Source organism: Sorangium sp. So ce117 (assembly GCF_051524395.1).
Classification (GTDB): domain Bacteria; phylum Myxococcota_A; class Polyangia; order Polyangiales; family Polyangiaceae; genus Sorangium; species Sorangium cellulosum_B.
In genome coordinates, this window is the sequence record NZ_CP150309.1 from 2305760 (window position 1) to 2536445 (window position 230686).

The 230686-nt window shown below is 71.8% G+C and carries 176 protein-coding genes and 1 pseudogene (2 of these 177 cut by a window edge); 108 read left to right on the forward strand and 69 right to left on the reverse strand.

Going from position 1 to position 230686, the window contains the following annotated elements:
• From WMF46_RS08660 to WMF46_RS08690, 7 genes are all read right to left on the reverse strand, one after another.
• Window positions 1-65 carry the beginning of an alpha-ketoacid dehydrogenase subunit beta gene (locus WMF46_RS08660; RefSeq protein WP_012234205.1) on the reverse strand. Its footprint begins 910 nt before the window's first position, so 65 of the gene's 975 nt are visible here — the first part of the coding sequence; its start codon is at window positions 63-65; its stop codon lies off the left edge, out of view.
• A 153-nt stretch (window positions 66-218) separates the two neighbouring features.
• Window positions 219-1409, reverse strand: coding sequence for a thiamine pyrophosphate-dependent dehydrogenase E1 component subunit alpha (locus WMF46_RS08665; protein ID WP_437985189.1), 1191 nt, complete (start codon window positions 1407-1409; stop codon window positions 219-221).
• A 201-nt stretch (window positions 1410-1610) separates the two neighbouring features.
• A complete protein-coding gene (locus WMF46_RS08670; protein WP_437985190.1) occupies window positions 1611-2180 on the reverse strand; it encodes a tellurite resistance TerB family protein in 570 nt (189 codons plus the stop codon).
• Window positions 2181-2439: 259 nt separating this feature from the next.
• Window positions 2440-3567 carry a lipoyl synthase gene (gene lipA, locus WMF46_RS08675; RefSeq protein WP_437985191.1) on the reverse strand — a complete coding sequence of 376 codons (1128 nt, stop codon included), beginning with the start codon at window positions 3565-3567 and terminating at the stop codon, window positions 2440-2442.
• Window positions 3568-3616: 49 nt separating this feature from the next.
• Window positions 3617-4762, reverse strand: a complete 1146-nt coding sequence (gene mtnA, locus WMF46_RS08680; RefSeq protein ID WP_437985192.1) for an S-methyl-5-thioribose-1-phosphate isomerase — start codon at window positions 4760-4762, stop codon at window positions 3617-3619.
• A complete protein-coding gene (locus WMF46_RS08685) occupies window positions 4763-5095 on the reverse strand; it encodes a hypothetical protein (protein ID WP_437985193.1) in 333 nt (110 codons plus the stop codon). It abuts the gene before it with no gap.
• 10 nt (window positions 5096-5105) lie between these two features.
• Window positions 5106-5945 (reverse strand): SDR family oxidoreductase, encoded by an 840-nt coding sequence (locus WMF46_RS08690; protein ID WP_437985194.1) that lies wholly within the window; start codon window positions 5943-5945, stop codon window positions 5106-5108.
• Window positions 5946-6791: 846 nt separating this feature from the next.
• On the opposite strand from WMF46_RS08690, the gene WMF46_RS08695 reads away from it, so the two are divergent.
• Both WMF46_RS08695 and WMF46_RS08700 read left to right on the forward strand, forming a co-directional pair.
• On the forward strand, window positions 6792-7880 hold the full coding sequence (locus WMF46_RS08695) for a CAP domain-containing protein (RefSeq protein ID WP_437985195.1): 1089 nt from the start codon (window positions 6792-6794) through the stop codon (window positions 7878-7880).
• A gap of 172 nt (window positions 7881-8052) precedes the next feature.
• On the forward strand, window positions 8053-8883 hold the full coding sequence (locus tag WMF46_RS08700) for an alpha/beta hydrolase (protein WP_437985196.1): 831 nt from the start codon (window positions 8053-8055) through the stop codon (window positions 8881-8883).
• Window positions 8884-8934: 51 nt separating this feature from the next.
• Here WMF46_RS08700 and WMF46_RS08705 read toward each other — a convergent pair whose 3' ends face one another.
• The gene (locus WMF46_RS08705) at window positions 8935-9921 is read right to left on the reverse strand and encodes a hypothetical protein (RefSeq protein WP_437985197.1); all 987 of its coding nucleotides are present in this window, start codon (window positions 9919-9921) and stop codon (window positions 8935-8937) included.
• A 1074-nt stretch (window positions 9922-10995) separates the two neighbouring features.
• Here WMF46_RS08705 and rlmN point away from each other — a divergent pair.
• Window positions 10996-12198 (forward strand): 23S rRNA (adenine(2503)-C(2))-methyltransferase RlmN, encoded by a 1203-nt coding sequence (rlmN, locus tag WMF46_RS08710; RefSeq protein WP_437985198.1) that lies wholly within the window; start codon window positions 10996-10998, stop codon window positions 12196-12198.
• Here the strand turns inward: rlmN and WMF46_RS08715 are convergent.
• Window positions 12176-12961 carry a DUF5995 family protein gene (locus WMF46_RS08715; protein WP_437985199.1) on the reverse strand — a complete coding sequence of 262 codons (786 nt, stop codon included), beginning with the start codon at window positions 12959-12961 and terminating at the stop codon, window positions 12176-12178. The genes rlmN and WMF46_RS08715 overlap by 23 nt on opposite strands.
• 690 nt (window positions 12962-13651) lie before the next feature.
• Here WMF46_RS08715 and WMF46_RS08720 point away from each other — a divergent pair.
• Window positions 13652-17116 carry a nitric oxide synthase oxygenase gene (locus WMF46_RS08720; protein WP_437985200.1) on the forward strand — a complete coding sequence of 1155 codons (3465 nt, stop codon included), beginning with the start codon at window positions 13652-13654 and terminating at the stop codon, window positions 17114-17116.
• Window positions 17117-17280: 164 nt separating this feature from the next.
• Here the strand turns inward: WMF46_RS08720 and WMF46_RS08725 are convergent, their stop codons facing one another.
• Window positions 17281-17556 (reverse strand): hypothetical protein, encoded by a 276-nt coding sequence (locus tag WMF46_RS08725; RefSeq protein WP_437550980.1) that lies wholly within the window; start codon window positions 17554-17556, stop codon window positions 17281-17283.
• 332 nt (window positions 17557-17888) lie between these two features.
• Here WMF46_RS08725 and WMF46_RS08730 point away from each other — a divergent pair, with 332 nt between their 5' ends.
• On the forward strand, window positions 17889-18776 hold the full coding sequence (locus tag WMF46_RS08730; RefSeq protein WP_437985201.1) for a GNAT family N-acetyltransferase: 888 nt from the start codon (window positions 17889-17891) through the stop codon (window positions 18774-18776).
• 19 nt (window positions 18777-18795) lie between these two features.
• Here the strand turns inward: WMF46_RS08730 and WMF46_RS08735 are convergent, their stop codons facing one another.
• A complete protein-coding gene (locus WMF46_RS08735) occupies window positions 18796-19122 on the reverse strand; it encodes a hypothetical protein (protein WP_437987872.1) in 327 nt (108 codons plus the stop codon).
• Between the two features lie 324 nt (window positions 19123-19446).
• Between WMF46_RS08735 and WMF46_RS08740 the strand changes: the two genes are divergently transcribed.
• From WMF46_RS08740 to WMF46_RS08750, 3 genes are all read left to right on the forward strand, one after another.
• On the forward strand, window positions 19447-20382 hold the full coding sequence (locus tag WMF46_RS08740; protein WP_437985202.1) for a hypothetical protein: 936 nt from the start codon (window positions 19447-19449) through the stop codon (window positions 20380-20382).
• 95 nt (window positions 20383-20477) lie between these two features.
• Window positions 20478-24134 (forward strand): serine/threonine-protein kinase, encoded by a 3657-nt coding sequence (locus tag WMF46_RS08745; RefSeq protein WP_437985203.1) that lies wholly within the window; start codon window positions 20478-20480, stop codon window positions 24132-24134.
• Between the two features lie 240 nt (window positions 24135-24374).
• Window positions 24375-24965, forward strand: a complete 591-nt coding sequence (locus WMF46_RS08750; RefSeq protein WP_437985204.1) for a Uma2 family endonuclease — start codon at window positions 24375-24377, stop codon at window positions 24963-24965.
• Between the two features lie 28 nt (window positions 24966-24993).
• Here WMF46_RS08750 and WMF46_RS08755 read toward each other — a convergent pair whose 3' ends face one another.
• Window positions 24994-25932, reverse strand: coding sequence for a hypothetical protein (locus tag WMF46_RS08755; RefSeq protein ID WP_437985205.1), 939 nt, complete (start codon window positions 25930-25932; stop codon window positions 24994-24996).
• Window positions 25933-26373: 441 nt separating this feature from the next.
• Here WMF46_RS08755 and WMF46_RS08760 point away from each other — a divergent pair, with 441 nt between their 5' ends.
• The gene (locus WMF46_RS08760) at window positions 26374-26739 is read left to right on the forward strand and encodes a hypothetical protein (protein WP_437985206.1); all 366 of its coding nucleotides are present in this window, start codon (window positions 26374-26376) and stop codon (window positions 26737-26739) included.
• A gap of 75 nt (window positions 26740-26814) precedes the next feature.
• Window positions 26815-27966, forward strand: coding sequence for a hypothetical protein (locus tag WMF46_RS08765; RefSeq protein WP_437985207.1), 1152 nt, complete (start codon window positions 26815-26817; stop codon window positions 27964-27966).
• 106 nt (window positions 27967-28072) lie between these two features.
• On the opposite strand, the pseudogene WMF46_RS08770 reads toward WMF46_RS08765, so the two are convergent.
• The 6 genes and pseudogenes from WMF46_RS08770 to WMF46_RS08795 form a co-directional block, all read right to left on the reverse strand.
• Window positions 28073-28204 (reverse strand): annotated as a pseudogene (locus tag WMF46_RS08770) (IS110 family transposase); the annotation flags it as partial.
• A gap of 171 nt (window positions 28205-28375) precedes the next feature.
• A complete protein-coding gene (locus WMF46_RS08775; RefSeq protein WP_437985208.1) occupies window positions 28376-28816 on the reverse strand; it encodes a hypothetical protein in 441 nt (146 codons plus the stop codon).
• 505 nt (window positions 28817-29321) lie between these two features.
• The gene (locus WMF46_RS08780) at window positions 29322-32030 is read right to left on the reverse strand and encodes an FG-GAP repeat domain-containing protein (RefSeq protein WP_437985209.1); all 2709 of its coding nucleotides are present in this window, start codon (window positions 32028-32030) and stop codon (window positions 29322-29324) included.
• A 320-nt stretch (window positions 32031-32350) separates the two neighbouring features.
• Window positions 32351-32596 (reverse strand): hypothetical protein, encoded by a 246-nt coding sequence (locus WMF46_RS08785; RefSeq protein WP_437985210.1) that lies wholly within the window; start codon window positions 32594-32596, stop codon window positions 32351-32353.
• Window positions 32597-32641: 45 nt separating this feature from the next.
• Window positions 32642-35428, reverse strand: coding sequence for a CHAT domain-containing protein (locus WMF46_RS08790; protein WP_437985211.1), 2787 nt, complete (start codon window positions 35426-35428; stop codon window positions 32642-32644).
• Between the two features lie 82 nt (window positions 35429-35510).
• Window positions 35511-36620 (reverse strand): VWA domain-containing protein, encoded by a 1110-nt coding sequence (locus tag WMF46_RS08795; protein ID WP_437985212.1) that lies wholly within the window; start codon window positions 36618-36620, stop codon window positions 35511-35513.
• A 348-nt stretch (window positions 36621-36968) separates the two neighbouring features.
• Here WMF46_RS08795 and WMF46_RS08800 point away from each other — a divergent pair, with 348 nt between their 5' ends.
• From WMF46_RS08800 to WMF46_RS08835, 8 genes are all read left to right on the forward strand, one after another.
• Complete coding sequence (locus tag WMF46_RS08800) at window positions 36969-37475, forward strand: response regulator (RefSeq protein ID WP_437985213.1); 507 nt, start codon at window positions 36969-36971, stop codon at window positions 37473-37475.
• Window positions 37475-39739, forward strand: coding sequence for a chemotaxis protein CheA (locus WMF46_RS08805; protein ID WP_437985214.1), 2265 nt, complete (start codon window positions 37475-37477; stop codon window positions 39737-39739). Before WMF46_RS08800 ends, WMF46_RS08805 begins: the two co-directional genes overlap by 1 nt.
• Window positions 39732-40268 carry a chemotaxis protein CheW gene (locus WMF46_RS08810; protein ID WP_437985215.1) on the forward strand — a complete coding sequence of 179 codons (537 nt, stop codon included), beginning with the start codon at window positions 39732-39734 and terminating at the stop codon, window positions 40266-40268. Before WMF46_RS08805 ends, WMF46_RS08810 begins: the two co-directional genes overlap by 8 nt.
• Before the next feature lie 56 nt (window positions 40269-40324).
• On the forward strand, window positions 40325-40816 hold the full coding sequence (locus WMF46_RS08815) for a chemotaxis protein CheW (protein ID WP_437985216.1): 492 nt from the start codon (window positions 40325-40327) through the stop codon (window positions 40814-40816).
• Window positions 40813-42930, forward strand: coding sequence for a HEAT repeat domain-containing protein (locus WMF46_RS08820; RefSeq protein WP_437985217.1), 2118 nt, complete (start codon window positions 40813-40815; stop codon window positions 42928-42930). Before WMF46_RS08815 ends, WMF46_RS08820 begins: the two co-directional genes overlap by 4 nt.
• Entirely contained in the window at window positions 42927-43853 is a 927-nt protein-coding gene (locus WMF46_RS08825; RefSeq protein ID WP_437716523.1) for a CheR family methyltransferase, read from the forward strand. The genes WMF46_RS08820 and WMF46_RS08825 overlap by 4 nt, the downstream gene beginning before the upstream one ends.
• A 93-nt stretch (window positions 43854-43946) precedes the next feature.
• On the forward strand, window positions 43947-45029 hold the full coding sequence (gene cheB / locus WMF46_RS08830) for a chemotaxis-specific protein-glutamate methyltransferase CheB (protein WP_437985218.1): 1083 nt from the start codon (window positions 43947-43949) through the stop codon (window positions 45027-45029).
• Between the two features lie 116 nt (window positions 45030-45145).
• Complete coding sequence (locus WMF46_RS08835) at window positions 45146-47758, forward strand: transglycosylase SLT domain-containing protein (RefSeq protein WP_437985219.1); 2613 nt, start codon at window positions 45146-45148, stop codon at window positions 47756-47758.
• 51 nt (window positions 47759-47809) lie between these two features.
• Here the strand turns inward: WMF46_RS08835 and WMF46_RS08840 are convergent, their stop codons facing one another.
• Window positions 47810-48175, reverse strand: coding sequence for a cupin domain-containing protein (locus WMF46_RS08840; RefSeq protein WP_012234236.1), 366 nt, complete (start codon window positions 48173-48175; stop codon window positions 47810-47812).
• Window positions 48176-48535: 360 nt separating this feature from the next.
• Here WMF46_RS08840 and WMF46_RS08845 point away from each other — a divergent pair, with 360 nt between their 5' ends.
• The 3 genes from WMF46_RS08845 (at window position 48536) to WMF46_RS08855 (ending at window position 54980) form a co-directional block, all read left to right on the forward strand.
• Window positions 48536-51067 carry a protein kinase domain-containing protein gene (locus WMF46_RS08845; protein ID WP_437985220.1) on the forward strand — a complete coding sequence of 844 codons (2532 nt, stop codon included), beginning with the start codon at window positions 48536-48538 and terminating at the stop codon, window positions 51065-51067.
• Window positions 51068-51318: 251 nt separating this feature from the next.
• Window positions 51319-53004, forward strand: a complete 1686-nt coding sequence (locus WMF46_RS08850; protein ID WP_437985221.1) for a protein kinase domain-containing protein — start codon at window positions 51319-51321, stop codon at window positions 53002-53004.
• 5 nt (window positions 53005-53009) lie between these two features.
• Window positions 53010-54980 carry a protein kinase domain-containing protein gene (locus WMF46_RS08855; protein WP_437985222.1) on the forward strand — a complete coding sequence of 657 codons (1971 nt, stop codon included), beginning with the start codon at window positions 53010-53012 and terminating at the stop codon, window positions 54978-54980.
• A 166-nt stretch (window positions 54981-55146) separates the two neighbouring features.
• On the opposite strand, the gene WMF46_RS08860 is transcribed toward WMF46_RS08855, so the two are convergent.
• The 19 genes from WMF46_RS08860 to WMF46_RS08950 all read right to left on the reverse strand — a co-directional run bounded on the left by WMF46_RS08860 (window position 55147) and on the right by WMF46_RS08950 (window position 89164).
• The gene (locus WMF46_RS08860; protein ID WP_437985223.1) at window positions 55147-56475 is read right to left on the reverse strand and encodes a hypothetical protein; all 1329 of its coding nucleotides are present in this window, start codon (window positions 56473-56475) and stop codon (window positions 55147-55149) included.
• 8 nt (window positions 56476-56483) lie between these two features.
• A complete protein-coding gene (locus WMF46_RS08865) occupies window positions 56484-58895 on the reverse strand; it encodes a type VI secretion system Vgr family protein (RefSeq protein ID WP_437985224.1) in 2412 nt (803 codons plus the stop codon).
• A gap of 18 nt (window positions 58896-58913) precedes the next feature.
• Window positions 58914-60107, reverse strand: coding sequence for a hypothetical protein (locus WMF46_RS08870; RefSeq protein WP_437985225.1), 1194 nt, complete (start codon window positions 60105-60107; stop codon window positions 58914-58916).
• Between the two features lie 15 nt (window positions 60108-60122).
• Window positions 60123-64082 carry a DUF6531 domain-containing protein gene (locus tag WMF46_RS08875; RefSeq protein ID WP_437985226.1) on the reverse strand — a complete coding sequence of 1320 codons (3960 nt, stop codon included), beginning with the start codon at window positions 64080-64082 and terminating at the stop codon, window positions 60123-60125.
• A gap of 18 nt (window positions 64083-64100) precedes the next feature.
• Window positions 64101-66068, reverse strand: coding sequence for a DUF2169 family type VI secretion system accessory protein (locus tag WMF46_RS08880; protein ID WP_437985227.1), 1968 nt, complete (start codon window positions 66066-66068; stop codon window positions 64101-64103).
• 798 nt (window positions 66069-66866) lie between these two features.
• Complete coding sequence (locus WMF46_RS08885; RefSeq protein WP_437985228.1) at window positions 66867-68576, reverse strand: hypothetical protein; 1710 nt, start codon at window positions 68574-68576, stop codon at window positions 66867-66869.
• A 12-nt stretch (window positions 68577-68588) separates the two neighbouring features.
• Window positions 68589-69641 carry a tetratricopeptide repeat protein gene (locus WMF46_RS08890; protein ID WP_437985229.1) on the reverse strand — a complete coding sequence of 351 codons (1053 nt, stop codon included), beginning with the start codon at window positions 69639-69641 and terminating at the stop codon, window positions 68589-68591.
• A 115-nt stretch (window positions 69642-69756) separates the two neighbouring features.
• Entirely contained in the window at window positions 69757-71436 is a 1680-nt protein-coding gene (locus tag WMF46_RS08895; RefSeq protein WP_437985230.1) for a hypothetical protein, read from the reverse strand.
• Between the two features lie 38 nt (window positions 71437-71474).
• Window positions 71475-72506, reverse strand: a complete 1032-nt coding sequence (locus WMF46_RS08900; RefSeq protein ID WP_437985231.1) for a PEGA domain-containing protein — start codon at window positions 72504-72506, stop codon at window positions 71475-71477.
• 270 nt (window positions 72507-72776) lie between these two features.
• The gene (locus WMF46_RS08905) at window positions 72777-74372 is read right to left on the reverse strand and encodes a protein kinase domain-containing protein (RefSeq protein ID WP_437985232.1); all 1596 of its coding nucleotides are present in this window, start codon (window positions 74370-74372) and stop codon (window positions 72777-72779) included.
• Window positions 74373-74717: 345 nt separating this feature from the next.
• Window positions 74718-75596, reverse strand: coding sequence for a hypothetical protein (locus WMF46_RS08910; protein WP_437985233.1), 879 nt, complete (start codon window positions 75594-75596; stop codon window positions 74718-74720).
• Window positions 75597-76329: 733 nt separating this feature from the next.
• Window positions 76330-77451 carry a hypothetical protein gene (locus WMF46_RS08915; RefSeq protein WP_437985234.1) on the reverse strand — a complete coding sequence of 374 codons (1122 nt, stop codon included), beginning with the start codon at window positions 77449-77451 and terminating at the stop codon, window positions 76330-76332.
• Between the two features lie 70 nt (window positions 77452-77521).
• The gene (locus tag WMF46_RS08920; protein WP_437985235.1) at window positions 77522-78883 is read right to left on the reverse strand and encodes a PGRS family protein; all 1362 of its coding nucleotides are present in this window, start codon (window positions 78881-78883) and stop codon (window positions 77522-77524) included.
• Between the two features lie 257 nt (window positions 78884-79140).
• Window positions 79141-80187: a PEGA domain-containing protein gene (locus tag WMF46_RS08925; protein WP_437985236.1), complete on the reverse strand. Its 1047-nt coding sequence runs from the start codon at window positions 80185-80187 to the stop codon at window positions 79141-79143.
• An 11-nt stretch (window positions 80188-80198) separates the two neighbouring features.
• The gene (locus tag WMF46_RS08930; RefSeq protein ID WP_437985237.1) at window positions 80199-81968 is read right to left on the reverse strand and encodes a hypothetical protein; all 1770 of its coding nucleotides are present in this window, start codon (window positions 81966-81968) and stop codon (window positions 80199-80201) included.
• Complete coding sequence (locus WMF46_RS08935; RefSeq protein WP_437985238.1) at window positions 81958-82977, reverse strand: hypothetical protein; 1020 nt, start codon at window positions 82975-82977, stop codon at window positions 81958-81960. Before WMF46_RS08935 ends, WMF46_RS08930 begins: the two co-directional genes overlap by 11 nt.
• A gap of 276 nt (window positions 82978-83253) precedes the next feature.
• Window positions 83254-84324, reverse strand: a complete 1071-nt coding sequence (gene tsaD, locus WMF46_RS08940) for a tRNA (adenosine(37)-N6)-threonylcarbamoyltransferase complex transferase subunit TsaD (protein ID WP_437908052.1) — start codon at window positions 84322-84324, stop codon at window positions 83254-83256.
• Entirely contained in the window at window positions 84312-84902 is a 591-nt protein-coding gene (locus WMF46_RS08945; protein WP_437985239.1) for a hypothetical protein, read from the reverse strand. Before WMF46_RS08945 ends, tsaD begins: the two co-directional genes overlap by 13 nt.
• The gene (locus WMF46_RS08950) at window positions 84899-89164 is read right to left on the reverse strand and encodes a HEAT repeat domain-containing protein (protein ID WP_437985240.1); all 4266 of its coding nucleotides are present in this window, start codon (window positions 89162-89164) and stop codon (window positions 84899-84901) included. Before WMF46_RS08950 ends, WMF46_RS08945 begins: the two co-directional genes overlap by 4 nt.
• A gap of 796 nt (window positions 89165-89960) precedes the next feature.
• Here WMF46_RS08950 and WMF46_RS08955 point away from each other — a divergent pair.
• From WMF46_RS08955 to WMF46_RS09010, 12 genes are all read left to right on the forward strand, one after another.
• The gene (locus WMF46_RS08955) at window positions 89961-93977 is read left to right on the forward strand and encodes a protein kinase domain-containing protein (RefSeq protein ID WP_437985241.1); all 4017 of its coding nucleotides are present in this window, start codon (window positions 89961-89963) and stop codon (window positions 93975-93977) included.
• A 306-nt stretch (window positions 93978-94283) separates the two neighbouring features.
• Window positions 94284-94961, forward strand: coding sequence for a hypothetical protein (locus tag WMF46_RS08960; RefSeq protein ID WP_437985242.1), 678 nt, complete (start codon window positions 94284-94286; stop codon window positions 94959-94961).
• 221 nt (window positions 94962-95182) lie between these two features.
• The gene (locus tag WMF46_RS08965; RefSeq protein ID WP_437985243.1) at window positions 95183-96355 is read left to right on the forward strand and encodes a TolB family protein; all 1173 of its coding nucleotides are present in this window, start codon (window positions 95183-95185) and stop codon (window positions 96353-96355) included.
• On the forward strand, window positions 96352-99885 hold the full coding sequence (locus tag WMF46_RS08970; RefSeq protein WP_437985244.1) for a hypothetical protein: 3534 nt from the start codon (window positions 96352-96354) through the stop codon (window positions 99883-99885). Before WMF46_RS08965 ends, WMF46_RS08970 begins: the two co-directional genes overlap by 4 nt.
• Before the next feature lie 166 nt (window positions 99886-100051).
• Window positions 100052-100870, forward strand: coding sequence for a CDP-diacylglycerol--serine O-phosphatidyltransferase (pssA, locus tag WMF46_RS08975; RefSeq protein ID WP_437551069.1), 819 nt, complete (start codon window positions 100052-100054; stop codon window positions 100868-100870).
• Between the two features lie 145 nt (window positions 100871-101015).
• Window positions 101016-101417, forward strand: a complete 402-nt coding sequence (locus WMF46_RS08980) for a hypothetical protein (RefSeq protein WP_012234257.1) — start codon at window positions 101016-101018, stop codon at window positions 101415-101417.
• 178 nt (window positions 101418-101595) lie between these two features.
• Entirely contained in the window at window positions 101596-102507 is a 912-nt protein-coding gene (locus WMF46_RS08985) for a cytochrome C assembly family protein (protein WP_437985245.1), read from the forward strand.
• Between the two features lie 5 nt (window positions 102508-102512).
• Window positions 102513-104102, forward strand: coding sequence for a glutamyl-tRNA reductase (hemA, locus tag WMF46_RS08990; RefSeq protein WP_437985246.1), 1590 nt, complete (start codon window positions 102513-102515; stop codon window positions 104100-104102).
• Window positions 104099-105004 (forward strand): hydroxymethylbilane synthase, encoded by a 906-nt coding sequence (hemC, locus tag WMF46_RS08995; protein WP_437985247.1) that lies wholly within the window; start codon window positions 104099-104101, stop codon window positions 105002-105004. Before hemA ends, hemC begins: the two co-directional genes overlap by 4 nt.
• 248 nt (window positions 105005-105252) lie before the next feature.
• Window positions 105253-106851 (forward strand): glycoside hydrolase family 57 protein, encoded by a 1599-nt coding sequence (locus WMF46_RS09000; RefSeq protein ID WP_437985248.1) that lies wholly within the window; start codon window positions 105253-105255, stop codon window positions 106849-106851.
• 552 nt (window positions 106852-107403) lie between these two features.
• Entirely contained in the window at window positions 107404-108585 is a 1182-nt protein-coding gene (locus WMF46_RS09005; protein WP_437985249.1) for an efflux RND transporter periplasmic adaptor subunit, read from the forward strand.
• 44 nt (window positions 108586-108629) lie between these two features.
• Entirely contained in the window at window positions 108630-111857 is a 3228-nt protein-coding gene (locus WMF46_RS09010) for an efflux RND transporter permease subunit (protein ID WP_437985250.1), read from the forward strand.
• A 70-nt stretch (window positions 111858-111927) separates the two neighbouring features.
• On the opposite strand, the gene WMF46_RS09015 is transcribed toward WMF46_RS09010, so the two are convergent.
• Window positions 111928-113082, reverse strand: coding sequence for a S1C family serine protease (locus WMF46_RS09015; protein WP_437985251.1), 1155 nt, complete (start codon window positions 113080-113082; stop codon window positions 111928-111930).
• Between the two features lie 115 nt (window positions 113083-113197).
• On the opposite strand from WMF46_RS09015, the gene WMF46_RS09020 reads away from it, so the two are divergent.
• The 7 genes from WMF46_RS09020 (at window position 113198) to WMF46_RS09050 (ending at window position 122329) form a co-directional block, all read left to right on the forward strand.
• Window positions 113198-114910 (forward strand): DUF885 domain-containing protein, encoded by a 1713-nt coding sequence (locus tag WMF46_RS09020; protein WP_437985252.1) that lies wholly within the window; start codon window positions 113198-113200, stop codon window positions 114908-114910.
• A gap of 126 nt (window positions 114911-115036) precedes the next feature.
• The gene (locus WMF46_RS09025; RefSeq protein WP_437985253.1) at window positions 115037-115564 is read left to right on the forward strand and encodes a hypothetical protein; all 528 of its coding nucleotides are present in this window, start codon (window positions 115037-115039) and stop codon (window positions 115562-115564) included.
• A gap of 275 nt (window positions 115565-115839) precedes the next feature.
• Window positions 115840-116292, forward strand: coding sequence for a hypothetical protein (locus WMF46_RS09030; RefSeq protein WP_437985254.1), 453 nt, complete (start codon window positions 115840-115842; stop codon window positions 116290-116292).
• Between the two features lie 274 nt (window positions 116293-116566).
• Window positions 116567-117710, forward strand: a protein-coding gene (gene prfB / locus WMF46_RS09035; protein WP_437985255.1) for a peptide chain release factor 2 whose coding sequence is annotated in 2 segments (ribosomal slippage) — window positions 116567-116635 and window positions 116637-117710 — 1143 coding nt in all. Because the reading frame shifts where the segments join, the coding sequence is not laid out codon by codon here.
• Window positions 117707-119428, forward strand: a complete 1722-nt coding sequence (lysS, locus tag WMF46_RS09040) for a lysine--tRNA ligase (RefSeq protein WP_437985256.1) — start codon at window positions 117707-117709, stop codon at window positions 119426-119428. The genes prfB and lysS overlap by 4 nt, the downstream gene beginning before the upstream one ends.
• Complete coding sequence (locus WMF46_RS09045) at window positions 119425-121587, forward strand: FtsX-like permease family protein (protein WP_437985257.1); 2163 nt, start codon at window positions 119425-119427, stop codon at window positions 121585-121587. The genes lysS and WMF46_RS09045 overlap by 4 nt, the downstream gene beginning before the upstream one ends.
• Before the next feature lie 7 nt (window positions 121588-121594).
• Window positions 121595-122329 (forward strand): ABC transporter ATP-binding protein, encoded by a 735-nt coding sequence (locus tag WMF46_RS09050; RefSeq protein WP_272101325.1) that lies wholly within the window; start codon window positions 121595-121597, stop codon window positions 122327-122329.
• Here WMF46_RS09050 and WMF46_RS09055 read toward each other — a convergent pair.
• From WMF46_RS09055 to WMF46_RS09065, 3 genes are all read right to left on the reverse strand, one after another.
• On the reverse strand, window positions 122318-124399 hold the full coding sequence (locus tag WMF46_RS09055) for an FAD-dependent oxidoreductase (protein WP_437985258.1): 2082 nt from the start codon (window positions 124397-124399) through the stop codon (window positions 122318-122320). The genes WMF46_RS09050 and WMF46_RS09055 overlap by 12 nt on opposite strands.
• Window positions 124400-124595: 196 nt before the next feature.
• A complete protein-coding gene (locus WMF46_RS09060) occupies window positions 124596-125639 on the reverse strand; it encodes an arginine N-succinyltransferase (RefSeq protein WP_437551099.1) in 1044 nt (347 codons plus the stop codon).
• Window positions 125640-125826: 187 nt separating this feature from the next.
• A complete protein-coding gene (locus WMF46_RS09065; protein ID WP_437985259.1) occupies window positions 125827-126570 on the reverse strand; it encodes a shikimate dehydrogenase in 744 nt (247 codons plus the stop codon).
• 149 nt (window positions 126571-126719) lie between these two features.
• On the opposite strand from WMF46_RS09065, the gene lepB reads away from it, so the two are divergent.
• Complete coding sequence (gene lepB / locus WMF46_RS09070) at window positions 126720-127454, forward strand: signal peptidase I (RefSeq protein WP_437985260.1); 735 nt, start codon at window positions 126720-126722, stop codon at window positions 127452-127454.
• 9 nt (window positions 127455-127463) lie between these two features.
• Here lepB and ftsH read toward each other — a convergent pair whose 3' ends face one another.
• The gene (ftsH, locus tag WMF46_RS09075) at window positions 127464-129287 is read right to left on the reverse strand and encodes an ATP-dependent zinc metalloprotease FtsH (protein WP_437985261.1); all 1824 of its coding nucleotides are present in this window, start codon (window positions 129285-129287) and stop codon (window positions 127464-127466) included.
• A 202-nt stretch (window positions 129288-129489) separates the two neighbouring features.
• On the opposite strand from ftsH, the gene WMF46_RS09080 reads away from it, so the two are divergent.
• From WMF46_RS09080 to WMF46_RS09090, 3 genes are all read left to right on the forward strand, one after another.
• Window positions 129490-130011 (forward strand): hypothetical protein, encoded by a 522-nt coding sequence (locus tag WMF46_RS09080; RefSeq protein WP_437985262.1) that lies wholly within the window; start codon window positions 129490-129492, stop codon window positions 130009-130011.
• A gap of 65 nt (window positions 130012-130076) precedes the next feature.
• The gene (locus WMF46_RS09085) at window positions 130077-130319 is read left to right on the forward strand and encodes a hypothetical protein (RefSeq protein WP_272101334.1); all 243 of its coding nucleotides are present in this window, start codon (window positions 130077-130079) and stop codon (window positions 130317-130319) included.
• Window positions 130320-130321: 2 nt separating this feature from the next.
• Window positions 130322-130990, forward strand: a complete 669-nt coding sequence (locus tag WMF46_RS09090) for a sigma-70 family RNA polymerase sigma factor (RefSeq protein WP_437985263.1) — start codon at window positions 130322-130324, stop codon at window positions 130988-130990.
• Window positions 130991-131026: 36 nt separating this feature from the next.
• On the opposite strand, the gene WMF46_RS09095 is transcribed toward WMF46_RS09090, so the two are convergent.
• The gene (locus WMF46_RS09095; protein WP_437985264.1) at window positions 131027-131446 is read right to left on the reverse strand and encodes a hypothetical protein; all 420 of its coding nucleotides are present in this window, start codon (window positions 131444-131446) and stop codon (window positions 131027-131029) included.
• Between the two features lie 233 nt (window positions 131447-131679).
• On the opposite strand from WMF46_RS09095, the gene WMF46_RS09100 reads away from it, so the two are divergent.
• The 24 genes from WMF46_RS09100 to dnaJ all read left to right on the forward strand — a co-directional run bounded on the left by WMF46_RS09100 (window position 131680) and on the right by dnaJ (window position 160646).
• A complete protein-coding gene (locus WMF46_RS09100) occupies window positions 131680-132444 on the forward strand; it encodes an SDR family oxidoreductase (protein ID WP_012234280.1) in 765 nt (254 codons plus the stop codon).
• Between the two features lie 323 nt (window positions 132445-132767).
• Entirely contained in the window at window positions 132768-132980 is a 213-nt protein-coding gene (locus WMF46_RS09105) for a (2Fe-2S)-binding protein (RefSeq protein WP_437328430.1), read from the forward strand.
• A gap of 198 nt (window positions 132981-133178) precedes the next feature.
• Entirely contained in the window at window positions 133179-133649 is a 471-nt protein-coding gene (bfr, locus tag WMF46_RS09110; protein ID WP_437908078.1) for a bacterioferritin, read from the forward strand.
• A 209-nt stretch (window positions 133650-133858) separates the two neighbouring features.
• A complete protein-coding gene (locus WMF46_RS09115; RefSeq protein ID WP_437985265.1) occupies window positions 133859-135214 on the forward strand; it encodes a sigma-54-dependent transcriptional regulator in 1356 nt (451 codons plus the stop codon).
• A gap of 395 nt (window positions 135215-135609) precedes the next feature.
• Complete coding sequence (locus WMF46_RS09120) at window positions 135610-136017, forward strand: response regulator (protein ID WP_437298706.1); 408 nt, start codon at window positions 135610-135612, stop codon at window positions 136015-136017.
• Between the two features lie 9 nt (window positions 136018-136026).
• Entirely contained in the window at window positions 136027-137151 is a 1125-nt protein-coding gene (gene queA / locus WMF46_RS09125) for a tRNA preQ1(34) S-adenosylmethionine ribosyltransferase-isomerase QueA (protein WP_437985266.1), read from the forward strand.
• On the forward strand, window positions 137148-138305 hold the full coding sequence (gene tgt / locus WMF46_RS09130; protein WP_437985267.1) for a tRNA guanosine(34) transglycosylase Tgt: 1158 nt from the start codon (window positions 137148-137150) through the stop codon (window positions 138303-138305). Before queA ends, tgt begins: the two co-directional genes overlap by 4 nt.
• Before the next feature lie 335 nt (window positions 138306-138640).
• Window positions 138641-140323 carry a response regulator gene (locus WMF46_RS09135; RefSeq protein WP_437985268.1) on the forward strand — a complete coding sequence of 561 codons (1683 nt, stop codon included), beginning with the start codon at window positions 138641-138643 and terminating at the stop codon, window positions 140321-140323.
• 71 nt (window positions 140324-140394) lie between these two features.
• Window positions 140395-142533 (forward strand): GYF domain-containing protein, encoded by a 2139-nt coding sequence (locus WMF46_RS09140; RefSeq protein ID WP_437985269.1) that lies wholly within the window; start codon window positions 140395-140397, stop codon window positions 142531-142533.
• Between the two features lie 98 nt (window positions 142534-142631).
• On the forward strand, window positions 142632-143036 hold the full coding sequence (locus WMF46_RS09145) for a cobalamin B12-binding domain-containing protein (RefSeq protein WP_012234290.1): 405 nt from the start codon (window positions 142632-142634) through the stop codon (window positions 143034-143036).
• A gap of 509 nt (window positions 143037-143545) precedes the next feature.
• Window positions 143546-144004, forward strand: coding sequence for a division/cell wall cluster transcriptional repressor MraZ (gene mraZ / locus WMF46_RS09150; protein ID WP_012234291.1), 459 nt, complete (start codon window positions 143546-143548; stop codon window positions 144002-144004).
• A gap of 20 nt (window positions 144005-144024) precedes the next feature.
• Window positions 144025-144948, forward strand: coding sequence for a 16S rRNA (cytosine(1402)-N(4))-methyltransferase RsmH (gene rsmH / locus WMF46_RS09155; protein WP_437987873.1), 924 nt, complete (start codon window positions 144025-144027; stop codon window positions 144946-144948).
• Window positions 144945-145298, forward strand: a complete 354-nt coding sequence (locus WMF46_RS09160; RefSeq protein ID WP_437985270.1) for a hypothetical protein — start codon at window positions 144945-144947, stop codon at window positions 145296-145298. Before rsmH ends, WMF46_RS09160 begins: the two co-directional genes overlap by 4 nt.
• Window positions 145295-147382, forward strand: a complete 2088-nt coding sequence (locus WMF46_RS09165; protein WP_437908085.1) for a penicillin-binding protein — start codon at window positions 145295-145297, stop codon at window positions 147380-147382. Before WMF46_RS09160 ends, WMF46_RS09165 begins: the two co-directional genes overlap by 4 nt.
• A complete protein-coding gene (locus WMF46_RS09170; protein WP_437985271.1) occupies window positions 147379-148983 on the forward strand; it encodes a UDP-N-acetylmuramoyl-L-alanyl-D-glutamate--2,6-diaminopimelate ligase in 1605 nt (534 codons plus the stop codon). The genes WMF46_RS09165 and WMF46_RS09170 overlap by 4 nt, the downstream gene beginning before the upstream one ends.
• A complete protein-coding gene (mraY, locus tag WMF46_RS09175) occupies window positions 148980-150110 on the forward strand; it encodes a phospho-N-acetylmuramoyl-pentapeptide-transferase (protein ID WP_437551129.1) in 1131 nt (376 codons plus the stop codon). Before WMF46_RS09170 ends, mraY begins: the two co-directional genes overlap by 4 nt.
• Window positions 150111-150114: 4 nt before the next feature.
• Entirely contained in the window at window positions 150115-151485 is a 1371-nt protein-coding gene (gene murD, locus WMF46_RS09180) for a UDP-N-acetylmuramoyl-L-alanine--D-glutamate ligase (RefSeq protein WP_437985272.1), read from the forward strand.
• Window positions 151482-152807, forward strand: a complete 1326-nt coding sequence (ftsW, locus tag WMF46_RS09185) for a putative lipid II flippase FtsW (RefSeq protein WP_437985273.1) — start codon at window positions 151482-151484, stop codon at window positions 152805-152807. The genes murD and ftsW overlap by 4 nt, the downstream gene beginning before the upstream one ends.
• Entirely contained in the window at window positions 152801-154012 is a 1212-nt protein-coding gene (murG, locus tag WMF46_RS09190) for an undecaprenyldiphospho-muramoylpentapeptide beta-N-acetylglucosaminyltransferase (RefSeq protein ID WP_437985274.1), read from the forward strand. Before ftsW ends, murG begins: the two co-directional genes overlap by 7 nt.
• Window positions 154012-155421, forward strand: coding sequence for a UDP-N-acetylmuramate--L-alanine ligase (gene murC, locus WMF46_RS09195; protein WP_437985275.1), 1410 nt, complete (start codon window positions 154012-154014; stop codon window positions 155419-155421). The genes murG and murC overlap by 1 nt, the downstream gene beginning before the upstream one ends.
• Entirely contained in the window at window positions 155418-156434 is a 1017-nt protein-coding gene (locus tag WMF46_RS09200) for an FtsQ-type POTRA domain-containing protein (RefSeq protein WP_437985276.1), read from the forward strand. Before murC ends, WMF46_RS09200 begins: the two co-directional genes overlap by 4 nt.
• A gap of 141 nt (window positions 156435-156575) precedes the next feature.
• Window positions 156576-157895: a cell division protein FtsA gene (gene ftsA, locus WMF46_RS09205; protein WP_437985277.1), complete on the forward strand. Its 1320-nt coding sequence runs from the start codon at window positions 156576-156578 to the stop codon at window positions 157893-157895.
• Between the two features lie 245 nt (window positions 157896-158140).
• Complete coding sequence (ftsZ, locus tag WMF46_RS09210) at window positions 158141-159409, forward strand: cell division protein FtsZ (protein ID WP_437534263.1); 1269 nt, start codon at window positions 158141-158143, stop codon at window positions 159407-159409.
• Between the two features lie 151 nt (window positions 159410-159560).
• A complete protein-coding gene (gene dnaJ / locus WMF46_RS09215; RefSeq protein ID WP_437551142.1) occupies window positions 159561-160646 on the forward strand; it encodes a molecular chaperone DnaJ in 1086 nt (361 codons plus the stop codon).
• Window positions 160647-160794: 148 nt separating this feature from the next.
• On the opposite strand, the gene WMF46_RS09220 is transcribed toward dnaJ, so the two are convergent.
• The 5 genes from WMF46_RS09220 to WMF46_RS09240 form a co-directional block, all read right to left on the reverse strand.
• Window positions 160795-161961, reverse strand: coding sequence for a PrsW family intramembrane metalloprotease (locus tag WMF46_RS09220; RefSeq protein ID WP_437985278.1), 1167 nt, complete (start codon window positions 161959-161961; stop codon window positions 160795-160797).
• Between the two features lie 40 nt (window positions 161962-162001).
• Window positions 162002-162880, reverse strand: coding sequence for a hypothetical protein (locus tag WMF46_RS09225; protein ID WP_012234306.1), 879 nt, complete (start codon window positions 162878-162880; stop codon window positions 162002-162004).
• Window positions 162877-163116: a DNA gyrase inhibitor YacG gene (locus tag WMF46_RS09230; protein WP_437551148.1), complete on the reverse strand. Its 240-nt coding sequence runs from the start codon at window positions 163114-163116 to the stop codon at window positions 162877-162879. The genes WMF46_RS09225 and WMF46_RS09230 overlap by 4 nt, the downstream gene beginning before the upstream one ends.
• Window positions 163117-163285: 169 nt before the next feature.
• Window positions 163286-164710, reverse strand: coding sequence for a trypsin-like peptidase domain-containing protein (locus WMF46_RS09235; protein WP_437985279.1), 1425 nt, complete (start codon window positions 164708-164710; stop codon window positions 163286-163288).
• Between the two features lie 127 nt (window positions 164711-164837).
• Window positions 164838-165845: a hypothetical protein gene (locus tag WMF46_RS09240; RefSeq protein ID WP_437985280.1), complete on the reverse strand. Its 1008-nt coding sequence runs from the start codon at window positions 165843-165845 to the stop codon at window positions 164838-164840.
• Window positions 165846-165970: 125 nt separating this feature from the next.
• On the opposite strand from WMF46_RS09240, the gene tsaB reads away from it, so the two are divergent.
• The 5 genes from tsaB (at window position 165971) to recO (ending at window position 170054) form a co-directional block, all read left to right on the forward strand.
• Window positions 165971-166792 carry a tRNA (adenosine(37)-N6)-threonylcarbamoyltransferase complex dimerization subunit type 1 TsaB gene (gene tsaB, locus WMF46_RS09245; RefSeq protein WP_437985281.1) on the forward strand — a complete coding sequence of 274 codons (822 nt, stop codon included), beginning with the start codon at window positions 165971-165973 and terminating at the stop codon, window positions 166790-166792.
• A complete protein-coding gene (locus WMF46_RS09250; RefSeq protein ID WP_437985282.1) occupies window positions 166789-167637 on the forward strand; it encodes a cyclic nucleotide-binding domain-containing protein in 849 nt (282 codons plus the stop codon). Before tsaB ends, WMF46_RS09250 begins: the two co-directional genes overlap by 4 nt.
• A 216-nt stretch (window positions 167638-167853) precedes the next feature.
• Window positions 167854-168732, forward strand: a complete 879-nt coding sequence (locus tag WMF46_RS09255; protein ID WP_437985283.1) for a tetratricopeptide repeat protein — start codon at window positions 167854-167856, stop codon at window positions 168730-168732.
• Window positions 168733-168840: 108 nt separating this feature from the next.
• Window positions 168841-169275: a helix-turn-helix domain-containing protein gene (locus WMF46_RS09260; protein ID WP_437985284.1), complete on the forward strand. Its 435-nt coding sequence runs from the start codon at window positions 168841-168843 to the stop codon at window positions 169273-169275.
• Between the two features lie 59 nt (window positions 169276-169334).
• Window positions 169335-170054, forward strand: a complete 720-nt coding sequence (recO, locus tag WMF46_RS09265; protein ID WP_437908101.1) for a DNA repair protein RecO — start codon at window positions 169335-169337, stop codon at window positions 170052-170054.
• A 29-nt stretch (window positions 170055-170083) separates the two neighbouring features.
• On the opposite strand, the gene WMF46_RS09270 is transcribed toward recO, so the two are convergent.
• Window positions 170084-171256 (reverse strand): UDP-2,3-diacylglucosamine diphosphatase, encoded by a 1173-nt coding sequence (locus tag WMF46_RS09270; protein WP_437985285.1) that lies wholly within the window; start codon window positions 171254-171256, stop codon window positions 170084-170086.
• A 257-nt stretch (window positions 171257-171513) separates the two neighbouring features.
• On the opposite strand from WMF46_RS09270, the gene WMF46_RS09275 reads away from it, so the two are divergent.
• Both WMF46_RS09275 and hemH read left to right on the forward strand, forming a co-directional pair.
• Window positions 171514-171933 carry a hypothetical protein gene (locus WMF46_RS09275; RefSeq protein WP_437985286.1) on the forward strand — a complete coding sequence of 140 codons (420 nt, stop codon included), beginning with the start codon at window positions 171514-171516 and terminating at the stop codon, window positions 171931-171933.
• 94 nt (window positions 171934-172027) lie between these two features.
• Window positions 172028-172930, forward strand: a complete 903-nt coding sequence (gene hemH, locus WMF46_RS09280) for a ferrochelatase (RefSeq protein WP_437985287.1) — start codon at window positions 172028-172030, stop codon at window positions 172928-172930.
• A gap of 16 nt (window positions 172931-172946) precedes the next feature.
• On the opposite strand, the gene WMF46_RS09285 is transcribed toward hemH, so the two are convergent.
• The gene (locus tag WMF46_RS09285) at window positions 172947-173762 is read right to left on the reverse strand and encodes an SDR family oxidoreductase (RefSeq protein WP_437985288.1); all 816 of its coding nucleotides are present in this window, start codon (window positions 173760-173762) and stop codon (window positions 172947-172949) included.
• A gap of 249 nt (window positions 173763-174011) precedes the next feature.
• Here WMF46_RS09285 and WMF46_RS09290 point away from each other — a divergent pair, with 249 nt between their 5' ends.
• Window positions 174012-176825 carry a tetratricopeptide repeat protein gene (locus WMF46_RS09290; RefSeq protein WP_437985289.1) on the forward strand — a complete coding sequence of 938 codons (2814 nt, stop codon included), beginning with the start codon at window positions 174012-174014 and terminating at the stop codon, window positions 176823-176825.
• 99 nt (window positions 176826-176924) lie between these two features.
• Here the strand turns inward: WMF46_RS09290 and WMF46_RS09295 are convergent, their stop codons facing one another.
• On the reverse strand, window positions 176925-178307 hold the full coding sequence (locus tag WMF46_RS09295; protein ID WP_437985290.1) for a sigma-54-dependent transcriptional regulator: 1383 nt from the start codon (window positions 178305-178307) through the stop codon (window positions 176925-176927).
• 151 nt (window positions 178308-178458) lie between these two features.
• Here WMF46_RS09295 and WMF46_RS09300 point away from each other — a divergent pair, with 151 nt between their 5' ends.
• The 4 genes from WMF46_RS09300 (at window position 178459) to WMF46_RS09315 (ending at window position 182768) form a co-directional block, all read left to right on the forward strand.
• Window positions 178459-179589, forward strand: a complete 1131-nt coding sequence (locus WMF46_RS09300) for a hypothetical protein (protein ID WP_437985291.1) — start codon at window positions 178459-178461, stop codon at window positions 179587-179589.
• A gap of 30 nt (window positions 179590-179619) precedes the next feature.
• Window positions 179620-181014, forward strand: coding sequence for a metallopeptidase family protein (locus WMF46_RS09305; protein WP_437985292.1), 1395 nt, complete (start codon window positions 179620-179622; stop codon window positions 181012-181014).
• 146 nt (window positions 181015-181160) lie between these two features.
• Complete coding sequence (locus WMF46_RS09310; protein WP_437985293.1) at window positions 181161-181706, forward strand: hypothetical protein; 546 nt, start codon at window positions 181161-181163, stop codon at window positions 181704-181706.
• Between the two features lie 33 nt (window positions 181707-181739).
• Window positions 181740-182768 carry a peptidyl-prolyl cis-trans isomerase gene (locus WMF46_RS09315; RefSeq protein ID WP_437985294.1) on the forward strand — a complete coding sequence of 343 codons (1029 nt, stop codon included), beginning with the start codon at window positions 181740-181742 and terminating at the stop codon, window positions 182766-182768.
• Window positions 182769-182854: 86 nt separating this feature from the next.
• On the opposite strand, the gene WMF46_RS09320 is transcribed toward WMF46_RS09315, so the two are convergent.
• Window positions 182855-183661, reverse strand: coding sequence for a hypothetical protein (locus WMF46_RS09320; protein WP_437716605.1), 807 nt, complete (start codon window positions 183659-183661; stop codon window positions 182855-182857).
• 103 nt (window positions 183662-183764) lie between these two features.
• On the reverse strand, window positions 183765-184394 hold the full coding sequence (locus tag WMF46_RS09325) for a hypothetical protein (protein ID WP_437745159.1): 630 nt from the start codon (window positions 184392-184394) through the stop codon (window positions 183765-183767).
• 111 nt (window positions 184395-184505) lie between these two features.
• Between WMF46_RS09325 and WMF46_RS09330 the strand changes: the two genes are divergently transcribed.
• The 3 genes from WMF46_RS09330 to WMF46_RS09340 are packed head-to-tail and all read left to right on the forward strand — an operon-like array spanning window position 184506 to window position 186069.
• Window positions 184506-184799 carry a 4a-hydroxytetrahydrobiopterin dehydratase gene (locus WMF46_RS09330; RefSeq protein ID WP_437298751.1) on the forward strand — a complete coding sequence of 98 codons (294 nt, stop codon included), beginning with the start codon at window positions 184506-184508 and terminating at the stop codon, window positions 184797-184799.
• 8 nt (window positions 184800-184807) lie between these two features.
• The gene (gene rnc, locus WMF46_RS09335) at window positions 184808-185653 is read left to right on the forward strand and encodes a ribonuclease III (RefSeq protein ID WP_437985295.1); all 846 of its coding nucleotides are present in this window, start codon (window positions 184808-184810) and stop codon (window positions 185651-185653) included.
• Window positions 185650-186069, forward strand: coding sequence for a hypothetical protein (locus WMF46_RS09340; RefSeq protein ID WP_437985296.1), 420 nt, complete (start codon window positions 185650-185652; stop codon window positions 186067-186069). Before rnc ends, WMF46_RS09340 begins: the two co-directional genes overlap by 4 nt.
• Window positions 186070-186145: 76 nt before the next feature.
• Here WMF46_RS09340 and WMF46_RS09345 read toward each other — a convergent pair whose 3' ends face one another.
• Entirely contained in the window at window positions 186146-187243 is a 1098-nt protein-coding gene (locus WMF46_RS09345; RefSeq protein ID WP_437985297.1) for a hypothetical protein, read from the reverse strand.
• Between the two features lie 246 nt (window positions 187244-187489).
• Between WMF46_RS09345 and WMF46_RS09350 the strand changes: the two genes are divergently transcribed.
• Window positions 187490-188008 carry a tRNA (cytidine(34)-2'-O)-methyltransferase gene (locus WMF46_RS09350; protein WP_044968101.1) on the forward strand — a complete coding sequence of 173 codons (519 nt, stop codon included), beginning with the start codon at window positions 187490-187492 and terminating at the stop codon, window positions 188006-188008.
• A gap of 122 nt (window positions 188009-188130) precedes the next feature.
• The gene (locus WMF46_RS09355) at window positions 188131-188646 is read left to right on the forward strand and encodes a hypothetical protein (protein ID WP_437985298.1); all 516 of its coding nucleotides are present in this window, start codon (window positions 188131-188133) and stop codon (window positions 188644-188646) included.
• A 111-nt stretch (window positions 188647-188757) separates the two neighbouring features.
• Here WMF46_RS09355 and WMF46_RS09360 read toward each other — a convergent pair whose 3' ends face one another.
• The 3 genes from WMF46_RS09360 to WMF46_RS09370 all read right to left on the reverse strand — a co-directional run bounded on the left by WMF46_RS09360 (window position 188758) and on the right by WMF46_RS09370 (window position 191666).
• A complete protein-coding gene (locus WMF46_RS09360) occupies window positions 188758-189264 on the reverse strand; it encodes a CarD family transcriptional regulator (protein ID WP_012234339.1) in 507 nt (168 codons plus the stop codon).
• A 631-nt stretch (window positions 189265-189895) separates the two neighbouring features.
• On the reverse strand, window positions 189896-190831 hold the full coding sequence (locus WMF46_RS09365; RefSeq protein WP_437985299.1) for a Ppx/GppA phosphatase family protein: 936 nt from the start codon (window positions 190829-190831) through the stop codon (window positions 189896-189898).
• A gap of 10 nt (window positions 190832-190841) precedes the next feature.
• A complete protein-coding gene (locus WMF46_RS09370) occupies window positions 190842-191666 on the reverse strand; it encodes an OmpA family protein (RefSeq protein WP_437985300.1) in 825 nt (274 codons plus the stop codon).
• A 481-nt stretch (window positions 191667-192147) separates the two neighbouring features.
• On the opposite strand from WMF46_RS09370, the gene WMF46_RS09375 reads away from it, so the two are divergent.
• Window positions 192148-192525: a hypothetical protein gene (locus WMF46_RS09375; RefSeq protein ID WP_012234342.1), complete on the forward strand. Its 378-nt coding sequence runs from the start codon at window positions 192148-192150 to the stop codon at window positions 192523-192525.
• A 370-nt stretch (window positions 192526-192895) separates the two neighbouring features.
• Here the strand turns inward: WMF46_RS09375 and WMF46_RS09380 are convergent, their stop codons facing one another.
• Both WMF46_RS09380 and WMF46_RS09385 read right to left on the reverse strand, forming a co-directional pair.
• Entirely contained in the window at window positions 192896-194506 is a 1611-nt protein-coding gene (locus tag WMF46_RS09380) for a hypothetical protein (protein ID WP_437551195.1), read from the reverse strand.
• A 28-nt stretch (window positions 194507-194534) separates the two neighbouring features.
• On the reverse strand, window positions 194535-195200 hold the full coding sequence (locus WMF46_RS09385) for an AgmX/PglI C-terminal domain-containing protein (protein ID WP_437985301.1): 666 nt from the start codon (window positions 195198-195200) through the stop codon (window positions 194535-194537).
• Window positions 195201-195295: 95 nt separating this feature from the next.
• Here WMF46_RS09385 and WMF46_RS09390 point away from each other — a divergent pair, with 95 nt between their 5' ends.
• On the forward strand, window positions 195296-195760 hold the full coding sequence (locus tag WMF46_RS09390) for a hypothetical protein (RefSeq protein ID WP_437985302.1): 465 nt from the start codon (window positions 195296-195298) through the stop codon (window positions 195758-195760).
• Between the two features lie 58 nt (window positions 195761-195818).
• Here the strand turns inward: WMF46_RS09390 and WMF46_RS09395 are convergent, their stop codons facing one another.
• On the reverse strand, window positions 195819-196520 hold the full coding sequence (locus WMF46_RS09395) for an HNH endonuclease (RefSeq protein WP_437977250.1): 702 nt from the start codon (window positions 196518-196520) through the stop codon (window positions 195819-195821).
• A 284-nt stretch (window positions 196521-196804) separates the two neighbouring features.
• Here WMF46_RS09395 and WMF46_RS09400 point away from each other — a divergent pair, with 284 nt between their 5' ends.
• The 3 genes from WMF46_RS09400 to coaD are packed head-to-tail and all read left to right on the forward strand — an operon-like array spanning window position 196805 to window position 199702.
• Window positions 196805-197701, forward strand: a complete 897-nt coding sequence (locus WMF46_RS09400) for a 3'-5' exonuclease (RefSeq protein WP_437985303.1) — start codon at window positions 196805-196807, stop codon at window positions 197699-197701.
• A 7-nt stretch (window positions 197702-197708) separates the two neighbouring features.
• Complete coding sequence (locus WMF46_RS09405) at window positions 197709-199199, forward strand: tetratricopeptide repeat protein (RefSeq protein ID WP_437985304.1); 1491 nt, start codon at window positions 197709-197711, stop codon at window positions 199197-199199.
• 5 nt (window positions 199200-199204) lie between these two features.
• Window positions 199205-199702: a pantetheine-phosphate adenylyltransferase gene (coaD, locus tag WMF46_RS09410; protein ID WP_437985305.1), complete on the forward strand. Its 498-nt coding sequence runs from the start codon at window positions 199205-199207 to the stop codon at window positions 199700-199702.
• A gap of 12 nt (window positions 199703-199714) precedes the next feature.
• On the opposite strand, the gene WMF46_RS09415 is transcribed toward coaD, so the two are convergent.
• The gene (locus WMF46_RS09415) at window positions 199715-200749 is read right to left on the reverse strand and encodes a site-2 protease family protein (protein ID WP_437985306.1); all 1035 of its coding nucleotides are present in this window, start codon (window positions 200747-200749) and stop codon (window positions 199715-199717) included.
• A gap of 442 nt (window positions 200750-201191) precedes the next feature.
• Between WMF46_RS09415 and WMF46_RS09420 the strand changes: the two genes are divergently transcribed.
• The 6 genes from WMF46_RS09420 (at window position 201192) to WMF46_RS09445 (ending at window position 207474) form a co-directional block, all read left to right on the forward strand.
• Window positions 201192-202154: a serine/threonine-protein kinase gene (locus tag WMF46_RS09420; RefSeq protein WP_437985307.1), complete on the forward strand. Its 963-nt coding sequence runs from the start codon at window positions 201192-201194 to the stop codon at window positions 202152-202154.
• 405 nt (window positions 202155-202559) lie between these two features.
• Window positions 202560-203810 (forward strand): polynucleotide adenylyltransferase PcnB, encoded by a 1251-nt coding sequence (gene pcnB / locus WMF46_RS09425; RefSeq protein WP_437985308.1) that lies wholly within the window; start codon window positions 202560-202562, stop codon window positions 203808-203810.
• Window positions 203811-203940: 130 nt separating this feature from the next.
• Window positions 203941-205587 carry a transglutaminase-like domain-containing protein gene (locus WMF46_RS09430; protein WP_437985309.1) on the forward strand — a complete coding sequence of 549 codons (1647 nt, stop codon included), beginning with the start codon at window positions 203941-203943 and terminating at the stop codon, window positions 205585-205587.
• On the forward strand, window positions 205584-206030 hold the full coding sequence (locus WMF46_RS09435; protein WP_437985310.1) for an NUDIX hydrolase: 447 nt from the start codon (window positions 205584-205586) through the stop codon (window positions 206028-206030). The genes WMF46_RS09430 and WMF46_RS09435 overlap by 4 nt, the downstream gene beginning before the upstream one ends.
• A 197-nt stretch (window positions 206031-206227) precedes the next feature.
• Window positions 206228-206521, forward strand: coding sequence for a hypothetical protein (locus WMF46_RS09440; protein WP_437985311.1), 294 nt, complete (start codon window positions 206228-206230; stop codon window positions 206519-206521).
• A gap of 155 nt (window positions 206522-206676) precedes the next feature.
• A complete protein-coding gene (locus WMF46_RS09445) occupies window positions 206677-207474 on the forward strand; it encodes a TetR/AcrR family transcriptional regulator (RefSeq protein ID WP_437985312.1) in 798 nt (265 codons plus the stop codon).
• Between the two features lie 11 nt (window positions 207475-207485).
• Here the strand turns inward: WMF46_RS09445 and WMF46_RS09450 are convergent, their stop codons facing one another.
• Window positions 207486-209489 (reverse strand): C1 family peptidase, encoded by a 2004-nt coding sequence (locus tag WMF46_RS09450; RefSeq protein ID WP_437985313.1) that lies wholly within the window; start codon window positions 209487-209489, stop codon window positions 207486-207488.
• 137 nt (window positions 209490-209626) lie between these two features.
• On the opposite strand from WMF46_RS09450, the gene WMF46_RS09455 reads away from it, so the two are divergent.
• The 4 genes from WMF46_RS09455 to WMF46_RS09470 all read left to right on the forward strand — a co-directional run bounded on the left by WMF46_RS09455 (window position 209627) and on the right by WMF46_RS09470 (window position 214459).
• Window positions 209627-210706: a geranylgeranyl pyrophosphate synthase gene (locus WMF46_RS09455; RefSeq protein WP_437985314.1), complete on the forward strand. Its 1080-nt coding sequence runs from the start codon at window positions 209627-209629 to the stop codon at window positions 210704-210706.
• A gap of 119 nt (window positions 210707-210825) precedes the next feature.
• The gene (locus WMF46_RS09460) at window positions 210826-211047 is read left to right on the forward strand and encodes a Franean1_4349 family RiPP (RefSeq protein ID WP_437534351.1); all 222 of its coding nucleotides are present in this window, start codon (window positions 210826-210828) and stop codon (window positions 211045-211047) included.
• Window positions 211044-213053 (forward strand): hypothetical protein, encoded by a 2010-nt coding sequence (locus tag WMF46_RS09465; protein ID WP_437985315.1) that lies wholly within the window; start codon window positions 211044-211046, stop codon window positions 213051-213053. Before WMF46_RS09460 ends, WMF46_RS09465 begins: the two co-directional genes overlap by 4 nt.
• Complete coding sequence (locus WMF46_RS09470; protein WP_437985316.1) at window positions 213050-214459, forward strand: adenylate/guanylate cyclase domain-containing protein; 1410 nt, start codon at window positions 213050-213052, stop codon at window positions 214457-214459. Before WMF46_RS09465 ends, WMF46_RS09470 begins: the two co-directional genes overlap by 4 nt.
• 40 nt (window positions 214460-214499) lie before the next feature.
• On the opposite strand, the gene WMF46_RS09475 is transcribed toward WMF46_RS09470, so the two are convergent.
• The gene (locus WMF46_RS09475; RefSeq protein ID WP_437985317.1) at window positions 214500-216251 is read right to left on the reverse strand and encodes an oxidoreductase; all 1752 of its coding nucleotides are present in this window, start codon (window positions 216249-216251) and stop codon (window positions 214500-214502) included.
• A gap of 446 nt (window positions 216252-216697) precedes the next feature.
• Here WMF46_RS09475 and WMF46_RS09480 point away from each other — a divergent pair, with 446 nt between their 5' ends.
• The 3 genes from WMF46_RS09480 (at window position 216698) to WMF46_RS09490 (ending at window position 218314) form a co-directional block, all read left to right on the forward strand.
• Window positions 216698-217084 carry a response regulator gene (locus tag WMF46_RS09480; RefSeq protein ID WP_437985318.1) on the forward strand — a complete coding sequence of 129 codons (387 nt, stop codon included), beginning with the start codon at window positions 216698-216700 and terminating at the stop codon, window positions 217082-217084.
• Between the two features lie 502 nt (window positions 217085-217586).
• Window positions 217587-217958, forward strand: a complete 372-nt coding sequence (locus WMF46_RS09485; RefSeq protein WP_012234363.1) for a response regulator — start codon at window positions 217587-217589, stop codon at window positions 217956-217958.
• On the forward strand, window positions 217955-218314 hold the full coding sequence (locus WMF46_RS09490; protein WP_437985319.1) for a gamma-glutamylcyclotransferase family protein: 360 nt from the start codon (window positions 217955-217957) through the stop codon (window positions 218312-218314). The genes WMF46_RS09485 and WMF46_RS09490 overlap by 4 nt, the downstream gene beginning before the upstream one ends.
• A gap of 5 nt (window positions 218315-218319) precedes the next feature.
• Here the strand turns inward: WMF46_RS09490 and WMF46_RS09495 are convergent, their stop codons facing one another.
• The 4 genes from WMF46_RS09495 to WMF46_RS09510 all read right to left on the reverse strand — a co-directional run bounded on the left by WMF46_RS09495 (window position 218320) and on the right by WMF46_RS09510 (window position 223881).
• Window positions 218320-221415 carry a CheR family methyltransferase gene (locus WMF46_RS09495; protein WP_437985320.1) on the reverse strand — a complete coding sequence of 1032 codons (3096 nt, stop codon included), beginning with the start codon at window positions 221413-221415 and terminating at the stop codon, window positions 218320-218322.
• Window positions 221416-221570: 155 nt separating this feature from the next.
• On the reverse strand, window positions 221571-222239 hold the full coding sequence (locus WMF46_RS09500; protein ID WP_437985321.1) for a hypothetical protein: 669 nt from the start codon (window positions 222237-222239) through the stop codon (window positions 221571-221573).
• 184 nt (window positions 222240-222423) lie between these two features.
• Window positions 222424-222807 carry a hypothetical protein gene (locus tag WMF46_RS09505; protein ID WP_437985322.1) on the reverse strand — a complete coding sequence of 128 codons (384 nt, stop codon included), beginning with the start codon at window positions 222805-222807 and terminating at the stop codon, window positions 222424-222426.
• A gap of 342 nt (window positions 222808-223149) precedes the next feature.
• Complete coding sequence (locus tag WMF46_RS09510) at window positions 223150-223881, reverse strand: TetR/AcrR family transcriptional regulator (protein ID WP_437985323.1); 732 nt, start codon at window positions 223879-223881, stop codon at window positions 223150-223152.
• Between the two features lie 149 nt (window positions 223882-224030).
• On the opposite strand from WMF46_RS09510, the gene WMF46_RS09515 reads away from it, so the two are divergent.
• Both WMF46_RS09515 and WMF46_RS09520 read left to right on the forward strand, forming a co-directional pair.
• Complete coding sequence (locus WMF46_RS09515; RefSeq protein WP_437985324.1) at window positions 224031-224693, forward strand: UdgX family uracil-DNA binding protein; 663 nt, start codon at window positions 224031-224033, stop codon at window positions 224691-224693.
• A gap of 58 nt (window positions 224694-224751) precedes the next feature.
• Window positions 224752-226698: a potassium transporter Kup gene (locus WMF46_RS09520; RefSeq protein WP_437985325.1), complete on the forward strand. Its 1947-nt coding sequence runs from the start codon at window positions 224752-224754 to the stop codon at window positions 226696-226698.
• 15 nt (window positions 226699-226713) lie between these two features.
• Here WMF46_RS09520 and WMF46_RS09525 read toward each other — a convergent pair whose 3' ends face one another.
• Entirely contained in the window at window positions 226714-228003 is a 1290-nt protein-coding gene (locus WMF46_RS09525; RefSeq protein WP_437551244.1) for a citrate synthase family protein, read from the reverse strand.
• Window positions 228004-228217: 214 nt separating this feature from the next.
• On the opposite strand from WMF46_RS09525, the gene WMF46_RS09530 reads away from it, so the two are divergent.
• The 3 genes from WMF46_RS09530 to WMF46_RS09540 form a co-directional block, all read left to right on the forward strand.
• Window positions 228218-229366 (forward strand): citrate synthase, encoded by a 1149-nt coding sequence (locus WMF46_RS09530; RefSeq protein WP_437985326.1) that lies wholly within the window; start codon window positions 228218-228220, stop codon window positions 229364-229366.
• A gap of 271 nt (window positions 229367-229637) precedes the next feature.
• Entirely contained in the window at window positions 229638-230438 is an 801-nt protein-coding gene (locus WMF46_RS09535; protein WP_231864756.1) for a recombinase A, read from the forward strand.
• 13 nt (window positions 230439-230451) lie between these two features.
• Window positions 230452-230686 carry the beginning of a DinB/UmuC family translesion DNA polymerase gene (locus WMF46_RS09540; RefSeq protein WP_437985327.1) on the forward strand. 1631 nt of this gene lie beyond the right edge of the window, so the window shows 235 of its 1866 coding nt (coding positions 1-235); its start codon is at window positions 230452-230454; the stop codon falls past the right edge of the window.

Here is a 230686-nt window from a genome sequence, read left to right on the forward strand (position 1 = left end):
GCGTCCCGCCGCATCTCGTGGCGTAGCGCGTCGTTGATCGCCTGGACCATGTTCATCTGAGGCATGCTCTTCGTCTCCGTCTCTCGGCCAACAGGTGGGGGTACAACCTCACCGGCGCCCCGGCCCCCCGAGGCTCCCCGCCGATCGCGGGCAGCGGCGCCACCCCCGCCGCGCCGCCGTCCGGCGAGCCGCCACGCCGACGCCGCCGTCCGCGCAGCCTAGTGGCCGCCGTGGCCCTTGGGCCTCGAGCCCGCCTTGAGCTGCTCCCGCTGCTCCACGAGGTGCCAGGGCGGCTCCGCATAGACGTCCTCGAACATCGAGTCGAGCGGCGGCGGCGGGACCTTCTCCGAGGCCGCGATGCACGCCTTGACCTCCGCGTCGACCGCCGCCTCGATCTCGCGATCCTGCGCCTCCGTCCAGCCCTGGGTGCGCTCGATGTGCCGCCGGAGCCGCGCGATCGGGTCGAGCCGCCGCCACGGGTCGAGCCATGCGTCGGGGCGGTACGCCTTCGGGTCGTCGCTCGTCGAGTGGCCCGACAGGCGGTACGTCATCGCCTCGATGAGCGTCGCGCCCTCGCCGCGCGAGGCGCGCGCGATCGCGTCGCGCATCACCTTCACGACGGCGAACACGTCGTTGCCGTCGACCCGCACCCCGGGGACGCCGTAGGCGACGCCCTTGCTCGCGAACGTGTTGCTCGACGTCTGGCGCTCGGTCGGCACGCTGATCGCCCAGCCGTTGTTCCGGCAGAGGAAGATGACCGGCACCTTGAACACGCCAGCGAAGTTCAGGCCGCTGTGGAAATCCGACGAGCTCGTCGCGCCGTCGCCGAAGTAGGCCAGCGTGACGAGCTCGTCGCGCTTCAGCTTGGCGGCCCACGCGAAGCCGACAGCCTGGGTGATCTGCGTGCCGATGGGCGAGCTCACCGAGCCGAAGTGGCCCTCGCGGTAGGTGTAGTGGTCCGGCATCTGCCGCCCCTTCACCGTGTCGTTCGCGTTGCCGAACATGTTGTCGATGTACCGCTGGAGCGGCAGCCCTCGCCAGAGCGCCGCGCCGAACTCGCGGTAGCACGGGAACACCCAGTCCTGGGGCCGCGTCGCGGACACGCTGCCGAGGACCGTCGCCTCCTCACCCAGCGAGCCGATGTGGAACCCGATGCGCCCCTGGCGCTGCAGCGCCACGAGCCGCTCGTCGAGCAGGCGCGTGCGCATCATGGCCTTGTAGAGGGCGATCACCTCCGATGGCTCGAGCTTCGGATCGTGCGCGGGGTCGAGCGAGCCGTCGTCGCGCAGGACCTTGATCACGTCGTCGGCACACGTATCGAGCGGGTGCCGCGCGACGGCAGCCTGCGGCTCGAGGCTTGCCCCGGAGACGTTCGGCGGGCGGTCGGTGGAGTACGTCGCGGTGCTCATCGGTTCGCGGGACACTAACCAAAGGCGCTGCCCGAGACCAGTGCCCAGACGCGGCGTACGCTCATTCGCTTTACGCGTGACGTTGGGGTGACGTTGACTCGTCGCAGCGATCGCGCGGGGTTTGACTCGCCGCGGCGAGCTCGAACCCGCGCGCGCCCTCATGCGCGTCTCCCGCCGTACGCGGCGGCGCTGATGTCCACGCTAGACGTTCACGTGCTCGGCTGCCTGCGCGAGGGCCTCGTCGACGGCGGCCACGTCGAGCTTGAAGCCGCGCGCGAGCTGCTCGAGCACGCCGTGCTCCTGCGCGCTCACGCCGCCGGAGGCGTGCGCCATGGAGGCCGCCACGCGGAGCACCTCGCGCTGATGCTCTGTCCGCGCGATCGTGCGGGCGACCATGCTGATGCGCTTCTCCAGCCCGTCCTCGGCCAGCATCTCGCCGAGATCGGCGACGAGCGCCTCGATCTGCTTCTCGTGGACGAGGTTCTGGCAGGCGCCGGCGACGATCGCCTGGAAGCGCCCGCGCTCCTCGTCGTCGAAGTGGCCGTCGGCGTTCGCGACGAGGAACGCGGCCTCGATGATCGTCTCGAAGAGCGCCACCGCGGCGGGATCGAAGCCGGTGGGCATCGTGATGTCTTCGATGGGAGGGCGCGCGCTGTAGGCCCTCGCGGCCTGGGCCAGGATCGACGCCACGCGCACGCGGGGCGCCTCCGAGCCGAGGCGCGAGGCGCCTTGCGCGATGCCGCCGGGGCGCCTGTTGATGGGAGCGGACATCGTGGTGTTGGACCCTCCTGCCGTCCAACACGCTCGGCCAAACGCCCGGAAGCGTCAAGGCGCTTGCGCCTGCCAGCCCGCGCTCCCCGTGGCGAATGCGTTCAGTCTGCCATCCAATCTGCCGAGCCCATCCCAGAGCGGTGCTCACCCGCACAGGAGACGGGCCCAGATCGGCGTTTTCGGCGCGCAAGCGCACTCCAGTGCGCTGAGCACCGAAAACGTCGAGATGGGCCCGTATCCGAAGCGGGTGAGCGCCGCTCTAGCGGCGGACGAGGGAGGCGGCCGGGACGAGCTGCGCGGGGCTCGACGACGACGTCGCCGGGGCGACGGGCGGGCGGGGCTCGTCCGGGTCGAGCTCTGCGGTGAGGCGGGCGGCCTCGCGGCGCGCCACGGCGAGGCGCTCCTCGAGGAGCGCCTCGACGGCCGGGGCGCCGCCCGGGGAGGCGCCGGCGGGCAGCGCCGCGCCGCCTCGGTCCATCAGGCTGCGGACGAAGACCTCGGCCGCCTTGTAGCTCGACCGAACGAGCGGCGCGCTGGCGGCGTAAAGGAAGCCCATCTCGAGCGCCGCGCGCTCGAACGCGGCGAAGGTCTCGGGCTCGACGAAGCGCTGCACGGGCGCGTGCTTCGAGGAGGGGCGGAGGTACTGGCCGATCGTCACGATGTCGACCCCGGCCTCGCGCAGGTCGCGGAGCGCCTCCAGGACCTCGTCGTCGGTCTCGCCGATGCCGACCATGATCGAGCTCTTGGTGAGCCGCCGCGGCGCGGGCGCGCCGGCCTCCGCGGCGTCGGCGGCGAGGCGCCGCTGGCGCTCCTTCGCGCGCCGGAGCACGGCGAGCGACTGGTCGTAGCTCGACCGGACGTCGCGGATGACGCGCGTGATGCGGCGGACGACCTCGACGTTGTGGGCGAAGACGTCGGGCCCGGCGTCGACCACCATGTCGACGGCGCTCATGTGGCCCTGGAAGTCGCCGACCAGCGTCTCGATGAGCAGGTCGGGGCGGAGCGCGTGCAGGCGGCTCACCGTGCGGGCGACGTGCTCGGCGCCGCCGTCGAGCAGGTCGTCGCGGTTGACCATCGTCATCACGACGTACTGGAGCGAGAGCCGGGCGATGGCGCGGGCCACGTGCTCCGGCTCGCGCACGTCGACAGCGCCGCGCGGATCGCCCGTCGTGACCGCGCAGAAGCGGCAGCCGCGCGTGCACACGTCGCCGAGGAGCATCACCGTCGCGGTCCCCTCGCGCCAGCACTCGCCGACGTTCGGGCAGCGCGCCTCCTCGCAGACCGTGTGGAGATCGAGCTTGCGGAACGTCTCCTTGAGGTGGTGGTACGTGTCACCCCCGGGAGCGCGGACCTTGAGCCATTCAGGCTTGGGCGAGAACTGCGCCATCAGGGGTGTCCTTAGCCCATGCGGCGGGGGAGCGCGAGGGGGAGGTGCGCTAGCCGGACGGCGGCGCGGGCGGCACGGAGCGGCTGATCTCGCGCGTCGTCAGCTTGCCGCGCTCGGTGAAGACGGCCGTGACGAGCTCCGCGGGGGTGACGTCGAAGGCCGGGTGCCGGACGGGCACGCCGGGCGGGACGACGCGGCGGCCGCCGACGACGGCGAGCTCGTCGCGGCTCCGCTCCTCGATCGGGATCGACGCGCCGCTGTCGGTGGCGAGGTCGATCGTGCTCCACGGGGCGGCCACGTAGAACGGGATGCCGTGGTGGCGCGCGAGGCAGGCGAGGCCGTAGGTGCCGATCTTGTTCGCGACGTCGCCGTTCCGCGCGATGCGGTCGGCCCCGACGACGACGGCGCCGATCTCGCCCTTCTGCATGAACCACGCGGCCATCGAGTCGGAGATCACCTCGACGGGGATGCCGTCCCGCTGGAGCTCCCAGGCGGTGAGGCGGGCGCCCTGGAGGTACGGGCGGGTCTCGCACGCGAGCACGCGGAGCGCCTTGCCCTCCTCGATGGCGGCGCGGATCACGCCGAGCGCCGTGCCGTAGCCGCCGGTCGCGAGCGCGCCCGCGTTGCAGTGGGTGAGGACCGTGCCCGACTCCGGCAGGCGCGCGGCGCCCGCGCGGCCCATCTGGTGGCAGGCGGCGACGTCTTCCCGGTGGATCTCGCGGGCGAGCTCGGCGAGCTCCCGCGCGCGCTCCTCGCCGCGGCGCCCGGCGTTCTGCAGGGCCGCGGCGATCGCGCGCCGCACCGCCCACCCGAGGTTCACGGCGGTGGGCCGGGCCGAGGCGAGGTGCTCCCCCGCCGCCCGCATGGCGGCGACGTAGCTGGAGGCGCCCTCGTCGCGGGCGGCGCGCGCGGCGAGCGCCATCCCGTACGCGGCGGCGATGCCGATGGCCGGGGCGCCGCGGACCACCATGGTCCGGATGGCCTCGGCGACGCCGGCGGAGTCGGTCACGGTGAGGTAGCGCTCGCGCTCGGGCAGCTCGCGCTGCTCGAGGAGGAACACGCGGTCGTCGCCCTGCGCCAGCTCGACGGCCGAGTAGTCGGCGCCGGAGAGGGCCGCGGCCGGCTCCCAGGGCGGCGCCGGCCGCGCGCCCTCGCCTGGCCTCGGTGTCTGCTCTGCTTCGAAGCTCGTGCCCATTCAGCCCCTCCCGTTCGAGCGTGACGGCTCCCCTGGCGATCCGTCGTCCGGCCCCTGCGCCTCGGCGCTCGCGGCGAGCCGGCCGCGGATCTCCTCCGCGACGGTCGCGAAGTCCTCCGCCGCGTCGGCCTTGCGGCCCGCAAGGTAGGCGCGGAGCGCGTCGGCGGCGAGCAGCGCGAGGCTCGCGTTGATGCCGTGCGCGGTGAGCGCCTCGATCACGTCGCCGTTCTTGAGCAGCGTCTCCAGGTCGTCGAAGACCGCGGCGAGCTCTGGCCCGGGATCGATGCCGCCGCCGGCGGCGGGGCGCGTCTTCTTGTCGTCCTCGCGGGTCACGGGTCGCGCCTCATGATTTCGTGCTGGTCGCCTTGGGGATCGCGGTGAAGGGGAAGTGCGGCGGCTCCACCCCGGGCACGCACTGGTACTTCGAGAAGTCGGTGACGCCCTCCTCGCGGAGCAGGGCCTCGTCGATCCACGCTTTGCCGCGCCGTGCCGACGGCTCGCGCGAGAGCAGCGCGAGCGTCGCGTCGGCGAGGATATCCGCCTTGCGCCAGAGCTCCGGGCCGCCCAGGCCGAAGTTGATCGTGGCAAAGCTCTCGATCGCGGTCGCGGGCCAGAGGGCGTGGGCCGTGACGTTGTGCTCCGCGTACTCGCCGGCGATGGCGTCGGCGATCATCGTCATGCCGAATTTGGAGACCGCATAAGCCCCGTGGTGGGCGCAGGCCTCGGCGTCGACGGGGGGCGACATCATGATGATGTGGCCGTATTTTTGCGCGATCATCTTGGGGAGGACGGCCTGCGAGAGGGCGAACGACGCGCGCACGTTGATGCCCATGATGAGGTCGAACTTCTTCATGGGTGTGTCCACGACGTCGGCCCACCAGAGCGCGCCCGCGTTGTTGATGAGCGCGTCGATGCGCCCGAGGCGCTCGACGGCCGTGGCGACGGCGCCCCTGCAGGCCTCGTCGTCGCGGACATCGAGCTTGATGGGCAGCGCGCGGCGGCCGAGCTGCTCGATCTCGCGGGCGACGTCGTGGATCGTGCCCGGGAGGCGCGGGTTCTCGGCGACCTCCGTCTTCGCGGCGACGACGATATCCGCGCCTTCTCGCGCGCAGGCGAGGGCGACGGCCCGTCCGATCCCGCGGGAAGCTCCTGTGATGAAGACAACGCGGTCCTTGAGGCGCATGGTCGGCGGTCATAGCACAGGAGCCGCCGCGGGTGCGGACTCGCGGTTCGCAGTCGAGCGGCCGTGCTGCGGGGTCGCCGCGCGGTCATCGCAGCGTCAGGCCGTCAGGGCGCCTTCCCACCTTTTCCACGAGCGCGGCAGCCGGCATGCCGCGCGGATGAGATGGCGCGCGCGTGCGGCAAGAGGCCACATCCACCGCCACCCCGCGCGTGACGCAGGGACGAGCTCTGCCGCGGACGTGAGCGGGCGAGGGCCCTCAGGCGAGCGGCGTGGCGGTGTGGCGAGGAGCGGGGGAGTCGCGCGGAATTTCATGCGCGTTCGATTGACACGCTGCTGACATGCGGCCCGTGGCTCCCCGCGGCGCGCGTCGACGCGCGATCCACGGCGGGCGGAGGCGGAGGCTCGCAGGGTGTCGTCGCCCCCACGGGCTTCTGATCGCGGTCTGTTGCCGGACACGGACACCCACCCTTCGGACCAGGGGAGATATTGTGTCCTGATGGCTCCATGTCTCACACCGTCTTTGCGTGAAGAAATCCTGTGTCGTCGAGCTCCGGGGAGCTCGGTTTCATGGGTCTTGAAAAGATCCAGTGATCCGGCGGCAAATCATGCCTGCCAGAGTGTTTCGTATCTGGACATGCCAGCGGTCAGGTGACACCGTGTCGTGAGCGAATCGAAGGGAGGCGCTGCGCTGCGTGGGATCGCGCTGTGCGCTACTCCGCCCCCTGAACAACGCTGTACTGGGGTGGCCCGTCGAGGTGTCGTGTGCCCCGGCGTACGTGCTGGCGCGAGCCGCGACGCAGGGGCGGGCCGAGCTCGGACGGGCCCAGAGAACCAAGGAGCATGCATATGAGCGCTTTGCACAGGACGCTTGTCCTCGCCTTCATCGCTGGCTGTTCTGCAGTCGGCTGCCTCGCCTCGACCGAGGTCGACGAGGAGCCGTCGGCGGAGCTGTCGGAGGACCAGTCCTCGCCGCTCGCGGGGGCGGTCTGCGATACCGCGTCGGAGGGCTCGGATGTGGAGCTCTCCTGTCCTGCCGGCGAGGTCATCACGGCTATTCAGTTCGCGAGTTATGGCAGGCCGCGCGGCGTCTGCGGCGGCTACGCGGCCACCTCGTGCAACGCGCCGACGTCGAAGGCCGTCGTGGAGCGCGCGTGCGTCGGAAAGGCGAGCTGCACCGTGCGGGCGAGCAACGCGACCTTCTCCGGTGATCCGTGCAGGAGGACCGCGAAGCGGCTCTACGTGCAGGCGGCGTGCGGCCTCGCGACGCCTGGCAGCGGCGCGAGCGGCTCGACGAGCGGCACGGGCGGCGCGGGCGGCGAGGGAGGCGCGGGCGGCTCGACGAGCAGCACCGGAGGCGCGGGCGGCTCGACGAGCAGCACCGGAGGCGCGGGCGGCTCGACGGGCGGTGAGGTCTGCGGCAATGGGGTTTGCGGCGCGGGCGAGGACTGCTCGAGCTGCTCGAGCGACTGCGGCGCATGCCAGATGTGCAGCGGCGCCGGGCCCAGCACGACTCCGCTCGACACCGAGGAGCAGGCGTTCCTCACCCTCATCAACCAGTATCGCGCGCAGAACGGCCTCGGGGCGCTCTCGGCCTGCACCTCGATGAACCGCGCTGCTCAGGGGCACAGCGAGGACATGCGCGATCAGAACTATTTCTCGCACACGAGCCTCGACGGCCGGACGCCCTGGACCCGCATGTGCAACGCCTGCTACGAGCTCGGCTGCGGGGGCACCGCCATGGCCGAGAACATCGCCGCTGGCAACTCGGCAGCGCAGGCGACGTTCACGCAGTGGAAGAACTCGGACGGCCACAACAAGAACATGCTCGGCTCCGCCTACAAGGTCATCGGCATCGGGCGGGCGACCGGAGGCGGGACGTACGGGTCCTACTGGACAACCGTGTTCGGCGGCAGCTCCGAGGCGAGCTGCAATTAGGCCAGGCACCCGCGGCGGCGGCCGCCTGCTCGCAGCAGCGTGTCGCGCGTGAGGCGTTCTGCCATGGCAGAGCGGCGCGACCCGGGAGCCGAGATGGCCCGGGCCGCGCCGCGCTCCGCAGCCGGAGAGCAGCGGCCGAGTGGCGGCCTGGTGATTGCTTCACACCGGGACGGTGGAACAGCAGACCTCCGCAAAAACACATGTCATCTATCTTCTCGGTCCGTACCGAATTCCCGGCTTCCACGGGGAGCGCAACGTGCGTGTCTACCTGCCCGACGAGGGGGCGCGTGACGGGCGGCCATCGCCTGTGCTCTTCCTGTTCGATGGGCAGAACGTCTTTCACGACGACCCCTCCTACAGCGGAGGGTGGCACCTTCACGAGGCCGTCCATGATCTCGCAAATCGAGGTCTCGAAGCGCCGGTCCTGGTGGGGCTCGATCACGGCGGGCCCGAGCGGTTGACGGAGCTGTCGCCGTTCCCGGGCGACGGAAGCGAAGGGAAGCTCGACGAGTATCTGGGCTGGCTCACCTCCGAGATCGTGCCGGCCGTACAGGAGCGCTTTGCGGTGAGGCGCGACCCGGCCAGCACGGCGATCGGCGGCTCATCCATGGGGGGCCTCGCGGCGCTCTATGCTCATCGGCGTTGCCCCGACGTGTTCGGGGCCGCGCTCTGCATGTCGCCATCGCTCTGGTTCGCCGAGCGCAAGATCTTCGACGTCCTCGCGTCTCTGGCCGTCCCCGCGAGCTCTAGGCTGTACGTCGATGCCGGCGCTCAGGAGGACGGGGGCTCGGTGCTGCGCGACGCCGCGCGGCTGGTCGAGCAACTTCGCCAGCAGGGCTACAGGGAGGACAACCTGCTGTTCTGCCTGGACGAGGACGGGACCCACTCCGAGGACGCGTGGCGCCGGCGCGCGCCGGGGGCGCTGCAGTTCCTGTTCACCGGGGCCGCCAGGGAGCCGCAGGGCGGCGCCGGAGCGCCGGAGGGGTCGCAGCAGGCTGCCTGATCTCCTGCGTTTCGGCGCTCGTCGCGCCGGCGGCCCAGGCCCGACCGTCCCCTACCGCCGCCCCTTGCTCCGCTTGCGCGTCCCCTGGACGATGCGCGCCGCGTAGCGCGGTATCGGGGCGGTCGCGCCGAGCGCCGCGGACAGGCGGTCGACCTCCGCATCCGAGAACGACGTCTTCCGGAGCGCGGCGATCGCGTCCGCCACGACGTCGCGCGACTCGGGGCGCTCCGCCCGGGTCTTCTCCTCGAGCCAGCGCACCACCTCGGGGAAGCGGCCGGCGAGGGCCGCGATCTGCGCGGGCATCCCCTGCCGGAGGAGGCGCAGGCCCTGCAGCCGCTCGTCCGCGCGCGGGGAGCGATCCGACAGCACGAACGCCTCCTCGAGGCGCTCGACCACCTCCGCGCCCGCCGAGAGCCTGGCGAGCAGCGTGCGCTCGGCGAGCGCCTCGAGCGCGACGTACGCCTGCAGGTAGCCGTCGGTCCAGGACGAGAGCTCGCCGACCACCGCGTCGCCGCGCGCCGCGATGACGGCGCGGAGCGCCGCCACCACCCCGTCGCGCACGACGCGCCGCGGATCCTCGGCCAGCTCCTCGAGCGCCTCGAGCGGCTCGAGCCCGCCCTTCCCGCGGCGCGCGCCGCCCGCGCGCGGCGCCTGCCCCGCTCCGCCCGCCGGCGTGGCGCCCTGCACCGCGAGCGACGCGAGCGCCTGCGCCGCCACGATGAGCGCGTACTCCTCGGTGGTCGCGCAGAGCGCCCGCACGAGCCGCTCGGCCGGCGCGCCGCGGTCCGCGATCGCCGCGCCGACCGCCCGCGCGAGATCCAGGTTCACGCGCGGCAAGGGGGCGTTCGGTCCGAGGTCGGGGCCGGGGGCGCGCACCCCGCCGCGCCGGGCGGGCAGCCCGGAGCTCCGATCGAGCAGCGCGAGCAGCTCGGCCGGATCGCCGCTCTGCACGGCGCGCTCGATCGCCGCGTCGATCTTCGGGTTGCGCAAAGCGCCCGGGGGAGTCGCCCCGCGGCGCATATCCGAGGTGTCAGCCATTCAGAACCCCAGGGAAAGACCGACCTCCGGGGAGAGGACGGTGGTCACGGCAGGAAAGGTGAGGCTCGCGCGGAGCGCGAGGTTCAGCGAGAGGGCCTCGATCGGCGCATAGGCAACGCCCGCGCCGACCGGCTTGCCGGGTCGCGGTGAGCGTCTGTCGCCGAGCCTCGACTCTCCCGCTCGCTCCCGGCCTCGTGCAGGGGCTCGTCATGTCAGGCTCGGCGGAGCGGTACTCGCGCTCCCCGGGCGCCAGGTACCAGACGGTCACCTGCTTCACGCTGGGCAGCAGCTCGGCGGGGACCTCGCCATGCAGCGGGACGGGCGTACGGACGCGCTGCTCGGACATCGGCGCGCAACGTAGCCCACCGGTGTGTCCGCGAGCGCCAGAAAAGCTTGGGAACGGGAACCCCGCTCCCCCGATCCTGGAACACGCCACGCGCAGGAGGGACAAATAATCCACAGGTTGTTCCCAGGTTGTGGAAACCCCGTGGGACCCTGGCAACTCCGCGGAGCTGCCCGTCCTGCGCCGATCGCGGGGCGGCAGCCCCTCCAAGCCCCGGCGCCAGCCGAAGCCAGCCCGGGCATGGACGCGCCGCCCACACCGATGCAACTGATTTTTCTGCGATTTCTGGCGCTCCGTGACCCGGCGCGCCTCCCAACTTCCGGGCGCTAAACTCCCTCCTTCGGAACCAATCTGCAACCCAAAAATCACGTTCCCGAGCCCGGTTTGACAGTCCACATGCTTGTCCACAGATTGGCCACCTGATGGCCCCAGACGGCGCGCAGGTTTCGTGTCGGATGCCGGGCGCCGGGCGAGTTCTCGCTTGTCTTTCGGGTGGCGATCGACATGCGATTGACAAGCTCGAGATGACCTGGGTGGGGGAAACAGCGGGCGCCGGGGCTCGGCCGGAGCGCCCGGCGAGCGTCCATCCGGCGGACGCGCGGGCGCCGGGGCTCGGCCGGCCGGAGCGCCCGGCGAGCGCTCCATCCGGCGGCCGTCCGGGCGAGGCGGCCGCGCCGGGCGCGGCGTCGCTGGGCCGCGCGGCGCCGCGCCCGGCGTGCTAGCGGGTGCGCATGCGCGTTCCGGAGATCCCCGAAGAGATGGCGTCGCCCCTGCGCGCCGGCGACCCGCCGGCGCAGGTCGCAGGGCGCCCGCTGATCCGGAAGAGCGCGCGTGTCCCACGCTTGCGCGCGCGGCTCGCCGACCACGACGCGGCCTCGCTCGCGGAGCTGCTCCGCCGGGCCGGCGGCACGGCGTCGGCGGCGCGCTCGGTCGCCGGCAAGGTGGTGCGCCACGCCTTCGGCGCCGAGCCGGGCGCGCCGGCGCCTGCGCTGGCCTGGGACGCGCGCGCGCTCGCCGCCCTGGGCGTGGGGGCCTGGGCGCACGAGGCGCTGCTCGCGCTCGATCCGGCGCCGTCTCTCGAGATCGCCGAGCGGGCGCCGGCGCAGGACGACACGCTCCGGCTCGTCCTGCGCGCGCACGACGGCGCGCTCATCGAGTCGGTGCTCATCCCCGGGCCCGCCCGCACCACGCTCTGCGTCTCGAGCCAGGTCGGCTGCGCCCGGGCCTGCTCGTTCTGCGAGACGGGGCGCCTCGGGCTCGAGCGCCAGCTCGCCTCCAGCGAGATCGTCGATCAGGTCCGGATCGCCCGGGCGCTCGCGGCCGAGCGCGGCGGCGCGCCCCTCAGGAACCTCGTCTTCATGGGGATGGGGGAGCCGTTCGATAACCTCGGCGAGGTGCTGAAGGCCATCCGGCTGCTCACCGATCCGCGGGCCTTCCGGTTCGCGCCGTCGCACGTCACCGTGAGCACCGTCGGGGTGGCGGACAAGATCGAGCCGTTCTTCCGCGAGGCGCGGGCGGAGCTCGCCGTCAGCCTCAACGCCCCGGACGACGCCCGCAGGCAGGCGATCATGCCCGTGAACGCGCGCTTCTCGATGGCGGCGCTGAAGGAGGCGATCGCGCTGGCGTTGCCGCAGGGGCGGCGCGTGCTCTTCGAGTACGTGCTCTTCGATCAGGTCAACGACGCCCCGGAGGACGCGGATCTGCTCGCGGCCTACGTCGCCGGGCTCCGGTGCAGGGTGAACGTCATCCCCTGCAACCCTGGCCCGGATCCGGCGCTGCGCCCGCCGTCCGCCGCGCGGCTCGACGCCTTCGTGGCGCGGCTGTCCGGCCATGGCGTGACGACGCTTGTGCGACGGCCGCGGGGGCGCGACGTGGGCGGCGCCTGCGGTCAGCTCGCGGGGATGGCCCGCGTCAGGCAGTCAGAGCCAGCGTGAGGGCGGCGCCGCGGGCGAGCGGGGCCCCGACGCGGAGCGCCCCGTGGCCCGCGGCGAACGTGCGGGCGATCTTCCCCGAACGCTGGTTCATCCCGGCGAGCACCGCGCGCTTGCCCGTCTCGCCGGTGTGCCCGAGCGTCGCGAGCAGGGAGAGCAGGTCGCTCCAGACCCGGTCGCGCCAGCGCCTCAGCAGGGACATCACGACGCTCGAGACGGCGCGCTCGACGTCCCGGCTGAAGGTCGCGATACGGGCGAGCGGGCAGCCATAACGAACGCGCAGGATCGCGAAGATCTCCGGCATCGCCGCCGCGAGAATTTCATTCACAAGGTCGTGGTCGTGACGGTAGCGGTCGAGAAGCCGGGCGTCCTGCGCCGCGCCGTGCTGGACGATGTTCCGGTAGAGCCCGAGGGCCAGGTCGTAGTTGATGTGCGCGTTGATGCCGAGCAGCCCGTGCACCGCCGCCGCCGCCCCGCCCGCGCCGGCGCACTGGAACGCGACGTCCCACGCCTCGACGCCCGTCGACCGCCCGTCGAGCGACGCCGCGAGGGCCGTCAGGTAGTACTCGCAGAAGATCCCCGCCAGGCGCGAGATCCACGCCGGCTCGAGGAACCGGCCATCCGAGCCATCGATCGCCTCTTTCACGCGGCGCGTGATCACGGCGTAAACGTCGGGGAACACCGCCCTCGGGTCGTTCCTCTTGCGCAGCCGCGCGGCGACCGTCTCCAGCGCGATCAGCGCCTCGGAGACGTTCGCAGGCGTCATCGTCACGCCCTGAAGGACGGGATGGCGCGCGGTGGACGCCGCGGGACGGGACGCAGCCAATGACCGCGTCTGCTTGCTCCTCATCGCCAGGGGTTGATCCGAAGTAAGGGTCTTCATGGCTGCGCTGAGCGGGCGAATTCAAGGATCGTGCCCGTATGTCCGGTCCGCAGTCGTACACAGCCACAGCATGTACGAGCGCACGCAGCGCGGAGCTCGAGCGCGCGATCGGCGCCTGCATGCCCGTTCGCCTGCTCTCCCTTCACGTCGGATTTCCCGTGAATACAGCGGAGGGCGCTCGCCCGCCGGTCCGGGGCGAGCGGGCGAGGTCTCGGTGGCGCCACGCGGCTACCAGCGGCGGGAACGTCGAGCGGCGGACCCGTCAGCATCGTGTCCGAACGCGGTGACAGCGCAGGCCGGCGCACCAAAGTGCCCCATGAGGCAGATTGTTACGCGCAGACGGATCTCCTCCAGGCAAAACAAGGGATCCCCTGACGCCGCACACACCTTGGTGACCTCGGTGCGGTGGTGTGTGCTGGAGCGCGCGGGCGTTTTCGGGTTTCGGCCGGCCGGGTGATGCGCCGTATCCTGGCGCGGAGCGCTCCGCGCCTGCGCGCAGCCATCAGCCATCGACGCCCGCCTGGCGGCCGCGAGGGCGGTTGCGCTCCTCCGCGGCTGCCCTTGCCGAGCACCATGAGCTTCCTCAAGATCGTCTGTTCCGAGCCCAGAAACGACCTCGCCTCCTTCCTCCAGTCGCTGCCGATCGAGCCCGCAAAGCCGGCCATCGCGCTCGTGATGGGCACCGCGGATCTCGCCTATCCGCTCGTGGCCGCGCGGACCTTCCTCGCGTCGGCGAGGGAGGTGGGCGCGTCGCACCTCCTCTGGGTGGCGCCGTACTTCCCTCCCTCGAGCCGGGTGGGGCAGCAGATCCGCGACGCTGAGGCGTCCGTGCGCGCCTCCGGCCAGGCGGTGACCACGGTCTGGCACGGACCTCTGCTGAGCGCGCTCAACCTGTGGCGCGAGGCCATCCGGCTCCGTCGCACGCTGCCGCTGCCGCTGGGCGGTGGCGTGTTGCCCTGGGTGGCGCCCGCGGACGTGGCCCGCAGGGCGATCCGCGCGCTCGAGCAGCCCGGCGCGCCGGCGCCCGTCGTCTGCGGCCCCGCCGCGTGCTCCGGCGCCGAGGTGGCGGCCGCGCTCTCCCGCGGCCTCCGCGCCGGCCTGACGAGCGAGCGCTTCGCCTGGCGCCGGTTCGAGGAGATCGACCGCGACCACAACCGCAAGCTCAGCGAGGATGAGCTCCTGCCGTACCTCACCGGCCTCGGGATGCGGGCCGACGAGGCGAAGGCGCTGCTCCTGGCCGCGGACACGACAGGGGACGGGACCGTCGACTTCGAGGAGTTCACCGCCGGGCTGCGGGGGCGGCTCGACAACCTGGTCCAGCAGCTGCTGCGCGAGGACTCGTTCGAGCTCCGGTACGTGGACACGCCGGCCGATCAGGCCGCGGCGACGCTCGTCCAGGCGGGCCTTCGGAAGGCGGCGGCCGAGGCGCTGATCGAGGGCTGGGCGAGCCTGGCCAGGGAGGGGATCCCCGCGGATGTCCGCGGGTCCGACGAGGCCTGGCTCGAGCTGCCGCCCGCGACCGTCGACGCCTGGGCCGAGCGGCACGCGCTCGATTTCGTCAACGTCCATCTGCTGCCCGGCCAGGGGCTGCTCTCCCGGCGCGAGGGGGTCGTCGAGAGCGGCGCCGCGATGGGCGCGCTGGCCGGCAAGGAGGCCGCGATCTCGAAGATCGTGGACGGCGCCGGCCGCATCCTGTCGCTCTCGCGCGCGCTCGACGGGAGCGGCGTCTCGGCGCGGTGGCTCGACGCGCCCACGGAGAGCCTCCGGTGGGTGCCGTGCGGGGATCGCGACAAGCGCCGCGCGCTGCTCCTGTCGAGCGGGCAGCTCACGGGGCTGCACGTCGAGGGGGAATGGAACGACCTCCCCTCGGCGATGCGGCTGCTCATGGCGCGCGGCCCGCTGCCCGGCTGGCAGCTCACGACGTTCCGGGAGCTCGGCGAGCTGAAGATCGACCAACCCGCGGCGCTGTTCGAGCCGAACGAGATCGTGTGCAACTGCGCCGGGGTCAAGCGCGGGCAGATCACGAGCCTCATCGAGGCCGGGTGCGCGACGCCCGCCGAGCTGTCGGAGCGGACGCGGGCGGGCCAGATCTGCGGCGGCTGCGCCCCGGCGGTCGCCGAGATGTTCGGCGGATCGAGCCTCCAGCAGGCCGAGGTGAAGGCCGCGCGGGAGCTCTCCCCCGGGATCTTCCAGATCACGCTCTCGCCGGTCGGCGGCGCGCCGGCGGCGTCGGTGCCCGGGCAGCACGTGCTCGTGCAGGGCTACCTCGATCGGCGCTGGGTGGCGCGCGCGTACACGCTCTCGGCGCCGGCGCGCGCCGGCGGCGACTACGAGATCACGGTGAAGCGCGAGGAGCTCGGGGTGTTCTCGCGGTGGCTGTGCGAGCGCGCCGCGGCCTCGCTGCTGCGCGCGTCGGCGCCGAAGGGCAGCTTCGTCCTCCCGGCGCCGCCCGTGGAGCGGGTGGTGTTCCTCGCGGGCGGCATCGGCGTCACGCCGGCCATGGCGATGCTGCGGGCGCTCGACGGCAGGGCCGGCGGCCCCGACGCGCGGGCCTTCCTCCTCGACTGGTCGGCGTCGCGCGCCGCAGATTTCGCCTATTTCGAGGAGGATCTGCGGGCGATCGCCGGCCGCACGCCCGGCGTCGCGTTCCGCTTGCGCGCGACGAAGGCGGAGGGGCGGCTGTCCAGGGAGCAGGTGGCCGAGCTGTATCCTTACCGGCCGGGATCGCAGGCGCTCGTGTGCGGTCCCGATGCCTTCATGCGCGACGCGCAGGAGCACCTGCGCGCGGTGGGCTGGCCTCCGGACGCCATCCAGCGGGAGCTGTTCAGCTCGAATGTCGACACCGCCGGCGAGGTCCGCCCGACGCCGCTCCGGCGCGCCGGCGCGGCGCGGGCGGCTGGCGGCGTGTGTCCGGTCGAGCACGGGTCGTTTCACGTGACCCCCACCGCGCCCGAGGCGGTGCCGACCGAGGCCGAGGCGTTCCTGCGCCAGTGCTACGCGGAGCTCGGGGTGCCCTCGGCGGTGGAGGAGCGCTGGCAGGAGGTGCGGGCGAGCCTGGAGAAGCACGGGACGTACACGCACCTGCCCGACGAGCTCGCCTATGGCGCTCGGCTCGCGTGGCGCAACAGCTCGCGCTGCATCGGGCGCTTCTTCTGGTCGACGCTCCACGTGCGCGATCTGCGCCACCTGAAGACGGAGGAGGAGATCTTCCAGGCGCTTGTCGAGCACCTCGATCTGGCGACCAACGGGGGCGACGTCCGGGCGACCATGACGGTGTTCAGGCCGGGTGAGCCGCGGATCCGCATCTGGAACGGCCAGCTGGTCCGCTATGCGGGCTACCGGCTCCCGGAGGGCGGCGTCCTCGGCGATCCGGGGAACGTGGAGCTGACGGACCAGGCGCTCGCGCTGGGCTGGCCGGGCGGGGAGCGGACGCGCTTCGATCTGCTGCCGCTGATCATCCAGATCGGCGACGGCCGGCCGAAGTGGTTCGAGATGCCGCGGGAGAAGGTGCTCGAGGTGCCGATCGAGCACCCGCGGTATGCGTGGTTCGCCGAGCTCGGGCTGAAGTGGCACGCGCTGCCGGCGGTCTCCAACCTGGCCCTCGATCTCGGCGGGATCCAGTACACGGCGGCGCCGTTCAACGGCTTTTACATGGGCACCGAGATCGGCGCGCGCAACCTGAGCGACGTGACGCGGTACGACCAGCTGCCGCTCATCGCGGATCGCCTCGGGCTGGACCGGACGCGCAGCGACACGCTGTGGCAGGACGCCGCGCTGGTCGAGCTGAACGTCGCGGTGCTGCACTCGTTCCGGCAGGCCAAGGTGCGGATGATGGACCACCACACGCTCTCGGAGTACTTCAAGAAGTTCGAGCAGCAGGAGCGGCAGTGCGAGCGCCCGGTGTATGCGGACTGGACGTGGATCGTCCCGCCGATGTCGGCGTCGACCATGGCGGTGTTCCACACCAACATGGAGAACAAGATCCTGAAGCCGAACTACCTGTATCAGGATGATCCGTGGAAGGAGCGGAAGGGGTAGCGGCGAAGGCGCATCCACGAGCGGACGCCGGGAGCTTGTCTGGTACCCGCCGTACGTCGTGGCCGTCGAGGAAGGGCGGAGCCCGGCGGGGGCCCCGCTTCCTCGTCGCTGAGGGAGCCCACCTCGCGGAGGGCGCCCTGCGCGGCGCGCGGCAAGGGCGCGCGTCAGCGGCCGCGGGAGCAGCGGAGCCGGCCGTTGTCGTTCTCGATGTCTCCTCTGCACCTCCTCCAGTCCACCATCCGTGTATTGTGGAAGTTGCCCCTCCGATCCTCGCAGCGGGCGAACAGCGTGCCTCGCTCCGTCCGGACGTTCCTGCACGTCTGGAGATAGGAGCCGCGTGGCGGACGACCCCTGTCCTGGGCTTGCGCCACATCGCTGCTGGACAACACGGCGGACAGCGAGAGCGCGCCGAGGATCAGCGCGCCGAGCGTATTCTTCATGGTTCCCCCCTTGGCACACCGCCCCGCAGAGCGATGCAGTTGAGGATTTTTTAGGGCGCGCGCCCCGGAGGCGCAATCCTGCTGGAACTGGGGACTTGAGCCAGAGCGTTCGAGCCGCAGAGACACCGCGGTTGCATAGGGGAGCGGAGAGCCGGAGCGCTGGTCTTTCTGTTCTCTCGAAGCGCTGATTCTCTGTGTCGCCATGGATCGAGCGCTCTGCGTCTTTCAGCGAATGTCGGCCTACTCCTGCTCTGGCTCGCGGGCGGCGCGCGCAGATGGCGCGTCTACCGCGCTGGCATGTGATATGGGGAGGTGGCCAGAAGGGGCACGGAATGACGACATCGCGCAGATCCTGGTCGGAGCCTGGCCTCCGCGCGCAGCTCATGGCGCTCATGGACACGGTGTTCCCCGGTCTGGCGCAGGTCATCGAGCGGGCGCGCGCGCTCGGCGCCCCCTGGGAGGACGTGACCACGCCGTTCGTCGCCTCGGTGGAGGGCGCGCCGGTGAGCCAGGTCAGCGTGCTGTGCCTCGCCATGGTGCTGGACGGGCGACCGACGGACGTGGGCTGCATCCACGCGGTCTGCACGCATCCGGCGCACCGCCGGCGGGGGCATTACGCGTCTGCCATGCGGGCGGCGCTCGCGTTCTGCGACGAGCGGTATCCGGCGGCGCTGCTCTGCACGGCGCAGCCGGAGCTCTACGAGCCGTTCGGCTTCCGGGTCGTCGACGAGCACAAGGTGGTCGCCGGGGCCGGGCCGCGGCTCGACCGGCGGCCGATGCGGCCTTTCCGGCTCGCTGATGAGGAGGATCGCGCGATCTTCCAGCGGCTCGCGTCGCGCCGCGCGCCTGCCTCGACGAAGCTGGGGGTCACCGGTCCGGCCGCGGTGTTCGTGGTCAACGAGCTGGATCGGCCGCTGTTCTACGCCGAGGATCTCGACGCCATCGTCTCCCTGGAGATCGCCGGCGACGTCCTGTGCCTTTACGATGTCGTGGCCCAGGAGCTGCCGCCGCTCGACGAGATCCTCCGCCGGCTGCCGGCGCCGGTGCGGCGCGTGGAGCTCTTCGCGTGCCCGGATGCGTTCGGCATGGCGGGGACGGCGGAGCCGCACGTCTCTGTGGACGGCGACGATGCCATCGGCGGCGCGGGCGCGTCGCGGCTCATGGTGCGAGGGGCCTTTCCGGAAGGGCCGCTGATGCTACCGCGGCCGTTCCGGTGCTGAGGTGCGCCGGCGGCGGCGCTCAGCGCAGGGCCTGCTCTGCGCTGGCCGCCGCGAGCGCCTGACCGAGCCACCGCTCCAGGGTCGCGAGATCGGCGCACGCTTCGATGCGCGCCGCATCCTCCGGGGAGAGCGCGAACTGCCGGTGCGCGAGCACGCGGCGTAGGGCCGCGCGCGCCTCGTCGAGGCGACCTTCGTCGACCAGACGCTGCTTCATCTTGGGATTGGCCGTGAGCAGGACTTCCAGGATGCGGTCCTGGCGCGCGTCGATCTCGGGATCGCCGGTCCTGGCGAACCGCCACAGGAGCTCCTCACGGGCCGTCGTCGACATGGGCAGGTACTTTAGCATGGACAGCACCCATTCAAGCGGACGGCGCGGCGCTACCCAGCGGGCGAACTCGTCGAGCGTTTGCCCGCTCGAAGTACGATGAAAGGTTCAATTGTCGAACTGAAACTGAGCTGTTTCCGTAATGCGCCTGGTAGGTGCGTCGCTGCCAGCATCTCGCCTTCAAGGGCCTCGCAGAACTGTTGAGATCATGTTATGAAGATGGGCGTGCGAGTCTTCTTCACGATCGCGATGTCCACTACGTCGGCTGCCGTTGGCCTTAGCAGCGCCGGTTGCGCGGACGAACACGTCCCTGCGTCAGGAAGCCAATCCGGCGGCGGCGGTGGGGTGGGTGGCAACGGTCTCGGTGGCAACGGCCCCGGTGGCAGCGGCCTCGGCGGCGGCGCGGAGGCGTCGTCCGCATCGAGCAGCGCAGAGGCGTCCAGCTCGGCCGGCGCCGGGGGAGGGGAGGAGGGACGGCTCGACAGGTTCGGGATAGCGATGCTGCGGCCCACGCTGCCTTCGGGCAAAGCGTGGTTCTCGACCTGGGACAACGGCGTCGCGCGCGCCTTTTCGGGGATCGACCCGGCCGATGCCTGGTTCGACGCCGACCACGGCGATGCGTCCTATGACACCGACGGCCAGGGCATTCTCAAGATCAGCGGCCGCGTCCCACGGATGTACGTGCACGACCCCGCGCTCGCCGACCCGTGGCGCGACGTCGAGGTCACGATGTATTTCCTGCGGGCCGCCGACGACGGGACGCCTTACGGCGGCCTCGTCGCCATGACGCGCACCAACCACGGCACGATCGGCGACGAGGACGTCAACAAATGCGACACGCGCGGGATCGCCGCCCGCATGCGCTACGACGGCAAGATCGATTTCGAGAAGGAGACGAATCACCCCGCCTCCTCGGCCATCCTCGGCAAGACGTACTGGGAAGGCGGCATGCCGGAGCAGGTATGGATCGGGTACAAGCAGCTCGTCTACGACCTGCCGAACGGCGATGTGAAGCAGGAGCTCTGGATCGACGAGACCGACGGCGCGAGCGGAGGCACCTGGGTGAAGATCCACGAGCACGTCGACAAGGGGACCGACTTCGGCGTGGGAGGCGAGCCCTGTCGGCCGGGCATCGATCCCGCAATGAAGCTCACGCGGGAGCCGACCCGGGAGGGCTCGGAGACCGGCAAGCCCAACATCAGCGTCTATTTCCGGAGCGACGGGGTGGGCTCCGACGGGCTCCTGTACAAGAAGGGCAGCGTCCGCGAGATCGTGCCCTGACGGCGCCCGCGCACGAACGCACGAGCGACGAGGGAGAGCGTGAGCGACCGGTTCCTGCGGGAGCGCCGGGGTGGCTAGGATATGCTCGGTGGCGGATGCCCAGCTCGTCGCCGAATCCCACCGGAACCCCGCTCGGGCAGGGCGCCCGCCTCGGTCCCTTCCGGCTCGTCCGGCAGCTCGGCAGCGGCGGGTTCGCGCCGGTCTGGCTCGCCGAGGAGATCTACGAAGGCAGGAAGCTCCGCGACGTCGCCATCAAGCTCTTCTTCGTACCCGAGCAGCTCGCGGGCTCCCCCGACGCGACGGCCGCGTGGCGAGACACGATTCTCGACGAGGCGCAGGCGCTCTGCCGGGTCGAGCACCCGAACGTCGTGCGGTTCTATTCGTTCCAGCGCGACGACGCCCTCGGCGTTGTCGGCCTGGTGATGGAGTATGTGGCCGGCACGAGCCTCGATGAGCTCTCTCGCGAGGCAGGCCGCCTCCCCGAGCGCGTCGTCCTCGAAGCGGCGTCCGCCGTCGCCTGGGCGCTCTCCGCGGTGCACACCGCCGGGCTCGTCCACCGGGACGTCAAGCCCGCCAACGTCGTCCGCGGGTCGGGCGTCTACAAGCTGATCGATTTCGGGATCTCCGGGGGAAACGCGCGGAGCTGGGTCGAGCGGGGGCTCGCCGCCCCCACCGGGCCGCCGCCCACCGTGGCGGTCGACGGATACTCCGGCACGGTGCTGGCCGAGGAGCCGGCGGGCGCGACCATGACCTTGAGCGTGCCCGCGGTCGCCGGCGGCGTCCGGGAGCTGGGCTCCGTGCTCGCGGGCACACCCGGCTACATCGCTCCGGAGTGTGCCGTCGGCCAGTCCGCCACGCCCGCCAGCGATCTCTACGCGCTCGGCGTCCTGATCTTCCGCCTGAGGACCGGCAGCCTCCCCGCCGAGCTCGAGCAGCGCAGCGGGGAGCCCGCGCACTGGCTCCTCGTGCCGCGGCGACCGGCTCCCCCGCTCGAGGCGCTCGTGCCCGATCCGACGACGGCGACCGGCCTCCTCTCTCGCCTCACGGCGACGCTGGTCGCCCTGGATCCTCAGAGCCGCCCGCGGCACGCCGATCAGGTCGCGCGCGAGCTCGATCGCATCCTCGCCGCGCTCGATCCCGAGCATGCCCCGCCAGGGAGCAAGGAAGGGTCGCAGCCGCCGCTTCGCGGGTCCGACCGGTCCGCGCGGCCGCCGCCCGAGGACCGCCCCGCGCGGCCCTCGCCGGAGGACCGCCCCGCGCGGCCGCCTCCTGACGGCCGGCCGCCGCTCCTCGGGCGGCGAGCCGAGCTCGACGCGATCGCGCGCGCTGCGCAGGCCGCGCAGGAGGGCCGCGTGCGCGGGATCGTGGTGGGCGGCCACCAGGGGATCGGTCGCAGCCGGCTGCTCGATGCGGCGGTCGAGCGCACCGGATGGGACCTGCGCCACGTCGTCCGGCTCCGGTGCCTGCCCGAGCGGCGGAGCCCGTTCTATCCGCTGCGCCGCGCCGCCGAGGAGCTCGGCGAGAGCGATCTCCCCGAGCTCCGCGCGCTCCCCGCGGCGCTGGAGCGGGCGCTGTCGCCGGCGCTGCTCCCCTCCGCGGACGAGGTAGCGCACACGGTCGAGTCCATCGAGGACGCGCTGCTGCGCGCGAGCGCCCGCGAGCCGCTGCTGCTCCTCGTCGACGATCTGCAGTGGGCCGACGCGGCGACGCTGGAGCTGATCAAGCTGCTCCTGCGGCGCGCCGCCGCGGAGGCGCAGGGCCGGCTGCTCGTGATGGCGGCCGCGCGCAGCGAGCCGAGCCGGCCGGCGCCCCTGCGCGCCCTGCTGGGCGAGGTGCGGGCGCGGGTGTGTCCCGGGGTGACCTACCTCGGCCTCGCGCCGCTCGACCCCGAGGCCGCCGCCGAGCTCGCGCAGGCGGTGGGCCGCGGCCTGCATCCAGAGGCCACGCAGGGCGGGGCCGCGGCGCTCGTTGCCCCGCTTGCCCCGCTCGCGCCCGCGCTGGAGCGGGCCGTGGTCGCGACGTCCGGAGGCGTGCCCTTCTACATCGTGCACGCGCTCATGGCGTGGCACGAGGGCGGCGCCCTGGCGCTTCGCGACGGGAGCCTCTGCGCCGCGGACGACCGGGCCCTGCGGGGGGAGGTCCCCGGCGTGGCCGATCTGCTCGAGGCGCGGGTGGCCTCGTTCGCCGCCGACAGCGCCGCCGAGCGCAGCGCCCTGCGGACCCTCGCCGCGGTGGCGCTCTGCGGCGGCGGGCTCGGCGTCGACGTGCTCCTGCGCGTCGTGGGGGACGACGAGCGCGCCGAGGCGGCGATCGAGGCGCTCGGCGGGGCGGGCGTGCTGACGGCCTCCGGCGACGCGCAGGAGTACAGCTTCCCGCAGGAGATGCTGCGGCAGGCGGCGCTCCGCCTGACGCAGCGGCGGCCATGGTTCCAGCGGCTGCACCGGGCGCTGCTCGACGCGCTCGCGGAGGGCGCGCAGGGGCGCGTGGACGCGGGGCTCCTCGGCGCGGGCTACGAGCGGCTCGGCGCCGTGGCCGAGGCGCGCCGCTGGCTCGGCCGCGCGATGGCCGAGGCGGCCGCCGCGGGGCTCTTCGAGGAGGCGGCGGCGTTCGCGGATCGGCTGGCCGCGCTCGCGGCGGATCCCGAGGCGCGCGCCGGCCTCGAGATCGACGCGGTCCGGGCGCTCATCCAGGGGCGGAAGCTCGAGGAGGCGAGCCGGCGGCTCGCGCGCCTCTCGGAGCACGCCGTCGTGGCGCGCGGCGGGCCGCTCGACGTGCGCCGGCGCATCCACCGCCTCGATGTGGCGCGCGGGCTCAGCGAGGCGGGGGCCGACGATCCGGGGCTGCTCGCCGACGCGGATGCGCTCGGCGAGGCCGCGCTCCGCTGCGAGGCGCGGATGGCGCTCGCGGGGGTCGCCGCCGGAGATCGCGCGATGGAGCTCGCGGGCGAGGCGGTGGAGCTCGCGGCGGGCGCGGGACCCGCGGCCGAGCTCGCGGCCCGCGTGCTCCGGTGCGAGCTGAACTACGCGCAGAACCGCCGCGATCACGAGCTGCTGGAGCGCGATCTCCAGCGCGCGCTCGCGATCGCGGCGCCGCTGGCCTCGGCGTGGCACAGGGTCCACATCGGGGGCGATCTCGCGGTGCTCGAGGCCGAGCTCGGGCGGACCGGCGTGGCGATCGACCGGCTGCGCAGGCTCGTCGCCGAGGCCGAGCAGCAGGGGATGCGGGGCCAGCTCCGGCTGCTCCTGCAGAACCTCTCCGCCTTCCTGATGCGCGAGGGGCGCGCCGCCGAGGCGGCGGAGGTCGCGCGGCGGACCGCGGAGCTCGCGGCGCAGGACGGCGACCCCGCGCTCCGCGCGGCGGCGCTCTCGCTCCTGGCGGCGGCGCTCGCGCGGGCGGGCCGCCCCGCCGCCGCGCTGGAGAGCGCGGATCAGGCCGAGCAGCTCCAGCGGGCGCGGGGGGACCGATACCACGCGCTGACGCTGCTCCGGCGCGCCGAGATTCACTGGGAGCTGGAGCGGGTGGGGGACGCCCTCGAGGACGCGGTGGAGGCCCGGCGCGTGGCCGAGGAGCACGGCGACGACAGCATCGCCGCAGGCGCGCGCCTCTGGGCGGCGCTGCGCCGCGCGCAGCTCGGCAAGCTCGAGGCGGAGCGCCGGCGGCTCGTCGGGGAGGTGCGCGCGTCGAGCCCGCGCGTCATCGGCCTATTGCGGGGCCTCCTGCCGGAGATGGCGGCGTGGCTCGACGAGGGGTGATCGCATAGCCGGCTTGGGCGTCATGGCCGGCTTGAGAAGGCATGTGATCGCGCACGCGCGTTCCTCGAGATGTCGATTGAGGACGTGGCCGAGCAGCAAGACGCGCCGGTCAGCACGGCTTACAGATGGCGTTCCCGAGGCATCGCGGCGCTGACGCGGGCGCTCCGACCGCGGCGAGGGTGAGCGGCGGGCGGCTCTGAACGCCTTGCCCCGCCGCCCGCCCACGGGCAGGCTTCCGTCATGGGTCAGCCCGCCGAGAAGCAGCGCCGCGCGACGTACGCCGACCTCGAGGCCGTCCCGCCGAACAAGGTGGCGGAGCTCGTTCGCGGCACACTGCACGTGTTCCCCCGGCCGGCGCCGCGGCATGCACAGGCAGAGACAGAGCTGGCTACCGAGCTCGTTGGGGCGTTCGGGCGCGGGCGCGGGGGCCCTGGCGGCTGGCGCATCCTGGTAGAGCCCGAGCTGCACTTCCCCGACCCGCACGCGCCTGGTGAGATCGACGCGCTCGTGCCGGACATCGCCGGCTGGCGCCGTGAGCGCATGCCCGAGCTGCCCGAGACGGCGTACTTCGCGCTCGCCCCGGACTGGATCTGCGAGGTCCTGAGCGCCTCCACCGAGGACGTCGACCGCGACGAGAAGATGCCGATCTACGCGCGCGAGGGCGTGCGGCACGCGTGGCTGGTCGACCCCATCGAGCGGACGCTGGAGGTGTACGTGCTCGGCGCGGATCGCCGCTGGGGGCCGGCAGTCGTCCACCGCGACGCCGCCCGCGTCCGCGTCGAGCCATTCGACGCCGTCGAGCTCGATCTCTCGGTGCTCTGGGCGAGCTGACCGCGGAAGGCGTAGGGGCGGGCGCGCGTCAGCCGCCCGACTCGATCCAGCAGCCGTTCGCCTGCCCTCCCCACGCGCCGGAGAGGTGGAACTTGTCCGGCGGGTAGATGCCACCCGGGGGGCGCCCCGCGACGGTGATGCGGCGTTCGTGGTCATAACAATACGAGCCGCTCAGGTAAAGATAGCGATCCTTGCCGCCGTTGATCGTCGTATTGAGCGTGACCTGCGTTCCACTCACGGTCTGCCAGCTTCCGTCGACGCGCCTTTCCATCTTCACCGTCAGGTCGTCGTTGCCGTCGCCCTGGCTGACGAAGCACGCCCCCGCGACGATGCGCGAGTATTTGCCCAGGTAGCCGCTCGCCGTCCAGCTCGGCAACGACGTGGTCATGCTCGCGAGGTGCTCGGAATCGTCCACGCCGCCGAACGAGAGCGCCTTATTGTCGAAGTAGCTTTGCCACGACGCCGCCGCGCAGTTCCCGGCGGTCGCCTCCGGCCCCGCGTCGTAGACCACGGAGAGCATCCGTGTCCCGCCGGTGATCGAGACGTGCTGTTCGAAGAGCCGCGGCGCGACGTCGGCCGAGGCGTCGGCGCTCAGCAGAACCTCGAGCGGCGTGATCTCGGTCCCGTCTTCGTGGACGAGCGGCATGAGCTTGTCGTCCTCGGGCGAAGAGACGACGAGGACGCCGATCTGGGGCGCCGCACTGCTCGGATCCTCGTCGATCAGCGATACCGTCCCGACACGCGGCACCACGAATCGATTCAGCACCTTGCTCTCGATCCTCTCGATGGCCCGAGCAGGCTGGTCGCCGGCGCTCTCCTCGAGCGTCTCCCGCCCGAAACCGCGCGAGGCGTGGCTCGCGGACGCCTCCTCCGAGACCTGCCCCGCATCGCCCGCCTCGACCGCGCAGCCTGCCGCGAGCAGCGTGGCTGCAGCGAAAACACCCAGAACGCGCCTATCGTTCAACATACTCGCCTCCATTTCCTGTGAGGTACCCTGCGCATTCCGAGCAGTGCATTGGCCGTACCCGTGCGCGCACGGCGCGGATCGCCCGGATTTCAGCCGATCAGGAGCGAGCAACGTGGAACGGCGTCGTGACGCTGTCACGCAGGTGCGACGCCGGGTGTCATGCCCGTGCGACAGGGGCCCGCCTGCGGCGCTCGCCGCCGTCGCGGTCTACGCGGACGGCGCGGACCTCCGACTCGACGTCGTGATGTTGCCCTTCGTGTCCGGCGCCGATCCGGCCGCCCTGAAGGAACTCGGCGCGAGCTCCGCGACGCTCCCAGCACCCCCGCGGGCGACGAGGCGGCCGGCGAGAGGGGTCCGCGTGGCCACCGTCGGCCTTGGGAGCGCAAGCACTGTGGCGATTTCGAGCGTCGTCGTCCGGTGTGGAGCCCGCACGATCACGGGTTGCCAGACGCCACGGCCCGGACGCTCCTCAACCGCAACGTGCGAGGCTTCCTCAATCGCTTCTCCCGCGCCGGCGCGCCCGCCCACTACTTCGGGCGCGAGTGGATCTCGCTGCAGCACCGCCCCGCCGCGCTGCGCGGCCTCGACGCCGCGCCGGACGGCGCGGTCCTCGTCGAGGTCTTCGCGGGCCTCGACGCGGCGCTCGCGATCCCTCCGGAGCTCGCCGCGCCCGACGAGCGCGTCATCGACCGCTGGCTGGGCAAGGTCCCGGCGGCGCTCTCCGACGTCCTGCCGGCGCGCCTCTCGCTCGACGCGCTCGCCCCGGCGCCCCGTCGGCGCGCGGACGACGACCCCGTACGCGTTTGACGCGACGCCCCGGCGGTGGTCCGATGCCCAATCGGGCACGTAGACGGGCACGTGGAGTAGAACGGGGAGGTCCGCTTGCGAATCGCGGTCATTGGAGACTCGATCCTGTGGGGGCAGGGGCTTCGCCCCGATGAGAAGATCGCCGCGCGGGTGGCGGCGGTGCTGAGCGATCGGCCGGGGACTCCCTCCGTGGAGGTGCGAAGCTTCGCGCATAGCGGCGCGGACATTTGGCACGACGGGGAGGGCGACATCGACATCATCCTCCCGATCCCGAGGCGCCTCGGCCAAATGGACGGCGTTCCCTCGGCCGACCTCCGGGACGCGCAGGTGCCCTGCCCGGGGCCGGCGGAGCGCGAGGAGGTCGGCGAGATACCGCGCGAGGTTCCCTACACGCTCAATCAGGTCGACCGCGCTGCGCTGGAGCTCGCGGAGACCCCGCCGGACGTGGTGCTCCTCGACGCGGGCATCAACGACGTGAACGTGACCAACATCGTGCTGCCCTTCAAGTCGCGCCGCGCTCTCCACGAACGCACCCGGTCCATGGGCGACCGCGTCCGGTGCCTCCTTGAGCACGTACACGCAGCCTTCCCTGCGAGCCGGATCGTGCTCACGGGCTATTACCAGATCGTCACCGAGCACAGCGACGTGGCGGCCCTGATACGCTACGCCGCGGGGCTGCTCACGCATTTCGAGGAGTGGTGGCGTCCGGAATACAACGTCTCCGCGTCCGCGACGGCCGTCTTCGCGGCGGCGACGCTGCTCGAGAACAAGCGCGAGCTGCTCGCGGCCGAGGTCGGTCCGGCAGCCATCCTCTCCAGCGGGGTGGAGCGCGTCAGGGCGATCGGGCCGCAGGTGAGCCTCGGCGATCTGCTGATCGAGCCGCTGCGCGCGAAGCTCGTGGGGCTGTCCCGGGTGTTCGCGGAGACCGCGGAGCACGTCCTGCGCGAGCAGGTCGAGGCGTTCAACGCACTGCCCGGCAGGCGCGCGTCGCTCGCGCTGCCCTCCATTCCGCCGCAGCACGCCATCCAGACAGCCGACCCCTGGTTGTTCGGCCTCGACGATCGGCTCGCGCCCCAGGACCCACTCGTCGCCGTCCGGCGCGGCCTCTGCGACCGATTCAGTGTGCCCCTCCATACTCGCTTCTTGTGGGAGCGCGCTTCGGTGGGGCACCCGAACGCCCGCGGCGCCCGCGCCTATGCGGACGCCATCCTCGCTCAGCTCGTCTGAGCCGTCACACCGTCAGGAGCCACCGGGCCGCGACGCATGGAGAGCCGGACCTAAGGTATCCCCTTGAATTCTTCGGAAAATTCACAGTGAGTAGCCGTGTTCCTCGTCAAGAGGTAGCTGCGGAGAAAGACCAGGGTCGGCCCGCCTTCACCATCGCGTTGAGGATGGCGAGGAGCTTGCGCATGCAGGCGGTCAAGGCGAGCTTGGCGGGCTTCCCAGCCGCGATCAGTCGCTCGTAGAGCGACTGCAGGACCGGGGTGCAGCGCAGGCCCGAGACGGCGGGTGACGCGTGAGAGCGTCCCGTGGGTCGACCAGCTGAGCGTCGACCTGGCATCCCCTATGTCTCAGGGAGGTTGCCGCCTCCTCAGCCTGGCAGTCACCGCTCGCGCACACCGGCGCGTCGGCGCGCTCACCACGAGAAGCGCAACGTGACCTCATCCGCGTCTGGCTGGTCGAACGACCAGCCCGTCTGGGTCGCGTCGACCTGCTTGCCGGTCACCTGCTCCAGCGCGCGGCCGGCGAAACCGGCGCACAGCGGTCCGAGGTGCTCGAACCCTGCGACCTCGGTCACGAGCAGCGTCGCCTCGTTCCGCTCGATCTGCGAGCAATCCACCCGCAGCGTCCCGCCGACCATATCCTGCGCCCAGAAGTCGGGGAACTTGCGGAGGAAGAGCCGAACGTTCATCACCCTGAGAAGCAGCTTCATCAAGGTGTTCGCTTCCTTCTCGAAGACCGTCCGGCCGCACCTCACGACGTCCAGGTAGCTCTGCGATGGCTCGTTGTGGACCTGGACGATGCCGCGCAGCACCTCGACGTAGTAGGCGCGAGGGTACCATGCCGTGCTGGACATGGTGGCCAGCGCCCTCCTGAGCTCCTGAGAGAGCCCGTGACGAACCCGGCGGACCCCAGCCTCGTCACACAGCACGTCCGAGTACGCTGCTGCATTGAGAATCAGAGAGCCCCGGGTCATCGGCTCTTGCATACAAGCACTTTTGCGGAAGATCTCGCTGACACAGCAGAAGAAGAGATCAAAGGGTCGCCTCCGTCAAGGCGGCTTGAGCGCGTGGGTAAAGGGAGCCGGATCGCATCGCGCGGAAGTGTGGCGCGGCACACCGAAGTGGCGGGCCCGCGAGCGTCGTGACACCTCGTTCATGGGTCGAAGGAGCGGGCCCCGGGCGGCGCAGGGTGAGACGAGGGGCGCATCGGTGAGCCGCGGGCACACGTCGCCCTCCGGGCGCTGGTCTGGCCCGGGATGTTGTTGCGGCCCGATCGGCTTGCGCCACAGGCTTGCCGATGCGAGCACCCCCGCGTACTTGACGGTGTAAGAGCGCGGGGGCGGGACGCTGGTCGCGAGTTCAGGGGCTCGCCTCGGTCTTTTCGAGCTTGTTGATGACACCTCCCCTGTCGAGCTTGTAGCGAATCTCGAGGTCGAACATGGCCCGCTCCTTCGAAATCGCGGCAACCTCGCCCGAGTAGTCTATCCCGTCGTCGTCGGTGAGCTCGAACATCCAGTGGCGCGCCGTGCAAAGGTCGGGGATGTACGGGTCGACCTTCGTGAACACGAAGTCTCCGGGGTTCACGTAGGTGTTCTTCAGCTTCTGCAGGGCGCCCCAGTTTGCGGGGTCCGCGACGTCGTTGTCGTACGTCTCCGCCTTCACCTCGTAGATCTTGCAAGGGGTCGCCTCGGTGATGTTCTCGACCCCGATGTAGAACTTCGTGCTCTTGTCGTCGGGCGGCTTGGGCGGCTCGACCTTGGCCGCGGTCTGGATCGGCCCGGAGAGGTCCGAGCGCAGGCCCAGCGTCGTGACGAGGCGCACCTCAAAGGTGCCTGTCGGGAGATCGGGCAACATCTGGACCATGAACGTGCCCTTGAGGTTGTCATTGGCGATGGGCTGGTCAATGGTCCTCCCCGTGCCGGACTTCACCACGGTTCCGGCCGAGTCGAGCAGCTCCCATCGCGTGGTGTCCGGCGCGTAGAGATGGGAGGCCAGGATCTCCAGGTAAGCGCACGGTCGCATCGTGGCGCCGGTCTGGGGCTTCCCGGGTTCCTTCCTTCCCCCGGCGCTCCCGCCGTCCTGGTTCACCCACGAGACCCGCTGGAGGATGGGCGAGTACTGCGGCAGGTCGAGAAACGTCGTAGCCTTTCCGCGGGCCCCGTTGGTCGCGATCAGATCGTAGGGCCCGGGCGGCAGGTTCAATGGCAGGCGCAGCTCGGCGGTGCCGGCGTCGATGAAGCGCAGCACTTCCAGGGAAGTCTCGGGCCCGGGCCTCCCCTGGGGAGCGCAGGAGAACTGGCACTTTCGGACGTCGCCTGGCGAGCCGAAGAAGCCCTTGGCCCGCACGACCGCGTGGGACGCCTTCTTCTCGACCGGGCGCCGGGCGACCGACTCGAAGCTCAGCGGGCGCAGCAGCAGCTTGATCGGAACCGCGTTGGACGACTCCACCGCTCCGTTGAACACGCTGAGATCGTAGTCGCCCGGGGGCAGCCGCTCCTCCGGCGGGATCAGCACCAGGCCCTGGTCGGCCTCGACATGGTACATGAGCACGCCGGAGCCCTCGGCCGGGCGGCCGCGCGGCCGGAAGATCGCGGCGATCACCTTCCTCGAGTCGAAGGTCTGGAACCGGATCCGGACCGTGTCACCGTACCAGGCTTCGTTGCCGGCCGCGTGAGCCGGCTCCACGGTGGTTTGCAGGACCCGCGGCGGCAGGCTCTGGAGCGGCCGCTTGCCGAGGTTCTGGTGGAGCAGGATGCCGGCGTTGGTGAGCGTGAGCAGATCGCGAAAGCCGTCGCCGTCGAAGTCGCCCAGCGCCGCGTGCCAGGCGCGGTGTCCGCCGCCGAAGAACGGGGAATTCTCGAGCAGCTTGATGCGGTCGGGATCGAACCGCGGCATGTCGAGATGGAGCGGACCCCGCGAGGGCGAGTCGCCGAAGATCGCCAGAATACGATTGCCCAGGTGATCCGGCGAGTAATCGTCGATGGGGTGGTCACCGGCCCTCGCGTCGAGCTTGTCGGAGAAGACCAGGATGTCGATGAACCCGTCCCCGTCGAGATCGTCCATCAGGAAATGGGCGCCCGAGAAGACCTTGGTGATGGGCCCGCCCCCGTAGCCGATCCACGCCTTGTCGAGGTTCTCGGTGTCGGCGTCGAGGCCCACGGGAAAATCGGCGGGCAGGTACTGCGATCCGCGCAGGACGCGCCCTCCGGAGGACGCGAGCACCGAGCGATCCGGGCCCAGGAGGCCATGGGTGGTTCTGGCGGTGCCGAGAGGAGCGCTGATCTCTTGGAAGGCTCTCTTTCCGTCGGTCTGGATGGCAGTCCCGTCCCACCAGCGCAGGACGCCGTTGAGGGAGACGGCGTCGCGCCGGTCGGCGCCGACGAGGACGTTCTTCTTCAAGGTCAGCACCTGGAAGGAAGGGCCCTTGTAATAGCCGCCGCCGTCGTCGGCGTCGCCGTTGCTGAACGAGCCCTCGTCGATCGTCACCGGATCCTGGAAGGTGCCGTCGCCATTTCCGAAGAGGAAGCTGAGCTTGAGGTCGAACTTGTTGCCGGGGATCACCAGCGACACGTGCAGGACGGCCATGTCGAGGTGGCCGCTGCCGCTGAAGTTCCCGAGCGTGATGTACGAGGCGTCATTCACGCCTTTTGGCTGGACCTCCATGCGGGGCTGGAAGGTGCCGTCGCCGTTGCTCAGATAGACGTCGATGCGATCGGCGTGGGCGTTGGCCACCAGGATGTCGTCGCGGCCGTCGCCGTTGACGTCGCCCACGGCGATGTCGCTGAAATAGAGATCGTAGATACGGTAGTCGTCGTTGATGAATTCGATCTTCGGCATGGCGGCGAACACCGCGTCTCCGCCGGCTGGAGGGGTGTTGTTGAGAAAGGGTCGGACAAGATAGCCCTTGAGGTACTTGGTCCCCTCGACCTCGCACCGACCGCCGGTCTCCCAGTGGAGCACGGCGAAATCGGGCTTCCCGTCCCCCGTGAAGTCGCCCACCACGATCTTCTTCGCCCACGTGGCGTGGCCGAGGCTCCTCGGCTCCGCGAAAATGCGGCCGTCTTTCATGCGATTTCCTCCTTCGCGTCGTGACGTTTCGAACAGCTACTACGGAGGGTCGGCGAGCGTGGTTTCACAGATCCGCGCAAGAGCGCCGGGCGGCAGGAGGGCCGCCGTGGCCGCGCAGGCGTACGAGCGGAGCCGGAGCGACCGAGGTCGCGGCTCGTTGGCAAGGGAGGTCGCGGTGAGAAAGACTTAATCGGCGCGCGGCAGGGCTTGCTCCGCAGCGCTCTCCGGCGGGGACGTGCGCGGTCGAGCCCGCGCGTCATCGGCCTGTTGCGAGGCCTCCTGCCGGAGATGGCGGCGTGGCTCGACGGGGGGTGATCACGTCACGGCTTGGGGGCCGTCGTGCCCGGGTTGTAGTGCACGATGATGCCGCGGTCCTTGTTGCACTTCTGGACCTTCTCGTCCCACACGCAGCCCGCCGGGCACGGCTGCACGCTGGGATCGCCCGTGGGGCAGATCTCGGCCTCGCCCTCTTTCGCGGCGGGCTGCTCGGGCGCCTGCGCGCCTCCGCAGGCAGAGAGCATCCAGGCCAGGACGGGGAGCACCAGAACGATCGCCGATCGACGCATGCAGACCTCCACGAGCCCGCGATGGGTGGGCTCCGGCGTCGACGTCTACCAATTCCCGGGCCTGCGGGGCCAGCGCTTCCGCGCGACCAGGACGAGCGCCGCGGCGAGCGCGGCGAGCGCGGGCGGAGCGCTCGGGCCGCCCTCGCCGGCCGCGCAGGCGCACCCGCGCGGGCTCGCCGCCACGCGCGCGAAGGCCGGCGCGACCTGCCTGCCGTCGAGCGCGGCGCCCTCGCCCGAGGTGATGAAGCCGGCCCACGCGTGCGGGTGCGGGCGCTCACGCCGGATCTCGATCTGCGCCGACCGCAGCGCCTCGCTGCGCCCTCCGCCGCGCGCGAGCGCCGCGTAGTACGACGTCATGAGATCTCGCGTCGCCATGTCGCCGACCTTCCACAGGCTCATCACCTGCGTCTCCGCCCCGGCGAGGAGCAGCGCGCGGCGGAGCCCGTAGACCCCGTCGCCGCGCGGCACCTCGCCGAGGCCGGTCTCGCAGGCCGAGAGCACAACGAGCTGGGTCCCGTGGAGGTCCAGCGAGGAGATCTCGAGCGCGGTCAGGATGCCGTCGTCCTCGTCCGAGCTGCTCCGCCGCGCGTTGGCGCCGGCCAGCGCCAGGCCCGAGCGCAGGAGCGGGTTCTCGCGAAAGGCGTGGCCCTCGATCTCGGCGCCGCGGGGGCTCGCCGGATCCGCCGGGGAGCCCTGGTCCGGGAGGAAGAAGCCGTGCGTCGCGATGTGCAGCACGCGCGGCCGCTGCGCCCGCTTGAGGGCCTCCTCGGTGGCCGACGGGCCGGTCAGGACCGTCGCGCTGGCCAGCGCGCTCCGCACCGCCTCGGCCTCGCGCTCCGTGCCCGGCAGGGGCGGGAAGCGCGCCCCGGCCAGCTCGGCGGAGCGCAGCCCGCGCGTGGCGTCGTCGTCCGGCGCGAGCTCCGAGGGGCTGCCGAACGCGGGGTCGGCGATGACCAGCACGCTTCCACGTGGCGCTCCGGCCTGCGGCGCCATGGCGCCCGCGGCGCGCAGCAGATCTCGCCCGCTGGTCAGGTAGGTGAACGAGGCGCGGTCGATGAGATAGCTGCCCTCCTCGTCGACGAGCGCGGCGAACGGCACGAGGTTCAGCGCGCCGTCCGGGCTGAGGAGCAGCCAGCGCGCGGGGCCGAGGGCGCCCCGGATCGGCTGCATCACGAGCGCGTCGAGGCGGCGCGCGCGCTCCCGGGGGTCTCGCTCCGGGTTCGAGAGGTCCCGCGAGAGCTCCGCGGCCGCCGCGTCGATGGCGGCGGCGTCGCCGAGATCCACCCCCGTGACGTCCCCGCGCCGCCCGACGACATAGGCCGCGTAGCGCGGCTTGCCCCACGTGGGCCTCACCGGCGGCCCGAACGCGTCGTGGGGCCGGTACTGGACGATCTCGACGAGCGCCGCCCCGTCCGGGATCGCCGCCTGCACGCCCTCGACGGTGATCGGCGGTTCCTTCGCGTCCGCCGGGCGCGCGGCGCGCGTCCGCGCGGCGAGCTGGAACTCGAGCCGCTGGCGCTCGGCCTCGAGCTGCTGCACCTCGCGCTGGTGCTCCTCGGCGGGGAGGTCGATCGGGCCGCGCGTGATCGCGGTGGACAGCTTCGCGTCGAGCTGCGTGAGGGCGTCGAGGAGCGCCCGGCCCTCGGCGTCGAGGCTCCGCCGCAGCGACGCGAAGCTCTCGGCGATGGCGTCGAGCGCGAGCCCCTTGCGCCGGAGGATCGACCGCAGGGCGAGCCGCGCCGCGGCCTGGTCGCGCGGGGCATCCTGGAGGTGCAGCGAGAGGGTCGCGTCGGTGTCGCGCTGGACGAGGCCCATGTAGAGGCGCTTCTGCCGCTCGGAGCCCCTCGCCAGGTTGGCCCGGGCGCTCCGGTCCTGGAGGCCGGCGGCCCGCTCGCGCGTCCGCACGGCGACGGCGGTCCGGCCCTGCGCCACGTACAGGTTCGCGAGGTGCCCCAGCGCGCGGACGATGGCCGGGTGATCCGGCGCGAAGACCCGCTCGCGGATCACCAGCGCCTGGAGGAGCAGCGCCTCCGCCGCGGGATCGCCTTTGCGGGTGAAGAGCACGCCGAGCTCCTCCAGCAGATCGGCGCGCACCGCGCTCTGCGCCGGGAGCGCGGGCTCGAGCCGCGGACGAAGGTCGAGGAGGCGCCGCTCGGCCTCCTCGACCTGCCCGCGCCGCAAGGAGAGCTGCGCGGCGCGCAGATCCGGGATCGCGTAGGCCCACCCCGAGCCGCCGGTGGCCTCCCTGAGGATCACGCGCATCTTGTCGAGCGCCTCCGCGAAGGAGCGCAGCGCGCGTCGCTCCAGGTACAGCCGCGCGAGCGAGTCGACGGCATAGAACTCGCCCCAGCCCTGGAGGAGCGGCTGGGCTCGCTTCAGGAGCTCCTCGGCGCTCTGGAGGTCCCCGAGGTCCAGGTAGACGTTGCCGAGCCGGGCATAGAGCATCCCTTCGTCGTGGAAGGAGGGCTGCTCGCGCGTCAGCCCCCGCACCAGCAGCGCCTCGGCGCGCGCGTAGTCGCCGTAGCCGAGGTAGAAATGCGCGAGCTCGCTGTCGAGCCCGGAGGTGCCCTCCAGCAGCGCAAAGTACCTGTCGGCGAGGGCGGCGCCCTCGGCCAGATCGTCTCTCTCGACGGCTGCTCTCCAGCGCTCGTGGGCCGCGGAGAGGGCCTCGCTCGCCTGGTCGGCGGGGCTCGGCTGCGCCGCGAGCGGCGCGGGCCGGGCCGCCGAGACGAGCGCCGCCACGGCGAGGGAGAGGAGCCGCGCGCGGCGGAGGTCGGCGCGCGCGGGGCGGAGGGGCGGCATCGCGGAGCAGGGGGGGGCTTTGCTGCGCATCAGCCACTCGATCAGGCCCGCCGCGGGGCGCGGCGAGCCGCTGGGACGGCGTCGCGGCCGCCTCGCGCGGCCGCGGCGCACCTCACTTCGCCTCGACCTTCACGTTGGCGTTCGCCTTGAAGCTCGCCTTCCCGCCCGCGCCGCCGCCGCTGTCGTCGTCCGCGGGCACGGTCGCCTTCAGCTCGAACGACGGCGGGGTGTTGGGATCGCACTCCGGCGGCGGCCCGAACCCGTCGGCGTTGAACTTCCACGCGAGCGACCCCGAGGCCGACGGATCCTTCCGGATCGCCTTGATCTCCACCTCGTGCTCCCCCGCGCGCGCCGGCGTGCAGTACGAGAGCAGGTAGAAGCGCTTCATGTGCGCCTCGATCTTCGCCGCGATCTTGTCGAACGACTCCTTGACCTTCGCCTGGTCCGCCGCGAGCTCGGTCCCGTCGCGCCCGATCTCGTCGAGGCGCGCCTTCTCGATCTCGGCGCCGACGCCGACGACGAAGATCTGGTAGTTCTCGTACTCTTCCTTCTTGAGCTCGTTCAGCATGTCCTCGCGGCTCACGCGGTTCGCGCGATCGGTGCCGTCCGAGAAGACGACGAGCGTGCCGAACTTGAGGGGACGCCGGTCCTTGTCGAGCTGCTTCTTGAGCTCCTTGATGCCCTCCACAACGCCGCCGTGGAGGTTCGTCGACGTGTCCTTCGGCTTGTAGCTCCGGAGCCCCTCGAGCCCGCCCTCGACCGAGCCCTGCGCCTCGGTGAACGGCACCACCGAGTGGATCTTTACCTCGCCGTCGAACGCGTAGACGCCGACCTTCTGGCTCTTGCCCACCCGATCGCTGAACGACTGCGCGGCGTCGACGAGGGGGTCGGCCTGGCCCGACTCGGTGATGCTGCCGCTCATGTCGACGAGCAGCATCGTGTACATGACCGCCGCGACCTCGGGGTTCTGGATGGTCTGCTTGCTCTCGAACTTCGAGACGATCTCGCCGTCCTCGGAGATCTCGAAGTCCTCGGCCGTGAGGCCGCCCACCGGCTCGTCCTCGCCGGCATCGACGCTGAAGAACACCCAGACGTTGTTCGGCTTCTTCTGGGCGGAGTTGATCCGGGTCACCCGCAGCCCGCCGCCGCACGCCACGCTCGACAGAGCGAACAGGGCGGCGAGCAGGATCCGGAACGCTGGAGAACAAAGGAGGATTTTCACGCGCGCGATTAGCGCGCATCGGACGCCGCGATGTCAATTCGCTGCCGCAGGTCGCCCCGCGACCGCCTCGCCGGGCGGGCACGGCCGCACGGCCGCGCCGGCGGGGGGAGGGCGGCACCCCACACCCCGAGGCTCCGGCCGCGCCGCGCGCGGCGGCCCCGCGCGGCCTCGCCAGACGCGCGGCCCGCGCGGTCGCCTCGCCGATCGTGCAGGGAGGCGCTCGCGCTGGTTTACTCCGGGAGGGAGACCGCCGTACATAGCCCCGTGCGCGTCGAAAACCGCGCGCGTCGCCCCCGGGCGCTCAGCGAGTTGGTCTCCCCGGGCCGATTTCCGTTACCCTGTCGCCGCATGGCACGCATCCTGATCGTCGAGGACTCGCCGGCAATGCGAGCGTACATCCGCTCGACGCTGGAGGACCGCGTGCTGGGGCTCGCGGGCGACGTCGACATCGTGGAGGCCGTGAACGGCTTCGACGCGCTCCGGCTCCTGCCGCGCGGCGCGTTCGACCTCGTGATCACCGACATCAACATGCCCGACATCAACGGGCTCGAGGTGATCCGCTTCGTCCGGCAGAGCGACCGCTACCGGCACGTCGCGATCCTCATCATCTCCACGCAGGCGACCGAGCGAGACGTCCAGCGCGGGCTCCGCCTCGGCGCCGACCGCTTCCTCCCGAAGCCGTTCACGCCGGAGGCCCTGCGCGACGCGGTGGTCGCGAGCCTCGAGGCGCGGGCCGACGCGCCGCAGGCCGGCGCCTCCCCGTCCGCTGACGGCGCCGCCGGCGCCGACGATCGCGCCTCCGCTGCCTCCCCGCGCGCGGAGGAGCCCGGCTCCGGCGAGGGAGGCGGCGGCTGATGGTCGACAGCGGCGATCGGGCGCGCGAAGAGTTCTTCTCGGAAGCGCAGGAGATCGTCGAGGGGCTCGGGCGCGACCTCCTCGCGCTCGACGAGGCGGTGCGGACCAACAAGGTCGACCCCGACGTCATCAACGACGTCTTCCGCGCCGTGCACACCCTGAAGGGGCTCGCCGGGCTCTTCGGCGCGACCCGGATGGCCACCCTCTCGCACGAGCTCGAGGAGCTGCTCGACAACCTCCGCCTCGGCCGCATCGAGATCAGCGCGTCGGTCCTCGACCTCCTGTTCCGCAGCGTCGAGCTCTACGGGCGCATCCTCCAGAACGAGAAGGACGGGCGCGAGGCGCCGATGCCCGAGGTCGACGACCTCCTGCGCCAGCTGCACCAGGACGCAGGCCCGAGCGCGGCCGGCCTCCCCGACGACAACTACGATCTCGATCCGGGGCTGCTCTCCGTGCTCACCGAGTACGAAGAGCACCGGCTGCGCACGAACATCGCGAGCGGGATGACCCTGTTCCGGCTCCGCGTGCAGTTCCACCTCGCCACGATCGATCAGGCCCTCGACGACCTGAAGATCACCGCGAAGCCGTACGGCGAGATCATCACCTACCTGCCGACCGGCGCGGGCGCGGATCAGGACTCGATCGAGCTCGACATCCTGATGGCCTCGCGCGCGCCGCTCGAGGAGCTCCAGCGCGCGCTGCACCAGGCCGGCGCCGCCGTCGAGGAGATCCCCCGGCGCAACAACAACGGCCACGGCCGGGTCGCGCCGCCGGGCATGCCGTCGATGTCCGCGGCGCTCCGGGGCGGCGCGCCGACCGGCGTGTCGCGGGCCGTCGACCTGACCGGCTCGATGTCGGCGGCGAGCCCGCCGTCGAGTGCGCGCGGCAACCGCAAGGGGGAGCTCAGCTCCATCCGCTCCGTCGCGCAGACGGTGCGGGTCGACATCCACAAGCTCGATCGGCTGATGAACATCGTCGGCGAGCTCGCCCTCGTCCGCTCCGCGCTCGGCCGCCTCGTCGAGCGGCTCCGCTCGGCGCCCACCGAGCGCGAGCTCTCCCTCGATCTCCACAGGCTCCAGCGGACGTTCGACAGGCACCTCGCCCAGATGCAGGCCGGCATCCTCGAGGTCCGGATGGTCCCGCTCGGGCAGGTCTTCGACAAGCTCGCGCGCGTCGTCCGCCAGATCAGCCGCGACGCCGACAAGCTCGTGAACCTCGTCATCACGGGCGCCGAGACCGAGGTCGACAAGCTCATCGTCGAGGAGCTCAGCGACCCGCTCATGCACATGATGCGCAACGCCATCGACCACGGCATCGAGTCGAAGAGCATGCGCGAGGCGGTGGGCAAGCCGGCGGTCGGCACGATCGCGCTGAACGCCTTCCAGAAGGGCAACCACGTCGTCATCGAGATCGAGGACGACGGCAAGGGCATCGACGTCGACAAGCTGCTCGACGCCGCCCTGCGCCGCGGCGTCATGACGCCGGAGGACGCGCGGACGACGAGCTACCGCGAGGTGCTGAACCTCATCTTCCAGCCGGGCATCTCGACCAAGACCGACGTCAGCGAGATCTCGGGGCGCGGCGTCGGGATGGACGTCGTGAAGACGAACATCAGCAAGCTCGGCGGCGTCATCGACGTGCACAGCGAGCCCGGCATCGGCACCAAGATGACGGTCACGCTGCCGATCACGCTCGCGATCATCAGCGCGCTCATCGTCCGGGTCGCCGACCGGCTGTTCGCGATCCCGCTGACCAACGTGCAGGAGGCGGTCGCGCTCGACGAGGCCACGGTGCGCCAGATCGACGGCCGCGAGATGATCACGCTGCGCAACAGCACGCTCCAGCTCTGCTACCTGGCGCGGCTCTTCGGCCTGAACGAGGAGGAGGAGCTCAGCGCGCGCATCGCCGGCCTGCTCGGCGGCGCGCGCGGCGGCTCGGCGGCGCGCGCCGCGGTGGGCGGCGGGCGCCGGGGCGACGGCGGCCGCGCGACGCTCGGGCTCCAGGGGGGCAGTAAGCGCAAGTACATCGTCGTCGCGTCGGTCGGCGCGCGCAGGCTGGGCCTCGTCGTGAGCACGCTCATCGGGCAGCAGGACGTCGTGATCAAGGCGCTCGGCCCGTCGCTCTCCTCGGTGCGCGGCTTCTCCGGCGCCACCGAGCTCGGCGACCAGCGCATCGCGCTCGTCCTCGACGCCCCCGCGCTCATCGAGGAGATCCTCCACGGCGGGGACCGGCAGCGCAACGATCCGCGGAGCACCCATGGCTAACCTCACCCGAAGGCCCGGCCGGATACCGGTCTCGAAGCGGAACTCGCGCGCGCAGGCGAGCGGCCCGCGGACCGAGTACCTCGCGTTCACGCTCGCGGGCGACACCTACGCCGCGCCCGTCTCGCTCGTGCGCGAGATCCTGAAGCCGCCCCCGCTCACCCCGGTGCCGCGCGCGCCGGACTCGACGATGGGCATCGTCAGCGTGCGCGGGCAGCTCGTCACCGTCATCGATCTGCGGCGGCGGATGCGGCTGCACGAGAGCGCGGCGCAGCGGCGGGCGCGCATCCTGCTCGTCGATGCGGCGAACGGCGAGACGCTCGGCCTCTTCGTCGACGAGGTCCAGCAGGTCTACCGGCTCGCCGACGCCGAGATCGAGCACGCCGCGACGGCGCTCGGGGGGGACGTGGCGGGCTACATCGCCGGCATCGCCCGGCCCATGCACGGGGCGAGCGCGTCGGATGGCACCCAGGGCGAGGCGCAGCCGCGCGTCATCATCCTGCTCGACCTGCAGGCCATACTCGCGTCCTAACGGACGATTCGTCCGCGCCCGGGCGGCTCGTAGAGCCCGGGCGCTCGGAGGCTCAGATGCCGTTGACTGGAGAGCGCAGCCGTCCCGACCCGCAGAAGAGCCTCGTCGGCTTTGTGGTCGGCGACGTCCACTACGCGATCGACATCACGCGGGTCCGCGAAATCGTGAATCCGCTCGAGGTGACCACGCTGCCGCACACGCCCCCCGAGGTCGCCGGCGTCGCGAACCACCGCGGCGAGGTGGTGCCGGTCATCGAGCTCCGCGTGCGCTTCGGGCTGCCCCCGGTCGATCCGACCCGCACCACCAAGTGGATCCTTGTCGACGTGGGGACGCATACGGTGGGGCTCGTGGTCGACGCGGTGACGGAGGTCTTCGGGACGAGCGGCGATTACCGGCCGACGCCGCCGGTGGGCGGCAGCAGCGATCTGCGCGGCATCACGGGGGTGACGACCCACGACGAGCGGATGATCTTCGTGCTCGACGTCGGGCGCTTCATCGAGCTCGCCCTCGCGCTCGCCGCGTCGGGCGCCCTCCTGGAGGCCCCGTGAGCCGCGCGTTCGACGATCTGGGTCCGTTCGAGGGCCCGCGCGCGGGCGACGCGGGCTCCTGGCCGGCCGAGCCCGAGTCCATCTCGCCCAGCGTGCGGAGCACGCCGATGCCGATCGCGGTCATCGCCGCGGCGCTCTCCGCGGACGACGCCGAGGAGCGCCGCCAGGCGGCCGCGCGGCTCGGCAGGGCCGACGTCGTCGAGGCGTTGCCGCTGCTGCTCCGCGCGCTCGGCGATCCCGACTGGCGCGTCCGCAAGGAGGCGACCTACGCCTGCCACCGGCTGATCCAGGCCGCGCCCGCCTCCGCGCCGGCGCAGGCCGCCGAGGGGGAGCGGCCGGCCTCACCCGGCGCCGGCGTGGAGGGCGAGCGGCCGTCGGCCCCGCAGCTCCTCGTCGAGGCGCTCCTCGACGCGCTTCAGAAGAGCGAGGACGTCGGCCTCAGGAACGCGGCCATCGAGGTGCTCGGCTACTGCGGCCGCGACGCCACGCCGGCGCTCGTCGACGCGCTCGGCGCGCTCGCGGGGGACGAGCGCAAGCTGGTCGTCGACGCGCTCGGCCGCACGCGCGACCCGGCGGCGCTCGACCCGCTCTACGCGGCGCTCGCCGAGCAGGACGACAACCTGCGGCAGAGCGCGATCGAGGCGATCGCCGGGATGGGGCTCATCGCGCGCGAGCGGGTGACGGACATCCTGTACGAGCGGCTCTCCGATCGGGATCGCTTCGTGCGGCTGACCTCGCTGAACGGGCTGAACGGGCTCGAGGCGCCGGTGCCGTGGCGGGTGCTCTCGTCGCTCATCGACGACCCGATCCTCCGGCCGGCGGCGCTGGTCGCCGCGGCGCTCGCGGAGAGCCCGGAGGCGCCGCGGGCGCTCTGCGCGGCGCTCGCGACGGCGCGGGGCGGCGCGTTCGCGCAGCTCGTCCGGGCGCTCGCGCGGCTCGCCGAGGGGCCGCTCGCGTCGCACGCGGTGGACGCGCTCCGGGCGGCGCCGCCCGAGGTGGGCGCCCGCCTCGTGCAGGCCGCCTCCGCCGCGCCGGGCTCGGGCGGCGCGGAGCCCCCGTCGTGGCGCGGCGGAGGCGCGGATCCGGTGAGCGGGCGCGCCCAGGCGCTCTTGCTCGCGGCGATGGCGCGCGCCCCGGGCGCGGCCGACGCCGCGGTGCAGGCCATGATCGAGCCCGCGCTCGTCGAGACGGCGCAGCGCGCGCTGGGGCTGCTCGGCGCGGAGGCGCTGCCCGCGGTGCTGTCCTACCTCGAGCGCCACATCGATCCCGACCCGGATCTCTGGGAGGGCGTCGACGACGCGACGGCCGCGCTCCTCGACGGCGCCGTGGCGATCGCGGAGCAGGGCGGGCGCGAGGGCGCGCTCTCGGGCGAGCGGCCCGCGATCGACGCGACGCTCGCCGAGCTGCTCGGCGCGGTGCGGCGGTCGGTCCGGAGCCCCTCGACGCTCGTGGCGACCAGCGCGCTCTACGGGCTCGCGAAGATCGGGGCCGCGGTCGATTTCCCGCTCATCGTGTCGCAGACGCGCGCGATCTCGCTGCCGGTGGCGCGCGCGGCGGAGAGCGCGCTCGCGGGGCTCACGGAGCGCTACCCCGGGACGGCGCGCGAGCTCGCGCGCGGGCTCGCGCTGACGGAGGAGACCCACCTCGCGGCGGCGATCGTGATCGAGGCGCTCGGCGACGCGGAGCCGGAGGAGATCGCGTTCCTCACGAGCGCCGCGTCGGCGGGGGACGTGCGCGCGCGCCGCGCGGCCGTGACCGCGATCGCGGCGGCGGCGGGCGTCTCTGCGCTCGACGTGCTGAGCGTCTCCCTGGCCGACGAGGAGCGCGAGGTCCGGCTCGCCGCGGCGCGCGCGCTGGGCCGCCTGTATGCGTCGCTCCCGGACCGCGCGAGCGACGAGCGGGCGCGCGCGCGCGAGCTGCTCGGGCTGGTGCGCGCGTCGGGGGAGCCCGATCTGATCGCGGCCGCGGCGCAGGGGGGCGCGCCGTTCCGCTCGGATCCTCCCTGGGGCGACGCCGCGGAGCGGCTGAGCGCGCCCGCGGCGATCGACGGCGGTGAGGCCCCGGCGTCCCCCTCGGGGATGACCGGCGGGCCGCCGTCGGGGAAGGTGCTGTGAACCGGCGGCGGGACGACGAGATCCGCCTCTTGCCTGACGAGTTCCAGAGGCTGCGTGACCTGTTCAACAAGCACTGCGGGCTCCAGTTCGGGCCCGAGGCGCGCACGTCGATGGAGCGCCGGCTGCGCGAGCGGGTGGTCGAGCTCGGGCTCTCGTCGTTCGCGCAATATTACGAGTACCTGCGCTTCCACAGCCGCGGGCGCGCCGAGCTCGACGAGGCGCTCGAGCTCATCACGGTCAACGAGACGTATTTCTTCCGCGAGGACTACCAGCTGCGCGCGCTCATGACCGAGCTCGTGCCCATGATCGTCAAGGCGGGGGGCGCCAGGGGCCGGCTGTCCATCTGGAGCGCGGGCTGCTCGACGGGCGAGGAGGTCTACTCGATCGCGATCGCCGCGCGGGAGTCGGGCGCCGCGGAGCGCCGCGAGGTCCGCATCTTCGGCAGCGACATCTCCCGCCGCTGCGTGATCGCGGCGCGCAGGGGGGTGTACGGCGCCTCGTCGTTCCGCGTGACGCCGCCCGAGCTCAAGCGGCGCTACTTCGTGGAGCGGCCGGACGGGTTCCACGTGGCGGACGAGCTGCGGACGCTCTGCCAGTTCGGCCACCTGAACCTGCTCGACTCGTCGCGCGCGGCGGTGGTCGGGCGCGTGGACGTCATCTTTTGTCGCAACGTCCTCATCTACCTGGACGAGGAGTCGCGGCGCCGCGTGATCGACATCTTCTACGAGCGCCTCTCGTCCGGCGGGTTCCTCCTGCTGGGCCACTCCGAGTCGCTCCTGAACGTCACGACCGCGTTCGAGCTCGTGCACCTTCGGGAGGATCTCGTGTACCGCAAGCCGGCGGCCACGCTGCGTCTGGGGATCCCGGAGATCTTGCCCGATCGGGGCGGCCCGGAGCGGGGCGGCGGGGAGGAGGGCGGATGAGGCGCCGACGAAGTCGAGGCTGCGCAGGCGACGGTTGGTCCCATGGCGCTCCGGGTGGGGTAGAATGAACCTCAGGCGGAAGGTTTTGCGCTCATGACATTCGCTCCCCTGCGCGTGCTCGTCGTCGACGACTCCGCGTACAACCGGCGCAACATCGCCGAGATCTTGAGCGGAAGCGACGAGATCGAGGTCGTGGGCAAGGCCGGTGACGGCGACGACGCGCTCCGTCAAGCCGCGCAGCTCCGGCCGGACGCGATCACGCTGGATCTCGAGATGCCGCGCATGGACGGCTTCACCTTCCTCCGCATCCTGATGGCGAGGCAGCCGACGCCGGTCATCATCGTCTCGAGCTACAGCCACAAGGAGAACGTCTTCAAGGCGCTCGAGCTGGGCGCCGTCGACTTCGTGGCGAAGCCGGACCGCCAGTTCACGGCGGACGCGCAGATCCGGCGGGAGATCATCCAGAAGGTCCTGCTGGTGCGCTACCTCCGCCCCCGGTCTCCGATGCCTGCCGCGCCGGCCCCGGCGCGGCCGGCGCAGACGGCGTCGCCGCGCGCGGTGCAGGAGTCGTCGCGGCTCGGCGTCTCGCTGCGCCACCTCGTGGCGGTCGGCTCGTCGACGGGCGGGCCCACGGCGCTCCTCGAGATCTTCAACCGGATCCCGGATCGTTTCCCCGGCGCGATCTTCATCGCGCAGCACATGCCGGACAAGTTCACCCGCACGTTCGCGGAGCGGCTCGATCGGAAGGGCGGCCTCCGGGTGGTCGAGGCCCAGAACGGCGAGCAGGTGGTGGCCCGCAAGGCCTATGTGTGCCCGGGTAGGATGTGCATGGAGATCGCGGTGACGCCGGGCAGCGGGGTCGGGTTGAGCGGCGACATCCGGATCCGGGTGGGGGCGCCGGCGCCTGGGGATCGGTACGTTCCGAGCGCGGACCGGCTGTTCCGGAGCGTGGCGCAGGTGGGCGGCAGCCGCGCGGTGGGCATCATCTTGACGGGGATGGGCGACGACGGGGTGAACGGCGCGCGGGCGGTCCGCGCGGCCGGGGGCACGGTGGTGGCCGAGAGCGAGGACTCGGCGGTGGTCTACGGCATGCCCGGGGCTGCGGTGCGGGCCGGCGTCGTGAACGAGAGCCTGCCCTTCACGGCGATCGGCGACTTCATCGCGCTGCTCTCCTGAGGTGAGCTGGGTTCCAGCGGGCAGCCAAAGTTGACCCCTCGGGCGCATCGTGAGACAGGTCGGTCCCTGACATGCGGATCCGACGCGCCGCACGCAGGCTTGTATGTCTTGGCTGGTTGGCCGCCCTCTCGGGCGTCGCTTTCGACGGCCTTGCGGCGCCTCCTTCGGAGGTAGCGGCGCCTGCGGCCGACGCGAAGAAGGCGGAGCCGGCGAAGGCCGACGCGAAGAAGGCGGAGCCGGCGAAGGCTGAACCGGCGAAGGCGGAGCCGGCGAAGGCGGAGCCGGCGAAGCCCGATGCGGTGAAAGCTGAGCCCGCGAAGGCGGAGCCGGCGAAGGCCGACGCGGCGAAAGCTGAGCCCGCGAAGGCGGAGCCGGCGAAGGCCGACGCGAAGAAGGACGGGCCGGCCGAGGGCAAGGCGGAGAAGCCGGCGCCGGTCAGGGTGGCGGCCGTGTCGGGCGGGAAGGGCGGCGCGAAGAGCGCGGCCAAGGCGCCGGCGAAGGCCGCCGCGCGATCGAAGCCGTCGAAGAAGGGCGCGGCGAAGAACACGCGCAAGCCGGGGGAGCCCGGCGCGCCGGACGAGGCGGCGCGGCGGGTCATCGCCGGCACAGCGACGCCGGCGGGGGCGAGCACTGGCGAATCGCCCGAGCTCCGCACGCTGCGCGCGATCGACCTGGCGCTGTTTCCCGGCGCGGCCCCGAGCGCCGGGCCCGCGTGGCCTGTCGACGGCACGCTCTTGCTCGGCGCGGGCGAGCCGCGCCTCGAGGTCTCCGGCCTGCCGCCCGCGGGCCTGCCCGCCCCGCTGGCGGAAGCGGAGGAGACCCGCGACATCTCCTGGCTGCGTCAGCTCGAGCTGCCCGAGATCCCGGTCCGCTGGGACGGCCGGGTGGTGCGCTACCTCGAGTACTACAAGGACGACCCGCGCGGCCGCTCCGCCGTGGTCACGTGGATCAAGAAGAGCGGTCGCTACGGCGCCGCCATCCGCCGCGTCCTCCGCGAGCAGGGGCTGCCGGAGGATCTCCTCTGGCTCTCGCTCGTCGAGAGCGGCTTCGACCCGACCATCCAGTCCCCGGCCGGCGCGGCAGGCCTCTGGCAGTTCATGCCGGAGGGCGCGCGCATCTATGGCCTCACCGTCGACCGCTGGGTCGACGAGCGCCTGGATCCAGAGCGATCCACCTTGGCGGCGGCGCGGTACCTCTCGGATCTGCGGCGGCGTTTCGGCGGCTGGGAGCTCGCGTTCGCGGCGTACAACATGGGGTACGGGGGGCTGCTCGCGTCGATCCGGAAGTACAACACGAACGACTTCTGGGAGCTGTCGCGGCTCGAGGCGGGGATGCCGCTCGAGACGGCGCTCTATGTGCCGAAGATCCTCGCGATCGCGATCGTGGCGCGGAACCCGGCGGTGTTCGGCTGCGACGACGTGGAGCTCGATCCGGCGGTGACGTTCGACAAGATCTCGCTGGGCTCCGGGGTGTCGCTGCAGGCGGTGGCGGCGGCCTCGGGCGCCGCGGCGCCGGAGATCGAGGCGCTCAACCCGCAGCTCGTGGCGAAGCGCACGCCGCCGTCGCCGGTGAACGCGAAGGAGCAGGCGCGCTGGGAGGTCCGGGTGCCCGCGGGCGCGGGGGCGCGCGCGGCGAAGTCGATGCCGAAGCTCCTGGAGCGCGAGCCGAAGCTCGAGCGTTACCTGGTCCGCTGGGGCGAGTCGCTCGACGACATCGCGACGTTCCGGGGGACGACGCGGTGGACGCTGCAGACGTTGAACGGCCTGCGGGCTGGCGAGCCGGTGCGTCCCGGGGCGCTGCTGTTCGTCCCGGCGGCGGAGGGCGTCGGGGCGGCGGCGGCCGAGCACCTGCTCGCGAGCGGCGCGCCGCTGTCGTCGGAGGGGAAGCCAGTCGTGGTGGTCCCGGCGCAGCGCTTCTCCTACGAGGGGCGCCGGCGGGTGTTCTATCGGGTGGTCGCGGGCGACGCGCTGCGGGATCTGGCGGCGGTGCTCTCGGTGACGCCCGACGAGATCTGCCGCTGGAACACGCTGGCGCCCGGGGCGTCGCTCCATGAGGGGATGACGCTCCAGCTGTTCGTCCCGAGGTCGCAGCGCCACGACGGCGTGTTCCTGCTCGACGAGGGCGGCGCGCGCGTCATCGAGGTCGGCTCGGAGGAGTTCTTCGCGCACTTCGAGGGGCTGAAGGGGCGGAAGCGCATCGAGATCGCGGTGCGAGAGGGGGATTCGTTCAGCAAGATCGCGAGCCGGTACGGCCTCAGCGTCGGCAGCCTGGAGCGGATCAACCAGCGCTCGCGGCGGAGCCCGCTGATGCCCGGGGATCGGCTGGTGGTGTACGTGCCGACCTCGCGACCGGACGACCCGGCGCCTGTCGAGCCGCGCGAGGATGAGGTCCGCGTGGCGTCGGCTCAGGCCGCGGGCGCGGTGGACGACGGCGACAAGGCGGCGGCCGAGCCGGTGAAGCCGGCGGTGCTGCTGACGCCCGTGGCGCCCGTCGAGGCGGGCGCGGGCGAGGGGAAGCCCGGCGGCGCGGGGGCGGCGGGCGCGGGCGACCTGGCCGGAGCGAGGCCGGAGGAGAAGAAGGCCGCCGAGGGCGAGCAGAAGCCGGCGGCGGGCGGAGGGGACGACAAGAAGCCCGCGGCGCGTGGCGCCGCCGAGCCGCAGCCGGCGGGGCGCGCGAAGGGGGCGCAGGACAAGGAGAAGCCCGCGTCTGGCGCTGGCACCGCGCTGTGAGGTCCGGGTGAGCTCGGGCTTCCAGGGGGCGAGACCCCCCGCGTCGTGGTCTCAGGTCTTGCCAGAGGGCGTCGCCCCGGTCTCGTCCCGCCCGTGGACGCCGGCGGGCGGGCTCGTCGCCTCCACGGCGGTGAACGGTTCGATGATCTTGTAGGCGTGCGACGCCCCCTTGGGGACCGTCCAGGAATCGCCCGGCTCGAGGCGCACCATCTGCCCCTCGATGAGCAGCTCGGCCCGTCCAGCGATGACGAACCCCACGGTCTCGTAATCCCGCGCGGTCGGCTGTTTGGCGTCGCCTGGCGGCTCGCGTTCCCAGAGCCGCATCGAGACCTGGATCCCGGAGGCCAGGTATTTTTGTCCCATCTGGCCTGTCGGAGAGCGGCCGGAGGAGACCTTCATGACGGTTGTGTCGCTCATGTGCGCCTCGCTTTCCTCCTGGAGTGATCCGTCGGATTGGGCGACGAGCGTGGGTCCGGTCCTGGATGGATCGAATCGGGCCTCTCCCTCTTTCCTCGTCGGTTTTCTTCGTGCGTTCGTCCTTGCAGGGAACGTATCGCGCCAGGGAGATCTGCTGTAGGATGCCCGCACAGGAGGCTGTCCCGTGGACCTGGGGACCGGATGTCATGTCGCACGGGCGCGGGTGGTTGACGGATCGCGCGGCGCGAGCGCTGGGCGGCGGGGGCGTAGTGGCTGCGCCGTTGCTCGCCTCGCTCTGCCGGTCGTGGCCGTCCGTGCGCGCTCCGTGACGGCGGGGCGCGCCGCGCTTCCGGAAAGCCGATGATGCCCTCGCCGAAGAGCTCGACATTGCTCGCGTCCGGTGTGCTGATCGACAGGAAGTACCGGCTCCTGCGCCAGATCGGCGAGGGGGCGATGGGCGTGGTCTGGGCGGCGGTGAACGTGGCGACGGCCCGCGAGGTGGCGCTGAAGCTGATCCACCGGCCGGAGACCGAGTTCCGGCTGCGGCTGCAGCGCGAGGCGCGCAACTGCGGGGCGCTGCGGCACCGGAACGTCATCGACATCTACGACATGGGGGAGACCGAGGCCGGGGAGCCGTTCCTGGTGATGCAGCTGCTCACGGGGGAGACCGTGGCCGAGCTGCTCGCGCGGCGGCGCCGGCTCGACCCGCCCGCGGCGGCGTCGATCGGGCGAGACGTGGCGAGGGGGCTCGCGGCGGCGCACGCGATGCACATCATCCACCGCGATCTGAAGCCGGCGAACATCTTCCTGCACCGCGAGCCGGACATGGACGAGCCGGTGGTGAAGGTGCTCGATTTCGGGGTCGCCAAGAACCTCTCGATCAACGACGGCCTGCACACGGTGCAGGGCGGCGCGGTCGGGTCGCCGCTCTACATGAGCCCGGAGCAGGTGAGGGCCGAGCCGAACGTCGATCACCGGGCCGACATCTGGGCGCTCGGCGTGGTGCTGTTCGAGATGCTGACGGGCATGCGCCCGTTCCAGGGGGACGCGCAGGCGGTGTTCATGGGGATCTTGACGGGCGAGATCCCCACCGTGTCCAAGTACCTGAGGCGGGTGGACCAGGGGCTCGTCGACCTGATCGCCCGCTGCATGCGCAGGGATCGCGCGGACCGGATTGGCTCTGCGGCGGAGGTCGCGGCGCTGCTCGATCGGTACGCGGAGCGCGGCGTGGGTCCGGGCAGGGACGCGGCGCTGCGGCAGTCGTCGCCGGAGGGGCGGGGGGCGCTCCCGGACGAGGACGTGGACGGCGGCTGGGAGGAGTCGCAAGGCGGCACGGTGGCGCTTGCGGCGCAACCTGGGTTGGCGCTCGCGGCGCCGCCTGCGTCGGTGGCGCAACCCGGGTCGGCGCTCGCGGCGCCGCCTGCGTCGGTGGCGCAACCCGCGTCGGTGGCGAACCGGCCGGGGAGCGTCGAGGGGGGCGCGGGAGCGCTGCCGCTGGCGCTGCTCGGTGGGGGGCCGCGGGCCCCGGTCCCGGTGCAGGAGTCGCCTGAGGCGCACAGGTCGCCGTCGCTGGGGCCGGGGCAGGTGGCTGCGGGGCCGGCGTCGGGCATGGGCCGCGCGGCGGATGGGGGGCCAGCGTCGGGCGCCGGCCATGCGGCGGGCGCGGTTCCTCGGCGTCCGGGCAGCTCGGGCCAGCACCTGGCCGCGGCGTCCGTTGTGCGCGCGCTGCGGGAAGAGGACGTGGCGACCTTGCCCCTCACGCGGCGGAACGCGGATGCGGCCGGGGCCGCGGGGCCGCGCGCCGGGTCGGGGACGTATCCGGCGGCGGGGCCTGCCGCCGCTGCGCCGCGGCCGCCGTCGGCGTCGGTGGCGGCGTTTGCAGCGCCGGAGCCGTCCCAGGCGAGCGCGGCGCAAGCCGCTCCGGTGCAGCCTGCGCCCGTGGCGGCGCCGCAGCAGGGCTCCTGGGCGATGACGGTGCGCATGAACGCGCCGCCGATGCCCGAGGGAGGGATGGGGCCGGGCGGCCTCGGCCCTGCCGGCGCGCTGCCGCCCGGAGGCATCGCCGCGCAGCCGAGCTGGAGCTCGGCAGCGGCCGCGAGGTTCGGCCCGGAAGCGGGCGCGAGCGCCTCGGACTCCAGGTCGGGCGCGTCCACGGCGATGGGCGCGCCGCGCCAAGCCGGGAGCTCGTCGACGACCCCGCTCGTCTCGAACCACCCGTCGGTCCACCAGGTCGGGGCGCACCTGGCCCAGGACGCTCAGGAGCGGGCCCCGCACGGCGGCGAACCGAGGCGCAAGCGTACGGCCGCGACGCTCGCGATCGTGGCTGCTGCGCTGTCGCTGATCGTCGTGGGGATGCTCATCTCGCTGAGGTCGCCGGAGACGTCGTCGGCCGCGCCGGAAGTGTCCGGGAGCGCGATGCCGTCGTTGGACCGCGCCGGAGGAGACACGGTCGCCCCGCCGGAGCGCGGGGGAGCCCCGCCGCGGACCGAGGAGCTCCCTGTGCAGGAACCCTCGGCGCCACCCGCGGAGGCGCCGCCGAGCTCCTCGGCGCTGGCGCCGCCGGGCTCCTCGGCGCTGGCGCCGCCCGTGCCCTCGGCGCTGGCGCCGCCCGTGCCCTCGGCGCCGAGCGCCCTTCCGACGAGCAGCGCGGCCGGCGCGTCGGCGCCAGGCGGCGGCGCGGGCATGGCGGCGCCAGGCGGCGGCGCCGGCACGGCGAGCGGCGCGAAGCCGGGTAGCTCGACGCTCGGGGCGCCTTCGGCGACATCGCAGCCCGCGACATCGCAGCCCGCGACATCGCAGCCCGCGAAGGCTGCTCCTGCCCCATCCGCGGCCTCGTGCGCTCATCTCAGGTTCTTGGCGAAGAAGCAGTGCGAGGCGAAGCTCAAGAAATAGACTCGGCCTCTCCGCGGCTCGGGCCGCCCCTCCCGAGATGACGTCACGGTAGCGCCGCGATTCCTGGGCCGCGACGACCTGGCGGCGATCACCTGTGCTGAGCGCGTGCCCACACCGGAAGCGCCGGAGCCGGCTTCGCGCTCTGCGAGCCCGGCCAGCAGCTTTTCTTGACGGTGCGCTGCCTCACCTGCGACACTTCTTCCAAGCACCGTCGACCTGCTGCCACGTCCGTCCTCCAGCGAGACCACCCCATGCAGTCCCCTTCGGCTCCTGCCGCGCCGCCAGGTGCGCTCATTTGCGGCAAATACCGCCTTCTTCGGCGGATCGGCGAAGGGGCGATGGGCGTCGTCTGGGCAGCGCACAACGAGGCTACCTCTCGGGAGGTCGCGCTCAAGCTGCTGGTGCGGCCCGACCCGGAGCTCCGCGTCCGGCTGCTGCGGGAGGCGCGCGCTTGCGGCGCGGTGAGCCACCGGAACATCGTCGATATCTACGATGCTGCCGAGACGGAGAACGGCGATCCGTTCCTCGTCATGCCGCTGCTCTCCGGCGAGACGCTCTCGTCCTTGCTCAAGCGCAAGCGCAAGCTGGAGATCCACGATGCCTCGCGCATCGCTCGGGACATCGCGCGCGGCCTCTTCGCCGCGCACGAGCGGGGCATCATCCACCGCGACCTGAAGCCGTCCAACATCTTTCTCCACACCGAGCCTGGCGAGGGCGATGCCATCGTCAAGATACTCGACTTCGGCGTGAGCAAGTTCCTCGCGGGGCCTCAACAGGTGAAGACCGCGACAGGCATCCTCATCGGCTCGCCGGCGTACATGAGCCCTGAGCAGGTGCGGGCGCAGAGCGATATCGATACTCGCGCGGACCTCTGGGCGCTCGGCGTGGTGATGTTCGAGATGCTCACGAGCAGGCGGCCCATCCAGGGCAAGGCGCATGAGCTCCTGAGAAACGTGCTGTACGGCGACATCCCGGCGGTGTCCCAGTTCGTCTGGCAGATCGATCCCGGCCTCGATGCCCTGGTGACGCAGTGTCTCCAGCGCGATCGCGAGAAGCGACCGCGCTCGGCGGCCGATGTCGCGGCGGCGCTCGAGCCGTTCATCACGCCGCAGGCGCCGCAGCGCGTGCCCTCGAGGCCGGGGTCATCGCCGGAGCTGGGGCACGAGATCCCGCAGCAGCTCGGGCGAGGGTCGTGGGGTGGGGCCGCTCCCGGGCGGTCGCCGACGCCGGCGACCGGGACGCCGCTCCCGGCGTCGATGGCGCATCTGCAGGCCCCGCAGGGACACCCTCCTGGGCGGTCGCCGACGCCGGCGACCGGGACGCCGCTCCCGGCGTCGATGGCGCATCTGCAGGCCCCGCAGGGACACCCGATCACGCCGGTGTCGGGGCCGCGCGGGGCGGTCGCGTCACCGCAGCAGCCAACGGCGGGCGCGTGGCCAGGGCAGCCGGCGGCGGGCGCGTGGCCGGAGCAGCCGGCGGCGGGCGGGGCGGCGACACCGGGGCATCGGGAGCGGATGGCGAGCAATCCTCTGCTGGGGGACCGCGGGACCATCAAGATGTCACCGGAGCAGGCGGCCGCCTATCGATCAGCGTCCAGCGCGTCCAACGCGTCCAGCGCTTCGCTGGCGCGTCCGGCCGCTCCCCTCGGAAAGGCGCTGTCGTTCGGCGGCACGGTGCCGCTCGATCCGCTCCCCGAGCCGAAGAGCCCGCCTCCTGTGCCCGTCCGCTCGCCTGTGGTGTGGATCGCGATGGCCGTGGTCGCGGCGGCGCTCCTCCTGGGGATCGGCATGGCCGCGGGGTATCTCTTGCGGCGCAGCGAGGTGGAGCGCCCGAGGGACCCCGGCGGAGAGCGTGCTACCTTCCGCGTCGCCCTCTCGTTTGCGCCAGGTAAAGCGACCTCGCCCGTCGCGGCGACGCGCCTCGACCCACCCTGCTGAGCTCGATGTCCACCTCCTTCACGCAGATCGCTGCCGGCCTGGTGATCGCCGAGAAGTACAAGCTGGTGCGGCGGCTGGGAGAGGGATCCATGGGCGTCGTGTGGGCGGCGCTCAACCTGTCCACGTCGCGCGAGGTGGCGTTGAAGCTGATTCACCGCCCGGATGCCGAGCTCCGCCGGCGGCTGCAGCGCGAGGGGCGCAACGGCGGGGCGCTGCGGCACCGCAATGTCATCGACATGTATGACATGGGGGAGACCGAGTTCGGCGAGCCCTTCCTGGTGATGCAGCTGCTCACCGGAGAGACGCTCGCGGAGCTGCTCGTGCGCAGGCGGCGGCTCGACGCGGACGTGGCGGCGTCGATCGGGCGAGACGTGGCGAGGGGGCTCGCGGCGGTGCACGCGCTGCACATCGTCCACCGCGATCTGAAGCCGGCGAACATCTTCCTGCACCGCGAGCCGGACATGGACGAGCCGGTGGTGAAGGTGCTCGATTTCGGGGTCGCGAAGAACCTCTCCGTGAATGACGGCATCCGCACGGCGACGGGCGGCGCGGTGGGCTCGCCGCTCTACATGAGCCCGGAGCAGGTGAGGGCCGAGCCGAACGTCGACCACCGGGCCGACATCTGGGCGCTCGGCGTGGTGCTGTTCGAGATGCTGACGGGCATGCGCCCGTTCCAGGGGGACGCGAGGGCGGTCTTCACCGGCATCCTGACGGGCGAGATCCCGAAGATTTCCCGGTACGTGCGGCGGGTGGACCCGGGGCTCGTGGAGCTCGTGGCGCGGTGCATGGCGCGCCACCGGGACGAGCGGATCGGGTCGGCCGCGGAGGTGGCGGACCTCCTCGATGGGTACACGGCGGCGGGGGCGCGGCGGGTCGTGGGGGCCGGCGTCGCTGTCGGGGGTGGGGGCGGTGGGGGCGCCGGGCAGGTGGCGGCGATGGAGGCGCCCGCGTTTCCCGGCGCGGCGCCGGCGGGAGCGCCGGTGTCGCCGATGGCGAGCGGGGCGCCGGTGTCGCCGACGGCGAGCGGGGCGCCGGTGTCGCCGACGGCGAGCGGGGCGCCGGTGTCGCCGATGACGAGCGGGGCACCCGTGTCGCCGATGGCGAGTGGGGCGCCGATGTCGCCGACGGCGAGCGGGGCGCCGGAGCGGGAGTGGAACGCCGAGCTGACCCAGAGGCTCGAGCCGGAGGCCATGGCGAGCGCCGAGGCGGCGCTGGGCGCGTCGCCCGCATGGGGCCACGGTGAGCCGGGGAAATCGACGACCGCGCCGCTCGTGCCCGGCCCGGAGGCAGGCCAAGGCGCGCAGCCGTCGCCATGGGCAGCGCGCGCAACGCCGGTGCCTCTGCAGGCACCGCGGACGCCGCCGCGGCGGCAGGCAGGCTGGAAGCGACTTCCAGGCCCGGCTATCGCCGCGCTCGCCGCCGGCGCGGCTGGCCTGGTGGGCGCAGCGCTCTTCGTCGCGTTGCGCTCGCCAGCGCCCGCGGAGAACGCAGCCGGGATCGAGGCGATGCCGGAGGCCGGGATCGAGAGCGCCGCAACGAGCGCGGCAAGGCCGCCGGACCCGCCGCCCGCGCCTGCGACCGCTGCGCCTCAGGCTTCGGTGGCGGCTGAGCCGCCCAGGGTGGATGAGCAGGCGGATGCCGGCGGGGCGAACAGCGCGCCGGACGCGGGGCCGGCGGGCACGGAGCCGGCGTCGGTGGAGCGGAGCCAGCCGGCGGTGGAGGCGCCGACTCCAGCGGCGGCGGCGCCGGCTGTCGCGGCGTCGCCACCTGCTGCGGCGCCTGCGTCGTCGCGGGCGGTCGTCGCGGCGCAGCCCAGGAGTCAGCCTCCGGCGCAGCCCGCGGCCGCAGCGTCGCGGCCTGCACAGCCACCGGCGGTCCGGCGGCAACCCGTGGATCCGTGCGCGGGAAAGACAGGGTTCATGCGGACGAACTGCCTGCGGGACCAGGCGAAGAAGAAGGATCCCTACGCTCCCTGAGCGGTGTTGAGCGCGGGGGAGCCAGGCATCCGAGGAACTGAAGGCGCATGTCGCCTTCGGCAGGACAGCAGACCCGAGCTTGGCGATCCCTGGCTATCGGCCGGCCATCGTCGATCCTCCCGTCCACCCCCGGGACGAGCGCGACGCACCGCTGGTGCTTGTCTGATCAGGCGTGTCCCTTCGGCTCCTGGACGTCCATGGTGCCCAGAAGGGCACGGAGGTGCATCGCCTGCGGCCGGAGGCCGCGCCGCTCGAGCAGGTCCGCGAGCGTCGTCACCACCTCGCGAAAGGTGCTCGCGCGGCGCGCCGGTTCATCCGCGGCCGTGCCCGCGTCGACGGCTTTGCGCCATGCCTGAATTGCTTCGGCTTCGGCGCCGCGGTGCTGATGGCATAGGCCCTCCATCCGCAGCGCCTCGATGCGGAGCTGGGCGATGTCCCCGCGCTCGGCAAGCGAGGCCGCCTCGGCGTATGCGCGGGCCGCGCGTACGAAGTCGCTTGCCATCCATCCCACGCCCGCCTCGCCGAGCTTGGCCTGGCATGCAATGCTCCACAGCTGCTGATGCGCGGCGAGCAACGCCGCCTGGCCGTAGGTGGCCTGGGCCATGGGGCGGGCGCCCGCAGCCAGGTAGGCGCCGCCGAGAGCGAACGTCGCCCCGGCCTCCTGGGCCGCGAGGCCCTCGCTGTGGCACAGGTCGCGAGCGCGGCGATACGCCTCGGCCGTCGCCTTGAAGTCGTTCTTTGCGGCGGCGCGCGCGCCCTCCAGGAAGCACGCCTGGATGGCGGCAGCCGTCTCGGGCACGGGCATCGCGCGGCCCGTCGCCTGCTCGAAGTCCGCGCGCTGCTGCGGAGTCAGGGCTGGCCCGGGAGGGACCGGGGGGCCTTCCGACTTCCGGTCTGACTGCTGCTCGACGAAATCCAAGAGCTCATCGAGGTCGAACGAGAATCGCGCGCCCTCCGGCCCGAGCACGCTCGAGAGCGGGCCCTCTTCGGCATCGAGCACGGCGATGCGCAAGGAGGGCGGCCGCGCCGACCGAGACAACCGCTCGAGCGACCCGCGCCATGCGGGTGTGTTGGCGATCGATCTCGGGAGCAGGGCGACGAGCGCGCCGTCCAGATAGGATGACAGTCGCTCGGATGCAGCGGTGAGCACCGTGACCGCGTGCGCTTCGGGTGAGAGCGCGGGTGCGCGGGCGGGCGGCGAGAGGCGGGCGAGCGTGACGCCCTCGTCGGCGACACCTCTGCGGACGAGCTCGTAGTCGGTCGAGATGCGATCGCACAGCCCCGCGAAGTAGGGCTCGACGGCTTCGAACGCAGCGTCGTACACGAAGAGAGGTCTCCGGTTGGACGGGTCGTATTCGGCGAGGCGCATCGCCTTGACCACGTGGCCCCGGTCGCCGGAGCTGGCGACGAGCCTCGCGATGCGGTCCGGGCGTTGCTTCCAGAGGCGATCGAGATCGCGCAGGAAGCGCCTCGTCGCCACGGTGATCGGGTCCATGGTCCGCCTCAGTTCAGCTTGATGACGCCGCCGGTGACGTCGACGCTGCCGCCGGAGATCTTGACCGCCGCGCCCGAGATCTCCACGCCCGCGCCGCTGAGCTTGATGGAGGCGCCGCCTCCCGAGATGATGACCTCGCCCGCGGCGGTGACGTATATGACGGGCGCGCTGAGGGCGGCCTGCGCGCCGCCGGCGAGAGTGAGGTTGACACCGGCGCTCACGGTCGCGTTGACGCCGACGTTCTCGTCCATTGTCAGTGCGCCGATCCGCGACACCGGCCCGGTCACGGTGTGGCTCATTGGGCCGGTGACCGTGAGGGAGCGGGGCCCCGTGACCGTCTCGACGCTGGGACCGACGATGTTGACCGTCTTCGCGCCGATGACGTTTTCCTCCACGGTGCCCATCACCGTGTCGCCCCGATGGCCGGTGACGTGAATGGACTGGTTGGCGCCGACGGTCAGCGAGTCGCTGACGCCGACCGTCACGGAGCGTGCCACGCCGATGCTCTCGGTCTGCGCGATGCCCACGTTGACCATCTGGCTCACTCCCACCGAGAGGCTCTGATGGACGCCCACCCCGATCGTCTGGAGCGTGCCCACGGAGACGTTCTGGATCTGGCCGATGGAGACGCTCTCCGTGACGCCGACGGTCTCCGTGTTGTTCAGCCCGACGGAGCTCGTACGATTGCTGCCGGTGGACTCGGCGCGGTCGACGCCGACGCTCGACGTGCTGTTGTTGGTGATGGCCTCGCTCCGATCGTGGCCGACCTCGGCGTTGTAGTCCTTGCCGGCGTGCAGCTTCACCTGCTCATGCCCGGCCGCGTCGTCGAATGAGAGCTCGTTGTGAACGCCGCCGCCCGGGCTGGACGTCGACTTGAAGGTGCTGACGGTGGGCGCGCCGCTGCCTGAGGCGGGCGGCCGGTTCTTGCCGTTGTACACGCGCCCGGTCACCATGGGCCGATCGGGGTCGCCGTCGAGGAACTCGACGACCACTTCGGTCCCGACGCGGGGGTGCCATACGCCGCCCTCGCCGGCGCCGGCGAACATCTGGCTGACGCGCAGCCAGCACGACGAGGGCTCCTTGGCGTGGCGCTCGGCCTCGAGGTCCCAGTGGAACTTGACGCGCACGCACCCGATCTCGGCGCCTGGGGGGCCGCCGACGTGGATCTCGGCCCCCTTCGTGGACGGCTCCGCGGTGACGAACGCCGTTTGCGAGCCGACGATGCGCGGCTTGAGCGTGGTGCGTGCCGGCCGGAAGCCCGATTCGGCGGGGGAGCCGCCCTTGCCGCGGCGCGCGCACTCGATCCGGGCGGAGTACGGGACACCCGAGAGGGCCACCGGCGAGCCTGGCGGCAGCTCGCCGAGCGACTCGCCGCGGACGTCGACCGAGGTGGCGAGGTACTCGCCGTCGTAGCGGTTCTCGGGGTGCTCCACGCCGAGCACGGCGCCCGCGGAGAGCACGCGGCTGGTGGACGAGAGCAGCGCATACCGCGCCTCGCTCTGCAGTCGGCCGAGGCGCGCGCCGGCGAGCGGCTTGCCCTGGTCCGGGGCGTCCGGATAGAGGCCGGGGTATGTCGATTCGAAGAGGTCGCTCCCGGCGCCTTTGGAGGGGATGTCGACGTTCATGGCGAGGACCGGCTTCTTCCAGTTGTAATCGGTGTGCGATACCTTGGACGCGCGCAGTCGGCGGCCGAGCTGGATGGAGGTGAGCGCGCGGCCGAGCAGGTCGGGGCCGAGCCGCAGAGGTGGGGTTGGTCGCAGGGCGCCGCCGTCGGTGTCGGAGAGGACGAGCAGGCAGGTCGACTCGCTGTTCTCGAAGTGGTAGCGGAGGCCCTCTTCTTCGAGCAGGCGCGCGAGGAAGGAGAGGTCGCTCTCGTTGTACTGGACGCAGTAGGGTCGGGTCGAGACATCCGTGATGCGGCGGAGGTCGCGGACGCGGAGGGCGAACTGCTCCGCCGCGGGGGCGAAGGGCGCGTCGAGGGAGTCGCCTGGCTGGAACGGGGTGTCGCCCGCGGACATCAGGGGCTCTCCGAGGAGGACGGCCTCGAGGATCTGGCGTGTCGTCTTCTCGAGGAAGATGCGGCTGCGCGTCCGGTGCGCCATGCGCACGAGCGGCGGCTCCAGCGTGACCTGGTAGAGCATGCCGTGCGGTACCGGGCCGATCTCCTCCGCCTCGGTGATGACGCCATGCACGTACCGGACGAGCGGCTCGGTGTGGGTGAGGATCCGGAGGGTGGCGCGCTGGCCGACGATGTCGTCGGGGTCCACCGGCTCGGCGGGCTCGCGGGCGTAGAGGACGAGCGTGTAGCGATAGAGCGCCGAGATCGCCTCGCGGCCGGAGAAGGCCACCACGCGGAGGTGGGAGAGGGGGCCGGCGGGGCCGGCGGCGGACTCGAAGGCGAAGGCGAAGTCGGTCGACATGAATCCCCTCTCGTACGCTCACTTCGCTCGCATCTTCGGCGCAGATCGACGCTCGATCAGCTCGTTGATCAATTGCGCCAAACGCCGGCACGATTCCAGTGATTTTGTCGTCGCAACAAAATAGGAGCTCTCGCTGTCAAAGTCGACGTCGTCCAGCTTGGCAACTTGTGCGGCTCGATCGCGCACTAGCTCTTCGACGTCGTCATTCGTGTCCACGTTCATGAGGTCCGCAAGATCTTGTTCGATCCTGAAGCCTTCGCGGTCGCCTTCTCTAGCTCGTTGAATCTTGACGAGCCCCACGAGCTGGCATGGCTCCGAGCCCCCGGTGAGCTCGATTCTGCAGCTCGGAGCCTGTCTTGCGATTTGGGTCACGAGATCCAAGTTCTCCCCAGAGCTTATGACGAGCTCCAGCGTGGGCGGAACCTTTGCCCGCAGCTTCTGCTCAGCGATTCTGGTTCGTTCCAGCCGAATGACTCGTACTTTTGGTAGGCTGCATATCGGCTCGAGAGAGGGTAATTCGCGAATCTCGCCCAGGTTGATCTCCTCGAGCTGTTTGAACTGCTCCAGTCCTTCGAGTGACCGCAGTTTGTTGCATCTGTCCATGTGAATGATTCTGAGAGATGGCTGTTGCCCGATGTCGATGATAGATGTTATGTTCGTGCTTCGGATGTCAAGCTCGCGAAGCTGAGGGAATGACGGTACGTCGCGGAACGACGAGCCCACGAGCGACAGGAGCTCGAGCGCCTGGTTGCCGCGGAAGATGTCGACTGAGACGCCCTTCATGGAGGTGACCGCCAGTTTCTTCAGGCGCTCGAGCTTGCGCAGGCTCGTCATGCCCTTGGCTTTGCCGTCCAGGTGGAGATCTTCGACATCTGGCAGACTCGCAAGAGGACGGACGTCCACATTGGTCATGCTGATGAGGCGTATCGATCTTAGCCCGGTGCACGTCGATATGGGCGTCACATCCTGGCCAAAGAGCAGAGGGGCTACGCCGATCTCTGTGATGTGCGTGAGACCATTGAGGAAATTTAGCTCATGGACGTCGTTTCGGCGAGACATCCCGTACAGCAGGGTTTTGAGGGAGCGAAGCGAGCGAACTCCCTCTGCTAGATTGACGCATACTACCTCCTGTTCGAGTCGCGGGAACTCCAGCCTTGTTGTCGAGTCGTCGACTTCGATTATCGTATTTCCGTTGTTGTCGTAGAAGATCATGGTGCTTTTATCGATTTATTTGCAGGTCGGCTTTGGCCCGTTCTGACCGCCTCGATACCAGTTGCGAAGCGCCTCGTAGAACTGTCTCCTCCGTGGTCCAACGGCGCGAATTTCGTTCGCTAGCTTCTTGCCGGCTTTCTGGGCGTCTTCGATCGTCTCTTGCTCGGCCAGTCGCAGCAGCCGGCGCGCATCCCTGCCTGTTGCGCCGAAGACGTCGACGGCCGTCTCGGAGACCACGGATACTTTGCGACCTCCATGCTGCCTCAGTCGCCTCACCGTGTCCACTGAAGATCCTATGTATGGTCGGCCATGTCCGTCGATGAATTCATAGATGCCAAATAGTAGTCCTAGCGGATCTGTCCAGAGCAGTGGGTCGATGACATATCGATAGAGGTTGGTGCCGTTCAGGAGTCGTAGCGGGTCGGCCTGGATGTAGCCAAGCGACTCCGGCATGTAGTACCTGAATCTGTTATAAAGCAGCCCGGTCTCCTCGTCTTCGTACTGGCCTGGCCAGCGCCACGGGCAGCGGGCATCTGCCACGTCTTCTTGCATCGACCCGTAGATGTCGATCTGCGCGCTCCACACAATCGCGCCGGCTTCGTCGAGCATTGCGAGCGGTGTTCCGAGGTGATCCGTGACGACGCCATATCGCTTGTTGCCTTCGATCTTGGCCGCCGGCGCAAACGCCTCTGGCTCGAATTCCCACGTCGTTACGCCCAGGCCCGGACGCACTTCGTGCACGACGTCGCCCCCGTCCCAGACGTATGCGGTCGTCCGTGTGCCATGGGTCTTGCGCACCCGCCGCCCGAGCGCGTCGTACGCAAAGGATACGAGTTCTCCATCTGGCCGCTCGACCTCACGAAGCTGGTCCGCGCCATCCCACCGATACCTCCATGTCCGCGCGTCCGGTAATATCCTCTCCGTGAGGTTTCCGTCAGCATCATGGACGTAACGTACGCCGTCAGCCTGTCTGAGCACGCCGCCGCGGCCGTAGATGCGGTCAGAGCGCTCTGGCGTATTGTAGAGATTGCCTGCTGGGTCCGGCATCCGGTATTGTGTCGTGCCGTCAGGTCGGTGGGCCGCGACAAGATACGAGCGGCGGTCGTGCTCGAAACGGGTGACGCCCCTCTGCTGGTCCTCGATGGCCGCGATCTGCTCGTCGGAGCGCCACGTGTACTCGCGACGAAGGATCGGCGTGTCCAGCTGCACGACCTCTTGCACCGCAGGCCGGCCAGAAATATCGTACCTCCACCGCGCCACAACGCCTCCGGGTAGCCTTCGCTCGGTCTCGGCGCCTGTCGCGTCGCGGGTGAGGCGCATCGACCATGGCGCACGCTCGGGCCGGACACCAGCGTGAAGCGCCGCTGGATCGAAGTCCGACCACGCTTCGTCAGGATAGACCGCGATCCCGCGGAGGAGGCCGTTCCCGTCGATGTCGTAGCCGGTGACGTGGCCGGCGCTTGTGCGCCGCAGCACGCGCCTCCCCGCGGCGTCGTACCGGCTCTCGATGGTCGTCTCGCCGACCCGTTCCACCACGATGCGGCCGAGCGCGTCTCGTTCGAAGTGCACATCGGCGTCGTCGTTCCTCGCCCGCACGAGGTCGCCGCGCGCGTCATAGACGAACAGCACCTCTTCGGGCGGCGGCAGCGGGCGCTCTGGCGTAGCCCGGCCTGGCAGAAGCTGGCGGGTGATGCGGCCCAAGGCGTCGCGCTCGAGCCGGGTGATCTTCTGCTGGCCGTTCATCGTCTCGACGCACCGGCCCGCGCGGTCGTACCGGAACACCAGCGTCCGGCCGTCGAACCCCACCTCGCGCACCACACGACCGGCCAGGTCGACGTCGATGCGGTACGTCTCACCGAGCTCGTTGGTGAGGCCGACGAGGTTCTCCTCCACGTCGTAATGGTAGCGGACCGAGTGCCCCTCGGGATCGATCTGCTCGACCAGCTTGTTGAATCCGGCATACCGGTAACGGGTGATGTTGCCGAGCGTGTCCGTCCGCTCCACGAGGTTCCCCTCGGGATCGTACGCTCGCCGCTCGACGCCACCGTCCGGGAAGCGGATCTCGACCAGTCGACCGCACGCATCCCATGAGAGCGCGGTTCTCCTGCCGAGAGGGGCGGTGTACGCCATCAGTCGGCCGAATCCGTCCCATGCATACCGGGCGCGTCCGCCCTCTCGATCCTTGGTCTCCAGCAGATCGCCTCGATCATCGTACAGGAGCTCGAACACCTGTCCGAGAGCGTTCTCGCTCTTCCTCAGCCGGCCTCGACGGTCGTGGTGATAGCGGCACATATGACCAAGCGGGTCGGTGATCTTGACCGGCTTTCCCCGGTCGTCGTAGCCGACGGTCCAGCGGCTTCCAGCCGCATCGACGACGGCCTCCGGGAGGCCGAACGCATTGAAAGACCGCCTCGTCTCCTCCCCGAGCGCGTTCCTCTCCAGGATCGTGTTGCCGCGCTCGTCGTACGCCCACTCGGTCCGGTGACCCAGGCCGTCGACCTCCGCCACCTTGCGGCAATGATGGTCCCATTCGTAGCGCTTCTCGACGCCCGTCGGGTCGATCTCACGCTCCACGAGGCCCGCGGCGTTGCCGAAGTAGTGCGTGCGGCCGCCGCGCCCGTCGTCCACGATCGTCGTGTGGCGCGCCTTGTCGTAGGTGATCCGCCGATCGTAGATGCCACCGTCGCCCCAGGTGCGCAGGCACCAGCCCTCGGGGTGTTCCCAGTCGTACTCGAAGTGAAACGAGAGCCCGTTCTTGTTGGTCTCTCGGACGAGCACGCTGCCCCGGTAGCTGTACCGCAACGAATGGCCAAGCGCGTCGGTCGCGCCGACCAAGTGGTCTCCATCGTACGCATAACGCACGAGCGGCACGCCGTCGCAGGAGATCCGCGACAGGCGGCCATCCCGGGTGTGCTCGACCTCGATCCTGCGGCCGGCGCTGTCCATGATCTGCCGGAGGAGACCCTTCTCGTAGTAGAGCTGGATCGCGTTGTCGCAGCGGTCCGAGATGCGCACGAGCAGGAAGGTACGCTCGCCAGCGCCCCCGCGAGGAGCGCCGCCTGGCACGGCACGGAAGTCATGCGCGATCCCGTCCCACGTGGTCAGGCGATAGCCGTCGTCATGGCGGGCGAGGGTGTACCGATCCAGGTCGTCCCACAGCGATTGTCCGGGCAGCAGGCGGTCGTGGGCGCGCTCGCGGCCGTCCGCGAGGCGCACCCGGACCTCGATGCCGTCCTCGGTCACATGCGCGTCGAGGGGATGGTGCCAGCCCTGACCGAGCGAGCCGCAGTACCGGTCACGGCTGTAGTAGATCCGCTCGAACCTCAGCGGCAGGGGGCCTGGCAGCTCGAAATCCACGGCATCCGTCAGGACCTCGCCTGTCATGACGTCGACAGGGTGGCCGGTGAGAAAGCAGATGAGCTTGCTCAACCTGGAGTTCGGGGCGGCGTTCAGTGCCTTATGGAGCGCGCCGGAGAACCACTTGGTGCGGATCCCGCGCGTCACCGCCGCGAACCAGTCCACAGCCTCGGGGCCCCCGACGTCCACAGGGGCGCCCAGCGGGATGGCGAGGCACAAGGATGTCGGCAAATTGAGAGGGAAGTTGCAACTCGCGACCATCGAGCCCATCCGCCCCTCGGACGAGCCCTCGAAGGTGACGGTCTTCGCGCCCGTGACGAGGGTCCCCTCATTGTCGGGAACATCCGTCGGGTGGAACGAGATTCCTGGCGGCATCGGAAAGTGCGGGATGGCGATGCAGTCGGTGCCGGTGTTCCCGATCCGGACGCTGTTCACGAAGACGGGCCCGCCGCCGCCGAAGACGGCGGTCATTCCGGCCGAGATTAACAGCCCGATCGGGTCGAACACGATCCCGATGAACGGGTGAGGCAGCGGCACCGGAGCCGGCGAGGGCGGCACGATGACGAGGTGGATGTCGATGCCGAGGACGGGATCGAAGAACTTGGCGGCCTGGGACATGGTACCTTCCGCAGTTGCTCAGGGCGTGGTTGTCGCCGGGCTCGCCGCTCGTTCGCGGAGGGCTGCGACGGCCTGGATCATCTCGATCGACAGCTTCGGATCGCGCGCCAGCCTCGCGGTCCATAGCCGGACGATGGGCAGGTGAGCCGCCTCGGGCATCTCAAGATCGTGGAGCGTCTCGACCACCTGACGGCGGCCGCCGGCAGCAAGGATCCGCGCGTACTCCGGTACCGAGAGCGGTCGCTCCCGGAGGCGCTCCAGCGCGCCCACATATGCTCCGTCGTGCTTGAACCGCAGCGAGAAGCCGGCGCTCGCCGCCTCGGCCTCGAGAGCGGCCTTCCAGTGCCGCGCGACGGCGGTGAAGTCTCGCTCGGTCAGCTTGTGGGCTCCGAGCACCTCGGCCCGAGATCGATGCGCCTTGTCGATCTCGGCCGAGATCTCGGCCCATCGCTCGATCGCGAACACCTCCGGCTCGGCGTCGATCCCGGCCGGCTCTGCGACGTCGCCCGGCCCTGGCGCCTGCTCGTCGGCGAGCGCGATCGCCGCCAGCATCGCCGGCGGAGGTGGGCGTTCCGTCGGCGCGTCGCTCTCGGACGCCGGTTCCTGCTCGGGCGCCGCATCGATCGGACCCTCCATGGCCGGCTCAGGCGCCGCGGCCGTCCACGCGGGCGATGTCGCTCCCTGACCGCCGGTCCACCCGAAAGGCAACTCCCTGGCTCTGACGAAGAGCGGCGCCAGCACGGTACCTGTCGGGTCAGCTTCGGCCGCACGGGATTCGCGACGTTCGACCGATGAGGTGATCCCCGCCAGCGTCCCAGGAGCGGCAGGCGCGAAGGGGAGGGGCGATGCCCCCATCGATGCGGCGCTGCCGATCGCGGTCGTCTCGACCGCGGCTTCCTGCACGCCGCCCGGGGAGGCGCCCTCATTGCGATCCAGGGCCGCATCGAGGTCCCTCTTGCCGAGAAAGACCGTGCTCTCCGCGGCGGAAGGGGCGAGGCGACCGCCGTCGGCGGTGACGTGGATCTCCGCTTTCCGCGCGACCTCGTACGGGACCGAGCCGCGCCACGTGACGCAGCAGACTCCGCGGTCCGTGTCGATCCACAGCGTATCGCAGCGGAGATCCAGCCATCGTTCGGGTTGGTGCGGCCCCCGGAGGACGACGCGCGGGACGACGCCGTCGAGCCGCGTGACGAGGCGCGGGTGCTCGGGGTGGAGGTTCTCCAGCGTGATGCGCTCGTCCGGCGCGAGCCTGTCCACCTGCTGGTCGGGCGGCGCGCTGTTGAAGTAGGCCGCGTCGATGTCGTCCGGCAGCGGGTGAGCGTGCCAGTTGCGATGATCCCACAGCGCCGCGGAGCGACCGAGCCTCTCCGATCGGTCAGGCCACCCAGGAGCGATGGGGCCCATCCCCGAGGGAGGGATGGGAACGTGCGCGCTGGCGACGTAGATCCCGGGCTGCTGGAAGTTGGGCGCCCAACTCGGACCGCCGGCGGGCCCGAACGGAGCGGGCGCGATGCCCGCAGGGTTGCTCGTGCCGCGGCCACCCGCGGCGCGCTCCCAGCAGAGCGGTAATCGTGTGAACTCGGCAGGCTGGGATAGCTCTCCGCTCGGCTGCACGCTGCGCTCACCGTAGACGGCGATGGCCTTGTTCACCGTGCCTGCGGAGAGGCGCGCGATCAGCGAGTGGACAGGTTGCCCGTGCGGTGCATAGACATGCCCGGTGACCAGGACGTCCGCGCGACGCTTGAAGGGGACCAGATCGTTGGGAGCTCGCAGGCTGTTCCGCTCGTCGCCTTCCCAGGGGACATCCTCGGCGCAGATCTCGTCCTGATCTTGCGCGAGGGGCGACAGCCCCGGGGACAGCTCGTAAGTCGCTTTGCAGATGAAGGTCAGCGAACGGCGTCTGTCGGCTGTCTGCCATACGAACGAGGTCGCCTGTAAAGGGCAATGCGAGGTGATCGGTAGGGATTCAATGGATCCTTGTCGCATAGGAATCGTTGCGTGGGGGCGGGGTTGTCGGACGATCTACGAGCGAGGAACGGCGGCTGCGGATCCGAAGTCGTTGTTCAAGTGCGAGATCGGCCAGCGCGCTCCCGGTGGCGGCGTCGCTGCCGGGGAAGGGCCTCGGCTCGATGGAATGAAGGGCGCGACCGTGGTCTCGACTTTCGTGGCGACATCCCCCGGGCGATCATTCCAGCGCGGAACCCCGCGAGGAGCGACACCCCCTCGACTCGATTCCACGTCATCGGTCGGAACCACGCTCGTTCCCCCTCGTGACCTCGAACGATACACCGCGTGCGACGGTGAATGGAAGCTAGTTCACCAGATGGATCGGGCTCGGGCGGTAGGGAACGATTTTTGCGTGCGGCGCCTGTGGAGCCGATCGGGGGCGGATCTCTCGGGCGGCTCCGCCGCGGTCGTGCTGCTGCGGCGGGACGCCGAGGGGGCGGGGAACGCCCGGTGAGAACCGGTCAAAAAGCGATCGAAGGCTTCGAGAAGGGGGTCGTAGGCTTCGAAAAAGCGGTCGAAGGCTTCGGACGATCGGTGCGAACGTTCGAAAATCGGTGGAAGGCCTCGGAAATCGGTCGGAGGCTTCGAACGACCGGTGCGAGGCGTCCAGCCATCGCGGTCCCACAGCCAGAAATCGAGGCGGGATGGCAGACGGAAGTTATCGATGGCGCGCGTCCCTGGAACGAGGTCGGGTTTCGGTCGAACGATGTGCGATGTCCCTGCGAGGGCCGTTGAACGTCTGTCGGAGCAGGCCGAGGCGGAGATGCCGGCTGGGCATCACGGCCCTGGTGCAGGTGGTGGAGACGCGAAGTCCAGGAGCGGGAGCGCTAGCCCCGCGTCGCCGTCGTGTGCGACGTCGCTGCCTTCGCCGCCAGGGCCGGCCGCGCCGAGCTTGATTGTGGTGCCGTCGGGCGACGGGATGGTGTCCGACGTGCCCAGGAAGGCGATTCCGAGGGAATGGCCGCCCTGACCGCCGCCGCCGTTGCCGCCGTTGCCGCCCTGGCCTCCCCGCCCGCCCACGCATCCATCACGAACGGAAGTGTTGGGACCAAAATTCTGGCCCTCCCCGCCCGCCCCGCCGTTCCCACCCAACCCGCCGGTCTGGCCGGTGTTGCCGTTGCCGCCTCGGCCGCCATCGCCGGCGATCAGGTGAACCTCATGGAACGTGAGTTTTGCGTTGAGGCTCACCAGGGCGATGCTGGAGCCACCTGGAGAGCCGCCCTTGCCGCCTGCGCCGCCGCAGCCGCCTGCGCCGCCGTTGCCGCCGCTGGCGCCGCCATCGTTGGTCCCAGGGCATTCGGTGTTCCCGCGGGAGCCTCCGCCACCCCCGCCGCCCTGGGCGGTCTTCCCGCGTTGGCCATCACCGCCGGGTGCGCCGGCGTAGCCGGTGCTGGAGAGCTGGCCGATGCCGCGTGCGCCTGCGCCAGCTACGCCAGGGTCGCCGTCGCTACCCCTCCTGCCCGCGCTGCACGTCGCGGTTGAACTATTGTATCCACCGGCGTTGTCGTTGTTCTTCTCGTCTGGATAGCCTATGACACCGGAGGTCCCGCGGGCATCCAGGCCATTTCCTCCCAGACCGCCGCGCGAGTCGTCGGTGGTATCCATGGTGGTGCCGCAATCATTCGTCTCCGGCGGTGCTGTTGCCACCGCAGCTGCCGAGCAAGCGGGATTGCCGGCGGTGCCGTCGGGCGCCTGTTCGCGCGGAGGGGGAGGTGCGGCCCCCGAGGCCCCGGGCGCCGCATCCCCTGCCTCGAGCACACACCGGACCAGGTCGACCTTGGCGTGATCGGCGATCGCTGCGATGGCGGAGGTCCCTGCACCCTCCTCGGCGATCGACGGAGCGATGATATGGAGATCCTCCAGGTGTACCGTGCCGCCGACGACGCGCATCGTCAGCGGTACGGCTCCGGGCGTCGCCCTCAGCGTGGTCTTCGGTTGATCCCCCCACCGCCAGTTCGCGGCGCAATCGAGCCCGCCAAAGACGGTCACGCTCGAAGTCACCGTGAGCGTTTCCTCGAACTCCTCGGCGCACGCGTACACGCGCCGCGCCTGCTCGTCCTCGCTCTGCGCGGCGAGCGCGATGGCCTCGGCGAGCGTCTTCACCGGTGCCTCGGGCGTCCCGTTCCCGCCGTCGCTCCCCGTGGCCGACACGAACACGCCGCAGCGCGCGTCGGCGGTCCAGCCCGGCCCGTCGCTGGGCACGCACACCAGGGGCGGCGGCCCTCCCCCTGCACCCCCTGCGCCAGCGGCACCGCCGGTTCCAGTGGCACCGCCCGCCCCTGCTCCGCCGGTTCCAGCGGCGCCGCCCGCCCCGGCGCCGTCGCCTGCCTCGCCACCCCTTCCGCCGTCGTCTCCACATCGATGCAGCTCGCTGCAGTCGGGGCCGAGGCAGCTCGTTGTCTGGCTCGCTGCCGCGAACGACGCCAGGACCAGCGTCGAGGCCCCGCGCGCAGCCAGCCGTATCCCTCTCTTGATGGGTCGGTTCATGAGTTCCTCGACTCAGAAGGCGCCGCCGGCGACGAGTCCGCCGCCGCCCGGCAGCACGAGCGGTGCGAGGCGCACGTGGTGCTCCGGCTCGCTCGGCGCCGCAGCGAGCCAGACGTAGCCGAGCGTCCCGATCGCGCTGGCGCCTGCGCCGATGAAGCTCCACAGGGCCAGGTTGCTGAAGAGATATTGATCGTCGACCAGCGAGCTCAGCTCGCCGCACTCCTGCGTCTGGTTGAAGCCAGCGGGGTACCTGCAGTCGACGGTTTCGCTATCGATGGCATCGACCACGCGCCACTGCCGCTTCGCTTCGCTCGCTTTGCCATTGGCGACGAGCGTGAACACGACGCCCGCGACCACCCCCGCGCCCGTCGCGACCCCGCCGCCGACGAGCGCGGCGCCGCGCACATCCATCCCTGCATCTTCGCGCGGGTGGCGCGAGGTGGCCGGCGTCGCGACCGCCGGCGCTGGGGGCGGCGCCAGATCGAGAGTGAGGCGCTCTCTCCCCCCCTCGCTCAACCGGATCGTCTTCGTCACCGGGCGCTGGCCCCGCACGGTCGCGGTCACCGTGTGCTCGCCGGGGTCGCGCTCCACCGGCCCCGTCTGGACGACGCGCTCGCCGTCCAGCGTCAGCTCCACCGCGCCCGGCGCCACGCCCGCGACCGCGATCTCCAGGGTCGGGATGCGGGATGCGAGCGCGGTGAGCTCGACCCGGGCGTCCGCCTGGGCCTGCTGGAACTCCTGCGGAGCGCTGGCCTCGATCGGCTCGTCCACGACACGCTGGTAGAGCGAGCGCGCCTCGAGCAGGCGACCGAGCCGCTCGCAGGAGCGCGCCGCGAAGAGCAGGAACGGCGGCGCGTGGACCTGTGCGTCCGCCTCGCGGAAGGCTGCGAGCGCCTCCTCGTAGCGGCCGGCGTTGAAAAACTCCCAGGCCTTGTCGGCGAGGGCTCGGGCCGCCGCCTTGGTCTGCGCGGTCGACGGGGCTGGCTGGGAGATCGCGGTGGCCGGCACGGCCGGGAGCCCGAGCACGAGGAGCAGAGCCAGGCGGAGTCGTCGGCGGGATCTCATGGCGGACAGGTGCATGGGAGCCGTGGGCGGTCGAGTTGAATTTCAGCGTGTCGAAGAGGGCCGTCGGAGCTCTGCGCGGGCGAGGGCAGACCGAGGCGGAGATGCCGGCGGGGCATCACGGCCCTGGTGCAGGTGGTGGAGACGCGAAGTCCAGGAGCGGGAGCGCCAGCCCCGGGGCGCCATTGTGAGCGACGTCGCTACCTGCGCCGCCGGGGCCACCGTTGCCGAGTTCGTACATGACGCCGTCGAGCGACGGGATATTGTCCGGTGCGCCCAGGAAGGCGATGCCGAGGGAATGGCCGCCCTGACCGCCGCCACCCTTGCCGCCGCTGCCGCCCTTGCCGCCATCCCCACCGGCACACGCATCACTCACGAAAGCAGCGCTCGAACCCAACCCTCCTGACCCGCCGTTCCCACCCAACCCGCCGATCTGGCCGGCGTTGCCGTTGCCGCCTTGGCCCCCCTTGCCGGCGATCAGGCTGACGTCATTCAGCGTGAGCTTTGCGTCGAGGCTCACCAGGGCGATGCTGGAGCCACCTGGAGAGCCGCCCTCGCCGCCTGCACCGCCGCAGCCACCAGCGGCGCCGTTGCCGCCGCTGGCGCCGCCATCGTTGGTTCCAGGGCATTCGGTGTTCCCGCGGGAGCCTCCGCCACCCCCGCCGCCCTGGGCGGTCTTCCCGCGTTGGCCATCACCGCCGGGTTTACCGGCGTAGCCGGTGCTGGAGAGCTGGCCGACGCCGTCTCCCCCTGCGCCAGGTGTGCCAGGGTCACCGTCGCTACCCCTCTTGCCCGCGCTACACATCACGGTTGAACTATTGTATCCTCCAGCGTTGTCGTTGTTCTTCTGGTCCGGATAACCTATGTCGCCGGAGGTCCCGCGATCATCCCGGCCATTCCCTCCCCGACCGCCGCGCGAGTCGTCGGTGGTATCCAGGGGAGTGCCGCAATCGTTCGTCTCCAGCAGTGGTGTTGTCACCGTAGTCGCGGAGCAAGCGGGATTGCCGTCGCTGCCGTCGGGGGCCTGTTCGCGCGGAGCAGGAGGCGTGGCCCCCGAGGCCCCGGGGGCTGCATCCCCTGCCTCGAGCACGCACCGGACCAGATCGACCTTGCAGTGATCGGCGATCGCTGCGATGGCGGAGGTTCCCGTGTCCCCCTCGGTGATCGACGGAGCGACGATATGGAGATCCTCCATGTGTACCGTGCCGCCGACGACGCGCATCGTCAGCGGCACGGCTCCGGGCGTCGCGCTCAGCGTGGTCTTCGGTTCATCCCCCCACCGCCACTTCGCGGCGCAATTGAGCGCGCCAAAGACGGTCACGCTCGAAGTCACCGTGAGCGTCTCCTTAAACTCCTCGGCGCACGCGTACACGCGCCGCGCCTGCTCGTCCTCGAACTGCGCGGCGAGCGCGATGGCCTCGGCGAGCGTCTTCACCGGTGCCTCGGGCGTCCCGTCGCCGCCGTCGCTCGCCGTGGCCGACACGAACACGCCGCAGCGCGCGTCGGCGGTCCAGCCCTGCTCGCTGGGCACGCACACCAGGGGCGGCGGCCCTCCCCCAGCACCTCCGCTCCCCCCAGCACCTCCGCTCCCGCCCGCGCCCCCGCTCCCCGCGGCACCCCCGGTCCCTCCGGCGCCCACGCCTCCCGCTCCCCCTGCGTCACCCCCGTTCTCGCTGCAGAACATGGGCTTGTGCTTGCAATCGTCGTGGTTCGAGTACGGGAAGCAGCCAGCCAGATCGAGGCCGGCGGCCGTCGTTCCGAGGACGAGCAGCGCGGCGGTACGGGCAGTCCGAGGCATCAGCCATTCTCCATCGTCTTGAGTTCAGATCCCGGTCTTCAGAACGCCCCGCCCACCGAGAGACCCACGTCGTTGATTCCCACCCTGGGCGTCACCTGCACACGCGCGTCGGGGCCGCTCACGAGGGCATAGAGCAGCGTTCCGAGGCCAACCGTGCCGGCCCCCGCGAAGCTCCAGAACGCCACGTTGCTGTAGAGCGCGCTCTCGTCGACCGCTTGGCTTTGCTTTGTACACGCCGCTGGAGCGGGCCGGGCGGTGCACGGGTTCCGATTTCCGGCGAGCAGCGCGGTCTTCTGCGTCTCGGCATCGCCGGCCCTGTTGTTCGCGAGCACCGTGAAGAGCACGCCCGCCGCGGCGCCAACGCCGGTTGCGACCCCACCCGTGACGAGCACCGCCGTCCTCCCGCCGCCCCGCGGCACCTCGGGAGCCGGCAAGCCGCTCTGTTCCGCGCCGGCGCGCGTCTCGTCGGGCGCCGGGGTGCGCTGCAGATCGAGGACCACCGCCTCCGTCCCGCCCGCGGTCGCCTCGAGCGAGCGCGTCTGCAGGACATACCCGTCGAGCTTCGCACTGACGTCGTGCCGCCCCGGGTCGAGGAACACGGGATCCGCGAGCGGCGCTCGCCCGACGCTGGCTCCGTCGACGGTCACCTCGGCGCCGTCCGGCGCGACGCGGACCGTGACCGCCGCGACCTGCGCCCGCGCCTCCTGCAGCGACGCCTCCGCGCGCTGCCGCTCCTGGACCTTCGTCGCGGGGGCCTCGCGGAGGTAGCGCGTAAGGTACTCGGCCGCGTCGCGGGGCTTGCCCACCCGGAGGCAGGCCACGCCCAGGTTCGAGGCGATCTGGTAGTGCGGCTTCAGCCCCCACGCCGCGAGGAACGCCGCGTGCGCATCGGCCCACTTCCCCGCGCTGGCCGCCTTCACCCCGTCTTCGAAGAGCTGGCGCGCCCTGTCCGTCAGCGCGTCGCTCTCCTGCGCATCGGCCCGAGGGGGCGCCGGCTGTGCTCCGGCGGCAGGTGCCAGCAAGGCGACGGCGATGCTCAAGGTCCACAGCAGCGGGCGGTTCGTCGTCATGAGGAGTCCAGCGGTGCTCCAGGGAGCTGCGGTTCGGAAGACGCGTACAGCCGTACTTTACCCACCCCCGAGCGCGAACCGTACTTCTTACGCGCCGTGACGGAAGCTTTTGTCCACCCGTTCCACGCAGGGCGTGATGGTGCAGCGGCTTCGCAGCACGCCGCCCTGCCGCCGTGCTGCGCGGCGACGGCCTCGGCCCAGGGGCTTTCCGGAGGGAGAAGTGTGCTCTCGGAGCGCCGGAGACCGCTGCTCCCCTCTCTCTGACTTCCCTCAGATCCCCCAGCGCGGCTTCGCCTGCTTCGACGTCTGCGGCGGGCTGGGGGGTGTCGGCGGAGACGGTCGCCGAGGGGATGTGCTGTGGGGGGCGGGGCCGCTCGGGGGCTGTGTGCCGGTGGGTGGCGCAACAGGGCCGCGATCGTCGCTCGGCGCGTCCGTGCGACCCGCTGCCGGCGCGCCGGTGCGAACGGCCGCCGGTTCGCTGGGCGGCGTGGGGTCTTGCGCTGATGGCTCTAAGGCGGTGTCCGAACCCGCATCCGTCGCTGGCGCAGACGGCACGATGAGAGGTGCAGCGGTCGATGTCTCTGCAGCAAGGCGACTCGCAGGGGGCGCGGACGGGGCGTCGCGGGTGGTGATCTCCGGGCCGGAGGCCGCGAGCTCGGCGGTCGCCGGGGCGTCTGCGGGAGACGGAGCCTCGGCCTGCCCGCCATAGTACGCTCCGAGCGTCACGCCGAGCCCGCTGACGGCAGCCGCGGCGCCCGCGGCGATGAGCCACGTCGTCCACGCGACCGAGCGCCGTCCACCGGACGGCCTGGCGGGATCGATCGTGCCAGTCAGCGTGCCCGCCGAGACAGAGCCCGCCAGCGGCGCCGGGGAAGAGGCGAGCGGCCCGCCGGGGGTCGTGCCGCCCGGCCCCAGGGGCATTCCGGGCAGGGGCGTCGCCACCCCTGGAACGAAGCCGGTGGGGGCCAGGGGGAACGGTCCGTGCGCATCGGAGACGGACGACGCGAACCGCGGCGCGCCCGCGATGCGCGCGAACTCGTCGACCAGCTCGCGGACGGTCTGGAACCGGTGGGCCCGATCGCGCGCCAGCGCCCGGTGAAAGAAGGCGTCGGTGGCCGGGGGCAGGCCGGGGGCGAGCTGGGTCGCGGAGGGGATCGGGTCGACGAGGATCCTGGTCATGACCTGCGCGAGCACATCGCCGGGGAAGGGGAGGTATCCCGTGACCATGCGGAACAGGATGACCCCGAGCGCCCAGAGGTCGCTGCGCGCGTCGACGTCGCGCTCGGCGCGGAGCTGCTCCGGGCTCATGTAATGGGGCGAGCCCATGACCTCGCCCGTCGTGGAGGCGTCCGCGACGAGCTTCGAGGTGGTCTCCTTGGCGATGCCGAAGTCGAGGAGCTTCACCATGTCCTCGTCCTCGCCGTCGACGCGCGCGAGGAAGAGGTTGGCGGGCTTGAGGTCGCGATGGACGAGGCCGGCGTCGTGCGCGCTGCGCAGGGCCTTGCCGGTCTGGGCGAGGATGCGATGCGCCTCCAGCAGCGGGATGCGGCCGCGCCGCAGGAGGCGCGCGTTGAGGTCCTCGCCCTGGAGGAGCTCCATGACGAGGTAGGGGACGCTCTCGTGAATGCCGAAGTCCTGCACCTTGACGACGTGCGGCGTCCTGAGCTGGGCGGCCGCGCGCGCCTCGCGCTCGAAGCGGGCGCGGAACGCGGGAGAGTTGGCGTAGGCCGGGTCCATGAACTTGACGGCGACCGGCGTGCCGAGCTGGAGGTGGTGCGCGACCCAGACCGAGCCCATGCCGCCGCGGGAGAGCGGGCGCTCGAGGCGGTACTTGTCGATGAGGACGGAGCCGGCGCCGAGGTGCATGGGAGGGAGCTCGGGAGGAGGGAAGAGGCTAGCGGATCCGGGCGTGGGGGAGGAAGCGGATGAAGCCGAGCGAGGGTGGATCGGGCGGAGGCGGCTGGCGGAGGGAGGCGCGGGGCAGGCGGCGATGGGGTGGCGACCGGGACTCTCTCGACGCGGGCGTTGCGGACGGAAGCTCCGGCGCGCGGCTGATGCTGAGGTCAGGGGTGCTGACGGCGTGTCTGCGCTCCTCTCGGTGGAGCGATGACACCTCGGGAAGCGGGCCGCGCCGAGCGACGCCGCTGGCGCGACCGCGGGGCCATCGGGGGAGCGCGAGACGCACGAGGGGCCATCGATGGGGCCATGGCGTCACGGGGAGGCGAAATCGAGCGTCGGCGCCTTGGCTCCGGGGGCGCCGTCGCCGTCGCTCCCGTCTCCCTCGCCGCCGAGGCCAGGCTCGCCGAGCTCGAAATGGAGGTCGTTCGCGTCCATGGGCGGCGGCGTGCCGCGAAAGGCGATGCCGATGGAGTGACCGCCGCGGCCACCGCCGCCGCGACCGCCCTGACCGCCCTGGCCGCCCTGGCCGCCGTCGCAGGCGTCGTCAAGGCCGGATGCGGAGCCGCCCGATAGCGCCTTGCCGCCGTTGCCGCCGTTGCCGCCGTTGCCGCCGCGCTGTCCTGGAGCGCCGTTGCCGCCCTTGCCACCGCGCCCTGCCTTCAGGGTGACGTCGTGGAACTGGAGGGTGGCGTCGAGGCTGATGAGCGCGATGCTCGCGCCGCCGGCGGAACCGCCGAGGCCGCCCTTGCCACCGCAGCCGCCCGCGCCGCCCGAGCCGCCGCTGGGGCCGCCGACTCCCTTGGCATTGGGGTCGGGGCAGGAACGCCCGGAGGCGCCACTCTGGGGAACACCGCGAGCGCCGCCACCGCCGCCGCCTCCCTGCGCCTTGGTTCCGGGCAGGCCGGGCAGGCCGCCTGCGCCGTCGTAGCCACCTCGTAAGACGGTGCCGAGAGCCGTGGCCCCGCGGCCTGGCTCGCCGGGCATGCCACCTGCGCCAGCGTTGCCAGGGGCGCACACAGTTCCCCCTGTCGTCTGCCCGGCTCCGCCATTGGCCGAGTCACCCGGTAGGCCATCGCTGCCGATGACACCGCTGCTCGGTTGTCCTACTCCGCCAGCGCCGCCGATGGAGACCTCGCCCCCATCTTCGCAGTCGTTGAATTGCTCGACACCGCCGGCGGTAACAGAGGCCATGCACCCAGCTTCACCTGGGTTCCCATCGCCACCGCGCGTCGCGCTGTTCGTGTCCTGGCTTTGATCGGCGCCAGGCGCAGCATCACTTGCCTCAATCGTGCAGCGCGCCAGCGAGACCGTGACACCATCGGCCACGGCCCCGATGGACGACGCTCCGGATGTCAGAACCGATTCAGCAAGGACATGCACGTCCTCCATCCGAACTGATCCGCCCCCATGCATCGTGAGCGGGATGGTCCCAGCCTCGGCCGTCAGCGTCGTCCGCTTCTGATCGCCGATCCATCGCCAGCCGTTCTCGCAGTCGAGTCCACCAAACAGCGTCACGTCCGCCTGGATCTCGATCTTCTCTATGAATGTCCCGGCGCACGCATACACGTTCTTCTTCGTGCCATCGGGCTGGGCGGTCGCGAGGGCGATGGCCGTTCCCAACGACTTCACGGGCGCGTCCGGCGTCCCGGGGTTCTCATCGTCTCCGTCGAGCCTCACGAACACGCCGCACGTTGCGTCCGCTTTCTTCCACCCTTCGCCCTCTCCTGGCACACACTGCGGTGGCGGATCGGGCGGCTCTCCTGCTGTTCCGCTGGAGCCAGCTTCCAACGTCTGTGCCGTCACCTCCTCGTCGCTGTCGCATCGAGCCCCCAGGGACCCCACGGCCGTCGTTCCCAGGAAGATCAAAGCAGCAACATGGGCGCGGCGATGCATAGTACGGCCTGCTCCTTCGACGTTGGTGGGCTCAGAACCTTCCGCTCAACGAAACCCCGGCTGTGCCGGGGCCGATGAGCGGCGTCACGCGTGTGCCCTGGCCCGGTTTCGGAGGCTCAGACGCCTTCGTCACCAGTCCGTAGACCAGCGTTCCGACCCCGATCGCTCCGCCTGTGACAAGACTCCCGAATGCGATGTTGCTGAAGTGAATCTCGTCAAGCACCGCGTCCTTGAGATCCCTGCACTTCGCAACATCCCCATCGGGACACCGACGCTCGCCGTTCCAGCGAGTGCTCAGCTCATTCCTGACCTCTTCCGCGTGATCGGCTCGATTGCCGGTGAGCACCGCGAAGACCACGCCTGTCACGATGCCGGCGCCTGCCACGACCCCGCCCGCGACGAGCAACGGCGTCCGCAGCTCAATTGGCGTCTGGAAGTTGCCGCGCGGCGTCCTCGCTGCCGGAGACGCAGATGCGTGGGGGCGCCCCTTCACGTCTGGGGCGGGCCCTCGCTTGCCTTCCGGTCGCTCGGCAATCGGCAGCGCACCGATCGCGGCCTGATCAAGCTCGACGTGCTCCCTCGCTCCCTCGGTCAGGTGAACCGTCTTGGTCAAGGGACGGCGCCCGGGCGTGCGGACGACCAGGGTGTGATCGCCGGGATCGCGCTGCACAGGGGTATCGAGCTGGACGGGGAGGCCATCGAGCGTCAACTCCAGCCCGGCAGGAACGGTCCCCGTGACGGTGATTTCCACGGTCGGGGTGCGTGCTTCGAGCTCGGCGAGCTCCTTGGTCGCGCTGGCTTTCGCCTCCGCGAAAGCAGACGGAGCGCCGGGCGCGAGCTTCTCGTCCACGACGAGCCGATACACATCGCGCGCTTCGAGGAAGCGGCCGAGCTTGACGTAACAGCGCGCCACCATGAGCAGGAACGGGGGCGCGTGCGCTTTCGCCTCGGCCTGACGAAACGCGAGGAGCGCCTCGGCGTATCGCTGCGCCTCGTAGTGGGCCCATCCCTGCTCGGCGAGCGCGACGGCGGCTGCTTTGTTCTGTGCCAACGCAGGAGCGTCCTGCGCCGCCGCTGGCGACGTGCATAGGACGCCGAGGAGAAGCAGGCTGGCCGCTGCAGAACGGTGGTTCATCGCCGCACTCTTGCTCACGACTTGTCATCAGGGAAAGAACGCGTGCGGGCAAGTACATGAGACCTGGCCACCGCGGGGCACGGTGGCGTCACGGGGAGGCGAAATCGAGCGTCGGCGCTTTAGCTCCGCGGGCGCCGTCGCCGTCGTTCCCGTCTCCCTCGCCGCCGAGGCCGGGCTCGCCGAGCTCGAAATGGAGGTCGTTCGCGTCCATGGGCGGCGGTGTGGCGCGAAAGGCGATGCCGATGGAGTGACCACCGCGGCCACCGCCGCCGCGACCGCCCTGACCACCCTGACCGCCGCGGCCGCCGTCGCAGGCGTCGTTAAGGCCGGAGGAGTCCGGCGGTGGCGGTGCCACGCCGCCCACGCCGCCGTTGCCGCCGCCGCCGCCGGGCTGTCCTGGAGCGCCGTTGCCGCCCTTGCCACCGCTGCCTGTCTTCAGGGTGACGTCGTGGAACTGGAGGGTGGCGTCGAGGCTGATGAGCGCGATGCTCGCGCCGCCGGCGGAACCCCCGAGGCCGCCCTTGCCACCGCAGCCGCCCGCGCCGCCCGAGCCGCCGCTGGGGCCGCCGACTCCCTTGGCACCGCCGGGGCAGGAACGCCCGGGAGAGCCACTGCTGAGAACACCGCGAGCGCCACCGCCGCCACCGCCACCCTGCGCCGTGGTTCCGGGCATGCCGGAAACGCCGGATAGGCCGGTGTAGCCACCTTGTGAGAGGGTGCCGAGAGCCGTGCCCCCGGCGCCTGGCCCGCCGGGCATGCCATCTGCGCCGGCCTTGCCGGGGGCGCAGAGAGTTCCCCCTGCCGTCTGCCCGGCTCCGCCATTGGCCGAGCCTCCCGGCGTGCCATCGCCGCCGCTGCCACCGCTGTTCGGTTGTCCTACTCCGCCAGCGCCGCCGACGGAGACCTCGCCCCCATCTTCGCAGTTGTTGACTGGCTCGGCACCGCCGGCTGTAACAGAGGCCATGCACCCAGCTTCACCTGGGTTCCCATCGTCACCGCGCGTGGCGCTGTTCGAGTCCTGGCTTTGATCGGCGCCAGGCGCAGCATCACTTGCCTCAATCGTGCAGCGCGCCAGCGAGACCGTGACACCATCGGCCACGGCCCCGATGGACGACGCTCCGGATGTCAGAACCGATTCAGCAAGGACATGCACGTCCTCCATCCGAACTGATCCGCCCCCATGCATCGTGAGAGGGATGGTCCCAGCCTCGGCCGTCAGCGTCGTCGGCTTCTGTTCGCCTATCCATTGCCAGCCGTTCGCGCAGTCGAGTCCACCAAACAGCGTCACATCCGCCTGGATCTCGACCTTCTCTTCGAACGTCTCGGCGCACGCATACACGTTCTTCTTCTTGGCATCGGGGAGGGCAGTCGCGAGGGCGATGGCTTTCCCCAACGACTTCACCGGCGCGTCCGGCGTCCCGGCGTTCTTATCGTCTCCGTCGGTCCTCACGAAGATCCCACCACACAACGCGTCGGCCTTCCACCCTTCGCCCTCTCCTGGCACACAGTTCGGCGGCGGATCCGGCGGCCCTCCTGCCGTTCCGTCCGACTGGCAGTCATCCAGCAGCTCACCACTCAAGTCAAGGCACGGGGGGTCGCTGCATTGAGGCCCTATCGCTCCCATGGCCATCGTCCCCAGGAAGATCGCAGCAGCAAGATGGGCGCGACGACGCATAGTACGGCCTTCTCCCTTCGAAGTACGTAAGCTCAAAACCTTCCACTGAACGAAAGCCCGGCAGTGCCCGGTCCGAGGAATGGCGCCACGTGTGTGCCCGGGACCGTCTTCTGAGGCTCAGCGTTCATCGTCACCAGCCCGTAGACCAGCGTGCCAACCCCGACCGTTCCCCCCGCCACGAGACTCCAGAATGCGACGTTGCCCAGGTCGATCTCGTCATATACTGCGTCTTTAAGGTCGCTACACCTGGGAACGTCCCCCTCGGGGCATCTCTTCTCGGCGCCCCATTGGGCTTTCAGCTCGTTCCGGACCTCTTCCGCGTGATCGGCTCGATTGCCGGCGAGCACCGCGAAGACCACGCCCGTCACGATGCCAGCGCCCGCCACGACCCCGCCCGCGACGAGCAACGGCGTCCGCAGCTCAGCGCGCGGCACCACCGGCGCCGCCGGCTCCACCACGAAAGGACGCGCTCCCACGCCAGCGACCGGCGCGCGCTCCAGCTGCACCGCCACCGTCTCCGCACGGCCCGCCACCGCCGCGATGGGACGCGTCGCAGGCGCGTACCCCTCGAGCTTCGCCCCGATCTCGTGCTCGCCCGGCGCCAAGAACACCCGATCCGCGAGCGGCGCCTTGCCCACGACCGCCCCGTCGACCGTCACCTCCGCCCCTGCCGGCGTCACCTGCACGGTCACGGATGCGACCTTCGCGAGCGCCTCCTTCAGCGACGCCTCGGCGTTCTGCCGCTCGTTCACCTTGGTGGCCGGCGCCTCGCGCAGATACCGCGCCAGGTACTCTGCTGCGTCGCGGTGCTTGCCCAGCTTGAGGCACGCGACCCCCAGATTCGACGCGATCTGGTAATGTGGCTTGATCGCCCACGCCGCGAGGAACGACGCGTGCGCATCGGCCCATTTCCCCGCCGCCGCCGCCTGTCTCCCCTCTTCGTAGAGCTGTCGCGCCTTGTCCGTCAGCGCGTCGGTCTCGCCGGCGGCGGCCGCGGTGGCCGGCTGCTGCGCGCCCGCCGCCTGCGTCATCAACGCCACGGCCACGCTCCAGCTCCACAGCAGCGGTTGCTTCCTCATCGTCGGAGTCATCAGAACTCGGGCTTCCCTTCGGGGAGAGGCGGCACAGCAGCGTTCGACGGCGGCACCTTACCCCCTCTGGGCTTCGGGTCCAAGCGCCCCGGCGCGGCCCCACCTGCCTTGGTGTTCCTTGTCCGCCCGGATGGCTGCGTCTTCGGCGGAGGCACATCCGCCTGCGGCTTCGCCGTCACATCCGGCGGCACCCACGGCGATGGCAGCGCGGTCGTGGCGGGCGACCCCGTCGACGCCGCGCCGGCCTCAGCGCTCGGCCCCGGCGCCGCCGCGCTCCCGGCAGGCGGCGCCACGCCCGGCCCCGTCGCCTCCGGCGTTGCAGTCCCCCCGCCGGGCGCCCCTTGCGATACCAGCACCGCGACCATCCCCGCGACGGCCACGAAGCCGAGCCCTGCGACGGCCCAGATCCACGTCCGCGACGACGCCGGCTTCTCCACGATGACCGGGATCTCGTCGCGCTCCTCCCCCCCGACGCCCGGCAACGGCGGCATCGGCCCCGCCGGCGCGCTCCACGCCCCGCCGCTCGCCACTCGCCCCGCCCCGCCGCCCGCCGCCTGCGCCGTTACGGCATTCCCCGCCGCCGCCTGTCCCATCCGCACGGGCCCCGTGCCCCCGGCCTCGACCCCCGCCGCCAGCGCCGCGCTCCCGAGCAGCTTCTCCGAATCGATGACCAGCGTCCCCTTCGGCCCAACCTGCTGCGACACCGGCCCCGCCGGCCCCGCCACGCCCCGCTGCGACGGCGGCATCGACCCCGGCGCCCGCCGCTCTTGTCCCGCGCCCCCCACGCCATGCGCCGCCGCGCCCACCGGCCCCGTCCCGCCCTGCTGCGCCGCGAACCGCTCGCGCCATCCGCCGCCGAACTGCGGCTTCTCCTCCACCTCTGCCAGCGGCCGCGCCCCGAACATCCCCCGCGCGATCTCCGCCTCGTCCTCCGCGACCTCCTCGATCCGGATCAGCACCCCGTGCCGGTCCTCCATCGTGACGTCCCGCTCCCTCACGAACCGCACCGATACCCCGCCCGTGATATCCGCCTCCCGCCCGCTCGTGATCGACGTCCACTTGATGTTCGATCGGTACAGCACCGTCGCGATCCGCGCCGCCGCGTGCGCGATCGCCCCGAATGGCTCATCCGGCTTGTGGACGATCACCACCCGCTTCGGCTGCGCCCCCTCGTCGGCCACCCAGTCCCACGTCGCGCCGCTCCGCCGGAGATATGGGAGATCCCCGAACTCCTCGACATACCGCTCCAGCACGTGCGCCACCCGCTCCGGCGCCTCCCGCACCGCACTCACGTACTCGCGGTAGAACATGCCCGCCGACGAGTTGACCTCCGTCGCGTTCATCACATGCCGGTAGAACGTCGCCGACGCCTCCAGCAGCGTTGTATACCCGAGGTCCCGATCCACCGCGACGATCCCGTGCGCGAACGGCGGGTTCCCCCGCCCGGCATGGTCGACCGCCCCGCCGATCCGGAAGCCGAAGATGAGCCCCACCGCCCCGTGGCCAGGCTCGTGCTGCGTGTCATCCCTCGACAGATTGCCAATCGCGAACGCGTGCGTCGTCCCCGTCGCAGGCTCGATGTACTTCATCAGCCGCGCCAGGTGGCTGAACTGCGTCGTCGTGAGGGGCCCTTGCGGCACCTCAGGGCAGTACATGAAGTCGATCTGGTGCCCCGGGATGTTCCCGTGCAGCACGTGATACCACGCCGCGTCCGCCGGCGCGCGGTACCGCGGGATCACATACCCCGAAGCGCCCTCGCTACCGTACATTGGGCCTGACCTGCTGCGGCACCGGCGGGGCAGGCAGCGCCGCGGTCCGCGACAACGCCGAATGCCCGCTGATGTCCTGCTTCATCCGCTGCAGGAGCTGCGGATCATACGCGTTCTTCGGGAGGATCTTCTCCACGAAATGCGAGAACAGGTGATGCGTGCTGTGCCCGTAGCTCGCCGACCCGACGAGCACGCGAATGTCGATGTTGTTCTTGTACCGCTCCAGGCTGTCGATGAGCGTCTTGTAATACCCGCGCGCCTCCCGCTCCACCTCGGCCGGCGTCCCGGACAGAACATCGGACTTGTTGATGAAGAGCACAACCGCCTTGCACGAGGCCAGCGTCTTCGGGCTGAAGAAGAACTGCAGCGACTGCGGCTGAAACTCCCGGAGCTGCTCCTGGATCCTCGACGGCTCGACCTTCTGACCGTCCTTGCCCGCCAGATCCACGACCATCAAGAGCCCATGGACCTCCTCCATGATGAGCTCCTGCTGCGCGTCCACGATGTGCTCGCCGCCCCAGTCGCCGACCTCGAACACGTGCTCTGTCAGCACCTCTTTCGTGAGGACGTGGCTGACGGTCCGCTCGTAACGCTCGATCTTCGTCCCCTGCAGCGTGCCCAGATCCACGAGGGGATTCGCCCACTTGAGCGTGAGCGACGTCTTGCCGGTCCACTTGATGCCGAGCGTCAGGATCTTGTACCGCTTCTGCGTGATCTTCGGCCGGCTCTCGAGCTCGCTCTTGTACCAGTCGATCTCCTTCTGCTGGGCGTCGAGCCAGTCGACCTTCTGCCGGTCCTCGCCCCGCGAGATCTCAAGCGCCTGCTGGAGCTGCCCGTACTGGGCCCGCATCTGATCCAGCTGGCCCTTGGCCTGCCGGAGCGCCTCGATGTGCTGGTTCGCGTCCTGAAGCTTCCGCTTCAGCTGCGTGGCCTGCATCAGCAGGAACACGGCGCCTGCGCCGCACGCCACCGCAATCAACCCGAGCACTATCGGTAGAACAACCTGCATGGCTTACAATCCTCGCGCCCCGCAGGGCGGGCTATCCCGCCCTGTCCTGTCCCGCGCGGCCGGAAGAACGGCGAGCGCGGACCGGCCTGAATCCTGAGAAACGCATCTGACCACGGCTCGCCGCAGCGTACAAGTCCGAGGTAATCCCCAGCACGAGCCATCACTTCACCGCTCGCCACCGTTCGCCACCGGACGCCATGTCCCCACACACACACAGGACCCGCGTCCTCCGCGTCCTCCGCGCCCTCGCGCCGCTCCGCTACCGGCCTGTCCCGATCACCTCGCGCCACCGCCCTTGCGGGTCACCCGCGGCAGCGCCGTCCTCGTCTCCGGCGCGAGATCCAGCGTGTCCCGCTCCCCGGCCGCGAGCCGCAGCGCCCCCGCATACGCGATCATCGCCCCGTTGTCCGTGCAGCTCGCGAGCGGCGGCACGAACAGCGCGAGGCCCCGCCGCTCGCACGCCGCGGCCATCTTCGCGCGGAGCCCCTGGTTCGCCGCGACCCCACCGCCGAGGACCACCCGCCCGATCCCCTCGGCCCGCGCGGCCCGCACGGTCTTCTGCACGAGCGCGTCGACCACGGCCCCCTGGAAGGCCGCGCACAGGTCGCGGAGCGCCTGCCCCTCCGGCCGCCCCCGCTTCGCCACATGCCGCGCGACCGAGCTCTTGATGCCCGAGAAGCTGAACTCCAGCGACTCCTTGCGCGCCATCAGCGCCGGCACCGCGTCCGCCGCGGCCGCCGCGTCGCCCCCGGCCGCGAGCCGATCGACCACCGGCCCGCCCGGATACCCGAGGCCGAGCAGCTTCGCCACCTTGTCGAACGCCTCGCCCGCCGCGTCGTCGCGCGTCGCGCCGAGCTCCCGGATCGCGCCGATCGCCGGGCCATCCACCCGGTAGATCGCCGTGTGCCCGCCCGAGGCGAGCAGCGCCACGTACGGGAACGACGGCCGCTCGCGCTCGTCGGACAGCGGCGCGCCGCCCCGCCGCAGGAACACCGCGAGCAGGTGCCCCACGAGGTGATCGACGCCCACGAGCGGCTTGCCCGCGGCCCACGCGAGCCCCTTCGCGGCCTGCAGGCCGACGAGCAGCGCCCCGGCGAGCCCCGGCCGCGACGTCACCGCGACGCCGTCGAGATCCGCCACCGAGACGCCCGCGCGCGAGAGCGCCTCGCGCACCACCGGGACCACCGCGCGCGCGTGATCGCGCGCCGCGACCTCGGGCACGACGCCCCCGTAAGGCGCGTGCAGCGCCACCTGGCTGCGCACGACGTCGGAGAGGACGTCGCCTCCCTCGGTGACCACCGCCGCCGCCGTCTCATCACACGATGTCTCGATCCCTAGAACCCGCATGTCCCTGTCCGCCGCGTCAGCCTGAAATTGCCAAACACCTGCCGCTGCCCCGCCGCATCCGCCTCGCCCGGCGCGAGCGGCGCCCGGCCAGGCCGGAGCAGGCGCACCTCGACCGACGCGTCCGTGCGCAGCGATAGCACCGCGAGCATGGACTCCGCCTCCGGCTCCGACGCGTCGACCGCGTAGATCGCGTTGCGCTCCCGGCCCTCCCCGAACTCCAGCCGCGACAGCGGGTCGTGGGCGAGCGCGCCGATCGGCCGCAGCGGCGCGCCGTCGAGGAGGCGCCGCTCGGCCGTGGCCCCGTCGGGCGCCTCGTAGGTCCACAGCGCGCCGGGCGGCTCCGGCCCGTCGAGCGCGTCCGCGTCGAGCGTGAGCCGCATCTGCACCCGCGGGCTCAGGCCGGCGCGGAACGCGCCGCCCAGCGTGATCGCGCCGCAGTACGCCTCCCCGTCGGCCGTCGAGAACCGGCTCAGGTCGTCGCAGCCTGCCGCCCCGCCGGCGCTCATCGCGCCGGCGAGGGCGAGCGGCGCGAGCCGCAGCGCGCGGCGCCGCGGCCCGGGCGGAGAAGCGCGGCTCAAGGCGCGGCGCTCCGCATCAGCTCGGCCGCGGTCTGGCGGACGCGCGGCTCGGGATCGCTCGCCGCGAGCTGCCGGAGCACCGGCGCCGCTGCCGCGCGATCCGCGGAGGCGAGGGCGCGGGCCGCCGCCTCGCGCACCAGGGCGTACGCGTCGGCGCGGGCCGCCCCGCCGAGCGTCTCGGCCACCTGGCTGGGCCTGCCGCCGCCCGCGCCCCCGCCCGGCGCGCCGAGCCGACCCAGCGCCTCCGCCGCGCGCACGCGCAGCGGCCAGCTCGACGAGGTCCGCAGGAGCTCCGAGACGGCCGCGATCGTCGGCCCGTGCCGCACCGCGCCGAGCGCCGCGAGCGCCGCGCGCCGCACGCTCTCCTCGGGATCGCCGAGCGCGTCGACCACCGCGGCCTGCGCCTCCGGTTCGGGCCGGGTCGCGAGCAGCTCGACCGCGCGCGTGCGCACCTCGATCGCCGGGTGCCGCACGAGCGCCACGAACCCGCTCACGACCGCCGCAGCGATCCCCTCCACGGCGGCCTCCACCTGCCGCCTCGGCTCCGGTGCGAGCGCCGCGCGCCCGTCCGTGAACGGCGCGAGCCCGAGCGCCGCGACGCCCCCGCCGGCGCCGGGATCGCCGCCTGTCCCGCCCGACACGGCCGCGCCGCGCGACAGGATCGCGTCGGCGACGACCAGGGCCCGCTCGGGCGACGTCGCGACCGCGGCGACCGCGGCCTTCTGCAGCGCCGGGCCGAGCGCCACGAGCGCGGCCGCGCGATCCTCCGGACCGGGCGGATCGGGGTCGAGCCCCGCGAGCACGTCCTTCACCGTCAGCGCGCCGTCCGGCACCGGCAGCGGCTCGCGCGCGCGAGGGTACGCGCGCCGCGTGAGCGCGACCGCCGCCGACACCGCCGCGGCGCGCAGCCCCTCGTCCGACGAGAACGCGCCGGCTGCGATCGCCTGGGCGGCCCCGCCCGCGGCGACCGCCTCGGCCTCGCCGGCGCCGCCGCCCCCAGGTCCCGCGCCGCCGCCGAGCCGCGCGAGCGTGATCAGCGCCGCGCGGCGGAGCTCCGGCTCGCTCGAGTCGGCGAGCGACATGAACAGCGCGGGCCCCTCGCCCCCGCCCGCGAGCTCGCCCAGCGCGCGGACCGCGGCGGCGCGCGGCACGGAGCCGGCCTCGGGCGCCCTCGCGACCGCGGACAGCGCCGCGGCGTGCTTCCGGTCGTGCGTCAGCCCGAGGCCGACCGCCGCGAGCGCCCGCACCTCCGGCGCCGGCGACGACAGGAGCCGCGCGAGCAGCGCCACCGCCTTCGCCGCCGGCCGCCCGCCGCCCGCCGCGAGCCGCGCCACGCCCCAGGTCGCGGCGACCGCGACCGCATCGTTCGGCAGCACGCTTGCGGCCGCGTCCCGCGGCGCGAGCATCTGCTCGTAGCGCTCCAGCATGGCCGGGTCCCGCAGCGCGCCGCACGCGATCATCGCGCGGGCGCGCAGGCCCTTGTCCGCCTGCCCGACCGCGAAGTTGTAGAGCGCCGGCCCGGCGCCCTTGTTCTCGACGTAGGCCAGCACCTCGATCGCGACCTTCTGCTGCGACTCCTTCTCGTCCGCGAGCGCGTCGAGCAGCGGCTTCACCGCGCGGGCGCCGATCTTCGCGAGCTCCGCGCGCGCCGCCGCGCTCGCCGCGCGGCCCTCGCCGCGGACCTTCTGCATCAGCGGGAAGGTCATCGCGCCGTAGAGCTCCACGAGCAGCCGCCGGTAGAGCGGCTTCTGCGGGTTGCCGACCGCGACCGGCAGGAGCTCGCGCTCGAGCACCTCGAGCGAGCCCCTGCCGAGGTTCACCTGCATGGACATCCGCGCCGCGCGCGCGACGAGCTCCTCGTCGTTCGACGCCCTCACCACCCGGCGGAAGAGCCGGTCGGCCTCCTCGGCCTGCCCCGCGGTGAGCAGCAGCTCGGCGAGGTCGAAGTACACCGGGAACAGCCGGTCGTTCTTCGCGAGCGCCTGCCGGTACTCGGCGATCGCGCGCTGGAAGTCCTGCCGCCGGCGGTACATGTCGCCGAGCTTCTGGTGGCCGCTCGCGTCCTCGGGCGACAGCTCGACGGCCCGCGCGGCGTACCGGATCGCGTCGTCGTCGCGGTACAGCTCCGCGGCGTACTGCGCCATGCGCTGGTAGAACTCGCGGGCCCGCTTCGGGTTCACCTCGACGAGCTTGCCCAGCACGTCGATCGCGCCGAGGAGGTTCTGCTGGAGCACGAGCACGCGCTCCAGCGCGAGGAGCGCGTCCTCGTCGCCCGGCGCGGCCTGGACCAGCCTCCGGAGCGTGGCCTCGGCGTCGGGCAGCCGGTGCAGCTTGCGCTGCACCTCCGCGAGCAGCCGCCCCGCCTCCAGGTCGGGCGGGGTCGCGTTGAAGCGCGCGGCGAGCGGCGCGACGCGGCTCGGCAGCTCGTGGGTGAGCGACCAGAGGCTGACGATGTGGGTGCGCGCCTCGCGCGCGAGCAGCTTGTCGTTGCCCGCCCCGGCGAGCAGCTGCTCCCAGAGCTCGCGCGCCTCCGTGTAGCGCGGCCCCGCGTTGCCGAGCGCGCTCGCGGTGCGCTCCAGCGCGATCGCGAGCGCCTTCTTGTAGCGGCTGTTCGCGGGCTCGAGCTGCGCCGCCTCCCGGAGCGCGGCGAGCGCCTCCGCCACCATGTCGTGGTCGAGGTACACCTCCCCGAGCGTGGCCGCGGCGCGCGCCCGGCTCGGCACGACCTGCTTGATGCGCGCCCACGTCTCCAGCGCCTTCTTCTTGTCGCCGGCCTGGAAGTACCGGTCGCCCAGGTCGACGAGGTGGCTCGGATCGCCGCCCGCGGCCGCGGCGAGCCGCTGGAGCACCTTGAGGGCCCGGTCCTTCTCCTCCACCCGCTCGTAGAAATCGGCGACGGCCGCGAGCGTCTCGGCCTCGTCCGCGACGCGCCCCTCGAGCTGGGTGAGCAGCGCGAGCGCCTTGGGCCGGTCGCCCCGCTGGATGAGCGTCTCGCACAGCTCGAAGACGAAGTCCGCGTTGCCCGGGGCCGCCTTGATCAGGAGCTCGTACTCGCGGATCGCGGCGTCGAGCTCGCCGGCGGTCTGGAGCAGGTGGACGAGCCGGAGCCGCGTGTCGATGTGCTTGCCGTCGAGCGCGAGGGCCTTCCTGTAGATCCCGATCGCCTTGTCGACGTCGCCGGTCTCCTCGTACAGGGCGCCCAGCGTCGCGAGCCGCTGGAAGTCCTGCCCCTTCTCGGCCTCGAGGATCGCGATGAGCTCCGCGAGCTTGCCCTCGGCGCGGAACGCGTCGGTCATGATGAGCAGGATCTCGGCCCGCACCCCGGCGGCGCTGCCGGCGATGGCGAGCGCCCGCTTCAGCACGGCGAGCGCCTCGTCCATCTTCTTCTGCTTGGCGAGCGCCTGCCCGAGATCGCGCAGCGCCGGCGCGAGCGCCCGGTTGTCGCCGGCCGCGGCCTTCACGAGCTCGCGGAACTCGGCCTCGGCGCGCGCGTGGTGCCCGCGCGCGGAGAGCTCGCGCCCGAGCTCGGCCTTCACGAAGAGCGAGCCCTGCGCGTTCTTCACGAGCGCGTCGTGCTGCGCCTTGGCCGCCTCGAAGTCGGAGAGGTCGAGGCAGAGCGCGAGCAGCGTGCGCCGGGTCTGCTCGACGTCCGCGGGGACCTTGAGCAGCGGCAGCGCCTTCTCGTAGTGCCCGCGCGCGCGGGCCTTGTCGCCGCGATCCGCCTCGAGCTGGGCGAGCGCCATCATCGCCGCCGGGTCCCCGGGCCGGTCCGCGATGGCGGCCTCGTACGTCTTGATGGCGTCGTCGTAGCGCCCGTCCTGCTTGTAGACGCCGGCGAGCACGACCTTCGAGGCCCAGGCGTCGGCCCCCGGCTGCGCGGCGCGGCGCTCGAACTCCTCGACGAGCTTCTTCAGGTTCCCGTCGCGCTCGCGGTAGAGCTGGGCGAGGCGCTGGAGGGGGAAGGGCGCGCTCGGCTGGCTCATGACGATGGCCGTGTAGCGCGCGATCAGCGCGTCGCTCGACGGGCCGCCTCGCTTCCCGTCGCCGGTCTCTGCCGGCTCCGGCTTCGCCTGCGGCGGCTTCGCGGGCTGCGGCCGCGCGGCGGGGCCAGGCCTGCCGCCGCCGGGCTTCGGGGCCTTCGGCCTGGGCCGCTTGCCGCGGCCGGATGGATCGAAATCCGCGGCCTCGGCGCGCGGGATCGCGAGCGTCGCGGCCGCGGGGATCAGGACCGCGAGGCAGCCGGCCAGAACGTGGGATCGCACCTGGGTAGGGTAGATCGACGGTGCGCGGCCGGCCACGCGGAGCAGCGGCGGCGCCGGGAACGGGCGCGATCGGGCCGGCGCGGACGCCGGACATGCGAGGCCGCTGAGCTCAGCAGACGACTTTTCAACCGCTCCCGCGGCGGCGCCGCTTCGAAAGGACACTTAACATCTATACCCTCGCGTATTTCCTCGGGAAGCGCGGCGAGGACCTCGCGCCGCTGTTCCAGGATCTCGCCGTCTGAACGACCCGGCGGCCCGCGAGCATTTCCAGCAGTACCCCGTCATCTTTCTGACGTTCAAGGATATCAGGACGCTCTCTTACGAGACCACGCTGGACGCGGTCCGTTCGGAGGTGCAGCGCGTCTACAGCCAGCATCAACACCTGCTGAAGAGCGACGCGCTCCGCCCGGATGAGCGGTGGCATTACAAGCAACTGCTCATCGGACGCCGGCGCCGCCCCCGTGCATGAGCTGGCCGCGGTCTTCGACGGACAGCGCGCCTGGGTGAGGCGGGTCGATGAAATCCTCTCCGGCGCCAAGGACGGACACCCGCAGGGCCATCGACTCGGGCAGACGTGGGGTACATCGTTGTTCATGTGTGGTGAGGCGCACAACCTCGGATCCGCCCTCGCCGCGAGCTTATCGTGCTGCGGTCCCTGACGTTGCCTTGCTTACAGCACAATTTGCTGACGGGGAGCGCTGCAGTTCTGGATATCCTCGGTCGCTGCGATGAGCTCGTCCGAAGCACCCCACAGGCGAGCGCTGCGGCTCTCTGAGTCGTCTCAGGGGTACCGCTGATGCGCGCTGGTGACATCGTCGCCGACCGCTTCGAGATCGAAGGGCACGCGACCTCCGGCGGCATGGCGCAGATCTTCCGCGCCCGCGATCGGCTCACGGGCGAGCCGGTCGCGCTGAAGATCCTCCAGCGCACGGGCCCGCAGGAGTCGCACCGCTTCCGTCGGGAGGCTCAGGCGCTCGCCGCGCTCCGCCACCCCGGGGTCGTCGGGTACGTCGCCCACGGCACGACCGAGGGCGGCGAGCTCTACCTCGCCATGCAGTGGCTCTCCGGCGAGACCCTCGCCGAGCGCTTGCTCCGCGAGCCGCTCACCGTCCCCGAGAGCCGCTCGCTGGGCGTGCGCGTCGCCTCCACGCTCGGCGCCCTCCACCGGCTCGGCATCGTCCACCGCGACCTCAAGCCGAGCAACCTCCTGCTCGTCGGCGGCTCCGTCGACGAGGTCATCCTCCTCGACTTCGGCGTCGTGCGCGTCGCGGACGCCGGCCAGGAGCTCACCATGCCCGGCGTGATGCTCGGCACCCCCGGCTACATGGCCCCCGAGCAGGCGCGCGGCGAGGTCGCCATCGACGCCCGCGCCGACGTCTTCGCCCTCGGCTGCATCCTCTACCGCTGCCTCACCGGCCGGCCCCCGTTCGTCGGCAACGACGGCCTCTCCGTGCTCGTGAAGGTCCTCCTCGAGGATCCGCCGCGGCTCCGGGAGCTCCGCGGCGAGGTCCCGGCCGCGCTCGACGACCTCGTGACGCGCATGCTCGCCAAGGCCCCGCGCGACCGCCCCCGCGACGGCGCGGCCGTGGCTGCCGAGCTCGGGTCGCTCGGCGATCTCGCGCCAGCCTCGCGGCGCGGCCTCCCCCTGCCCATCGGCGGCCCCACGCCCGAGCTGACGACCGGCGAGCGCCGGATGATCTGCCTCCTCGTCGCCCGCGATGGCGCGCTCGACAGCGACGCTACCCGGTCCGAGGGCGAGGACGCGCTCCGGGTGCGCGCGCTCAGCGCCCTGGCCGAGCGCCACCAGGGCCGCCTCGAGATCATCGAGGCGCGCTCTCCCGTCGTTGTGCTGTCCGGCCCCGTCGCGCCGACCGACCTCGCAGCCCGGGGGGCCCGGTGCGCGCTCGCGATGCAGGTGCTGCTCGGCGGCGCGCCCGTCGCGCTCGTCTCGGGGCGCGCCGAGATCACCGCCCGCTCTCCCATCGGCAAGCTCATCGATCAGGCCGCCGCGCTGCTCGCCGGCGACGAGGCGCGGCTCGGCGTGGTCCGCATCGACGAGGTCACGGCCGGCCTGCTCGGCGCGCGGTTCGATCTCGGGTCGGATCACGCGGGCCATCTCCTGCGCGGCGAGTGCGACGACCTCGAGGCGGTGCCGCGCCTCCTCGGCAAGCCGACGCCGTGCGTGGGCCGTGACCGCGAGCTGTCGCTCCTGGAGGCGACGTTCGTCCAGTGCATCGAGGAGCAGACGCCGTCCGCGGTGCTGGTGACGGCCCCCGCCGGCATGGGCAAGTCGCGCTTGCGCGTCGAGCTGCTCCGGCGCCTCCGGGCGCGGGACGAGCCGATGGCGGTCTGGATCGCGCGCGGCGACCCCATGAGCGCCGGCTCTGCCTTCGGCCTCCTGGCGCAGGTGCTCCGCCGCGCGCTCGGCGTCGCCGACGGCACGCCGGCCGCGGCGGTGCACCGCAAGATCCGCGAGCGCGTCGGTCACCACGGCGAGCGCGGCGCCCACGTCGCGCCCTTCCTTGGCGAGCTCGTGGGGACGCCCTTCCCGGACGAGGCCAGCGAGGCGCTCAGGGCAGCGCGGCGGAGCTCCGTGCTCATGGGCGATCAGCTGCACCTCGCGTGGGAAGAGTTCCTGCGCGCCGAGTGCGCGGCGCAGCCGGTGCTGCTCGTCCTCGAGGACATGCACTGGGGCGACCTGCCCACGGTCGGCATGATCAACAGCGCCCTCCGCAACCTGCGCGACGCGCCGCTCATGGTGCTGGCGCTCGGCCGGCCCGAGGTGCGCGAGATGTTCCCGAAGCTGTGGGCCGGCCGCGGCGTGCAGGAGATCGAGCTCACGGGGCTCTCGCGCCGCGCCAGCGAGCGGCTCGCGCGCCAGGCGCTCGGCGGCGCCGTCACGGAGGAGATCATCGGCACGCTGATCGAGCGGGCCGACGGCAACGCCTTTTTCCTGGAAGAGCAGATCCGCGCTGCCGCCGAGGGGCGAGGGGCCGCGCTGCCGGAGACGGTCCTGGCGATGGTGCAGGCGCGGCTCGAGGCGCTCGATCCCGAGGCGCGGCGTGTCCTCCGGGCGGCGAGCGTCTTCGGCCAGAGCTTCCGGTCCGCCGGCGTCGCCGCGCTGCTCGGCGGCGCCGACGCCGAGGTGGCGGTCCGGCTCGCCGAGCTCGTCGAGCGCGAGGTGATCACCCCGAGGCGGCCGCCTGGCCGGGGCAGCGCGCCTGGTGAAAGCCTCCCCTTCACGTCGTCCGCGTCGTCCGCGCGCGGGCCCGGGGGCGGGCCCGAGCGCGAGGCCCCGCCGGCGCGCCGTGCCGGGGCGCCCGAGCCTGGCCCTCCGATCGACGCGGGCGCGGACGACGCCGAGTACAGCTTCCGGCACGGCCTTGTGCGGGAGGCGGCGTACGGGGCGCTGACGGAGTACGACCGGCGGCTCGGCCACCGGCTGGCGGGCGAGTGGCTCGAAGGGGAGGGGAAGGGCGACGCGGCGCAGCTCGCGGAGCACTTCGAGCGCGGCGCCGAGCCGGGGCGCGCGGCGGCGTGGTACCGGCGCGCGGCGGAGCAGGCGCTGCGCGGCAACGATCTCCTCGCCGCGATCCGCCGCGCTGAGCGCGGCCTCGCGTGCGGCGCGACCGAGGCAGAGGCGGGCGGGCTGCTCCTCGTCGACGCGGAGGCCCGCGTATGGCGTGGCGATTTCGCCGTCGCCGAGCAGCGCGCGCTCGACGCCGTCGCGCTGTTCGAGCCGGGCTCGCCGTCCTGGTACTCCGCCGTGACCTGGGTGGTCACGGCCGCTGGCAAGCAGGGGGCCTTCGATCGCGTGGAGTCCTGGGTGGCGACGGCGCGGGGCGCGTCGCCCCGAGAGGGCGCGCTGACCGGGAGGGACGTCTGCCTCGTCGAGGGGGCCAACTGGCTCGCCTTCGGCGGCCGCTACGCGGTGGCGGACGGGATCATCGAGGCCCTCGAGCGCAGCGGGGAGGAGGAGCGGCCGCTCGACGTCGAGGTGCTCGCCAGGCTCTACGAGGCGCGCGCCATCCGCACCATGACCTCCGGCGATCTCGGCGCCTGCCTCGACGGCATCGAGGCGGCGCTCGAGGTGTTCGAGCGGAGCGGCGATCGCCGCAACGCGTGCTCGCTGCGGGTGAACCTGGGCGCCATCACCATGGAGCTCGGGGACTACGAGGGGGCCGAGGCCGCGCTGTGCGCCGCGCTGCGCGCGGCGGAGCAGATGGAGCTCACGGATCTGGCCGCGGTCGCCCGCACCAACCTGGGCAACGTGATGAGCGCCCGCGGCAATCTCGATGAGGCCCGGCGGGTCCAGGCCGAGGCGATCGCGACGTTCCAGCGGCTGGGCGATCCGAGGGCCGAGGGGATCGCCCGCGCCTACCTGGGGAAGGCGGCGCTGCTCGGCGGCGATCTCGGCGCCGCCGAGGCCGAGGCCCGCGCGGCCGCGGAGCTCCTGCGGAGCGCGCCGCCGATGCGCGCGGCGGCGTGGGCCCTCTCCGCGCGGGTCCTGCTCCGGAAGGGCTGCGCCGAGGAGGCGCTCGCCCTCTCCGGCGACGCGCTCGCCCTCCTGGAGTCGCTCGGCGCGGTCGAGGAGGGCGAGTCGCTGATCCGCCTCGTGCGGGCCGAGGCGCTCTTCGCGAGCGGCCGGCAGGCCGAGGCGCTCGACGCGATCGCGCGGGCACGCGACAGCGTGATGTCCCGTGCCGGGCAGATCTCGAATCCTCGCTACCGGGATCGGTTTCTGTCTGCGCTCGACAACGGCGAGACGCTCGCGCTCGCGGCGCGCTGGCTCGGCGACCGAGACGCTCCATGAACTCGCGCTCCGTCGCACGTGGGATTCCCTGCTCGCGGCTCTTCCAGGAGCCGTGCGCTGCCCACGAGCGCGCCTGAACGACCGTTTCCTCGCCGTTCTCACGACGTCACCGCAGGCGCGGAATTTTAGGGTTCCTCCGTAAAAGTCGTTGAGGGAATTCCTGATGCGTGTTTCATTTGTGAGGAGGGGGCTATGCAATACCGTTTCAAACTCGCAATCTCGTTCCTGGGCCTATCGTGCGTTCTCCCGGCCTGTATCGGCGAGGCTGACCCCCTGGAGGCAGCCGGCGGCACGGCGGAGCAAGAGATGGTGACGCGGAATGCGTTCACGAAGGAAGCGCTCGTGGAGAGTGCGTTCGCGACAGACATGCTTGCTACGGAAGCGCTCACGGGCAACCCGCTGACGAGCGACGCAGTCGCGAGCAGCAGCGATGTCATGAGGGCGCTGCGCGATCCTCTGGCTCGCGAGTTCTTGACGTACGTGGCGGGCTGCGCGCTCCCGGAGGGGCAATCCGTGCAGGTCTCCCTGGACGGCGAGACCTATACCTTCGGGGGGAGCATCGGTCTTGCGCCCGAGTGGGGCCGAGATCATGGTCAGTGCAACGCCCGCTGTCAGGGCTGGCTCTCCGCCTGCATGCTGGCCAGGATCAACCATCTCGGGGAGAGCGTGCCCCTCTCGATGCGTGGCAAGCACAAGGCCCTTGACTCGGATCAAGCGGAGCGGGATGCCTTCCCTCAACGGGAGGGGGCCTATTTCGGCGACCTCTTCGCGCCGGAGCAGCGCCGGTTCGCGTGCAAGTCGCCCGGCTCGACGCTCGTCAGCCGCGTGTGCGGCGGGACGGGCGTCGACACGCAGGGCTGCATCGTCGACGTCCTCGGCGACTGCGACGACATCTGCGGCGCTCCGACGTCGGACGGCAGCTTCCCGAACTGCGTTGGCGGTGGCCATACGACGCCGACGACGGTGACCGTCTTCCGGGAGTAGCGGGTCCGGGTTTCCGTCGCGTGCGCCTCGCCGGTGGCACGCGGGGCGGCCACGGGCTCCTCTCAGGAGCGCTCGCCAACGCGTGATTTTCCGGCAGCAGCAGCCGAGTCGGCCTCTGACCTGCGCCGCCGCCCGGTTCGCGGCGCGCCTCGCCTCGGGCTGACCCGCTGCGGGTGCGTCCCCGCGACGGCTCGCCGCTTTCGTACTATGGTCGCGCCGCCATGAAACGAAGGCTGCCCGCCCCGCTCGCCTGCCTGCTGCTCGCCGCCTGCGCCTCCTCGGAACCCCGACCGAAGGAGCCGCTCGGCCAGATCCCGGAGGCGACGACCACGGCGAAGCCCGAGTGGCTTCCCTTCCGCATCCGCGCTGGCAAGAGCGTCGCCGCCGATCCGCGCGAGAAGCACTTCGCCGAGCTCCGGCAGCTCACCTTCGGCGGCGAGAACGCCGAGGCCTACTGGTCGCCCGACGGCAGGAAGCTCGTGTTCCAGTCGACCCGCGACGAGAACAAGTGCGACCAGCAGTACATCCTGGATCTGGAGAGCGGCGAGGTCCGCCGGGTCTCGAACGGCCAGGGCAAGACCACCTGCGGCTACTTCCTCTTCCCCGCGCCCGCGGCCTCTGCCCAGGCGCGCGTCCTCTTCGCCTCCACGCACGCCGCCGGCGAGGCGTGCCCCCCGAAGCCCGACCACTCGCAGGGGTACGTCTGGCCGCTCGACGAGTTCGACATCTACACCGCGAACGCCGACGGCTCGGAGCTCCGCCCCCTCATCCAGGGCAAGGGCTACGACGCCGAGGCGACCGTCGCGTTCGACGGCTCGCGTTTCGTGTTCACGAGCACGCGCGACGGGGACATCGAGCTCTACACGGCGAAGCTCGACGGCTCGGACGTCAAGCGCATCACGAGCACGCCCGGCTACGACGGCGGCGCCTTCTTCTCCCCCGACGCGACCAAGCTGGTCTGGCGGGCGAGCCGCCCCACCGGCGCGGCGCTCGACGACTACCGCGCGTTGCTCGCCAAGGGGCTCGTGCGGCCCAGCGCGCTCGAGATCTTCGTCGGGGGCGCCGACGGGCAGAACCCGCGCCCGGTGACGAGGAACGGCCGCGCCAACTTCGCGCCCTACTTCCTCCCGGACTCGCGGAGGATCCTCTTCGCCTCCGATTTCAGCACCCCGCAGGGCGCCCGGGGCATGCCCAACTTCGACCTCTACCTTGTCGACTCCGACGCGCCCCCGGCGGCGGACGGCGTGCCGCCCGTCGAGCGCGTGACCTTCTACGAGGGCTTCGACAGCTTCCCGATGTTCTCTCCGACCGGCGAGCACGTCGTCTTCGCCTCGAACCGGTACGGCGCGAAGCCCGGCGAGACCAACCTGTTCGTCGCCCGCTGGGTCGAATGACCGCGCCGCCGTCGCGGACCCGCGCGCCGATCGCGCTCGCGTCGGCGTGCGCGCTCGCGGGCTGCTCGGGCGCCCCGGCGCAGCCGCCCCGCCCTGCCGAGGCCACCCTCCCGTCGCCGGACGCCGCGGGCGCGGCCTACACCTCGCCCGCGCGCTGGAGCTACCATCCGGCGGCGCCCGACGCCGCGGTCGCGTGGGCGCCGTTCGCCGGCGCCGGCTGCGTCGTCGTCGCCCAGGGAGGGCAGCGATGGACGGTGACGCCCGATCCACGGACGTCCACGCCGCCGCCGAGCGCCGCGGGGCCCGCTGCGCAGGCCGCGCGCTGCGCCGGCCAGGGCAGGACGAGCGCCTCGCCCGCGCCCGAGGAGCTCACCGCGATCGTGCGGCGCTCGCCGGCCTCCTGGATGTTCGTCGGCGCGAGCGGCGCGATCTACGAGGCCTCCTCGCCGCTCGGCCAGCTCACGCGGGCGCTCTCTCCGCCCGAGCCGCTCCTGCAGGTCGCGGGCGCCGGCGGCTCGCTGATCGGGGTGACCCGGGGCGGCGGGGTGCTCCGATGGCGCGAGGAGCTCGGCTGGAAGCCGGTGCCGCTCGACGGCGCCGCGGGGCAGGGTGGGGCCCCGCCGCGCGCCTTTGGCGTCGCCATGGCCGACGGCGGCCGCGCGCTCGTGCTCGCGCTGCCGGAGGCGCTGTTCGCCAGCGAGGACGGCGGGGGCACCTGGTCGCGCGCGCCGCTCCCGACGATGGGCCTCTCGCGGGTCGGCGCCCTCGGGGGCGAGCTCCTCGCCGAGGGGCTCCTCGCGTCGGCGACCTGGGATCCGCGGCGCACGCCCGCGTTCTCCCGCAGCGCGGCGACGCTCCCGCGGGCCGACGTCGAGCTCGACGTGACGACCCCGCGCGTCCCGTCCGCCTCCGCCGTGTCGATCGGGCGGGCCGCGATGAGCGGCGATCGCTACGTCGAGGCGGTCCGCCCGGAAGACGCCGGCGCGCCGTGGCTCTTCGCGAGCGGCCCCATCGAGGGGCCGCTCAAGGAGGCGGCCATGCCGGGCACGGGCGACTGCGGGAGCATCAAGCTCGGCGCGAACGGCCGGCGCGTCGTCGCGGTGTGCGCCGAGCCGGACGGCGATCGCGTCGTGGCGCGGGTGCTCCGCAGCGACGATGGCGGCGGCGCGTGGTCGCCGGCCGCCACGCTGGAGACGCCCGACATCGACCAGGTCGGCGTCGCGGTGGCGCCCGATGGCGCGGCGCTCCTGACCGGCCTCTGCAAGCCGAGCGACGGCGCGGACAGCTGCAAGCCGACCGCGCCGCTCCTCCTGTCCCACGACGGCGCCCACGACGAGGATCGCGCCGCGGTCGCCCTCGCGGCGGCCCCCACGCTCGGCGCGCCCGCCGTGCTGCCCGCGTTCTCGGCGGACGGGCGCTCCGCGTATTTCCTCGGCTTCCGGGGCAAGGACGAGCGCCTCGCGCTGTTCGTCTCGCACGACGGGGGCGAGACCTTCGCGCCGCGGCCGCTCGACGCGACCGCCGCGCTGCCCGCCCCGCAGGCTGACGGCGCCGAGGACGAGGACGAGGAGGGCGGGCCGGGCGACGGTCCCTCGCCGGAGGGGTTCGAGGTCGTCGAGGAGAGCGCGCTGCGCCCGGCGGAAGACGGCGCCGTCGGCCTGCTGCTCTCGGAGCGCGGCTCGCTCACGTACCTGACCGCCGACGAGGACGGCCGGGTGCTCACGGCGACGACCCCGCCGGAGAGCGCGGCGCTCGCCGGCTTCGGGCGGCGCGTGCTCGCGCTCGCGTCGCGCGCGCGCCCGAGCGGCGATGACGTCGCGGCGCTCTGGGAGTCGCTCGACGGCGGCGTGAGCTGGGCGGAGCTCCCGGAGATGCCGGCGCTCTCGCGCGAGGTCTCCGAGGCCCAGCTCACCATCACGTGCGGCGCCAACGGCTGCCTCTTCGGCGACGTGGCGACCCGCGTCGGCTGGGGCGGCCAGGCCGACGGCGCGCTGCCGCGCGCGCCGGATCCGGCCCCGCGCGGGCAGCCTTCCGCGCGCACGCCCATCATCTGCGAGACGCTGCCGTCCTCGAAGTGGACGCGCGTCGACCATGTCGACTCGAGCGGCCTCGGCCTGCCCGACGGCGACGAGCTCTTGCGCGGGCGGTCGGTGTGGTCGTTGCTCACGCGCGCCCCGAACGGCGCCGTCGACGTCGTCTCCGCGATGCTCCCCGAGTCCGGCGCCGGGGAAGCGCGGGTCGTCACGCGATCGCTGCTGCCCGCGGTACCGGCGGGGCTGGGGCGAGCGCGGGTCGCGACCAACGTCACCTCCCAGATGGAGGGTTACGCCGTGGCGCGCCTGCGGATCCCGGGCGGCGCGGCGGTGCCGGGGGCCCCGATGCGCAACGTCGAGGTCGCCTGGGAGAACTGGATGGATGGCACCTCGGGCCGCGGCACGATCCCCGACGCCGGCCCGTTCGAGCTCGGCGACGTGAAGGTCGTCCCCGACGCCGCGCGAAAGCCGCGCGCGGGCGCCCGGCCGCAGGCCGGCCCGGGAGACGCGGCCTCGCGCCGCGCGCCGCCCCCCGACGACTTCTTCGATCCCGCGCTCCTGTCGGTCTCGCTGCGCGGGCTCTTCATCAGGCCGCACTCCGGCAGCGCTCAGTCGGCGCTCACGTTCTTCTACGAACCGCCGGGGAAGCTCCAGCGCTTCGATTTCCCGTCCTGGCCCGCGTCGGGCCTTCACGGCAGCCTCGACGTGCGCGCCGACGCGGTCCTGGCGGACGGCCAGCCCGTCGGCGTGGGGATGGTCCGGCAGGCGTCGAACGGCCCGATGGTCGGGATGCTGCTCGCCCACCGCCCGGCGCCTCCCGCCGGCGCGTCCGCCGCGCCGGGCCCGGGCGCCGCGTGGGCGATCGATGCCGTCTCGGTCGCTCCGCCGGCGGACCGCGATCGGATCGTGCACACCGACTGGACCTACGCTGGACGGTCGATCGGCGTGGCGACGCTGGTCGCCCACCCCGGGCACGCGGCGGCGTGGTCGATCTTCCAGCCGTTCCGCGGGGATGGCACGCTCGGCCCCGCGCTGCCGCTGCCGACGCCGTTCGACCTCGGAGACGCGCCGCGCCCGTGCTCTGCCGCCGAACGCGCGGCGACCGCGCGCCAGGAGGCGCCGCTCTTCCTCGGGAGCACGGCCTTGTTCCCGGGCACACGCCACCCCGTGCTCGTCGTGGACGCCGCTGGTCCCTCCAGCCCGCCCGAGTTCACCGTGCTCCTGACCGCCACCACGGTGCTCCACGGTACGCCTGCCGCGCCGTGTGTTGCGGGCTGGGAGGCGCGAGCGATCGGGCGGGCGCCCCGCTCTGCGATCATCCCGGGCGATCTCGCCCAGGCGTGGTTGTTCCGGCCCGCGGCGGCCTCGGCGGTCGCTGTGGGCGGATCGAGCGGCCCGGCCGTCGAGCTCCGCCCGATGGTGTGCCGCTTCGATCCCGGCGCGGAGGTCCCGGAGGCGGTATGGAGCGAGCCGGGCATGGCGCAGCCCGCGCGTTGAACGACGGCGGAAAAGCAAAAACGACGAATGAAACGAAGCTGACGGTGAGATGAAACGATCCCGGATCCTGGCTCGCGGTAACCTTCTAGCGACTCGCGTGTGCGCTTCGGCGCTTGCGTTCGCGGTCCCTGCGGCGATAGCCTGGCCTGCCTAAACGGGAGGCGGCATGATCCGGAAGCGACGGCGGTTCGAGCTCAGGAAGACGCTGTTCCTGCTTCCGAACCTGATCACCCTCTCATCGATCTTCTGTGGCTTCGACTCGATCCGGCGCTCCGCGACCGCGCAGTCGGAGGATGATTTCTACCGCGCCGCGCTGCTGATCGTCTTCGCGATGTTCTTCGACACCCTCGACGGGCGTGTCGCGCGGATGACGAAGACCCAGAGCGCCTTCGGCCTGCAGATCGACTCGCTGGCCGATATCGTCTCGTTCGGCGTGGCGCCGTCGATGCTCGTGTATCAGTGGACGCTGCACCGCTTCGATCTCGCGGGGCTGCTCGTGTCGTTCATCTTCACGGCCTGCGGCGCGGTCCGGCTGGCGCGCTTCAACGTCCTCTCCATGGGGGAGGCGGGCAAGCCCACGAAGCCTTCGAAGTACATCGTCGGCCTCCCGATCCCGGGCGCGGCGGGCATCCTCGTCTCGATCGTGGTCGCGAACCACGCGGCCGCGGGCGAGATCGGCGGCGAGCGCTACGCGTCGGCGATCCTCGTCACCACGACGATCCTGTCGCTGCTGATGGTCTCGACCATCCGGTTCCGCTCTTTCAAGGATCTCCGGCTCAACGTCCGGACGGTGCTCTTCGTGGCGTTCGCTGTCGGGTCGAGCGCGGTGATCTCGACGCAGCTTCAGCCCGCGTTCGTGCTCGTGTGGTTGCTGGGTTTCTACGTGCTGCTCGGGATCTTCGAGTCGCTCTGGCACCTGCCCGCGCGGCTCCGCGGCCTGCGTCGGGACTCGGTGCCTCCGCCCACCGTACCCCCTGCGGCCTGAAGCGCCTGCGGCCTGAAGCGCCTGCGGCCTGAAGCGCCTGCGGCCTGAAGCGCCTGCGGCCTGATGCCCGTCGGCTCGGGCTCACCCCTGGTGGCCGGCATCGCGACCCAACCGCTCCGGCTCATTTTTGAGTAGACTGCGTGCGATGAAGAACCGCGTGTTCTTTCCGCAGGCCGCGCTCGACGACTGGATCGCGAGCGACCGCGTCGATCTGAACAACGACGAGCTTCTGATCAAGACCGAGGGCCGCCGCTACAAGATCATCGAGGCGATCCGCGTGCTCCGCGAGGTGACGGGCTCGGCGGACATCCACGAGGTCCTCGGCAGGGTCAAGACGCGGGCGTTCCTGCGGGAGCTCGGGGCGGAGATCCTCGAGGGGTCCATGATCATCGGCGACAACGCCTACGACGTGATCCCGGGGTTCATCGGCGCCCCGGTGGGCACGTTCGCCGAGCACCGCAAGGCCGCCCCGGCGGGGACCGCGACCAGCAGCAGCCCGACGAGCGACGAGGAGCTCCTGGCCGCGTTCCTCACCAGCAAGATGTAGCCGCGCCGCGCCCGGTCGCTTCCGCGCGCCACACCCGCGGTGTCGAGGCGCTGCCGATACGGTCTCTCGGGCCCGCCTCTTCCGGCGCATCCGCGCTGTCAGGCCTCGGCCTACGAGAGTACGCTCCCGCCTCTGCGGCCGGCGGGCCATCCCCGGTGAGGCAGGCTATAACGGGGCCATGCCCGAGGTCATCTCCGGGATCAGCTTCGCGCTCGCCCTGCTGTTCTACAGCGCTGCGAGCGCGCTCTTCTTCCTCGACGTCGCCCGCAGCCGCGCTCGGCTCCCCTCCACGGGCGACCTCGCGGGCCTCTTCGGCGCGGGGGCGCGCGTCCACGACCCCGGCGCTCGGCCGAGCGCTGCGGTCGCCGCGTCCGCCTCGCGGCACGCGCCCCTGCTGCTCGGCCTTGGCGCCCTCGGGCACGCGACCTACGTCACGCTCGCCAGCTTCGTCGCGCGGGTCTGCCCTGTGCACTCCGTTCATTTCATGCTCTCGGTCGCGTCCCTCCTCGCGATCGCCGTTTACCTCGTCGCCCGCCATCGCTTTCGCATCGACGCGCTCGGGCTCCTCATCGGGCCGCTCGGGCTCGCCTTCCTGCTCGGCACGTTCTTCCTCGGAAAGCCGCACCCCGAGCCGAAGCTCAGCCCGCTGTTCATCGCGGCGCATGTCATGGCGAACCTGCTCGGGATCGCCCTCTTTCTGCTCGCCGGCGCCTCTGCGGCGCTCTACCTCGTCCAGGAGAAGCGGCTCAAGCGGAAGCGGCATCTGGAGCGCATGGGCAACCTCCCGGCGCTCGACACGCTCGACCGCGCCATCCATCGCTTCCTGAGCGCCGGCTTCCCCTTGCTGACGCTCGGCATCGTCACGGGGACGTACTGGGCGCACCAGCTCGAGATGGGCAACGCCGAGGAGGTGATGCGCGCCATCTTCGGCTACGCCACATGGCTCCTCATCGCGCTCGTGCTGCTCTTGCGCGCCGCCGCTGGCTGGCGCGGCCGCCGCGCGGCGTATGGCACCATCGCGGGGCTCGCCTGCGCCGGGGCGGTGCTCGTCATCTACCTCATCCGTCCCGCCTCGGGGCTCGGAGGCTAGCGCAGGTGATCTTCGTCGGGCTCTCCCACAAGACCGCGCCCATCGAGGTGCGCGAGCGGCTCGCGATCGGGCGGGATCGGCTGCCCGAGGTGCTCGCGCGCCTCACGTCCCACCCTGCCATCGGCGAGGCGCTCGTCCTCTCCACCTGCAACCGCGTCGAGATCTACGCCTCACCCCGGCAGCAGGCGCCCGCGCCGCCCCGCCCCGGGAGCGCTCCGCCGCCGTCCGACGAGGAGCTCTCGCGCGACAACGAGGCGCTGCGCGCCGCCGTCGCGACCCTCGTCGGCCTCGGCGGAGACGCCGTCCGGGGCCACCTCGCGGGCCGCGTCGGGAGCGATGCCGTCCTCCACCTCTTCCGCGTCGCCGCGTCGCTCGACTCGATGGTCGTCGGCGAGCCGCAGATCCTCGGACAGATGAAAGAGGCCATCGAGGTGGCCCGCGGGGCGAAGACCCTCGGCGCGAGGCTCGGCCGCGCGGCCCACCGCGCCATCAAGGTCGGCAAGCGCGTGCGCACGGAGACGGCGATAGGCGCCGGGCAGGTCTCGGTCTCCAGCGTCGCCATCGATCTCGCCCGCCAGATCTTCGCGGATCTCGCCGGTCACACCGCGCTGCTCATCGGCGCCGGTGACATGGCCGAGGCCGCCTCGAAGCTCCTCGTCCGCGCCGGCGCCCGCCTCATCGTGGTCAACCGGAGCCCGGACCGCGCCGCCGCGCTCGCCCGCGAGGTCGGCGGCGAGCCTCGCCCCTGGGCCGACCTCGAGCGCTCCGTCATCGACGCCGACATCGTGATCTCGTCGACCTCGAGCCCCAATTACGTGGTCACGCCCGACCTCGTCCGCCGAGCCCGCAAGGCCAGGAAGGGCAGGAGCCTGTTTCTCATCGACATCGCGGTCCCGCGTGACATCGACCCCGCCGTCAACAAGCTCGACAGCGTGTACCTCTACGATGTCGACGACCTCTCGCAGATCGTGGCGCAGTCCGTCGAGGGGCGCGCCGCCGAGGCGGCGCGGGCCGAGGCGATCGTCGCGGACGAGGCGCAGGCCTTCGAGGCATGGACGCTCGAGCGCGCTCTGACGCCCACGATCGTCGGCTTGCGGGCCCGCACGCGATCCATCCTCGCGGCCGAGGTCGAGCGCAGCCTCTCTGGCAAGCTCCGGCACCTCGGCGTGGCCGAGCGCCAGGCCCTCGCGGTGATGATCGACGCCGCCACGAACAAGCTGCTCCACGTGCCCACCACCCGGCTCCGCGCGATGGCCAGCGATCCACGGGTCGCCGAGCACGTCGACTCGCTCCGGGAGCTGTTCGACATCGACGGCGCGCCGCCCGAAACCGCCGCCGCCTCGGCGCTCGCCGAGGGGGAGCTGCGCGGCGCGGTGGACGGGCCTCCCACGCCTCGGTCCTCGCGCGGGGCAGCGCCGCCCGCCTCCGGCGCTCGAGGCGGCGGCTCGCCCCGGCACGCCGATCCACGCCCCCAGGCTTCAGAGGACAAAGGGGTGTACGCGCGGCAGCCCAGCGGGCGCCCCGCCGAGGCGGGCGTCATGGCCGTCGCGAATCCAGCCGCGGGCGTGAGCGCAGCTGGGCTAAAGGGAGCGTGATGCCCACGGAGCTCACCCTCGCCACGCGCCGCTCGGCGCTCGCCCTCGCCCAGTCCCGCGCCTTCGCTCGTTCCCTCGAAGCGGCGGTGCCCGATCTCTCCCTGCGCGAGCTCGAGGTGGTGACCTCGGGCGACAAGACGCAGGATCGCTCGCTCCAGGACATCGGCGGCAAAGGGCTGTTCATCAAGGAGCTCGAAGAGGCGCTCCTCGACCGGCGCGCCGACTTCGCTGTCCACTCGATCAAGGACGTCCCCGCCGAGATCGCCCCGGCGCTGTGCCTCGCCTGCATCCCCGCGCGGGAGGACCCTCGCGACGCGCTCGTCACCCGGAGCGGCGCTTTGCTCGCGGAGCTTCCGGCGGGCGCCCGGGTCGGGACCTCGAGCCTCCGCCGGGCGGTCGCGCTGCGCGAGGCGCGCCCGGATCTCGTGATCGAGCCGGTCCGTGGCAACGTCGACACCCGGCTCCGCAAGGTGTTCGACGGCGCGTTCGACGCCGTGGTGCTGGCGCTCGCCGGCCTGAAGCGGCTCGGCCTCGAAGGCCGCGCCACGGAGGTGCTGTCGCCCGAGGTGTCGTTGCCCGCCATCGGACAGGGCGCGCTCGGCATCGAGTGCCGCACGGCGGACGACAGCGTGCGTGACGTCCTCGGGAGGCTCGCGGACGCCGAGACCACGATCTGCGTCTCTGCCGAGCGAGCCGTGATGGCCGCGGTGGAAGGCAGTTGCCGGACGCCGGTGGCCGCCTATGCAGTGCGGGACGGCGACGCGATGTGGCTTCGGGCGCTCCTCGCCGAGCCCGACGGCTCCCGGTTGCGAAGGGCGGAAAGGCGCCTGTCGTGGCCCGGAAACACGCACGAAGCCGAGCGCCTCGGGGCGGACCTCGGGGCGGAGCTCAAGAAGGGTTGAGGCGTGTAACTCGATTGGAAGGCTGCCACGTCCAGAACATTTCTGGTGTGGAATTGATAAGGGCTCTCCGTACCACGCCGGGATGAACGGTCACCTGGCGATGGGATCGCCAGCGCTCGGCGCGCCGGCGCGTCCAGGCGGAGCCCGGGCCCGCGCCTCGCGCGCCGCCCATGACCGGTGCGCTTCCCGCGCGGGCGCGACCGTGCGAGACGACAGCCCGCCGGCGGTTTCCCGCCGCCCAGCGCTCCATGCCGGGCTACGTCGCCCTCGTCCTCCACGCTCACCTGCCGTACGTGCGTCACCCCGAGCACGTCCGCTCCCTGGAGGAGCGCTGGTTCTTCGAGGCGCTCTGGGAGTGTTATCTCCCCTTGCTCGGGGTCCTCGATCGCCTCGCCGCCGACCGCGTCGTCGCCCCGCTGACCCTCTCCGTCTCGCCGTCGCTCCTCGCGATGCTGCGCGACGAGCTGCTCCTTCGCCGGTTCGAGGACCACCTCCGCCGGCTCACCGCGCTGGCGGCCCGGGTCGAGGCCCGCTTCGCCGGGAGCGGCTTCGCCGAGGCCGCCGCGTTCTACCGCGCGCGGCTCGCGGACGCGGCGAGCTCCTGGGAGGCGCTGGGCGGCGATGTCCCGGGCGCCCTGGTGCGCCACGCCGGGGCGGGCCGCGTCGAGCTCCTCACCACGGCCGCGACGCACGCGTACCTGCCCGGGCTGCTCGCCACGCCGGCGTCGATCCGGGCGCAGCTGCGGCTCGGCCGCCGCGCCTTCGCGGCCTTCACCGGCGCGCCCGAGCCTCGTGGCCTCTGGCTGCCCGAGTGCGCTTACGCGCCCGGCCTCGACGCCGATCTCGCGGCGGCGGGCGTCCGCTTCACCGTGCTCGACGCCCACGCGCTGACGCTCGCCGCGCCGCCTGCGTCCGCGGGGGCGTCCGTCCCGGTGCTCTCGCCTGCCGGCCTCGCGTGCTTCGGGCGCGATCGCGACAGCGCGCGCGAGGTCTGGTCGCGCGACGCCGGCTATCCGGGTCACCCGGTTTACCGCGAGTTCTACCGCGACGTCGGGCTCGACCTGCCCGAGCGCGAGCTCGAAGGGGAGGTCGGTCCCGACGGCACGCGGCTCATGACCGGCCTCAAGCTCCATCGCGTGACCGGGTCCGGCCCCGACAAGGCGCCGTACGACCCGGCCCGCGCCTCCGCGCAGGCGCGCGCGCACGCCGCGGACTTCGTGGCCCGCCGCGAGGCCGCGCTCGCGTCGATCCGCGGCGTGAACGCCCCGCCGATCCTGGTGGCCCCCTACGACGCCGAGCTCTTCGGCCACTGGTGGCTCGAAGGGCCCGAGTTCCTCGAGCACGCCCTGCGCCGCCTCGCGGCCTCGGATCGCGCCGTTCCGATCGCGCTCGGCGCGTACCTGGAGCGCCATCCGCCCGTCGAGGTCGTGGAGCCTGCCGCCTCGACGTGGGGCGAAGGCGGGTTCGGCGTCTTCTGGACGGGCCCGAGCGCGTCCTCCCTGTGGCGCCACGCGCACCACGCCGAGCGCGCCGTGCTGGGCGCGCTCTCGCGTTGCCGCCACGCGGGCGGCCTGCCCGGCCGCGCGCTGGACCAGGCGATCCGCGAGCTCCTCCTCCTTCAATCGAGCGACTGGGCCTTCATGATGTCGGCCGGGGAGATGGCTTCCTATGCCGAGGCGCGCGCCCACGCCCACGCGACCCGCGCCCGCCGCCTCGCGTCCCTGGCCCAGCAGCCCACGGCCTCGCCCTCCGACGTGGCGTGGCTCGACGCGCTGTGCGCGCTCGACCCTTTCCTCGCCGAGCTCTCGGGCCCTGCGCTCCGAGGCGCCTTCGACCCGTGGCGTTGAGCCGGCGTTCCTCCGCGCCTCGCCTCCGGATCTCCCGCGCTCCAGGGGCAGATCTCTTTCCAGTAAAGAAGGATTAAGTTGTGTTAAAATATGCTGCGAAGGTACTTCGCATGATCGCCGACCGTCCTCGCCACGGCGGTCGACTCTGTGGGAGGGCGTGTGCGCCCCGCGGCGGTGCCCTCGGCGCCTCTTTTCGGGAGGGTGACCCGCGATTCACCCGCCCGTTTCATCGCCGGCCGCCGGCCGCGCGACCCGGCGCCCATCTCCCAGCACGTTTTTCGCGGTCATGGCGGCATGAAGTGCGAGAGGGACGGAGACCTTGTCCGGAACACCCCCTTGATGACCGGCCGGTCAGCACCCTAGTGTGATGCCCGCCAGCTTTGCTCCTGGACCGCACCGGCAGGCGCTGGCAAAGAACCGGGCGGACTCCCCATGACACATCCTCCTTGCGGACCCGAGCGCCGTTTCGCTCGATGGGCTCTCGGCGCTCGTAGCGCCTCATCGAATCACTCCCGCGCCGCCGTCGTCGCGGCGCTGCTCGCTGCGCTCGCGGTGCCCACGTTGACCGGTTGTCGCCGCCCCGAGGCGGACGCGCAGCCGTCGCCGGCGCGCGACACCGCTGCGCCACGCCAGAAGCCCGCGGTGCACTTCGGGAAGGTGACCGCGCGCCCGCTCGCGCAGACGCTGGACATCAGCGGCACCCTGGTCGCCGACGAGACGAGCGAGGCGGCGACGCAGGTCGGCGGCTTGGTCGTGAGCGTCGCGGTCGACGTGGGCTCCCGGGTCAAGAAGGGCGATCCGCTCGTCGTGCTCGACGCGCGCAACGTCGCCCTCCAGTCGCAGGCCGCGTCCGCGGCCGTCGCGCAGGCGCGGGCCAAGCTCGCGCTGCAGGACGGCGCGTCGCCGAAGGGCATCGATCCCGACCAGGTGCCGGAGGTCCGGGCCGCGAAGCAGAGCATGGAGCTCGCGAAGTCCGAGGCCGATCGCGTGAAGCAGCTCTACGACCAGGGCGCCGTCCCCCAGTCGACCTGGGACTCGGCGCGCACGCAGGCCCAGAACGCGACCGCGCAGTACGAGGCCGCGGTCAATGGCATCCGCGCGACCGTCGCGGCGCTCACGTCCGCGCAGGCGCAGGCGGGGCTCGCCTCCAAGGCGGTGTCCGACACGACGGTGCGGGCGCCCTTCGACGGCGCGATCGCCGAGAAGCGGATCAGCGTCGGCGAGTACGCCAGCCCGGGCCGCGTCGTGGCGGTCGTGGTCCGCGACAACCCGCTGCGGCTGCGGATCGACGTCCCCGAGGCGGACATCGCGCACATCGAGGTGGGCAAGCCGGTCAGCGTCTCGGTCGCCTCCTTCCCCGATCGCCTGTTCCCGGGCGTCGTGAAGCGGATCGGCGCGAGCCTGAAGGCCTCGTCGCGCACCCTGCCCGTGGAGGCCGAGTTCGACAACAGCGAGGGCAAGCTCCGCCCCGGCCTCTTCGCGCAGGGGCAGCTGACGCTGACCGGCGAGTCAAGAACGGCGATCCTCGTCCCCGAGTCGGCGGTCGGCACCTCCGGGACGAGCGCGCGCGTGTTCGTGAAGTCGGGCGATCGCGTGACGGAGCGGCTCGTCAAGCCCGGCCGCAAGATCGAAGGCTTCGTCGAGGTCGTCGGTCCGCTCGCCGAGGGGGATGAGGTCGCGATCGACAAGGTGAGCGAGCTGGCGGACGGCATCGAGGTCGCGGCGGCGCAGTGAGCCGAGCGCACCGCGCGCCTCATTACTGAAGAAAGGTAGCGACCATGCAATGGCTCGCGGCAATCTGCATCCGTAGGCCGGTTTTCGCCTCGGTGATCGTCCTGCTCCTGACGGTGCTCGGGGCGTTCTCCTACTTCGGCCTCGGCGTGGACCGGTTCCCCAAGGTCGAGTTCCCGTTCATCGTCGTGACGACCGTCCTCCCCGGCGCCGCGCCCGAGGAGGTCGAGACGGAGCTCTCCGACAAGATCGAGTCGGCGGTCAACACGATCAGCGGCATCGACGAGCTGCGCTCGGCCTCGGTCGAGGGGCTCAGCCAGGTCATGATCTCCTTCCAGCTCGAGAAGGACGTCGACGTCGCCGCGCAGGAGGTGCGCGACAAGGTCGAAGGCATCCTCGCTGATCTGCCGGAAGGGATCGAACCGCCGGTGGTCGGCAAGCTCGATCCGGACGCCGCGCCGATCCTCACGCTCGCCGTCTCGTCTCCGAAGGCGGACGTCCGCTCGGTGACCGAGTTCGCCGACAAGACGCTCCGGCGCGAGCTGGAGTCGCTCGCCGGTGTCGGACAGGTGCTGCTCATCGGCGGCCGGAGCCGGCAGATCAACATCTGGATCGATCCGGAGAAGCTCGAGAAGTACGCCCTGACCGGCGGCGTGGTGGCCCAGGCGCTGGCGAGCCAGAACGTCGAGATCCCGGCCGGCCGGATCGAGCAAGGGGGCAGGGCGCTCACCCTGCGGACGCGCGGCCGGGTGCAGTCGGTCCAGCAGATGGCGGACATCGTGCTCGCGAACCGCGACGGCTACTCCGTTCGGCTCGGCGACGTCGCGGAGGTCCAGGACGGCATGGCGGAGCCGGAATCCGCCGGCTTCCGCGGCCTCGATCCTGCCGTGCTCCTCAGCATCCGCAAGCAGAGCGGGACGAACACCGTCGAGGTCATCGACGGGCTGAAGGCGCGGATCAGCGAGGTGGAGAAGCGCCTCCCCGAGGGGTACAGCATCGCCGTCGCCCGCGATCAGTCGGAGTTCATCAAGAACTCGGTCCACGCCGTCAAGGAGCACCTCGTGCTCGGCGCGGTGCTCGCCGCGATCATCGTCGCGCTCTTCCTCGCGAACGCCCGCAGCACGCTCATCTCGGCGATCGCCATCCCGACGAGCATCATCTCCACGTTCGCCCTGATGAAGGTGGCGGGCTTCACGCTCAACGGGATCACGCTCCTCGCGCTGACGCTGGCGGTCGGCATCGTGATCGACGACGCGATCGTCGTCCTCGAGAACTGCTACCGCTGGATCGAGGAGAAGGGCGCGAGCCCGTGGGAGGCGGCGCTCCAGGGCACGAAGGAGATCGGCCCCGCGGTGCTCGCGACGACGCTCTCGCTGATCGCCGTGTTCCTCCCGGTCGCGTTCATGAGCGGCATCGTCGGCCGCTTCCTGAACTCGTTCGGCCTCACCATGGCGTTCTCGATCCTGGTCTCGCTGATCGTGAGCTTCACGCTGACGCCCATGCTGTCCGCGCGATGGCTGAAGAAGCCGGAGAAGCACGACGCCAGCAGCTCCAAGGAGTCGCGCTTCTACGGGCCCATCGAGCGCGGCTACATGGCGATCCTCCGCTGGTCGATGGCGCACCGCTGGGTGATCGTGCTCGCCTCGCTCCTGGCGCTGTTCTCGATCCCGGTGCTGGGGGGCATGGCCAAGTTCAACTTCCTCCCGGTCGAGGACGAGTCGCAGTTCCAGGTCAGCATGCGCGCGCCCGAGGGCGTGAGCCTCGACGGGACGCGCGTCATCGCCACGCGGATCGCGTCGGACATCGAGAAGCTCCCCGGCGTGCTCTACACGCTGACGACGATCGGCGACGATCCGCAGAAGACGCCGAACCTCGCCACCATCTACGTGAAGCTCAAGCCGGCGGATCAGCGCGCGCTGTCGCAGCAGGACCTCATCGATCGCGCTCGCCGCGAGCTCACGCCGCAGTTCGACGCGGAGAAGCTCCGGGCGAACATCGGCGTCGTGCCCGCCTTCTCCGGCGGTCAGAGCACCCAGATCGCCTATCAGGTGCAGGGCCCCGACCTCCAGAAGATCGGCGTCTACTCCGACGCGCTGCTGCAAAAGCTCAAGGCGATCCCGGGCGTCGTCGATCCGGACACCTCGCTGCTCGTGGGCAAGCCGGAGATCCGCGTGGTCATCGACCGCAAGAAGGCCGCCGATCTCGGCGTTCAGGTCGGCGACGTGGCCAGCACCCTGCGGCTCCTGGTCGGCGGGTACAAGGTGTCGACCTACAACGAAGGCGGGGAGCAGTACGAGGTGCGCGCGCGCGCGCTGTCGAGCTTCCGCTCCGACAAGGAAGGCCTCGCGAAGATCACGGTGCCGTCGACCAAGCTCGGCGCCGTGACGCTCGACAACGTGGTCTCGTTCGCCGAGGGGACAGGCCCGTCGCGCATCGAGCGGTACAACCGGCAGCGGCAGGTCATGCTGACCGCCAACCTCGAGGCGGGCTACTCGCAGCAGACGGTCATCCAGGAGCTCGACAAGGCCGCCGCGGAGATGAACCTCGCGTCCGGCTACTCCGCGGGCCCGGTCGGCGCGTCGAAGGAGCTCATCAAGATGATGAAGAGCTTCCTCGTCGCCCTCCTCCTGTCGCTGGTCTTCATGTACCTCGTGCTCGCGGCGCAGTTCGAGTCGTGGCTGCACCCGATCACGATCCTCCTGTCGTTGCCGCTGACGGTGCCGTTCGCGTTCATCGCGGTCATCATCTTCCGGCAGTCGCTCAACATCTTCTCGCTGCTCGGCATCGTCGTGCTGTTCGGCGTCGTGAAGAAGAACTCGATCCTCCAGATCGATCACACGATCAAGCTGCGCGAGCACGGCTTGCCGCGGGCGCAGGCCATCCTTGAGGCGAACCGCGACAGGCTCCGGCCGATCCTGATGACCACGCTCGCGTTCGTCGCCGGCATGATCCCGCTCGTCGTCTCGAGCGGCGCGGGCTCTGGCACGAACCGCGCGACCGGCTTCGTGATCATCGGCGGGCAGACGCTGGCGCTCCTCCTGACGCTGCTCGCGACCCCGGTCGCCTACTCGCTGTTCGACGACGTCTCCTCGTGGCTCAAGCGGATCCTGCCCTTCATGCGGGGCAACGACGACCAGGGCGATCCGCGCGGGGCGGGGGAGGGCGGCGTCGCTCCGGCGGGGGATGGGGTCGCCGCGGCGGGGCACCGCGGCGCCGCGGCGCGCGCCGCCGTCGCGCACGACGCGGGCCGGCCGGCGTCGGCGCAGCTCGACTAGCGGCACCCAGACCGCGCTCCGGGGCCGCGGCGCGCCGCGCCCGGCCCCCTTCGCTACCGCGGCGAGGCGCTCACTGCGCTTCGCCGTGGACCTTGCGCAGGATCACCTCGAGCAGCCCGTCGAACGCGTCGCGCATCGCCCAGGCCTGGGCGGCCTCGTCGTCGAGGCCAGCCGCCTTGCGGCGTCCCTCGACGAGCGCGTTCTTCGGGCCCCTGCACGCGGGGCCGAGCCGGCGCTCCATGTCGAGCGAGGCGCCCGCGTAGACGTGATAACACGACGCGAAATCCCCCTGGTTGTAGAGGGGCGAGCCGACCTGGATCGCGCCGTCCATCGTGCGCGCCAGCACGAGCAGGTCACCCTCGGTGCAGCCGCGGAGGATCGCGAGCGCATGGTGAGGCACCGCTCGCTTGACCGCCGGCAGCCCTTGCTCTTCGTCGGCCGTCTCGGCGGCGAACGTCGAGAGCGGGACGGGATCGGGGCGCACGAGCAGCCGCTTGAGGTAGTCGGCGGGCACGCCGAAGTTGAGGTTCTGCCCCTGCGTCGAGACCGCCGCGGCGACGCCGATCACCTCGCCGTGATCGTTGAACAGCGGGCCGCCCGAGGAGCCTGGCGCGATCGGCGCGGAGATCTGCAGCAGCGTCAGCTCCGGATCCACGACGCGGACCGCGCTCACGAGGCCGTTCGACACGGTGTCCGCGAGGCCGAGCGGATGGCCGATCGCGACGACCGGATCGCCCGGGCGGACCGCGCCGCTGTTGCCGAGGGAGAGCAGCGGGAGCCTCCGAGGCGCGTGGATCCGGACGATCGCCAGATCTCGAGCCTCGTCGAACGCGAGCACCTCGAGCACCGGGTGCTCGCTCTGATCCGAGAGGACGACCTTGAGGTCCGGCATCCCGGCGACGACGTGGAAATTCGTCGCGATCCAGCCGTCCTCGCGGACGAGGAAGCCCGCCCCGAGCGAGCCATCGCCGCGGATCGTGACGACCGCCGGCATGGCGCGCGCCGCGATCTGCGCTGGCGTCATCGCCGCGGGCTGTGACGCGGAGGTCGCCGGCTGGCTCGCCGAGCTCGCGGTGCAGCCGAGCGCCGCGATCGCCGCCGCGGCGACGAGCGCCGAGACGCGCGGCCAGGCGCGCCGCTGCGGGGGACGGGGGCGCGATGGAGGAGCGGCGCAGGAGGGCCGGTCGTCGTCATGGAGCTCGCCTGGCAGGCTGCGGTGGTTCATGTCGCTCCCCGAGGCCGCCGCGTGAGCGACCTCCCTCCAGCAAGCGTAACGAAGACCCGACGGATCGTCTCGCGCGCCCGGAGAAAATCGGGTCGTGGCCGCATATGCTGTCGCGGTGAGCCAAGACCACGACGCGCGTGATCCTATCTTCGCCCTCAGCGACGAGTTCGTCGAAGCCTTCGCTGCCCGCTGTCCCGCCCATGCCACCCTCGCGGGCATCCCCTGCGACGAAGGCGCCTGGAACGACTGGAGCCCGAGCGGCGCCGCGTCCTGGGCCTCCACGGTCGCGTCCTTCCAGGAGCGGCTCCGCTCGCTGCCGCCGCCGCGCCCCGGGGCGGAGGCGCGGTGGGGTCGCCTCGCACGCCGTGTCATGGCGGATCACCTGGATGAGCGGCTCGACGATTTCCGTCACGGCGAGCACCTGCGCGATCTCAACAACATCGAGTCGGCGTTCCAGCACCTCCGGATGGTCTTCGACCTCATGGATGTCCACAGCGCCGCCGGCTGGGAGGCCATCGCGTCGCGCCTGGAGGGGCTGCCGCGCGCGTGCGACAGCTACCGCGCTTCGCTCGAGGAGGGGCGCCGGACGGGCCAGCTCGTCGCGCGTCGCCAGGTGTTCGCCGTGATCGAGCAGGCGCGCTACCAGGCGGGCGACGCGTCGTTCTTCCTCACGCTGCCGGCCGCTCACGAGGCGTCGGGGGGCGGCACGAGCGCCGGCCGCGCGCGCGTCGCCGACGGCGTCGAGCGGGCGCGCGCCGCGTTCGGCGCGCTCGCCGGCTACCTGGAGCAGAAGTACCTGCCGAGCGCGCGCGCCGCGGACGCCGTGGGAGAGGAGCGCTACCTGCGCCTCGCGCGCCGCTTCCTCGGCGCGAGCATCGACCCGATCGAGACCTACGCCTGGGGGTGGTCCGAGGTGCACGCCATCGAGGGCCAGATGGCGCGCCTCGCCGGCGAGATCCTCCCCGGCGCGTCGCTGTCCGAGGTGATCGATCTGCTCATGACCGACCCCGCCCGGTGCGCGCAGGGCGCCGACGAGTTCCTCCGCATGATGTCCGAGCGCCAGCGAAAGGCGCTCGCCGATCTCGACGGCGTCCATTTCGACATCCCGGCGCCCATCCGTCACATCGAGGTGAAGCTCGCTCCGCCGGGCGGCGCGCTCGGCGCCTACTACGTGCCCCCGAGCGACGGCTTCAAGCGGCCCGGCACCGTCTGGTATGCGCCCGGCACGAAGCAGGCGTTCCCGCTCTACGAGGAGATCACCACGGCGTACCACGAGGGCTTTCCTGGCCATCACCTGCAGTGCGCGCTCCAGGTGCACCTCGATGACCGGCTGAGCCGGCTCCACCGCTTCCTGGTGACGAACTCCGGCCACGCCGAGGGGTGGGCCCTCTACGCCGAGCAGCTCATGTACGAGCTCGGTTATTTCGAGCGCCCCGATTACGTGCTCGGGATGCTCGCGGGCAAGCTGACGCGCGCCTACCGCGTCGTCCTCGACATCGGCATGCACCTGGAGCTGCCGATCCCCCGGGACGCGCCGCTCCACGCCGGCGAGCCCTGGCGCTACGAGATCGCCGTCGAGTACCTCCACCGCCGGGCCTTCCTCCCGCTGGAACACGCGCACAGCGAGGCGACGCGCTATCTGGGCTGGCCGGGGCAGGCGATCTCCTACAAGGTCGGCGAGCGCGTCGTCCTGGAGCTGCGCGACACGCTGCGGCGCCGCCACGGCGAGGCCTTCGATCTGAAGGCGTTTCACGCCAGGGTGATCGGCTCCGGGTCCGTCGGGCTCGACCACCTGCGCGAGATCGTGCTCGACGACGCCGCGCACTGAGCGTGCGTCAGACACGCGCTCGCCAGACACACGCTCGCCAGACACGCGCTCGTCAGACACGCGCGTGCCGCCCGCCCGCCCGCTTCGCGCCTCGACGCGCGGCCACGCGCGTGCCAATCGACGCGGGTGAGCGCTCCCCCAGCGAACGAAGCCCCCGAGGCGCGGCCGGACGGCTCGGACCTCTGCACCGCGTGTGGCCTCTGCTGCACGGGGCTGCTCTTCGACGTCGCGCCGCTCGAGGAGCACGAGCTCCCGCGGGCCGAGAAGCTGCGCCTGCCGCTCGCTTGCAATCGGTACCACGACGCCTTCAGCCTGCCGTGCCCCTGCCACCTCGACCGGAAGTGCACCGTCTACGAGATGCGCTTCTCCGTGTGCAGCAGCTACGAGTGCGGCCTGCTCCGGCGCTGCAAGGCGGGCGAGGTGCCGCTCGGCGAGGCGCTGTCCCGCGTCGAGCGCGTGCTGCGCCTGGTGGACGACGTGCGCACGCGGGTGCCGCCGCTCGTGCCGCCGCGCCCGCTCTGGGACGAGGCCCGCGAGCACATCCGCCGGCGTGACGCCGAGGACCCGTCGCCGGCGTGGCAGGGCGAGCGCGGCGCGCTCGTCGCCGCGCTTGGTGAGCTCCGGGTCGCGTGCAGGGAAGGGCTCGATCCGTAGCGCCGGCGCCTCGCGAGGGCCGCGGAGCGCGGGAAATGGTCTTTCCCATGTCGGGGCGCTCCAACGTGCTTTGGAGATCTCCCTCTCTCTGTCCTGCAAAGATCTCCAGGCCCCCCAAGGACACCGACGAGCGCGGAGATTCCCATGCTTCGTCCAGGCCGAGCGTGATCCGCCCTCGGCTGCGCGGGCAGCGCCCTCGTCAACATGCTTGTCTCGGCCTCCCGGCGGCAGGCTCCAGGCCGTATATACGACCCATGGAACCGACGATCCGCCGGATGACCAACAAGTATTCTGCCATCGCTGCAGTGATCAGCTTCGTCACTCAGCCCATTCCCGGCGCAGATGAGTTGATCGTGGTTCCCATTCATTACTCCTTCTCCGTGTCGCTGACCCGGCGCCGGGGCGTGCCGCTCCGCAGGGCTCCGTGGCTGCAGGTGAGCAAGATCATCTGGGGTGGAGCGGGCGTAAGGCTCTTCGCCAACTTCACGCTCGGCCTCGTCCCGGTCGCCGGTCTCTTCTCCAATGCGGTCACCGCCGTCGCCTTGACGGAGTTCCTGGGCCGCTACCTCGACGCCGCGCTGAGCAGCGAGGCGCCGCCTCCCGCGGTCTCCATCAGGGCCATCAGGGATGCCCTGCGGAACCCAAGGCAAGCGCGGAGCGCTCAGCGGTTGTGGTCCAGGATTCGCCGCGCCGTCCGGGAATCCGCCCCTGCGCCGACTCCTGGTTGAGGCGCCTTGTCCCGCTGGACGGGAAGCTCGGAACTCGCGCGGCCTCGGGGCGCCCGGCGGTCGTGACGCGGTCCACGGCCAAGGAATCCGCGGCGCCGGGTCATCCGCCGCACCCCCTCCCGCCTGCGCGCCGCGTTGACGAGCGCGTCGCCGGCGCGCCCAACGTGGACCCGGTGTGGAGCCGGCGTGGAGCCGCCTCGGTCCGCCCGCGCGCGGCGGTCTCGCCTGGCGTCTCTCCTGGCGATCGCCGCCCAGATCGAATAGATCCCCGGCCATGCTCTCCGAGACCCGCGAGAAAGTCCTCGACATCAAACGGCGCTTTGAGGCGCTAAGGGGGCATCTTTGACGTCCCCAAGCTCGAACGGATGCTCCAGGATCTGACCCAGACGACGCTGTCGCCGGGGTTCTGGAACGATCAGGAAAAGGCCCAAGCCGTCCTCCGCAAGCGCGCCCAGGTAGAGTCGAAGCTCGAGGTAGCGCAGCGGCTCGGCCGCGAGATCGAGGATCTCGCGGAGTACCTCGAGCTCGGCGCTGCCGAGGGCGACGAGGGCGTCATCGCCGACGCCGACGCGCAGGCCGACGCCATCGCCGGGCGCCTGCGCAAGGTCGAGCTCGATCGCATGCTGTCCGGCCCCGCCGACCGCGGCAACGCCATCGTCAGCATCCACCCGGGCGCCGGCGGCACCGACGCGAAGGACTGGGCGTCCATGCTCCTCCGCATGTACCTGCGCTTCTGCGAGCGCCGCGGGTACAAGACGGAGATCATCGACTACCAGGACGGCGACGAGGCCGGCATCGACGCCGTCACCCTCACGGTGAGCGGCGACGCCGCCTACGGCTATCTGCGCTCCGAGGCCGGGGTCCACCGCCTCGTCCGGATGAGCCCGTTCAACGCCGATCACACGCGCCAGACCGCGTTCGCCGCCGTCGAGGTCACCCCGGACAGCGACGACGAGATCAACATCCAGGTGAACGAGAAAGACATCGAGATCACGACGATGCGCGCCGGCGGCAAGGGCGGGCAGAACGTGAACAAGGTCGAGACCGCCGTTCGCCTGCGGCACCTCCCGACCGGCCTCAACATCGTGTGCCGCGCCGAGCGCAGCCAGCACCAGAACCGCGCGATGGCGATGAAGGTCCTCAAGGCGAAGCTGTACGAGATGGAGCTCCAGAAGCGGGATGCGGAGGTCCAGGCCTACAACGCCGCGAAGAGCGCCATCAACTTCGGCAGCCAGATCAGGAACTACGTCCTCGCGCCCTACCGGCTCGTCAAGGACGTGCGCACCTCCACCGAGGCCACCGACGTGGACGCCGTCCTCGACGGCGATCTCGAGGGCTTCATCGAGGCCTACTTGCTCGCCGCGGCCGGCGGTTCGCTCCGGAAGGGCGGCTCCGTCGCGGAGGACGAAGCTCCGTGAGCCAGCAAAAAGACAGACCGAACGACAAGAAGACCGAGCGGCTCGTGAAGGAGGCCGCCGAGGCCGCGCGCGCCGAGGAGACGCTGATCGCCACCCGCAAGGCGAAGGCGGCCCGCCTCCGCGCCCGCGGCGACAACCCGTTCGCCAACGACGTCACGGAGGGCGAGCCGCTCGTCGAGCTCGCGGCCGTCCGCGCCCGCTTCGACGGGGCGCGGGCCGCGGCCGAGCCGAGGCCCGAGGGCGCGGCGCCCGAGCGATCCGCCTCCTCCACGGCGGATCGCTACGATCCGGCGCGCGTCGAGCCGGTCCCGCTCCGCGTCGCGGGCCGGGTCCTCTTCGTGCGCTCGTTCGGCGGCGTCACCTTCGTCCGGCTGCGCGACCGAACCGGCGAGCTCCAGCTCTACTGCGAGCAGGGGATCCTCGCCGATTTCGAGCGGCTGGAGGACATCGATCTCGGCGATTTCGTCGAGGCCCACGGCGTCGCGATGGCGACGCAGAAGGGCGAGCTCTCGATCCGCGCAGGGCGCCTCCGGCTGCTCACGAAGGCCTACCGCCCGCTGCCGACCAAGACGAGCTTCAAGGACGTCGAGTCGCGCTACCGCATGCGGTACGTCGATCTCGTGGCCAACCCGCACGTCGCGGGGGTCTTCCGCGCCCGCACCGCGATCGTCGCCGCGCTGCGCGAGTTCCTCGACGCGCGCGGCTTCCTCGAGGTCGAGACCCCGACGATGCACACGCTCGTCGGCGGCGCGGCCGCGAAGCCGTTCAAGACCCACCACAACGCGCTCGACCTCGAGCTCTTCATGCGCATCGCGCCGGAGCTCTTCCTGAAGCGGCTCGTGGTCGGCGGCTTCGAGCGCGTCTACGAGATCGCGCGCTGCTACCGGAACGAGGGGCTGTCGACGCGGCACAACCCCGAGTTCACGATGCTCGAGTACTACCAGGCGTACGCGACGTACGAGACGCTGATGGACGCCACCGAGGCGATGCTCCGCCACGTCGACGCCCGCCTCGCCGAGCGGCTCCCGGTCGAGCACGCGGCCTGGGCCGCGCAGCGCACGTACTCGCTCGAGCGCTTCGAGCGCGTCCCCATGGCCGAGGGGATCGCCCGCGCCCTGGCGAAGTCGGGCCTGCCGGCCGACGTCCCGCAGCGCGTCGCCGCGGACGACGCCCCGATCAAGGAGTGGGCGAAGGCGGCGAAGGCGAGCGGGCGCGAGATCGACTGGACGAACTTCCGCGCGGGCGCGAAGAAGTGCGAGTCGCCGGGTGAGCTCGTCTTCTGCGCCTACGAGTACGTTGTCGAGCCGTTCCTCACGAGGGACTACCGCACGGAGGCGGGCGACAAGAGCGTCCCTGTCTTCATCATCGACTATCCCTTCGAGGTCTCTCCGCTCGCGCGCAAGAAGGACAGCGATCCTTCGCTGGTCGACCGCTTCGAGCTCTTCATCGACGGCCGCGAGCTCTGCAACGCCTTCAGCGAGCTCAACGACCCCGAGGACCAGGACGCGCGCTTCCGCGCGCAGGTCGAGAAGAAGGCGCGGGGCGAGGAGGAGGCGATGGATTACGACGCCGACTACGTCCGCGCCCTGGAGCACGGCCTCCCGCCGACGGCGGGCTTCGGCATGGGGGTCGATCGCCTGACGATGCTCCTCACCGGCGCGACCTCCATCCGCGACGTCATCCTGTTCCCGCTCCTCCGTCCCGAGACCGACGCGTGATCGAGCTCTCCAGGTCGTTGCAGGCGGCGCTCCTCGCCGCCGTTGCTCTGGGCATCGTCCTGCTCGCCTGGCGGGGCTACACCCGCTTCGACAAGAAGGGCGAGCTGGAGCCACGGCGTCCCGGCGTCGTGCGCGTCGGGGTCGTGGTCGCTCTCACGGGCGCCAGCCTGCTCGCGCTCACGCTCATCGCGTCCAGCGGGCGCGCGAAGGGCCTCGCGCCCATCGGCGCCTTCTTCGCGGGCAATACCCAGCTGATCGCCCAGCTCGTCGCCACGCTGATCGTGGGGGGTGCCCTTCGGCTGTTCCGGGCCAGGATGGCTGCGGACAACGCCCGGTGGCTCTCCGGCAGGTGGGGGTCCAAGGCCCGCGTGGGGCTCCGCGTGCTCGGCGCGATGTCCCTGATCGCCGCGCTTGCGATCGTCGTCCTCTGGGTCGCGGTCCTGCCCATCCAGCCGACCTTCCGGTGGATCCTTGGAGGCATCCTGTTCGGCGCGGGCGCGGGCTATCTGGTCGCCGGGAGCCGCCCCGTCCGCAGGGGGCTCTATCGCGCGCTCGGCTGGTGGTGGGGCGCGCTCGTGGGCGTTGGCTTCGGCGTCACCGCGACGCTCACGGCCAGGATGCCCGTCGGGAAGGGCGCGTCGTTCAATTCGACGGATCAGATCATCCGCTTCACCGCGCTCGTCTCGAGCGTCGTCTTCCTGTTCTTCGTGCTGTCGGCGCTCCTGCCGCTCGCCCTCGACGCGCTCGAGCGCCGGAGCTTCGTGCCCCACGTGGCCGCCCGCCATGTGCGCGCCTCGAAGAGCGGCTTTCTCACGGTCATCTCGGTCCTGTCGATGGCCGGCGTCGCCGTCAGCTCGTGCGCCCTGTGCTCGGTGACGAGCATCATGGGCGGCTTCGGCGCCGACCTGAAGCGCAAGATCCTCGGCAACAACGCGCACATGGTCGTCGACGCCTCCCGCCCTGGCGGCTTCGGCAACTGGGACGACAAGCTCACCCAGGTGCGCGTCGCGCTCGCGCCCTACGGAGGCGCCGCGACCCCGGTCGCGGCCGGCGAGGCGATGGGCTCCAGCGCCTCGAACACCGCGGGCGCGCTCGTCCGCGGCATCGATCCGGACACCATCGGGCAGGTCATCGACCTCGCCAAGAACATCGAGGTCGGCAGCTTCGACTACCTGCGCGAGCCCGAGAAGCTGACGAGCCTGCCTCCCGAGGAGATCATCGGTCGAGGTCCTGGCGGGGAGCCGTACTTCAAGGGGCCGGACTTCCGCCAGCCAACGGACGTCGACCCGTCGGTGCGCGACTACCTGAAGCTGCAGACGCGCGTGTACCCGGGCGTCATCATCGGCCGCGAGCTCGCGAAATCGCTCCACGTGCTCGTCGGGGACGAGGTGACCCTCCTGTCGCCGATGGGCGAGCTCGGCCCGACCGGCGTGATGCCGCGCTCCCGCAGGTTCCGCGTCGCGGCGATCTTCTATAGCGGCATGTACGAGTACGACGTCACGCACGCGTACGTCTTGATGGAAGAGGCGCAGAAGTTCTTCAGCCTCGACGACAAGATCACCCATATCGACATCCGGGTCCCGGATCCCGAGCGGGTGCAGGAGGTCCGCCCGGCCGTGGAGGCGGCCGTCGCCGCGAGCGCCGCGCTCGACGAGGCGCCGGAGGGAGGAAAGCCGCCGCCGCAGCTCCGCGTCCGCGACTGGATGGAGATGAACAAGAACCTCTTCAGCGCGCTCAAGCTGGAGAAGATCGCGACGTTCATCATCCTGTCCATCGCCATCGCGGTCGCGAGCTTCTGCATCGTCTGCACGCTGCTCCTCATGGTGACCGAGAAGGGCAAGGAGATCGCCGTCCTGAAGGCGCTGGGCGCCTCGGACAACGCGGTGATGCGCGTGTTCATGCTCGAGGGCGTGATCATCGGCGCCATCGGCACGATCTACGGTGTCGGCACCGCGCTCGCGGTCTGCACGGGCCTGTACTGGTTCGGTGTCCGGCTCGATCCGGACGTCTATTACATCGACCGGTTGCCCGTGAACGTGAACCTCTCCGACTACGCGATGGTCGCGGTCGCGTCGCTGCTCATCTGCACCATCGCCACCATCTATCCGGCCCGCGCCGCCTCGAGGCTCTCTCCGGTCGACGGGCTCCGCTACGAGTAATCACTCCATGTCCACTCCGCTCGTCGTCGTCGAAGACCTCCGCAAGACGTTCGTTCACATGGGCCGCGAGCTCCACGTGCTCTGCGGCATCGACATCGTCATCAACCAGGGCGAGGTCGTGGCGTTCGTGGGCCCCTCCGGCGCCGGCAAGAGCACGTTCCTCCACTGCATCGGCACGCTGGATCTCCCGACGAGCGGCCGTATCCGCCTCGGCAACGACGAGCTCACCGGCCTGCCGGGCTCGCGGCTCGCGGCGATCCGGAACCGGACGATCGGCTTCGTCTTCCAGTTCCACCACCTGCTCCCCGAGTTCAACGCGGTCGAGAACGTGATGATGCCGGGCCTCATCCAGGGGAAGACCCGCCGCGAGATGGAGCCGCTCGCGCGCTCGCTGCTCGCCGAGGTCGGGCTCGCGGCGCGCGCGACGCACCGGCCGGGGGAGCTGTCGGGCGGCGAGCAGCAGCGCGTGGCCCTGGCGCGGGCGCTCGTCCTGTCGCCGAAGCTCCTCCTCGCCGACGAGCCGACCGGGAACCTCGACACCGCGACGAGCGACTCGATCCACCAGCTGTTCTTCGAGATGAACCGCAAGCACGGCACCACGATCGTGGTTGTCACGCACAACCTCAGCTTCGCCGAGTCGATGCCGCGCGTGGTGACGATGCGCGACGGGACGATCGAGAGCGATCGCATCGGCAGCGAGCGCGCCGCGGCCCTCGGGTACCGCGACGGCTCAGCCGGATAGCCGCTCGCTCAGGAGCTCGGCCGCGCGCAGCGACATGGCCATGATGGTCATCTGCGGGTTCACGCCGAGCGACGAGGGGATCGCGCTTCCATCGCACACGTAGAGCCCGGCGACGTCGTGCGCCTGGTGGTCCGGCCCGAGGCACGATGACCGCGGATCCACCCCGATACGGCACGTCCCGAGCGGGTGGAACGCGGCCACGTCGAGGTCCCCGGCCTGGATCTGCCGCGCCTTGAGCCGCTCCAGGTCCGCGGGGCCGTTCACCTCGTCGCAGCCGGCGACGAGCGGCAGGACGCGCCGCGCCCCCGCGGCCAGGAACACCTCGCAGAGCAGCTCGACCCCTCGCTTCATCTTCGCGAGGTCCTCCCCGTTCATCGTGTAGAGCACGAGCGGCGTGCCGCCGATCCCGGGCCTCACCTCGCCGCGGCTCGTGTCCTTGATCATGAACCCGAACGTCGCGAGGTGCGGGTACCGCTCCATCAGCTCCGTGTAGCGGTGTCCCGTCCAGGGCACGGCCAGCGCGGCGACGTCGAACGGGAGCGAGCCTCCCTCGAACATCAGCCCTTCATCGGCGAAGTGGTCGATCTGGTAGCCCTGCGGGATGCCTTGCCACTGATCGATCCGCTCATCGAAGAGCGCCATCACCTTCGACGCCGGGTGGATCGAGAGGTTCTTTCCCAGCGCGCCGCTCGACAGGCACGCTCCGCTCCGGCGCAGGAGCAGCGGCGTCATCAGCGCGCCGCCGGCCACGACGACGGCCTCCGCCCTCACCACGAGCCGCGGCCGCCGCCGTGCGCCGCTCGCCGCGCGGTCGCCGTTGCCTTCGGCCCTCGTGTCGCCGCCGAGCACGGCGGTCGCCCCTCGCGCGCGGCCCGCCACGATGTCGATCGTCCTGACACGCGCCGCCGTGATGAGCTGCGCGCCCCGCTTCAGCGCCTCGGGCACGTAGCTCACGTCGGTCGAGCGCTTGGCCCCCGTGGGGCAGCCGAAGCAGCAGATCCCCTGCCCATCGCAGTCCGGCGCGTTGCGCTGGAGCGGCCCGTGCCGCAGCCCGAGCCGCTCCGCCCCGCACCGGACGATCGGCCCGATCGCCCCGAGGTGAAGCGGGTCGGCGGGGGCGACCTGGAGCATGCGCTCGACGCGCTCGTAATAGGGAGCGAGCCCGCCGGACGAGAACTCCGCAGGGAGCCCCATGCCGTCTCGCCACGACGCGAAGGTGCTCTCCGGAGCCCGGTAGCAAGTACCGGAGTTGATCACGGTGCTCCCTCCGACGGCGCGCCCCGCGAACACGGGGATATTCACGTTGCCGAGCGTCATGTCGAGCCCGTGGTCGCGGTACATCTCCCGGTAGGCGCGCGCGGGCCGTCCGGTGAAGCTCGAGCGGCGGTGGAAGTCGCCCTCCTCGAGCATGAGCACCGCGTGTCCGCGCGACGCGAGCTCGTAGGCCGCGGCCGCTCCGCCGGCGCCGGTGCCGATCACGAGGACCTCGCACTCGAGCTCCAGGTCCTCCTCGACCTCGCGCCCGTCGGTCACCTGCGCGAGCCAGCGCGGCGCCTCGTCGCGCACCGTGGGCAGCTCGTAACGGCAGCCGACGTGCTTGAACATCTCGGGCCGGTCGTAGTGGACGAACCTGAGCGGCGTGAGCGCGGCGCGGAGCACCGAGCGCAGCGTCCGCGCCCGGCTCTGCTCGAAGCCGCGGAGCACCTCCATCCGCTCCTCGAGCGGCAGCGCCGACAGCGGCCTGAGCCGGAACGGAAGGGGAGCGAGCTCTATCGCCCACAGCGCCGCGCGCACCCCCTGCGCCAGGTGCGGCGGGATCGAGCCGAGCCAGGCCGCGAGTCGGCTGGCGGTCGCGGCGCCCGCGCCGTCGAGGAAGCGGCCGGGCGGCATCGCCGCCTCGGCGAGCGCGGCGGCGATACGCATCTCCCGCCCAGAGAGCCTGGGCGCCGCGCCGTCCTTTGCCTCGGGGGCCCTCTCCGCGCCGGCATCCTCCCTCGGTGTCCCGGGCCAGCGTTCCCTCCGCTCCAGCGCGGGCAAGCGCCCGAAATCGAGGTCCAATCCAAGGGTCATGGTCCTCCCAATCGCTCGTGAAAACTTCTGTTAATTCTGTAGCAACAGAATCATCGCGATGCAAGGCGGGCTGATCCGCTGGTGGACGTGGCGCGCAGGCGGGCTGATCCGCTGCTCTCGCGTGTGCTGGACGTGTCGCACAGGCGGGCTGATCCGCTGGTCTCGCGCGTGCTGGACGTGGCGCGCAGGCGCCCTGTCACGGCATCGGCAGGACCCAGATCGGCGAGCGAGGCTGGAGCTCCAGGTGCTTCCAGGCGTCCTCGGCGATCGCCATGCCGAGCTCTCCCTCATCGCGGAGGCTCGCGGCGACCGCGCGAAAATAAGGGGCGTCTGGGCGCTCGATCGCGAGGATGCCCTTCGGATCCGACGGGCTCGGGGTGAACGGGCGGCCCGCCTTCGCCCGGCGCGTATCGCTCACGAGCGAGATTTCGTCCATGCGGGCGGTGAAGTGCGGCCCTCCGTCGAACGGATCGACCCTGTGAGCGTAGCGGAAGCCGACGCGGCGGAGCAGCTTCTCCACCCCCCGGGTCTGCGCCCCGACCTTCCCGATCACGCGCTGCGCGTCCTCGGGCAGCAGCGAGGCGTAGATGGTCCCCTCCGGGAAGAGCCCCTTGATGAACTCCTTGTTCTTCTTGGAGAGGAGATCCGCGTCGGCATAGCTCATGTCGGTGAACTTGCGCCCGAGCGCTTCCCAGAGGTGGCTTGTCCCGTCCGGCTCGAGCGGGGGCATCAGCTCCGCGAGGATCTCGTCCTGGAACAGCGCGGATCGCGCGGCCATGTAGAGGAAGCGAACATAGGAGATCATCGTGCCGAGCCGCTCGGGCCCTTGCCGGTACTCCGGCATGAGCACGAGCCCGCCGATCTCCGTGGGGCCGTTGTACGAGTAGCCGATGCGCAGCACGGTATGATGGAAGTGCTTGTCGATCGTGGCCGAGTACTTCTCCTCGTCGAGCACGTCGAAGAAGATGTAGGGGATGCCGCGCCGGCCGAGCTGCGCGATGATCATCGACGTCCCGACGATCATGCCCTTGTCGCCCTTCGTCAGGTCGACGAGCACGAAGACGTATTGGCGGAGGCGGGGATCCTGGATCGCTCCGTTGAAGCTCTTGTGGCTCTCGGCGACGATCTCGTGGATTGCGTCACGGTTGTTCGGCAGGTTGACCGAGTTCAGGTGGCGCGCGACATAGAGGAGCTGTTCCTCGTCGCCGGTCACGGCTGCGCGTATCTCGAACGAGATCATCGCCGGAAGCCTACGCGTGGCGCCCGCCCTTCGCCATTGCTCCGGAGGCCGCGCGCACGGCGCAGAGCGGCGATCGCCGCGCACCCTGGCCGACCGGACAGCGCGAGCCTGCCGCAGGACGTCGCGCGCGTCAGCCGAGCTCAGCGCGCGACGCTTCGTCCGTGGCGTCGAGCGGCGGCTCCGCGCGTCAGCCGAGCTGAGCGCGCAGCGCTTCGTCCATGGCGTCGAGCGGCGGCTCCCGCCCGGTGTACAGCCGGAACTGCTCTGCAGCCTGGTGGAGGAGCATCCTCCCGCCGTGAACGGCGGTCGCTCCGCGCCGACGCGCCGCCGCCACGAGCTCCGTGATCATCGGTTTGTACACGATATCCATCACCAGGAGACCTTCCCGCAACCACTCCTCCGGGACAGGGCTTCGCGGATCGACCTCGGCCATGCCGAGCGACGTGGCGTTCACGAGGACGCCGTGGTCGGGCGAGAGCGCCGCTGCGTCGAGCGGCGCGGCCGCCCCGCCGATCGCCGCCGCGAGCCGCCGCGCCTTCTCGAGATCGCGGTTCGCCACCGTGACGCTGGCGCCGCGCTCCGCGAGCCCGAACGCGACAGCACGCGCCGCGCCGCCGGCGCCGAGGAGCAGCACCCGCGCGCCCACGAGCCGCGTCACCTCCTCGAGCGCCCGCACCGCGCCGATCCAGTCGGTATTGTAGCCCCTGAGGCGCCCGTCGTTGTTCACGATCGTGTTGACCGCGCCGATCCGCTCGGCGACGGGATCGAGCTCGTCGAGCAATGGAATTACCGCCTGCTTGTAGGGCATCGACACGCCGAGGCCGCGGATCCCGAGCGCGCGCATCCCGCGCGTCGCGCCTTCAACATCGGTCACCGCAAAAGGGATATAGGTAAAATCGAGTCCCAGCGCGCGGTAGCCGGCGAGGTGCATGGCGGCCCCTGTGGTTACCGGATGACGCGACATTGATCCGCAGAGTGTGAGGCGGCCCAGAGCTTGGGAGAGTGGTGCAGTCGATGAAGTGCAGCCGTGCATGCAGCGAAGCTGGCTTGTCTCGAGCGCGGATGCTAGCCCCGCCAGAGATGAGCGAGCCCAGCGTTCCCCGGCCGGCGGTGGAGGCCGCGGCGGTGTGCCTCCAGCCCGACAAGGCCGGACTTTTCATGCTTCGATCCGATCGCGCGCTCGCGCGGCGCGCCTACCAGACGGTCGCGCCGTTCGGGCGGAGCCTGCTCAAGATCCTCGCGGCGCTCGCGATCCTCACGATGGGTCGCTCGACCCTCGCGGACCAGTACCACGTGCCCACCGGCTCGATGTGGCCGACGATCGCCCCCGGCGATCGCATCCTCGTCGACAAGGTCGCCTACGGGCTCCGCGTCCCGCTCACGGATCACTACCTGTTCGAGCGCAGCGGGCCGAGCGCCGGCGACGTGGTGCTCTTCGCGGATCCGCGCGGCGGGTCCACCCTCCTCGTCAAGCGGGTGATCGCGCTCCCGGGCCAGACGGTGATGCTCCGGCAAGGCGTGCTGTACGTCGACGGCGCGGCGCAAGCCATCGAGCAGCTCGTGGACGGCACGAGGGTGGAGCACCTCGGCGAGGTCACACACGCGGCCGGCGAGCCCGACTTCGACGCGTTCGGTCCGGTCGTCGTCCCGCCGGACCACCTCTTCGTGATGGGCGACAACCGCGCCGCCTCGCTCGACAGCCGGGCGATGGGGGCGGTGCCGAGAGAGCTCCTGCGCGGCCGCGTGCTCCGCGTCGTCTATCATCATGACGCCGCGGGCTTCGATCTGTCCCGCGCGCTGCGGAGCGTCGACTGAGCGGCAGCTCTAGGCTTCCCCGCTTGCCACCATCTCCCTGAGCTCATCGCCGCTCAGGGTCTCGACCTCGTAGAGTCGGGCGGCGACGCGCTCGAGCGTCGGCCGGTGCCCCTGGATCAAAGCGCGCGCCCGCGCCTCCGCGTCCGCGAGGATCCGCGCGACCTCCGCGTCGATCGCGCGCGCGGTCGCGTCGCTGCACTCCCGCGGCCCTGCGCCGGACGGCATCGCGCCCTGCGCTTCGCCGAGGAACGACAGCGGCCGGCGCGGATCGAGCGCCGAGAGCCCGAGCCCCTGGCCCATCCCGAGCTCGCGGACCATGCGACGCGCGAGCTCGGTCGCGTTGAGCAGATCGTCCTGCGCGCCGGTCGAGAGGTCTCCGACGGCCTCCTCCTCGGCGACGCGCCCGCCCAGCAGCACGACCAGCCGATCGAGGATCTCCTGCCGGCTCCACAGGTAGCGATCCTCGCGCGGCTGCTGGATCGTGTACCCGAGGGCGCCCGGCCCCCGCGGCACGATGGACACCTTGCGCACTGGATCCTGCGTCGGCAGCAGCGAGGCGGTCAGCGCATGCCCCACCTCGTGGTAGGCGACGACGAGCTTCTCGCGCGCTCCGAGCCGCCTGCCGCGGCGCTCGAGCCCCGCGAGCCCGCGCTCGATCGCCGCCTCCAGATCGCTGTGTCCCACCGCCTCCGCGCCGCGCCGCGCCGCGAGCAGCGCCGCCTCATTGACGATGTTCGCGAGGTCGGCGCCGACGAGCCCCACGGTCTGCGCGGCCACGGCGTCGAGATCCGCGCCAGGATCGAGCGCCACCTTCCTCGCGTGCACCGCGAGGATCTCCTTCCGTTCGGCGAGGTCGGGCCGATCGATGTGCACCCGGCGGTCGAACCGCCCCGGCCTGAGCAGCGCAGGATCGAGGATCTCGGCGCGGTTCGTCGCGGCGATCACGACCATGGCCGTGTGCGCGTCGAACCCATCCAGCTCGGTGAGGAGCTGGTTGAGCGTCTGCTCCCGCTCGTCGTGGCCGCCGACGGATCCGCCGAGGCCGCGCACCTTGCCGACCGCATCGAGCTCGTCGATGAACACGAGGCAGGGCCCCTTCTCGCGCGCCTGCGAGAAGAGGTCGCGCACGCGCGCGGCGCCGACGCCGACGAACATCTCCACGAACTCCGATCCGCTTGCGCTGAAGAAGGGGACGCTCGCCTCTCCCGCGATCGCCCGAGCGAGCAACGTCTTGCCCGTGCCGGGCGGCCCCACGAGGAGCACCCCTCTGGGCATCCGCCCGCCGAGCTTCTCGTAGCGCTCGGGCGCTTTGAGGAAGTCGACGATCTCGCCGAGCTCCGTCTTTGCCTCGGCGTTGCCGGCGACATCGCGGAACGTCGCAATAGCGCCCTGCTCCTCGTAGAGCCGCGCCTTGTGCTTGCCGAAGGCGGTCGCGGCACCCGAGATGGTCCCTGCCGTCGTCGCACGGCGTGACGCGAGGTGGCCCATCGCGGCCAGACCGGCGAGCGGCAGCAGCAGCCAGAGGTACGGCGGCAGCCCCAGCTCGTCCGCGACGCGCGTGTACGGGATCCCTCGCCGGTCGAGATCGGCGAGCAGATCCTTCTCGGTCTGCTCGATGCGCCCCGTGCGATAACTCTGCGGCGCGCGCGCGCTCAGGCCGGGCACCGCGCGTCCGATGTACATGTCGTCCCGGATCTCGATCTCGGCGAGCTCTCCGCTCTCCGCGAGCGAGCGGAAGCGCGCGTAGGGGATCCGGCCGTCGGACGCCGCCATCACCTGAAGCAGCAACGCCGAGCCGAGCACCAGGACGAGAACAATCCAGAGCGACCGCATGCTCCCGCCTCCGCACGGACGAGCGACATGGCCGGCGAGGCCGACCTGTAGTCACGGTGCGCCCTGCACGGAGCCTGCCAAGGCGGCCCGTGCACCCTCGCGGCAAGCGCGGCGAGCCGAGGCGTCGCTCGATCCGCCGCGCAGCGCCGAGCGCGCCCGGCGCGGCATGGACGCCCGGCGCGAGCCGATCAACCCTCGCTGCATGGGGAGAGCTCTTTTCTTGATCATGGTCACGGGTCCGTTGTCGACGTTGCTGCTCGGGTGCGGAGGGGCCTCGCCGCCTCCGATCGAGCAGCCCGAGCCCGCGCGGTCGGAGGAGCCGTCGCTGCCGGCCGAGCCCACGTGCGATGCCGCCCAGGGCGCCGAGGCGCGGGAGGCAGACGCGGAGCCCGCCGCGGCGGCGCCGGCGCCGCCGCGTCGCGACGACTCGGTGCCCGACGACTACGCGCTCATGCATGGCGACTGCGTGGATCTGGGCAAGCGGCTCACAGCGCTCACGCGCTCGGAGCAGGTCGCGGCGCTCAGCGCCAAGCTCACGGCGGAGCAGCGGGGCGAGACCGAGAAGAAGATCGACGCCGTCGCGGCCACGCTGGGGGAGCAGTACGCGCAGTCGTGCGAGCAGAACGTCGGCAAGAGCGTGGATCCGAGGTCGCTCAAGTGCGCGTTCGACGCGCGGACCGTCAGGGCGTTCGAGGCCTGCCTCAACGAGCCGCCGTCCAAATGACGCATCGGTGACGCGGCGAGCGGCGGATGACGGCGCGCTCGGTGGAGATATAATGGGCGTCGCCCATGGACGCTTCGCTCCTCGATGACCCCTGGATCGCCGCTCAGGTCGACGCCGCCGTGGCGCCTTACGTGGGGCGCCTGCCCGCGCACGAGATCGCGTGGATGCGCGAGCAGCTCGCGGAGGTCTTGCTGCACGACGAGGAGGCGAGCCGCCTCCTGCGGCGCGCGCATCCGCGCGAGGTCGACGAGAGCGGCGAGCGGGCGTTCGGGGTGCTCGGCGCAGCGGGGCGCGCCAAGGCGGGATAGCGGTGCGCACTCCGGAAGACCGGCTCCTCGCCGAGGGGCTCGACCTGCTTCAGCTGGTCGCGAAGCGCATCGCGCGCCGTCTGGGCCGCCGTATCCCGGTGGAGGACCTCGTCGCGCTGGGGCACCCGGCGCTGCTCGAGATCGTGCGGACGCACGATCCGAGCCGATCCACCTTCGAGGCCTACGCCAAGCGGAAGCTCCGGTGGGCCATCTTCGACGGCGTCCGGAGGGAGACGCGCTGGCGTTCCGCGGCCGCGCGGGCCAGCGCGCTCGCTGCGTCGGCGCGCTTCGCCGAGGGACGCGGGGCGGACGACGACGCCGACGCGCCTGCCACGCAGGAGGCCTACGCCGCGCGGCTCGGCGATCTGCTCGCCGGGCACGCGGCCGCGATGGCGCTCGGCCTGCTCTCGGGTCACGGGGACATCGCCGCCGTCCCCGACGCCGCGGACGACCCGGAGGAGCGCGCCTCTCGCGCCGAGCTCGCGCAGGCCGTGCGTCACGCCGTGCGCGAGCTCCCGGAGCGCGAGCGCACCCTCGTGGAGCGCCACTACTTCGACGACGAGCGCTTCGATCAGATCGCGCAGGATCTCGGGATCAGCAAGAGCTGGGCGAGCCGGCTGCACAGCCAGGCGATCGAGCGGCTGGGCGAGCTGCTCCGCACAGCGCGCTGAGGCGCGGGCGCCTCGCCGCCCGCCGGCGGATGCCGGTCAGCGCTGCCGGCTCTGGAACGAGCGGAGATACGGGGCCCGCTCGTCGTCGCTGACCGGCTCGTTGCTGATCACCCGATGGTCGCGCGGCAGGAAATACACGAGCCGGACCGTCATGTGGTCCTTCGCGACGGTCAGCTTCCCCTTGCGACGGAGCTCCGCGGCCTCCTGGAAGCTCTGCGCCTTCGGATCGTAGGCGATCATGTGCAGATCGGACCCGAACGGCTTGGGCAGCTCTTCCACCTCGACGATCTTGTAGATGCGGATCCCTCCGCTCTGCTCGGCGGCTGCGACCACGGCGCCGATCACCAGATCCTTGCCCGTCGGATCGGAGGTCTCGGGCACCGGGGGGGCGCGGTCACATGCAGGCGCGAGCGTCAGGATGCCGGCGCACACGGCGGCGAGCGCGATCGACCTCATGGGCGCTGAATAACATCGATGCCACCCGGCGCAAGCGGCGACCGCGCTGTTACGCGGAGTACGCGGGGTACGCGGGTTGCGCGGTTACACGGATTGCGCGGGGGCCTGCAGGCCGCGCGGGGGTTGCGGGCGTTGGTGGCGCGCTGCCACGTCGTCCGCCGCCTCGCGGTGGTGTCGTGGTAGACGGCGCGTTCGACACGGAGATCGGGAGCGATCCCTGGAGGAGTGCGATCATGCGACTCGAGGACACGAAGTTCGTCGTCACAGGTGCTGCCCAGGGGCTGGGTCGCCACTATGCGCTGCGGCTCGCGGAGCTCGGGGGCCAGGTCGCCGCCGGCGACATGAACGAGGAGGGGCTCGCGTCGCTCGTCGAGGCGAGCAAGGGGCTCGCCGGCAAGGTCCACGCGCGGGCGGTCAACGTGGCGGTGGAGGCCGAGGTGGAGGCGTTCGTCCGCTTCGCGCACGAGGCGATGGGCGGCCTGAACGGCCTCGTGAACAACGCGGGCATCCTGCGGGACGGCCTGCTCGTCAAGAAGGACCGCCAGACGGGCGCGGTCGTCAAGCTGAGCGCGGCGCAGTGGCAGGCCGTCATCGACGTCAACCTGACGGGGGCCACGCTCATGGTCCGCGAGGTCGTCGCGAAGATGATCGAGACCGAGCAGAAGGGCGTCATCGTCAACATCAGCTCCATCGCGCGCCACGGCAACCGCGGCCAGTCGAGCTACACCGCTGCGAAGAGCGCGCTCGCGGCGAACACGAAGACCTGGGCGCTCGAGTTCGCGCCGTTCGGCATCCGCGTCGGCGCCGTTGCGCCCGGCATGATCGAGACGCCCATGACGCAGGGCATGCACCAGAAGGCGCGCGACGCCTTGGTCGCCATGATCCCTGTGGGCCGCATCGGCGTGCCCGAGGACATCTGGCAGGCCGTGCGCTTCGTGATCGAGTGCGAGTACTTCAACGGTCGCTGCATCGACGTCGACGGCGGCCTCACGATGTGACGCCGGCACGCGGCCGACCGCTCCGCGGTGGGCGTGCGCTCGCGCCTCGCCGCCTCGCCGCTAGCCCGCGCTCGCGCGGCGTCGTCTTCCGCCGGTCTGACCGGCTGCATCCCTGCCCCATCCCTCTTCCTTCGACGTCCCTGTGGCGCTCGACCGACCGAGCGCAGCTCGGCGCGTTCGATCGAGCGCTGCTGGCTCGATCCAAGGGGATCTCGGACCACGAGCCAAGGCGGCGATCCGCCCAGGCGACATTCCCCTTGACGCTCCGATATTGAAAGCTATGTTCAATATCAATCCAACCCGTTACGTAGCCGGGGGTCTGCATGTACGTCTGCCTCTGCATGGGCGTCTGTGATCGAGAGATTCGTGAAGCGATGAGCGAGGGCGCCTGCTCTGTTTCGCAGGTCATGGAGTGCACGGGCGCCGGTACGCGCTGTGGCTCCTGTCGGTCGACGATCGCCGAGCTTGTCGGCGAGCGCGATGGCGCCTCGACGCCGCGTCGCCTGGTGATGGCGCCGGTCTCCAGCGCAGCTTGATCCTCCGGATTGACCGGCAACAGCCTCAATGCCCTGGTTTCCGTCGGAAACGACGGCGGTGGCACCTATTTCCTTAGAAACTTCTTGCGCACCTCCACGGACCTCGCGCATTTGTGCGGGGCGCTGGCGTCCTAGCCAGCGTCCCCCGCCTGACAGGGGCGGGGTCCGCACGACAGGCATGAGCGCGAGAGGGGTCCGATGAAGGGTGCAAAAGACATCGTTGATGCGTTGAACGAGGTGCTTGCCGGAGAGCTCGTTGCGATCAACCAGTATTTTCTGCACGCGAAGATGTGTTCGCACTGGGGCTTCGTCACGCTCGCTGCGCACGGGCGCGCCGAGTCGATCGACGAGATGAAGCACGCCGATGCGATCATCGATCGCATCCTCTTCCTCGATGGGCTGCCCAACCTGCAGCGCCTGGACACCCTGCACATCGGGCAGAGCGTGCCGGAGCAGCTCAAGAGCGACCTCGATCTCGAGTACCACGCGGTCAAGCGGCTCAACACGGCGATCGCCCTCTGCCGCGACAAGGGGGATCGCACCAGCGAGGATCTCCTGGCCAAGATCCTCGAGTCCGAGGAGGAGCACATCGACTGGCTCGAGACGCAAATCGGGTTGATCGAGAAGCTCGGCGAGACCGCCTACCTTGCCCAGCAGATCCGCGAGTAGGGTAGGGTGAGGGCCGTCCCTCGCGCAGGGAGCGTCCCCCGTGCACCTCTGGCGGCGGAGGTCGTGCTTGACGTACGATGCTCTGGACGCATGTCCAAGGCGCCGCGGACGACCGTGCTCGCGCGCTTACGCGCCAGCGCGGCACGTCGGTCGTGATCGTCGCGCCGCGCTCGTTTCCCGGAGGAGGATGAGCGCGGCGGGGGAAATCCATGTCGAAGATTCTTGTCGTCGATGACCAGCGGAACATGCGGACCACGCTCGCGATGATGCTGCGTGGCGCCGGGTACGAGGTCGATGAAGCCGCGGACGGCAGCCAGGGCGCCGATCTGGGCGCCAAGGGGGCGTACGACGTCGTGCTCACCGACCTCCGGATGGGCGGCTTCGACGGGATCGGCGTCCTGCGCGCGGTGAAGGAGTCGAACGCGAACACGGAGGTCATCGTGATGACCGCGTACGGCACCATCGAGAGCGCGGTGGAGGCGATGCGGCTCGGCGCGTTCGACTACATCCAGAAGCCGTTCTCGGAGCAGGAGCTCCTCGTGAAGGTCGAGCGCGCGATCCAGAACCGGAAGCTCACCGGCGAGGTGCAGCTGCTCGCCAGTGAGTTCAAGGAGCGCTACCGGTTCGAGAACATCGTCGGCCGCTCGCAGGCGGTCCGCGAGGTGCTCGGCCGGATCGTCAAGGTCGCGCCGACCGACGCGACGGTGCTCATCACCGGCGAGAGCGGCACCGGCAAGGAGCTCGTCGCCAAGGCCATCCACGCCAACAGCAAGCGCGCAGACCGCCCGTTCGTGCCGGTGAACTGCGCCGCCATCAGCGAGACGCTCCTCGAGAGCGAGCTGTTCGGCCACGCGCGAGGCTCGTTCACGGGCGCGATCTCGGCGAGGAAAGGGCTGTTCGAGGAGGCCGACGGGGGCACGTTCTTCTTCGACGAGATCGCCGAGACCCCGCTCACCTTCCAGGCGAAGCTGCTCCGCGCGATCCAGGAGAACGAGATCCGCAGGGTAGGCGAGAACAAACCCATCAACATCGACGTGCGCATCATCGCCGCGACGAACCAGGAGCTCCTGACCGCGGTGTCGGAGAAGCGGTTCCGTCAGGACCTCTACTACCGGCTGAACGTCGCGCGCTTCGTGCTCCCGCCGCTCCGCTCGCGTCGCGAGGACATCCCGATCCTCTGGGAGTTTTTCCTGGAGAAGTACAACCGCAAGATGAGCTGCCGCGCCCGCGCCGCCGACGGCGTCGTCGAGGCGATGACGCAGTACGACTTCCCCGGCAACATCCGCGAGCTCGAGAACATGGTGGAGCAAGCGGTGGCCCTCTCGGGCGGCGGCGTCATCAGCGTCGACGACGTGCTGCCCGCCGCGGTGCAGCCGAAGCGCGCGCCCGAGGCCGGCGGCAGGCTGCTCGCCGACGTCGTCGACTGCGCCGAGCGCCAGGCGATCGAGGCCGCGCTGCGGGAGTGCGACGGCAGCCGGGAGCGCGCCGCCGAGGTGCTCGGGATCAGCGCGACCACGCTGTGGCGCAAGATGACCCGCCTGGCGATCACGTATCCCCCGGGCTGAAGCGGCGCCGGTCCGGCGAGCGCCTTCCATCGCCCACCGGCCGGGCTCAACAGCTCGCTCCCACGGCACACAGCGACCTCAGGCGGACCGCGCTCGACGGGCCATGCTCCCCTTGCACCTCGACCTGCTGCCCATCGAGCTCAGCCTGCATTCCTCCGTTCGGGTCGTATGGATGCGGCCGCTCGATCCGAGCAAACCACCTGACTCAGCCGTAAATCAAGGGAGCTAGCCTACGCGAGATTGCATCTTTGCAATGATGCAGCGTCGGGATTTGCCTTAGTGCAATGAGGCGCCTGATGTAGACTGTGCTCTTCTGTTTCACTTTAGCGTCGGCAACTGCAACGCGTCGATTCGGGAACTTGGCCCGGTGATTGCTAGACAGGTAGGCGTATTGGATGGCGGCGATCGCCGCAGGAGGACGCTTAATGGCCCGCATGCTGATCGTGGACGGTGAGAATTCCCAGCGTCGCGCTCTTTCGGCAGGGCTAAGCGTCGAGGGGTTCGAGGTCGTGTTCGCCGCCTCGTTCCAGGATGCGCTGCTCACCCTCGGCTCGTCCCCGATCGATGTGGCGATGATCGATCTGATGATGCCGGACCTGAACGGCCTCGATCTCGCGCGGCACATCCGGCATGCGTTCCCGAGGGTGCGGGTCGTGCTCTCCAGCGCGTATCACCTCTCCGCGCGCCAGGTCGAGCGCGCCGACTGCGGCGCGGTGGCCTTCGTCCCCAAGCCTTACCAGGTGGGCGAGATCTGTCGCTTCCTCCGCGCCAAGACGAACGTGCTCACGCCCGCGTCGTGCTAGTAGCGCGGCGTGCGCTGCGAGCTGCTCGACTACGAACTCCCTGAAGCGCTGATCGCTTCGCGGCCCCCCGAGGAGCGCGACGGAGCGAGGCTCCTCCTCGTCGATCGCGGCCGCAGGGCGGGCGAGGTGGAGCACGCGGCGATCCGCGATCTCGACCGGTACATCGAGCGCGACGCGCTCGTCATCGTCAACGACACGAAGGTCGTCCCCGCTCGTCTGTTCGGGAGGAAGCGCGGCACAGGCGGGCAGGTCGAGCTCTTCCTGCTGCACCGGGTGGACGGGGCGCCGGCCGGCGCGGAGGACCTCGGCGGTGGGCCCCAGGAGAGCGCGCCGCGGTCCGAGCACTGGCGGGCGATGGGGCGCGCCTCCAAGCCGATACGCCCGGGATCGGTGCTCGATATCGAGCGCGACGGCGCGCTGGTCGCGGAGGTGCTGGAGCGCGCCGAGGACGGCGTGCTCACGGTGCAGCTCTCCTCGCCCGCGGGGCTGTCCGTCGCCGCTGCGATCGACGCGTACGGGCACGTCCCGCTCCCGCCCTACCTCGGTCGCGGCGACGACGCGTCCGATCGCGAGCGGTACCAGACCATCTTCGCCCGGGTCCCAGGAGCGGTCGCAGCGCCCACGGCGGGCCTCCACCTCTCTCCCGGCCTCGTCGAGCGGCTCCGCGCGAACGGGGTCGAGATCGCGAGCGTCACGCTTCACGTCGGCCTCGGCACCTTCCAGCCGGTCACGGTCGACGATCTCGACCTGCACCCGATGCACGCGGAGGTCTACTCGATCCCGGACGCGACCGCGGGCGCGATCGCGGGGGCGCGCGAGCGCGGCGCGCCGGTGATCGCGATCGGCACCACCGTGGTTCGCGCGCTGGAGTCGGCCGCCGATCCGGCCCGCGAAGGCCTCGTGCGGGCGCAGTCCGGGGAGACGCGCCTCCTCATCCAGCCGGGCTATCGGTTCCGTGTCGCCGACGCCCTGCTGACCAACTTCCACCTGCCGCGCTCGACGCTGCTCGCGCTGGTGTTCGCCTTCGCCGGCCGCGAGCGCACGCTCCTCGCGTACCGCGCGGCGATCGACGCCGGCTACCGCTTCTACTCGTATGGTGACGCCATGTTGATCCGTGGGGTGGACGCGCCATGAGCCGGACGCCTGGCTTCTCCTTCTCCGAGCTCGCGAGGGACGGGCATGCCCGGACGGGCGTGCTCTCCACGCCGCACGGCGACGTGCTGACCCCGACGTTCATGCCGGTCGGCACCCAGGGCAGCGTGAAGACGTTGACCCCCGCCGAGGTGGCCGCGACCGGCGCGAGGATCGTCCTCGGCAACACCTACCACCTGTGGCTCCGCCCTGGCCCCGAGCTCGTCGCGCAGCTCGGCGGTCTGCACGCGTTCACCCGCTGGCCGCACGCGATGCTCACGGACTCCGGGGGCTTCCAGGCCTTCTCGCTGGCCGAGCGGCGCACCCTCGTCGAGGACGGCTTCGTGTTCCGATCGCACCTCGACGGCGCCCGCAAGGCGCTCACGCCCGAGGTCGCGATGGAGGTGCAGGGGCTGCTCGGGGCCGACATCGCGATGCAGCTCGACGTGTGCCCGCCGGGCGGCGCGCCGCGCCCAGAGGTCGAGGAGGCGTGCCGCCTGACGACGCGCTGGGGGAAGCGCTGCCTCGCCGCGAAGCGCCCGAGCCAGGCGCTCTTCGGCATCGTGCAGGGCGGCACCTCGGTCGCGCTGCGCATGGCGCACGCCGATGAGCTCGGTGCCTTGCCGTTCGACGGGCTCGCCCTGGGCGGCTTCTCCGTGGGCGAGCCGATCGCGATGATGCACGAGGTCGTCGCCCAGATAGGGCCGCACCTCGACCCGACGCGCCCCCGCTACCTCATGGGCGTGGGGACGCCGATCGATCTCGTGCACGCCATCGGCGCCGGGGTCGACATGTTCGACTGCGTGCTCCCCACCCGGAACGCGCGGAACGGGCAGGCGCTCACGCAGCACGGCAAGATCGTCATCAAGCAGGCCCGCTACAAAGAAGATCGTTCGCCGCTCGATCCGACCTGCGCTTGCCCGACCTGCGCCGGTGGATACAGCCGCGCGTACCTGAGGCACCTCTTCATGGCCGGCGAGATCCTGGTGCTGCGCCTGCTGACGGAGCACAACCTCCACCTCTATGGCCGCCTGATGCGAGAAGCGCGCGCGGCGATCGCCGAGGGGAGGTACGCGGCGTTCGCTCGCGCGTGGCTCGGCGCGAGCGACGCCGGTAATGCAAACGATGCGAACGAGACGGTCGGCGCGACCGAGTAAGACCGAGTGACCCTACATCGTCGCCATGGCCTCTTCGATGCGTTCGCGGAGCGGGCGCAGCGGGCGCCGTCGCGCCGCCGGCGCATCGCCTGCGCTGCCCGGAGGGTTCCGGAGTAACATGGGCGGATGGTGAGCTCTCGCCTCTGGCGTCGGGACGCGCGCTTGGATCCGCGCGCATGGGGCGGCGTCCTGGCCGCGCTCGACCCGGCCGTATGCCCGAGCCGTCGGCGCACGAGCCCGAGCCGGTCGTGTCGGTCGGATGGCCGCCTTCGCGCGCGGGTCGCGTGCTTGCCCGCGCATTCCACGTCCATTAGCCTTCGAACTCGGCCCGCGGAATGACGCAAGACGCCAACAAGAAGCCGCTCGGACGCATCCTCCTGCAGCAACGGGCGGTCACCCAGCCCCAGCTCGAACAGGCGCTCCTCGATGCGCGCGCGAAGGGGGTGCCCCTCGCCACGAACCTCATCGAGAGCGGCACCGTCTCCGAGGTCGCTGCGCTGAAGGCCCTCTCCGAGCAGAGCGGCGTTCCTGGCATCGATCTCAACCAGGTCTGCATCAAGCTGAGCGACCTCTCCATCCTCCCCCGCGAGATCGCCGCCAAGCACAAGCTCCTTCCCGTGCTCGTGCGCGAGGATCGCATCCTCGTGGCCATGGCCGCGCCCGCCGACAAGAAGGTGATCGACGAGCTCGAGTTCGTGACCGGCAAGCGCGTCTTCCCGTACATCGCGCTCGCGGGCCCCCTCGTGCGGACCATCGCGGCCGCCTACGACATGAAGGAGCAGGGCGAGCCGTTCTACGTGGGCGCCAAGTGCCCGCCCGAGGTGCTGAAGCGGGCCGGGCTCGGCGCCACGGCGTCGTCCGCCTCCGAGGCGCCGCCTGCGCCCCCGCCAGCCCCTGCGCAGCCCGCGCCGCGCCGGCCCGCGTCCGCCGTGCCCCCGGCGACGGTGGCCCAGGCCCCTGTGGCCCAGGCCCCTGCGGCGTCCGCTCCCAGCGCCGCCCCGCCGCCGCCGCGGCCCGCGCCGGAGCGCCCGCGCGACGACGCGGAGATCTCGTTCGCCGATCTCACCGACGATCCGAGCCCGCCTGCTGCCGCGTCGCCGGCCCGCCTCTCCTCGGCGGGGCCGCCGCTCGTCGTCGACGACGCCATGCGGAGGGCGGCGGCGGCCGACGAGCTCACGGACACGGATTTCGGCACCGCAGACCGCGATCTCTCCGTCGTCGAGTCGCTCCCGGGCGCAAGCAAGGCGCCGCAGGGCGATCAGACGACGATCCTGGTCGTCGACGACGAGCCGGAGATCCGGAAGCTGCTCCGTCGCATCTTCGAGGAGCGCGGGTACCGCGTGGAGGAGGCCGATCGCGGGCTCCTCGCGCTGCGCATGGTCAAGGAGAATCCGCCCGACGTGATGATCCTCGACGCCATGCTGCCGGAGGTGCACGGCTTCGACATCGCCCGCCGCATGAAGGGCACCCAGCGCTACGGCCACATCCCGATCATCATGATCTCGGCCGTCTACCGCGGGTGGCGGTTCGCGGAGGACCTGAAGTCGAGCTACGGCGTGGAGGCCTACATCGAGAAGCCCTTCCGCGTCGCCGACGTCGTCGCCGCCGTGGAGAACGCGCTCCAGGCGCGCTCGATCCGCGGCGATCAGGACCGGATCTCGGCGGAGGCGGAGCGCCTCCTCGCCGCGGGGATCGCGGCGTATCGCGCGGGCGATTTCGACAAGGCCGTGCGGCACCTGCGCGAGGGCACGGCGATCGACCCGCTCGCGTACCGGCTGCACTTCCACCTCGGCCTGCTCTACGGCAAGCAGGGGCAGCTCTACGACGCCATCCAGGAGCTGGAGACGGCGCTGCACATCAACGGCAAGCACTTCCCCGCGCTGAAGAACCTCGCCGTGCTCTATCAGAAGGCCGGGTTCCGCAACAAAGCCATCGAGACCTGGGAGCGCGCGCTGGGCGTCGCCCCCGATGACCCGACGCGGCAATCGATCAAGGAGCACTTGCTCGGGCTACTCTGACCGCCTACCCCATGTCGTCTGGGGCCAAGCTGTCGTAGACTGCGCCATTCCACCGGCAGGCGCGTCCTTGGATGAAATTCATCTGCGATAACTGCAAGGCCAAGTACCAGATCGGTGACGAGAAGGTCGCCGGCAAGATGGTGCGGATGCAGTGCCGGCGATGCGGGCACCTCATCCAGGTCAGCGCGAGCGTCACCGAGAGCTCCGTGGCGCGTGCTCTCCCGGTCGAGCCGCCGCGCGAGGCGGGCGACGATGCGCACGTCGCCCCTCCGAGCGACGAGGCGCCGGCGGCGCACGGCGCGGCGAGCCCGTTGAAGCCGCCGCTGGCTTCGTCCCTGGGCCACGGCGCCGCGCCTGCGCCGCCCCGACCGGCATCCCAGGCCCTGCCGCGGCCGGCGGGCGCTCCTCGACCTCCGGTCGCGCCGCGTGCCGTCCCCGGACCGGCGTCGAGCCCGCGTCCCGCGACCGCACCGCAGGCCTCCCCGGCAGCCCGGGCTGTCCAGCCGGCGCCCGCGGCGCCGGCTCGTTCCCCTGCGCCTGCCGCCAGGGCGGCGGAGCCCACGCCGCCGGCGGGGGCCGCCGGCGCGTTCACGCGCGCGATGTCCAATGACCGCCCGCTCGGGAAGGCGCCGGCCGTGCGCGCCACGGCGAGCGAGGACTGGTACGTCGGGGTCGGCGGCGTCCCGCTCGGCCCGGTGCGCCTCTCGGTCATTCGCGACAAGGCGCTTGCCGGCGCGGTGGACGGCGAGTCGCTCGTCTGGCGCGAAGGCTTCGATGAGTGGCAGCCCCTCAAGAACTTCCCGGAGCTGCTCGAGATCGTCACGCAGGCTCAGTCCACCCGCCTGTCCCCGCCCACGCGCCGCATCAGCACCACGGGCTCCTCTGTCGGTCAGTCGCAGGCGTCGTCGGCGAAGGCGCCCTCCTCGTCGAGGATCCCTGCGCTCGGGGGGGCCGCGCCCGCGCGCACGGCGACGCGCGAGCCGGAGCCTCCTGGCCTGAACGAGCAGGCCCCGGCGGTCGCCGCCTTCACGGCGGCGGGCACGCCCGCTGTGTCGGCCCCGCTGCCCGCGCCGGTCGCATCGGCTACGTCCGTTGCGTCCGTTGCGCGCGTCACCCCGGTTGCGCCAGCAGCGAGCGCGCCGGCCGCATGGCCAGGAGCGCCGGCAGGCGCCGGGCGGACCCACGCCGCGGGCGCTGCGCCCGTGGAGATGCTCGCCGATCCCTTCGCGGCCGATCGGACGGTCCCCGTCGCGTTCGCGCCCGGACCCGAGCAGGTCGCGTCCGCCTCGACCGAGCTCGGCCGTGGGGCCGGCGGCCTGGCTGCGGGCGGGTCGCTCTCTGCGGCGGCGCCCGCGGGTGGCCTGGCCGCTGGGGTAGCCCGCTCTGCGACGGCGCCAGCAGGCGGAAGGCTGACCGCGGGGGGCTCACCCGCCGCGGCAGGGGCCATCTCCGCCGCGGAGCCCGCACCTCTGGTGGGCACGCCAGGCAGCCTGGTGGAGACGGTCGCGCCAAGGCGGCGATCGGGCATGAGCCCGCTCGCATACGCCTTCATCGCCATGGCGGCGGCGTTCGGTGGCGTCTCCGCGTTCGTCCTGCTCTCCCCGAAGCCGCAGCAGCCCGCGCAGGTCGTGACGGCCCCCCCGCCGCAGAGCCAGCCGGCTGATCTGCCCACGGCGGCCCCGCCGCCGCCGCCGAGCGTCGAGCCGGACGCACCTGCGCCGGCCGAGACGGCTTCCGCCCGGCCAGAGGTCGCTTCGACGGGTAAGGCGGGCGGCGTCGCGAGCCAGCGCCCTCTGCCGGACAAGCCGGTCGCTCCACCGGCCTCTGCTCAGCTCGACCGGTCCGGGTTCGGCGCTGGGGTCGCCGGCCCCTCGTCAGGGCCGGGCAGCCAGGGGGCCGGCGCCGGTTTGACCCCGCTTTCCCAAGGGGAGATCTCCGGCGTCGTCGAGTCGAACCGCCCCAGCGTCCGCCGCCACTGCTGGCAGCCCGCCCTCGACGCGCGCGCCAGCAACGCGGCCAGCACCGCCAGGGTCTCCGCTTCGGTGGTCATCGCTGCGTCGGGCGCCGTCCAGTCGGTCTCGGCCGGCGGGTCGGAGAAGGATTACCCCGGCCTGTCGAGCTGCATCGCCTCCCGGATCAAGTCCTGGCGGTTCCCGCCTTCCTCGGGTTCCACCTCCGTGACGATTCCGTTCGTCTTCGCCGCGCAGTAAGCCCGCTGCTCAGCAAGGATGCACCCCTGCGGAGCGAAGGCCGCTCGATCGGGCGCTTCGCTTTACGTCTGCCCAGGCAGGCGGTAATCGACGCGCTCATGGCAGAGCGCAAAGTCCGAATCCTCGTGGCGAAGCCCGGCCTAGACGGCCACGACCGCGGCGCCAAGGTGGTCGCCAGGGCACTCCGCGATGCGGGCTTCGAGGTGGTCTACACGGGCCTGCACCAGACCCCCGACATGATCGCCTCGGCCGCTGTGCAGGAGGACGTCGACGCCGTGGGGCTGTCGATCATGTCCGGAGCGCACAACACCCTCTTCCCCGCGGTCATCGAAGCGCTCCGGAGCCGCGGGGCCGAGGACATCGTGGTGTTCGGTGGGGGCATCATCCCGGACGAGGACATCGCGCGGCTCCAGAACGCCGGCGTGAAGGGCGTCTTCACCCCCGGGACCACCCTGAAGAGCATCGTGGAGTGGGTCCAGACCAACGTGACCCCCCACAGCTGACCGCCGCCGCGGGGCGCCTCCCCACTCTCCCCCACCGCGGCGCGCGTCCCCACTCTCCCCCACCGCGCGCCTTCCCCGCCCGGTTTCACCTCAGCCACAGGCTCGCTGAGCCCGCCCGGTAACCCGGCTACGCACCCGTTCGCCCGACCGCGAATCGATGTGCTCAGGGCGGCGATCCGTCTTGCTTGCTTTCTGTCTTGCCAGCGTCCGCCCGACGCGTTCCAGCCCACCTCCGAGCGGCTCCCCACTTCCTCCCACGGCCCTGCCCGAGGGCCATTTATCGATAAATCGCGCTGTTTTGTGGGGTACGACCTTGAGGGTTTATGTCCTACATAGGCGGCGGATGAGGTCCAGAAATCTCCCAAACTGTTGACACTCGGCACCTCACTCCGTAGCGTGGCGGAGCTTCGTGGGAAGAAGTGGCAGAGAATGTCACGACGCGGCGTGCGCCCGTTGGAGCAACGCGTCGCCAACCCCTCGGCGGGACGGACCAGCCGGAGCTGGGGTCGATGAGCACGATGTTTCGCGGTCACTTCGAGCACGCGATCGACGCGAAGGGGCGCACGAGCCTTCCTTCGCGCTTTCGCGACGTGCTCGCGGCCGCGAACGACCTGCGGATGGTCATCACCCCGGCCCTCTTCGACCCCTGCCTGCACGCGTATCCGATGAAGGCCTGGGAAGAGCTGGAGGCGAAAATTGCAGCACTTCCGCAATTTGATTCGAACGTGGTCGCATTCCGGCGCCGTTACCTGTCCGCGGCCGTCGAGTGTGACCTTGACAAACAGGGCCGGATCCTCATCCCGCCGTCCCTCCGCGAGCACGCGGACCTCACGAAGGACGTGCTGTGGGCGGGCATGGGCCAGACGATCGAGCTCTGGTCGCAGGAACGGTGGAAGGCCGCTCAGCAGATGAGCGAGGTCGAGCTTCAGAGCTTCAAGAACGCAATCGCGGAGCAGTTCCGCCTATGAACGTCGTCAATGTAGTCCCCATGCACCTGCCTCCTCCGCCGCCGCGCCCGCGCGGCGAGCAGCACGTCTCCGTCCTCGGCCGCGAGGTGCTCGCCGCGCTCTCGCCGGTCAGCGCGGGTGTCTACGTCGACGCCACGCTCGGCGCCGGCGGCCACACCGCGACGATCCTCGAGACGCCGGGCGCCCGGGTCATCGGGATCGATCGCGACGAGCGCGCCCTCGCCATCGCGCGCGCCAGGCTCGCCCGCGCGGGGGATCGGGTGACTTACGTTCACGGCGAGTTCTCCGAGATCGAGCGGCACCTCGCGGCCCTCGGCGTCCCGCAGGTGGACGGCCTCCTGGCCGACATCGGCGTGAGCTCCATGCAGCTCGACGATCCGGGCCGCGGCATGAGCTTCCGCGCGGAGGGGCCGCTCGACATGCGGATGGACCCGAGCCGCGGAGAGACGGCGCTCGAGCTCATCGAGCGGCTCAGCGACGAGGAGCTCGCGGATCTCATCTACCGCTACGGCGAGGAGCGCCGCAGCCGGAGGGTCGCGCGCTGCATCAAGCAGGCGGCCGACAGCGGCGAGCTCGTGACGACGCTCGACCTGCGGCGCGCCGTGGTGCGCGCCGTCGGGCCGGCGCGCATCGGCGGCGTCGATCCGGCGACGCGCACGTTCCAGGCGCTGCGCATCGCGGTGAACGGAGAGCTCGATCAGCTCGAGGCGCTGCTCGAGGCGGCGCCCAGGATCATCGCGCCGGGCGGCGTGCTCGCCGTGATCTCGTTCCACTCGCTCGAGGACCGCATCGTCAAGCGCGCGCTTCGCGAGCCGGAGGTCTGGGAGCCGCTGACGAAGAAGCCGGTGACCGCGGGCGATGACGAGGTCGAAGGCAACCCGAGGGCCCGCAGCGCAAAGCTCCGCGCCGCGCGGCGCGTGGGCGGTGCGGAGGCGCTCGCGTGACGCAGCAGCGTCCGTTCCTCATGCTGTGGACGCTCGCGGTGGCCGCGACGGTGGCGGCCTTCGTCGTGCACCTCGCGCTGCGCGGGCGCACGGTCGACCTGGGCTACAAGCTCGGGCGGGCGCGCGCCGAGCAGGCGCGGCTGCGTGAGGTCAAGCGGGTGCTCTCGCTCGAGGCGGCCAGCTACGAGACGCCGCAGCGCGTGGAGATGGTCGCCCGTTCGCTGCTCGGCATGACGCCGCCCCCGTCCGAGCGCGTGATCCCGGTGCGGGGCTACTCGGCGCCGCCCGGCGAGCGAGAGCCCGAAGGCGAGGAGTCCGGCAGCGCGCCGCCGAGCGGAGGGCGGCCGTGAAGAACCTCGATCCCCGGCGCGCGCGGTGGATCCGCATCCGCATGGGGCTGCTCTGCGGCCTCATGGCGCTCGGCCTGGGCGGCGTCGTGTCCGGCGCCTACCGCATCGAGGTCGAGGACGGGGACGCGTGGTACGACCTCGCCGAGCGGCAGCGCCAGCGGCGGCTCCATATCACGCCGAAGCGCGGCACCATCTACGACCGGAACGGCGCGCCGCTCGCGGAGAGCGTGGAGGTGCCCAGCGTCTCCGTGGACGCGGTCGAGATGCTCCGCGGCATCGAGGAGAAGTACGTCCCGATGCGGATCCAGCAGTACGCCGAGCGCATCGCGCAGGCGCTCTCGCTGCCGATCGAGGAGGTCGTGGAGAAGCTCGGCCGGCGGCGCCGCTTCGCCTGGCTCAAGCGCCGCATCTCCGAGCAGGAGGTCGAGAACGTCCGCGCGCTCGGGGACAGGACGCAGCGCTACCCGGTGCGCGGGCTCGTGATCGAGGGCGAGGGGCGCCGCTTCTACCCGAACCGAGAGCTCGCCGGCCCGCTGCTCGGCTTCGTCGCCACCGACGGCGAGGGCAAGGAGGGGATCGAGCTCAGCCTGGAGCACGAGCTCCGCGGCAACGCCTCCGAGGTGCGCGGGCTCCGCGATCGCTCGGGCCGGCTCATCTTCTCCGAGGGGATCGAGGACGAGCAGGCGCTCGCCGGGCACAACGTCCACCTGACGATCGACAAGGGCATCCAGTTCACCGCCGAGCGCGAGCTCGAGGCGGCGATGAAGACCTACGAGGCGCTCGGCGGATCGATCGTGGTCGTCGATCCGGAGAGCGGCGAGATCCTCGCCATGGCGAGCGCTCCGGGCTTCAACCCGAACGACTACTCGCAGAGCGATCCGGGGTCGCGGCGCAACCGCTGCGTCGTCGATCGCTTCGAGCCCGGCTCCACGATGAAGGTGTTCGCCATCGCGAGCGCGATCGCCGCGAAGAGCGTCTCCCCCAGCGCGACCATCTACTGCGAGGAGGGGAACATGGCGATCGACAACGTCGTGATCCACGACACGCACATTCACAAGTGGCTGACGGTGCCGCAGATCCTCGCCCAGTCGTCCAACATCGGCACGGCGAAGATCGCGCTCGGGCTCGGCGAGCAGCGGCTCTACGAGGGCTTCCGGCGGTTCGGCTTCGGGGACCTGACCGGCGTGCCGCTGCCGGGCGAGTCCGTGGGCGTGCTGCGGCCGCGCGGTCGCCCGTGGGTCCAGGTCGAGACGGCGGCGGCCTCGTTCGGGCAGGGGATCAGCGTGACCACGCTCCAGCTGGCGATGGCCACGGCCGCGGTCGCCAACCACGGGCGGCTGCTCGAGCCGATCTTGATCAAGCGGGTCACCGACGGCACGGGCGTCACGCTGTCGGAGCCGTCGCCGCGCGTGCGCCGCGACGCGGTGCCGGCGCCGATCGCGCGGATGATGTCGGAGATGCTCGTCGCGGTGACGGAGGGGGACGGGACCGGCGTCGAGGCCGCGATCCCGGGGTTCCGCGTCGCGGGGAAGACGGCCACCGCGCAGAAGATCGATCCCGCGACGGGCAAGTACACCGACACCCACTACGTGGCGTCGTTCGTCGGGTTCGTCCCGGCCGAGCGGCCTCGGATCGCCATCGCGGTGGTGCTCGATGAGCCGATGGGCGGCACGTACGCCGGCGGCTCGGTCGCGGCGCCCGTCTTCCGTCGGATCGGTGAGATGGCGCTGCGCTACCTGGGCGTTACCCCTCGCGGGAGCGTGCCGATGAAGCTGTCGGAGATCAGCGAGCAGGCCGGGGAGGACCTCGCGGCGAGCACCTACCAGGTGCTGAGCGAGGCGCGCGCCGCGGCCGCGCCGATCTCGACGGGGGTGGTCACGCCGTCCGCGCCGCTCAAGGCGGGGGAGCTGCGCGTCCCCGATCTGACGGGGCTGCCGCAGCGCGAGGCCGTGAAGAGCGCCGCCGCGCTCGGGCTCGATCCGAGCGTCGAGGGCACGGGGCGGCTCGCGCGCCAGGAGCCTCCGCCCGGGACCGTGCTGCCCAAGGGAGCGCCCCTGAAGCTCATCTTCGAGCCCCCCACATGACGGAGCACGATCACAAGGAAGCCAGCCTGGCCGAGGTCGAGCTCGCGCTCCGCCTCGGCGACGTGCTGCTCGAGATCCCGGGCGCCGCGCTCTCTCCGGCGGGCGCCGAGGACATGGTCGTCACGGGCGTGCACCTCGACTCGCGCAAGGTGGGGCAGGGGGACATCTTCGTCGCGCGCGCGGGCGCGCGCGCTCACGGCGAGCGCTTCATCCCCGAGGCCGTGGCGCGCGGCGCGCGGGCGGTGATCGTCGCCCGCGGGAGCGCGGCCGACACGCTCGGCGCCGCGCGCGTCGAGGTCCCCGACGTGCCGCTCGCGCTCGCCCAGGCTGCCGCCGTGGTCTACGGACACCCGACCTTCACGCTCGAGGTCGTCGGCATCACCGGTACGAACGGCAAGACGACGACGGCCCACCTCGTCCAGGCCTGCATCGATCGGTGCGGTGGCCAGGCCGGGATCGTCGGGACGCTCGGCTACCGCTTCGGCGATCTCGATGTCCACGCCTCGCACACGAGCCCCGAGGCGGACGAGCTCGCCCGCGTCGCCGCCGCGATGGTCGCCCGCGGCGCGACGCACCTCGTGATGGAGGTGTCGTCGATCGCGCTCGCGGCGAAGCGCGTCGACGCGGTCCGGTTCCGGATCGCCGTCTTCACGAACCTCACGCAGGATCACCTCGACTACCACGGCACGATGGAGGCGTACGCGGCGGCGAAGGCGCGCCTGTTCGTGGATCTCGGCCCCGGCGCCGCGGTCATCAACGTCGACGATCCCTTCGGGCGGCAGCTCGTCGAGATGCTCGCCCCCGGCGGGCTCTCGCGCCCGACGGCGGCGACGCTCGCGCGCTACTCGGCGGAGGTGGGCGTGGGCCCGGACGACGCGGAGATCGCCCCCGTCGAGCTCGCGCACAGCGCGAGCGGCACGTTCATCCGCGCCCGCACGCCTGCCGGCGAGGTCACCATCCGCTCCCACCTGCTCGGCGCGCACAACGCGTCGAACCTGCTCGCCGCCCTCGCCGTGGCCTACCTGCTCGGGTTCGACGTCGGTGACGCCGCCGCGGCGCTCTCGTCTCCGATCCAGGTCGCGGGCCGCCTGGAGCGCTGTGACACCCCCGGCGCCGACGATGTGATCGTGCTCGTCGACTACGCGCACACGCCGGACGCGCTCGCCCGCGTGCTCGCGAGCGTGCGCGCCCTCGGCGGCGGGCGCGTCCTCTGCGTCTTCGGGTGCGGCGGCGACCGCGATCCGCTGAAGCGGCCGCAGATGGGCGAGGCGGTCGGCCGCGCCGCCGACGTCGCCGTCGTCACCAACGACAACCCGCGGAGCGAGGACCCGCGCGCGATCGCCGACGCCATCCTGCCGGGGCTCGCCGCCGGGCGCGCGCGCGTCGTCGTCGAGCTCGATCGGGCGCGCGCGATCGAGCGCGCGGTGCTCGACGCCGAGCCGGGGGACGTGGTCCTCATCGCCGGCAAGGGCCACGAGCCGTACCAGATCATCGGCGGCGTCACGCTGCCGTTCGACGATCGCGACGAGGCGCGGCGCGCGCTCGCCGCGCGGCGCGCGCGCGCCCTCGGCGAGCGGCCGTCGCACGGAGGTGCGGGGTGATTTACGAGCTCTTCTACCCGCTCAAGTTCCACTACGGCTGGCTGAGCTGGCTCAACGTCCTCCGCTACATCCCGTTCCGCACGATCATGGCGACGATCACCGCCATGGTGCTGACGTTCGTGCTCGCGCCGTGGTTCATCCGCGAGCTCCGGCGCAAGCAGATCGGGCAGGTGGTCCGCGCCGAGGGGCCGGAGACGCACAAGATCAAGGCGGGCACGCCGACGATGGGCGGCGCGCTCATCCTGCTCTCCCTGCTGCTCCCCACCGTGCTGTGGGCCGACCTCAGGAACCCCTTCGTCCTCGCGACGACGGCCGTCACCGCGGGCTACGGCGTCATCGGCTACCTGGACGACTTCCTCAAGATCAAGCGGCGGAACAGCGGCGGCCTGCCCGGGCGCTACAAGCTCATCGGCCAGGTGCTCATCGGCGGCGCGGCCGTGGCCTACACGTTCCTGCTCGCGTCCAAGCTCCCGCCGGACTGGGCGGATATCAGGACGCGGCTCGCGATCCCGTTCGTCGCGTTCTCGAAGTACCCGATCGAGCTGCCGCTCTACGTCTACATCCCGTTCGCCGTCTTCGTCGTGGTCGCCACGTCGAACGCCGTGAACCTCACCGACGGCCTCGACGGCCTCGCGATCGGCCCGGTGATCATCAACGCGGGGACCTACCTCATCCTCGCGTACATCGTCGGCGCCTCCATCGCGAGCTTCTCGCTCGCGACCTACCTCGACATCCCGGCGATCGCGTCGGCCGGCGAGCTGTCGGTGTACTGCGGCTCGGTCATCGGCGCGGGGATCGGGTTCCTTTGGTACAACACGTACCCCGCCCAGGTCTTCATGGGGGACGTCGGGTCGCTCGCCCTCGGAGGCGGGCTCGGGATGCTCGCCGTCTTCACCAAGAACGAGCTCCTGTCGATCATCCTCGGGGGGATCTTCTTCATCGAGACGGTCAGCGTCATCACGCAGGTCCTCTCGTTCAAGCTCACCGGCAAGCGCGTCTTCTTGATGGCGCCGATCCACCACCACTACGAGAAGAAGGGGTGGGCGGAGCCCAAGATCATCGTCCGCTTCTGGATCATCTCCATCCTCCTGGCGCTGGTGTCTCTGGCGTCGATGAAGCTGCGGTGAGGGCATGATGGACGTCCGCGGGCGAACAGTGATCGTCGTGGGTCTCGGCCGGAGCGGCGTCGCGGCCGCGCGCCTCCTGAACGCGCGCGGCGCGCGCGTGATCGCGAACGACGGCGCGCCGCGCGGGCGGCTCTCCGCCGCGGCCGTGGCCCTCGAGGGCGAGGGCGTCGTCCTCGCGCCGGGAGGGCACGATCCGGCGCTGTTCGACGGCGCCGACCTCGTGGTCGTCTCGCCGGGCGTCCCGTCGTTTCCTGCGCTCGACGCCGTCGCTCGCTCCGGGCGCGAGGTCATCGGCGAGCTCGAGCTCGCGTCGCGCTTCGTGTCGGCGCCCGTCGTGCTCGTCGGCGGGACCAACGGCAAGAGCACGACGACGGCGCTCACGGGCGCGATGCTCGAGCGGGCCGGCCTCCGCACGTTCGTCGGCGGCAACTTCGGGACCCCCCTCGCCGAGGTCGTCGACCAGACGTGGGACGTGCTCGTCCTCGAGATCTCGAGCTTCCAGGCGGAGCGCGTGCCGACGCTGCACGCGCGCGCCCACGCGCTGCTGAACATCACGGACGATCACCTCGATCGCTACGCGAGCTTCGCGGCGTACGCCGACGCGAAGGGCAACCCGTTCGAGCGCATGACGCCCGACGACGTCGCGGTCGTCCCCTTCGGCGACGAGCTCGTCGCCCGACAGGCGGCGCGCGGGCGCGCCCGCGTCGTGACGTTCAGCGCGCGCGACGCCGGCGCGGACGTGAGCGCCGCGGGGGGCGCGATCGTCGATCGCGTCGCCGGCGCCCGCTACCCGCTGGATCGCGTGCGGCTCGCGGGCGCGCACAACCTCGCGAACGCCTGCGCCTCCGTCGCGCTCGCCGCCGCGCTTGGCGCCCCCGCGGCGGCGATCGGCGACGCGCTCTCGAGCTTCGAGGGGCTCGCGCACCGGACCGCGCTCGTCGCGGACGTCGATGGGGTCCGCTATTACGACGACTCGAAGGGGACGAACGTCGGCGCCTCCGTCGCCGCGCTCTCCGGCCTGATCGAGGCGAAGGCCGTTTTGATCGCGGGCGGGCGCGACAAGCTCGGCGACTACGCCCCGCTCGTGTCCGCGCTGCGCGAGCGGGGGCGCGCCCTCGTCGTCCTCGGCGAGGCCGCGGACCGCATCGCCGCCGCGGCCGCCGGCGTCCTGCCGATCGCGCGGGCGGGCTCGATGGCCGAGGCGGTCGTCGCCGCGCGCTCCCTCGCCCGGCCGGGCGACGCGGTGCTGCTCAGCCCCGCGTGCTCCAGCTTCGATATGTTCCGCGACTACAAGGACCGCGGCGACGCCTTCGTCTGCGCGGTCCGCGAGCTCCAGGGAGCTTCTGGCGGGGCCGCAGGGGAGGTGGCGTCGTGACGTCGTGGAGCAGCGCGTTCGGCGCGCGCGCCGACGCACCCAAGAACCGGCACGTCGGTCCCCCGGACCAGGAGAAGGCAGCGCCGGGCGGGATCGCGGCGGCCGCCGAGGCCTTCTGGAAGGTGCGATCGAGCCCGTCGGGGCCGGTCGACGCCCTCCTCGCGGCGGTCGTCACGGCGCTCATCGGCTTCGGCGTGGTGATGGTCTACAGCGCGAGCGCCGTCGAGGCGACGGTCCGCTACAAGGACGCGCAGTTCTTCCTCAAGCGTCAGGCGGTCTACGCGGTCCTCTCGATCGCCACGATGTGGATCACGAGCCGCATCGATCACCGTCGGCTCAAGGTCCTCACGTACCCGGTGCTCATCACCGTCACCGGGATGCTCGTCGCCTGCGTGGCGGGGCTCGGCCACAAGGCCGGCAACGCCTACCGCTGGATCTCGCTCGGCCCTGTCCACGTGCAGCCGGCCGAGGTGGCGAAGCTCGGGATCGTGCTCTGGCTCGCCTATTCGCTGTCGAAGAAGGCTGAGCGCATCAAGTCGTTCTCCGTCGGCTTCCTCCCGCACCTCCTCGTCGTCGGGCTCTTGATGCTCCTCTGCCTCAAGCAGCCCGACTTCGGCAGCGCGGTCGTGCTGCTCTTCCTGACCTTCACGCTGCTGTTCGTGGCGGGCGCGCGCGTCCCGTACATCGCCGCGTTCTCCATGCTGCTGGCGTTCGCCGGCGCCGCGCTCGTTCGCTTCAGCGGGTACCGCTACGCGCGCTACCTCGCGTGGATCGACATGGACAACAACCGCGCGGACCTCGCCTACCAGCCGTTCCAGTCGGTCATGAGCTTCGGCTCGGGCGGGCTCTTCGGCCTCGGCCTCGGGCGAGGGCTGCAGGTGCTCTACCTGCCGGAGGCGCACACCGATTTCGTGTCCGCGATCGTCGGCGAAGAGCTCGGCTTCGTCGGCATCCTCGGCCTGTGCGCGGCCTACCTCGTCATCGTCTCGCGGGGCGTGAAGATCGCCCTCGAGGCGGCCGACGACTACGGCAGCTTCATGGCGTTCGGCATCGCGACGCTCTTCGGGGTGCAGGCGATGACGAACCTCGCCGTCGCGATGGCGATCCTCCCCACGAAGGGGCTCACGCTGCCGTTCCTCAGCTATGGCGGCTCCTCGTTGCTCGTGAACGCCGCGGCCGCGGGCATCCTGCTCAGCATCAGCCGATCGAGGACCGTCGTGGCCCCCGCGAAGCGCGGCGAGGCGGGCGCTTCGCCCGTCCCGCACGCGCCGAGCGCCTCGGCCGTGGTCGCCGCCTCGGCCGAGGAGGGCGGCGCATGGTGACCGTGCTCATCGCCGGAGGCGGCACCGGCGGCCACGTCTTCCCGATGATCGCCGTGGGCGACGCCGTCCGCGCCGCGGCGCCCGACGCCCGCGTCGTGTACGTCGGCACCGCGCGCGGCATCGAGGTGCGCGTGATGGGCGAGCGCGGCGACAACCTCGAGCTGCTCCACGTCCTGCCGCTCCGCGGGGGCGGCCTCTCCGGCTTCGTGCGCGGCGCTGCCCGCGCGGGCAGCGTCCTCCCGGAGGCGAGGCGGCTCGTCGAGCGGCTCGACGCCCGCGTGGCGCTCTCGCTCGGCGGGTACGCCGGCGGACCGGTCTCCCTCGCGGCCCGCTCGCTCGGCGTTCCGGTCGCGATCCTGGAGCCGAACAGCGTCCTCGGGCTGTCGAACCGGCTGCTCGCGCCCATCGTCGATCGCGCGTACGTCGCCTTCCCGGAGACGGCGCGCGCGCTGCGCCCGAGCGCCGTGCGCCTCTTCGGCGTCCCCCTCCGGCGCGCCTTCGCCCGCGCCCCGTACGCGCCGCGCGAAGGCGCGCTCCGCCTGCTGGTCCTCGGCGGCAGCCAGGGCGCGCTGGCGCTGAACGACGTCGTCCCTCGCGCGATCGCGCGAGGCCGCGAGCGCGGCGTCGACCTCGAGGTGGTGCACCAGACGGGCAGGGATCGCGAGGCCGCGGTCCGGTCGCTCTACGCCGAGCTCGGCCTGGCAGGGCGCGCGCGCGTCGTCCCGTTCATCGACGACGTGGCGGAGGCGCTCGCCGCGGCCGACGTCGTGATCGCCCGCGCGGGCGCGTCGACGCTCGCCGAGCTCTGCGCTGTCGGGCGCCCTTCAATCCTGATTCCGTACCCGTTCGCGGCCGACAACCACCAGCTGAGGAACGCGCAGTCCCTCGAGCGGGCCTCCGCCGCGGTCGCGATCGCCCAGGGCGACGCCACCGAGCTGCGCCTCGCCGACGAGATCGCCCGGCTCGCGGCCGCGCCGGCGCTCCGCGCCCGCATGGCGGACGCGGCGGCGGCCTTCGCCACGCGGGACGCCGCGGCGCGCGTCGCCGCCGATCTGCTCGAGCTCGCGCGGGCTCCGCGCCACCGCGCGCTGCGCTTCCCCACCCTCGGAGGGCGCGCGGCGCGCGCTGGCGAGGCGCAGCGCGGCGCCGTGACGAACCAGGCGGCCCCGCTCGGCGCTGGCCTTGGCTGGGAGGAGGCAGGCTGATGTTCCGCGGTCGCGTTCGCCACGTCCATTTCGTCGGCATCGGGGGCGTCGGGATGAGCGGCCTCGCCGAGATCCTGCGCTCGCTCGAGTTCGAGGTCTCCGGCTCGGATCTCAAGGAGAGCTCGACGACGCGGCGGCTCACGTCGCTCGGCGTCCGGATCGACATCGGCCACCGCGCCGAGAACGTCCGCGGCGTCGATGTCGTCGTGTACTCGAGCGCCATCCGCCCCGAGAACCCCGAGCTCACCGAGGCGCGCGCGCTCGGCACCCCGGTGATCGGGCGCGCGGAGATGCTCGCCGAGCTGATGCGCGTGAAGTACGGCGTCGCGATCGCGGGCTCGCACGGCAAGACCACCACGACCTCCCTGGTCGCCACGGTCCTGCGCGCCGCCGGCCTCGATCCCACCGTCGTCGTCGGCGGCAAGATGGCGGCGCTCGGCACGAACGCGCGGCTCGGCGCCGGTGACCTGCTCGTCGCCGAGGCCGACGAGAGCGACGGATCGTTCCTGCGGCTCACCCCGACGATCGCGGTGGTCACCAACATCGACCCCGAGCACCTCGATCACTACGGCACGCACGAGCGCATCAAGGACGCCTTCGTCGAGTTCGCCGCGCGCGTCCCGTTCTACGGGCTCGCCGTGCTCTGCCTCGACCACCCGCACGTCCAGGATCTGCTCCCGCGCATCCCGCGCCGCCACGTCACGTACGGCGTCTCGCCGCAGTCGGACTACTCGGCGCGCGGCATCCAGTTCCGCGGCCTCGAGACGAGCTTCAACGCGTACCGCCGGGGGGAGCCGCTCGGCGGCTTCACGGTGAAGATGCCGGGCGCGCACAACGTCCTCAACTGCCTCGCGACGATCGCGGTCGCGGACGAGCTCGAGGTGCCGCTCGACGTCACCAAGCAGGCGCTGGCCACGTTCGGCGGCGTCGCTCGCCGCTTCACCGTCGTCGGGTCGGTCGGCGGCGTCACGATGATCGACGACTACGGCCACCACCCGGCCGAGATCCGCGCCACCATCGACGCGGCCCGCCGGGCGTTCCCCGGCGAGGATCACCGCGTCGTCGTGGCCTTCCAGCCGCACCGGCACACCCGCACGCGCGATCTCTTCGACGAGTTCACGCGCGCCTTCAACCAGGCCGACGTCCTGCTCGTCACGGACATCTACGCCGCGGGCGAGCCGCCGATCCCCGGCGTCACCGCGGAGCGCCTCGTCCAGTCGATCCGGGAGCACGGCCACCACGACGCGCGCTTCATCGCCGACAAGGCCGACCTCCCGGAGGCCCTCGAGAAGATCGCCCGGCCCGGCGACGTGGTCATCGCGCTCGGCGCGGGCGACGTGAACGCGTGCGTGCGGGGGCTCAAGGCGCGGCTCGAGGCGAAGTCGCCGCCGCAGGAGGGCAGCTCATGACCGAGCGTCCCAGCGCGCCCCCGGCGAACCGCCGCCGCTCGCTGCCGTCGGTGCCCGCGGCGCCGCCGGTCCGGGCGGCCTCGCGCGGCTCGAAGCCCGAGCCCGTGGCGGCGGTGCCGCCGAAGAACGAGCGCGTGCGCGCGTCGACCCCGCCGTCGCACGAGTCGCCGGCCCCGCCCGCGACGAGCGTCTCCGTGCGCCCGCCGCGCCCGCCGGCGAAGGACGGCGCGCCCCCGGCGGCGCGCCCTCGGCCGCCGATCGCGCGCCACCTCCGCGCGCTGCAGCTGCTCGCGGGCGCCGCCGTCGTGCTCGTCGCCTCCACCGCCGTCGCGTGGGGCGCGCGCCGCTACATCGTGTCGAGCCCTCGCTTCGCCGTGCGCACGGTGCTCGTCGACGGCGTCCAGCGCCGGACCGCTGAGCAGGTGGCCAGCTCCGGCGGCATCGAGGTGGGCAAGAACATCTTCACGCTCGATCTCGAGCTCGCCGGCGCCTCGATCGCCACCGACCCCTGGATCGAGAAGGCGACGGTCACGCGCAGGCTCCCCTCGACGATCCACGTCGACGTCGTCGAGCGGGAGGCGCAGGCCCTGGTCGCCATCGGCGGCGATCTCTACCTCGCGACCCGCGACGGCGAGCTCTTCAAGGAGCTCGCCGGGGACGACCCCGTCGACCTCCCGATCGTCACGGGGATCACCGGCGAACAGGTGGCGCGGGATCGCCCCGGCGTCGTCATCGCGGTCCGGCGCCTGCTCGACGTGGTCGAGGACCTGGAGCGCGCCGGCGTCGCGCGCCGCTATCCGACCCAGGAGCTCCACGTCGAGCGGGACGGGTCGATCGTCGTCACCATCGGAAAGGAGGCGATCTCGCTCCACCTCGGGCAGCCGCCCTACCGGGACAAGGTCGCCCAGGCGTCGCGGGTGCTCACCGAGCTCGCCCAGCGAAAGGCGAGCGCGTCGGTGATCTTCCTCGACAACGACGCGCACCCCGAGCGCGTCGTGGTGAGGATGAGATGAGCGCCGTCGGGCCCGCTCTCCGCGCCGGCGATCGCCGAGCAAAACTTGGCCGGTGCTGCTGGCTCATGGCAGCGTCGTGCCCGCCTTACACGCGCATGGGGCTCGTCCCCGCATGAGGTGGTGCACGCAATGAAGAGCCGGATGGAGACTACTGAGATCGTCGTCGGACTCGACATCGGGACGACCAAGGTCTCGGCGGTCGTTGGCGAGATCGACGCTGATGGGATCACCATCCTCGGGGTGGGCAACGTCCCGTGCCGCGGCCTGCGGAAGGGCGTGGTGAGCAACATCGACTGGACCGTGCGCTCGATCGCCGAGGCGATCGAGGCCGCCCAGACGATGGCGGGCGTCGAGATCCGCACCGTGTATGCCGGCGTCGCGGGCAGCCACATCCGCTGCCAGCAATCCGACGGCGTCGCTGCGGTCTCCGGCGGCGAGGTCACGCGGCAGGACGTCGAGCGCGTCCTCGAGGGCGCGCGGGCCATCCCTGTCGACGCCGATCGTCAGATCCTGCACGTCCTGCCGCGCGAGTTCACGGTCGACAACCAGGACGGCATCCGCGACCCGGTCGGGATGAGCGGCGTCCGGCTCGGCGTGAAGGTGAACCTGATCACCGCCGCGACCTCGTGCGTGCAGAACGTCGTCCGCTGCGCGGAGCGCTGCGGCCTCACCGTGGCCGACGTGGTGCTGGAGCCGCTCGCCAGCGCGGAGGCGGTGCTCTCCGAGGACGAGAAGGAGATCGGCGTCGCCATCATCGACATCGGCGGCGGTACGACGGACCTGCTCCTCTACGTGGACGGCGGAATCGCGCATGCCAGCGTGATCCCGGCGGGCGGCAACAACGTGACGGCCGACATCGCCGCCGGGCTGCGCACGCCGATGGGCGAGGCCGAGCGCCTGAAGCGCAACGCCGGCTGCGCCCTGGGCCGAATGGTGGGCGACGAGGAGGAGATCGAGGTCCCCGGCGTCGGCGGGCACCTGCCGCGCAAGGCGGCGCGCCGCGTCCTCTCGGACATCATCGAGCCGCGCGTCGAGGAGATCTTCGCGGTCATCCGCAAGCGGATCGAGGACACCGGGATGCTCGAGCAGCTCTCGGCCGGCGCGGTGGTCACCGGCGGCGGCGTCCTCATGGAAGGGATGACAGAGTTCGCCGAGGAGATCCTCGGGATGCCCGTGCGCCTCGGCGTGCCGGTCGGCGTGCGAGGCATCACGCAGCTCGTGGCCGGCCCGCAGTACGCGACGGGCGTGGGCCTCGTTCAGTACGGCGCCAACGCACTCGCGCAGGCGCGCGCGCTCACGCCGGTGACGCTCGACGCCGGCCACGCCGGCCACGCCGGGCGCGCGGAGATCCGTCGCGAGAAGCTCCGCGAGCGCGAGTTGCGTCGAGATGTCGTCGAAGAAATGGCGATTGAAAAGAGGTCGAGCGGGAGGTTCTGGAACTGGCTTCGAGCAGCATTCTAGGCATGACGTGGCAAGAGAAAGTTGTTAGAGAATTGGGTTTGAGAGGGTCCGATAGCGCACTGGCGATCCCTCTTGAATTCGAAGTCAAGAGGGTTTGAAGCGCGGTGTTCGAAGGGGAAGAGGCGCCCCTCCGAATGCCGTCCGGAGCGAGGATGTCCTCGCGCACTGAGGGTTCCGCGCCGCTCGACCTCCGTAGGGGTCGGCGCCGGGCCGAGCGGCTAGCTGTACTTCCCCGGGAGGAGTTCATGAGTTTCTCCATCGAGTTTGCCGACGAGCACACCGGGTACGACGCCCGGATCAAGGTCATCGGTTGTGGCGGTTCTGGCGGCAATGCAGTCAACACGATGATCAACTTCGGCCTCGAGGGCGTGGAGTTCATCGTCGTCAACACGGACGCCCAGGCGCTCGGATCGAGCCTCGCGCCGACCAAGCTCCACATCGGGGCGAGCGTCACGCGCGGTCTCGGAGCGGGCGCCGATCCCGAGAAGGGCCGCAAGGCGGCGCTCGAGGACGTGACGCGGGTGAAGGAGTGCCTCCAAGGCGCGGACATGGTGTTCGTCACCGCGGGGATGGGCGGCGGCACGGGCACGGGCGCCGCGCCGGTCATCGCGCAGCTCGCGCGCGAGGAGGGCTGCCTCACCGTCGGCGTCGTGACGAAGCCGTTCTTCTTCGAGGGCAAGCAGCGCTCGCGCCGCGCCGAGCTCGGCCTCGCGATGCTCGCGGAGCACGTCGACACGCTCATCACGATCCCGAACCAGAAGCTCCTCTCGCTGGGCGACGAGGACCTCTCGTTCGTCGAGGCGTTCCGCAAGGCGGACGAGGTGCTCTATCAGGCGATCAAGGGCATCAGCGATCTCATCACGCAGAACGGGATCGTGAACGTCGACTTCGCGGACGTGAAGACGGTGATGTCGAACATGGGCCGCGCGCTCATGGGCACCGGCTGCGCGAAGGGGCAGGGCCGCGCTCGCCTCGCCGCCGAGATGGCCGTCAGCTCGCCGCTGCTCGACGACATCTCGGTCGAGGGCGCGACCGGCGTGCTCATCAACATCGTCGGCGGCCCCGACATGCGGATGCGCGAGATCGAGGAGGCCGCGACGCTCGTGCAGGAGCAGGCGCACGAGGATGCGAACATCATCTTCGGCGCGACGATCGACGAGAACATGGGCGAGATGATCAAGGTCACGGTCATCGCGACCGGCTTCGACCACCTCGTCGCCGAGGTCCCGCAGCAGCTCGCGAGCGCCGCGCAGCCTCGCGCCACCGCGCACTCCATCGGAGCGTCGCTGGCCGCGGCGGCCGGGCCGATGTCGGGCCGCTCCGCCCCGAGCGCTCCTCCCATGCCCATGACGCAGCGCCAGCCGCACCGGCACGAGGAGGTCGCGTATCCGACCACCCGTCGGCCCGCGCCGCAGGTCCAGGCGGCAGGCGGCGGCCCGCGCGACCGCGCGAGCTTCGTCCCTCCGCTCGACTCCGACTGGGACACGCCCGCGTTCCAGCGCCGGGGCCAGTAGCAGCGCCGCAGCCCGCACGGAAGAAGTCCCGGTGCTCAACCACCGCGGGCGTTCACGCTGTATTACGCGTTGACAGGCGCGCGTGACGACTTATGGTCAGCCGGCGCCTGTGCCCGCTGTCGGGCAGGATCGACGCGGCGGTCCACGATTCATGAGTGAAAAGCGCGACTTCTACGAAGTTCTTGGCCTCGCGCGAGACGCGACGCCTGACGACATTCGCAAGGCCTATCGTCAGGCTGCGTTGAAGAACCACCCGGACCGGAACCCCGGCGATGCGTCGGCGGAGGCTCGCTTCAAAGAGGCCACCGAGGCGTACCAGGTCCTCTCCGATGAGGAGAAGCGCAGGCGGTACGACCAGTTCGGGCACGCCGGCCTCGAGGGGATCGGCGGCGCGGCCGACGGCGACATCTTCTCCCACTTCCAGGACATCTTCTCGGAGTTCTTCGGCGGCTTCGGCGGCGGGCAGCGCCGGCGCCGCGGGCCCGCGCGCGGGCAGGACATCCGGGTTCAGCAGCGGCTCTCGCTGCGGGACGCCTTGCTCGGCTGCAAGCGGGAGGTCGTCCTGCGGACGCCGGTGGCGTGCGACGACTGCTCCGGCTCGGGGGCGAAGCCAGGGACGAAACGCAAGCCGTGCGGTACGTGCGGCGGCGCCGGGCAGGTCTCGACCTCGCGCGGGTTCGTGATGTTCACCCAGACGTGCCCTGAATGCTCGGGCGAGGGGTCGGTCATCAAGACGCCGTGCGCCACCTGCAAGGGGTTCGGGGCGGTCGAGAAGACGCGGAAGGTCGTCGTCAATTTCCCGGCCGGCATCGACGGCGGCCAGCGGCTCAGGGTGCCGGGCCAGGGCATGCCGGGCGCCCAGGGCGCGCCGCCCGGCGATCTGTACGTCGACGTCGATCTCGCCGCGGACGAGCGCTTCGAGCGCGACGGGCTCGACCTCATCACGCGGGCGCCCATCTCCTTCGCCGACGCGGCGCTCGGCAGCACGGTCAAGATCGACCTGCCGGACGACACGGTCGTCGACGTCGAGGTCCCGGCGGGCGTGCAGCCCGGCGAGGTGATCTCGGTCAAGGGCAAGGGCGCGCCCCGGATCGATGGTCGCGGGCGCGGAGCGCTCCAGGTGGTCATCCAGGTCGAGGTGCCGCGGAACCTGTCGCCTGCAGCGCAGGAGCTGCTCCGCAGGTTCCAGGACGAGGTAGCCAAGCACCCGCCGGCGGCGAAGGCGGCGACCGCGTAGGTCTGCTGGTCGCACGACCTCCGGCCAGCGCTGCGACGGCTCGGGGCGGCGCTGCGGAGACGAGATCGGGATCGCGCAGGCTCATCGCGGCGCCGACGCCCAGCGAACTGGCAGGATTTCTGGCGCCAGGCGTGAGCCGGCCCCGCGTTCAGCGGGTGGTGCCGATCCAGGCGCCCGCGCACGCGAGGCTGAAGGCGATGGGGGCGAGCGCGGCCGCGAACACGACGGCGACCGGGGCCGCGAGGCCGAGCAGCACAAGAGAGCCCAGGATGGCGAGCGCCGCCGAGGCGGCCGGCTCAAGGACGCTGCCCGTCGACGAGGCCCGGGCGACGAGATAACCAGCCAAGGGGAAGGCGGCGATCGCCGCTGCGACGAGCAAGAGGAGCGGCGCCGCCGCGGCGGTCGAGGCGTCGCCCCGGTCCACCGCCGCGAAGTCGACGCCGAAGCGATGGCCGAGCGCGATCGCGATCGCGAGCGCGGTCGTCATCACCCCGACCGTGACGAGCGCGCCGAACGCGATCCACGTGAGCGTCACCGGTCGTTCGGTGCGCCTGAGCGCCTCACGCAACGTTCCGAGCGACGGCGGAGCGATGCGCGGAAGGAAGCGGCGCTCCCTGCGCTGCGAGCTGTGCGGCGATGCGCCTCGGCGGAGCAGGTCGCGGGCGGCGAGGAAGGTCACGAGGCCGGTGCCGAGGAGCACCGGCGCCGCGATGACGAGCGCGACCGGGCGGCACGCAAAGACGATGTAGTCGTAGGCGCCGTTGAGCACCATCGCGCCCAGCCACGCGGCGTTGAAGCGACGGCCGCCCAGCGGCCGCGTGCGCTCGCGGCCCAGCGCGTAGCCCCAGAGCGAGGCGAAGAAGAGGTGCGCCGGCACGGCGAGGAGGGCCCGCGCGATGTCGAGCGGCTCCAGCGGCCGGCCCCACAGGTACACGGCGTTGTGGGCCGACACGAACCCGAGCGCCGCGGCGGCCGCGTACACGAGCCCATCGAACGGCTCCTCCACCGCGCGCAGCCGCGCGATCGGCGCGACGGCCGCCACCTTGAGGCCCTGCTCCAGCGGCGCCGTGACCACGAAGATGTAGACGAGCGTGACGGCGTCGAGCGCGCTGGCGACCTTGTCGACGCCTTGCCAGCGCTGGAGGAACGTCTCGATGAGCAGCGCCGGCACGAACGCGAGCGCGCCGAGCAGCGCGGTCGCCACCGCGAACCGGCGCCTGCCATAGAGGCGCTGCGACCAGATGAGGAGCGCGGCCAGCCCTCCGAGCGGCGCTGCGACGGTGGCGAGCCAGAGGAGCGCGGCGGCGGCGTTCATGGGCGCGAGGGGCGGGGCGGTGGAGCTGGCTTCGCTGCGGCTAGAAGTGGAGCCCGGCGACCGCGGTCAGGGCGAGCGCCGAGCCCACGCTGGAGCCCTCGGCCGCGAGCAGATCGGCCTTGGCTTGCTGGGGCGCGGCGGCTCCGCCCTTGATCCCTTCGATCGCGGCCGCGGAGAGCCCCGGCCTGGTCAGCGCCAGGAGCTCCCAGCTCGCGTTCGCGCCGATCGAGAAGACCGGCGACAGGTAGAGGTCGAGCCCACCGGAGACCCTCCCGTAGAAGCCGCGGATCGCGATGGCGTCGGCCGCGCCGCTCACGGCGCTCTTGACGCTGCCGAGGCCGGCGTAGCCGAAGCCCAGATCGACGTGCGGGTCGAGCTTCCCGAGCGGCAGGTGCATGCCGACCTCGCCGCCCAGGGTGAAGAGCTGCCAGTCGCTGAAGAACCCGACCCGTCCGCGGGCGCCCAGCGTGAAGTACAGGAGCCGGACGCCGGCCCCCGCGCCGATGACGCCCCCGTTGGCCGCGCTCGAAACGAACCCGGCCGTGAAGTCGTCCTCGTCGATGTTGAACGTCTGGAGGCCGACGTTCTCGTAGCCTCCCTCGACGTTCAGCCAGACGATCTCGAGGCCGCGCCCCGAGTCCCGCTCCTTGGCCTCGTCGAGGCGCTGCTCTGTGCCGTCGGGGGCGGCGGGCTCCGGCTCGGGCGTGGTCATCGGAGGGGGCGGCGCCAGGCCTCCGGCCTGCATCGATGGATCGTACGGGTTCGGCTGCGCGGCCGCGGCGCCGGCGGGCGAGGCGGCGCTGGCGCCGACGCTCGGCGAGGTCCCCGGGAGCGGCTGCCCCTGCTGTGCCAGGGCCGCGGACGTCATGGAGGCCGACGTGAGAACGGTCAGCAAGCAAAGCGCGCGACGAGCGATCATTCGTCCTCTTCCTGGATGTTCCCGTCGAGCCCGTCGGTTCGTCCCTTCGATTCCAGGGTCTCGGCGTCCCCTGTGGATGAAACGGGCGGGCCAGGCACCCGGTAGCCACCGTCGAGCCAGCGGCCGAGGTCCACCAGCTTGCACTGGGGCGAGCAGAACGGAAAGACCGGGTTCTCGGGCCTGGGCCCCGCCGACTTGCGGCAAATCGGGCACCTCGCGCCTGCCAAAGCTCCCATGCGGCGTAACGTAGCAGCGTCCATTGCGGGCATGTAGCCCGCGCTCGGTGAGCCGTGGGCCCGCGCTCTGCGGCATGTGGCCCGCGCTCGGCGGGCGTGTGGCCAGCGCTCGGTGAGTGTGTCGCCCGCGCTCAGCGCGCCGGACCGAGGTTGCTGGAGCGACGCCCGCTCAGCGCGCCGGGACCGCGAGGTAGCGGGGCGCCCCGTGGCGCCGTACCCGCAACAGGAGATCCTGGTGTGCCGCCGCGCCGAGGCGCGCGGTCAGGTCGGCGCCGCCCCGCACCGGCGCGCCGTTCAGGTCGAGCACCACGTCGCCCACCTCGAGGCGGCCAGCCGCAGGGCTCCGAGGCGCGATCGACTCGATGCGCGCTCCTTCCAGGGCGTCGCTCGCCAGCACGCCGAACGGCGGCTGCTCGGCGCCCCTCGGCGCGCGATCCTCCAGCGCGCGCCAGCCCGACGACGGCTCGTGGGGGGCCGACGGATCGAGCTTCATCGTCGCGCGCCGGTCCGCGCCGTCGCGCTTGTAGATCAGCTCCACCTCGTCTCCTGGCTTGGCTCGCCGGAGCATGCGCGCGAGCTCGCGCGCGTGCTCGACGCGGCGCCCCTCGACCGACGTGATCACGTCGCCCGGCCTGAAGCCCAGCCGCGCTCCGGGGCCCTCCGGCTCGACCTCCGTGATCAGCGCGCCCATGCGCCCTGGCAGCCGGAGCACCCGCGCGAGCTGCGAGGTCACCTCCTGGAAGCTGATCCCGATGCGCCCTCGGTCCACGCGGCCCGTCTCCCGCAGCTCGGGCAGGATCTCGAGCACCTCGTCGATCGGCAGGGCGAAGCTGATGCCGCGGCCATCGGCGTGGATCGCCGTCGCGATGCCGATCACCTGCCCCGTGGCGTCGAAGAGCGGCCCGCCGCTGTTTCCCGGGTTGATGGCGGCGTCGGTCTGGAGGAAGCCGTCGAGGCTCCCCGTGCCCATGGGCCTCGACGTCGCGCTGATGATGCCCCGGGTCACGGTCGGTCCGAGCCCGAACGGGCTCCCGATGACGATGACGCCGTCGCCAGGCCGGACCGGCGCGCTCGATCCGAGGGAGGCGACCCGCAGCGACCCCGCTCCGAGCAGCTTCAACAGCGCCACGTCGAGCGTCGGATCCCGCCCGACCACGGTCGCCTCGAAGGCGCGCTCGTCCGAGAGCTGCACCTCGATGCCGAACGCGTCGCCGATCACGTGATCGCTCGTCAGCACGAGCCCTTCTTCGGCGATCACGAACCCGGATCCGATCGCCCGCTCCACCCGCTGCACACGGCCCTCGAACGGGAGCGCCGGGCCCGCGCGCCCGTCTGGAAACGAGGGCGCGCGCAGGGTGGTGATGGTCACCACCACCGGCCGCACCTGCTCGATCAGCGCAGGCAGGGTCATCGCGCCGCGGGCCGCTGGCGGCTCGGGCGGCGATTCCGCGCGCAGGACCGAGCACGGCGCGCTCGCCACGCCGCGGAGCGATGGCGGGGGCGAGAGCGCGGCTGCCCGGTCGTCGCAGGCAGCGAGCGGTGCGGTCCCGAGGAACCCGACACACGCCCATGCGGCAGCGCGGAGCCGTCCCACGGGCCGGACGTAGAGCCTCGAGGCGCGACCGCAAGCGCGCAAGGACCGCCGCTGGAAAGCGCTCCGCGCCGCGGCCGAGCTGCTCCGTGGGCCGGACGAGGAGGCGCACGCGCGGCCCGCTGGCCGCTCAGCCAGGAGGCGCGCCTCGCGCGGCCTCCGTGCGCACCACCTGGACGACGACCTCCACCAGGCGACCGCCGGGCTGGACGAACGACGCCTTGCCGCGCCCCCCTTCGAAGCGCCACGCCAGATCGGCAGGAGCGCCTGTCTCTCCCGCGCCTTCGCCGACGCGGACGACGGCGCTCACCTCCAGCGTCTGCTTCCCTGCCGTCACGGCGCCCCGCGCCACCGCGAACGTCCCGCCGCCGAGCAGCGCGATCGTCCGCTTCGCCAGGTTGTTCAGGTGTCGCGCGGGCTCTTCCCCTCCGGGCTCCGGACGCCACGTCGCGATGTGCCCGGCGTCGTCGATGTCGATCACGAAGCGCGCCTTCCCCGCGCTTCCGGGCGGGAGCGTCGCCCAGATCGGATCCGCCTGGCACGCGGGCGGGATGGCCCTCGTGAAGGCGCGCCCGAGGTTGCGCACAGCGCTGACGCCGGCCGCCCCGAAGTCGCCCTCGCCGTCCTCTCCAGCGCCAGCGCTCGTCCGCGCGGCGGCGGAGCGCGCCGGTGCGCCGGTTTCCCGGTTCGTCGCGGGCTCCCGGCGTCGCTCTGCTGGCCGGGGCGTCGCCTTGGGCCGGGGCGTCGCATTCGGCCGAGGCGCTTCCTGGCCGCGCGGCGCGGCCGCCATGGGCGGCGCCGGCTTGCCGCCGGCCTCTGCAGGGCGCTCTGCAGGCTCCGTCGGCCGGCTGGCATCGGCCGGAGCGCGCGCCGTTGGTATGCTCGTCGGCTCGCCGCGCTCGCCGCGCTCGCCGGTCTCGTCGCGCCCGCCGCGAGCGTCGCTCGGGCGCGCCGCGCCACCGCTGCCCGGCAGCGCGGCCGTGAGCCCGGTCCAGAGATCGATCGGCTCGCGCTCCGCCGCTGGCTCGGCGGGATCGCTGGCGGGCACCTCCGGCCCGAGCCGCGCCGAGCTCCACGCGCCCAGATGGACGAGCGCCGATACGAGGAGCGCTGGCAGCATCGCTCGTTGATCGCGCATCGGCTCTCACCCCGCTCTTCGGCCCCGTCGAACGGACAGCGGCCCCAGCGCCTCGCCGAAGCTCGTTGCCCTTGGCCCGAGGTTCTGCCAGACAGCATCGCGGCTGCAACGTTCCCGAGCGCGCCTTGAAGCTCCTCGCCCTCTCGACCTCGACCCCGCGCGGCAGCGCCGCCCTCTTCGAAGCAGCGGACGTGGACCTGCACGCCGAGGCGGCGGCGTCGCGGGGCGGCGCGCTTTCCACCGCCGGCCTCGCCGCGGCACCGGCGGCCGGCGCGCGGCTGCTCGCGGCGATGACCTACGCCGACCTGCACGGGCACGCAGAGCGCATCTTCGGAGCCGTCGACGAGGTGCTCGCCGCGGCAGGCCTACCGGCCGCGGCGGTGCAGGCGCTCGGCTGCGACGTGGGGCCCGGCTCGTTCACCGGGGTCCGGGTGGCGGTCGCGGCGGCCAAGGGCGTCGCGCTGGCGCTGGACGTCCCGGTCGCCGGCGTCACCTCGCTCGAGGCGATGGCCGCCGCTGCCTTCGCTGCTGGCGCGGCGAGCCCCGGCGATCTCCTGGTCCCGCTGATCGACGCCAAGAAGGGAGAGGTCTTTCTGGCCGCCTTCGATGCGCCCGCGGCGGCGCCTTCGATCCCGCCGCGCCACCTGCCGCGCGACGCGGCGTTCGATGTCGTGGCCGAGCTCGCCGCGGGGCGCCGCATCGTCGTCGTCGGCGCCGTCGCCGAGGAGATCGAGGCGCTCCGGCCGCTCGCCGCGCGGGGCAACGCCCTGGATTTCCCCGACGCGACATGGATCGGACGCCTCGCGATCGACCGGCTCCGGGCGGCCGCCGCGGGCGGCGAGCGCGGGCCAGCGGCGTCCCCGCACGATCCGGCGCTCCTGGAGCCGCTCTATGTGCGCGCGCCGGACGCGAAGCCGGCCGAGCTGGGATACACTCCGCCCCGATGATCAGCTCGCCTGAAGGGGACGGCGTCGCACCGGACGCGGAGCGCGAGGCCTCGAGCCCTAGCGACGCGGAGCGCGCTCCGCCGCCCGCCGAGGCTGGGGAGCCCGCTGGCTCTCCCTCCGCCCCTGCCGCGTCGCGCGACGAGCCTGCCGCCCTGTCCGCCCCCGTGGAGTCGGCCGAGCCGGGGCCCGATCCCGAGCGGCTCCGCGCCCGGTTTGGCCGCCCGTTCGAGGCCGGCGACGTCATCTTCCGCGAGGGCGAGCCCGGGACCGAGGCGTACCTCCTCGAGGAAGGGCGGGTCCGGCTCATCAAGAAGGTCCGCGGCGCCGAGCGCAGCCTGATGGTCCTGAAGCCCGGCGACCTGTTCGGCGAATCCGCGCTCCTCGGCGGCGCGGCGCGCTCCTCGACGGCGATCGCGCTCTCCCGCGGGGTCGCGCTCGCGCTCGATCAGGGCACGCTGCAGAACCTCGTCGAGCGCAACCCGGCCGTCGCGATGCGCATCATCAAGCAGCTCGTCGGTCGGCTCCGCGACGCGGAGGACCAGATCGAGATCATGATGCTCACCGACACGCAGTCGAAGGTCGTGAACGCGCTCCTCAAGCTCGCTCAGCAGTCGCGCGCCACCGGCGGCGCCGCCTCGAACGGCGCCTCGTTCGCGATCTCGCCGATGGAGCTGTCCACCCGCGTCGGCCTCGACGTCGACACGGTGAAGCGCGCCGTCCAGCAGCTCCGGGAGGGCCAGTACCTGCGCGTCGCTGACGAGCGCCTCGAGATCCCCGATATGGAAGCGCTGCGGAGGTTGTTCGGCCTGCTGGGTCTCAAGGACGAGATCCGTGGCGAACAGTGACGAGCAGGAACCGCCTGCGCCACCATCGTACGCCGACCTGACAACTGCTGGAAGCCGAATCGGGATCCCGAGAACGCGCCGCGTCTTCCAGGGAGATTCGCAGGTTGACGTGACAAGCGGCCTGGTTTACTCAGGGGTCCCCGCAGGGCAGGCGAAGTCCCGTCCTGACAATGTGCCGCGCCGCGGCATCGTTCGGCAGCGGATTCAAGATCGCACATGACCTCGCAGCGACACAGGACAGCAGCGACCCGCGCGGGGTGCATCCGCGGCGCGGCTGCTGTCGTGTCGATGGGGTCGCTGTTGTCGTTTGCGTTCGTTGCGTCCGTTGCGCCGCTCGCGCTCGTGTCGTGCGGCGGCGGCGCGCAGCCCTCGGCGCAGACGAGCGACGCGCGGTCGCTCGCGGAATATGATCTCGCGCGCGACTCGTTCCAGCGCGGCCGCCTGCGCGAGGCGCTGGCGCACGTCGAGCAGGCGCTCTCGCACGACGAGGACAACGCCGAGGCGTCCTATCTCGGCGCCTTGATCCTGCTCGGCTTCTGCGCGGGTGATGCTCACTCCAGCGACTGCCGCTTCGACAGCGCCGAGAAGATGGCGCGGCGGGCCCTCGAGGCGAACCCGGAGATGCGGGACGCGAAGAACGCGCTGGGCGTCATCCTCGTGCATCAGCGGCGCTACGACGAGGCGATCGCGGTGCTCAAGCCGCTGACCGAGGATATCCTGTACGCCTCGCCGGAGAAGTCGTGGGGCAACCTGGGCTGGGCGTACCTGCTCAAGGGCAGGAACGACGAGGCGATCGACGCCCTACGCCGCGCGATTGCCGCGCAGCCGCTCTTCTGCGTGGGGCAGTACCGGCTCGGCCTCGCCTACGAGAAGCGAGGCGAGCTCGATCTGGCGCGCGAGGCGCTGACGAGGGCGGTCGAGACCGACCAGCCGGAGTGCACGCGGCTGCAGGACGCGTTCGACGCGCGCGCCCGCATCGCCGAGAAGAGGGGGCTCGTGGACGACGCGCGCGCCGATCTCGAGCGGTGCCGGGAGATCAACGCGACGACGCCCGTGGGGCAGCGCTGCGCTGCACAGTTACAGACGTTGCAATAGGGCCTCGGCGCGCCGCTCTCCGAGAAGTACCGCGGAGTGCGCTAGGGGGTTGAGCAACGGTTCTCAGGGTGAGTAGAGTGACGACCGAATGACGATGGGTGGAATGGGATGGAGTCGATCGGACGCTACCTGAGACGCACGCGTGAGGCCCGAGCCATGAGCGTGGAGGAAGTCGCCCGCGCCACGCGCATCCCGGTGATCTCCATCGAACGAATCGAGGCAGATCATTTCGACGACCTGCCCGGCGAGGTGTTCGTTCGGGGGTTCTTGAAGGCGTACGCTCGCGCGGTCTCGCTCCCGATGGAGGAGGTGTTGGCCCGATACACGGCGAGCCGCCGGATCGCGCTGGTGACACCGCTGCCCATCGCGGCGCCCGCGCGCCGCACCCAGAGCAGGCGCTTCGGGGTCGCGATCGCGTTCGTGTTGCTGCTCATCCTCTTCACGCTGGCGCTCAGCATCGTGCTCAGGCCCCGCGGCCACGACATGCCGCCGGAGCTGTCGGAGGGCACGCTCGCGAGGGCGAGTACCTCCCTCTCGGCCTGAGGGCCAAATTTTCGCCGGGCGCTCGCGCGCGGTTCGCGCCATAACCGCCGGTACCTGCCATGCCTCGATCGGTTCGCCTGCGGACGGAGCGCCTCCGGACCGGGGCGCTTCTGGTCCGGCGTGTACCTTTCGGTGAAGCCGACCTCCTGGTCGGACTCTTCACCGAGCAGGGGGGGCTCATCTCTGCCACGGCGCGCGGCGCGCGCCGTTCGGCCAAGCGCTTCCCGGCGCTCGAGCCGATGCACCTGCTCCGCGTGACCCTGGAGATCCGTCCGGGCGCGGAGCTCGCCCAGCTCACGGAAGCGGCGATCGAGCGCCCGCGCCTGCGCCTCGCGGGGGATCTCGGGCGTCTCGAGGTGGCCGGGCGCGCGCTGCGCTGGGTGCGGGAGATCGCGCCGGCGCACACCGCCGAGCAGGCGGCGTGGAGCGAGCTGAACCAGCTGCTCGACCGCCTCGACGAGGTGTCCACGGCCCCTCCCCAGGCGCTGCTCGCGGAGACCGGCCTGCGCCTGCTCGTCGCCTTCGGCTGGGGCCTCGAGCTCATGCAGTGCGTCCGTTGCGGGCGCGCCTGCGACACGACGCAGTCGGCCTGTGCCGACCCGGCGCGCGGCGGCCTCGTCTGCCGGGCCTGTGGCGGCGGACCTGTCGTGCTGCGGCCGGAGCCGAGGGAGCGGCTGCTGGCGGCGATGCTCGGCGGCGCGCCGATCCCGGAAGAGGACGTTCCGCTCGCGCTCGACCTCGTCGAGGGCGCGCTCACCGCGCACGCGAGCGGGAACTAGAGCGGGCACCCGCGTCTAGCGGTTCGGAGTCACGCCACGGCTCGCCAGAAGCGGGTCATCGCGCGCGGTGCTTCGGGCGGCCCCTCGATCTCCACGTAGGGCCGGCCGGGCGCGGCGCGAGGGAACGAGAAGCTCCCGGTGTTCGCGTAGCCGTCGCCGAGCGCCTCGCGGTGCGTGTGGCCGAAGACGACCAGCTTCGCGCCGGTCGTCCTCGCGACGCGGCCGGCGCTCTCGGCCAGGCGCTCGGCGACCGTGCCGGCGTAGCGGTTGTGCCCGCTCGCCCAGCTCGTGCCCATCAGCAGCGCGCCGAGCCCGAGCGCCGCGGCGCCGGTCCCCCGCGCGCCGAGCCCGAGCGCCGCGATCCCGGCGCCCATCGACAGCGTTGCGATCACGCGATCGAAGTACAGCCGCGTGAACGTGCGCGCCGCGCTCTCCAGGGTCGGCGTGGCCCCGAGCCCGACGAGCGCGTCCGCCATCGCGCGCGGAACCCCGAGCTCGTGCGCGAAGCGCTCCATGGCCGCGGCGCCCACCGTGGTCTCGCCTCCCGCACGGTAGAGCGGGCCGCTCTTCAACATCGCGCCGATCGCCGCGTGGAAGTAGCGGTAGATGACGTAGGGCGCGCGAGGGCCGTACCAGGTGAACGCCGAGAGGAACAAGCTGAGCGGCGTCTGATCGTTCGCCTGCAGATAGCGGTGCGCGCCGGTCGGCGCGATGAACTCCTCGACGAAGTGAACGCCGAGGCTGCGCTCGCCGACCACGAGCGGGTGAGCCGGGGCGTTGTCCGGATCGTACAGGTGGCCGTGCTCCAGATGGATCGCCCCCTCGCGGAAGAACCAGGGCGTCGTGCGGATCCGCGACCGGGCCTCGCCGGTCACCTCGAGGGCCTCCGCCAGCGCCACGGGGAAGTCGGGCGCCCCGACCTCGGCGTCGTGGTTGCCACCCGCCAGCCAGAGCTCGCCGCCGCGGTCGAGGTGCTCGGCGAGCGCCGCCCGCGCGGTCGGGTGCGCGAGGAGCGCCTCGCGCAGCGCACGCGGCCGGGGCATCCAGGGCGACTCGGAGGAGAGATCGAACAGATCGCCCGCGACCACGATGCGTGCCCCCCGGTGGGCCTCCACGAACCGGGCAAGATCGGCGGTCACGTCGCGCGGCGTCTGGCGCACGAGATGGAGATCGGCGAGCACGACCGTGCGGCGCTGCGTCATAACCTTCCTTATTCATCACGTCCGTCCTGGCGCTGCAACTCGCCGCCAGCCGCGCGATCTCGGCTGGTGGCCATGTGGAGGAGGGCTGCCCACCGAGCTCAGCGCTCGTCTGTCACATCCGTGACGCTCGCGTCGCGGCCCGATCTCGCTGCCGGGATGCGGCGCTTCATCGCTTCATCGCTTCATCACCGTCACCGTTGCCGCGCGGCCCTGGCACGGGCTCGACGCCTGCGCCGCTGCGTCCCATGCAAGCGGGCATGGAAGGCTCGGCGCGGACGCGACCCTCGGCCCAGCGGGTGAACGGTGGACTGCTCGCAGAGATCACCCGTGCCCTGAGGGGCAAGGACATCGAGGCCCTCTCCCGGATCTACGCGGAAGACGCCGTGATCGAGGAGGTGAGCAGCCGCGATCCGCCGGCCCACCCCAGCGTCACCAGCGGCAGGCACGCGATCCTGGAGCGGCTCAAGAGCGACCTCTTCCGCGATCCGGTCTCGGGCTGGGAGCGCCAGCTCGACTCGACGGAGATCCTGGACGGAATCGAGACCGACGAGGGGCTGGCGTACATGGAGGTGCGCGTCTATGCGGCCGGCGATCGGGTCATCGCGCAGCACCTGGCCCGCAAGAAGAACGGCCTCATCGGCCACGATCGCGTCGTCGTCGCCTGGGACGCGGACTGAGCCAGCGCCAGCGAGCGGCGGCGCCCTCACGCGCCGGCGAGCGCTGCGCTGCGCGCGCTGCGCTGCGCGCGCGGCGCCGATGTAGAGTAGCGCCGTGACCACCGCCGTCCTCCTCAGCTGCCACGGCACCGTCGAGCGGCTCGACGATCTGCCCGCATTCGTCACCAACATCCGCCGCGGCAGGCCCGCCCCGCCGGAGGTGATCGACGAGGTCCGCCGCCGCTTCCAGGCGATCGGCGGCTCGCCGCTCATGCGCATCACGCAGGCCCAGGCGGACGCGCTCGCCGCGAGGCTCGGACTCCCGGTCGCCATCGCCGGGCGCCTCTGGCACCCGTATCCGGCCGAGGTGCTCGGCGCCCTCCATCGCAGCGGCGTGAAGCGCGTGGTCTCGCTGCCGCTCGCGCCGCAGTCCGTCGACGTCTACCACGCCGTCGTCCGCGAAGCGGCCTCCGAGCAGGGCGGCATGGAGGTCCGGTGCGTGCCTGCGTGGGGGCTCGAGCCGGCGCTGATCGACGCCTTCGTCGAGGTGATCGACGAGGCGCTCGCGCGCATCCCCGAGGAGGGCCGGGCGAAGGTGGCGGTGATCCTCTCGGCCCACAGCCTCCCGCAGCGGATCATCGCCGCCGGAGATCCGTACGAGCGTCAGTTCCGCGCGATGGCCGCCGAGGTGGAGCGCCGCATCGCCGCCCGCGGAAACCCGGTGCTCGTCGCCTTCCAGAGCCAGGGCATGACCGGCGACGCCTGGCTCGGTCCGGATCTGCGGTCGACGTTCGACGGGCTCGCCGCGCGCGGCGTGCGGGAGGCGCTGATCGCGCCGATCGGCTTCGTCGCGGATCACGTCGAGACCCTCTACGATCTCGACGTGGAGGCGCAGGTCTTCGCCCGTGAGGCGGGCCTCGCGCGGCTCTCCCGGGCGCCGGCCGTGAACACGCGGCCGCGCTTCATCGACGCCCTGGAGGCGCTCGTCCGGCGCGAGCTCGCGCAGGCCGCGCCGTAGGCGGCGCCGCGCCGGCTCAGCGCTCGCTGACGCGGCGCTTGCGCGGGAGCCTCGACACGGTCGCGCGGAGGAGCCCCGGGGCGTGCCTGGAGAGCGACACCCCGAGCTTGCCGTGGGCGGTGACGATCACCTCGTCGCGCCGCGCGGCGATGCCGTCCATGATCTGTCGGGCCGCCGTCTGCGCCGGCATGACGAGCCAGCGCGGCACGGGATCCGGGGCGCCCTCGTGCAGGGTGCCCGCGTTGTCGATCTGGCGGATCTCGCTCGCCACGTACCCCGGCGCGACGTGCGTGACCGCGACGCCCTCGGCGTGGAGCTCCGCGCGCAGCGTCTCGGCGAGGGCGCGCACCGCGAACTTGCTCATCGTGTAGGCGCCCACCGCGGGGACCGCGAGGTAGCCGAGGACGCTGCCGACGAGCGCGACGCCGCCGCGCGATCGCTTGAGCTCCGGCAGCGCGGCCTTCACGGTGCGCAGCGCGCCGAACACGTTGGTCTCGAACTGCCGGCGGAAATCGTCGAGCGCGAGCTCCTCGACGCGCCCCGCCACGCTGAACCCGGCGTTCGCGATGGCGATGTCGAGCCGCCCGAACGCCTCGCTCGTCTGCGCGACGGCGCGCTCCACGTCGCCGTCGCGCGTGACGTCGCACGGGGTCGCGAGCGCCTCGCCGCCGGACCGCCGGATCTCCGTCGCGAGCGCCTCGATCCGCTGGGCCCGCCGCGCCGCGAGGACGACCCGGCCGCCGCGCCGGGCGACCTCCCGGGCGAGGGCCTCGCCGATCCCCGACGACGCGCCCGTGATGAGAACGACCCGCCCGGCGAGCTTGCTTGCCATGGACGCCCGCATACCACGATCGCGGGAGCGCGCGCCCTGGCGCGCCCTCGCGCGCTCGCTCATGCTCGGCCTTTCGCCGTTCGGTCGCGCCGGTGGCGTCGGTTACGATGGCCTCACCCGGCTCGACCGGGCGCCGCGTCCCAGCGTAGGTTTGCGTTCGTTCTGCGTAGGTTTGCATAGGTTTGCGTTCGTTTGCGTGCGGTCGTGCACGATTGACGAACGGTCGCGCACGGTTGCGCACGGGGTGACATGCGAAGCCACTCGATCCGCCGCTCTCTTGCCGCTCTCCTCGTCGCCGCCGCCTGCGCGGCCCCCGCTCCCGCCTCCGGCGAGCCGCCCCCCTCGCTTTCGCGCGCGGAGGCGCTCCTCGCGCAGGGCGACTACGCCGAGGCCGAGAAGGTCATCCTCGGCCTCCAGGGCGGGAAGGAGCGCGCCGCGGCGCTGCTCGCGAAGGCGCGGATCGAGCTGCACACGGGCCGCTACGACGACGCGGCGAAGACGGCGAAGGCCGCCGCCGCGCTCGGCAAGGAGGCGCGGATCGCCGCCGCGCCGCTCCGGGCCCAGGCGCTCGCGCGCCGCGGGAAGATGGCCGAGGCGATCGCGGCGGTGCGCGAGGTGGAGCGGGAGGACGAGGCCCGCCGCGCGCGGCTCGTGCTCGGCGAGCTCCTGATCGAGTCGGGCAAGCGGGGCGAGGCGCGCGCGCCGCTGATGACGATCATCGACGACTACAACGACGACAAGATCACCGCGAGCGACGCGGAGGGGCTGTCGCTCGTCGGGCGCGCGGCGCACCTGCTCCGGAGCGCGCGCGACGCGAACGACGCGTTCAACGCGGCCGAGAAGGTCGGCGGCAAGCAGCGGGTCGAGACGTTGCTCTGGCGGGCCGAGCTGTTCCTCGACAAATACGACCCCGGCCACGCCGGGCAGGTCGTGAAGGAATCGCTCAAGCTCGCCCCGAAGGATCCGCTTTGCCGCGTCGCCATGGCGCGCGTCAAGCTCGAGAGCGCGATGGACTTCGGCGGCGCCGACAGCGAGGTCGCGCAGGCGCTCTCCGTGAATCCGAACCTCGCGGAGGCGTATTTCGTCCGCGCCGGGCTCGCGCTCCGCGACATGGACATCGACGCCGCGGACGCCGCGGCCGACCGCGGGCTCAAGGTGAACCCGAACGACCTCGCGCTGCTCTCGATCAAGGCGGCGGGCCGCTTCCTCGCCGACGACGCGGCCGGCTTCGAGGCCATCAAGGCGAAGGTGCTCGGCCTGAACCCGGAGTTCTCGCGGTTCTTCCAGATCGTCGGCGAGTTCGCGGAGTGGGAGCATCGCTACGACGACATCGTCAAGATGATGGGGGAGGCGACGCAGGTCGATCCGAACGACGCGAAGGCGCACGCCACGCTCGGCCTGAACCTGATCCGCGCCGGCGACGAGAAGAGCGGCGTGCTCTCGCTCCAGAAGGCGTGGGACAAGGACCGCTTCAACGTGCGGGTCTTCAACACGCTGAACCTCTACGAGAAGGACATCACGGCGCAGTACGTGACCGTGGAGGGGCAGACGTTCCGCGTCCGCTACCACAAGCAGGAGCGCGCGATCCTCGAGCGGTACGTGCCGCGCATGCTCGAGGAGGCCTGGGGCTCGATGGTGAAGCGCTACGGCTTCACGCCGAAGGTCCCGGTCTCGATCGAGCTCTACGCGTCGACGGAGAACTTCAGCGTCAGGACGAGCGGCCTGCCCAACGTGGGCATCCAGGGCGTCTGCTTCGGCCAGACGCTCGCGGCGTTGAGCCCGGCGGCGGGGGAGTTCAACTGGGGGAACGTGCTGTGGCACGAGCTCGGGCACGTCTTCGCGATCCAGATGTCGAAGAACCACGTCCCGCGCTGGTTCACCGAGGGGCTCAGCGAGTACGAGACGATCGTGAGGCGGCCCGAGTGGCACCGCGAGGAAGATCCGGCGCTGTTCGCCGCCCTGAAGGGCGGGAGGATCCCGGCGGTCGACGGGTTCAACCGGGCGTTCACGCACGTCGACGACATCGAGGACGTGACGATGGCTTACTTCGCGGCGAGCCAGATCGTGGTCTTCATGGCGGGCGAGTTCGGCTTCCCGAACGTGGTCTCGATGCTGCCCCGGTGGGCCGCGGGCAAGCGGACGCAGGAGGTGGTGAAGGAGTCGCTCGGGATCAGCGCGGAGGAGCTCGACCGGCGCTTCCGTGCGTGGCTGAAGCCCCGCCTCGAGCGCTACGAGAAGCAGTACGTCCCGGATCTGCATGCGCCGCCGCTCGACGAGGCGCGCAAGGCGGCGGCGCGCGCCCCGAAGGACGCGAAGCGGCTCGTCGAGCTCGCGCTCGCGCTGTTCGAGGACGGGCAGCGCCAGGAGGGCGAGGCGGTGCTCGCCGAGGCGCTCCGGGTCGACCCGAAGCAGCCCGACGCGACCTACCTCAAGGTGCGGGCGGCCTTCGCCGAGAAGAAGCCCGACGAGGCGGCGAGGCTCTTGAGCAAGATGATCGCCGACGGGAACGACGGCTACGTCGTGCGGATGAAGCTCGCTGATCTCGCCGAGCTGAAGAAGGACGCGGCGAAGATGAAGGCGAACCTCGAGGCGGCGTCGCGCCAGGATCCCACGCAGGCCGAGCCGCTCCAGGGGCTCTACGACCTCGCGCGCCGGCAGAAGGACGCGGCGGGCGAGCTCTCGGCGCTGCGCCGGCTCGCGCTCCTCGACCAGCACGATCGCCGGGTCTGGCGGCGGTTGCTCCGGCTGCTCGTGGAGCGCGGCGCGTGGGAGGAGGCGCGCAAGGTCGGCGAGGGAGCGATCTTCGTCGACGTGGCGAACCCGGAGATCCACCGGCTCTATGCGCGGGCGCTGGCGCGCACGGGGCGGCACGTGTCGGCGATCTACGAGCTGAACAGCGCGCTCCTGTCCGGGCCGAAGCCGGGGGACGCGGCCGAGATCTACGGGGAGCTCGCCAAGGCGTACGCGAAGATGAAGCGGGACGACTACGCGAAGCAGGCGATCGAGTACCAGAAGACGATGAAGGGCGCGTCGCCGCCTGCGCCGCGGGCGATGCCGGATTGAGGCTCGGGGCTCAGGGCGAGGTGTGAGCGCTCACCTCTGGCCGCCGCGCAGACCCTCCCCTCGGCGCGGCCCCCCGGGAGGGCTGCACCCCTCGGTGGCCTATTCGTCCTCCGCCTCGCCCTTGTCCCCCCGCAGACCGAGCGCCTTGAACTTCTTGTACAGGTGGCTCCGCTCGAGCCCGAGCCCCCGAGCCGTCGCGGCCATCTGCCCTCCGTGATGGCCGAGCGCCTCCTCCAGGATCGCCCGCTCCGCCTCCTCCGCGAGCACCCGGAACGGCACCCCCGGCCGGAAGAGCCCGCCCTTCATCGCGGCCTGCTGCCCTCCGAGGCAGACCTTCACGTCGCCCTCGTCGATCGTCTCGTCGGGCGTCAGGATCACCAGCCGCTCGATGATGTTGCGCAGCTCCCGCACGTTCCCCGGAAAGCTGTAGGCGACCAGCATGCTCATCCCGCCGTCCGTGAGCGCCATCCCGGGCCGATCGTTCGCCTGCGTCGCGAGCGCGAGGAAATGCCGCGCGAGCAGCGGCACGTCCTCGCGCCGCGCGCGCAGCGGCGGCAGCGACAGCGGCAGCACGTTCAGCCGATCATAGAGATCCGGCCGGAACTGCCCCTCCCGGCACGCCGCCTCGATGTCGCGGTTCGTCGCCGCCACCACGCGCACGTCGACCTTGATCGTCTCGTGCCCGCCCACGCGCTCGATCTCCCGTTCCTGGAGCACCCTGAGCAGCTTCGCCTGCATCGCGAGCGGCATGTCCCCGACCTCGTCGAGGAACAGCGTCCCGCCGCTCGCGCGCTCGAACTTGCCTCGCCGCTGCTTCGTCGCGCCCGTGAACGCGCCGGCCTCGTGCCCGAACATCTCGCTCTCGATGAGCTCGCTCGGGACCGCGGCGCAGTTCATCTTCTCGAGCGGCCCGCGCGCCCGCTTCGACGCGCCGTGGATCGCGCGCGCGACGAGCTCCTTGCCGGTGCCGCGCTCGCCCGTCACGAAGACCGTCGCTGTCGCCTTCGCCGCGCGCGCGATCTGCTCGCGCAGGTCGAGCATCGCCCGGCTCTCTCCGATGAGCTCGCCGACCTGGCCGGTCTGCGTCCGCAGCGCCTTCGCCTCGGCCTCGGCGCGGACGAGGCGCAGGGTGTTCTCGAGCACGAGCAGCAGCCGATCGGTCGAGAGCGGCTTCTCCAGGAAGTCGATCGCCCCGAGCCGCGTCGCGCGGACGGCGGCGTCGACCGTCGCGTGGCCGCTCATCATCACGACAGGCAGCTCCGAGCCGGCAACGCGTATCCGCTGGAGCAACTCCACGCCGTCACCGTCGGGCAGCGAGACGTCGAAGAGCGCGATGTCGTAGCTCCGCTTCGCGAGCTTCTCCTCTGCAACCCCGACGCCGCCGGCGACGTCGACCGTGTAGCCCTCGAGCGACAGGGCCTTCTGGAGGGTCGTCAAGATCGCCCGCTCGTCGTCGAGCACCAGCACATGTCCGCGCGGCATATCTGCCACCGTAGCGCGGAACCGCCGCGGCCGAGGCCCGCGCTCCGGCGGAGCGCGGCAGCGGGACCAATGGCGCCTGCTCAGCTTCCGCGCCGCCGCGCGCGGAGAAAGGGGGATCCGGCTTGCGCGCGCTATGGTAGCTTGGCCCAGGATGTCTCCCGACGGTCTCGCGACGGCGGAAGGAGATCTGGAGCGGACGCCGTTCGCTCATCTTTTCGTCTATGCCGTCGAGCATCGGCTGACCGGCGCGCTCATTCTGGTGGAGCCCACGGGCGCCGAGCACACGCTGCGGATCGTCCGGGGGAACCCCGTGAAGATCCGTCCGAGCGACGGGTACGCCCGGTTCGGGGAGATCCTGCTCGAGGAGGGGGTGATCACCGCCGAGATCCTGGCGGAGGCGCTCGCGACAAGGGGCCTCCTGGGGGACGTGCTGCTGCTGTCGGGGTGCGTCGACGCCACGACCATCGACTGGCTTGCCCAGGTCCAGTTCGTGAGGCGGATGGTGCGCCTGTTCGATCTGCCCCCGGAGACGAAGTACCGCTACTTCGACGGCCTCGACGCGCTGGCCGAGTGGGGGGGAGATCCCGCGAAGGTCGATCCCCTCGCGCTCCTCTGGGCGGGGCTGCGCGATCACGGCGAGCGCTCGACGCGCCTCCAGCGGACCCTGGAGCGGATCGGGGCCGTGCCCCTCCGCCTGCACCCGGCCCTCGAGCCCGGCCGCTTCGGTTTCCGCGAGGGCGAGCTCGCGGTGATCGAGGCGCTGGAGAGCTCCACGCCCACGCTCGCCGCGCTCCTCCGAGCGGGGGTCGCGCCGGAGCCGACCGTGCGCAAGCTCATCTACGCCCTGGCGATCACCCGCTACCTCGATTTCGGGACAGGCGTGCCCGTGGGCGCGGAGCTCTCGTCGAGCGTGCCGCCCGCCAGCGCGGCGAGCCTGTCGCTCGGGCGCGTGCAGCTGCGCGCGACCGTCCATCGCGTGGGCGCGGCCGCGCCGGATCCGGCCGGCGACGGGGAGCGCGCGCCGGTGCTCGCGCGCGGTCGCCGCCGAGATCGCCCATCCTCGGAGCCGTCGCCCATCTCGACCGTCGCCGGCGCTTCACCGCTCAGCGGAGGCTCGCTCTCCGCGGCGGTAGCCGCCGAGCTCGCCAGCGCCGCCGGCCTCGACATCGGCCGCGCGGCGAGCGAGCCGTCCGCGACCGACAGGGATCGCGAACCGTGGGGATCGCTCGCTCCGGCCGACGAGGGCGGCGTCGGCGGTCCGCCGCGTCCCGAGGACCCCTGAGGCGAGCCACCCGCTATATAGGCCGCCGCGATGCCTGCGCCCGCGCGACGCCTGCTCCCCGCTCAGGTCCACCTCCCCTCCGGCGGCGTGGCGCGCCTCTCGGACGCCGCCGCGCGCGTTCGCGCTTCGTCCGTCTTCGGCGCTCCCGCAGGCCGCGGCGGCGAGCGCGCATCCATCGGCAGGTGCGCGCTCGACGTGCAGGTCCTCGCGGGCCCGTCGGTCCTGGCCGACGCGCGCGGCGCGCCGCTGGATCCTCTCGGCCTCCCGCTCACCGACGCCCATGTCCTGCGCGCGCTCCTCGCGTCTGCCGGCGTCGTGCCCGAGGAACCAGGCGCCTACACCTGCGAGAACTGCAGCGCTCCGTTCGAGGTCGCTCCGTCGGGCCTGCTGGAGATCGGGCCGTTCACCGATGGCGAGCTCCACGATCCCGAGCTCGATTGCCCGTTCGACTTCGGCGTGTCGCACCCGATCCCGGCGCTGCGCGTGGGTCGCGCCGTCTGCCGCGCCGTGCGGCTCGTGGAGCGCACCGTCGAGGAAGCGATGCCGCTCCTCCGCCTGCCCGACGACGGCGTCCTGCGCGTCACGCCGTCGCTGGTGGTGGCCATGGGGATCGCGGCGCTCGGCCGCGAGCGCCGCGCGCCGCTGATCGCGGAGGCGCTCGCCAGAGCGCCCGACGAGGCGTGGGCGGCGATCGTCGACCTCTACCACGAGGCGCGCTACCCCGCGCGGCTCCTCGCCGTCTACCGCTGCCAGGGCTGCGGCGCCCGCAACGATCTCGACGTGCCGCTCGAGCGGGAGCTCGCGCGCGCCCCGCTGCGCGCTGCTGGAGCGGACGGAGCGGACGCGGACGAGCTCGGGGAGCCCCGCTCGACGAGGGCAGGGACGAGGGCTCGCGCGAGCGCCTCGAGCGCCTTTCCGGATCTCGACGGCTTCGAGGCGCGCGTCCGCGCCGCGGCCGGGCGCATCTACGAGGCCCGCGGCGTGCGGAACATCGATCTCTTCATCGACGCAGGCGTGCCGGCCTGCGACGACGGAGGCGAGCCGCTGCTCGGCTGCTACACGCCCGGGACACCCGCGGATGCGCTCGGGATCGCCCATCCTCCGGAGATCAGGATCTTCTATCGGACGTTCCGGTCGGAAGCCCGCGAGGATCCCGGCTTCGACATCGACGCGGAGATCGAGGAGACGATCGACCACGAGGTGACACATCACCTGCACCATCTGGCTGGCAGCGATCCGCTCGACGACGAGGAGCACGAGCAGATCGCGCGCGAGGAGCTGCGCCGGGTGGGCCACGCCGAGGCGGTGCGGCGCGCCCGGCGCGGCGCCCTGTCGGACGTCGCCGGCTTCGTGCGCGCGACGTGGCCGGCCTGGCTGATCGCGGCCGTCGGAACGGCCCTCGCGTGGTGCGCAGGCGGGCGCTGACGTCCAGCGCCGCGCGGGGCGAGCGCGACCGTGCGCCCGCCGCTTTCTTCGAAGCGGGAGGATGAGCTGTCTATACTGCCGGGACAGCAAGAAGATGTGCCGGGGAATACCGGCTCCTCGAGCGCGCTGTGCTCTTGCCGAGGATCGTGAAGACGAAGAGCTCGCCGGCCCGCACGGCCGGGTCCACCCAAGCGCCACGTCCAGCCAAGCGGGGCGGCGGTGCGCAGAACCGCCGGGGAAGTCCGGATGCGGTCGAGAAGCGCCGGGCCGCGCGCCGGTTCAACGAGCTGCTCCTGGGCGGCGGCGGCCGCGCCGGAGACGGCCGTACCGAGCGCCGGCGCCGGCGCCTGCTCGCCGAGCTGGCCGAGGGCGTCGCGCGGCGAGGCAAGCGTGCGCTCAAGCCGATCGACGTGCTGTCGCGCGTCGAGGAGCTCCTTGAGCTGGGCGAGCCGCTCGCCTCGATCCGCAAGGCGTACCCGCCCCCGCCCCCGGTCGAGGTGACCGCCGAGCTCGTGGAGGGCCTGAGGCACCTCCACCGCGCCTACGGTTTCTCCGCGGACGTCTACCGGTTCGTCGGGCTCGACGCGCACGCGCTGCGGAAGGCCGGGGTGCTGCGGGGCGGCGAGCGCCGAGGTGAACGCGGGGACGAGCGCGGCGTGTCCGCCGAGGCAGCGCGCCGCGGGGCAGCTTGACCTTGCCTGCTGGCGCGGGGATAACCCGCTCCGATGCGCGCGAGAACGCTGAAGCTCCCCCTCGGCGCGGCCGCCATGGCGGTCGTGTGCGCTGCGTCGACCGGCCTGTCGCTCCGCGCTGAGGCCCAGCCAGCGGCCTCTGCGGACGTCCTGGTGGCGCGCGTCGGCGACGCGGCGATCACGGCGTCGGAGGTCGAGCGCAGGCTCGCGCAGGTCCCGCCGTTTCAGCTCCAGACCTTCGGGCGTACCCCGGAAGAGGTCCGGAAGAACTTCGTCAACCAGGTCCTCGTGCGCGAGCTGCTCCTCGCCCAGGGGGCCGCCGCGCAGAAGCTCACGGAGCGCGCCGACGTGCAGGATCGCGTGCGCGGCGTCCTGCGCTCCGCGCTGCTGCAGCGGATCCAGGCGGAAGTGGCGGCGAGCTCCCCGGTGACGGACGAGGAGGTCCGCGCCTACTACGAGGCCCACCGCGACAGGTTCAGCTCCCCGGCGATGGTGGCGCTCTGGCGCATCCTCGTCGCGACGCGCGCGGAGGCCGAGGCGATCCTGGCCGAGCTGAAGAAGGACCCGTCACCCCAGCGTTTCAAGGAGATCGCGCGCGAGAAATCGCTCGACAAGGCGACGAGCATGCGCGGCGGCGATCTCGGCTTCGTGGCGTCCGATGGCGCGACGTCCGAGCCGGGGCTGAAGGTCGACCCGGGGCTCCTCTCGGCTGCCGCCGGGGTGAAAGACGCGGAGCTCGTGCCCGAGCCCGTGCCCGAGGGCGATGGCTTTGCTGTGCTGTGGCGGCGCCAGAGCAGGAAACCCGTGAGCCGCTCGCTCGAGCAAGAGGCGCCGTCCATCCGTCAGATCCTCGCGCACGGCAAGGCGGAGGCGCAGGTGAAGCAGCTCCTCGATCGCCTGCGAGCGCAGGACGTCTCCGGTCACGCCCCCGAGCTCGTGGACCTCATCGACATCACCTCGACGGGCGATCTGCAGCCGAAGAGGCGCCCGGGCACCCTCGCGAGCGGTCGGCGTCCTGGCGCGCCTCCGCCCTCGCCCGTGCCGCGTCACGACATGCGCTGAGGCTGCTGGCGCGCACGGATGGGCGCTCGACACCCGCGGGGGCAGCGCCGCCGAGGGCGACACCCCCGAGGGCGCTGAACGGCGTGTCAGCTGAAGGCGACGGCGAGCGCGATGGCGGCGAAGCCGGAGGCGATGGTGAGCGCGAGCGCGGCGATGCTCCCGGCGCGTCGAGCGCGCTCCGCCGCGTCGGGGTGGAGCGCGTAGACGCCCAGGAGCAGCGCCATGGACGCCTTGCCCGGTACCCGGAGCGAGGCCGAGAGGACCTGCTCGGCTCCCTTGGTGCCGCCCGTGATGAGCATGGCCAGCGCGCCGAGCGGGCCGGCCATGAGATCCCAGCCGCACGCGTAGAGCCCGAAGCGGAGTGCGCGCCGGCGCTCTGGCCGCGCGCCCTGGCGCCGTGCCCCGAGGTCGAGCGCGGCGCCGTGCAAGGTGTGCGCGAGCACCATCCACACGGTGACCGCCGGAACGCCGATCGCGAGCCACTGGAGGGCGCTCGCGCGTGCGGCCGGGTTGCGCGCCAGCTCCAGCGTGAGGCTCGGCAGCGCCAGCGCGACGAGGGGCAGGAGCGCGGCGATCATCGACAGGATCGCGAGCGTCTCCGCCAGCAGGGCGAAGCGCATGGCCGCGGGGAGCGCGCCGTCGGGGATCGTCGCGAAGAACGTCTCGGCTCCCAGCGTGGTCGCCCTCGATGTGGCCCAGAGCCGCGACCAGACCCCGCCGATCGGGCGCTCCCACGGGACGATCGCGACGACCCCCGAGCCCTCGTCGCTCGCCGCGGAGCACCCGGCGCAGTCGGGCTGTCCGCAGCACGCGCAGAGCACCGCCGCGGGGACATCGAACGTCTCGTCGTCCCGCGAGAGCTCACGGCGTACGCTGGCAGATCGCTTGGCCATTGCGCACCTTCGAGCAGCGAACAAAGGCCACTCCCATCAAGGTTACGTCGCACGGGGGAGCCTGTCGACCCGAGATGCCACCGGCCACGCGCTCCTCAGTGCCTCAGTGCAGCACCTCGTTGCCCCGCCGCCGCTGCCCCGTGGGGAGGTCGTCGATCCTTCCTCCGAAGAACGCGGCGGTGAACAGCGCGAGCAGCGCGATCGCCCCGGTCGCGTAGAGCCCGTAGCCCCACGTGAAGCGGACGGGACGGAGCAGCGTGCTGCCCGGCGTGAACATCAGGCGCATCGCGACGGTGACGAGGGCGACCGCGGCGAGGAAAGCGACGGCCACGCGGGCGCCGCGCATCTTGTGGATCGACCTCCGGGTCAGCGCGAGCGGGATCATCACGAAGAACGCGACCGCCGGGGCCCACATCCAGCCGAGCCGTCGCGCGAGCCCGAAGCCGCTGAGGTCGCGGAGCTCGGGGGCCGTCTCGTGGATCCACGGCGCGAAGAACGCCGCGAGCCCGAGGAGCGCGAGCGCGAGCAGGGCGCCCCGGCCGCGCCCGGCGTAGGTCCACGGGAGCGGTTCCATGTGCGGCGGGAGCGGCTCGTCAGGCTCTTCTTGGAGCGCGTCGTACGAGGGGGGAAGCTTCGCGAGCGCCTCCAGCCGGAGGCCGCAGGCGGGGCACGTGGACGCCTCTTTCGCCTCGAACATCTCCCGGCAGAAGGGGCAGGCGTGAAGCCCGGTCATCGAGGCGGGAGGATAGCGCACGGCGAACGGCGCGCGTGGCGGACGCTGCGCGGGGCGGGGGCTGCATTCCGGGGTTCCACCAGGGCGGGGCTTAGCCCATAGTTGCGTCCCATGGGCAAGCGTGATCGGCTCTCGGACGATGAGATCGCCGGGTTCGTCGCTGCTCACCCGGGCTGGGTGCGAGCGGGCGAGCAGATCGAGCGGAGCTACTCGTTTCCGGATTACGGGACCGGCGTTGGCTTCGTGATGCAGATCGCCCTCCTGGCCGAGCGGCGCGATCATCACCCGGAGATCGCGCTGTCGTGGGGCAAGGTGCGGGTCGCGTGGTCCACGCATGACGCTGGCGGTCTGACCGCGCTCGACCTGGAGCTGGCCGAGCTGACCGACCGCTTGAGCGCGGGCTGACGCTGCGCGTGGGCAAGGTGCTGGGGATGCTCCCGAGCGAGCTGCTGCAACGTCTGGATCTGGGGCTGGAGGGGGACCTGCCGCACCTCGAGGAGGCGCTGACGCATCCGAGCTTCTCGAACGAGCAGCGAGGCGGCCGGCGCGTGGACAACCAGCGCCTCGAGTTCCTGGGGGACGCCGTGCTCGGCCTGTGCGTGACGGAGCTCCTCATGGAGCGCTTTCCGGGGGCGAGGGAGGGAGAGCTCTCGATGATGCGCTCGGCCCTGGTCAACACGGACGCGCTGGCGGCGTGGGCGCGAGGGATCGAGCTCGGCGCTGCGCTCCGGGTCGGGCGCGGCGCGGAGGTCGCCGGGGAGCGCGACCAGACGAACGTGCTCGCCGACGCCACCGAGGCGCTCGTCGCGGCCCTGTACCTCGATCGCGGCTTCGAGAGCGCGCGGGCGCTGAGCCGGAAGATCGCCGCGAGCCCGCTCGCGCAGCTCGCGAGCGGCAGCCTGCTCGGGCGTGACGCGAAGAGCGAGCTGCAGGAGCGCGTGCAGGCGCGCGGCGCTGCGTCGCCGCGCTACCGTCTGATGGGCACGGAGGGGCCCGACCACGACCGCGCGTTTCTCGTCGCCGTCGAGGTCGACGGCCAGGTCATCGGCACCGGCCGGGGCCGGTCGAAGAAGCTTGCGGAGCAGGCGGCCGCGCGCGCCGCGCTTCTCTCCTGCGCCGCGCCGGAGCCCGCGGCCGCCGCATGCGATGGACGGGCAGCCGCCGAGGCCCTGCAAGGTGCGCCCGAGGGCAGGGGGGGCCCGCCATCCGGCGAGGCGCCCTCCGAGCAAACCGTGAACGACCGAGGACCCAGTCGATGATCCGTCACCTGATGCTTGCTTTCACCTTCGCGCTCTGCTCGCTCTTCGTCGCGCTGCCGGCCTGGGCCGGGAGCTATCTGGACAGGGCGAGCCTGTTGCTCGACGAGGCGCGCAGGGAGGGCGACATGCTCCTGCCGCGGACCCATGACAAGGAGCTCGTCATGGTGGTGCATGCGCTCGCGGAAGCGCGCGCCCGGGTGGCGAGCAAGATGGAGTGCCCTAGCTCCGTCTCCAAGGCGCACCCGCACCTCCTGCTCGTGCTCGAGAACAGCGAGCGCGCCGCCGACGCGGCGGCTCAGGGCAACTTCAAGAAGTTCATGGAGCACATCACCGTGGCGCGGAACGAGGACCGCGCATTCCGTGCGCTCCTCGCCGAGCTCGGCTACGCGCTGCCCGATCTGAGCTCGAAGCGCTGAGGAGCGCAGCGAGCCGCGTCCGCTCGAAGCGGCTCTGCGCCGGGGCCCGTGGCGAGCGTCCCCGGCGCAGCGGGTCTCAGAACATCGCGCCGAGATCGATCCCGAGGGTCCACTGCGACCCGAGCCCGGCGAACTTGTTCTCGCCGTCGATCTCGTTCGCCGCGCCCTGGTTCGCGTCCTCGGGGCTCACGATGTCGGTGATGAAGTGCGCGCCGAGCTTGACCATCTGGAACCGCAGCTGCGCGCCGAAATGGAGCCGGTGGCGGTTCATGCGCACGGCGTCGAACACCACGGTGTTGTTGAAGTCGGCCTGGGAGCCGCCCTCGCACACCGGCTGGCCGTCGTGGGGGAGCGGGTTGCCGTCCTGACCTTGCACCGGGTTGGCAGGCGAGTTCGCCCCTCGGAAGTTGCAGAAGTTCACGGCGTCGGTGTTCGGGGTGAGATCGATGAGCCCCGAGTCTCCGAAGATCCGGAGCCACTGGTAGCCGGCGTAGGGGGTGATCACGACCGTGCCGGCGATCGGCAGGGGCTTCGAGATCACTGCGTCGGCGCCGGCCACGGTCAGCTGGAACTCCTCGGTCCCGGTGACGCTCCGGACGCTGCCGCCGACGGCGAGCTCCGGGAGGATCGCGGGGAGCCCTCGGCGGAACCCCTCGAACAGCGACCAGCGCACGTCGGCGCCCGCGCTGACGAGGCTTGTGTTGGCGAGGAACCCGACGGCGCCGGTGAGCTCGAACCCGAACGGAAAACCCTTGCGGACCTTGAGGGAGTAGTGCTGCAGGAAGGAGTCCGGGCTCCGATTCTCGATGGAGAAGTTCTTGCTGGTCGGATCCTGCGGCCCCTGCGTGCCCTGCTTCCAATAGTCGGCGTCGCTGTCAATCTTCGTGTAGTTGGCCTCGATGCCGATCTCGAACCCGCCGTAGCCCGTGGTCCGCGCCGAGTGCATCGCCGACGGCGCCACCGCGAAGCCATACTGCGCGATGAGCTTGGCGAACGCAGCGTCGTCGGTTAGGCAGCGTTGATAACGCGAAGCGGGGTTGTAGTAGAGGCCACCCTCCGGCCCTGTGATGCGGCAGGGCACGGCGGCGCCGCCGAGGCTCGGCTCCGGGTCGCGCACGAGCCGCGCGAGCGCCGGATCCATGGCGTCGGCGGCCGCGAGCGAGGACGACGCCACTCCTGCGAGGGCAATAGCCGAAGCGATCCAGCACGATGCGCGCATTCCGTGTCTCCGAGGCGGGAGGCTACGTGTCCGCTCGTACAGCCGTCAAGCGAACAGAGGGGCCTCCGTCCGTTCGGTTCGCGTTTTCCGCGCGACCGCGTGGGCCGGCTATCTGTCGAGGCGGCGCTGGCGAGCCAGGCCGCGCGCGCGATCCCTCGCTCGGGGGTTGCGGCGCGCGGTCGCGTCGCGGAAAGAGAGGGCGTGCTCAACGATGGTCGCCCCCGGCTCCGTGCGGCGCCGCTCGATCCGCCGTTCCGGATCGTGCTGGTGGAGCCGGAGATCCCGCAGAACACAGGCAACATCGCGCGGCTCGCCGCTGCGACGCAGAGCCCCTTGCATCTGCTCGGGAGGCTGGGGTTCCGCATCGATGAGCGGAGTGTCCGCCGCGCGGGGCTTGACTACTGGCACCTGGTCACGCTCGAGCAGCAGCTCGACATCGCCCACTTTCGCCACCATCACCCGAACGCTCGGCTCCGCCTCTTCAGCGCGGTGGCTCCGCGGAGCTACCTCGACGCGGACTTCCGGCCAGGCGACGCGCTGGTGTTCGGCAAGGAGAGCGTAGGCCTCGACCCCGAGCTGCTCGCACGGATGCCGGACGACGTCTTCGGCATTCCCACGCTGGGTCCCGTGCGCTCCCTCAACCTGGCCAACGCGGTCTCCATCGTCCTGTACGAGGCGCTCCGCCAGGTGGGCGCGCTCGCCAGCGCCGCGCCGGGGTGACGGCGCGTGCGCGTAGGCGCGCCCAACATCCGGTAAGAGCGCGATCCGCCGCGACGTCACCCTGGGGGCGGCGGCCGCGCGCCGTGGACGTCGGCGGCGCGTCGTTCTAAGGAGAGGGCCGCATGGTCACGCACCGGCAACCCGCGCGACAGGACGCCCGACGGCCGGCCGCGCGCCTCGTCCGGGCAGGCGTGGCGGTCGCGCTCTCGGTCGTGGCGCTCGCCTCCGCCGGATGCAGCAGGCGGCCTCCGAGCGGCACGCCCGACGGCGCCGTCCGGGAGCTGGTCGCTCGCCTGCGCCAGCTGCACGGCGACCCGGCTGACGCCAAGGCCGCCTTCGAGCTCCTGTCGCGCCGCGCTCGGGACAACCTCGCGTCGCGCGCGCAGCGCTACAGCGCCGCGACCGGCAAGGCGATCGCGCCCGAGGCGATGATCACGCCGTCCCGCTTCCTCTTGCGCTTCGAGCCGCAGCGCTACACCGCCCAGGTCGCCGGCGCCCACGCCCTCGTGGACATCGCCGGCCTGCTCCCGGGAGAGCGCGTCCAGGTGCCCTGCGTCTACGAGGACGCGGGGTGGCGCGTCGATGTGGCGCTGCCCCCGCTCCCGCCCGTGCAGAAGCGACCGGGCAGCGATCTCTGAATGCGCCCGGACCGATGGTGCACGGCGTTTTCGGCCCACAAAAGCCCGGAGGCCGGCAGTGCCGGCCTCCATCGGCAGCGGCCGCAAGGCCGCTAACCATGAGGTAACGCCTTAGTTGGCGAGAAAGATCGCCTCGATCTCGGTCTTCACCTGCTCTTCCGTCTGACCTCGGGCGATCGCGATCTCCTTCACGATCAGCGTCCGGGCGGTGTCGAGCATGCGGCGCTCACCGAACGAGAGCTGCTTGTCCGTCTTCAAGCGATAGAGGTCGCGTAGCACCTCGGCGACATCGTAAATAGAACCCGTCTTGATCTTGTCCATGAAGCCGCGGTACCGACGGTTCCAGGTCTGGTTGTCGAACGCGATGGTACGCTCGCGGAGGATGTCGAAAATTTCCCGGATTTCCTGTTCAGAGATGACCTGGCGAAGGCCGACCGCGCTCGCGTTGCTGACTGGAACCATGATCTTTCGATCCGTGTCCAAGATGCGGAGAACATAGAATCGCTGACGGTTGCCAGCGATGTCCTTCTCCTCGATGTTGACCACCTCGGCCACGCCTTGGGCCGGGTAGACGGCTTTGTCGCCCACCTTGAACTGGATCTCCGAACGAGCCTGCATATCGTCTCCTTTGCCTTCCACCCCGCCGTCCTTTTAGTTTTTCGTCTGCCTCCCGAAATCCCTTCGAGGGGCGTACGCTGCACATGCGGTTGAACCTGGACCCGCAGAACCGACACACACCGTCACGCATTCCGAGAAAAATTCCGAGAAAAGAGCCATGAGCCGCCGCACGAGACCGCTGTGCGAGAAGCAGGAACGCGAGCACCCTCCATGACCCGCGAGAGGTCGGTGCTCTGGCGTGCACGGCGGAATCTTGACAAGCGGCGGTGGAAGCGGACGGTTGCGGGCGGAAGGGATTGAGGTTGGGGGAACGGCCCTCTTGAAAAAGGGCCGGTTTGCGCCAGGCGCGCGCACTCTAGTGAGCCAGCCGAGATAGGTCAACGAAAATCCCCGTGGGTGCGCCATCGTGGCGTGATCACTCTGGTTTTCCCTTGGGGTCGGGCGGGGTGACAGTGTATGCCGATGGAGGCATCGACGTGGGTGCGCGCCAGCTCACCCGCCTAGTTTAGGGCAGAGCGGGCCTCTCCGGGAGAGGTGGCGGACCTGACGTGGGTGAGATGACTCGAAAATGTGACGGACGCGACGGACCTCGGGCGCTACGTCCGTCCGGACTTCAAACGAGCCGGGGTGCTCAGGCGGCGCTGAGGCGTTCGGCGAGCCCCCAGCGTACGCCGCGATCCGAAGCGACGAGATCGACAGGAGCTCCGGCGAGCCGCGAGGCCCACGCGAGGATCTCCTCGATGAGCACGCTGCCCGCGACGATGACGTCCGCGCGCGCTGGATCCAGCGCGCGCAGCTGCCTGCGCGCGGCGAGCGTCAGGGAAGCGAGGCGGGACGTGACGTCCACGATCTCTGCCCCGGATACCCGCGCGCCATGCACGCGGGCGCCGTCGTAGGGGGCCACGTCGCGCACGAGCGCGGCGAGGGTCGTCACCGTGCCCGCGACGCCGACCAGGGTGGGCGCCGCGAGCTGGGGCATGGCTGGAAGCGTCGCCAGCGCCGCCCGGACGTCGGCGCGGACGGCCTCGAGGTCCGCGGTGGCCGGCGGATCCGTGCGCACGTGACGCTCGGTCAGGCGGACGCTCCCCACGTCGAGGCTCACCGCCTGCTCCACCGCGCCGTCGGCGCTGCCGACGATGATCTCCGTGCTGCCGCCGCCCACGTCGACAACGATCGTGGGACCGCGGGCCGGCAGGTCGAGCCCCGTCAGCGCGCCGGCGTACGTGAGCTCCGCCTCCTCCGGCCCGGAGATCACGCGCGGCGCGACGCCGATGAGCTCGCGGGCGCGGGCGATGAACGCCTCGCCGCCGGCGGCGTCGCGCATCGCGCTGGTGCCGACGGCGTCCACACGCTCGACCCCCCGGGACCGGAGCTCCTCCCCGTAGCGGGCGAGGCAGGCGAGCGTGCGCTCCACGGCCTCGGGCGCGAGCGCGCGCGCCGCGTCGACCCCCTGGCCGAGCCGGGTGATGGTCGCGCGCTCGACGAGCGCGACGAGCTCACCCCCGCGGCGCTCGGCGACGAGCAAGAGGACCGAGTTCGTGCCGATGTCGATGGCCGCGACGCTCATGCCCCGAGCCTTACTGGGTGAGCGTCTTCAGGTCGAGCATCTCCTCGACGTTCGGCAGCACCACGAGCTCGCAGCGCCGGTTGGCCTGCTTGTTCTCCGGGGTGTCGTTGGGCTTCACCGGGTCGGTGTCGCCGTAGCCGGAGGCGCTCCACCGCTCGGGCTTGAGGCCGCCGCCGGCCTTGTCCTCCGGCTGGAGCAGGAACGCCAGCACCTCGCGGGCGCGCATCACGCTGAGCCCCCAGTTGTCCTTGAAGCGGCCGCCGGCGAGCGGCGCGTTGTCCGTGTGCCCGGCGACCTGGAAGGAGCGCGCCGACAGGCCGGAGTCGTTGCGGATGACCTCGGCCACCTTGAGCAGGATGTCCTGACCCTCCTTCTTGAGCGTCTCCCGTCCCGAGTCGAAGAGGACGTCGCCGGGCAGCTGGATGACCATCCGGTTATTGCGGACGGTCACGCTGAGCCCGAGCTTGGTGAGGGCCTGGAGCTTGTCCCGCAGGACCTCGAAGCGCTTTTTGATGTCCTCGAGCTGCTGGGCACGGCGGCGGAAGTCCTCGAGCGCGCGCGCCTGCTGCTCGAGGTTCGCGTTCAGGTTGGAGATGTCCACGCCTGCTGCCTTGAGCTGGGACTTGAGCTGCTCGATCCGGGCCGCCGCCTCGTCGAGCTCGCTCTTGGCCTTCTTGTTCTGCGCCTGCTCGGCGCTCAGCTGGGTCTTCAGGCCCTCGATCTCGCGGATCTTCGCCTGCATCTCCTCCTCCGAATAGCCGCACCCGAGCGCCCCCGAGCCCGCAAGGAGCGTTGCGCCAAGCAACAACCACGACGTCGAGCGACGAACCAACATACCTTTCCTCCTAGAGCAGCGCGGCGCTCGGCCATGAGGGGCGCCGCGCAGGCGGCGCGACCGTAGCGAGGCGAATGGCGCCGCACAAGGCTCTCTAGAGCCTGCGCAACGCTGGAGCTCCGTGCGACCATGAGCGCTCCGGCGCCGTTTGCCGCGCCGTGCAGGCGCGCGATCGCCAGGAAGGAGCGCGAGGGGGCAATACAGACACCCGATCGATTGTCAATAAAAATCAGTCGTACGGTTCGGTCTGGTTGCTTCACCATGGCCTGCTCCGACGTTTACCCTCGCAACGCTTGCGGACCAGTTTGCCTGGAACACACGGGATACATCGGTTTAGGGCCTGCAAGATTTTCCTTGACCATCACCATGCGTGGCAATATACGTCGTGCAACATCTGTTGCCTCGGTAAGGAAACTGTAGCGGAGAGGACGTTTGGCGATGTCCGCCGTGCCGTGCCGGGGCGAATGCAGGAGGATTTCCAATGGCTGCTAAGAAGACCGCGAAGAAGCCTGCGAAGAAGGTGACGAAGTCGGCCAAGAAGCCGGCCGCCGCGAAGGCCGGGAAGGTCGCGAAGAAGCCGGCGCGGAAGGCAGCGAAGAAGGCCGCCCCGAAGCGCGCCGCCGCCAAGAAGACCCCGAAGCGCGCCGCCGCCAAGAAGCCGGCCGCGAAGAAGGCCGCTCCGAAGCGCAAGGCGAAGGCCGCCGGCAAGCGGGCGGCTGCGCCGAAGAAGGCGGCCGCTCCTCGAGGACGCGCCGCCGCCAAGCGCGCGCCGGCCAAGGGCGCGAGCACCCGCGGCGCGCGCAAGAGCACGCCTGCTCCTGCTCCTGCGAGCACCGGCCCGTCCGACGAGTCGGAATAAGGCGACACGGGAGCGCCTCGGGTCTTCCAACAGAACGAGGCGCAGCGAGCCGACCCGCCGGTTGCGACCAGATAATCCGTCTTACAAGATCATCGGGGGGTGAGGACGGCGCGGATCCGGACGCGCCGGTCCAGGCCGGAGGCGCGCGCGGGTGGACGATGTCCCCGCGACGGCGCCGCCGCCTGCGGCCGAGGTGGCCGGCATCGGCGTGCGGCGCGCTGCGCCTGTTCGCCGGGGTGCCGGAGCGGCGAGGGGGGCGCGTGCGCCCCGCTCAGCGACGGCGGACTGCGGGAGGCTTCCAGGATCTGCGAGCGGCGCTCGTGCCCTCGGTGCGCTCTGAGGATGCGGCGGAGCGGCCCGCGAGGGGCGCTCAGGTGCGCTCGCCGAGGTAGAGCCGGAGAGCGCGCGCGGCGCCCTTGCGATCGAACGGGACGCCGGCGAGGTCCTCGCGCTTCGAGATCTGCTCGAACAGCTTCATCAGGAACTCGAAGAACGCCTCGCACTCGCGGATGGCGGCGTCGAGCCGCTGCGGATCGAGGAGGTCGCTCTCCTCGAGCGCCGTCATCGCGGAGACGAACGCGTCGACGTGGGGGTAGTCGCCCACCCGGAGCAGCGGGTAGCCCATCGCCCGGAAATACGAGAGAAACTCGCGCACGAACGCGAAGCTCGCGATGCCGGTCCATCGATCGGGCGCCGGGCCGGTGTGGCGCGCCTTGCTCGCGAACGCGCGCGCGATCTGCGCGAACATCCACACGTCGCGTCGGAGGCGATCGCTGGTCGCGCGCCGCGCGGCCTGATCGTCGAAGACGCGGCCCTCCTCGAGCTTCGCGCCGAGCGACCTGCCGAGGAACAGGATCGCGTTCTGCAGCGCGGGGCGGAGGCCGTGCGAGACGGCGCGGAGGCGGACCCGGTACTCGGACTCGCTCACCAGCGCGTCGGCGGGCGGGAGGTCGTGCTCGAAGGCGCGGCGCATCTCGAGCCGCAGGTTCGCGGCGAGCCCGGTCAGCGCGGCCTTCGTGGAGAGGAGGCGGTGCCCCTCGGCGGCGAGCTCGTCGTGGCGCGCGACGATGTCGCTCGCGGGCACGCGCAGCAGATCGCGCTCGAAGCTGTCCGCGAGCAGCGCGCCCGCCCGGCGCCGGAGGTAGTTCGAGAGCGCGCGGGCGTCGCTGCGCAGGACCGCGAGCACGAGGTACCCGCGCCCCGCCACGCGGTGATCCGAGTGATCGAGCGCGATGGCGTCGAGCAGGCGGAGGTACCTGAGCATCCTGAACAGCGCGAGGAACGTGAGCGCCACGAGCCGGTGCGCCTGCTCGCCGGGCACGCGGTGGATGAGCTCGAGCACCTGCGTCGACGGGATGCGATCGAACTCCGGGCGAAACTCGAGCGCGTGGAGAGGGTTGAAGAACGTGCTCTGGGCGATCTCGCGCATCGCCGTCGCGAGGTGGGCGTAGAAGAGCCTGAAGCTGACCCTCGGCAGCCGGAGCAGCCCGCCCGCGACCTCGATGAGGTTCGTGAAGCCGTGCCGAAGCACGAAGAGGCTCGACTCCGGCGACTCCTGCGCCATCGTCGCGTGGAGGAGGCGCGTGCGCGCCGTGTCCTCCGGGAGCACCGTCTCCAGGTAGCGCTGGAAGACGAAGGCGCGATCGCGATCGCCGAGCATGGTGCGCGTCAGCTGGACCACGCGCGCCATGCCGTCGCGGGCGTGCTGGAGGTGCTCGCGGAAATCGTGGCTGACGATCGTCTGGCGCCGCCCGGCGCCCGGGTGGTTCCGCGGGTTCGCGAAGCAGGCGACGCCCTTCAGGAGGATCTCGAGCTCGAAGAGCGTCTCGTCCTTCTTGTCGGCCGCGAGGCGCGCGAACCACGCCTCGCGCGCTTGCTGCTGCTCCCGCCTCAGGCCGCGCGTGTCGCGGAGCAGCTCGGCGTAGGCGTTGCGGCCGGGGTGGCCCGAGCCGCGCAGGATCCCCGAAGCGTCGCTCGACACTGACGTGCTCCTCCCAGGCGGCGCGCTGCTAGTAGTTGCGTCGCTTGAAGTCGAAGGGGTAGGTCAGCACGGTCTCCTTGCCGCTCGGCGAGCGCGCCCAGGTGATCGACTTCGCGAGCTCCTCCATGCAGGACTCGACCTGCGGCGCCGTCACGTCGCTCTTGTCGCGCACGATGCTCGCCTCCTCGAACGTCCCGTCGGGCTTCAGCTTGAGCTGCCACGTGATCCTGCCCTGCGCGCCCGGGTGCTTGCGGGCGTAGAGATCGAAGCAGCAGCGGAAGCCGTCGCGCCTCGCCTTGATCGCGTCGACGAGCGGCTGCAGGCGATCGCTCGATCCGGCGTCGGCGGAGGTCGTCGCGTTGTTCATCACGACCCCGCCGTCCGGCGGATCGTTCGTGATCTCGGAGGCGATGACCTTGCAGTCCTCGACCGTCTCGGGGGCCTTCTTGCGGCTCGCAGGCCGGTCCGGATGCGCGGGCGCGGCGGCGCCCGGGTCCGCGGCGCCAGCGGCCGTGGCGCCCGGGTCCGCGGCGCCAGGGGACGTCGGCTGCGAGGCAGGCGGCGGTGAAGCGCCGAGCGGCGCGCTGTCAGGCGGCGAAGGCGGCGGCGCGGCGCCGCTCGAGCAGGCCGCGAACAGGGCCGCGGCGAGGAGGACTCCGGTGAACACGGCGCTGGCGGTGGCGCAGGGACGCATGGCGCGCATACTAAACGGTTCGGCTGAGCGGAGGCGAGGCGCCTTGCGTTTTTCTCCCCCCGCGCCGGCAATCCGAGCTCTCCTCGACGGCCGTCTTGAAGATCCCGCTGTGCTTCATCGCGGCCGCCGCCGTCGCCGCCCTCGCGCCGGCAGGCTGCGATCCCATCGCGGAGCCGCAGCTGTGCGGCCAGATCCCCCAGGGAGGGTGCCCGGTCGGTCGGGGGGGCACCTGCGACGATGCCGCGTGTCGTGCGCTCTACGACTGCCTCGAGGGGGCCTGGACGGAGGCCGCGAGCTGCGATTCCGCCGGTGAGCCTGCCGGGGACGGGGGCGCGGGTGGCGGCCCCGGCGCGTGCGAGGTCGTGACGCTCGATCGCAGCGGCGAGGCCGCGGGCTGCTCGCCCGCCCTGCAGCAGCCGGACTGCCCGGCGGATGCCGCGGAGACCTGCGTGGACACCGCGTGCTGGACCGGCTGCGTCGACTTCTTCCTCTGCACCGAGGAGGGGTGGAGAGCGATCGCCTACTGCGACGAGCAAGGGCGAGTGACCGTGGCGCCGTGAACGATCGGCTCGTCGGCGCCTGCCTTCGGCGCCGAGGAGAGACCCACGGGGGAGCCCGTCAGCCGGCCCTCAGGAAGGGGCTCCACTCGTCGAACGAATGCGGCAAGCCGATCAGGATCTGCATCGTCGCTGACCACCGGGGCGGCAGAGGCTGGCGGATGAGCCGCATGCTGGCCTCGTCCGGCGTGCGCCAGCCCTTGCGGAGGTTGCACGTGCGGCACGCGGTCACGAGGTTCTCCCAGGTGTCCTCGCCGCCGCGCGACCGGGGGAGCACGTGGTCGATGTTGAGATCGCGGACGGGCGGGCGGCGCGCACAGTATTGGCACTGGTGCGTGTCGCGGAGCATCACGTTCTTCCGCGTCAGCCGGATCGTCGGGCGCCGCATGCGGTCGTACCGGCGGAGGTGGAGAACGCGCGGCACGCGGAGCGAGCCGCCGACCACGGGGAGGCCATCGTCCTTCTCGCGCACCGGCAAGCTCCGCCACGCCGAGAAATCGTGGAGATCGCCGACCTCGTCGACGGCGAGGGCAGCCCCGCCGAAGAGCAGCAGGAAAGCGCGACGCGCGGTCGTGATCTGCACAGGTTGGAAGAAGCGGTTCACCACGAGGACCGGGAGATCGAGCGGCTCGGTCCTACGCTCGCAGCGGAACCCCGAAAAACCGTCGCCGAGATCGAGCTCCTCGTGAGGAGAGCCCCCCGGGACTGTAGCTACCCCGTCCGGCACGCTGGGCAGTGTAGCAACGAAAGCTCCGGTGAACATCCGGCGCTGCAGGGCGGCGTTTCTGCTGGATCTCTGCCATTGCCGTGCGGCGGATCCGGCGCGACGCCGCGCCCTGCGCCGTCAGGGCATCGCCTCGGACCCCCCGCGCCCGCCCTGTCGAAGCTCGGGCTGCGCGCCGGAGCCCGGACGTCACGGGCCGGGCGCGCCGCGCTCGACGCTCCGCGCGGAGCGCTTTCGATCGGGCGCCGTATTCGCTAAGACGCGTCCATGTCGAGGGACGGTCGTCTCCTGGGTCGAGCCGCCGTGGTGGGGAAGCAGGTCGGATGACGGAGCAGCGCGAAGGGGTGGGGCCCGAGCGGGCGACCGGCGCGGAGCCCCCTGCCGGCTCGCCCTGGGATGATCCGATCGAGAGCGCGCCGCTCGTGTTCCTCGATCTCGAGATGACGGGCCTCCGCCCCGAGAGCGATCGCGTGATCGAGGTCTGCGCCGAGCGGACGCGGGGGGATGCGTGCGAGGACGCGATCACGTCGCTCGTGCGGCCCGAGCCGGGCGTGTTCGGCAACGCGCACGTGCACGGCATCGATCCGCGGGAGCTCGCGAGCGCGCCCACGTTCGCCGAGCTCTGCGATCGCATCGACCAGGTCACGGAGGGCGCGGTGCTCGTCGCGCACGCGGCCGCATGGGACGTGGCGTTCCTCGAGGCCGAGTTTGCGCGGGCGGGCAGGGCGAGGCGCCTCCCGTACTGCCTCGACACGCTCGTCCTCTCCCGCCGGGCCTTCGCCCTGCCGAGCCACAGCCTCGCCTCCCTCTGCAGGGAGCTCGGCGTGCACCGCGAGCGCGCTCACCGCGCCGAAGACGACGTCCATGCCCTGCGCGCCGTGTTCCGCAAGATCGTGGAGGTCCTCGCGCCGCGGACGCCGCGCGACCTGTGGCACGTCCGGATCGGCGAGCGCCACGCCCGCCCGGCGCTGGTGGCAGCGGCGGTGCGCGCGGCCGAGCATGCCGCCATCGTGCGCGTGAGGTACCGTCCGGCGCGCCGGGGGCCGGAGGAGCTCGTCGTGTGCGTAACGGGGGTGCGAACGGACCTCGACCCACCCCGGGTTCTCGGCTATCTGCTCCCGTCGCGCAGCCGTCGCGAGCTACGGGCCGATCGCATCCTGGCGATCGAGCCGATTTCGCCGGGAGAGCTCGGGCCGGACGGTGTGCCGCAAAGGGCCTGAGATCCACGTGCGAATCCACTCGAACCGAACCTCGCCGACGAGAAGCTCCCTCGCCGTCCGCCTCGGCGGCCTCCTGACCGCGACCTTCCTCGCCTCGTGCTCGAGCATGATCGGCCCGGAGTCCGCCCGCCCGCCGGCGGCCGAGAAATGGCTCGCCCGCGCTCGACAGGAGTTCCAGTCCGCCGACGTCGAGAACGCGCGCGATGCGGTCTCGAGGGCGCTGACGATCGTCCCGACCGACACCGAGGCCCGGCTGCTCGCGGGGCGCATCGCGCTGGCCCGGCTCGATTACGCCGAGGCGCTGCGCCTCCTCAAGGGCGTCGCCGGCTCCGAGGCCGCAGGGCTCCGCGGGCGCGCGCTCTGGTACAAGGGCGATCTCGACGCCGCCGCCGACGAGCTCGAGGCGATGCTCGACGATCCCGATATCGTCGACGAGTGGGCGAAGTCGATCGCCAAGCTGGCGAGGCGCGGCGCGGGGCGCGCGCCGTTCACGGTCTCGGGCGCGCTCCTCGCGGCGATCGAGATGCAGCACGTCAGCCCCGCGGCCCCGTTCTTCGTCGTCCCGCTCGAGATCGACGGCGAGTCGGCGCTCGCGATGGTGTCGACCGGCACGGGCGAGGTGGTCCTCGACAGCAGCACGCGCAAGGAGCCGAGCTGGGTCTCCCTCCGCTTCGGCAAGAAGCTCGAGATCAACGACGTGCCCGCCCTCACGCAGGACCTGTCGGGCGTCTCGAAGCAGATCGGCGCGCCGGTCAAGGCGCTGCTCGGGGTGAACCTGCTCCGCCGCCTCAACGCGACCATCGACTACAGCGGCTGGCAGTTCGTCGTGCGCAGCTTCTCCCCGCCGGCGCCGCCCGACGCGACGCGCGTCGACGTCGCCTTCATCAAGGGCGGCGGCATGGTGCTGCGGAGCAGCCTCGGCCCCGACAAGTCGGTGCAGGGGCCGCTGCTCATCGACACGTCGATGACGTTCCCGATCGCGCTCGACAAGGAAGGCTGGAAGAAAGCCGGCTTCGAGGCCGATGGGTTGAAGCGGGTCGAGCAGGATCCGGAGCAGAAGCTGAAGCAGGGCGTCGTGCCGATGCTGCGGCTGGGCGCGCTGGAGATCCCCAAGGTCCCGGGCGTGTACGGGGCGCCGCTCCAGGCGGTCGAGAAGCAGCTCCAGCTCGATCTGGACGGCGTGATCGGGGCAGGGCTGCTCGCCTACTTCCGCGTCACCTTCGGCGACGGCGGTCGGCTCATGTGGATCGAGGACGACACCGCGGTGAACAAGGTGCTCCGGGGCAGCGCGCCGGCGCCCGTCAACGAAGGGCAGGCTCCCGCCGCGCCGCCAGCAGAGGGCGCCGGTCCAGCAGGCGCGCCCGGCTCACCTGCGCCCCAGGGGCCCGCGCTCCAGCCGCTGACCCCCCCCGCGGCCGCTCCGAAGTCGGCTCCGCCTGCGGCCGCTCCGAAGTCGGCGCCGCCCGCGGGCGCTCCCAAGCGGACGCCGGACCAGTGAGCGCGATGTCCAAGGATCTGTTGGCAGTTTACGCGGGGAGCTTCGATCCGATCACGTTCGGTCACCTCGATCTGATCCAGCGGGCGTCGAAGCTGTTCGGTGAGGTGATCATCGCCGTCGGCCGGCATCCGACGAAGCACCCGCTGTTCACGTACTCGGAGCGGCTGGAGCTGCTGCGCCAGACCACGAGCGAGGTGACGAACGCGCGGATCGACTCGTTCGAGGGGCTCCTCATCCAGTACTGCCAGCGCGTCGGCGCGCGGGTGATCGTCCGCGGCCTGCGCGCGGCGACCGACTTCGAGTACGAGCTGCAGATCGCCCACGCGAACGCGGACATGCTCCCCGGTGTCGATACCGTCTTCTTGCCGACGCGCACCCACTACGGCTTCGTCTCCGCGTCGCTCGTGCGCGAGATCGCGAGCCACGGCGGCGATGTCAGCCACTACGCGCCCGCCGCCGTCTGCGACGCGCTCCGGGCGAAGTTTGGCGCCTCGAAACCCTGAGCGCCCGCGCGCTCAGTAGGTGCCGAACGGGGTCGGCATCAGCAGCAGCACGAACAGGAGCAGCGTCACCACCGCGATCACCTTGCGCGCCGGCGACAGCTCGCCGGCCTCCGTGGGAGGGTGCTCTCGCCCACCGACGTGCAACATCAGGTGGACCAGGCCGAACCACGTGAGCCAAGGCATCCCGTTCGCGACCGCGGAGATGAGCGCGTCGGACAGCCCCTCCGCGATGAAGTGCCGCGTGAAATAGGCGACGTTGCCGACGAAGAGCGCGAGCATCAGGAAGTGCGCGGCGCGGCTGTAGCGGTCCTGCTCTTTGCCGAACAACGCGTACGCGACGTGCCCTCCGTCGAGCTGGCCGACGGGGAAGAGGTTGAACGCCGTGATGAGCAGCCCGGCCCACCCCGCCATCGCCGTGGGGCCGAGGAAGACGTCATGGGTCTCTGGGATCGGGCCGACCGCGAGCCGCCTCAGCAGGAGATACAGGAGGCTGCGCCCCTCCTGCAGCGCAGGTCCGGAGCTCGCGTGCACCTCCGAGTGCATGAGGCCCACGAAGAGGACGGGGAGCGCCACCGCGAGGCCGGCCAGCGGGCCGGAGGCGCCGATGTCGAGCAGGGCGTTCCGCGACTTGATCCTGCCCTTCATCGAGATCACCGCACCCATCGTGCCGAGCGGGCTCACCACAGGGAGCGGGATGAAGTAGGGGAGCGACGCCTCCACCCCGTGCGCGCGCGCCGCGAAGTAGTGCCCGAACTCGTGCGCCAGCAGGATCGACAGGAACGGCACCGCGAACGGCCACGTCTGCGGCAGCGCCTTCACGAACGAGAGCGCGCTGTCGTCGTCCGGCGTGATCGGGGCCCAGAGGGTGCCGGCGACGAACACCGAGACGACCGTCAGGCAGAAGAGCGCGAGGTTCTTCTGCCATCGCAGCGGGGGCGGGTGCGAAGCGGCTGCTGCGCTCGGCTCTGCGGAGCTCGTCGCCGCAGGCGCCAGCTCGGCGTCGAGGTCGAGCGTGCTCGGGGTGGAGGATCGACGGTCGTCGGTCATGCGGCGCCTAGCGTGGCCGCCTCCTCGTCGCCGCTCAAGCGATCCACGCGCGCCTGCGCTCAGGGAGGGCAGCTCGACGCGCTCCAGGGGCGCACGCCGCGCTGCTGGGCGGCGCAACCCTGCGGTGGCGGTGTGCTGCTCGTCTGGCCCCGGGACCCTTGACCACGCCCGCTGCAGGCTCGACAAGGTCTGCGCGCACACCGATGACTTTGCGCGTCATCTCGCTGCGCCACGGTCCTCCTGTGGCGTCGGCCCGGTCGGTGGAGACGGTCGCGGCCGGAGCGCTGCGCTGCAGCGGGGTGCGCGATGCGGCCGCCGGATGGTACGGGCGCGAACCTCTCCTGGCTGCGCGCAAGCTGGCCAGCGCTCTCTTCTGCGCCGCCGTCGCGTCCGTGTGCCCTCCGTGCCCTTCGGCAGGCGCGACTGCGCTACGATCGATCCCATGCCTTCCGCTCGCGTCGCCGCTGAAGCGCTCGTGGGCAAGCTCCTCTGCGACAAGTACCGCGTCGTGCAGCTGCTCGGCAGCGGCGGGGTCGGGCACGTCTACCTCGCGGATCGCGTCGGCAGGCCGCGTGAGGCCGCGACGTCGCGCGTCGCGGTCAAGGTCCTCCGGGCAGAGCTCCGCGACGATCCGCTGCTCGTCGCGCGGTTCGAGCGAGAGGCCGGCGCGGCGTCGCGCGTCCGTCATCCCAACGTCCTCTGCGTCGATGCGCTCGAGCGCGCCGGCGACGCGCCGTGCTTCGCGATGGAGCTGCTCGTCGGGCTCGATCTCGCCGACACGCTGACGTTCACCCGAGCGCTCGTCCCGTCTCGCGCGGTCCGGATCGCCGCCGACCTCGCGTCGGGCATCGACGCCGCCCACCGCGCCGGGGTGATCCACCGCGACGTGAAGCCGGAGAACGTGTTCCTCGTGCACGCGGCGGACGGGCGCGAGATCGTCAAGCTGCTCGACTTCGGCTTCTCGTTCATCCAGGGCCAGGGCGCTGAAGGCGCGCTGCTCCCCCGGGTCGTGGGGACGCCGGAGTACATGGCGCCCGAGCAGGCGCAGGGCGCGCCGGCGTCGCCCGCCGCCGACGTCTACTCCCTGGGCATCGTGCTCTACGAGATGCTCGCGGGCCGTGTCCCCTTTCAGGGCCCGTACCCGGCCATCGCAGAGAAGCACGGGCGCGAGCCGCCGCCGCCGCTGCACCGGGTACACCCGGGGCTGCTCATCTCGCGCGAGCTCGACGCCGTCGTGCGCAAGGCGCTCGTGAAGGACCCCCGCGGCCGGTTCGCCTCGATGGCGGAGCTGCGGCATGCGCTGCTCGCGACGCCCGAGGCCCGCGCCGGGACGTCGTCCGCCGTTCCGCCCGACGCCGGCGCGTCGCCGCCCCCCGGCGTCGGGCACTGGGGCACCAAACCGTGAAGCCCGCTCGCTCCGGAGGCTTCCGTCGGCCTCCCTGCGCCTCGGCTTTGCTCTCACGGCGAAGCCCTGCTAGACGGCCGTTACCATCTCTTGTTCCGGGCGACAGCCGGATCCGCTCGTCAGGCCGACACTGGCCACGGCGAGCGAGCCGGCGCGGTTCGGAGGTCCGCGGGCGCGGGCCTCATCTGCGCGGGTCGGTTCTCCAGCGAGTACTGGAATCCCAGAATCGCGCGCCAGTCGTCCTCCACTCCCTCCAGGCTCTGCCTGGCGCTTTCTCGGTTGCTGACTATGGGTCGCGCGACCCCATCACCTGATAACGGCACAGCGGCGTTTCAAGACGCCGAACTCCCGATGTACGAGAGCCGCAGCGCCTTCGGGCCACGCGCTGGGCCCGAGGGCGAGCTCATGCCGACGGACACAGGCGTCCTCGATGAAGATCCGTTCCGCGTCGAGCTCGTCGACGAAGACATCCCCACCCCGCGGCGCTACCAGGTCGTCTTCGACGAGGCGCGGATCGATCCGGACGTCCAGAAAGTCGTGCGACGCCTCGTACGCCACGGCTTTCAGGCCTACCTGGTAGGCGGCTGTGTGCGGGATCTGCTGCTGGATCGGCGCCCGAAGGATTTCGACGTCGCCACCAGCGCGCGGCCGGAGGAGGTCCGCGAGCTGTTCCGCAACTCGCGCATCATCGGCCGGCGGTTTCGCCTGGTGCACGTCCTCTTCCAGGGCGGGAAGGTCATCGAGGTGGCGACCTTCCGCCGCAACCCGAAGGAGGACTCCGAGGACGGGAGCGAGCTGCTCATCCGCAGCGACAACGCGTTCGGCGTCGCGCACGAGGACGCGCTCCGCCGCGACTTCCGGATCAACGCGCTCTTCTACGACGTGGAGGCGCGGCAGATCCTCGACTGGGTCGGCGGCATGGAGGACGTGCGCCGCCAGGTGGTCCACACGATCGGCGATCCGGAGACGCGCTTCCGCGAGGATCCGATCCGCATCCTGCGCGCGCTCAAGTTCGCCGGTCGGCTGGGCTTCGCGATCACCCCCGACGTCTACGATGCGGTCGTCTACTGCCGGGACGCGCTCGCGCTCGCGGCGCGCCCGCGACTCTCGGAGGAGATCCTGCGCCTGCTGCGCGGCGGCCAGGCGCGCCGCACCATCTACCTCGCGTGGGAGACCGGGGTGCTCGACGTCCTCCTTCCGGAGGTCTCGGCGCTGCTCTACGACGATCGCGGCGATGACGGCCCCGGCCAGCGCCTCTGGCGCGTGCTCGACTACGTCGACCGGCGCACCGCGGCGGATCGGCCGCTCGACGACACGGTCCTCTGGACGCTGTTGCTCCTCGAGCCGATGAAAGAGGCCTGCGACGGCGTCCGCGACCGCGCGGCGGCGGTCGCCGATTTCCTCGAGCCTCTCATCGACCGGCTGGCCATCTCCCGCCGCTACGCCGACGGCATGCGGCGCATCGTCGCCGTCCTGCCGAGGCTCGCGGGGGGGCGCGCTGGCCGCTTCGCGCGGACGGACATCTTCCAGCCCGCCCTCGACGTGCTCGCCGCCGAGCTCACCGCGCGCGGAGAGTCGACGGAAGCGATCGACCGGCTGCGCTCCGCCCCGCACCCGCGGCGCCAGCACGCCGACGCCGCGCAGTTCCGGCGCTGACCGGTGATCGACGTGGGCGACGTCGACGCCGCCGGCGCGATCGAAGGTGGCCGTCGGGCAGGTAGCTGGCGGCAACCGACCAGCCGCCGTGGAACATCACCGGGGTTTCTGGTTTCATAAGAGGCCCCTGATGTCCTCTCCGGTCGCGCGCCTGCGCCCTGCTGCTCCCCCGGCTGTCCCCGTGTCCAGGCGCCGGTTCGGCGGCTCGGCGCGCAGCCTGCTCGTGTTCGCGCTCGCCTGCGCCGTGTCGCGGCTCGCCGATGCGCAGGCGTCGCTCCTGCACGAGTTCATCGCGCCGGATCCCGCGGAGGACGTGTCGCTCGCCACGACGACGCTCGACGGCGGGCTCCCCGCGGCGATCCAGACGCCGAGCGGCCTGGCCACGGCGCCCGACCCGCAGCGCCCGCCGTCGAACCAGCAGCAGGTCTACAGCAACGTCGGATCCGACGCCGGCCCCGACGCGTCCTACGAGCCGGATCGAGACACCCGCCGGCCGAACGTCGAGCGCTACGACGATCCGTTCTCGCCTGCGACCGCGCCGTTCAAGCGGCTGCAAGCGTACGACGCCGTGAGGGCGGACTACTCGCTCGTCGTCCGAGATCGGATCCTGAAGACCGTCAAGGCGGACAGCTCCGTCTCGGCGGGCGACGAGGCGTTCTACGGGGACATCGCGGTCGATCTCGTGCCCAACGAGCCGGTCCGGATCCCGACGGTCGGGCCGGACACGCGGCTCGTGCGGGTGCACGTGAACCCCGATACCCCGGTCGTCGTCCTGCGTGACGGCGCCGACAACTGGTTCGTGCGCGGCACGAAGAGCGCGCGCGTCCGGCTCATCGTGCAGCTCGCCATCGCCCGCGCGACCTTCGGCAGCGAGTTCGCCGACGTCGGCTGGAGCAAGCTCGAGCCCTTCCGCGGGCCGCAGGAGGCCTCCCACGAGGCGGCGTTCAGGCAGGTCGCCCAGGCGATCGGCATCTCGTCCGCGATGCGGCCGCGCGACGTCGTTCAGAAGATGGTCGAGTACTTCCGGTCGTTCGCCCCGTCGGACGACCCGCCCAAGGGGAACGGCGACATCTACCTGGATCTCGCGCTCTCGCGAAAAGGCGTCTGCCGCCACCGCGCCTTCGCGTTCCTCGTCACGGCCTTGCACATCGGGATCCCCGCGCGGATGGTCGTCAACGAGGCGCACGCCTGGGTCGAGGTCTTCGATGGCTCGCTCTGGCACCGCATCGACCTCGGGGGGGCCGCCCTCAACATGGACCAGGAGGTCGATCCGAGCCGCCCGCCGCATGTGCCGCCGCCGGATCCCTACAGCTGGCCGGAGCAGCGCGACTCGGGCCAGGATCTCGCCGACCGCACGCGCGCCGAGCAGGCGCAGCCGGGGCCCGCTGGCCCAGGGGCCGGGAGCAGCGGCGCCGCCGTGCCGCCGCCCCCTGCGCCCACGCCCACGAGCGACGCGGCCGAGCGCGCGGCGGAGAGCACCGACGTCGTCGTGACCGCGCTGGACAAGGACATCCGCCGCGGCTTTCCCCTCCACCTCCAGGGACAGGTCAGCAGCGCCGGGGCGCCGTGCGGGCACGTCCGCGTCGACGTGATCCTGACGGGGACCGCGGCGCCGCAGGGCGTGACGGTCGGCTCGCTGTCGACCGACGACCGCGGCCGGTACGACGGGGCCGTCGTGATCCCCGGCGATTTCGCGCTGGGCGAGTACGACCTCGCGGTCGCGACGCCGGGCGACGTCCGCTGCAAGGCCGGCCGCACGGAAGCCGCCGCCCCGTGAGCGACGCGCCGGCATGCGTCCCCTCGCCCCCGCGCGTCGCGGTGGGCGCCGTCGTCATCGATCGCCGGCCGGATGCGCCTCACGCGCCGCGCGTGCTCGTCGTCAAGCGCGCTCGTCCTCCCCTCGAGGGCTCCTGGTCGCTTCCGGGTGGGCGCGTGGAGCCCGGAGAGCGGCTCGCCGACGCTGTTGTCCGCGAGATCCGCGAAGAGACGGGCCTCGACGTCCGCGTCGGTCCCCTCGTGGAGGTCGTGGAGATCGTGGCGACTCCCTATCACTATGTGATCCTCGATTATCTGTGCGAGTCGATCGGAGGCGCCCTCTCTCCAGGAGACGACGCCTCCGAGGTGGCCCTCGTGCCCGTCCCCGAGCTGCCGGCCTACGGCCTCACCGACGTCGCGCTCCGCGTGATCCATAAAGCTCTGGCGATGGCGGCCGCCGGCTGAAACAGCGCGATCCAGGGAGCGCCCGACTTGGCGCGGCCGTGGCGTAGGTGGGATGTCGCAGAAAGGGCGACTCTCCATGTCGAACTTCCATTGTTGGACAGCGACAGCATTATTTTGCTGCCCTGCCGCTCACGACAATCGCCGGTGGCAGCGCTAGGTTAGATGTGGGTGCAGGGGTGAGCGCTGGTTCGACGATCATGAGGGGATTGGCGGTCGTCGTGGTGGCGACCGTGGTCTCTTCTCCTTTCTGCTTCGCGCTGCCCTGCAACGATGGCGCTGGCCTGTTCGCGCTGCCCGCGCCGCGCGTCGTGCGCGTCGCGCGCGTCTCGCGCGCCGCGGCGCCTCTCGGCGTACCCGAGGCCTCGGGCTGGCTCCCGGCGCGGGTCGCGCGCGCCCTCTCAAGGACCGTCTCGTGGGTGGCGCGTTCGGGCGTCGCCCCGATGTTCCTTGGTCTGCACGGGTTCGGTGTGACCGTGTCCGGCGAAATGTGATGAACGCGGCTACTGCGGCTGCAACATGCGTTTCGCTGCTCTGCTGAGCGAACGCTGCGAGCGCTGGTCGCGCCCGTCGGCTCGAATTCGCGCTGTGTGGTGATCGCTGAGTCTGGATTGCGGCGCTTCTGGAGACATCGTAGACCGGGGAGTCTATGAGCTCGACGCGGAGAGCGAGGAAGGAGGAGCAGAAGGAGGAGCGGCGACGGTTCATCATCGACGCAGCCTGGCAGCTGTTCCAGGAGACCCCCTATTCCGAGGTCACCATGGCTCAGGTCGCCGAGCGCACCAGGCTCGCCAAGGGCACGCTCTACCTCTACTTCACCACGAAAGAGGAGCTCTTTCTCGCGGTCGTCGATCAAGAGCTCGCGAAGTGGTTCCACGATGTGGATATCCATCTGACGCATTTCTGCGCCTCCCGCGGTGACGCGAGCGCGGCGCGCCCCCGGCCCTCGCGGGCCCGCCGCGGCGCGCCCGGGGCGTCTGCCGAGGACGCCTCGGCGAGCGTCGCCTCGATCCTGTCGACGACCCTCGCCGCGCGCGACGCGATGACACGCTTGCTCGGCATCCTCCACAGCGTGCTCGAGCAGAACGTCAGCTACGAGGCAGCGCTCCGCTTCAAGCTCTCTCTCCTGGGTCACGTCGAGCGCACCGGGGTGCTGCTCGAGCGGTGCCTGCCGTCGCTCGCTCCCGGCCATGGCGGCCCGACCCTCATCCGGATGTACGCCCTGCTCATCGGGATGCGCCAGGTCTGCGATCCCAGCGACGTGATCCGCGATATCCGCAGCCGCCCCGATATGGGCCTCTTCCGGATCAACTTCGGCGAGGAGATCTGCGCATCGTTCGCGCTCCTCCTGAGCGGCGCGAGCGCGCCGCCGCTCGCGTCCGGGCGGCTCGGCGCCCCGGCCCTCCGCGGGCTGAGCTCAGCGGAGCGGCGCCGCCCGGAGGGGTGAGGGGCGCGCGTTCACCACGGATCCCGCGCCGACATGGGCGGCAGGTGATCGGCGAACGGCTGGTTGAGGATGCGGGCGATGACGGACTTCCACGTGGTCATGTCGTTCTCGAAGTCCTCATGCCGCCGCGCCTCGGAGCCCTGGGGAGGCAACCTCGTGTTGGGCCCCTTGATCCACTCCGCCCTCGGAAACACGACGGGCCGGTCGTCCTTGGTCTCCGTGAGCAGCGAAAGGACGTCGGCGTTCTCGGGATCGAGGAGCCCCGCCTCCATGCCCAGCAGCGGGACGCCGCTCGTGCCGGGCACCCGCGGGCGCCGCTCGAGAGCGTTCGACACCAGGTAGAGGAGCGACCTGCCGTACACCTCGCAGTGGTCCTGGAGCTCCGCTTCGTCCGTGAGCGTGAACAGGGCGAACCGGCGCACCATGCCGCTCTTGATAGGCGGCATGTACGTGTCGCGGAACGCGTCGATGGCGCTCGCCGGCGCGAGCAGGGAGAGCGACTCGATGGGGAGCCCGAGCCCGAGCTGACCTCGCATCGGGCCGCCCTCGATCTTCTTGCCCTTCTCCGAGGTGACCAGCTGGACGAGCGGCGCGAGCAGGAACGTGCCGCTCGAATGGGCGACCAGGTGGAGCTCGATCTTCGGATCGCTGTCCATCAGCGACGCGAGGCGGCCGATCATCTCACGGAGGCCGCCGTGGTCGGCGTCCATCGTCGCGTCGCCCGCGGCCAGCTTCATGCGGTCCCACTCGGCCTTGCCGCCCATGCGGCGGACGAGCGGCTCGAGGGCGTCGTCGCGCCGATCGATCATGAACCCGAACGCCCTGGGATCGTAGCCGTCGTGGCGGCGCCCCTCCGTGGCGCGATGGAGGATCTCGAGGAGGCGCGGGTAATGGTCGGTCTCCCAGAGGAGCTCGATGGGGTAGATCTCGTGCCCGAGCAGCTTTGGCCGGAGGCGCGACATCCGGTTGATCGCGTCGATCTGCCGGCGCAGCCCGCCGCTCGCGATCAGGACGAGCCGGCGGCGCTTCCACGTCGCGGTCGCGCTCAAGAAATCCTCTTCCATGATGATACGGACGTCCTCCGACGACGTGCCGTAGGCTCCGCGCTGCTGGAGCTGGCCGTGCATGTCGACGCTGACGAGGTGCGGCCGCAGGCTGGCGAACGTCCGGCTGGTGGACGTGAGCGGGCGGAGCGAGCGCGCCTGGTTCAGGCGGATCGGGACGCCGAGCCGCCCGACCCACGCGTCGAAGCCGTATTGAAGCCAGTCGTCGTAACAGAGTCGACCGAAGCCGCCCTTGCCCCAGCCGACACCCCACGAGTTCTGGAGCCAGAAGCCCTCCGCGTCATACCCGATGATCGCGAACGCGTGACCTCCCCAGGGGGCGATGAAGGGGTTCGTCTTGTCGACCGTCGGGATGATGCCGTTCCTCTGGGTCCCATAATACCAGCCGTTGAACGGGATCAGCGCCGAGGCCGCGATGATCCCGACCTCCGCGAGGGCGCTGTGCATCGCCGGGAGGTCCCTGTGGTTCACCCGTTGATACAGGCCGAGCGGCCGGAGCATCCCGTCCACTGCGCGCTCCGGCGTGAGCGTGCCGTGGAGATCGTTCGCGTCCCACGGCCAGTGCTCGTAGGAGCAGATACCGTGTTTGTGCCAGCCCTTCATGGCGCCCCTCAGGCTGGATCCCCTCGCGTCGTCCTCGCCGGGGTACTCGTCGTAGCGGCGCGCCATCGTGTACACCATGTTCTGGCTGACGAGGCTGCGATCCGGCGAGACCCGGCGCCCGCGCAGCAGGTAGTGCGCCACGGTGGCGACCGTGAAGCCGGTGCAGCCGTTGTTCTTGCCCTGGTCGAGCACCGGCACGCCGTACTCCACGAAGCGCTCCGGGGGCATGATCGGAGGCACTTCCACCATCGTGGGGCGATAGAGGGTGTCGCGAAAATCGAGGACGTCAGCGCGCGCGTCGGTCGTGATGTCCGCATGACGCCCAGCGAAACGCTCGGAATCGATCATGGTTTCTGATCTCGTGAAGTCGCTGAGTGTCGCACGGGCGGCGCGCGGGGCAAAGTCGGCGGCGCCCGCCCCCTCGGACGAGGCTGCTCGTGCTAGCGTCGCCCGAGTCGGCGCCGCCAGCGCCGTCCGGAGGTGGGATGAGCGAAGACTGCCGCGCAAGGGGAGGCGAGGGCGCGCAAGGCGCCATCGAGGCGGCGCTCGAGGCCGAGGTGCTGCGGCGGCTCGCGTCGTTCCGGGCTCGGCTGGGGAGCGAGCTCGGCGCGCTGTTCGATGAGCTCGCCGCGCGCCTCAGGCTGTTCGAGGGGGAGCCAGGCGAGGGCTACTTCTCGCACCCGACGGCGCTCCCGGTGCTCGATCTGCCGCTCTGGGTCGCGATGCGTCCTGGCGGGTCAGCGCTTGCGCTGGACGCTGGATCGCCGGCGCTTCCGCCGCTCGCCGTCGACCTCGCCGAGGCGGCAGCGGTCGGGTACCTGCACGTCCGGATCGAGGACGATCTGCTGGACGAAGGGGTCGGTGAGCCTGGAGCGACGGTGCTCCTGTCCGGGGCGTTGTTCGCTCGCCATCAGGCGTTGCTCGCCCGCTCGCTGCCCGGCGGGAGCGCGTTCTGGGACCTCTTCGAAGAGGTCTGGCTCGGGTACGGCGAGGCGATGCTCCTCGAGCGGCGGCTCCACCGTGGCGCAGGCCCGCGGGACAGCGCCACGTTCCGGCAGGTGCTCGCCCGCTCGCGCCCGCTCGTGCTCCCGGCAGCGGCGGCCCTGTTCGCGCTGTCGCAGGCCGAGCACCTGGCTGCCTTCGAGGAGTTCGTCTCCGCCCTTGTCGCAGCGCATCAGCTGTTCGCGGACCTGCTGCACGCAGAGAAGGATCGTGCGTTCGGCAACACAACGTATGTGCTCTCCCGGCTCTGGGCGCTTGCTGAGGCGGGTGCGGCGTCGCCGAGGGGGGCCGACGTCTCCGGCAGGGGGCCTTGTAGCGCTCAGGAGATGCGCAGCGCCGCGGCCCTGCGCGCGCGGCTGTTTGCGCGCGGCGGCTTCGACGCCATCCTGGAGGAGGCGCGTTGTGAGCTGGCTCGCGCCGAGCTCGCCGCGGGGGCCCTCGGGCTACCGGAGGCTGCGCGGTTCTGCAGGGAGCGCGAGCAGTACATGGTCGCGATCCAGCGGCGGGTATTCCTCGCGTTCTTCGGCGCGCTCGCCGGCGAGCCCGCCGTCGCGCCGCGGTAACCGGTGTGTCGTGCGCGGACGCGACACCCCCCGAGGACGCGAGCACGCGCGGATGCGCCTGCTTGTACTTGCTCGCCGTTTGGAGGTCTCCTAGCCTCCGAGCGAGAAAGCGAGGAGTCGTGACGTCGAAGAAATCAGAGGCAGAGCTCATCGGTCGTGCCGTCGTGGATTCGAGCTTCCGCCAGCAGCTCCTTGCCGATCCCGAGCGCACCATCCAGGCGGAGGGGTACGACGTCGGCGCGGAGACGCTCCAGCGCATCCGGGATGCCGCGACCTCGACGCCCGAAGCGGTCGATGCGGCCATCTCGGCCGCGGCGCGTGAGGGCGGAGTCGGTATGTGACGCTGTCCCCGGCTGGAGGGGTGACCGCCGCCTGGCCATGGATCGACCCGGGTGACCGGGCTGTGTGCGGGCGCGCCTGGTCGGCGCATCTGTCATCCGAGGGGGCGCTCCAGCGCGGTGAAGCGGCGTGGGGAGCGCCTGCGCTCGATCGCAGCGTGGGCACGCCGCCCGGGTACAGCGTCCCGTGGGCCAGCTGGGCGCTGCGGCTCTGCGGGCGGGTGTCCGCGCGCGACGCAGCCGCGGACGCCGCCGTGGCGGTCGCCGCGGTGGCCGCCGGGGGCATCGAAGGCGCTCCTGACGCGCTCGCGCGGGGCGCGATCGCCGCGCGTCTCCTCGCGCAGCACGCGGACGACGCGCGCGCGCACGGGTGGCTCCTGGGCCTGGCCGACCTGGCGGAGGCTTCGTGGCGCGAAAACCCGGTGATCGAGACCGACGGCTCCGGCGCCATGGCGGCGCCCACCGCCGCCGGCGCGCGCGAGGCCGTGGCCCTCTGGACGGCGCCCGCGCTCGTCGCAGGCGACGATCTCGCGCCCGCCCGCCGCTTCGGAGAGGCCGTGGCCGAGCCGATCTGGCTGCTGGATGGGCTCGTGCGCCTCTGGATCGATCCGATCGCGCCTGATCTCGCAGCGCCGACGCTCACGCCGCTCTTCGCGCTCTGGCTGCGCGGCGCGGGGCTCGCTCCTCCGCTGCTCCGCGCGCTCTCGGGCGAGCGCGCGTCCCGCGTGCGCCGCGGCGAGATCCACAGCTTGCTCGCGACCCGCCCGTACCGCGCCGCGCTCGCGGCGCGCATGCGGGAGACGCTCGCGTCCGCACGTGAGGTCGTGGCCACCTCTCCTCGGACGAGCCCGAGCGCGCGCGGCCTCGCCGAGGCGCAGCGCGAATTCCTCGAGGCGCTCGGCGAGCGCCTCCGCTTCTTCGAGGGGCTGATGTCTTTCCGCGATCTTCTCGGCCCAGGCGCGGCGCTCGGGCCGCCGCGCGCGCAGGGCGAGCCGGCGCCGCCCGACGAGGCGCGCGCGGATCTGCAGGCGGCGGTCGCGTTCCTCCTGGACGCCGCGCCGTGGCGCGAGTCCTGGGAAGTGCAGCGCTTCGGTGTGCTCGGGTCGAGCGAGCAGCCGGTCGGGCACTGGTTCGTCCGGGCGACGATCCTGAGAGCGCTGATCGAGATCGGGGAGGTCGGGCGCGACGTCCGCGCCGACGCCGCGGCGTTGCTCGACGAGATCCCGGCGGGAGAGCTCCGCTACTTCACCGCGTTCGTTGACGTCCCGCCGGACGCCGACCTCCTTGGCATTGTGCTCGAGCTGGTCGCCGAGACGGGCGCCGCGAAGGAGCGGGCAGAGTCGTGGATCGAGGTCATGCTGGCCAACGTGGGTGAGGACGGCGTCGTTCCGACCTGGTTCTACCGCGGGCCCGCGGGGCCGACCACGCCGGGCGTGGCGTGGGCCGGCGACGACTGCGCGACCGTCCGGCTGAACCTGCTCGTGGGCCTGCTCTCGTTCGACGCGGAGCGGTTCGCGCGGCTCATCGACGCGAACGCGCGGCGCGTGCTCGACGCCGCCTCGGAGGGCGGCTTCGAGGGCGCTTGCTTCTACGACGCCTCGTACACGGACCTCGCGTTCCTCCGCTTCGCGCGGCTTTACCGGGGGAGGGCGGGGGACGCGCGGTGGGCCGGCGAGGTCGCGGCGGTCGAGGCCGCGACGCTGTCGCGGATGATCCGATCGCAGCGGCTCGACGGCGGCTCCGGGACGCCGCTCCGCACGGCCGCGTGCCTCGAGGGGGCCGCGATGAGGGAGCGGCCCGATCCGCTGCTCCTTGATCGAGGGATGCGTTACCTCGGCGAGCGCCAGCTCGTGGACGGCTCCTGGCCAGCGGAGCCGCTTTACCGGGTGCCCATGAAGCGCGGTCGCGAGGGGCACCACCAGGGCAGAGCGCTGACGACCGCGCTCTGCGCGCGTGGGCTCGCCGCGGCGCGGTCTCGGCTGCGACGCGGAGGGGAGCGGCGCACATGAGCATCGAGAAGTCGCCCGAGATCGTGCGGATCATGGAGGCGCAGGAGATGCGCGGCGAGCAGATCGTGAACCACATCCGGTTCGCGTTCGCGCTGCTCAGCGCCGCCACGCTCATGCACGTGTGGACGATCAACACGCCGGCCGCCAACCAGATCTTCGCGATCCTGACCGGCGGGTACCTCGCCTACTCGCTCGTGCTCTACGCGTTCTTCCGGCTGCGCCCCGGCGTCTACGCGGGCTGGCTCAAGTACGTGAGCATCTTCGTCGACCTCGCGCTCCTGACGCTCACGGCCCTGGGGAACGCGAGGAATCACTCCGGGATCATCGAGTACTTCACGAGCTACCTCGCGACCGTCTACGTGCTCTGGAACCTGATGTCGGGCTTCCGCTACAGCCTCGCGGCGTGCCTGTACTCGGCGGGGCTGTCGGCCCTCTTCAACTCCGTCGTGCTCGCCGTCACGGTCGGCTCCGGCGCGATCCCGATCAGCCCGGTGTCCGTCTACGGAGAGAACGCCATCAACATCGCGGACCAGTGCCAGCAGATCCTCTTCATCGCGCTCCCCGGCGTCGTCGCCGGCATCATCGCGCGGATGTCGCGCAACCTGGTCGTGCGGGCCGAGGTGGAGTCCATGGCCCGCCTCCGGCTCGAGCGCGAAAAGCAGGAGCTCGGCCGGTACCTGTCGAAGGATCTCGTCGACTTTGTCCTGTCCGATCCGAGGCGGCTCAAGCTGGGAGGCACGCGGCGGCACGTCTCGGTGATGTTCACCGACATCCGCAACTTCACCCCGCTCACCGAGTCGGTCGAGCCGGAGGCCGTGGTCTCGTTCCTGAACGAGTACTTCACGGAGATGGTCGAGATCGTGTTCCGCTACGGGGGCACCCTCGACAAGTACATCGGCGACGGGCTGATGGCGGTGTTCGGCGCGCCGCTCTCCGTCGAGGACGCGCCGAAGCGCGCCGTGATCGCGGCGATCGAGATGGTGCAGGCGCTCGAGCGCATGAACCAGCGGAAGCTCCTCGGCTGCGGCGAGATCCAGATGGGCGTCGGGATCGCGACCGGCACCGTCATCTCCGGCAACATCGGCTCGCTCCAGCGCATGGAGTACACCTGCATCGGAGATACAGTAAACACGGCCGCGCGCCTCGAGCAGTTCAACAAGGAGCTCGGCTCCAAGATCATCATCTGCCAGACGACGTACGCGACCCTCGACGACTGCGTCCCGGCGCAGCCGACCGGCGCGCTGAGCATCCGGGGCAAGAGCCGCCAGGTCCACCCCTACATCGTGGACCACATGGAGCTCTCTCCGGCGCGCCAGAGCGAGCTCCGGAGAGAGCTCCTCTCGAGGGCCCGTCCCATGGAATCGATGCCGCCGCGGGCGCCGGCCGCCCTGCGCGGCAAGGAGTAGCCGGAGGCTCGCGGCGCGCTGCGCGATCAGGGCGAGGGGGTCACGAGGGCGTGGCGCGGAAGCGCCGGACGCGCGCCGAGCCGGGGCCGCCGTCCTGCGTCGACAGGCCGAGCGCCGTGCGCGCCGGCGCGTGGAGGCGCTGGAGGACGCGATCGAGCAGGCGGAGCGCGCCGTCGCTCATCTTCACGCCGCGCGGCGAGCGGTAGCCGAACGCGACGCCGTCCACGACCTTGTAGGCGTTCTCCGTGGGCGAGGCGGGGCGCATCTCGACGACCAGCGCGCCGTCGCGCGTCTTCATGATGACGACGATCTCGCCCGGGCGCGCCGAGGCCTCCACGAACGTCCACCCGCCGGAGGTCGCCTCCTTGATCCCGAGCTCGAGCACGCGCTGCAAGTCCTGGCCCGCCGGCGCGAGCGTCGTCGCGCCTTCGACCCGGATCTCGGCGCCCGGCGGGACCACGCCGCTGCCGAGCGGCATCGCGGGCCGCCGCATCTCCCGAGGCCCGGGGAACGACCACATGTCCGGCGTGATCTCGCCGCCTTCGCGGTAGGCCATCTCGATGAGGCGGCTGCGCTCGCGAGAGAGCGCGTCCTCGGACCAGCCGAGGCAGGAGCGCATCATCAGCGTGAAGGGGTCGAAGCGGAGCTCGAACGAGGCGGGCGCGCGGACCATGAGGTCGTCCGGAAGGACGAGGCTGTGGAAGATGCGGACCTTGCACGGGAGCTCGCGCGCGCGCTCGAGCGTGCGCCGGAACGTGATCGGACCGTCTCCCGGGAGGCCGAGGAGGATGTCCACCTCGATGTCCGTGAACGTCGAGAGCTCCTCGATCACCTTCGCGAACTTCGACTCCCTGAAGGGGCGCTGCGTGCCGTCGCCCGTCTCCTTGTTGAGCGGAGGCAGCCGCGCGTCGAGCGACACGCGCGCGACGCCGCGGAGGAACTCGAGGTGCTCGTCGTGCACGTGCTCGGGATCGATCGATGCCGTCAGCGTCGCCTGCTTGAAGAAGCCGACCTGCTTCTCCGCGGCCACCAGGTTCCGGAACGCCTCCGCGCTCAGGTTGAGCGGGGCGTCGACGATCTGCGCGCCCGGCGCGCCGGCGGCGCGGAGCGCGCTCAGCTCTTCGACGAGGTAGGCCTCGGAGAAGACGCTGCCAGCGTCGCCCGCGGAGACGCCGCACGTCGCGCAGCTCATGCCGCCCCCGCGGCAGATCTCGAGCGGGACGACGCGATCGGTCGGGAGCAGCTTCATCCGGATCGGCGAGGGGAGCGCGTCGGGCGCCACGTAGAGGGGGTCGCCCGTCGAGACCCAGCCGCCGGCGGTGGACACGTGCAGCCCCGGCACGGCGCGCAGCGCATCGGGAGAGCGCTCGCTCAGCCGGACGATGTCCCGGAACGTGAGCTCGTTGCCGTGCACGAGCGCGTCGATGCAAGCGGTGGCGTCGCGCCAGGGCGCGAGCGCGAACATCGCGGGGCGCGCGAGGGGCCCCCAGAGGGCGATCGTGCGCCCCGGCCGGTTGCGCTGCAGGTGGCGCGCGACCTCGATGAACGTGGGGAACGACCAGACGTGCGCGGCGAGGCCGACCACGTCCGCGTCCACGGTCTCGACCTCCGCGACCCACGCGTCGAGATCCCTCGTCTGCGCGTCGATCACGTGGATCGGCACGCCGGCGAGGTCCGGATCGGCGAGCAAGGAGGCCTCGACACGACGGACTCCATGGCTGGACGGCGCTCCCCCACCGTCCGGCATGGTTGGCTCCATCGCGAGCAGCGCGACGCGGCGTTCGCCAGGCATCCATGAGAGTCTACCAGGGTGTCTCCCCTGTCGGGGAGTCCGTTCGCGCTCCCTGTCTGCTCTCGCTCCCCGCCCCCCGGTCGGTTCCTTGCGCCCGGAGTTGCTCCTTCTGCCCGGAGTTGCATCCGGCGCGCAGTCGGGCTTTCATATTGCCCTGGGCGGGAGAGGGGGAACGGAACGTACCGGATCGGCAGACAGCGGCGGACTGTCGGGCTGCGCACTTCGTGGCGTGCTCGCACGTGTGGCGCACCGCGGCGAGCGCCCCGGTGTGTTTGGGCGATTCGTCACGCCGGGGCATCACCGAGGTTGCTCGCGCTGCGCCGGCTGCTGGCCAGCGGAGGCTCGGGCAGCGTCGAGCGCCCATCCCGTCCTCCCCCAGCATGGGGAAGAGAGGGCGCGCTGCCCTGGCGAGCGACCCCCGCTACTGAAGAAAGCCGAGGGGAGCCATGTGTGGCAAGCACGTGATCCTGGTTGCGGAGGACGACGTTGACACCGCGACGATGCTGGAAGAGCTCCTGACCCTGGAAGGGTACGAGGTCGAGCTGACCGCCACCGCGCGCGCGGTGCTCGATGCGCTCGCGGAGCGGCGCTTCCACGCGGTCCTCCTTGATCTGACGATGCCAGGCATGACGACGGACCGGTTTGTCTCCGAGATCGAGGGGCTCGGCACGCCCTCGCCCCTCATGATCTTCTCCGCCCGCCTCCCCCACGAGATGCAGGCGATCGCCGAGCGGCTGCATGCGGCCGCGCTCATCCCGAAGCCGGTGGACATCGACGTCCTGCTGGGCACCCTTTCGAAGGTGGTGCTCGGCTCCACAGATATAGACCGTTGACGCTGCCCGTTCGGACCACGTCGCGAGCGCCTCGGGCCGTCGTTCCGGCGGACGCCGGGCTGCTGCGCCCCCCGGCGCCGGTGGTAGGATCGCCGCTCATGACGTTGTGGATGGCGACCAAGCCGCGCTGCGCTCGCCCTGGCTGGCCGCAGATCGGGCACAGAGCGGCTTCGCCGGAGCGCCACCGTGCTGTAACATCGGGCTCGACCGCCGACGATCGATCGCCGTAATGCGTACGCCCGACCCCGCCTGCCAGAGCTGCCGGCTCACCCAACGTCGACCCCGCGCGGCTGCGTGGCCGCACGGGCGACGCGGGAGCGGGCTCCGCTCCGAGGCGCCTTTGCGGCGCTGATTGCCGGAGAGAGACGTAGAGAGACGTAGAGAGACCTTCATGAGCCCCCTTCCTCGCAGAAAGAGCCTCATCAAGCAGAACCCGAGCAGGGATTCAGGGCTTTCCCTGTTTCGCCGTGACGTCAGGCTTTCGCATAGTGGTTGATGCACCGTGCCTGCCACTCCCTTGAAGAGGATCCTCGTTGTCGATGACGATCCGGATATTCGAGAGACCCTCGCCGAGCTCCTGCAGGAGGAGGGGTACGCCGTCGCGTCGGCGGCGCACGGCGGCGAGGCGCTCAGCGCGCTGAGAACGGATCCGAGACCCGGGCTCATCCTGCTCGATCTCATGATGCCGATCATGGATGGCTGGCAGTTCAGGGCGGAGCAGAAGAAGGATCCGGAGCTCGCCGCGATCCCGGTGGTGATCATCTCGGCGACGGGCCGCGACGAGTTCGTGTCCTCGCTCGGCGCGGCGCAGTTCCTCAAGAAGCCGATCAACCTCGAGCAGCTGCTCGCCGCGGTCGAACAGCACTGCCGGTGACGGCGCGCCTGTTCGTCTACGGCACGCTGATGCGCGGCGAGCGCGCGCACGCGCTGCTCGGGCGCGCGCGGTGCCTCGGGCCCGCCCGCACGGCCCCGTCGTTCGAGCTCGCCGATCTCGGCGCCTACCCGGCGCTCGTGCGCGGGGGCTCGGTCGCGGTCCTCGGCGAGCTGTACGAGCCGGACCCGGAGGCGCTGCCCTCGCTCGACCTCTACGAGGACTGCCCCGACCTCTTCAGGCGTGAGCCGATCGAGCTCCCTGGGGGCGCGCTCTGCGAGGCCTACCTGATGCCCGCAGCGCAGGCGCTGGGGTGGCCTCGGATCGCCTCCGGGGACTGGCGGACACGGCGGCGATGAGCGCGTCAGCCGGGGCCGGCGCGGCGCGCTGGCCGCAGCCCGGGTGGAGCGGCCGGGTCGATCTCGGGCGCCGTCCTGTCCTCGACGACGAGCAGCAGGGCCGGGAGCTCGCCCTCGTCGGCCTGGAGCCGGAAGGCTGAGAACGAGAGCGTCCTGCGGCCGGCGTGCGCGAGCACGGCCTCGAGGCGGAAGTCGACGAGCGCGGCGCGGCGGTGGAGCACGTCCCGGAGCTGCTGCTCCAGCTGCGGGGTGTTCCATCCGGCATCGATGGCCGAGAGCGATCGTCCCTCGATGTCCCCGAGCGGGACCATGAACTGCTCGCAGTAGCGCCGGGTGACCGCCCGGATCCGGAGCTCCCCGTCGAGCAGGAGGAACGGATGGCGCAGCACCTCGAAGACGGCGGAGAGGCTGTCGCGCGCGCCCGCGAGCTCGCGCCCCGCGCGCCTCGGCGCTTCGCTCTCCAGCCAGCAGATCACCGCGCCGTCGACCTCGTCGTCGGTGGTCCGGGAAGGGCGTGCCCGCATGAGATAGCAGCGCCCGTCGCGGTCCTCGACGTGCCGTTCGACGGTGCTCATCTTGCCGAGCACCTCGGCGACGACCGGCGCGATGTCGGCCACGCTCCTCGACTTCACCTCGAGGATGGACCTGCCCACGTCGCTCGCGGCGAGGCCGAGCAGCTTGTCGGCGGCGCCGGCGATCCGGCGGATCCGCAGGTCCGCGTCGACCATCAGCATCGGGATGTTCATGCCGCCGAGGAGCTTGCGCAGCTCGTCGTTGGCGAGGCCGAGCGCGACGTTGCTGCTGCGGAGCTCCTCGTTGATGGTCGTCAGCTCCTGGTTCGCCGACTCGAGCTCGTCGTGGGCGCCCTCGAGCGCGTCGTTCACCCTGTGCAGCTCGTCGTTGCTCGCGAGGATCTCGTCGTTTGTGCACAGGAGCTCTTCGTTCGTCGCCTCGAGCTCATCGATGAGCGACTGGAGGTACTCCCTCGTGGTCACGAGCTCCCTGCGGAGCTGGACGATCTCCAGATCCTTCTGGGCGTCGCTCGGGGCCGGGTCGCTGCCCGGCCGGTCCAGCCGCGCGGCGCCCGACTCGGAGAAGGTGACGAGGAAGCAGCGCCCTTGCGGGAGCCGCACCTTGAGCGGCCAGACCTCGACGTCGACGTACCGGATCTTCTCGTCCTGCCTGACCTTGAGCTGCTCCTTGCGGGCCATGACCCCCGAGGTCATCGACGCGTCGATGGCGGCCCGGATGCCGAGGACGAGCCCCTCCCGGGCCATCTTGAAGAGGTGGAGGCTCGCGTCGCCCGGTGACGGCTCGAGGTAGGGCCCCGTCTTGCCCCGGAACTGGACGATCTGCATCTCCTCGTCCACGACCACGCCGGCGGGGGCATAGCGCGCCATGACGATGGCGTCGGCCTCCTTGCGCACCGCATCCATGCCGAGCCCCTCGGGCTCCCGCGGCCTCTCCGACGCCAGCGCGACCACCGGCGCGCCGGGCAGAGCGGGCGCGGTGAGGGCGAGCGAGTGGGCCGCCTCCGACGCGGCGCGCTTGCAGAAGATCCTGTGGGTCCTGTCCACGACCCCGAACAGATCGGGCGCCGTGGTGAGGCTCTCGGACGAGCCGAGGAGCAGGAAACCCGTGGGCTTGAGGGCCTGGTGAAACGTCTGCAGCAGCCGGCGCTGCAGGCTCGGCTCCAGGTAGATCATCAGGTTGCGGCAGCTGGTGAGATCGAGCTTCAACAGGGGCGGGTCGGCCGCGGCGTTGTGGCGCGAGAAGATGCACAGATCGCGGACCGATTTGTTGACCTGAAAGCCGCCTTGTACCCTGACGAAGAAGCGGCGCAGCCGGCTGGGAGAGACGTCCATCGAGATGCTCTCGATGTAGATCCCGGACCGCGCCTGCTGGATGGCGGCCTCGCTCAGGTCGGTGCCGAAGATCTGGATGGCATGATCGGTCGCGTCGGCTTCGAGGAACTCGAGCAACGAGATCGCGAGAGAGTAGACCTCCTCGCCCGTCGAGCAGCCCGGCACCCAGATGCGAACAGGGGAGTCCTGCGGCCTGCTGTGCATGAGCACCGGGAACACGTGGGTCTTCAGCGCGGCGAAGGCGCCCGGATCGCGGAAGAACGTGGTGACCTTGATGAGGAGGTCCTGGTAGAGATCCTCGATCTCGCCGGGGTGCGCTCTCAAATGATCCAGGTAATCCTGGAGGGTGGCGAGCCGATGGAGCGTCATTCGCCGCTGGATGCGCCGCCTCAGGGTGCTCTTCTTGTACTGGCTGAAGTCGACGCCCACCGCGGCGTGAAGCAGCCTGAGGAGCTTGCTGAGCTCGGCGTCCATGCCGAGGGGCGCACCCTGCCTGAGCCATGGAGCGAGCACGTGCCCGGGGCGACCCATCCGCACGAGCTCCGCCGCGATCTCCTCGACGCTGAGGACGAAGTCGACGCCTCCCGCCGCGATGGCGCTCCGCGGGAGCGCCGGCCGCTCCGCGCCGCGCGGGTTCTCCGCGAAGGTGACCCCGCCCTCGGCCTTCACGTCCTTCAGCCCCAGCGCGCCGTCGCTCCCGGCGCCGGACAGCACGACGGCCACCGCGCCCGACCCCAGCTCGCCCGCGAGCGAGCGCAGGAAGAGATCGCCAGGGCCCGGGCCGCCCTCGCCCCGCGGCGCGAGCTCGACGCGGAGCCCCGCCAGCGTCGCCTGCGCCTCCGGGGGCAGGACCTGGACGCGACCCGGCGCGAGCTTCATCCCCGATCGGAGCTCGGCCACAGGGAGAGAGCTGCTCTGCGCCACGAGCTCGAGGAGGGGGAGCTCCCCTGGATCTGCGCTGTAGATCAGGACGAGAGAGAGGCTGGTATCTCTGCTGGGCAACCGCCGGAGGAGCTCCGCGATCGCGCCGCGCCCGCCGGCCGAAGCGACGACACAGACGACGGGAAAGCGCAGCTCACCCTCGGGGCGCGGCTCGCCCGCCGCGGCGCTCTCGCCGGCGTCCTCGGGCGGGACCGGCGCGCGCCCCGGCGCGGATCCCCTGCCGGCCTGGGGCGCGGCGTCGCTCGGGCCCGGTGCCCCGAGTTGCGTCCGGCGTGACTTCTTCTGTTCGGGCATTGTTGGCTTGAACGGTTGGGCGCGCTCTCACGCGTCTTGCGACGGCGAGAGCCTGACAGGGACTAAGCCAGGGTTCCGGTGGGCGGTCGGCCAACGATGGCTGTCGTCGTCCATGTCGCGCATGGGACACGGCGCCTCACGGTCATCTCACCCTATCAGCGCGCGCCTTCCAGGCGCTTCAGGAGTTGCTCGAGCCGCTCGATGATGTGTGCGGATCGGTCGGATACCATTCGGGCAGAATCGTTGAGCCTCATCCGTGTCATTTCATCCATCCTCCCGCCGGGCTGGAGCCTTGTCATGGCCTCCAGCGCCGCGTCGTGGCGCGCTCGGGCGACCTGGGCTGCCGCCATCGCGCGGCGCAGGCGTACGCGCGGCGGCTCCAGGTTCTCGACCCCGGACCACCTCCTCTCCGGTGAGACGTGCCGCGCCTCGCCCTCGGCTCGCGCCATGGGCTCGGCGGGCGCCGCGAGCGCCTCGGGCGCCGCGAGCAGCGCGGGAGCCTGCGCCCCTTGCAGCGATCGATCCGCCTCGTCGTTCCCCGCGTCCTGCGTGCGCTCCGTGCGCTTGCCATCGGTCGGAAGGCGGAGATTGACGCTGATCTGCTGATCCTCAGCGTGCCCCCCGGCGTCCTCCCACCCCCGTTCGTCGACGATCTGCTTCGTCGCGTCGTTGACGAGGAAGACCTGATCGGCGTCGTGGAACCGCTCTGCCCGCAAGGCCTGCAGCGCAGACCGGGCCGTCTCGAGCGAGCGGATGTGCTTCGTGAGCGCGAGCCGCCTGCCCCGGAAGCGAACGTAAATGCTGTAGCTGGTCTGGGGCGCCATCTCTATCGCCTCGCGGGCCCGGTCGCGTCATGCGGTGTCTGCGCTCTTCTCGACAGCAGCTTCCGGGGTGCAGCTCGCCATGGCGCCGGACCGAGCGGGCGAGCCCCCCGCTCCATGAGATTCTCACGGATCTCTCGCCGTGAGCCCAGGGCGCGAGTCCTCGGCGCTCGTCCTGCTTGCGGTCTCACGCCACCGGTACCGCCGTCAGCAGCACCAGCCTCCCGGCGGTCTGCTCGGCTGTTCTGCAGGCGGTGCGCACGAGCTGCCACTCTGCCTTCACGAGCTCCGCCATGAGCGACCTGTCCTGACACAGGGCTTTGCTCAGCGACTCCTCGGCGTCTTCGCCGAAGGACAGCACGCGTATCGCGATAGCGAGCGCAAAGTCCTTGGTCAGCCGGACGCGCAGGTCGACGTCCGGCGTGGAGACGTGGAGCGCGTGCTCGGCGAGGGCGACCTCGATCCTGTCCGCAATCGACCTTGCGGTGTCCGCACGCCACTGGATCGAGCGGCAGGTCTGCCGGAGCAGCTCCTGGATTAACCGTCCATCACGACCCGTCTGTATGCCCATTCCGCCCCCTCGACAGTTCCGTTCTTCTGCGGAGAGCCGTCCAGAGAGTGCCTGCGACCGGCCAGAGCGCGCGACGGCCAGCCTGGCGCGTTTGAACGAGCAGGACCGCTCCCCAAGGCTGCGCTCCTCCCGAGTTGCCCGAGCGGTTCCCCCTCCGGCTCCCCGCTCCACCCCCTCACTGTCCCGCCGAAAATCCCGTTGACTGCTAGCTCTAGCTCAGCTGCTGCCCGACCGACCGCTAGGGCGATATGGAATCGCTCGTCAGGGATTCCCTGTAAGTCGTCCTGGTACCGCTGAGCCTCCGGCCGGTTTATTCGGGCAAAGCCCTACACCTAGGGTCACCTAGGTCGTCTTGGCCTTGGAGCGCCGGCGCTCGCCGCTCGACGCTGAGGCAGGCGGCGGGGCGGCGGTCTGCCGCGCGCTGCGCGGGGGGGCTTCCATGACCGACAGGTCAGCGACGGCGCGCACCTCCGAGGCGAGCAGGCCGTGCGTGAAGAGCTGGAGCACCTGCGCGGCCCAGGCGGCGATGTCTGGCCTGGACGGCGCGTCGATGAGCTTGCGCACCAGGCGATCGAAGGCGCCGGAGATGAGCGCGGCGATGACGCTGGGCTCCAGATCGCGCCGGTAGAGGCCGATGTCGATCGCGTACCGGACGCGGCCCTCCACCTGCCGCGCGACGCGCTGGGCGAACTCGTCGATCAGGTAGGCGTACGGGGTCCCACCGCCTCCCGCCAGCATCATCCTGAGGAGCGCCCGGTTCTGCCAGCAGAACTCGAGCACCTCGAGGTCGTGGGCGAGGACCCGCTTGAAGTACTCGTTCACCGACGCTCGCTCGGCCTCGAAGACGATGGGCGGCGGCTCCACGCAGTCGGCGAGGCGCGCGATGAAGGTCTCGACGATCTGCTTGAAGCAGTCGTCCTTGCTCTGGAAGTGCAGGTAGAACGCGCCCTTCGAGACGCCCGCGCGCTCGGTGATGTCCTCGACCCTCGCCGCGGCCAGGCCGCGCTCGGTGAAGGCAGCCTCGGCGGCGCGGAGCAGCTCGATCCTGGCGCGGCGATCGGCAAGGCGGGGCATTCTGACTGGTCGGTCAACGTCGGAGGACCGTGGCACTATGGGAAGGCTGCCGGAAGCCGTCAAGACGCTCGTCGGCCGCGCTCCTCGCGACGCGTCGCGTTCGACCGCGCCGCGTCGCCCGTGGCACGAGCGATGCCGCGGAGGCGGTCATGGCGACCGTGGCGAGACGAAATGCAGCAGGGCGCGGCGTCGGCGAGGCGACGGCGGCGGCTCTCGTGCCCAGCCCTCCTTCGTTGCCGAGCCTGCGCGAGGCCGCCGCGCGGTGCCGGGCGTGTCCACTCTGGGAGCGTGGGACGCAGACGGTGTTCGGCGAGGGCGCGGCGCGATCGGACGTGCTCCTCGTCGGCGAACAGCCGGGCGACAAGGAGGATCTGGCCGGCAAGCCGTTCGTGGGCCCGGCGGGGCAGCTGCTCGATCGCGCGCTCGAGGCGGCGGGGATCGAGCGGCGCCGGGCGTACGTGACCAACGTGGTGAAGCACTTCAAATGGGAGCCGCGCGGCAAGCGCCGCATCCACATGAAGCCGGACGCGCGCGAGATCCGCGCGTGCCTGCCGTGGCTCGCCGCGGAGATCGCGGTGGTGCAGCCGGCGATCGTGGTATGCCTCGGCGCGACGGCGGCGCAGGCGCTGCTCGGCGGCTCGTTCCGGGTCACGCGCGAGCGCGGCAGGATCGTCGCCTCGCCGCTCGCGCCACGCGTGCTGGCGACCGTGCACCCCGCGTCGATCCTTCGCATGCCGGACGAAGCGACGAGGCGAGCCGAGCTCTCCCGCTTCATCGAGGATCTCACCGTGGCGGCGCGCGCGCTCGCCTGAGCCGGCGCGCGCCGCCTCCTCGCGAGGCGCGCTCTCGATGGAGTAGGATTCGCCCGCGATGACGATGAGCCCACGACCGGTCCCTGCCGCAGAGCGCCCCGCGTCCTCTCCGATGGCCGAGCGCGCCCACCTGGGGAGCTCGAAGAAGATGTGGCCGCTGATGCTGGCGGCGCTCGGGGTCGTCTACGGCGACATCGGGACGAGCCCGCTCTACGCGATGAAGGAGTGCTTCAGCCCCAGCAGCCCGCACCACGTCGCTCCGACGCCCGCGAACGTGCTCGGGGTGCTCTCGCTGATGTTCTGGTCGTTGATGATGGTGGTGACCGTCAAGTACGTGACGTTCATCACGCGGGCCGACAACGAGGGCGCGGGCGGCATCCTCGCGCTGCTCGCGCTCGTCCCGAGCGGCGATCGCAAGGGCGAGGGCCGCGGCCTCCTCGTGCTCCTCGTCCTCGTCGGCGCGGCGCTCCTTTATGGCGACGGCGTGATCACGCCTGCGATCTCGGTGCTCTCGGCCGTGGAGGGCCTCGAGGTCGCGATCCCGAAGCTGGACCCTGCCGTCGTGCCGATCATCACCTGCGGCGTGCTGCTCGCCGTGTTCCTCGTGCAGAAGCGCGGCACGGCCGGGGTCGGGTCGATCTTCGGGCCGGTGACGCTCGTGTGGTTTGTCACGCTCGTGCTGCTCGGGGCCAAGGAGCTCATCAGCAGCCCCGGAGTGCTCCGGGCCGTCTCACCGACCTACGCGGTGAGCTTCTTTGTCGAGAACCAACTGCATGGCTTCCTGATCCTCGGCGCGGTCGTCCTCTGCATCACGGGCGGCGAGGCGCTGTACGCCGACATGGGTCATTTCGGCCGCGTGCCGATCAAGTACACCTGGTACACGATCGTCTGGCCCGGGCTGCTCATCAATTATTTCGGCCAGGGCGCCAAGCTCCTCGCGGACCCCACCGCGGCGGCGAACCCGTTCTATGCGCTCGTCCCGTCGTGGGCGCTCTACCCCACGGTGGCGATCGCCACCGCGGCGACGGTCGTCGCGTCCCAGGCGCTCATCTCCGGGGCCTTCTCGCTGACCCAGCAGGCGGTGCAGCTCGGGTATTTCCCGCGTGTCACGGTGGTCCACACGTCGAAGGACGAGGCGGGGCAGATCTACATCCCCGAGGTGAACAGCGGGCTCCTGATCTCGTGCATCGTGCTGGTCCTCACCTTCAAGAACTCGAGCGCGCTCGCGGCTGCCTACGGCATCGCCGTCACGGGGACGATGGGGATCACCACGGTGGTCTATTACGTGGTCACCCGGAAGACGTGGGGTTGGCCGGTCTGGAAATCGCTCCCGCTGGCCGGGCTCTTCCTGGTGATCGATCTCGCGTTCTTCGCGGCGAACAGCGCCAAGTTCTTCCACGGGGGCTGGGTGCCCATCGTGATGGGCGCGGCGATCTTCACGGTGATGACGACCTGGAAGACGGGGCGCAAGCACCTCGCCGAGGCGATCAAGTCGGCGATCTTGCCGCTCGACATGTTCCTCGAGGACGTGAAGCGCGTGAAGCCGCACCGGGTGCGCGGGACGGCGGTCTTCATGGCGTCGAGCCCGGAGGGCACGCCGCCGATCCTGCTGCACCACGTGAAGCACAACCAGGTGCTGCACGAGCAGGTGGTGCTCCTCTCGATCCAGGTGACGAACGTGCCGGAGGTGCCGGCGGAGCGGCGCACGACGGTGATCCCGCGGGGGGAGGGGATCTACCAGGTCACCGCGTGTTACGGCTTCATGCAGACGCCGAACGCGCCGTCGGTGCTCGAGGGGTGCAAGCGGCACGGGCTCGACATCGATCTCGGGAGGACGAGCTACTACCTCGGCAGGGAGACGCTGCTGACGACCGGGCGCTCGAAGATGTCCAGGTGGCGCAAGGGGCTGTTCGCCTTCATCTCGCGGAACGCGCGGCCGGCGACGGCGTACTTCGGTCTGCCGCCGAACCGGGTGGTCGAGCTCGGAATGCAGGTCGATTTTTAGGGGCGGGCGCGGGGCTCAGGGCCCCGTGTACCGGGCGCGGGGCCGGAGCATGTACCCCGCCTCCCGCTGCTCGAACGCGTGGGCGATCCACCCGGCGGCGCGCCCCACCGCGAAGAGCGCCGCCGCCGTGCCGGCCGGCAGGCCGAGCGCGGCCGCGATCGCGACGAGGCCCAGGTCGAGCGACGGCGGATCGAGGCCGGCGTCGCGCAGCGCGTCGACGAGCGCGAGCACCGTGCGCAAGGCCGCGCTCTGCGGGGCGAGCGCGCGGGCCGTGTCGAGCAGCAGCTGGGCGCGGGGGTCGCCCTCGGGGTAGAGCCTGTGGCCGACGCCGGCGATGGGCTCGCCGCGGCGCAGCCGCTCGTGGACCGCGGCGGCGGCGCGCTCGGGCCGGCCTGCCTCGGCGACCAGGGCCTCCACCCGGTCGGTCATGCCGCCGTGCCTCGGGCCGGAGAGCGCGGCGAGCCCCGCGCTGACGCAGGCGTAGAGGTCGGCGCCGGTGGAGGCGGCCACCCGGACCGCGAACGTCGAGGCGTTCAGCTCGTGATCGGCCGAGACCAGGAGCGCGCGGTTCACGGCGCGCTCGGCCTTCTTCGAGGGGTTCGCGCCGAGGGCGAGGAGCAGCCGCCGCGCCGCCCCGTCGGCCTCGAGGGCGTCGGTCGCCCTGCGCGCGTCCCGCCCGAGGCCCACGAGCGCCGCGAGCGATCGCACGAGGGCCCGCGCCCGCGCGCGCTCCGCGTCGCCCGTGGGGATGCGCCCGTCGCCCGAGGGCGCGCCCACGTGGCGGGTCGCGTCGTGCGCGCCGAGCGCGGGCACCACGAGCGCGAGCGCGACGAACGGCGGCGCGCCCTCCGGCAGGAGCGCCGCGAGCTTGGCCGGGCGGACGCTCAGCCGGCCTGGCCGCGCCGTCGGCGCGCCCTCCGCCGGCAGCTCGCCGGTCCAGAGCAGCTCGGCGACCGCCTCGAAGGGCACGTCGTCGAGCGCCAGCGCGACCGCCTCCTTGCCCCGGTAGACGGGCCCGCGCGGGCCGATCGCCGTGAGCGCCGACTCGAGCACCGGCTCGCCCCACCGGAGCGCCTCGGCGGCGACCGGGCCGTGGCCGGCGCGCGCGTCGTGCCGCGCCTTGAGCCGCTCGATGTCCGCCCGGAGGTAGAGCCGCGCGCGCCCTCGCCCGCCGGGCACCCCCCGGAGCACGCCCCGGCTCGCGTACGCGTAGAGCGTCTCCCGCTTCACGCCGAGGAGCTCCGCCGCCTCGGCGCCGGTCACGTACGCCGAGGGCCGCTGACCCGAGTCAGGTAGATCCACCATGAGCGCCCATCCACGTTGCATCCATGCTGTCTTCCGATGCACGAGGCGCCAGCGTCGCGCGCGCCGACGACACCCGTCCCTCCTAGCACCGCCCTCCTCGGCTTCCTCCGGGATTCTTCCTCGACGCGCTTCGAGGCCGTGCATGGTTGATTGTACAATCAAGGTTGATCAACCTCGTGCGGTGCCCAAGATGTCGTCAGCGGAGGTGATCGGAATGAGGGATGTGGCGGCGCCGCTCGCGAGCGGCCTGGAGGGCGTGGTGGTGGCGGAGACGCGGCTCTCGGAGGTGGACGGAGAGCGGGGGAGGCTCACCCTCGCGGGCCACGACGTCGAGGAGCTCGCCGGCGGCGGCGGGGTGACCTTCGAGGACGCGTGCGGGCTGCTCTGGGGCGGCGCGCTGCCCGGGGCGGCGGAGCGGGAGTCGCTCCGGCGAGCGATCGCCGAGGGGCGGACGAGGGCCTTCGCGCTGCTCGGGCGGCTCGGGGACGCGCTCCAGGCGGGCGACGGGATGGATGCGATCCGCGCGGCGGTCGCGCACCTCTCGGGCGACGTCCCGCCCGCGGCGATCGCCGGGGCGGTCGCGACGTTCGCGGCGGCGTGGGCGCGGCGCTGCGCGGGGGAGGCGCCGGTCGCGCCCGATCCGGCGCTCCGGCTCTCGGCCGACTACCTGCGCATGGCGCGGGGGGCTGCGGCGAGCGAGGCCGAGGCGCGCGAGCTCGACACGTACCTCGTGACGGTCTCGGATCACGGCATGAACGCGTCCACCTTCACCGCGCGCGTGGTCACCTCGACGGGGTCGGACGCGATCTCGGCGGTGGTCGCGGCGATCGGCGCGCTGAAGGGGCCGCTCCACGGCGGCGCGCCCGGGCCGGTCCTCGACATGCTGGACGCGGTCGCGGCGAAGGTGGGCGAGGGCGGCGCGCCGCCCCCGGGCTGCGCCGAGCGCTGGATCCAGGCCGAGCTCGCGGCGGGCCGGCGGATCATGGGCATGGGCCACCGGATCTACCGGGTGAGGGATCCGCGGGCGGCGGTGCTGGAGCGGGCGATCGAGCGGCTCGAGCGGACGGCAGGCGGCGCGCGGAGCGCACGGCTCGCGCTGGCGCGTGAGGTCGAGCGGGCGGCCGAGGCCGCGCTCCGCGCGCGGCACCCGGAGCGCCCGCTGCGCGCGAACGTCGAGTTCTACACGGCGGTGCTGCTCGACGCGCTCGGGCTGCCGCGCGCGCTCTTCGCGCCGACCTTCGCGGTGGGCAGGGTCGCGGGCTGGTGCGCGCACATCGACGAGCAACGGCGCGCGGGGCGGCTCATTCGCCCGAGCTCACGCTACATCGGGGGCGTCCCCGGAGCGGCAGCTCCGCCGCATTGAGGCGTCGGGCCCGCCGCGCGCGGCGAGCCTGCTGGCAGGAGCGCTCGTCGTGGCCGGCCATGAGGTCGACCTGCCCAGGTCGGACTTATTGAAGAGTCCGTGACGGCATTCGCTTCCTCCCCCTCGTCCTGCCATCCGATCCGCATAGAAATTGCCGGAGAGGCCGTTCCACAGCCCTGGAAGGACAAAAGGAGAACGCGCCGGGCGCGGGTAGGACGTTGTTCGTCCTGCAAAGTTGGCAGCCTCGCGGGGCACTGTTATCGTGTTCAGTATGTCGTCCGCCGCTCTTGCCGCTCCGCTTGCCCGGGACCTCCTGCGCCATACCCTCCCCGAGTTCGAAGCGCGCGCCAAGACGCTCCCGCTCGGCCTGCGGGAAATCAACGACGCGCTCCCGGAAGGGGGGCTGCCGCGCGGGGGGGTGGTGGAGCTCGCCGCGCCGCGGGGGCTGGGGCGCTCCACCTCGCTCGCCCTCTCCGCGTGCGCGTCGGCGCAAGCGGAGGCGCGGCTGCGCGGGACGAGCGCGACGGCGGGGGCGTGGTGCGCGTGGATCGATCCGAGCGGCTCGCTCTACGCGCCGGCGGTCGCGCGCGCGCAGGTCGATCTGAGCCGGCTGCTCGTGGTGCGGCCCCCGCCGGAGGTGCTCGCGAAGGTCGCGGTCCGGATGGCGATGAGCCGGGCGTTCGCGGTGCTCGTGATCGACGTGGCCGGGGTCCCGGGGGCCTTCGGCCAGGGCGCGGGGAAGGGGGAGCGGAGCGCGCCCGGGGCGGGGCGTCGCGAGGAGGACCTCGCGCGCTGGGTCAACGTGGTGCGCAAGCTCGCCCTGGCGATCGAGGGGAGCGACGGGACGATCCTGCTCCTCACCGATCGCCAGGCGGCGCGGCCGATGCCCTTGCCGGTCGCGATGCGGCTGGAGCTAGAGCAGGTCGCCGAGAACCGGTTGATGGTCCGCGTCGCCAAGGACCGCCGAGGGCGCGTGACCTCGCCGACCCCGGTGGTGCTCGGGGAGCGGCCCGGGGACAGGGCAGAGCGGACGGCGGGCGGCGAGCCGCGGCCCGCGCTGTCGCGGGCGTGAGGGAGGAGAGGTGATGGCGGTCAGGCGCATTGTGGCGATCGTGCTCCCGCAGCTCGCGTGCGAGCTGGTGAAGCAGCGCGGGCCGGTCTCGCCGAGCGGGAAGGCGCCGCTCGCGGTGATCCTCGGGGGCGAGGAGGACCGCCGCGCGGCGCTCGCCCCGCAGCCCGAGCGCGAGGCGCAGGCGCCGGCGGCGGTGATCGACGTGGTCGACGACGAGGCGAGGCGGTACGGGGTGAGGCCGGGGCAGA

Bases quoted from the DNA above. Each gene is read 5' to 3' on its own strand.
- WMF46_RS08665 (WP_437985189.1), bottom strand. From the start codon at position 1,409: ATGAGCACCGCGACGTACTCCACCGACCGCCCGCCGAACGTCTCCGGG.
- WMF46_RS08670 (WP_437985190.1), bottom strand. From the start codon at position 2,180: ATGTCCGCTCCCATCAACAGGCGCCCCGGCGGCATCGCGCAAGGCGCC.
- lipA (WP_437985191.1), bottom strand. From the start codon at position 3,567: ATGGCGCAGTTCTCGCCCAAGCCTGAATGGCTCAAGGTCCGCGCTCCC.
- mtnA (WP_437985192.1), bottom strand. From the start codon at position 4,762: ATGGGCACGAGCTTCGAAGCAGAGCAGACACCGAGGCCAGGCGAGGGC.
- WMF46_RS08690 (WP_437985194.1), bottom strand. From the start codon at position 5,945: ATGCGCCTCAAGGACCGCGTTGTCTTCATCACAGGAGCTTCCCGCGGG.
- WMF46_RS08695 (WP_437985195.1), top strand. From the start codon at position 6,792: ATGAGCGCTTTGCACAGGACGCTTGTCCTCGCCTTCATCGCTGGCTGT.
- WMF46_RS08705 (WP_437985197.1), bottom strand. From the start codon at position 9,921: ATGGCTGACACCTCGGATATGCGCCGCGGGGCGACTCCCCCGGGCGCT.
- rlmN (WP_437985198.1), top strand. From the start codon at position 10,996: ATGCGCGTTCCGGAGATCCCCGAAGAGATGGCGTCGCCCCTGCGCGCC.
- WMF46_RS08715 (WP_437985199.1), bottom strand. From the start codon at position 12,961: ATGACGCCTGCGAACGTCTCCGAGGCGCTGATCGCGCTGGAGACGGTC.
- WMF46_RS08720 (WP_437985200.1), top strand. From the start codon at position 13,652: ATGAGCTTCCTCAAGATCGTCTGTTCCGAGCCCAGAAACGACCTCGCC.
- WMF46_RS08725 (WP_437550980.1), bottom strand. From the start codon at position 17,556: ATGAAGAATACGCTCGGCGCGCTGATCCTCGGCGCGCTCTCGCTGTCC.
- WMF46_RS08730 (WP_437985201.1), top strand. From the start codon at position 17,889: ATGACGACATCGCGCAGATCCTGGTCGGAGCCTGGCCTCCGCGCGCAG.
- WMF46_RS08735 (WP_437987872.1), bottom strand. From the start codon at position 19,122: ATGCTAAAGTACCTGCCCATGTCGACGACGGCCCGTGAGGAGCTCCTG.
- WMF46_RS08745 (WP_437985203.1), top strand. From the start codon at position 20,478: ATGCCCAGCTCGTCGCCGAATCCCACCGGAACCCCGCTCGGGCAGGGC.
- WMF46_RS08750 (WP_437985204.1), top strand. From the start codon at position 24,375: ATGGGTCAGCCCGCCGAGAAGCAGCGCCGCGCGACGTACGCCGACCTC.
- WMF46_RS08755 (WP_437985205.1), bottom strand. From the start codon at position 25,932: ATGTTGAACGATAGGCGCGTTCTGGGTGTTTTCGCTGCAGCCACGCTG.
- WMF46_RS08775 (WP_437985208.1), bottom strand. From the start codon at position 28,816: ATGTCCAGCACGGCATGGTACCCTCGCGCCTACTACGTCGAGGTGCTG.
- WMF46_RS08780 (WP_437985209.1), bottom strand. From the start codon at position 32,030: ATGAAAGACGGCCGCATTTTCGCGGAGCCGAGGAGCCTCGGCCACGCC.
- WMF46_RS08785 (WP_437985210.1), bottom strand. From the start codon at position 32,596: ATGCGTCGATCGGCGATCGTTCTGGTGCTCCCCGTCCTGGCCTGGATG.
- WMF46_RS08790 (WP_437985211.1), bottom strand. From the start codon at position 35,428: ATGCGCAGCAAAGCCCCCCCCTGCTCCGCGATGCCGCCCCTCCGCCCC.
- WMF46_RS08800 (WP_437985213.1), top strand. From the start codon at position 36,969: ATGGCACGCATCCTGATCGTCGAGGACTCGCCGGCAATGCGAGCGTAC.
- WMF46_RS08805 (WP_437985214.1), top strand. From the start codon at position 37,475: ATGGTCGACAGCGGCGATCGGGCGCGCGAAGAGTTCTTCTCGGAAGCG.
- WMF46_RS08810 (WP_437985215.1), top strand. From the start codon at position 39,732: ATGGCTAACCTCACCCGAAGGCCCGGCCGGATACCGGTCTCGAAGCGG.
- WMF46_RS08815 (WP_437985216.1), top strand. From the start codon at position 40,325: ATGCCGTTGACTGGAGAGCGCAGCCGTCCCGACCCGCAGAAGAGCCTC.
- cheB (WP_437985218.1), top strand. From the start codon at position 43,947: ATGACATTCGCTCCCCTGCGCGTGCTCGTCGTCGACGACTCCGCGTAC.
- WMF46_RS08840 (WP_012234236.1), bottom strand. From the start codon at position 48,175: ATGAGCGACACAACCGTCATGAAGGTCTCCTCCGGCCGCTCTCCGACA.
- WMF46_RS08845 (WP_437985220.1), top strand. From the start codon at position 48,536: ATGATGCCCTCGCCGAAGAGCTCGACATTGCTCGCGTCCGGTGTGCTG.
- WMF46_RS08850 (WP_437985221.1), top strand. From the start codon at position 51,319: ATGCAGTCCCCTTCGGCTCCTGCCGCGCCGCCAGGTGCGCTCATTTGC.
- WMF46_RS08855 (WP_437985222.1), top strand. From the start codon at position 53,010: ATGTCCACCTCCTTCACGCAGATCGCTGCCGGCCTGGTGATCGCCGAG.
- WMF46_RS08860 (WP_437985223.1), bottom strand. From the start codon at position 56,475: ATGGACCCGATCACCGTGGCGACGAGGCGCTTCCTGCGCGATCTCGAT.
- WMF46_RS08865 (WP_437985224.1), bottom strand. From the start codon at position 58,895: ATGTCGACCGACTTCGCCTTCGCCTTCGAGTCCGCCGCCGGCCCCGCC.
- WMF46_RS08870 (WP_437985225.1), bottom strand. From the start codon at position 60,107: ATGATCTTCTACGACAACAACGGAAATACGATAATCGAAGTCGACGAC.
- WMF46_RS08875 (WP_437985226.1), bottom strand. From the start codon at position 64,082: ATGTCCCAGGCCGCCAAGTTCTTCGATCCCGTCCTCGGCATCGACATC.
- WMF46_RS08880 (WP_437985227.1), bottom strand. From the start codon at position 66,068: ATGCGACAAGGATCCATTGAATCCCTACCGATCACCTCGCATTGCCCT.
- WMF46_RS08885 (WP_437985228.1), bottom strand. From the start codon at position 68,576: ATGAACCGACCCATCAAGAGAGGGATACGGCTGGCTGCGCGCGGGGCC.
- WMF46_RS08890 (WP_437985229.1), bottom strand. From the start codon at position 69,641: ATGAGATCCCGCCGACGACTCCGCCTGGCTCTGCTCCTCGTGCTCGGG.
- WMF46_RS08895 (WP_437985230.1), bottom strand. From the start codon at position 71,436: ATGCCTCGGACTGCCCGTACCGCCGCGCTGCTCGTCCTCGGAACGACG.
- WMF46_RS08900 (WP_437985231.1), bottom strand. From the start codon at position 72,506: ATGACGACGAACCGCCCGCTGCTGTGGACCTTGAGCATCGCCGTCGCC.
- WMF46_RS08905 (WP_437985232.1), bottom strand. From the start codon at position 74,372: ATGCACCTCGGCGCCGGCTCCGTCCTCATCGACAAGTACCGCCTCGAG.
- WMF46_RS08910 (WP_437985233.1), bottom strand. From the start codon at position 75,596: ATGGCCTCTGTTACCGCCGGCGGTGTCGAGCAATTCAACGACTGCGAA.
- WMF46_RS08925 (WP_437985236.1), bottom strand. From the start codon at position 80,187: ATGAGGAAGCAACCGCTGCTGTGGAGCTGGAGCGTGGCCGTGGCGTTG.
- WMF46_RS08930 (WP_437985237.1), bottom strand. From the start codon at position 81,968: ATGTACGGTAGCGAGGGCGCTTCGGGGTATGTGATCCCGCGGTACCGC.
- WMF46_RS08935 (WP_437985238.1), bottom strand. From the start codon at position 82,977: ATGCAGGTTGTTCTACCGATAGTGCTCGGGTTGATTGCGGTGGCGTGC.
- tsaD (WP_437908052.1), bottom strand. From the start codon at position 84,324: ATGCGGGTTCTAGGGATCGAGACATCGTGTGATGAGACGGCGGCGGCG.
- WMF46_RS08955 (WP_437985241.1), top strand. From the start codon at position 89,961: ATGCGCGCTGGTGACATCGTCGCCGACCGCTTCGAGATCGAAGGGCAC.
- WMF46_RS08960 (WP_437985242.1), top strand. From the start codon at position 94,284: ATGGTGACGCGGAATGCGTTCACGAAGGAAGCGCTCGTGGAGAGTGCG.
- WMF46_RS08965 (WP_437985243.1), top strand. From the start codon at position 95,183: ATGAAACGAAGGCTGCCCGCCCCGCTCGCCTGCCTGCTGCTCGCCGCC.
- WMF46_RS08970 (WP_437985244.1), top strand. From the start codon at position 96,352: ATGACCGCGCCGCCGTCGCGGACCCGCGCGCCGATCGCGCTCGCGTCG.
- pssA (WP_437551069.1), top strand. From the start codon at position 100,052: ATGATCCGGAAGCGACGGCGGTTCGAGCTCAGGAAGACGCTGTTCCTG.
- WMF46_RS08980 (WP_012234257.1), top strand. From the start codon at position 101,016: ATGAAGAACCGCGTGTTCTTTCCGCAGGCCGCGCTCGACGACTGGATC.
- WMF46_RS08985 (WP_437985245.1), top strand. From the start codon at position 101,596: ATGCCCGAGGTCATCTCCGGGATCAGCTTCGCGCTCGCCCTGCTGTTC.
- WMF46_RS09000 (WP_437985248.1), top strand. From the start codon at position 105,253: ATGCCGGGCTACGTCGCCCTCGTCCTCCACGCTCACCTGCCGTACGTG.
- WMF46_RS09010 (WP_437985250.1), top strand. From the start codon at position 108,630: ATGCAATGGCTCGCGGCAATCTGCATCCGTAGGCCGGTTTTCGCCTCG.
- WMF46_RS09015 (WP_437985251.1), bottom strand. From the start codon at position 113,082: ATGAACCACCGCAGCCTGCCAGGCGAGCTCCATGACGACGACCGGCCC.
- WMF46_RS09030 (WP_437985254.1), top strand. From the start codon at position 115,840: ATGACCAACAAGTATTCTGCCATCGCTGCAGTGATCAGCTTCGTCACT.
- WMF46_RS09050 (WP_272101325.1), top strand. From the start codon at position 121,595: ATGTCCACTCCGCTCGTCGTCGTCGAAGACCTCCGCAAGACGTTCGTT.
- WMF46_RS09055 (WP_437985258.1), bottom strand. From the start codon at position 124,399: ATGACCCTTGGATTGGACCTCGATTTCGGGCGCTTGCCCGCGCTGGAG.
- WMF46_RS09060 (WP_437551099.1), bottom strand. From the start codon at position 125,639: ATGATCTCGTTCGAGATACGCGCAGCCGTGACCGGCGACGAGGAACAG.
- WMF46_RS09065 (WP_437985259.1), bottom strand. From the start codon at position 126,570: ATGCACCTCGCCGGCTACCGCGCGCTGGGACTCGATTTTACCTATATC.
- lepB (WP_437985260.1), top strand. From the start codon at position 126,720: ATGAGCGAGCCCAGCGTTCCCCGGCCGGCGGTGGAGGCCGCGGCGGTG.
- ftsH (WP_437985261.1), bottom strand. From the start codon at position 129,287: ATGCGGTCGCTCTGGATTGTTCTCGTCCTGGTGCTCGGCTCGGCGTTG.
- WMF46_RS09080 (WP_437985262.1), top strand. From the start codon at position 129,490: ATGGGGAGAGCTCTTTTCTTGATCATGGTCACGGGTCCGTTGTCGACG.
- WMF46_RS09085 (WP_272101334.1), top strand. From the start codon at position 130,077: ATGGACGCTTCGCTCCTCGATGACCCCTGGATCGCCGCTCAGGTCGAC.
- WMF46_RS09095 (WP_437985264.1), bottom strand. From the start codon at position 131,446: ATGAGGTCGATCGCGCTCGCCGCCGTGTGCGCCGGCATCCTGACGCTC.
- WMF46_RS09100 (WP_012234280.1), top strand. From the start codon at position 131,680: ATGCGACTCGAGGACACGAAGTTCGTCGTCACAGGTGCTGCCCAGGGG.
- WMF46_RS09105 (WP_437328430.1), top strand. From the start codon at position 132,768: ATGTACGTCTGCCTCTGCATGGGCGTCTGTGATCGAGAGATTCGTGAA.
- bfr (WP_437908078.1), top strand. From the start codon at position 133,179: ATGAAGGGTGCAAAAGACATCGTTGATGCGTTGAACGAGGTGCTTGCC.
- WMF46_RS09115 (WP_437985265.1), top strand. From the start codon at position 133,859: ATGTCGAAGATTCTTGTCGTCGATGACCAGCGGAACATGCGGACCACG.
- WMF46_RS09120 (WP_437298706.1), top strand. From the start codon at position 135,610: ATGGCGGCGATCGCCGCAGGAGGACGCTTAATGGCCCGCATGCTGATC.
- tgt (WP_437985267.1), top strand. From the start codon at position 137,148: ATGAGCCGGACGCCTGGCTTCTCCTTCTCCGAGCTCGCGAGGGACGGG.
- WMF46_RS09135 (WP_437985268.1), top strand. From the start codon at position 138,641: ATGACGCAAGACGCCAACAAGAAGCCGCTCGGACGCATCCTCCTGCAG.
- WMF46_RS09140 (WP_437985269.1), top strand. From the start codon at position 140,395: ATGAAATTCATCTGCGATAACTGCAAGGCCAAGTACCAGATCGGTGAC.
- WMF46_RS09145 (WP_012234290.1), top strand. From the start codon at position 142,632: ATGGCAGAGCGCAAAGTCCGAATCCTCGTGGCGAAGCCCGGCCTAGAC.
- mraZ (WP_012234291.1), top strand. From the start codon at position 143,546: ATGAGCACGATGTTTCGCGGTCACTTCGAGCACGCGATCGACGCGAAG.
- rsmH (WP_437987873.1), top strand. From the start codon at position 144,025: ATGCACCTGCCTCCTCCGCCGCCGCGCCCGCGCGGCGAGCAGCACGTC.
- WMF46_RS09170 (WP_437985271.1), top strand. From the start codon at position 147,379: ATGACGGAGCACGATCACAAGGAAGCCAGCCTGGCCGAGGTCGAGCTC.
- murD (WP_437985272.1), top strand. From the start codon at position 150,115: ATGATGGACGTCCGCGGGCGAACAGTGATCGTCGTGGGTCTCGGCCGG.
- murG (WP_437985274.1), top strand. From the start codon at position 152,801: ATGGTGACCGTGCTCATCGCCGGAGGCGGCACCGGCGGCCACGTCTTC.
- murC (WP_437985275.1), top strand. From the start codon at position 154,012: ATGTTCCGCGGTCGCGTTCGCCACGTCCATTTCGTCGGCATCGGGGGC.
- WMF46_RS09200 (WP_437985276.1), top strand. From the start codon at position 155,418: ATGACCGAGCGTCCCAGCGCGCCCCCGGCGAACCGCCGCCGCTCGCTG.
- ftsA (WP_437985277.1), top strand. From the start codon at position 156,576: ATGGAGACTACTGAGATCGTCGTCGGACTCGACATCGGGACGACCAAG.
- ftsZ (WP_437534263.1), top strand. From the start codon at position 158,141: ATGAGTTTCTCCATCGAGTTTGCCGACGAGCACACCGGGTACGACGCC.
- dnaJ (WP_437551142.1), top strand. From the start codon at position 159,561: ATGAGTGAAAAGCGCGACTTCTACGAAGTTCTTGGCCTCGCGCGAGAC.
- WMF46_RS09220 (WP_437985278.1), bottom strand. From the start codon at position 161,961: ATGAACGCCGCCGCCGCGCTCCTCTGGCTCGCCACCGTCGCAGCGCCG.
- WMF46_RS09225 (WP_012234306.1), bottom strand. From the start codon at position 162,880: ATGATCGCTCGTCGCGCGCTTTGCTTGCTGACCGTTCTCACGTCGGCC.
- WMF46_RS09230 (WP_437551148.1), bottom strand. From the start codon at position 163,116: ATGGGAGCTTTGGCAGGCGCGAGGTGCCCGATTTGCCGCAAGTCGGCG.
- WMF46_RS09240 (WP_437985280.1), bottom strand. From the start codon at position 165,845: ATGCGCGATCAACGAGCGATGCTGCCAGCGCTCCTCGTATCGGCGCTC.
- WMF46_RS09250 (WP_437985282.1), top strand. From the start codon at position 166,789: ATGATCAGCTCGCCTGAAGGGGACGGCGTCGCACCGGACGCGGAGCGC.
- WMF46_RS09255 (WP_437985283.1), top strand. From the start codon at position 167,854: ATGACCTCGCAGCGACACAGGACAGCAGCGACCCGCGCGGGGTGCATC.
- WMF46_RS09260 (WP_437985284.1), top strand. From the start codon at position 168,841: ATGGAGTCGATCGGACGCTACCTGAGACGCACGCGTGAGGCCCGAGCC.
- recO (WP_437908101.1), top strand. From the start codon at position 169,335: ATGCCTCGATCGGTTCGCCTGCGGACGGAGCGCCTCCGGACCGGGGCG.
- WMF46_RS09270 (WP_437985285.1), bottom strand. From the start codon at position 171,256: ATGACGCAGCGCCGCACGGTCGTGCTCGCCGATCTCCATCTCGTGCGC.
- WMF46_RS09275 (WP_437985286.1), top strand. From the start codon at position 171,514: ATGGAAGGCTCGGCGCGGACGCGACCCTCGGCCCAGCGGGTGAACGGT.
- WMF46_RS09285 (WP_437985288.1), bottom strand. From the start codon at position 173,762: ATGGCAAGCAAGCTCGCCGGGCGGGTCGTTCTCATCACGGGCGCGTCG.
- WMF46_RS09290 (WP_437985289.1), top strand. From the start codon at position 174,012: ATGCGAAGCCACTCGATCCGCCGCTCTCTTGCCGCTCTCCTCGTCGCC.
- WMF46_RS09295 (WP_437985290.1), bottom strand. From the start codon at position 178,307: ATGCCGCGCGGACATGTGCTGGTGCTCGACGACGAGCGGGCGATCTTG.
- WMF46_RS09300 (WP_437985291.1), top strand. From the start codon at position 178,459: ATGTCTCCCGACGGTCTCGCGACGGCGGAAGGAGATCTGGAGCGGACG.
- WMF46_RS09305 (WP_437985292.1), top strand. From the start codon at position 179,620: ATGCCTGCGCCCGCGCGACGCCTGCTCCCCGCTCAGGTCCACCTCCCC.
- WMF46_RS09315 (WP_437985294.1), top strand. From the start codon at position 181,740: ATGCGCGCGAGAACGCTGAAGCTCCCCCTCGGCGCGGCCGCCATGGCG.
- WMF46_RS09320 (WP_437716605.1), bottom strand. From the start codon at position 183,661: ATGGCCAAGCGATCTGCCAGCGTACGCCGTGAGCTCTCGCGGGACGAC.
- WMF46_RS09325 (WP_437745159.1), bottom strand. From the start codon at position 184,394: ATGACCGGGCTTCACGCCTGCCCCTTCTGCCGGGAGATGTTCGAGGCG.
- WMF46_RS09330 (WP_437298751.1), top strand. From the start codon at position 184,506: ATGGGCAAGCGTGATCGGCTCTCGGACGATGAGATCGCCGGGTTCGTC.
- WMF46_RS09340 (WP_437985296.1), top strand. From the start codon at position 185,650: ATGATCCGTCACCTGATGCTTGCTTTCACCTTCGCGCTCTGCTCGCTC.
- WMF46_RS09355 (WP_437985298.1), top strand. From the start codon at position 188,131: ATGGTCACGCACCGGCAACCCGCGCGACAGGACGCCCGACGGCCGGCC.
- WMF46_RS09360 (WP_012234339.1), bottom strand. From the start codon at position 189,264: ATGCAGGCTCGTTCGGAGATCCAGTTCAAGGTGGGCGACAAAGCCGTC.
- WMF46_RS09365 (WP_437985299.1), bottom strand. From the start codon at position 190,831: ATGAGCGTCGCGGCCATCGACATCGGCACGAACTCGGTCCTCTTGCTC.
- WMF46_RS09370 (WP_437985300.1), bottom strand. From the start codon at position 191,666: ATGTTGGTTCGTCGCTCGACGTCGTGGTTGTTGCTTGGCGCAACGCTC.
- WMF46_RS09375 (WP_012234342.1), top strand. From the start codon at position 192,148: ATGGCTGCTAAGAAGACCGCGAAGAAGCCTGCGAAGAAGGTGACGAAG.
- WMF46_RS09385 (WP_437985301.1), bottom strand. From the start codon at position 195,200: ATGCGTCCCTGCGCCACCGCCAGCGCCGTGTTCACCGGAGTCCTCCTC.
- WMF46_RS09395 (WP_437977250.1), bottom strand. From the start codon at position 196,520: ATGTTCACCGGAGCTTTCGTTGCTACACTGCCCAGCGTGCCGGACGGG.
- WMF46_RS09400 (WP_437985303.1), top strand. From the start codon at position 196,805: ATGACGGAGCAGCGCGAAGGGGTGGGGCCCGAGCGGGCGACCGGCGCG.
- coaD (WP_437985305.1), top strand. From the start codon at position 199,205: ATGTCCAAGGATCTGTTGGCAGTTTACGCGGGGAGCTTCGATCCGATC.
- WMF46_RS09415 (WP_437985306.1), bottom strand. From the start codon at position 200,749: ATGACCGACGACCGTCGATCCTCCACCCCGAGCACGCTCGACCTCGAC.
- WMF46_RS09420 (WP_437985307.1), top strand. From the start codon at position 201,192: ATGCCTTCCGCTCGCGTCGCCGCTGAAGCGCTCGTGGGCAAGCTCCTC.
- pcnB (WP_437985308.1), top strand. From the start codon at position 202,560: ATGCCGACGGACACAGGCGTCCTCGATGAAGATCCGTTCCGCGTCGAG.
- WMF46_RS09430 (WP_437985309.1), top strand. From the start codon at position 203,941: ATGTCCTCTCCGGTCGCGCGCCTGCGCCCTGCTGCTCCCCCGGCTGTC.
- WMF46_RS09440 (WP_437985311.1), top strand. From the start codon at position 206,228: ATGAGGGGATTGGCGGTCGTCGTGGTGGCGACCGTGGTCTCTTCTCCT.
- WMF46_RS09445 (WP_437985312.1), top strand. From the start codon at position 206,677: ATGAGCTCGACGCGGAGAGCGAGGAAGGAGGAGCAGAAGGAGGAGCGG.
- WMF46_RS09450 (WP_437985313.1), bottom strand. From the start codon at position 209,489: ATGATCGATTCCGAGCGTTTCGCTGGGCGTCATGCGGACATCACGACC.
- WMF46_RS09455 (WP_437985314.1), top strand. From the start codon at position 209,627: ATGAGCGAAGACTGCCGCGCAAGGGGAGGCGAGGGCGCGCAAGGCGCC.
- WMF46_RS09470 (WP_437985316.1), top strand. From the start codon at position 213,050: ATGAGCATCGAGAAGTCGCCCGAGATCGTGCGGATCATGGAGGCGCAG.
- WMF46_RS09475 (WP_437985317.1), bottom strand. From the start codon at position 216,251: ATGCCTGGCGAACGCCGCGTCGCGCTGCTCGCGATGGAGCCAACCATG.
- WMF46_RS09480 (WP_437985318.1), top strand. From the start codon at position 216,698: ATGTGTGGCAAGCACGTGATCCTGGTTGCGGAGGACGACGTTGACACC.
- WMF46_RS09495 (WP_437985320.1), bottom strand. From the start codon at position 221,415: ATGCCCGAACAGAAGAAGTCACGCCGGACGCAACTCGGGGCACCGGGC.
- WMF46_RS09500 (WP_437985321.1), bottom strand. From the start codon at position 222,239: ATGGCGCCCCAGACCAGCTACAGCATTTACGTTCGCTTCCGGGGCAGG.
- WMF46_RS09505 (WP_437985322.1), bottom strand. From the start codon at position 222,807: ATGGGCATACAGACGGGTCGTGATGGACGGTTAATCCAGGAGCTGCTC.
- WMF46_RS09510 (WP_437985323.1), bottom strand. From the start codon at position 223,881: ATGCCCCGCCTTGCCGATCGCCGCGCCAGGATCGAGCTGCTCCGCGCC.
- WMF46_RS09515 (WP_437985324.1), top strand. From the start codon at position 224,031: ATGGCGACCGTGGCGAGACGAAATGCAGCAGGGCGCGGCGTCGGCGAG.
- WMF46_RS09520 (WP_437985325.1), top strand. From the start codon at position 224,752: ATGACGATGAGCCCACGACCGGTCCCTGCCGCAGAGCGCCCCGCGTCC.
- WMF46_RS09525 (WP_437551244.1), bottom strand. From the start codon at position 228,003: ATGGTGGATCTACCTGACTCGGGTCAGCGGCCCTCGGCGTACGTGACC.
- WMF46_RS09530 (WP_437985326.1), top strand. From the start codon at position 228,218: ATGAGGGATGTGGCGGCGCCGCTCGCGAGCGGCCTGGAGGGCGTGGTG.
- WMF46_RS09535 (WP_231864756.1), top strand. From the start codon at position 229,638: ATGTCGTCCGCCGCTCTTGCCGCTCCGCTTGCCCGGGACCTCCTGCGC.